This window comes from Pseudomonas sp. JUb42, assembly GCF_024807945.1.
GTDB lineage: Bacteria > Pseudomonadota > Gammaproteobacteria > Pseudomonadales > Pseudomonadaceae > Aquipseudomonas.
This window is the reverse complement of record NZ_JANUFD010000001.1, coordinates 344813-575498: the sequence shown is the minus strand read 5'-3', so window position 1 is coordinate 575498 and position 230686 is coordinate 344813. Positions and strand designations below refer to the sequence as shown.

At 60.1% G+C, this 230686-nt stretch carries 223 protein-coding genes, 2 pseudogenes and 1 riboswitch (1 of these 226 only partly in view); of the genes and pseudogenes, 119 read left to right on the top strand and 106 right to left on the bottom strand.

Annotated features, from left to right (window positions below; genetic code table 11):
- Positions 1–49: 49 nt before the first annotated feature.
- On the bottom strand, positions 50–1522 hold the full coding sequence (gene rmuC, locus M2401_RS02725; protein WP_409033864.1) for a DNA recombination protein RmuC: 1473 nt from the start codon (positions 1520–1522) through the stop codon (positions 50–52).
- A 539-nt stretch (positions 1523–2061) separates the two neighbouring features.
- On the opposite strand from rmuC, the gene M2401_RS02720 reads away from it, so the two are divergent.
- From M2401_RS02720 to M2401_RS02705, 4 genes are all read left to right on the top strand, one after another.
- The gene (locus tag M2401_RS02720) at positions 2062–2361 is read left to right on the top strand and encodes a hypothetical protein (RefSeq protein WP_259099320.1); all 300 of its coding nucleotides are present in this window, start codon (positions 2062–2064) and stop codon (positions 2359–2361) included.
- Positions 2362–2832: 471 nt separating this feature from the next.
- Positions 2833–3057 (top strand): hypothetical protein, encoded by a 225-nt coding sequence (locus M2401_RS02715; protein WP_259099319.1) that lies wholly within the window; start codon positions 2833–2835, stop codon positions 3055–3057.
- Positions 3058–3336: 279 nt separating this feature from the next.
- Positions 3337–3816 carry a hypothetical protein gene (locus M2401_RS02710; protein ID WP_259099317.1) on the top strand — a complete coding sequence of 160 codons (480 nt, stop codon included), beginning with the start codon at positions 3337–3339 and terminating at the stop codon, positions 3814–3816.
- A gap of 149 nt (positions 3817–3965) precedes the next feature.
- Positions 3966–5240, top strand: a complete 1275-nt coding sequence (locus M2401_RS02705) for an OmpP1/FadL family transporter (protein WP_259099315.1) — start codon at positions 3966–3968, stop codon at positions 5238–5240.
- Positions 5241–5329: 89 nt separating this feature from the next.
- Here M2401_RS02705 and M2401_RS02700 read toward each other — a convergent pair whose 3' ends face one another.
- Genes M2401_RS02700 through cobO form a run of 11 tightly spaced genes read right to left on the bottom strand, consistent with a single transcriptional unit; the run spans position 5330 to position 14723 of the window.
- The gene (locus tag M2401_RS02700; RefSeq protein ID WP_259099313.1) at positions 5330–5881 is read right to left on the bottom strand and encodes a glutathione peroxidase; all 552 of its coding nucleotides are present in this window, start codon (positions 5879–5881) and stop codon (positions 5330–5332) included.
- A gap of 45 nt (positions 5882–5926) precedes the next feature.
- Positions 5927–6658: an adenosylcobinamide-GDP ribazoletransferase gene (locus M2401_RS02695; RefSeq protein WP_259099888.1), complete on the bottom strand. Its 732-nt coding sequence runs from the start codon at positions 6656–6658 to the stop codon at positions 5927–5929.
- A gap of 2 nt (positions 6659–6660) precedes the next feature.
- A complete protein-coding gene (gene cobC, locus M2401_RS02690; protein WP_259099312.1) occupies positions 6661–7233 on the bottom strand; it encodes an alpha-ribazole phosphatase family protein in 573 nt (190 codons plus the stop codon).
- The gene (gene cobT, locus M2401_RS02685; protein WP_259099308.1) at positions 7230–8285 is read right to left on the bottom strand and encodes a nicotinate-nucleotide--dimethylbenzimidazole phosphoribosyltransferase; all 1056 of its coding nucleotides are present in this window, start codon (positions 8283–8285) and stop codon (positions 7230–7232) included. Before cobT ends, cobC begins: the two co-directional genes overlap by 4 nt.
- Entirely contained in the window at positions 8282–8806 is a 525-nt protein-coding gene (cobU, locus tag M2401_RS02680; protein WP_259099305.1) for a bifunctional adenosylcobinamide kinase/adenosylcobinamide-phosphate guanylyltransferase, read from the bottom strand. Before cobU ends, cobT begins: the two co-directional genes overlap by 4 nt.
- Positions 8806–10266, bottom strand: coding sequence for a cobyric acid synthase (locus M2401_RS02675; protein ID WP_259099303.1), 1461 nt, complete (start codon positions 10264–10266; stop codon positions 8806–8808). Before M2401_RS02675 ends, cobU begins: the two co-directional genes overlap by 1 nt.
- Positions 10263–11267 carry a threonine-phosphate decarboxylase CobD gene (cobD, locus tag M2401_RS02670; protein ID WP_259099300.1) on the bottom strand — a complete coding sequence of 335 codons (1005 nt, stop codon included), beginning with the start codon at positions 11265–11267 and terminating at the stop codon, positions 10263–10265. Before cobD ends, M2401_RS02675 begins: the two co-directional genes overlap by 4 nt.
- Positions 11260–12168, bottom strand: a complete 909-nt coding sequence (gene cbiB, locus M2401_RS02665) for an adenosylcobinamide-phosphate synthase CbiB (protein ID WP_259099298.1) — start codon at positions 12166–12168, stop codon at positions 11260–11262. The genes cobD and cbiB overlap by 8 nt, the downstream gene beginning before the upstream one ends.
- On the bottom strand, positions 12165–12815 hold the full coding sequence (bluB, locus tag M2401_RS02660; RefSeq protein WP_259099297.1) for a 5,6-dimethylbenzimidazole synthase: 651 nt from the start codon (positions 12813–12815) through the stop codon (positions 12165–12167). The genes cbiB and bluB overlap by 4 nt, the downstream gene beginning before the upstream one ends.
- On the bottom strand, positions 12812–14101 hold the full coding sequence (locus tag M2401_RS02655; RefSeq protein WP_259099295.1) for a cobyrinate a,c-diamide synthase: 1290 nt from the start codon (positions 14099–14101) through the stop codon (positions 12812–12814). The genes bluB and M2401_RS02655 overlap by 4 nt, the downstream gene beginning before the upstream one ends.
- A 10-nt stretch (positions 14102–14111) precedes the next feature.
- Positions 14112–14723 carry a cob(I)yrinic acid a,c-diamide adenosyltransferase gene (gene cobO / locus M2401_RS02650; protein ID WP_259099294.1) on the bottom strand — a complete coding sequence of 204 codons (612 nt, stop codon included), beginning with the start codon at positions 14721–14723 and terminating at the stop codon, positions 14112–14114.
- Between the two features lie 88 nt (positions 14724–14811).
- A riboswitch (cobalamin riboswitch) is annotated at positions 14812–15154 on the bottom strand.
- A gap of 105 nt (positions 15155–15259) precedes the next feature.
- On the opposite strand from cobO, the gene M2401_RS02645 reads away from it, so the two are divergent.
- Positions 15260–16579: a sorbosone dehydrogenase family protein gene (locus M2401_RS02645; protein WP_259099293.1), complete on the top strand. Its 1320-nt coding sequence runs from the start codon at positions 15260–15262 to the stop codon at positions 16577–16579.
- Positions 16580–16642: 63 nt separating this feature from the next.
- On the opposite strand, the gene M2401_RS02640 is transcribed toward M2401_RS02645, so the two are convergent.
- From M2401_RS02640 to M2401_RS02615, 6 genes are all read right to left on the bottom strand, one after another.
- The gene (locus M2401_RS02640; RefSeq protein WP_259099291.1) at positions 16643–17179 is read right to left on the bottom strand and encodes a C40 family peptidase; all 537 of its coding nucleotides are present in this window, start codon (positions 17177–17179) and stop codon (positions 16643–16645) included.
- Between the two features lie 73 nt (positions 17180–17252).
- Positions 17253–17930, bottom strand: a complete 678-nt coding sequence (locus tag M2401_RS02635) for a C40 family peptidase (protein ID WP_259099290.1) — start codon at positions 17928–17930, stop codon at positions 17253–17255.
- A 75-nt stretch (positions 17931–18005) separates the two neighbouring features.
- A complete protein-coding gene (locus tag M2401_RS02630) occupies positions 18006–18770 on the bottom strand; it encodes an NAD-dependent deacylase (RefSeq protein ID WP_259099288.1) in 765 nt (254 codons plus the stop codon).
- The gene (hda, locus tag M2401_RS02625; RefSeq protein WP_259099285.1) at positions 18764–19468 is read right to left on the bottom strand and encodes a DnaA regulatory inactivator Hda; all 705 of its coding nucleotides are present in this window, start codon (positions 19466–19468) and stop codon (positions 18764–18766) included. The genes M2401_RS02630 and hda overlap by 7 nt, the downstream gene beginning before the upstream one ends.
- A 162-nt stretch (positions 19469–19630) precedes the next feature.
- Positions 19631–20704: an AI-2E family transporter gene (locus M2401_RS02620; RefSeq protein ID WP_259099282.1), complete on the bottom strand. Its 1074-nt coding sequence runs from the start codon at positions 20702–20704 to the stop codon at positions 19631–19633.
- A 166-nt stretch (positions 20705–20870) separates the two neighbouring features.
- A complete protein-coding gene (locus M2401_RS02615; protein ID WP_259099279.1) occupies positions 20871–21938 on the bottom strand; it encodes a DUF2066 domain-containing protein in 1068 nt (355 codons plus the stop codon).
- 330 nt (positions 21939–22268) lie between these two features.
- On the opposite strand from M2401_RS02615, the gene purM reads away from it, so the two are divergent.
- The 4 genes from purM (at position 22269) to M2401_RS02595 (ending at position 25196) form a co-directional block, all read left to right on the top strand.
- Positions 22269–23327 carry a phosphoribosylformylglycinamidine cyclo-ligase gene (purM, locus tag M2401_RS02610; RefSeq protein WP_259099276.1) on the top strand — a complete coding sequence of 353 codons (1059 nt, stop codon included), beginning with the start codon at positions 22269–22271 and terminating at the stop codon, positions 23325–23327.
- 11 nt (positions 23328–23338) lie between these two features.
- Positions 23339–23989 (top strand): phosphoribosylglycinamide formyltransferase, encoded by a 651-nt coding sequence (gene purN / locus M2401_RS02605; protein WP_259099884.1) that lies wholly within the window; start codon positions 23339–23341, stop codon positions 23987–23989.
- Between the two features lie 8 nt (positions 23990–23997).
- Positions 23998–24714: a DUF3108 domain-containing protein gene (locus M2401_RS02600; protein WP_259099274.1), complete on the top strand. Its 717-nt coding sequence runs from the start codon at positions 23998–24000 to the stop codon at positions 24712–24714.
- Between the two features lie 302 nt (positions 24715–25016).
- Positions 25017–25196, top strand: a complete 180-nt coding sequence (locus tag M2401_RS02595; RefSeq protein WP_259099271.1) for a hypothetical protein — start codon at positions 25017–25019, stop codon at positions 25194–25196.
- A gap of 64 nt (positions 25197–25260) precedes the next feature.
- Here M2401_RS02595 and M2401_RS02590 read toward each other — a convergent pair whose 3' ends face one another.
- The 7 genes from M2401_RS02590 to M2401_RS02560 form a co-directional block, all read right to left on the bottom strand.
- Complete coding sequence (locus M2401_RS02590; protein WP_259099268.1) at positions 25261–25803, bottom strand: DUF2058 domain-containing protein; 543 nt, start codon at positions 25801–25803, stop codon at positions 25261–25263.
- A 30-nt stretch (positions 25804–25833) separates the two neighbouring features.
- Positions 25834–26667, bottom strand: a complete 834-nt coding sequence (gene mazG, locus M2401_RS02585) for a nucleoside triphosphate pyrophosphohydrolase (RefSeq protein ID WP_259099265.1) — start codon at positions 26665–26667, stop codon at positions 25834–25836.
- Between the two features lie 97 nt (positions 26668–26764).
- A complete protein-coding gene (gene relA, locus M2401_RS02580) occupies positions 26765–29008 on the bottom strand; it encodes a GTP diphosphokinase (protein WP_259099262.1) in 2244 nt (747 codons plus the stop codon).
- Positions 29009–29164: 156 nt separating this feature from the next.
- The gene (gene rlmD, locus M2401_RS02575; protein ID WP_259099259.1) at positions 29165–30520 is read right to left on the bottom strand and encodes a 23S rRNA (uracil(1939)-C(5))-methyltransferase RlmD; all 1356 of its coding nucleotides are present in this window, start codon (positions 30518–30520) and stop codon (positions 29165–29167) included.
- Complete coding sequence (gene cysM / locus M2401_RS02570; RefSeq protein WP_259099881.1) at positions 30520–31422, bottom strand: cysteine synthase CysM; 903 nt, start codon at positions 31420–31422, stop codon at positions 30520–30522. Before cysM ends, rlmD begins: the two co-directional genes overlap by 1 nt.
- 240 nt (positions 31423–31662) lie before the next feature.
- Positions 31663–33030, bottom strand: coding sequence for a sensor histidine kinase (locus tag M2401_RS02565; protein WP_259099256.1), 1368 nt, complete (start codon positions 33028–33030; stop codon positions 31663–31665).
- Positions 33023–33763, bottom strand: coding sequence for a response regulator transcription factor (locus tag M2401_RS02560; RefSeq protein WP_259099879.1), 741 nt, complete (start codon positions 33761–33763; stop codon positions 33023–33025). The genes M2401_RS02565 and M2401_RS02560 overlap by 8 nt, the downstream gene beginning before the upstream one ends.
- 183 nt (positions 33764–33946) lie before the next feature.
- Between M2401_RS02560 and M2401_RS02555 the strand changes: the two genes are divergently transcribed.
- From M2401_RS02555 to M2401_RS02540, 4 genes are all read left to right on the top strand, one after another.
- A complete protein-coding gene (locus M2401_RS02555; protein WP_259099253.1) occupies positions 33947–36700 on the top strand; it encodes a response regulator in 2754 nt (917 codons plus the stop codon).
- Positions 36701–36951: 251 nt separating this feature from the next.
- The gene (locus tag M2401_RS02550) at positions 36952–37941 is read left to right on the top strand and encodes a 2-hydroxyacid dehydrogenase (RefSeq protein ID WP_259099250.1); all 990 of its coding nucleotides are present in this window, start codon (positions 36952–36954) and stop codon (positions 37939–37941) included.
- Between the two features lie 71 nt (positions 37942–38012).
- The gene (locus M2401_RS02545) at positions 38013–38450 is read left to right on the top strand and encodes a hypothetical protein (protein WP_259099247.1); all 438 of its coding nucleotides are present in this window, start codon (positions 38013–38015) and stop codon (positions 38448–38450) included.
- The gene (locus M2401_RS02540; RefSeq protein ID WP_259099245.1) at positions 38447–38851 is read left to right on the top strand and encodes an META domain-containing protein; all 405 of its coding nucleotides are present in this window, start codon (positions 38447–38449) and stop codon (positions 38849–38851) included. The genes M2401_RS02545 and M2401_RS02540 overlap by 4 nt, the downstream gene beginning before the upstream one ends.
- Here M2401_RS02540 and M2401_RS02535 read toward each other — a convergent pair whose 3' ends face one another.
- Complete coding sequence (locus tag M2401_RS02535; protein ID WP_259099241.1) at positions 38852–39319, bottom strand: TlpA disulfide reductase family protein; 468 nt, start codon at positions 39317–39319, stop codon at positions 38852–38854.
- A 206-nt stretch (positions 39320–39525) separates the two neighbouring features.
- Here M2401_RS02535 and arsC point away from each other — a divergent pair, with 206 nt between their 5' ends.
- The 17 genes from arsC to M2401_RS02450 all read left to right on the top strand — a co-directional run bounded on the left by arsC (position 39526) and on the right by M2401_RS02450 (position 54576).
- Positions 39526–39879, top strand: a complete 354-nt coding sequence (gene arsC, locus M2401_RS02530) for an arsenate reductase (glutaredoxin) (RefSeq protein WP_259099238.1) — start codon at positions 39526–39528, stop codon at positions 39877–39879.
- Positions 39876–40481: an NAD(P)H:quinone oxidoreductase gene (gene wrbA / locus M2401_RS02525; RefSeq protein ID WP_259099236.1), complete on the top strand. Its 606-nt coding sequence runs from the start codon at positions 39876–39878 to the stop codon at positions 40479–40481. The genes arsC and wrbA overlap by 4 nt, the downstream gene beginning before the upstream one ends.
- Complete coding sequence (locus M2401_RS02520) at positions 40474–40905, top strand: DUF2069 domain-containing protein (RefSeq protein ID WP_259099234.1); 432 nt, start codon at positions 40474–40476, stop codon at positions 40903–40905. Before wrbA ends, M2401_RS02520 begins: the two co-directional genes overlap by 8 nt.
- The gene (locus M2401_RS02515; protein ID WP_259099233.1) at positions 40905–41576 is read left to right on the top strand and encodes a DNA-3-methyladenine glycosylase I; all 672 of its coding nucleotides are present in this window, start codon (positions 40905–40907) and stop codon (positions 41574–41576) included. Before M2401_RS02520 ends, M2401_RS02515 begins: the two co-directional genes overlap by 1 nt.
- A gap of 98 nt (positions 41577–41674) precedes the next feature.
- On the top strand, positions 41675–42346 hold the full coding sequence (locus tag M2401_RS02510; protein ID WP_259099876.1) for a GntR family transcriptional regulator: 672 nt from the start codon (positions 41675–41677) through the stop codon (positions 42344–42346).
- Positions 42347–42455: 109 nt separating this feature from the next.
- Positions 42456–43388: a 4-hydroxyproline epimerase gene (locus tag M2401_RS02505; RefSeq protein WP_259099231.1), complete on the top strand. Its 933-nt coding sequence runs from the start codon at positions 42456–42458 to the stop codon at positions 43386–43388.
- On the top strand, positions 43385–44503 hold the full coding sequence (locus tag M2401_RS02500; protein ID WP_259099229.1) for an FAD-binding oxidoreductase: 1119 nt from the start codon (positions 43385–43387) through the stop codon (positions 44501–44503). The genes M2401_RS02505 and M2401_RS02500 overlap by 4 nt, the downstream gene beginning before the upstream one ends.
- Before the next feature lie 169 nt (positions 44504–44672).
- The gene (locus M2401_RS02495; protein ID WP_259099227.1) at positions 44673–44909 is read left to right on the top strand and encodes a (2Fe-2S)-binding protein; all 237 of its coding nucleotides are present in this window, start codon (positions 44673–44675) and stop codon (positions 44907–44909) included.
- On the top strand, positions 44906–46156 hold the full coding sequence (locus M2401_RS02490) for an FAD/NAD(P)-binding oxidoreductase (RefSeq protein ID WP_259099225.1): 1251 nt from the start codon (positions 44906–44908) through the stop codon (positions 46154–46156). Before M2401_RS02495 ends, M2401_RS02490 begins: the two co-directional genes overlap by 4 nt.
- Before the next feature lie 223 nt (positions 46157–46379).
- Positions 46380–47126, top strand: a complete 747-nt coding sequence (locus M2401_RS02485) for an AraC family transcriptional regulator (protein WP_259099224.1) — start codon at positions 46380–46382, stop codon at positions 47124–47126.
- A 246-nt stretch (positions 47127–47372) separates the two neighbouring features.
- On the top strand, positions 47373–48188 hold the full coding sequence (locus M2401_RS02480; RefSeq protein WP_259099222.1) for a transporter substrate-binding domain-containing protein: 816 nt from the start codon (positions 47373–47375) through the stop codon (positions 48186–48188).
- A gap of 174 nt (positions 48189–48362) precedes the next feature.
- A complete protein-coding gene (locus M2401_RS02475) occupies positions 48363–50120 on the top strand; it encodes an aconitase X (protein ID WP_259099220.1) in 1758 nt (585 codons plus the stop codon).
- Positions 50113–50778, top strand: a complete 666-nt coding sequence (locus M2401_RS02470; protein ID WP_259099218.1) for an amino acid ABC transporter permease — start codon at positions 50113–50115, stop codon at positions 50776–50778. The genes M2401_RS02475 and M2401_RS02470 overlap by 8 nt, the downstream gene beginning before the upstream one ends.
- Positions 50779–50789: 11 nt before the next feature.
- On the top strand, positions 50790–51440 hold the full coding sequence (locus M2401_RS02465; protein ID WP_259099215.1) for an amino acid ABC transporter permease: 651 nt from the start codon (positions 50790–50792) through the stop codon (positions 51438–51440).
- Positions 51433–52155 carry an amino acid ABC transporter ATP-binding protein gene (locus M2401_RS02460; RefSeq protein WP_259099213.1) on the top strand — a complete coding sequence of 241 codons (723 nt, stop codon included), beginning with the start codon at positions 51433–51435 and terminating at the stop codon, positions 52153–52155. Before M2401_RS02465 ends, M2401_RS02460 begins: the two co-directional genes overlap by 8 nt.
- Before the next feature lie 219 nt (positions 52156–52374).
- A complete protein-coding gene (locus tag M2401_RS02455; protein ID WP_259099211.1) occupies positions 52375–53418 on the top strand; it encodes a trans-3-hydroxy-L-proline dehydratase in 1044 nt (347 codons plus the stop codon).
- A gap of 240 nt (positions 53419–53658) precedes the next feature.
- Positions 53659–54576: a dihydrodipicolinate synthase family protein gene (locus M2401_RS02450; RefSeq protein ID WP_259099210.1), complete on the top strand. Its 918-nt coding sequence runs from the start codon at positions 53659–53661 to the stop codon at positions 54574–54576.
- Between the two features lie 116 nt (positions 54577–54692).
- On the opposite strand, the gene M2401_RS02445 is transcribed toward M2401_RS02450, so the two are convergent.
- Together M2401_RS02445 and ttcA are read right to left on the bottom strand one after the other, a co-directional pair.
- Positions 54693–55697, bottom strand: a complete 1005-nt coding sequence (locus M2401_RS02445) for an Ldh family oxidoreductase (RefSeq protein WP_259099209.1) — start codon at positions 55695–55697, stop codon at positions 54693–54695.
- A 241-nt stretch (positions 55698–55938) separates the two neighbouring features.
- Entirely contained in the window at positions 55939–56763 is an 825-nt protein-coding gene (gene ttcA, locus M2401_RS02440; protein WP_259099207.1) for a tRNA 2-thiocytidine(32) synthetase TtcA, read from the bottom strand.
- A 301-nt stretch (positions 56764–57064) separates the two neighbouring features.
- On the opposite strand from ttcA, the gene M2401_RS02435 reads away from it, so the two are divergent.
- Both M2401_RS02435 and M2401_RS02430 read left to right on the top strand, forming a co-directional pair.
- Complete coding sequence (locus M2401_RS02435) at positions 57065–57667, top strand: Yip1 family protein (protein WP_259099206.1); 603 nt, start codon at positions 57065–57067, stop codon at positions 57665–57667.
- 113 nt (positions 57668–57780) lie between these two features.
- Positions 57781–58275, top strand: a complete 495-nt coding sequence (locus M2401_RS02430) for a SprT family zinc-dependent metalloprotease (protein ID WP_259099205.1) — start codon at positions 57781–57783, stop codon at positions 58273–58275.
- Positions 58276–58467: 192 nt separating this feature from the next.
- Here M2401_RS02430 and M2401_RS02425 read toward each other — a convergent pair whose 3' ends face one another.
- Complete coding sequence (locus M2401_RS02425) at positions 58468–59784, bottom strand: dicarboxylate/amino acid:cation symporter (RefSeq protein WP_259099204.1); 1317 nt, start codon at positions 59782–59784, stop codon at positions 58468–58470.
- Here M2401_RS02425 and M2401_RS02420 point away from each other — a divergent pair.
- Positions 59783–60085, top strand: coding sequence for a hypothetical protein (locus M2401_RS02420; protein ID WP_259099202.1), 303 nt, complete (start codon positions 59783–59785; stop codon positions 60083–60085). The two genes, M2401_RS02425 and M2401_RS02420, sit on opposite strands and share 2 nt — an antisense overlap.
- 37 nt (positions 60086–60122) lie before the next feature.
- On the opposite strand, the gene M2401_RS02415 is transcribed toward M2401_RS02420, so the two are convergent.
- The 3 genes from M2401_RS02415 to M2401_RS02405 all read right to left on the bottom strand — a co-directional run bounded on the left by M2401_RS02415 (position 60123) and on the right by M2401_RS02405 (position 62852).
- Positions 60123–61469 (bottom strand): ATP-binding protein, encoded by a 1347-nt coding sequence (locus M2401_RS02415; RefSeq protein ID WP_259099201.1) that lies wholly within the window; start codon positions 61467–61469, stop codon positions 60123–60125.
- Positions 61466–62143, bottom strand: a complete 678-nt coding sequence (locus M2401_RS02410; protein WP_259099199.1) for a response regulator — start codon at positions 62141–62143, stop codon at positions 61466–61468. Before M2401_RS02410 ends, M2401_RS02415 begins: the two co-directional genes overlap by 4 nt.
- Before the next feature lie 94 nt (positions 62144–62237).
- A complete protein-coding gene (locus tag M2401_RS02405; RefSeq protein WP_259099197.1) occupies positions 62238–62852 on the bottom strand; it encodes a hypothetical protein in 615 nt (204 codons plus the stop codon).
- A gap of 194 nt (positions 62853–63046) precedes the next feature.
- On the opposite strand from M2401_RS02405, the gene M2401_RS02400 reads away from it, so the two are divergent.
- Positions 63047–63844 (top strand): dienelactone hydrolase family protein, encoded by a 798-nt coding sequence (locus M2401_RS02400; protein ID WP_259099195.1) that lies wholly within the window; start codon positions 63047–63049, stop codon positions 63842–63844.
- 213 nt (positions 63845–64057) lie between these two features.
- A complete protein-coding gene (locus tag M2401_RS02395) occupies positions 64058–64783 on the top strand; it encodes a 4'-phosphopantetheinyl transferase (RefSeq protein WP_259099193.1) in 726 nt (241 codons plus the stop codon).
- 168 nt (positions 64784–64951) lie between these two features.
- Here M2401_RS02395 and M2401_RS02390 read toward each other — a convergent pair whose 3' ends face one another.
- The gene (locus tag M2401_RS02390) at positions 64952–66556 is read right to left on the bottom strand and encodes an ATP-binding protein (protein ID WP_259099191.1); all 1605 of its coding nucleotides are present in this window, start codon (positions 66554–66556) and stop codon (positions 64952–64954) included.
- A gap of 3 nt (positions 66557–66559) precedes the next feature.
- The gene (locus tag M2401_RS02385; RefSeq protein ID WP_259099189.1) at positions 66560–67297 is read right to left on the bottom strand and encodes a response regulator transcription factor; all 738 of its coding nucleotides are present in this window, start codon (positions 67295–67297) and stop codon (positions 66560–66562) included.
- Positions 67298–68042: 745 nt separating this feature from the next.
- On the opposite strand from M2401_RS02385, the gene M2401_RS02380 reads away from it, so the two are divergent.
- From M2401_RS02380 to M2401_RS02370, 3 genes are all read left to right on the top strand, one after another.
- Entirely contained in the window at positions 68043–70955 is a 2913-nt protein-coding gene (locus tag M2401_RS02380; RefSeq protein WP_259099188.1) for a ribonucleoside-diphosphate reductase subunit alpha, read from the top strand.
- An 862-nt stretch (positions 70956–71817) separates the two neighbouring features.
- Positions 71818–73065, top strand: a complete 1248-nt coding sequence (locus tag M2401_RS02375) for a ribonucleotide-diphosphate reductase subunit beta (RefSeq protein WP_259099185.1) — start codon at positions 71818–71820, stop codon at positions 73063–73065.
- Between the two features lie 165 nt (positions 73066–73230).
- Positions 73231–74349 carry an HNH endonuclease signature motif containing protein gene (locus M2401_RS02370; protein ID WP_259099182.1) on the top strand — a complete coding sequence of 373 codons (1119 nt, stop codon included), beginning with the start codon at positions 73231–73233 and terminating at the stop codon, positions 74347–74349.
- 31 nt (positions 74350–74380) lie between these two features.
- Here the strand turns inward: M2401_RS02370 and M2401_RS02365 are convergent, their stop codons facing one another.
- Together M2401_RS02365 and M2401_RS02360 are read right to left on the bottom strand one after the other, a co-directional pair.
- Entirely contained in the window at positions 74381–74776 is a 396-nt protein-coding gene (locus tag M2401_RS02365) for a hypothetical protein (protein WP_259099180.1), read from the bottom strand.
- Positions 74777–75042: 266 nt separating this feature from the next.
- Positions 75043–75927, bottom strand: coding sequence for a hypothetical protein (locus M2401_RS02360; protein ID WP_259099176.1), 885 nt, complete (start codon positions 75925–75927; stop codon positions 75043–75045).
- A 619-nt stretch (positions 75928–76546) separates the two neighbouring features.
- On the opposite strand from M2401_RS02360, the gene M2401_RS02355 reads away from it, so the two are divergent.
- The 6 genes from M2401_RS02355 (at position 76547) to M2401_RS34420 (ending at position 81047) form a co-directional block, all read left to right on the top strand.
- Positions 76547–77110 (top strand): Bro-N domain-containing protein, encoded by a 564-nt coding sequence (locus M2401_RS02355; protein ID WP_259099173.1) that lies wholly within the window; start codon positions 76547–76549, stop codon positions 77108–77110.
- 139 nt (positions 77111–77249) lie between these two features.
- Positions 77250–78485: a type II toxin-antitoxin system HipA family toxin gene (locus M2401_RS02350; RefSeq protein WP_259099171.1), complete on the top strand. Its 1236-nt coding sequence runs from the start codon at positions 77250–77252 to the stop codon at positions 78483–78485.
- A 207-nt stretch (positions 78486–78692) separates the two neighbouring features.
- Positions 78693–79232 (top strand): PAAR domain-containing protein, encoded by a 540-nt coding sequence (locus M2401_RS02345; RefSeq protein WP_259099168.1) that lies wholly within the window; start codon positions 78693–78695, stop codon positions 79230–79232.
- Positions 79233–79237: 5 nt separating this feature from the next.
- Entirely contained in the window at positions 79238–80164 is a 927-nt protein-coding gene (locus M2401_RS02340) for a DUF6402 family protein (RefSeq protein WP_259099165.1), read from the top strand.
- Positions 80161–80604, top strand: a complete 444-nt coding sequence (locus M2401_RS02335; protein WP_259099164.1) for a hypothetical protein — start codon at positions 80161–80163, stop codon at positions 80602–80604. The genes M2401_RS02340 and M2401_RS02335 overlap by 4 nt, the downstream gene beginning before the upstream one ends.
- Entirely contained in the window at positions 80601–81047 is a 447-nt protein-coding gene (locus M2401_RS34420; protein ID WP_259099162.1) for a hypothetical protein, read from the top strand. Before M2401_RS02335 ends, M2401_RS34420 begins: the two co-directional genes overlap by 4 nt.
- Before the next feature lie 88 nt (positions 81048–81135).
- On the opposite strand, the gene M2401_RS02325 is transcribed toward M2401_RS34420, so the two are convergent.
- From M2401_RS02325 to M2401_RS02270, 12 genes are all read right to left on the bottom strand, one after another.
- Positions 81136–81426 carry a hypothetical protein gene (locus M2401_RS02325; protein ID WP_259099160.1) on the bottom strand — a complete coding sequence of 97 codons (291 nt, stop codon included), beginning with the start codon at positions 81424–81426 and terminating at the stop codon, positions 81136–81138.
- Between the two features lie 220 nt (positions 81427–81646).
- Positions 81647–82414, bottom strand: coding sequence for an ABC transporter ATP-binding protein (locus tag M2401_RS02320; protein ID WP_259099158.1), 768 nt, complete (start codon positions 82412–82414; stop codon positions 81647–81649).
- Positions 82411–83196, bottom strand: a complete 786-nt coding sequence (locus tag M2401_RS02315; protein WP_259099157.1) for an ABC transporter ATP-binding protein — start codon at positions 83194–83196, stop codon at positions 82411–82413. The genes M2401_RS02320 and M2401_RS02315 overlap by 4 nt, the downstream gene beginning before the upstream one ends.
- Positions 83193–85139, bottom strand: a complete 1947-nt coding sequence (locus M2401_RS02310) for an ABC transporter permease (protein WP_259099155.1) — start codon at positions 85137–85139, stop codon at positions 83193–83195. Before M2401_RS02310 ends, M2401_RS02315 begins: the two co-directional genes overlap by 4 nt.
- A 151-nt stretch (positions 85140–85290) precedes the next feature.
- The gene (locus M2401_RS02305; RefSeq protein ID WP_259099153.1) at positions 85291–86511 is read right to left on the bottom strand and encodes an ABC transporter substrate-binding protein; all 1221 of its coding nucleotides are present in this window, start codon (positions 86509–86511) and stop codon (positions 85291–85293) included.
- 125 nt (positions 86512–86636) lie between these two features.
- Positions 86637–87275 (bottom strand): isochorismatase family protein, encoded by a 639-nt coding sequence (locus M2401_RS02300; RefSeq protein WP_259099152.1) that lies wholly within the window; start codon positions 87273–87275, stop codon positions 86637–86639.
- Positions 87275–88318: a 2,5-dihydroxypyridine 5,6-dioxygenase gene (locus M2401_RS02295; RefSeq protein WP_259099150.1), complete on the bottom strand. Its 1044-nt coding sequence runs from the start codon at positions 88316–88318 to the stop codon at positions 87275–87277. The genes M2401_RS02300 and M2401_RS02295 overlap by 1 nt, the downstream gene beginning before the upstream one ends.
- A gap of 2 nt (positions 88319–88320) precedes the next feature.
- Complete coding sequence (locus M2401_RS02290) at positions 88321–89160, bottom strand: alpha/beta fold hydrolase (protein WP_259099149.1); 840 nt, start codon at positions 89158–89160, stop codon at positions 88321–88323.
- 193 nt (positions 89161–89353) lie between these two features.
- Positions 89354–90589, bottom strand: coding sequence for an FAD-dependent monooxygenase (locus M2401_RS02285; protein WP_259099148.1), 1236 nt, complete (start codon positions 90587–90589; stop codon positions 89354–89356).
- Between the two features lie 107 nt (positions 90590–90696).
- Positions 90697–91656 carry a PDR/VanB family oxidoreductase gene (locus tag M2401_RS02280; RefSeq protein WP_259099144.1) on the bottom strand — a complete coding sequence of 320 codons (960 nt, stop codon included), beginning with the start codon at positions 91654–91656 and terminating at the stop codon, positions 90697–90699.
- Complete coding sequence (locus tag M2401_RS02275; protein ID WP_259099142.1) at positions 91643–92701, bottom strand: aromatic ring-hydroxylating dioxygenase subunit alpha; 1059 nt, start codon at positions 92699–92701, stop codon at positions 91643–91645. The genes M2401_RS02280 and M2401_RS02275 overlap by 14 nt, the downstream gene beginning before the upstream one ends.
- A 223-nt stretch (positions 92702–92924) precedes the next feature.
- On the bottom strand, positions 92925–93626 hold the full coding sequence (locus M2401_RS02270; RefSeq protein ID WP_259099141.1) for a TetR/AcrR family transcriptional regulator: 702 nt from the start codon (positions 93624–93626) through the stop codon (positions 92925–92927).
- Between the two features lie 621 nt (positions 93627–94247).
- Here M2401_RS02270 and M2401_RS02265 point away from each other — a divergent pair.
- Together M2401_RS02265 and M2401_RS02260 are read left to right on the top strand one after the other, a co-directional pair.
- A pseudogene (locus M2401_RS02265) lies at positions 94248–94388 on the top strand (restriction endonuclease); the annotation flags it as partial.
- Positions 94389–94494: 106 nt separating this feature from the next.
- A complete protein-coding gene (locus M2401_RS02260; protein WP_259099139.1) occupies positions 94495–95082 on the top strand; it encodes a polyribonucleotide nucleotidyltransferase in 588 nt (195 codons plus the stop codon).
- Between the two features lie 198 nt (positions 95083–95280).
- Here the strand turns inward: M2401_RS02260 and M2401_RS02255 are convergent, their stop codons facing one another.
- Positions 95281–95922 (bottom strand): LysE family translocator, encoded by a 642-nt coding sequence (locus M2401_RS02255; protein WP_259099137.1) that lies wholly within the window; start codon positions 95920–95922, stop codon positions 95281–95283.
- 264 nt (positions 95923–96186) lie between these two features.
- On the opposite strand from M2401_RS02255, the gene M2401_RS02250 reads away from it, so the two are divergent.
- Complete coding sequence (locus M2401_RS02250; RefSeq protein WP_259099136.1) at positions 96187–97266, top strand: diguanylate cyclase; 1080 nt, start codon at positions 96187–96189, stop codon at positions 97264–97266.
- On the opposite strand, the gene M2401_RS02245 is transcribed toward M2401_RS02250, so the two are convergent.
- From M2401_RS02245 to M2401_RS02225, 5 genes are all read right to left on the bottom strand, one after another.
- A complete protein-coding gene (locus M2401_RS02245; protein ID WP_259099134.1) occupies positions 97267–97962 on the bottom strand; it encodes a hypothetical protein in 696 nt (231 codons plus the stop codon).
- A gap of 82 nt (positions 97963–98044) precedes the next feature.
- Entirely contained in the window at positions 98045–98983 is a 939-nt protein-coding gene (locus M2401_RS02240; RefSeq protein WP_259099132.1) for a hypothetical protein, read from the bottom strand.
- 126 nt (positions 98984–99109) lie between these two features.
- Positions 99110–99829 carry a hypothetical protein gene (locus M2401_RS02235; protein WP_259099130.1) on the bottom strand — a complete coding sequence of 240 codons (720 nt, stop codon included), beginning with the start codon at positions 99827–99829 and terminating at the stop codon, positions 99110–99112.
- A 222-nt stretch (positions 99830–100051) separates the two neighbouring features.
- Entirely contained in the window at positions 100052–100300 is a 249-nt protein-coding gene (locus M2401_RS02230; protein WP_259099874.1) for a response regulator transcription factor, read from the bottom strand.
- Positions 100301–100865: 565 nt separating this feature from the next.
- The gene (locus M2401_RS02225) at positions 100866–102185 is read right to left on the bottom strand and encodes an MFS transporter (RefSeq protein ID WP_259099127.1); all 1320 of its coding nucleotides are present in this window, start codon (positions 102183–102185) and stop codon (positions 100866–100868) included.
- 164 nt (positions 102186–102349) lie between these two features.
- Between M2401_RS02225 and M2401_RS02220 the strand changes: the two genes are divergently transcribed.
- The gene (locus M2401_RS02220) at positions 102350–102655 is read left to right on the top strand and encodes a DUF6482 family protein (RefSeq protein ID WP_259099125.1); all 306 of its coding nucleotides are present in this window, start codon (positions 102350–102352) and stop codon (positions 102653–102655) included.
- A gap of 97 nt (positions 102656–102752) precedes the next feature.
- Positions 102753–104000, top strand: coding sequence for an MFS transporter (locus M2401_RS02215; RefSeq protein WP_259099871.1), 1248 nt, complete (start codon positions 102753–102755; stop codon positions 103998–104000).
- On the opposite strand, the gene M2401_RS02210 is transcribed toward M2401_RS02215, so the two are convergent.
- Positions 103973–106003: a TonB-dependent receptor gene (locus tag M2401_RS02210; protein WP_259099123.1), complete on the bottom strand. Its 2031-nt coding sequence runs from the start codon at positions 106001–106003 to the stop codon at positions 103973–103975. The two genes, M2401_RS02215 and M2401_RS02210, sit on opposite strands and share 28 nt — an antisense overlap.
- Positions 106004–106328: 325 nt before the next feature.
- Between M2401_RS02210 and M2401_RS02205 the strand changes: the two genes are divergently transcribed.
- Positions 106329–107594 carry a chloride channel protein gene (locus M2401_RS02205; protein ID WP_259099122.1) on the top strand — a complete coding sequence of 422 codons (1266 nt, stop codon included), beginning with the start codon at positions 106329–106331 and terminating at the stop codon, positions 107592–107594.
- 35 nt (positions 107595–107629) lie between these two features.
- Positions 107630–108268: a LysE family translocator gene (locus tag M2401_RS02200; RefSeq protein ID WP_259099120.1), complete on the top strand. Its 639-nt coding sequence runs from the start codon at positions 107630–107632 to the stop codon at positions 108266–108268.
- On the opposite strand, the gene M2401_RS02195 is transcribed toward M2401_RS02200, so the two are convergent.
- Positions 108269–109159: a LysR substrate-binding domain-containing protein gene (locus tag M2401_RS02195; protein ID WP_259099119.1), complete on the bottom strand. Its 891-nt coding sequence runs from the start codon at positions 109157–109159 to the stop codon at positions 108269–108271.
- 107 nt (positions 109160–109266) lie between these two features.
- Here M2401_RS02195 and M2401_RS02190 point away from each other — a divergent pair, with 107 nt between their 5' ends.
- Complete coding sequence (locus M2401_RS02190; RefSeq protein ID WP_259099117.1) at positions 109267–109701, top strand: PACE efflux transporter; 435 nt, start codon at positions 109267–109269, stop codon at positions 109699–109701.
- Between the two features lie 216 nt (positions 109702–109917).
- Here the strand turns inward: M2401_RS02190 and M2401_RS02185 are convergent, their stop codons facing one another.
- A complete protein-coding gene (locus M2401_RS02185; RefSeq protein WP_259099115.1) occupies positions 109918–111066 on the bottom strand; it encodes a PQQ-dependent sugar dehydrogenase in 1149 nt (382 codons plus the stop codon).
- Positions 111067–111083: 17 nt separating this feature from the next.
- On the bottom strand, positions 111084–111407 hold the full coding sequence (locus M2401_RS02180; protein WP_259099114.1) for a hypothetical protein: 324 nt from the start codon (positions 111405–111407) through the stop codon (positions 111084–111086).
- A 192-nt stretch (positions 111408–111599) separates the two neighbouring features.
- On the opposite strand from M2401_RS02180, the gene M2401_RS02175 reads away from it, so the two are divergent.
- Together M2401_RS02175 and M2401_RS02170 are read left to right on the top strand one after the other, a co-directional pair.
- Positions 111600–112436: an AraC family transcriptional regulator gene (locus M2401_RS02175; RefSeq protein ID WP_259099111.1), complete on the top strand. Its 837-nt coding sequence runs from the start codon at positions 111600–111602 to the stop codon at positions 112434–112436.
- Positions 112437–112489: 53 nt separating this feature from the next.
- On the top strand, positions 112490–113095 hold the full coding sequence (locus M2401_RS02170; protein WP_259099109.1) for a LysE family translocator: 606 nt from the start codon (positions 112490–112492) through the stop codon (positions 113093–113095).
- 91 nt (positions 113096–113186) lie between these two features.
- Here the strand turns inward: M2401_RS02170 and M2401_RS02165 are convergent, their stop codons facing one another.
- Entirely contained in the window at positions 113187–114398 is a 1212-nt protein-coding gene (locus M2401_RS02165; protein WP_259099106.1) for a transposase, read from the bottom strand.
- A 23-nt stretch (positions 114399–114421) separates the two neighbouring features.
- Here M2401_RS02165 and tnpA point away from each other — a divergent pair, with 23 nt between their 5' ends.
- On the top strand, positions 114422–114838 hold the full coding sequence (gene tnpA, locus M2401_RS02160; protein WP_259099102.1) for an IS200/IS605 family transposase: 417 nt from the start codon (positions 114422–114424) through the stop codon (positions 114836–114838).
- Between the two features lie 125 nt (positions 114839–114963).
- Here the strand turns inward: tnpA and M2401_RS02155 are convergent, their stop codons facing one another.
- A complete protein-coding gene (locus tag M2401_RS02155) occupies positions 114964–116124 on the bottom strand; it encodes a PAS domain-containing sensor histidine kinase (RefSeq protein ID WP_259099099.1) in 1161 nt (386 codons plus the stop codon).
- A complete protein-coding gene (locus M2401_RS02150) occupies positions 116117–116938 on the bottom strand; it encodes an alpha/beta fold hydrolase (RefSeq protein WP_259099097.1) in 822 nt (273 codons plus the stop codon). The genes M2401_RS02155 and M2401_RS02150 overlap by 8 nt, the downstream gene beginning before the upstream one ends.
- A 177-nt stretch (positions 116939–117115) precedes the next feature.
- Here M2401_RS02150 and M2401_RS02145 point away from each other — a divergent pair, with 177 nt between their 5' ends.
- The 3 genes and pseudogenes from M2401_RS02145 (at position 117116) to M2401_RS34410 (ending at position 119580) form a co-directional block, all read left to right on the top strand.
- Entirely contained in the window at positions 117116–118111 is a 996-nt protein-coding gene (locus tag M2401_RS02145; protein WP_259099096.1) for a diaminopimelate epimerase, read from the top strand.
- 149 nt (positions 118112–118260) lie between these two features.
- A pseudogene (locus M2401_RS34415) lies at positions 118261–119043 on the top strand (PAS domain-containing protein); the annotation flags it as partial.
- A complete protein-coding gene (locus M2401_RS34410) occupies positions 119041–119580 on the top strand; it encodes a methyl-accepting chemotaxis protein (protein WP_409033874.1) in 540 nt (179 codons plus the stop codon). The pseudogene M2401_RS34415 and the gene M2401_RS34410, both read left to right, overlap by 3 nt.
- 172 nt (positions 119581–119752) lie before the next feature.
- Here the strand turns inward: M2401_RS34410 and M2401_RS02135 are convergent, their stop codons facing one another.
- From M2401_RS02135 to M2401_RS02120, 4 genes are all read right to left on the bottom strand, one after another.
- Positions 119753–120190, bottom strand: a complete 438-nt coding sequence (locus M2401_RS02135; RefSeq protein ID WP_259099091.1) for a nucleoside deaminase — start codon at positions 120188–120190, stop codon at positions 119753–119755.
- A 152-nt stretch (positions 120191–120342) separates the two neighbouring features.
- Positions 120343–121356 (bottom strand): ABC transporter substrate-binding protein, encoded by a 1014-nt coding sequence (locus M2401_RS02130; RefSeq protein WP_259099089.1) that lies wholly within the window; start codon positions 121354–121356, stop codon positions 120343–120345.
- Between the two features lie 18 nt (positions 121357–121374).
- Positions 121375–122160, bottom strand: a complete 786-nt coding sequence (locus tag M2401_RS02125) for a phosphate/phosphite/phosphonate ABC transporter substrate-binding protein (RefSeq protein WP_259099088.1) — start codon at positions 122158–122160, stop codon at positions 121375–121377.
- 27 nt (positions 122161–122187) lie between these two features.
- Positions 122188–123129, bottom strand: coding sequence for a fatty acid desaturase (locus tag M2401_RS02120; protein ID WP_259099086.1), 942 nt, complete (start codon positions 123127–123129; stop codon positions 122188–122190).
- Between the two features lie 160 nt (positions 123130–123289).
- Here M2401_RS02120 and M2401_RS02115 point away from each other — a divergent pair, with 160 nt between their 5' ends.
- Entirely contained in the window at positions 123290–124480 is a 1191-nt protein-coding gene (locus M2401_RS02115) for an MFS transporter (protein ID WP_259099084.1), read from the top strand.
- Positions 124477–124887, top strand: a complete 411-nt coding sequence (locus M2401_RS02110) for a GNAT family N-acetyltransferase (RefSeq protein ID WP_259099083.1) — start codon at positions 124477–124479, stop codon at positions 124885–124887. Before M2401_RS02115 ends, M2401_RS02110 begins: the two co-directional genes overlap by 4 nt.
- Before the next feature lie 62 nt (positions 124888–124949).
- Here M2401_RS02110 and def read toward each other — a convergent pair whose 3' ends face one another.
- The 3 genes from def to M2401_RS02095 form a co-directional block, all read right to left on the bottom strand.
- Complete coding sequence (gene def, locus M2401_RS02105) at positions 124950–125489, bottom strand: peptide deformylase (RefSeq protein ID WP_259099081.1); 540 nt, start codon at positions 125487–125489, stop codon at positions 124950–124952.
- A 50-nt stretch (positions 125490–125539) separates the two neighbouring features.
- Positions 125540–126481, bottom strand: coding sequence for a YihY/virulence factor BrkB family protein (locus tag M2401_RS02100; protein WP_259099079.1), 942 nt, complete (start codon positions 126479–126481; stop codon positions 125540–125542).
- Positions 126482–126661: 180 nt separating this feature from the next.
- The gene (locus tag M2401_RS02095) at positions 126662–126853 is read right to left on the bottom strand and encodes a CsbD family protein (RefSeq protein ID WP_259099077.1); all 192 of its coding nucleotides are present in this window, start codon (positions 126851–126853) and stop codon (positions 126662–126664) included.
- Positions 126854–127101: 248 nt separating this feature from the next.
- Between M2401_RS02095 and M2401_RS02090 the strand changes: the two genes are divergently transcribed.
- A complete protein-coding gene (locus M2401_RS02090; protein WP_259099074.1) occupies positions 127102–127482 on the top strand; it encodes a hypothetical protein in 381 nt (126 codons plus the stop codon).
- A gap of 14 nt (positions 127483–127496) precedes the next feature.
- Here M2401_RS02090 and M2401_RS02085 read toward each other — a convergent pair whose 3' ends face one another.
- On the bottom strand, positions 127497–127898 hold the full coding sequence (locus M2401_RS02085; RefSeq protein WP_259099071.1) for a DUF2177 family protein: 402 nt from the start codon (positions 127896–127898) through the stop codon (positions 127497–127499).
- A gap of 234 nt (positions 127899–128132) precedes the next feature.
- Complete coding sequence (locus M2401_RS02080) at positions 128133–128969, bottom strand: S1 RNA-binding domain-containing protein (protein ID WP_259099068.1); 837 nt, start codon at positions 128967–128969, stop codon at positions 128133–128135.
- Between the two features lie 176 nt (positions 128970–129145).
- Here M2401_RS02080 and M2401_RS02075 point away from each other — a divergent pair, with 176 nt between their 5' ends.
- From M2401_RS02075 to M2401_RS02055, 5 genes are all read left to right on the top strand, one after another.
- A complete protein-coding gene (locus tag M2401_RS02075) occupies positions 129146–129334 on the top strand; it encodes a hypothetical protein (RefSeq protein WP_259099868.1) in 189 nt (62 codons plus the stop codon).
- Positions 129335–129519: 185 nt separating this feature from the next.
- Positions 129520–130014: a hypothetical protein gene (locus tag M2401_RS02070; protein ID WP_259099066.1), complete on the top strand. Its 495-nt coding sequence runs from the start codon at positions 129520–129522 to the stop codon at positions 130012–130014.
- A gap of 167 nt (positions 130015–130181) precedes the next feature.
- On the top strand, positions 130182–130898 hold the full coding sequence (locus tag M2401_RS02065) for a TorF family putative porin (protein ID WP_259099064.1): 717 nt from the start codon (positions 130182–130184) through the stop codon (positions 130896–130898).
- 176 nt (positions 130899–131074) lie between these two features.
- On the top strand, positions 131075–131944 hold the full coding sequence (locus tag M2401_RS02060) for a DUF6279 family lipoprotein (RefSeq protein WP_259099062.1): 870 nt from the start codon (positions 131075–131077) through the stop codon (positions 131942–131944).
- A gap of 61 nt (positions 131945–132005) precedes the next feature.
- Entirely contained in the window at positions 132006–132284 is a 279-nt protein-coding gene (locus M2401_RS02055; RefSeq protein WP_259099060.1) for a hypothetical protein, read from the top strand.
- Between the two features lie 289 nt (positions 132285–132573).
- Here M2401_RS02055 and M2401_RS02050 read toward each other — a convergent pair whose 3' ends face one another.
- The 3 genes from M2401_RS02050 to M2401_RS02040 form a co-directional block, all read right to left on the bottom strand.
- Positions 132574–133914 (bottom strand): DEAD/DEAH box helicase, encoded by a 1341-nt coding sequence (locus M2401_RS02050; protein WP_259099058.1) that lies wholly within the window; start codon positions 133912–133914, stop codon positions 132574–132576.
- Positions 133915–134104: 190 nt separating this feature from the next.
- Complete coding sequence (locus M2401_RS02045) at positions 134105–134704, bottom strand: FMN-dependent NADH-azoreductase (protein ID WP_259099056.1); 600 nt, start codon at positions 134702–134704, stop codon at positions 134105–134107.
- Between the two features lie 266 nt (positions 134705–134970).
- The gene (locus M2401_RS02040; RefSeq protein ID WP_259099055.1) at positions 134971–135285 is read right to left on the bottom strand and encodes a 3-phosphoglycerate kinase; all 315 of its coding nucleotides are present in this window, start codon (positions 135283–135285) and stop codon (positions 134971–134973) included.
- A 64-nt stretch (positions 135286–135349) separates the two neighbouring features.
- Here M2401_RS02040 and M2401_RS02035 point away from each other — a divergent pair, with 64 nt between their 5' ends.
- The 4 genes from M2401_RS02035 to M2401_RS02020 all read left to right on the top strand — a co-directional run bounded on the left by M2401_RS02035 (position 135350) and on the right by M2401_RS02020 (position 139981).
- A complete protein-coding gene (locus M2401_RS02035) occupies positions 135350–136273 on the top strand; it encodes a LysR family transcriptional regulator (RefSeq protein WP_259099052.1) in 924 nt (307 codons plus the stop codon).
- A 183-nt stretch (positions 136274–136456) separates the two neighbouring features.
- Positions 136457–137239, top strand: a complete 783-nt coding sequence (locus M2401_RS02030) for an alpha/beta fold hydrolase (RefSeq protein WP_259099050.1) — start codon at positions 136457–136459, stop codon at positions 137237–137239.
- A 224-nt stretch (positions 137240–137463) separates the two neighbouring features.
- Positions 137464–138027, top strand: a complete 564-nt coding sequence (locus M2401_RS02025) for a peptidylprolyl isomerase (protein WP_259099047.1) — start codon at positions 137464–137466, stop codon at positions 138025–138027.
- 109 nt (positions 138028–138136) lie between these two features.
- Positions 138137–139981, top strand: coding sequence for an ABC transporter ATP-binding protein (locus tag M2401_RS02020; protein WP_259099045.1), 1845 nt, complete (start codon positions 138137–138139; stop codon positions 139979–139981).
- A 165-nt stretch (positions 139982–140146) separates the two neighbouring features.
- Here the strand turns inward: M2401_RS02020 and M2401_RS02015 are convergent, their stop codons facing one another.
- The 6 genes from M2401_RS02015 to fadD2 form a co-directional block, all read right to left on the bottom strand.
- Positions 140147–141271 carry a GNAT family N-acetyltransferase gene (locus M2401_RS02015; RefSeq protein WP_259099043.1) on the bottom strand — a complete coding sequence of 375 codons (1125 nt, stop codon included), beginning with the start codon at positions 141269–141271 and terminating at the stop codon, positions 140147–140149.
- Complete coding sequence (locus M2401_RS02010) at positions 141201–142148, bottom strand: dermonecrotic toxin domain-containing protein (RefSeq protein ID WP_259099042.1); 948 nt, start codon at positions 142146–142148, stop codon at positions 141201–141203. The genes M2401_RS02015 and M2401_RS02010 overlap by 71 nt, the downstream gene beginning before the upstream one ends.
- A 121-nt stretch (positions 142149–142269) precedes the next feature.
- Positions 142270–143391 (bottom strand): beta-ketoacyl-ACP synthase III, encoded by a 1122-nt coding sequence (locus tag M2401_RS02005; protein WP_259099040.1) that lies wholly within the window; start codon positions 143389–143391, stop codon positions 142270–142272.
- A 332-nt stretch (positions 143392–143723) separates the two neighbouring features.
- Entirely contained in the window at positions 143724–147635 is a 3912-nt protein-coding gene (gene hrpA / locus M2401_RS02000; RefSeq protein ID WP_259099038.1) for an ATP-dependent RNA helicase HrpA, read from the bottom strand.
- Positions 147636–147856: 221 nt separating this feature from the next.
- Entirely contained in the window at positions 147857–149548 is a 1692-nt protein-coding gene (gene fadD1 / locus M2401_RS01995; protein ID WP_259099036.1) for a long-chain-fatty-acid--CoA ligase FadD1, read from the bottom strand.
- Positions 149549–149893: 345 nt separating this feature from the next.
- On the bottom strand, positions 149894–151582 hold the full coding sequence (fadD2, locus tag M2401_RS01990) for a long-chain-fatty-acid--CoA ligase FadD2 (RefSeq protein WP_259099034.1): 1689 nt from the start codon (positions 151580–151582) through the stop codon (positions 149894–149896).
- A 205-nt stretch (positions 151583–151787) separates the two neighbouring features.
- Here fadD2 and M2401_RS01985 point away from each other — a divergent pair, with 205 nt between their 5' ends.
- Positions 151788–152732 carry an alpha/beta hydrolase gene (locus M2401_RS01985; protein ID WP_259099032.1) on the top strand — a complete coding sequence of 315 codons (945 nt, stop codon included), beginning with the start codon at positions 151788–151790 and terminating at the stop codon, positions 152730–152732.
- A 39-nt stretch (positions 152733–152771) separates the two neighbouring features.
- Entirely contained in the window at positions 152772–153242 is a 471-nt protein-coding gene (locus tag M2401_RS01980) for a MaoC family dehydratase (RefSeq protein ID WP_259099031.1), read from the top strand.
- Positions 153243–153425: 183 nt separating this feature from the next.
- Here M2401_RS01980 and ccoM read toward each other — a convergent pair whose 3' ends face one another.
- Complete coding sequence (ccoM, locus tag M2401_RS34320; RefSeq protein WP_310504105.1) at positions 153426–153542, bottom strand: cytochrome c oxidase subunit CcoM; 117 nt, start codon at positions 153540–153542, stop codon at positions 153426–153428.
- Positions 153543–153698: 156 nt separating this feature from the next.
- Entirely contained in the window at positions 153699–153857 is a 159-nt protein-coding gene (locus tag M2401_RS01975) for a hypothetical protein (RefSeq protein WP_259099029.1), read from the bottom strand.
- A gap of 125 nt (positions 153858–153982) precedes the next feature.
- Between M2401_RS01975 and M2401_RS01970 the strand changes: the two genes are divergently transcribed.
- From M2401_RS01970 to M2401_RS01960, 3 genes are all read left to right on the top strand, one after another.
- Positions 153983–154909, top strand: coding sequence for a LysR substrate-binding domain-containing protein (locus M2401_RS01970; RefSeq protein WP_259099026.1), 927 nt, complete (start codon positions 153983–153985; stop codon positions 154907–154909).
- Between the two features lie 91 nt (positions 154910–155000).
- Positions 155001–155468: a RidA family protein gene (locus M2401_RS01965; protein ID WP_259099023.1), complete on the top strand. Its 468-nt coding sequence runs from the start codon at positions 155001–155003 to the stop codon at positions 155466–155468.
- A complete protein-coding gene (locus tag M2401_RS01960) occupies positions 155465–156649 on the top strand; it encodes an aminotransferase class V-fold PLP-dependent enzyme (RefSeq protein ID WP_259099020.1) in 1185 nt (394 codons plus the stop codon). The genes M2401_RS01965 and M2401_RS01960 overlap by 4 nt, the downstream gene beginning before the upstream one ends.
- Positions 156650–156799: 150 nt before the next feature.
- On the opposite strand, the gene M2401_RS01955 is transcribed toward M2401_RS01960, so the two are convergent.
- Positions 156800–157138, bottom strand: a complete 339-nt coding sequence (locus M2401_RS01955) for an aspartate-semialdehyde dehydrogenase (protein ID WP_259099017.1) — start codon at positions 157136–157138, stop codon at positions 156800–156802.
- A 226-nt stretch (positions 157139–157364) separates the two neighbouring features.
- Here M2401_RS01955 and rapA point away from each other — a divergent pair, with 226 nt between their 5' ends.
- A complete protein-coding gene (gene rapA / locus M2401_RS01950; protein ID WP_259099014.1) occupies positions 157365–160211 on the top strand; it encodes an RNA polymerase-associated protein RapA in 2847 nt (948 codons plus the stop codon).
- A gap of 115 nt (positions 160212–160326) precedes the next feature.
- Here the strand turns inward: rapA and M2401_RS01945 are convergent, their stop codons facing one another.
- Entirely contained in the window at positions 160327–161700 is a 1374-nt protein-coding gene (locus tag M2401_RS01945) for an MFS transporter (protein WP_259099011.1), read from the bottom strand.
- A 277-nt stretch (positions 161701–161977) separates the two neighbouring features.
- On the opposite strand from M2401_RS01945, the gene M2401_RS01940 reads away from it, so the two are divergent.
- Together M2401_RS01940 and M2401_RS01935 are read left to right on the top strand one after the other, a co-directional pair.
- Positions 161978–164251, top strand: a complete 2274-nt coding sequence (locus M2401_RS01940; protein ID WP_259099009.1) for a bifunctional diguanylate cyclase/phosphodiesterase — start codon at positions 161978–161980, stop codon at positions 164249–164251.
- A gap of 313 nt (positions 164252–164564) precedes the next feature.
- The gene (locus M2401_RS01935; RefSeq protein WP_409033873.1) at positions 164565–166628 is read left to right on the top strand and encodes a hypothetical protein; all 2064 of its coding nucleotides are present in this window, start codon (positions 164565–164567) and stop codon (positions 166626–166628) included.
- A gap of 218 nt (positions 166629–166846) precedes the next feature.
- Here the strand turns inward: M2401_RS01935 and M2401_RS01930 are convergent, their stop codons facing one another.
- A complete protein-coding gene (locus M2401_RS01930; RefSeq protein ID WP_259099005.1) occupies positions 166847–167152 on the bottom strand; it encodes a DUF2288 domain-containing protein in 306 nt (101 codons plus the stop codon).
- A gap of 331 nt (positions 167153–167483) precedes the next feature.
- On the opposite strand from M2401_RS01930, the gene M2401_RS01925 reads away from it, so the two are divergent.
- The 5 genes from M2401_RS01925 to M2401_RS01905 all read left to right on the top strand — a co-directional run bounded on the left by M2401_RS01925 (position 167484) and on the right by M2401_RS01905 (position 172476).
- Entirely contained in the window at positions 167484–168611 is a 1128-nt protein-coding gene (locus tag M2401_RS01925; RefSeq protein ID WP_259099004.1) for a branched-chain amino acid ABC transporter substrate-binding protein, read from the top strand.
- Positions 168612–168827: 216 nt separating this feature from the next.
- Positions 168828–169757 (top strand): high-affinity branched-chain amino acid ABC transporter permease LivH, encoded by a 930-nt coding sequence (gene livH / locus M2401_RS01920; RefSeq protein ID WP_259099002.1) that lies wholly within the window; start codon positions 168828–168830, stop codon positions 169755–169757.
- Positions 169754–171010 carry a high-affinity branched-chain amino acid ABC transporter permease LivM gene (locus M2401_RS01915; RefSeq protein ID WP_259099001.1) on the top strand — a complete coding sequence of 419 codons (1257 nt, stop codon included), beginning with the start codon at positions 169754–169756 and terminating at the stop codon, positions 171008–171010. The genes livH and M2401_RS01915 overlap by 4 nt, the downstream gene beginning before the upstream one ends.
- Positions 171007–171774 (top strand): high-affinity branched-chain amino acid ABC transporter ATP-binding protein LivG, encoded by a 768-nt coding sequence (gene livG, locus M2401_RS01910; RefSeq protein WP_259098999.1) that lies wholly within the window; start codon positions 171007–171009, stop codon positions 171772–171774. Before M2401_RS01915 ends, livG begins: the two co-directional genes overlap by 4 nt.
- Positions 171775–172476, top strand: coding sequence for an ABC transporter ATP-binding protein (locus M2401_RS01905; protein WP_259098998.1), 702 nt, complete (start codon positions 171775–171777; stop codon positions 172474–172476).
- Positions 172477–172522: 46 nt separating this feature from the next.
- Here the strand turns inward: M2401_RS01905 and M2401_RS01900 are convergent, their stop codons facing one another.
- On the bottom strand, positions 172523–173455 hold the full coding sequence (locus M2401_RS01900; RefSeq protein WP_259098996.1) for a LysR family transcriptional regulator: 933 nt from the start codon (positions 173453–173455) through the stop codon (positions 172523–172525).
- Positions 173456–173561: 106 nt separating this feature from the next.
- On the opposite strand from M2401_RS01900, the gene M2401_RS01895 reads away from it, so the two are divergent.
- The 4 genes from M2401_RS01895 to nhaA all read left to right on the top strand — a co-directional run bounded on the left by M2401_RS01895 (position 173562) and on the right by nhaA (position 178221).
- Positions 173562–174161 (top strand): short chain dehydrogenase, encoded by a 600-nt coding sequence (locus M2401_RS01895; RefSeq protein WP_259098994.1) that lies wholly within the window; start codon positions 173562–173564, stop codon positions 174159–174161.
- 180 nt (positions 174162–174341) lie between these two features.
- Complete coding sequence (locus tag M2401_RS01890) at positions 174342–175031, top strand: COG3650 family protein (protein ID WP_259098991.1); 690 nt, start codon at positions 174342–174344, stop codon at positions 175029–175031.
- Between the two features lie 153 nt (positions 175032–175184).
- Positions 175185–176795: an NAD(P)/FAD-dependent oxidoreductase gene (locus M2401_RS01885; RefSeq protein ID WP_259098989.1), complete on the top strand. Its 1611-nt coding sequence runs from the start codon at positions 175185–175187 to the stop codon at positions 176793–176795.
- A gap of 250 nt (positions 176796–177045) precedes the next feature.
- Complete coding sequence (nhaA, locus tag M2401_RS01880; protein ID WP_259098987.1) at positions 177046–178221, top strand: Na+/H+ antiporter NhaA; 1176 nt, start codon at positions 177046–177048, stop codon at positions 178219–178221.
- Positions 178222–178292: 71 nt separating this feature from the next.
- Here nhaA and M2401_RS01875 read toward each other — a convergent pair whose 3' ends face one another.
- The 5 genes from M2401_RS01875 to dinG all read right to left on the bottom strand — a co-directional run bounded on the left by M2401_RS01875 (position 178293) and on the right by dinG (position 184177).
- A complete protein-coding gene (locus M2401_RS01875) occupies positions 178293–178757 on the bottom strand; it encodes a hypothetical protein (RefSeq protein ID WP_259098986.1) in 465 nt (154 codons plus the stop codon).
- Positions 178758–178860: 103 nt separating this feature from the next.
- Positions 178861–179508, bottom strand: coding sequence for a pyridoxamine 5'-phosphate oxidase (pdxH, locus tag M2401_RS01870; RefSeq protein WP_259098984.1), 648 nt, complete (start codon positions 179506–179508; stop codon positions 178861–178863).
- Positions 179509–179540: 32 nt separating this feature from the next.
- Complete coding sequence (locus M2401_RS01865; protein ID WP_259098982.1) at positions 179541–180647, bottom strand: OmpA family protein; 1107 nt, start codon at positions 180645–180647, stop codon at positions 179541–179543.
- 155 nt (positions 180648–180802) lie between these two features.
- A complete protein-coding gene (locus tag M2401_RS01860) occupies positions 180803–181951 on the bottom strand; it encodes a serine hydrolase domain-containing protein (protein WP_259098981.1) in 1149 nt (382 codons plus the stop codon).
- 81 nt (positions 181952–182032) lie between these two features.
- Positions 182033–184177 carry an ATP-dependent DNA helicase DinG gene (gene dinG, locus M2401_RS01855; protein ID WP_259098979.1) on the bottom strand — a complete coding sequence of 715 codons (2145 nt, stop codon included), beginning with the start codon at positions 184175–184177 and terminating at the stop codon, positions 182033–182035.
- A 99-nt stretch (positions 184178–184276) separates the two neighbouring features.
- Here dinG and M2401_RS01850 point away from each other — a divergent pair, with 99 nt between their 5' ends.
- A complete protein-coding gene (locus M2401_RS01850) occupies positions 184277–184741 on the top strand; it encodes a CopD family protein (RefSeq protein ID WP_259098977.1) in 465 nt (154 codons plus the stop codon).
- A gap of 110 nt (positions 184742–184851) precedes the next feature.
- Here M2401_RS01850 and M2401_RS01845 read toward each other — a convergent pair whose 3' ends face one another.
- The 5 genes from M2401_RS01845 to M2401_RS01825 all read right to left on the bottom strand — a co-directional run bounded on the left by M2401_RS01845 (position 184852) and on the right by M2401_RS01825 (position 188628).
- Entirely contained in the window at positions 184852–185226 is a 375-nt protein-coding gene (locus M2401_RS01845; RefSeq protein WP_259098974.1) for a hypothetical protein, read from the bottom strand.
- Between the two features lie 367 nt (positions 185227–185593).
- Positions 185594–186187, bottom strand: coding sequence for a hypothetical protein (locus M2401_RS01840; RefSeq protein WP_259098973.1), 594 nt, complete (start codon positions 186185–186187; stop codon positions 185594–185596).
- 523 nt (positions 186188–186710) lie between these two features.
- Positions 186711–187469: a collagen-like protein gene (locus tag M2401_RS01835; RefSeq protein ID WP_259098970.1), complete on the bottom strand. Its 759-nt coding sequence runs from the start codon at positions 187467–187469 to the stop codon at positions 186711–186713.
- Complete coding sequence (locus tag M2401_RS01830) at positions 187462–187737, bottom strand: DUF1145 domain-containing protein (RefSeq protein ID WP_259098968.1); 276 nt, start codon at positions 187735–187737, stop codon at positions 187462–187464. Before M2401_RS01830 ends, M2401_RS01835 begins: the two co-directional genes overlap by 8 nt.
- Before the next feature lie 183 nt (positions 187738–187920).
- The gene (locus M2401_RS01825) at positions 187921–188628 is read right to left on the bottom strand and encodes an OmpA family protein (RefSeq protein WP_259098965.1); all 708 of its coding nucleotides are present in this window, start codon (positions 188626–188628) and stop codon (positions 187921–187923) included.
- A 261-nt stretch (positions 188629–188889) separates the two neighbouring features.
- Between M2401_RS01825 and M2401_RS01820 the strand changes: the two genes are divergently transcribed.
- Both M2401_RS01820 and M2401_RS01815 read left to right on the top strand, forming a co-directional pair.
- Complete coding sequence (locus M2401_RS01820; RefSeq protein ID WP_259098962.1) at positions 188890–189387, top strand: DUF6231 family protein; 498 nt, start codon at positions 188890–188892, stop codon at positions 189385–189387.
- 3 nt (positions 189388–189390) lie between these two features.
- Positions 189391–189861 carry a YchJ family protein gene (locus M2401_RS01815; RefSeq protein ID WP_259098960.1) on the top strand — a complete coding sequence of 157 codons (471 nt, stop codon included), beginning with the start codon at positions 189391–189393 and terminating at the stop codon, positions 189859–189861.
- Between the two features lie 8 nt (positions 189862–189869).
- Here M2401_RS01815 and M2401_RS01810 read toward each other — a convergent pair whose 3' ends face one another.
- Positions 189870–190418, bottom strand: coding sequence for a hypothetical protein (locus M2401_RS01810; RefSeq protein WP_259099865.1), 549 nt, complete (start codon positions 190416–190418; stop codon positions 189870–189872).
- A 97-nt stretch (positions 190419–190515) separates the two neighbouring features.
- Between M2401_RS01810 and M2401_RS01805 the strand changes: the two genes are divergently transcribed.
- From M2401_RS01805 to pdeM, 10 genes are all read left to right on the top strand, one after another.
- The gene (locus M2401_RS01805) at positions 190516–191010 is read left to right on the top strand and encodes an LEA type 2 family protein (RefSeq protein WP_259098958.1); all 495 of its coding nucleotides are present in this window, start codon (positions 190516–190518) and stop codon (positions 191008–191010) included.
- Complete coding sequence (locus tag M2401_RS01800) at positions 191007–191213, top strand: SEC-C metal-binding domain-containing protein (RefSeq protein ID WP_259098957.1); 207 nt, start codon at positions 191007–191009, stop codon at positions 191211–191213. Before M2401_RS01805 ends, M2401_RS01800 begins: the two co-directional genes overlap by 4 nt.
- A gap of 181 nt (positions 191214–191394) precedes the next feature.
- On the top strand, positions 191395–193905 hold the full coding sequence (locus M2401_RS01795; protein ID WP_259098955.1) for a penicillin acylase family protein: 2511 nt from the start codon (positions 191395–191397) through the stop codon (positions 193903–193905).
- Between the two features lie 479 nt (positions 193906–194384).
- Positions 194385–195164, top strand: coding sequence for a transporter substrate-binding domain-containing protein (locus M2401_RS01790; RefSeq protein WP_259098953.1), 780 nt, complete (start codon positions 194385–194387; stop codon positions 195162–195164).
- A gap of 83 nt (positions 195165–195247) precedes the next feature.
- Complete coding sequence (locus M2401_RS01785) at positions 195248–195976, top strand: ABC transporter permease (RefSeq protein WP_259098951.1); 729 nt, start codon at positions 195248–195250, stop codon at positions 195974–195976.
- On the top strand, positions 195973–196683 hold the full coding sequence (locus tag M2401_RS01780) for an ABC transporter permease (RefSeq protein WP_259098950.1): 711 nt from the start codon (positions 195973–195975) through the stop codon (positions 196681–196683). Before M2401_RS01785 ends, M2401_RS01780 begins: the two co-directional genes overlap by 4 nt.
- A gap of 11 nt (positions 196684–196694) precedes the next feature.
- Positions 196695–197813: a succinylglutamate desuccinylase/aspartoacylase family protein gene (locus M2401_RS01775; protein WP_259098949.1), complete on the top strand. Its 1119-nt coding sequence runs from the start codon at positions 196695–196697 to the stop codon at positions 197811–197813.
- Positions 197814–197825: 12 nt separating this feature from the next.
- Positions 197826–198590, top strand: a complete 765-nt coding sequence (locus M2401_RS01770) for an ABC transporter ATP-binding protein (RefSeq protein WP_259098945.1) — start codon at positions 197826–197828, stop codon at positions 198588–198590.
- Positions 198591–198785: 195 nt separating this feature from the next.
- Positions 198786–201278, top strand: coding sequence for a ligase-associated DNA damage response DEXH box helicase (locus tag M2401_RS01765; RefSeq protein ID WP_259098944.1), 2493 nt, complete (start codon positions 198786–198788; stop codon positions 201276–201278).
- Positions 201275–201934 (top strand): ligase-associated DNA damage response endonuclease PdeM, encoded by a 660-nt coding sequence (pdeM, locus tag M2401_RS01760; protein WP_259098941.1) that lies wholly within the window; start codon positions 201275–201277, stop codon positions 201932–201934. Before M2401_RS01765 ends, pdeM begins: the two co-directional genes overlap by 4 nt.
- Before the next feature lie 73 nt (positions 201935–202007).
- Here pdeM and M2401_RS01755 read toward each other — a convergent pair whose 3' ends face one another.
- On the bottom strand, positions 202008–202217 hold the full coding sequence (locus M2401_RS01755; protein WP_259098940.1) for a hypothetical protein: 210 nt from the start codon (positions 202215–202217) through the stop codon (positions 202008–202010).
- 105 nt (positions 202218–202322) lie between these two features.
- On the bottom strand, positions 202323–202889 hold the full coding sequence (dcd, locus tag M2401_RS01750) for a dCTP deaminase (protein ID WP_002554836.1): 567 nt from the start codon (positions 202887–202889) through the stop codon (positions 202323–202325).
- A gap of 309 nt (positions 202890–203198) precedes the next feature.
- Between dcd and M2401_RS01745 the strand changes: the two genes are divergently transcribed.
- Complete coding sequence (locus tag M2401_RS01745) at positions 203199–203408, top strand: cold-shock protein (RefSeq protein ID WP_002554837.1); 210 nt, start codon at positions 203199–203201, stop codon at positions 203406–203408.
- 137 nt (positions 203409–203545) lie between these two features.
- Here M2401_RS01745 and apbC read toward each other — a convergent pair whose 3' ends face one another.
- The gene (gene apbC, locus M2401_RS01740; protein WP_259098732.1) at positions 203546–204640 is read right to left on the bottom strand and encodes an iron-sulfur cluster carrier protein ApbC; all 1095 of its coding nucleotides are present in this window, start codon (positions 204638–204640) and stop codon (positions 203546–203548) included.
- Between the two features lie 176 nt (positions 204641–204816).
- On the opposite strand from apbC, the gene metG reads away from it, so the two are divergent.
- The 4 genes from metG (at position 204817) to M2401_RS01720 (ending at position 209009) form a co-directional block, all read left to right on the top strand.
- Complete coding sequence (metG, locus tag M2401_RS01735) at positions 204817–206859, top strand: methionine--tRNA ligase (protein WP_259098730.1); 2043 nt, start codon at positions 204817–204819, stop codon at positions 206857–206859.
- A 210-nt stretch (positions 206860–207069) separates the two neighbouring features.
- The gene (rsxB, locus tag M2401_RS01730) at positions 207070–208086 is read left to right on the top strand and encodes an electron transport complex subunit RsxB (protein ID WP_259099862.1); all 1017 of its coding nucleotides are present in this window, start codon (positions 207070–207072) and stop codon (positions 208084–208086) included.
- On the top strand, positions 208083–208721 hold the full coding sequence (nth, locus tag M2401_RS01725; protein ID WP_259098728.1) for an endonuclease III: 639 nt from the start codon (positions 208083–208085) through the stop codon (positions 208719–208721). Before rsxB ends, nth begins: the two co-directional genes overlap by 4 nt.
- Before the next feature lie 105 nt (positions 208722–208826).
- Positions 208827–209009 (top strand): PA3496 family putative envelope integrity protein, encoded by a 183-nt coding sequence (locus tag M2401_RS01720; RefSeq protein ID WP_259098727.1) that lies wholly within the window; start codon positions 208827–208829, stop codon positions 209007–209009.
- A gap of 132 nt (positions 209010–209141) precedes the next feature.
- Here M2401_RS01720 and M2401_RS01715 read toward each other — a convergent pair whose 3' ends face one another.
- Positions 209142–209768, bottom strand: a complete 627-nt coding sequence (locus M2401_RS01715; protein ID WP_259098725.1) for a response regulator transcription factor — start codon at positions 209766–209768, stop codon at positions 209142–209144.
- A gap of 1185 nt (positions 209769–210953) precedes the next feature.
- Here M2401_RS01715 and M2401_RS01710 point away from each other — a divergent pair.
- The 3 genes from M2401_RS01710 to M2401_RS01700 all read left to right on the top strand — a co-directional run bounded on the left by M2401_RS01710 (position 210954) and on the right by M2401_RS01700 (position 212649).
- Positions 210954–211517 (top strand): hypothetical protein, encoded by a 564-nt coding sequence (locus M2401_RS01710; RefSeq protein WP_409033863.1) that lies wholly within the window; start codon positions 210954–210956, stop codon positions 211515–211517.
- A 181-nt stretch (positions 211518–211698) separates the two neighbouring features.
- Positions 211699–211974: a hypothetical protein gene (locus M2401_RS01705; RefSeq protein ID WP_259098722.1), complete on the top strand. Its 276-nt coding sequence runs from the start codon at positions 211699–211701 to the stop codon at positions 211972–211974.
- 396 nt (positions 211975–212370) lie between these two features.
- Positions 212371–212649: a hypothetical protein gene (locus M2401_RS01700; protein ID WP_259098720.1), complete on the top strand. Its 279-nt coding sequence runs from the start codon at positions 212371–212373 to the stop codon at positions 212647–212649.
- 93 nt (positions 212650–212742) lie between these two features.
- Here the strand turns inward: M2401_RS01700 and M2401_RS01695 are convergent, their stop codons facing one another.
- Complete coding sequence (locus tag M2401_RS01695) at positions 212743–213960, bottom strand: argininosuccinate synthase (protein ID WP_259098719.1); 1218 nt, start codon at positions 213958–213960, stop codon at positions 212743–212745.
- A gap of 120 nt (positions 213961–214080) precedes the next feature.
- Positions 214081–214995, bottom strand: a complete 915-nt coding sequence (locus M2401_RS01690; RefSeq protein WP_259098718.1) for an OmpA family protein — start codon at positions 214993–214995, stop codon at positions 214081–214083.
- 148 nt (positions 214996–215143) lie between these two features.
- On the opposite strand from M2401_RS01690, the gene pyrC reads away from it, so the two are divergent.
- From pyrC to bfr, 4 genes are all read left to right on the top strand, one after another.
- The gene (pyrC, locus tag M2401_RS01685) at positions 215144–216190 is read left to right on the top strand and encodes a dihydroorotase (protein WP_259098717.1); all 1047 of its coding nucleotides are present in this window, start codon (positions 215144–215146) and stop codon (positions 216188–216190) included.
- Positions 216187–216867, top strand: a complete 681-nt coding sequence (gene rnt / locus M2401_RS01680; RefSeq protein WP_259098715.1) for a ribonuclease T — start codon at positions 216187–216189, stop codon at positions 216865–216867. Before pyrC ends, rnt begins: the two co-directional genes overlap by 4 nt.
- A 316-nt stretch (positions 216868–217183) precedes the next feature.
- Complete coding sequence (locus M2401_RS01675) at positions 217184–217402, top strand: bacterioferritin-associated ferredoxin (RefSeq protein ID WP_259098714.1); 219 nt, start codon at positions 217184–217186, stop codon at positions 217400–217402.
- Positions 217403–217601: 199 nt separating this feature from the next.
- Positions 217602–218075: a bacterioferritin gene (gene bfr / locus M2401_RS01670; protein WP_259098712.1), complete on the top strand. Its 474-nt coding sequence runs from the start codon at positions 217602–217604 to the stop codon at positions 218073–218075.
- A 178-nt stretch (positions 218076–218253) separates the two neighbouring features.
- Here bfr and grxD read toward each other — a convergent pair whose 3' ends face one another.
- The 3 genes from grxD to M2401_RS01655 all read right to left on the bottom strand — a co-directional run bounded on the left by grxD (position 218254) and on the right by M2401_RS01655 (position 221235).
- Positions 218254–218595 (bottom strand): Grx4 family monothiol glutaredoxin, encoded by a 342-nt coding sequence (gene grxD / locus M2401_RS01665; protein ID WP_259098711.1) that lies wholly within the window; start codon positions 218593–218595, stop codon positions 218254–218256.
- Positions 218596–218699: 104 nt separating this feature from the next.
- Complete coding sequence (locus M2401_RS01660) at positions 218700–220808, bottom strand: molybdopterin oxidoreductase family protein (protein WP_259098709.1); 2109 nt, start codon at positions 220806–220808, stop codon at positions 218700–218702.
- A gap of 133 nt (positions 220809–220941) precedes the next feature.
- Positions 220942–221235 (bottom strand): hypothetical protein, encoded by a 294-nt coding sequence (locus tag M2401_RS01655; RefSeq protein WP_259098708.1) that lies wholly within the window; start codon positions 221233–221235, stop codon positions 220942–220944.
- 437 nt (positions 221236–221672) lie between these two features.
- On the opposite strand from M2401_RS01655, the gene argF reads away from it, so the two are divergent.
- A complete protein-coding gene (argF, locus tag M2401_RS01650) occupies positions 221673–222593 on the top strand; it encodes an ornithine carbamoyltransferase (RefSeq protein ID WP_259098707.1) in 921 nt (306 codons plus the stop codon).
- Positions 222590–223636 carry an ABC transporter ATP-binding protein gene (locus M2401_RS01645; protein ID WP_259098706.1) on the top strand — a complete coding sequence of 349 codons (1047 nt, stop codon included), beginning with the start codon at positions 222590–222592 and terminating at the stop codon, positions 223634–223636. The genes argF and M2401_RS01645 overlap by 4 nt, the downstream gene beginning before the upstream one ends.
- Positions 223637–223639: 3 nt before the next feature.
- On the opposite strand, the gene ybaK is transcribed toward M2401_RS01645, so the two are convergent.
- A complete protein-coding gene (gene ybaK, locus M2401_RS01640) occupies positions 223640–224110 on the bottom strand; it encodes a Cys-tRNA(Pro) deacylase (protein ID WP_259098704.1) in 471 nt (156 codons plus the stop codon).
- A gap of 224 nt (positions 224111–224334) precedes the next feature.
- Here ybaK and glpK point away from each other — a divergent pair, with 224 nt between their 5' ends.
- From glpK to M2401_RS01615, 5 genes are all read left to right on the top strand, one after another.
- The gene (glpK, locus tag M2401_RS01635; RefSeq protein WP_259098701.1) at positions 224335–225840 is read left to right on the top strand and encodes a glycerol kinase GlpK; all 1506 of its coding nucleotides are present in this window, start codon (positions 224335–224337) and stop codon (positions 225838–225840) included.
- 74 nt (positions 225841–225914) lie between these two features.
- Positions 225915–226670: a DeoR/GlpR family transcriptional regulator gene (locus tag M2401_RS01630; RefSeq protein ID WP_259098699.1), complete on the top strand. Its 756-nt coding sequence runs from the start codon at positions 225915–225917 to the stop codon at positions 226668–226670.
- Between the two features lie 292 nt (positions 226671–226962).
- On the top strand, positions 226963–228501 hold the full coding sequence (gene glpD / locus M2401_RS01625; protein WP_259098697.1) for a glycerol-3-phosphate dehydrogenase: 1539 nt from the start codon (positions 226963–226965) through the stop codon (positions 228499–228501).
- 459 nt (positions 228502–228960) lie between these two features.
- The gene (locus M2401_RS01620; RefSeq protein ID WP_259098696.1) at positions 228961–229875 is read left to right on the top strand and encodes a glutamate/aspartate ABC transporter substrate-binding protein; all 915 of its coding nucleotides are present in this window, start codon (positions 228961–228963) and stop codon (positions 229873–229875) included.
- 188 nt (positions 229876–230063) lie between these two features.
- Positions 230064–230686 carry the 5' portion of an amino acid ABC transporter permease gene (locus M2401_RS01615; RefSeq protein ID WP_259098693.1) on the top strand. The gene runs 124 nt beyond the window's last position, so the window shows 623 of its 747 coding nt (coding positions 1–623); the start codon lies at positions 230064–230066; its stop codon lies beyond the right edge, outside the window.

Here is a 230686-nt window from a genome sequence, read left to right as displayed (position 1 = left end):
CTGACTAAAAACTGTATACAAAAACTCATTAAGAAACGTCCAGAATCCATCACAACGGTTGATTACCATCGTCATCAGTCATAGCTCGCTCAAGCAACTCGGTAGGCAGGCTTTTACTGGCACGGGCACCCAGTAGCTTGAGCTGCTCACTGCGGCTGACCAGATTTCCGCGCCCGTCCGTCAGCTTGTTGCGTGCTGCCGCGTAGGCCTTATCCAGTTGCTGGAGGCGGTTACCCACTTCATCGAGGTCCTGAATGAACAACACGAACTTGTCGTAGAGCCAGCCGGCACGCTCGGCGATTTCCCTGGCGTTCTGGCTCTGGCGCTCCTGTTTCCACAGGCTGTCGATCACTCGCAGAGTCGCGAGCAATGTGGTCGGGCTGACAATCACGATGCTACGGTCGAAAGCCTCTTGAAACAGTGTCGGCTCAGCTTGCAGGGCCGCCGAGAACGCTGCTTCGATCGGCACGAAGAGCAAGACGAAATCCAGACTGTGCAGGCCTTCCAGGCGTTTGTAATCCTTGCCGGACAGACCTTTGACATGATTGCGCAACGACAATACGTGCTGCTTCAAAGCGGCCTGTGCCAGCACTGTATCGTCGGTCGAAACGTATTGTTGATACGCCGTCAGACTGACCTTAGCGTCGATCACCACCTGCTTGTCCCCCGGCAGCATGATCAGCACGTCGGGCTGAAAGCGCTCGCCATCGGGCCCTTGCAGGCTGACCTGGGTCTGGTACTCACGGCCCTTTTCGAGCCCGGCGTGCTCCAGCACCCGCTCGAGAATCAACTCTCCCCAGTTACCCTGGGTTTTCTGGCCTTTAAGGGCACGGGTCAGGTTGGTGGCCTCGTCGCTGAGGCGCTGGTTCAGCTGTTGCAGGCGCTCCAGCTCCTTGCCCAGTGAGAAGCGCTCACGGGCTTCCTGCTGATAACTCTCCTCGACACGCTTTTCGAACGACTGGATCCGTTCCTTGAGCGGGTTGAGCAATTGCCCCAGTTGTTGCTGGCTGGTTTCAGCAAACCGCTGCTCACGCTCGTCGAATATCTTGCCCGCCAGCTCGGCGAACTGGGCGCGCAGTTCGTCGCGCGAGCCCTGCAGGTCGGTCAGACGCTGCTGATGGCTTTCCTGCTGCTCACGCAGCTCGGCAGCCAGGGACGCGCAGCGGGCGTCCAGACGCCTCAGCTCGGCGTCCTTATCGATCCGCTCGGCATTCAGGCTGTCCAGGGCATCCCGGGAATCATCGTGGGCCTGACGCTGCAACTCCACTTCTCGGCGCAACGCGGCCAGCTCCGCGAGCCTGGCACTGTTGGCCTGACTCAAGTCGCTGATTTCATCGCGACTGGCATCGAGTTGGGCGTTGAGACCGTCCTGAGCCATGCGCGCCGTGCTCAAGCGCTCGTCAAGCAGCGCCGATTCGGCCTGGCGCTGAGCCAGACGACGCTGCAGTTGCCAGGCAAGGAACAATAAAGGCAGGGCTGCGGCGGCCAGCCCCAACAAGAGACTGGTCAGATCCAGTGCCATAGAAACTCCAGATGATCGAATTCATGCTCGCGGCATTATGCGGCGCAAAATAACCAGAAGACGGGATAAGTAACAGACTGACAGGCGCGGGCTAGAGCAAGCGCGCGGGACAATCCACAGAAGCTGTGGATAACTCAGTGGACAACCCCCCTTTAACCCGCGCAAACACGCGTAGAATGGGGCCTGCGTTCAAACTGACGATTTTTTCACCAACAAAAAAAAGCGATGTTTTTCATTGACTTAATAATTCACCACCATAAATCAAGCTCTTAGGGCTGTATATGACAGTGACATGGCAGCTTGTCCGGCTAATGTGCACAAGTCAATTCCCAGTGGCTATAAGAGCCGCAAATGCCCCGACAAAAACTGCCCTTGACGCGACTCAATCGCAATCAGACTGCGGCATTCGGGCTCGTAGTGAAATAAATCGATCGCCCTCGATCCTGAACCGCGGCGATTGAACCTTGCATGAACATCTGGTCAAGCAGCCCCCAGGCAGCCAAACTGCCCGACCAGTCCATTGGCGGATCACCGCGTCCATGAGAGACATCCTGGCCTTTGCCCTGCTGTTAGTAGTTGTCTGTATCGTCGCGATGGCCATCAGCCTGAAACTGCCCAGCCCCGACGGCGCGATTTTCGCCGCAACCATCCTTCTGTCGGCGACGATCATGGCGCTCATGATCAGCGTCGATCTCGGCGAAGGCCGAATCAACCGCGTGGGCGACGTCATGCGCCTGATCGAGCAACGACGTTCCTGGCGCATGACCGTACCCGCCTACCTGCTGGGGTGGTCGCTGGCGGCAGCAATGACCGTATTGATTTATCGGAGCCTCTCTTGACTTCTTTTGAAATACCCCTTCCCTTTCACCGCAGGATCCATTAACATCGCCGCCGTTAGTACCAAGCTGAAAGTCAATTCTGGTCGAAAAGTCCCATCCACAGCACGATAGCCGTGGGCAAAAAGGGATCGACCACCTCGATGGTTTCCAGACATGCACACTGCCCAGTGGCTTCCTCACTAACCGGAAGACTGCGGCAAACCAAGCATGGCCTGATAGAACCAGCCTGCAATTGATCAGGAACTTCACCCCGAGCGTCGAACCTTCGCTCCCGCAGTGATGCCTGCCCTCCTAAGTACCTACCAGTCAGACCAGGCGCCATACGATAACGCGCGCTTCAACTGGCTGCTTTTGTTCCAGTCAGGTTCTTCGCCCCGCCATGCCTCGGTTATCCAGGCACAGGCCCGCGTTTACTGGGACGTTTATTGTTGCACGGTATTGTTCCGTGTCGTTTTAGGAAACACCTTGACCATGACTACTCATATCCACACCGAGGCCGCCATTCGCACCCTCACCCACGCCTTCGCCCCGATGAACTGCCTGATCATGGCCGCTCGCAAAGGCTGCTTCAGCTTTACCCTCGTTAATGAGCACGGCATTGCCCGTCATAGCGAGCGCCTGTACCCCGATCAATACTCCAGCGCCGAGCCGCTGCAGGCCGTGATCGAGCGTACGCGCCAGGCCCTGACCGCCTGACATACGCGGATTCAGGCCAGGCCCGAGCCCTGCTGACAAAATCAGCGGGGCTTTTTATTGCTCGCATTTTTCCTACAGAAAAATCAGACCTAATCACTGGTCGCTATATGCCACGTCCTACATCTCGAGAAATATTTTAAAAACAGCCCTTTACACTCGAAATATGACACTACACTTCAACTCAAGCAGCCCAGGCTGCTTCCGACGGACTCTGTCCGATCCATCCGCTGCCAATGCGTTGGGGTCCGTCGACCATTACCTTTTCGAGCAGGCTGTATTATGGGAATTGCTGCCAGCGAACTGTGCCGTTACGTGATCCGCCCTACGCTTGAGTATCTGGGCCATCACACACCTTCTGCCGAGTCTTTCCTGCTGGGTGTTGCCGCCAGCCAGTCCGCCCTTGGTGCGGCACTGGACAGCCGTCGAGGCCACGGTCTGTACAGCATCCCTGAGCGCCGCCATCAGCAACTCTGGGATAACTACCTGGCGTTGGATCCTGACCTGGCCAGCCGGGTCCGCGGTCTGGCCAGCCAGCACGCCTTCCTCGACGGCCCCCACCTGGAACTGACCGTCAACCTGCGCTACTCCACCGCTATCGCCTGGATGATGATCGAAGCCCAGGGTGCCATCTTGCCGTGCGAAGACGATCTGCTTGGCATGGCTCGCCTGTGGCGCCAGGTTTTTCAACCCCAGGGACGCCTGCGCGACTTCACTGCGGCCTGGCAAATTTGTGTTGCTCCATTACTCCTTGCGGCCTGACTGTTCAGTCAATTTGCACGTTTGCTGGAGTTGGCGACGTTTTGGGCAAATTGTCCTACAAAACCGCTCTAACTCGGGCTATTCATGCTCTGGCGCAACCGGAAAAATGTTGGTAATTTCCGCGCGGTGATCAACAAGGAGTTCTAATAATGAAAAAAGCAATACTCAAGACCACACTCAGCATCGCCGTGTCCGTAGCCTGCTCCCAAGCCTTCTCCGCCGGTTTTGCCATCAACGAACAGAGCATCAGCGGCATGGGCACCGGTTTCGCGGGCCGCTCCTCCAGCGCTGACGATGCCACCACTGTCTACGGCAACCCTGCCGGCATGTCCCGTTTGAAACGTCAGGAAGTCAGCGTTGGCGCTGCCGTCATCGACGCCAAGACCGATATCCATAACGGTCGCGGCACTTTCGGTGGCAGCAACGATGGCGATATGGTTCCGCTCGTCGCCGTTCCCATGGGTTACTACGTCAAGCCTGTCGATGAGCACTGGGCATTCGGCGTCGGTTTCTATGCCCCGTTCGGCCTGGTGACCAACTACGAAAACGGCTTTGCCGGTCGTTACTTTGCCGACAAGAGCCACGTTGAGGTCATGACCTTCCAGCCGACTGTCAGCTACGCCTTCAACGACAAGGTTTCCATCGGTTTCGGCCCGACCTTCAACCGTATTGAAGGCACTCTGACTTCGGAAACGCTGACTGCGGCAACGCCGGGTCGCAACGATGGCAAGGTCAAGATCACCGGTGACGACACCGCTGTAGGCTTCAACGCCGGTATCCTGGTTCAGGCCACCGACACCACTCGCCTGGGTCTGACCTACCACTCCAAGATCGACTTCAAACTCGACGGCAAGACCAAGATCGAAGGCGTAGGCTTCGGCCCGTTCAACGGCCAGAAGTACGATGCCAACCTGGATCTGGATACGCCTGAGTCGGTGGACATGTCCGTCACCCAGAAGATCGATGACAAGTGGACCGTCTACGCCGGTAGCACCTGGACTCGCTGGAGCCGCCTGAAAGACATCACCGTCAACAACAGCGGTGTTCCGGTACAACTCGGCGGCTCTGCCGGTCCGATCGGCACCATCAAAGAAGATCAGAACTGGCATGACACCTGGGCCCACGCCATCGGTGCGTCCTACCAGTTGAACAAGCAGTGGGTCCTGCGCACCGGCCTCTCGGTCGATCAGGCGCCGACCAACAACGTCAACCGTTCTCCACGCATCCCGACCGGTGACCGCAAGGCCATCAGTTTCGGCGCAGGCTGGAGCCCGACCGACGATCTGACCATCGACGTAGCGTATTCGTACCTGCGCGAAGACGAAGCCAAGATCCGCGATTCCAGCGCGACCAAAGGCTCGTACAGTGCTGACTTCAAAAACAGCGCTCACGGTTTCGGTACTTCGGTTACCTATCGCTTCTGATAGCCAGCCGTTTTCCGGACAAGAAAAAGCCCCGTTCTTCGGGGCTTTTTCATGTCCGGATGCGCGCTTGCAGCGAACTCACTCCGAGCCTAAGGCTTCGAAGCAATCGCCTTGTCCAACGCCTCAAGCAGCTCCGGATCATCCGGCTTGGTCACGCTGGAGAAACTGGCAATCACCTTGCCCTGGCGATCGACCACGTACTTGTAGAAATTCCATTTCGGCGCGCTGCTCTGCTCGGCCAGCACCTTGAATAGATGGGTAGCATCTGCGCCCCGCACCGGCTGCGGCTCGGTCATGGTGAAGGTCACGCCGTAGTTCACATAGCAGACCTTGGCGGTCTCTTCGCCGTCCTTGGACTCCTGCTTGAAGTCATCGGAAGGCACACCCAGCACCTCCAGACCACGTCCCTTGTATTGCTTGTTCAAGGCTTCCAGACCTTTGAACTGCGGGGCGAAGCCGCAGAAGCTGGCGGTATTGACGATGAGCATGGGCTTGCCGGCGAAACGCTTGCACAGGTCGATATTTTCTTTCGCGCGCAATTTGGGCAATTCGCCCTGGAGCAAGTCCGGGCAATCAGCGGCCAGGGCGGTGCCACTCAGGGCAAGCAAAAGAACAGGCAGGGAAATCCAGCGAATCATCATGACGGCCTCCAAGGCTCACTTATGACCGACACGCTACGCTGGCCCTCAGAGCAACGCCAGTCCTGACAGGATCAATACTTCCAGCAGCTCCAGCAAGGCACCTGCGGTATCGCCGGTGGTACCGCCCAGACGCCGCAGCATCAGCTGACGCAGCCAGAAGAAACCTGCCGTGGCGAGCAACAGGGCGAACAGCCCGGTCAGGCCCGCGATCAGCACACAGCCGATCGCGCCCACGAGCAGCACCTGTCGGCCCGGAGAGCGCGGCAGGTGATCGGCCAGGGCCTGCCCCAGCCCGCCCTTGCGCACGTAAGGGGTGCCCAGGAACAACCCAAGCATGGCGCCGCGAGCGATAACCGGGGCAAGCAACAGAGCGATGCTGTGGCCGCCGTCGATCAGGGCAAGAATCGCAGCGAACTTGAGCAGCAGCACCAGAATCAGGGTGACCACGGCAATCGGCCCGCTGCGTGGGTCCTTCATGATGCTCAGGGTACGCTCACGGTCGCCGAAGCCCCCGAGCCAGGCATCGGCGCTGTCGGCCAGGCCATCCAGATGCAGGCCACCACTGAGCAACACCCACGCGCTCAGCAGCAAAGCAGCATGCAGAAACGCCGGGGTGTGGCTCAGCACGCCGTTCAACACCAGCAACAGGACGCCAAACAGCAGGCCCACAGCCGGGTAGAACAACAACGAACGACCCAGTGCCTGCGGCGACGGCATGCCCGGCAGGCGAATCGGCAGGCTGCTGAGAAACTGCAAGGCAATCCAGAACGGCAACATCATCAGCCCTCGGTCAGGACGCAGCCGCTGTCGACCCGCAGCGGCAACAATGCGCCATGGCCGACGCTGACCTGCAACAGCTGCTCACGAGGCAGGCCACGGGCCTGGGCCAGCAACAGGCGCATCACGCCGCCATGGCAGACCAGCAGCACGCGCTCGCCCTCACAGGCTTGATGCAGGCGCTCGACAGCACCCAGCACCCGCGCAGCGAAGCCTGTCACCGGCTCACCATTGGGCGGCGTGAACCCATAGGGATCGGCCCAGAACAGCCCCAGCCCCTCGGCATCGGTTTCCATCAGTTGTGCGGCGCTCTGCCCCTCCCAGGCGCCGAAATGCAACTCCTGCACGTCAGCCTCCAGTTGTAGCGGCAGACCCAGCTGTGCAGCCAGTTGCTCGGCAAAACGCGCGCAGCGTTGCAACGGCGAGCTGACGATGCGGTCCCACGGCCCGGCTCCTGCCACCGCCGCCTGCATCTGCGCCCAACCGGTGGCAGTAAGGGCGTCGTCGAGGCTGCCGCGCATGCCGCCGCCCAGCTCGGTCTCGCCATGACGCAACAGGTCCAGGCGCAAGGTCATGCCGGTCGATCCGCCACTGCGGCTTCAGCGAAAGTGGCCATATTGTTGTGCAGGGCGCAGGCCATCTGCACCAGTGGGACCGCCAACGCCGCACCGCTGCCCTCGCCCAGACGCAGACCCAGATCGATCAGCGGCTCGGCCTGCAGGGTTTCCAGCAGATGACGATGGCCCGGCTCGGCACCGCGATGGCCGAACAACAGCCACTCGCGACAGGACGGATTCAGACGCACCGCCAACAATGCCGCGACGCTGCAGATAAAGCCGTCCACCAGGGCTGCAATGCCTTCCTGGGCACAGGCCAGATAGGCGCCGACCAGCGCGGCGATTTCGAAACCGCCCATGCACAGCAGGCTTTGCAGCGGATCGCCCGCAGCCTGTTCGGCATGCAGCGCCAGAGCACGTTCGATGACCGCCGTCTTGTGGCGAATCCCTTCGGCGTTCAGCCCGGTGCCCGGCCCGACCAGCAAAGGCGCTGCGCATTCCAGCAAGGAACAGGCGACAGCACTGGCCGACGCAGTATTGCCGATACCCATCTCACCGCCGATAAACAGCTCGCTGCCAGCGGCCTTGGCCCGCAGCACGCTGTCACGCCCCCCCGCCAGGGCCAGCAGCCCTTGCTCGACAGTCATCGCCGGACCCTGGGCAAAGTTGGCCGTACCGGCGCCAATGTTCAGGTGGCGAACACCCGGCAGATTCAGCGGCGAGACCGTGCCGAGATCGACCACGTCCAACTGCGCCGACAACTGTTTGGCCAATACGCTGATGGCCGCGCCGCCCATGATGAAGTTGTGCAGCATCTGCCCGGTCACTTCCTGGGGATAGGCCGACACGCCTTCAGCGACGACACCGTGGTCACCGGCGAAAATCGCGATCCAGCACTTATCCACAGCAGGCTTTTCCCGACCTTGCAGACCAGCCAATTGCACCGCCACTCGCTCGAGCTGGCCGAGGGAGCCGGTTGGTTTGGTCAATTGCTGCTGACGGGCCAATGCGGCTTCGCGCATCGGTACATTCAGCGCCTGAGCAGGTTTGAGCCACCAGGAGTCATTCATAGCGCGGTTCCTTTCAAAGTCAGAGGCAGGCCGGCAACGCTTAGAACGACACGCTCGCAACGCTCGGCCAGGACCTGGTGCAACCAGCCAGCCTCGTCGACGTAACGGCGGGTCAATTCGCCGAGGGGCACGATGCCCATCCCGGTCTCGTTGCTGACAAAAATGATTTCACCCGGCAGGTCGGCCAGGCAGGCAAGCAGGGCATCACGCTCAAGAGCCAGACGCTGGGGCTCGTCCTCAAGCATCAGCAGATTGGTCAGCCACAGGGTCAGGCAGTCCACCAACAGGCACCGCCCGCCCCTGGCGTTGTCGCGAAGAATTCGGGCCAGTTGCAGCGGCTCTTCGATCAGACCCCAGTGTTCGGGGCGGCGCTGACGATGCAAGGCCACCCGTTCGTTCAGCTCGCCATCGATGGGCTGACTGGTGGCGATATAGGTCACCTCCAGACCCGATTCAGTGGCCAGTCGTTCGGCCAGACGACTCTTGCCCGAGCGCGCACCGCCAAGGATCAGTTGCAGCATCAGTCTTGCTCCAGGCCGCACAGCTGGCGCAGCAGCGGACCATCGAGATGGTTTTCCACCAAATCCGCCAGACGCTCGATATCACGCTCGCGCAGGGCGTGATAATCCACCGCCTGTACATTCTGCAGACCGGCCCAGCGCAGCAATGCCGTGCAGGACGCAGGACTCTCGAACAGGCCATGCAGATAGGTGCCGAGAATTTGCCCGTCGACGCTCTGGGCTCCATCGCAACGGCCATCGTCGAGATAGACCGCCGGACGCTCCAGGGCACTGCCGCTGGTCACGCCAGCATGGATCTCGTAGCCGCTGACCTGTGCATTTTCCAGCTGCAGATGCCCGCTCACATTACGCAGTTGCTTCTCCTGTTCCAGCAGCGTGCTCAAATCAAGCAGGCCCAGCCCGGCGCTCGAACCCGCCGCGCCTTCAAGGCCCAGCGGATCATGGACTTGCTCGCCGAGCATTTGCAGGCCGCCGCAAATCCCCAGGACCTTGCCGCCGTAGCGCAGGTGCCGGGTAATCGCCGCGTCCCAGCCATTGGCGCGCAGGTAAGCCAGGTCGCTGCGCACGCTCTTGGAGCCGGGCAGGATGATCAGGTCGGCCGGCGGAATCGTCTGGCCGGGGCCGACGAATTGCAGATTGACCTGTGGGTGCAGGCGCAGGGGATCAAAGTCGGTGTGATTGCTGATGCGCGGCAGGACCGGCACCAGCACATTGAGCACCTGCTCGACCTTGTCGGTCTGGCGCTGATCGAGACCATCTTCGGCCTCCAGATGCAGGTCCATGACATAAGGCAGCACGCCGAGCACCGGTTTGCCGGTGCGCGCTTCGAGCCAGTCCAGCCCCGATTGCAGCAGGGCGATATCGCCGCGGAAACGGTTGATCACAAAGCCTTTGACCCGGGCCTGCTCGTTGGGCTCAAGCAGCTCCAGGGTGCCGACCAGATGAGCAAAGACGCCGCCACGATTGATATCGGCGACCAAAATCACCGGGCAATCCACCGCTTCGGCGAAGCCCATATTGGCGATATCGTTGGCGCGCAGATTGATCTCGGCAGGCGACCCCGCGCCTTCAACCATGATCACTGGATAGTGCGCACTGAGGCGGGCATGGGATTGCAGCACCGCTTCCATGGCGATGGTTTTATAGCCGTGATAGGCCACCGCATTCATGGTGGTTACCGCCCGGCCATGGATGATCACTTGGGCGCCGGTATCGCTGTTGGGCTTGAGCAGCACCGGATTCATATCGGTATGAGGCTGCAAGCCACAGGCCTGGGCCTGTACCGCCTGGGCCCGGCCGATCTCGCCACCGTCTGCCGTCACCGCGCTGTTCAACGCCATGTTCTGCGGTTTGAACGGCACCACGGCAACGCCCTGGCGAGTCAGCCAGCGGCACAGGGCAGTCACCAGCGTGCTTTTGCCAGCGTCGGAAGTGGTGCCTTGCACCATCAGAGTGGTCATGAAGAGTGTCCGTTGAATTCAGTCAGGGCGCTGGCGATACGCTGCCAGTCGCGCTCATCGGCGGGCAGGCCAAAACGCAGGCTGTCGGTATGGCTGTCCCCCGTGGAAAACAGTCGCAGCAGAATCCCGCGACGGGCGCAAAACTCATGTAGAGCCTTGGCCCGGGGCGTGCGCACCCATTGAAACAAGGCGCAGCCACCCTGGGGCGGCAGGCCATGCTGGCTCAGCAGCTCGAACAGCCGGGTACCCGCCTGTTCGCAACGCTGACGTTGATGCAACTGGGCGGCGCGGTCTTGCAGGCAGACCCGCCCAAGCTCCCGGGTCGGGCCGCTGACCGCCCAAGGCCCGATCTGGACTTCCAGTTGTTTAAGTAACGACGCTTGAGCCATGACAAATCCCAGCCGTACGCCGGCCAGACCGAAGAACTTGCCGAAGGAGCGCAGCACGATCAAACCGCTGCGATCAGCCTCGGCCACCAGGCTCGATTCGGGGGTCACGTCCATAAAGGCCTCGTCCACCACCAGCCAGCCGCCGCGCTCGGCCAGGCGCGAGTGCCATTCGAGCAACAGCTGCGGGGCCAGTTTCAGGCCAGTAGGGTTGTTCGGGTTGACCACCACCAACACATCCAGATGCTCGATGAAGTAATCGACCTCTTCCTCCATCAGCTCACGCACCAGGAAGCCGCCATTGCGCCACGCCTCGGCGTGCTCGGCATAACAAGGCGACAACACACCGACCCTGCCCGCCCGACGCAGACGCGGCAGGGCCTGGATCGCCGCCTGGGTGCCCGGCACCGGCAGTAAATGCGAAGTGCCGTAATAGTCGGCAGCGGCGGCTTCCAGCCCGTCATCATTCTCCGGCAGGCGCGCCCAGGCTCGCAGCGCAATCGGCGGGACTTCGAACGGCCAGGGCGCCAGGCCCGTGGACAAATCCAGCCACTCGGCCTCAGCGATACCGTAGTGTTGCGCCGCAGCCCTCAGACGCCCGCCGTGCTCAAGCATAGAATTCCGTTCCCAGGCATAAGATCAACAACCACAGCCAGACACCGCGCTGCACCAACTGCCAGCCTCGCTCGATGGAGTCAGGGCTGGCCGCCAGGCCTCGGCCCAGTTGCGGTCGCTGATGCAGTTCGCCGTGATAAATCGCCGCACCGCCCAATTCGACGCCAAGCGCGCCCGCGCCCGCCGCCATCACCGGCCCGGCATTGGGGCTGTCCCACAGCGGTGCCTGGGTCTTCCAGCAGTGCATTGCCAGGCGAGTCTTGCCCAGCAGCGCGTAGGTCAAAGCCACCAGACGCGCCGGAATATAGTTGAGGACGTCGTCGATTTTTGCCGCAGCCCAACCAAAACGTTCGAACCGCGCATTGCGATAACCCCACATGGCATCCAGGGTATTGCTCAGGCGATACAGCACGACGCCCGGCGCACCGGCCACGACAAACCAGAATATCGCAGCAAATACCGCATCGCTGCCGTTTTCCAGTACCGACTCAGTGGCCGCCCGGGCCACTTCGGTGGCGTCCAGTTCGTCGGTCTGGCGGCTGACCAGATATCCGACCCGCTGGCGCGCCTTATCCAGTTCATTGGCGCGCAGAGCCTGAGCCACCGGCTCGACGTGCTCGCCAAGGCTGCGCAGGCCGAGGGCGCAGTACAGTGCCAGCACCTCGACCAGCCAGCCGATATAGGGCAGCCAGCTCAGGGCCGTGGCCACCAGGGTGATCGGCACCACAGCGATAAACCAGGCGGTCACACCATGGCTGCGCCAGCCGCGCCCGGCAGCATTGAAGCGCTTTTCAATACGCTCGGCGAAACGGCCGAACGCCACCAGCGGGTGCGACCGTTTCGGCTCGCCGAGCAGCGCATCCAGCGCCACCCCGGCGATGCTCAGCAGCGCCACACTCATTGACTCACTCCCCATTGATTCTCAAATAACAGCTCGCTCAGCGGACGCTCCTGCGCCCAGCCTTCGAGCACCAGCATCGGCGCCGGGTAAAACTCGGTCACTGGCCCCAGGCACAGAATCGCCAACGGTTTGGCCCCGGCGGGCATATTCAGCAACGTCGCCAGCGCCTCGGGATCGAACAGCGATACCCAACCCATGCCCAGACCTTCGGCACGGGCGGCGAGCCAGAGATTCTGGATCGCGCAGGACAATGACGCCATGTCCATCTCCGGCAGGGTCCGCCGACCGAAGATATAGCGCTCGCGGCCGTCCATCAGCGCGGCGACCAGAACCTCGGCGCAATCGTTGATGCCCTCGACCTTGAGCTTCATGAAGTCATCAGCCCGTTCGCCCAGAGCCTCGGCGGTGCGAATTCGCTCCTCCTCGACCTGAACCTGCATCTGCCGACGCAGTTCGGGATCACTGATACGGATAAAGCGCCAAGGCTGCATCAGGCCGACACTGGGGGCCTGATGCGCCGCCTGCAGTAAACGACCAAGCAACTCAGGTGCCACAGTGCCACCACTGAAGTGACGCATATCCCGCCGCTCGGCAATGGCGCGGTACACCGCTGCTCGTTCTTCGGTGCTGAACGCCTGATCACTCATGGTCGGAAAAGCGCCGCAACCGCCTGAGGATGTGAGGGAAAGTAAAAGTGCACGTAGGACGCGGTAAGGCGCCCCAGACGATAGACAGCCTCGGCACCGCGTCCGCCGTTGGGGCTGACGCCACGGGCAATCGGCTGTAACTCGGTACTGGTCAGGGAGTGGTGATAGGTGTGCCCACGCAGCAAGCCTTCCGGCAGCTCCACCGCCTGCAAGGCCAGGGCGGCCAGACGCCTCTGCATCACAGCCTCTCCGCTCAGCAATCCGACCAGTTCAACGCGCTGGCCCTCGACATCGGTCAGGGCATTGAGCAGATAAAGCATCCCGCCGCACTCAGCGAGCATCGGCTTGCCCGCAGCATGATGGGCGCGAATCGCCTCCAGCATCGGCGCGTTAGCCCCCAGGGTCAGATGATGCAGTTCCGGATAACCGCCAGGCAGATACAGGCTGTCGGCCTCGGGCAATTGTTGATCACGAATCGGCGAGAAGAACAGCAACTCGGCGCCCATGGCCCGCAGCAGGTCCAGATTGGCGCCATAGAGGAAGGCAAAGGCTTCGTCATGGGCCACGGCAATCCGTACGCCCATCAGCCACGACTCCACTGCGCTGCGTTGCGGCGCAGCAAAGGTCACGGCAGGCGGCAATGCCACTTCGCAGGTACTGGCCAGCGCTTCGGCGGCGGCATCGAGGCGCGCATCCAGATCATTCAATTCGCTGGCCTGCACCAGCCCAAGGTGGCGACTGGGCAGCTCGATACCGGTTTCCCGGGACAAGGCGCCATACCAGCGCAGGCCTTCGGTCAGGCTGCCTTCGAGCAATTGCGCGTGGCGCACCGTGCCCACGCGGTTGGCCAGGACGCCGGCAAATGGCAGGTCCGGCTGATAACGCGCCAACCCCAGGGCCAGGGCGCCAAAGGTCTGGGCCATGGCGGTGCCGTCGATTACCCCCAGCACCGGAACACCGAAGTGCCGGGCCAGGTCGGCGCTGGACGGCGTGCCATCGAACAGGCCCATCACCCCTTCGATCAAAATCAGGTCGGCTTCGCCCGCCGCTTCCCAGAGCAGGCGGCGGCTTTCCTCGGCGCCGACCATCCACAGATCGAGCTGATAGACCGGCGCACCGCTGGCGCGCTCGAGAATCATCGGGTCGAGAAAGTCCGGACCGCACTTGAATACACGGACCTTACGCCCCTGATTGCGATGCAGTCGTGCCAACGCTGCGGTCACTGTGGTCTTGCCCTGGCCGGAGGCCGGTGCGGCAATCAGCACGGCCGGGCATTGCCGGTTCATAACGCTGCACTCACAGTTCGATGCCTTTTTGCGCACGGATGCCTGCCTGGAAGGCGTGCTTGACCACGGCAATCTCGGACACGGTATCGGACAGGTCGATCAATTCCTGTTTGGCGCCGCGGCCGGTCACGATAACGTGCTGCATCGGCGGACGGGCCTGCAAGTCGCTGAGCACTTGCTCCAGGTCCAGATAGCCGTGCTTGAGGGCGATATTCAGTTCATCCAGCACGACCAGGCCAATGGCCGGGTCACTGAGCATTTCCCGGGACACGGCCCAGGCGGCTTCGGCGGCGGCGATGTCGCGCTGGCGATCCTGGGTTTCCCAGGTGAAGCCCTCGCCCATGACGTGGAAACGCACCTGCTCGGGGAAGCGTCGGTAGAACAGCTCCTCGCCTGTGCTGTTGCGGCCCTTGATGAACTGCACCACGCCGCACTGCATATCGTGGCCCATGGCCCGGGCGAGCATGCCGAAAGCCGAGCTGCTCTTGCCCTTGCCATTGCCGGTCAGCACCAACAACAGCCCGCATTCATTGGGTGAGCTGGCAATACGCTCGTCCATCACCGCCTTTTTGCGCTGCATGCGCGCCAGGTGGCGTTCGTCACGTTCAGGGGATTCGTTCATCTCGGCTCTCCGCTCGAGGACACGTGAAAGCACACGGCAGGCGCAGCGATCGGCGGCACGGCACCGATGCAGGACATCGCCCGCCGCGATGCCATTGATTGAATCAGGCCGGTCTCCGGGCTCATGAGCGGGATATCAGTGGAACATCCCGACGCTACGCCTTCCCATGCCAGGCTCTGCACGTAAAGTGGCTGCGCTCGGTCATGCTGCGTTAAAAACAGGCTCGGAATGCTCATTTAGCGGACTAAACTCCGCTTCCTCGCCTGTTTTTGCCTTGCCTGACCTTCGCTCGCCGACTTTTCGTACAGACCCTATCGCACAGTGGCACTCCATAGCGTCTTGACTCATTTACCGTTGCGGGGGCAGCGCCGGGATCTGACCGGCTTCCCTGTTTCACTCAATTGCTGAGCACCTGAAACAAGTCGCGAAGGGTAGAGGGTTGGGGTAACAGCGTCAATGAATGCAAGACGGGTTGAACCCTCACGGAACCAGTCCCTCTACTCTTCATTGGATACTGCCCGTCACGGAGATCGATCATGTTCAAAATCAGACCCCGGTATGCCGCCCTGCTCCTGCTGGCGGGCGGTCTTGCGGCCTGCGGCGAGTCGTCGACCTTGCAGGTCAGCGATGGTACCGGCGCCTCGCCGAAACTGCCGGAACCGAACAAGACCCTGATCCCCACCGTAAACATCGCCCCCGCCGTGGGCTGGCCGAATGGCAGCAAGCCTGCTGCAGCCCCAGGCACCCAGGTAGCGGCCTTCGCCCAGGGCCTGGACCATCCGCGCTGGCTGTATGTGCTACCCAATGGCGATGTACTGGTGGCCGAAACCAACGCACCGCCCAAGCCTGACGACAGCAAGGGCATTCGCGGCTGGGTGATGAAGAAGGTCATGGGCAAGGCCGGAGCTGGCGTGCCCAGTGCCAACCGCATCACCCTGCTGCGCGACGCCGATCACGATGGCGTGGCGGAAACCCGCAAGGTGTTTCTCGACCACCTCAATTCACCCTTTGGCATGACGCTGATCGGCAATGACCTGTACGTCGCCGATACTGATCGTCTGATCCGCTTCCCCTACCAGGAAGGCCAGACATCAATCAGCGCCGCCCCGGTCAAAGTGGTCGACCTGCCCGCCGGGACCATCAATCATCACTGGACAAAAAACGTCATTGCCAGCAAGGACGGCAGCAGGCTGTACGTCACCGTGGGCTCCAACAGTAATGTCGGCGAGAACGGCCTGGCCGCCGAAGAAGGCCGCGCAGCTATCTGGGAAGTGGATGCCGCCACCGGCGCCCACCGCATCTTCGCTTCCGGTCTGCGCAACCCTAACGGCATGGACTGGGAACCGACTACCGGCAAGCTGTGGACCTCGGTCAACGAGCGGGACGAGATCGGCAGCGACCTGGTGCCGGACTACGTGACCTCAGTGCAGGACGGTGCTTTCTATGGCTGGCCCTTCAGCTACTACGGCCAGCATGTGGACGCGCGAGTCGATCCACAGAATCCCGCCCTGGTCGCCAAGGCCATCGCCCCGGATTACGCCGTCGGCCCCCACACGGCGTCGTTGGGCATGGTCTTCACCGACGGAAAATCCCTGCCCGCGCCCTTCACTCAGGGTCTGCTGGTCAGCCAGCACGGCTCATGGAACCGCAAGCCCCACAGTGGCTATAAGGTGATCTTCGTGCCCTTTACCGACGGCAAGCCCAGTGGTGCGCCGGTTGACCTGCTGACGGGCTTCCTCAATCAGGACGAGAAAGCACAAGGCCGCCCGGTGGGCATAGTCAACGACAATAAGGGCGGGGTGTTGGTGGCGGATGATGTGGGGAATGTGATCTGGCGGGTTACTGCCAGTAAGTGAGCGTCAAGCTGCAAGCTACAAGCAGCCTACACACAATCCGCTTGTAGCTTGCCGCTTGAAGCTTCAGTTTTGCATCTGCGCCAAATGCTCAGGCTGAATAACCCGCTTGGCATTCAGATAAGCCTTCTGCCAGTAAGGCTTGTCCAGGCTGTCGAGCTTGACCGTGCCGCCGGTCTGCGGGGCATGCACGAAGCGGCCTTCGCCGACGTAGATCCCGGCATGGCTGACCTGGCTGCCGCCGCCCGTGGCGAAAAACACCAGGTCGCCGGATTGCAGTTGGGCGCGATCGACATCCGGCGCGCGCATCACCACTAGGTCACGGGTCGAGCGTGGCAGGGCAATACCGGCGGCATCACGATAGACGTAACCGATCAGGCCGCTGCAATCGAATCCGGAATCGGGCGTGTTGCCACCCCAGCGATAAGGCGTACCGACCAAGCCAAGGGCACGGAACAGGACATCTTCGGCAGCGGGAGGAGTTTGCGAGGGTGCAACGAGAACCGGACGCTGAACGATCCGGGGCTGCGGCGGTGGCGCGCTTGCGCAGGCACCGAGCAAGGCTGCGAGGGAGATGATCGCCAGGCGTACCGTTATCGACATAAACAACAACCTGCTGGATGCGGCTTATCTTGCCGAGCTGATCATAAGGCGCGCTATAGCGCGCCCAGGCATTTCAAGGGTGACGGCGTTGAATTGTAGTCGAACTCATGGCAGTCGTCTGCTCTGGTGCAGAAGGCGGAGCCATGGCCAAGGCACGCTTGGCTTCGATAAAGGTCTTGCTCCAGTACACATCGTCGAGGCTGTCGACACGCACACCACCGCTGCGGCGGCTGCTGGAGTGGATGAACTGATCATCACCCAGGTAGATCCCGGCGTGGCTGACGCGACCGCGGCCGGCAGTGCTGAAGAACAGCAGGTCACCTGGCTTGAGGTCATTGCGCTTAACCAGCGGAGCATCAATGTTGATCATTTCGCGCGAGGAGCGTGGCAGGCTCATGCCGGCCTGTTCGCGGAACAGGTAGCCAATGAAACCGCTGCAATCGAAACCCGAACTGGTCGAAGTACCGCCAAAACGGTAGCGAGTACCGATCAACGACTTGCCGCGTTCAAGAATGCTGTCAGCCAAGGCTGGCAACTGATAAGGTTTTTGTTCGGCAAACTGAGCCAGTTCGGCTTCAGTGGCCAGCTCGTCCTGAAGAACCGAGCCGTCAGCGCGATCTGCGCGATGGCCGGAGGACTGAGCGGTAACCGGGGTTTGGTACTGCTGTTGCGACGTCGGCATGTTGGCCGAGCAGCCGAAGAGCAGTGAGACGAGTGCGAGAGGCACGAGGGGTGCAAAGCGATTTAGCATGGGCACGACCGTGGCTGTGAATTTAAGAAGCCGCGACTATGCCCTCTATCGCTGTGATTTGCAAATTCAATCGACTTATATGTGACTTATCAATTGATCCATGACATGTACCGCGCGGCACTTCAAAAACGCATCCATTTGCGCACTGTGATCGGTGCTTACCGGATTGATTTCCGCCGTAAAACCACCGGATACCCGCGTGCGCAGCATGGGTTCATGGATATACGGGAAGCTCGCCGTGGTGCCGATGCTCAGCACCATATCAAAGCCCAGGGTCATCTGCTCCTGCAACATCGCCAGCGCCTCCTGGGGCAACATTTCCTCAAACAATACGACCGGTGGTCGCAAAACGCCATGACAGCGTTTGCACAGCGGCGGCAGCGGTTGTTGCAGATGCTCGCTCAACTGCGGGTCATGGGCACCGCAGGATTGGCAGAACAATGGCGCCATCTGGCCATGAATCTCGATCAGGCGCTCCGGCGGGCTGCCCGCCGCCCGATGATAGCCATCGACGTTCTGGGTCAGCACCCAGCAATCGGGTTTCATGCGCTGTAACTGAGCGATGGCGTAGTGGGCTGCGTTGGCCTCACCTCCGAGACAGGCTCGGCCCAATTCGGCGATGTACTTCCAACACAAGGCCGGATCGCGGCGCAACATAGGACCGGACAGCGCCATCTCGATCGGCAGGCCATCGGTGGTTTCGCCGTTATACAGGCCGCCTACGCCACGATAGGTCGGCAGACCGGAATCAGCGGACAGTCCCGCACCGGTAATGATCAGGATGCGGCGGGCATGACGCAAGGCAGCAGCGACCTGCAACACCAGCGCCGGATCTACCACCCGAGGGTTTCTTTAAGGAAGGGAATGGTCAGCTTGCGCTTTTCCTGCAACGAGGCCTGATCCAGGCGTTCGAGCAAATCGAACAATGCGCTCATGCTGCGGGTGCCGCGAGTCAGGATGAAATGCCCGACTTCGTCAGTCAGGTGCAGACCGCGGCGCGAGGCACGCAGCTGCAGGGCACGCAATTTGTCTTCATCGGACAGGGCGCGCATCTGGAACACCAGGGCCATGGTCAGGCGCGACTTGAGATCCGCCAGCTTGACCGGCAATTCCCTGGGCGACTGGGATGCCGCAATCAGCAAACGACGACCGCTGTCACGCAGGCGATTGAACAGGTGGAACAGCGCCTCTTCCCACTCCGGCTTGCCGACCACCACTTGCAGGTCGTCGATGCACACCAGCTCGTACTGCTCGAGATGATCGAACAACTCGACACCCTGCTCGATAACCTGCGCCATGGGCAGATACACCGCCGGCTCACCCAACTGCTCGAAACGCAGGCAGGCCGCCTGCAACAGATGCGTACGCCCTACCCCGTCCTTACCCCAGAGGTAAATCAGGCTTTCGGTCCATCCGGCATCGGCTTCACACAGCCGCTCGACGTAGCCGAGGGCCGCAGCATTGGCGCCAGGATAGTAATTGATGAAGGTGGCGTCATCACGCAGACGCACACCCAGGGGCAGCTGAATCGGTTTCATGCTGGCTGAACGGCTCGGGGAGCCATAGGGGCCTCTGTGTAAAGTCTGCAAAGTCTATACCCGTGACGTCGGGCGCACAATGCGAGAGACCACAAGCAAAATCAAAGGTTTATGCGCGTGGCTGGCAAATCGCCCGCCACGCTTTGTGAAAACCGGAAACACTTACAAATCAGGATCTTCCGCGCCACCGTAGATATCCGACTCTTTATAAAGGTCGTGCATGTGCCGCACCAGCACCATGATCACTGCGGCAACCGGCAGAGCCAGAAGGATACCGGTAAAGCCGAACAGCTCGCCGCCGGCCAGAATCGCGAAGATCACCGCCACCGGATGCAGACCGATACGATCCCCCACCAGCAACGGCGTCAGGACCATGCCTTCCAGCGCCTGGCCGACCATGAACACCGCGACAATCCCCAGCATCGGGTACAGATCGCCGCCGAACTGGAACAGCCCGGCAGTAATCGCCGCGCCGATGCCGATAACAAAGCCCATATACGGCACGATGGCTGCCAGACCGGCGATCAGGCCGATCAACAGGCCCAGTTCCAGGCCTACCAGCATCAGGCCGGCGGCGTAGATAACACCCAGAGCCAGCATCACCAGCAGTTGCCCACGGATGAACGCGCCGAGCACTTCATGACACTCACCGGCCAGCTTGACGATACGCTCCTCGCGATGACGCGGCAGCAGGCTCTGGATCTTCGCCATCATCACGTCCCAGTCCCGCAGCAGGTAGAAGCACACTACCGGGATCAGCACCAGATTGGTCAGCCAGCCGATCAGCGCCAGGCTCGAGGCCGTGGCCTGGGACAGGATCACACTGACGATATCGCCGGTCTGGCCCATGTGTTCGGAGATGGCGGCCTTGATCTTGTCGAATTTCCAGAAACCGTCCGCCAGACCCAGCTTGGCCTGGGTCCAGGGCAATGCCGTGTGTTGCAGCCAGTCGAGGATCTGCGGCGCCAGTTCATAGAGGCGATACAACTGTTTGGCCAGCATCGGCACCAGTACCAGCAGCAGGGCCATTAGGATCAGGGTAAACAGCGCGAAGACCGCGACCACGCTCAGGGTTCGTGACAGCCCCAGTTTCTCCAAGCGATCAGCCAGCGGATCGCCCATATAGGCGAGCAACAGCGCGACCAGAAACGGCGAGAGGATCGGATGCAATATATAGATGAACAGACATAGCAGCAGCATACCGCCAATCCAGAACCAACGCCGTGTATCAGTCATCAACACCTCTATCTCAAACAAAACATACCATTTGGGCTGGAATACAACTGTGTGGGAGCCGGCTTGCTGGCGATGGCGTCAGCTCAGGCACTGATGCAATTGCGAGCGCTGCGCACTCGATCGCCACCAAGGCGGCTCCCACATGTTTTGCACCACTACCTCTCGCTTACCAACGGAAATGCAATTGCGTCGCCGCTGCCGCAACAGGCGCCGATGCCGGAGCAGGAACACCCGCCCCCGCATCCACCGGAGCCCCGGGCGCAGCCGCCGCAGCAATCTCACCCGCCGGCACTTCCTGCAACTTGGCCAGGCTCAGTTGCGAACGCAACTGATCGACGCTGCCGGTCACTTCATAGCCGACACGGCTGCCGTCCACCGTCTGCAAACGTCCGCCGAACGGTTCAAGCAAGCGATTCAACTGCGCATAACGCTCGAACGTCATGCCCTGTACATCCAGGGTCAGGGCGGTAGACGCTCCGGGTTTGGCCACATAACGCGGCGCCAGACGCTGACTGACCGCCAGCATCACCGCATCGGCCAGGGCTTCCTGACTGGCACCGGTAGCCGTGCCCTGCTCGCGTTGATCGCCCAGCCACAGGCGCCATTGCGCCTGCCACTGACCATTTTCTTCATGACCGTGCACCGCCAGCAGCGCATCGGCACCGTAGCGCTCGGACGCTTCTTTCAATGGCGCAGGGTCAGTACTTTCGAGGTTTTTCGCGGTACCGACGCCCTGCTCACTCAGGTCCGCCAGGGGCAGGCGCAATGGCAGGCCCCGGTGCTGCGCAGCCCGGCGCAACGGTTCGGCGGCCGATTGACCGTCACCGATCAGGTTCGAGCCATCGGTGGCGTCCATCAGCCACCAACCAAGAATGCTCGGCCGATTGCTGCCCCACAGCGACAGCCCGGCCTGACGCAGGGCGCGATCGGTACTGACTGGATCGAAATCCACCAGCAGCATCTGCGTTGCGCCCGCTTCATAGCCGGTCTGGTTGATGATCTGCTGCGGATTCTTGCGCAACTCGGCCAGGGCCGGGCCTTGCGGTGCCTTGGCATCGCCGGTCAGACGCAAGACCAGAGTTTCCAGCGCCGCCTGGGTGGCACGGGTACGCTCATCCGGCGACTGCGCCGTCACAGGCTCACGCACCTGGTACAAATTGTTCACGGTTTCGGCCAGGCTCGGCAGGCTGATCAGGGACAGGCAGCCAACGAATAGAATTTTAGAAAGACGCATGGAAGGTTCCCAAACGGAAAATGCGGAGTGAAAAGACCGCGTAACGAAGCCTAGGACCTCTAATGAGGGCCAATCATTCAACTATCAAAGAAAGGTACACCTTAATTGACCCGCGACGAACGGTGCAGACCGTTGATTCGGCGGTTTATTTTGCAACACATCACCTGCCCGTCGGCCCAAGGATGGCCCGTAGCCCCCAAGCCTGATAAAATCGCGCGCCTTCGCAGACTGGCGATGGTGGTGGCTTACAGACAAGGTCTTGTTCAGACCCGTCCTGCTGGCCCCGCCGCAGCGGTCGATACCCCCGAATCCCCCCTAAAGGCCTGGATTATGAGCAAGCAACCCTCCCTGAGCTACAAAGACGCCGGTGTAGACATCGACGCCGGTGAAGCATTGGTCGAACGCATCAAGAGCGTCGCCAAGCGCACCAAGCGTCCGGAAGTCATGGGCGGCCTGGGTGGCTTCGGCGCCCTTTGCGAAATCCCGGCCGGTTACAAACAGCCCGTTCTGGTCTCCGGCACTGACGGCGTCGGCACTAAGCTGCGCCTGGCCCTGAACCTGAACAAGCACGACAGCATCGGCATCGACCTGGTCGCCATGTGCGTCAACGACCTAGTGGTCTGTGGCGCCGAGCCGCTGTTCTTCCTCGACTACTACGCCACCGGCAAGCTCAACGTCGATACGGCGGCCCAGGTCGTCACCGGCATCGGCGCCGGCTGCGAACTGGCTGGCTGCTCTCTGGTGGGCGGTGAAACCGCAGAAATGCCGGGCATGTACGAAGGCGAAGACTACGACCTGGCCGGTTTCTGCGTCGGCGTCGTCGAGAAAGCCGAAATCATCGACGGCTCGAAAGTCGCCACCGGTGATGCCCTGCTGGCCCTGCCATCTTCCGGCCCGCACTCCAACGGCTACTCGCTGATCCGCAAGATCATCGAAGTGTCCGGTGCCGATATCGAAACCATCCAGCTCGACGGCAAGCCATTGACCGACCTGCTGATGGCGCCGACCCGCATCTACGTCAAGCAACTGCTCAAGCTGATCAAGGAAACTGGCGCGGTCAAGGCCATGGCCCATATCACGGGTGGCGGCCTGCTGGACAACATCCCGCGCGTACTGCCAGCCGGTGCCCAGGCGGTTGTCGACGTCGCCAGCTGGCAGCGTCCGGCGGTGTTCGACTGGTTGCAGGAAAAAGGCAACGTCGACGAGCACGAGATGCACCGCGTCCTCAACTGCGGCGTCGGCATGGTCATCTGTGTCGCTCAGGAACACGTTGAAAGCGCCCTGAAAGTGCTGCGTGACGCCGGCGAGCAGCCTTGGGTCATCGGCCAGATCGGCGTTGCTGCCGAAGGCGCTGCGCAAGTCGAGCTGAAAAACCTCAAGGCGCACTGATGCCTCAATCGATGTCGACCACCTGCGATGTGGTTGTGCTGCTGTCCGGCAGTGGTGGCAACCTGCAAGCCATGATCGACAGCTTCAAAGGCGATGAGCAGCCTGTTCGTATCCGCGCGGTGATCTCCAACCGCGCCGATGCCTTCGGTCTGCAACGCGCCAGGGACGCCGGGATCCCCACCCACGTCCTGGATCACAAGCAATTCGAGGGCCGCGAGGCCTTCGATGCGGCCCTGATCGAACTGATCGACGGCTTTGCACCGCAGCTGGTGGTGCTGGCCGGCTTCATGCGCATCCTCAGCGGCGACTTCGTGCGCCACTATCAGGGTCGCCTGCTCAATATCCATCCCTCCCTGCTGCCGCGTTACAAAGGCTTGCACACTCACCAGCGCGCGCTGGAGGCCGGTGACAGCGAGCACGGCTGCAGCGTGCACTTCGTCACCGAGGAACTCGATGGCGGACCACTGGTCGTACAGGCTGTTATAACGGTAGAGTTGCAAGATACGCCCGATACCCTGGCGCAGCGGGTGCATGTTCAGGAACACCGGATTTACCCGCTGGCAATGCGCTGGTTCGCCGAAGGCCGTTTGAGCCTCGGTGCAGACGGCGCATTATTGGACGGTCAGTTACTCGCGGCCAGTGGCCACTTGATTCGAACCTAGGAGATATTATGCGTCGCGCTTTGCTCTTCGCTTTCGCTCTGTTTGCCTTGCCCGTAGTCAATGCAGCAGACCTTCAGCCCTTCTCCGCCAGCTACACCGCCGACTGGAAACAGCTGCCCATGAGCGGCGGCACTGCCGAGCGCAGCCTGCAAGCCGGCGCCAACGGCACCTGGACCCTGAGCTTCAAGGCGTCGATGATGATCGCCAGCCTGACCGAAGTCAGCACCCTCAAGGACAACAACGGCACGCTGCTGCCGCAGACCTACAACTTCGAACGCGGCGGCCTGGGCAAGACCAAGAAGGTCGACCTGGTATTCGACTGGAGCACCAAGTTCATCACCGGCACCGACCGCAACGATGCGATCAAGGTGCCGCTCAATACCGGCATCCTCGATAAATCCACCTATCAACTGGCCTTGCAGCACGACGTAGCGGCCGGCAAGAAAAGCATGAGCTACCAGGTGATCGACGGCGACGAGATCGACACCTACGACTTCCGCGTCCTTGGCGCCGAGAAAGTCGCGACCAAGGTCGGCTCGGTGGATGCCATCAAGGTTGAGCGCGTGCGCGACCCGACGCAAAACAAACGCATCACGGTGATGTGGTTCGCCAAGGACTGGGACTACCTGCTGGTGCGTCTGCAGCAGGTCGAGACCGATGGCAAGGAATACAACATCATGCTTCAGGACGGCACCGTGAACGGCAAGACTGTCAAAGGCAGCTGATTCACCCTGGCGTCAGCGAAACCCGTCCTTGTGACGGGTTTTTTTATTGGGTTCGCGCTTTCGCGCTGCGAATACGATCCTGTCGGAAATCGCTCTCCAACTCAGATCATCGCAACATGAAAAAACCTTCATCTGCCCTCGCCCCGACGCTCTAGCCCAAGAAAAACAAGCCCTCCAGCCCTGTTACTCGCCTAGCTGACAGAAACATGAAAAAAACAGCTATTTACGTAGGAGCCTAACTAATTCTATAAAAGAGACCTGCGACGTCTTGCCGCACCTTCAAAAGCTCTGGAGTTTTCAAGATGACCGTAAAAGTGACTGAACGCGACACTGCACACCTTTCCCACGAAGCCATCGCCAATGGCATTCAGATCTGGGATGTGCATCAGCAGGACATGCTGGTAGGAATGTTCCACGACGAGTCGGAAGCTCAACGCTACAAGATGGAACTCGAAGCGCTGGAAAGCCAACGCAATCAGTAAGACGCAATTTCAGAATTGCATAAAGACAAAACCCGCACTTGGCGGGTTTTGTTTTATCTGCGGTTTACCACATCAGATCGTCAGGGATCTTGTAGGCCGCGTACGGATCGTCGCCTTCGACTTTCTCTTCCGTCGCCTCGCTGAGCAGCACGATACGCCGTGGGTCACGCTCCTGGATCTTCAGGGCGGCTTCACGGGGGATGACTTCGTAGCCGCCGCCGTGATGAACGATCGCCAGCGAGCCATTACTCAATTTGCTGCGCATCAGGCTATTGACCGAAAGGCGCTTGACCTTCTTGTCGTCGACGAAGTTGTAGTAGTCCTCGGTCGTCAGCTTGGGCAGGCGCGACACTTCGATCAATTGCTTGATCTGCGCAGCACGGGCCTTCTCTTCGGCCTTTTCCTGCTGCTGGCGATTGAGCTCCTGGTCGCGCTTGGCCTTTTCGGCCATGGCTTGCTGGGCGGCACGCTTTTGCGAGTCGTCGATCTCGATCTGGCCCTTGTGCGCCAGACGCTGTTCTTTCTGCTTGTCTTTGCCGACCTGTTTGGCCTGCTTCTGATTGACCAGACCTGCCTTGAGCAACTGGTCGCGAAGGGAAATGCTCATTGTCATACTCACTTATGCAGGGGCAGCGTCTCAGCCACAGCTGGGCGCATCAAGTTCCTGACGTTTGGCTTCGCCCCACAGGGCATCCATTTCTTCGAGGGTGCAATCTTCAATGGGACGACCGGTGTCGCGCAATGCCTGTTCGATAAATCGAAAGCGCCGCTCGAACTTGCGACTGGCCGCGCGCAAGGCATTTTCCGGGTCGACCTTCAGGTGCCGGGCCAGATTGACCGCCGAAAACAGCAGATCGCCGACTTCCTCGGCAATGGCCTGGGCGTCGTTACTGGCCATGGCTTCCAATACTTCATCCAGCTCTTCACGCACGTTATCCACCACCGGCAATGCCGAGGGCCAGTCAAAACCGACCTGTGCCGCACGCTTTTGCAACTTGGCCGCCCGGGACAGGGCTGGCAATACCGCCGGGACATCATCAAGCAACGACAACTGCTGCGGCACAGTGGCCTTGGCCGCACGCTCCTCGGCCTTGATCTGCTCCCAGCGCTGCTTGACCTGCTCTTCACTCAGGCGCGGCGTCTCAAGGGGCGCATACAGATCGCCCGTGGGGAACACATGGGGATGGCGACGGATCAGCTTGCGGGTAATGCCATCAACCACGCCATCGAACTCGAAGCGCCCTTCTTCCCGGGCCAGCTGGCTGTAATACACCACCTGGAACAACAGATCGCCCAACTCGCCCTTCAGATCATCGAAATCACCGCGTTCGATGGCATCGGCGACTTCGTAGGCTTCTTCCAGGGTGTGGGGCACGATGGTCGCGTAATTCTGCTGCACGTCCCACGGGCAACCGTACTGCGGGTCGCGCAGCCGGGCCATGAGGTGCAGGAGGTCGTCAAGTTTATACATGGGGTTCCCGTTGGTCACAGCTGTCAGCGGCAAGCCACAAGCTTCAAGTTGTCCGCGTACAGCTTGCGGCTTGTCGCTTGAAGCTCGCAGCTACGCCTCAAGGCGTTCTATTACGCCGCGTCTCAATGATATTCGGCAACTGCGATATCCGCCCCAGTAAGCGCCCCAGAGCGTCCAGCCCCGGAATCTCGATGGTCAGGGACATCAGCGCGGTGTTGTCCTCCTTGTTCGAGCGGGTGTTCACCGCCAGCACGTTGATCCGCTCGTTGAGCAGGACCTGGGAGACGTCACGCAGCAGGCCGGAACGGTCGTAGGCGCGGATGATGATGTCCACCGGATAAGTGAGCACCGGCACCGGGCCCCAACTGACCTGGATGATCCGTTCCGGTTCGCGACCGCCCAGCTGCAGCACCGAGGCGCAGTCCTGGCGGTGAATGCTGACGCCGCGGCCCTGGGTGATATAGCCGACGATGGCATCCCCCGGCAGCGGCTGGCAGCAACCGGCCATCTGGGTCATCAGGTTGCCCACGCCCTGGATCTGGATGTCGCCACGCTTGCCGGGCTTGTAGCCGGTGGCTTTGCGCGGGATCAGTTCCAGCTGTTCGTTGCCGCGCTCCGGCTCGACCAGTTGCTGGGCCAGGTTGACCAGTTGCGCCAGACGCAGGTCGCCGGCACCGAGGGCCGCGAACATGTCCTCGGCGGTCTTCATATTGGCTTTTTCGGCCAGGCGTTCGAAGTCCACCTGCGGCAAAGCCAGGCGCGCCAGTTCGCGTTCTAGCAGGGTACGACCGGCCGCAACGTTCTGATCGCGGGCCTGCAGCTTGAACCAGTGGACGATCTTGGCTCGGGCCCGGGACGTGGTGATATAGCCCAGGTTCGAGTTCAGCCAGTCACGGCTCGGTGTGCCTTGCTTGCTGGTGATGATCTCGACCTGCTCACCGGTCTGCAGGCTGTAGTTGAGCGGCACGATGCGCCCGTTGATCTTGGCGCCACGGCAGTTGTGGCCGATCTCGGTGTGCACGCGATAAGCAAAATCCAGAGGCGTCGCGCCCTTGGGCAGGTCGATGGCGTGACCGTCCGGGGTGAAGACATAGACCCGGTCCGGCTCGATATCGACCCGCAGCTGTTCGGCCAGGCCGCCGATATCGCCCAGTTCTTCGTGCCATTCCAGCACCTGGCGCAACCAGGAGATTTTCTCCTCGTAGTGATTGGAGCTAGGTTTGACGTCAGTGCCTTTATAACGCCAGTGGGCGCAGACGCCCAACTCGGCCTCTTCGTGCATGGCGTGGGTGCGAATCTGCACTTCCAGCACCTTGCCCTCAGGACCAATCACCGCAGTGTGCAGCGAGCGGTAGCCGTTTTCCTTGGGGTTGGCGATGTAGTCGTCGAACTCCTTGGGAATGTGCCGCCACAGGGTATGCACGATGCCCAGCGCGGTGTAGCAGTCGCGCATTTCCGGGACCAGCACACGCACCGCACGCACGTCGTAGATCTGGCTGAATTCCAGACCCTTGCGCTGCATCTTGCGCCAGATCGAATAGATATGTTTCGCCCGGCCGCTGATATCGGCCTTGACGCCGGTGGCCAGCAGTTCGTTTTCCAGCTGGCCCATGACCTCGCTGATAAACCGCTCACGGTCCAGGCGCCGCTCATGCAGCAACTTGGCGATCTGCTTGTATTGCTCGGGTTCCAGGTAGCGGAAGGACAGGTCTTCCAGCTCCCACTTGATATGGCCGATGCCCAGGCGGTGGGCCAACGGTGCGTAAATATCGAAGACTTCCCGGGCAACGCGGTTGCGCTTTTCGTCGGCAAGGTTTTTCACCGCACGGATCGCGCAGGTGCGCTCGGCCAGCTTGATCAGCGCCACGCGCACATCGTCGACCATGGCCACCAGCATCTTGCGCAGGTTTTCCACCTGGGCCTGACTGCCCAGTACCAGGGACTGTCGCGGGCTGAGACTGGCACTGATCGCGGCCATGCGCAGCACGCCGTCGATCAGTTTAGTCACGGTCGGACCGAAACGCTGGGCGACATCGGGCAGCAGAATCTTGCCCTCACGCACGCCGCGGTAGATGACAGCGGCCACCAGGGAATCCTGATCCAGCTTGAGATCAGCGAGGATTTCGGCAATTTCCAGACCGGTCTGGAAACTGGAGGTACCTTCGGCCCAGAGATTGTTCGAGGCGTTGTCCTGCTGCTCGGCTTGCCGGGCAAACTCACAGGCTTCCTTCAAAGCCTCGCGGTCCAACGCGGTGTCGATGCTGACTATGTGATCGAGCCATGCATCGAGGTTGATACTGCCGTCTGTGTTTATCGGCTGGTGCGCTCTCACCTGTACCATGTCACTTACCTTCCCTACGGCGTGATGAATTACGCCATCAGTCGCTGGTCTTTAAGCGCGAATACCTCTTGCCGGCCCAGCAAGTTCTGGTATTCGCGACCAGTCGGATTAAACGAGACTCCCTGTGCTGGCCAGCTCGACTCCTGGAGCTGGCGATCACTGACTCGCTTCAAATAAAGCCATCGCCTCGACATGGGCCGTCTGAGGAAACATATCGAGTATTCCGGCACGTTTTAATCGGTAGCCCTGGTGGATCAATTCGACCGTATCGCGAGCCAAAGTTGCAGGGTTGCATGACACATACAGCAACCGCTGCGCTCCCAACGCCTTGAGCTTGCGAACCACTTCAAAAGCGCCGTCCCGCGGCGGGTCCAAGAGTACCGCAGAAAAGCCCTGCGCGGCCCAGCTCGCATCACTCAACGGTTGGGACAGATCGGCCTGGTAAAACGCGACATTGCCCAGACCGTTGTCGGACGCATTGCTCGCCGCCCGTTCCACCATGGTTGCCACACCTTCCACCGCCACCACTTCCCGGGCGGTTTTCGCCAGGGGCAAGGCAAAGTTGCCCAGCCCGCAGAATAAATCCAGTACCCGCTCGTCCGCCTTTGGCGCCAGCCATTGCAGGGCCTGTTCGATCATCGCGCTGTTGACCGCCGCGTTGACCTGAATGAAATCGCCGGGGCGATAAGCCAGCTGCAAATCCCAGGGCTCCAGGCGGTAACCCAGAGTCTGATCCGGCTCTACCGGTTGCGGCCCGTCTTCTCCGTGCAACCACAGTTGCGCGTCATGCTTCTGACAGAAGGTCTTGAGAGTCGTCAGATCGCCGTCGTTCAGAGGGGCCGTGTGGCGGACCAATACCGCAATGGCCGAACCACTGAACAGCTCGACATGCCCTAGAACCTGGGGTTTGGCGAAACTCCTGAGCATTTCCGGCAATTGCGTCATCAAGGGTTGCAAGGCCTGTACCAGCACCGGGCATTGTTCGATGGCAACGATGTCTTGACTGGATGCGGCACGAAAGCCCACGTCCAGGCGCTTGGCCTTGGCATCCCAGCGCACCGCAATGCGTGCACGGCGACGATAGGCCAGTTCCGGGCCACTCAGGGGCTCGGCCCACTCTTCGGGCTCGACGCTGGCCACGCGCTGTAATTGCTCGGCGAGCATGCGCTGTTTCAGGGCGAGCTGCTCGGCGTGGGGCACATGCTGCACGCTGCAGCCGCCGCAGCGACCGAAGTGCGCGCACGCCGCCGGGCGACGCATGGTACTGGGTTGCAGGACGCGCTCGGTGCGCGCTTCTACAACTTTGCCATGGGCGCCCAGCACCCGCGCTTCAACTTCCTCACCGGCCAGACTGCCAGCGACAAACCAGGTCTTGCCTTCATGGAAGGCGATACCACGGCCGTCGTTGGCCAGTCGCTCGATGGTCAGCTTCTGCTTTTTACCGGTCGGTACCTGGGGGGCACGGGTGCCGCCAGCAGGTTGGAAGCGCAGGCCTCGCTCATGCTTGGCCATCAGTTGGGCGCATCGTAGACGCCGGTCGACAGATAACGGTCGCCCCGGTCACAAATGATGGCGACCATGACCGCGTTCTCGACTTCCTGGGACAGGCGCAACATGCCCGCCACCGAACCGCCGGAGGACACACCACAGAAAATGCCTTCCTCACGGGCCAGACGACGCATGACGTCCTCGGCCTCGGCCTGAGCCATGTCGAGGATGCGGTCGACGCGGTCGGCCTGATAGATCTTCGGCAGGTATTCATGGGGCCAGCGGCGGATGCCGGGGATGGCCGAGCCTTCCATCGGTTGCAGACCGACGATCTCGATGGCCGGGTTCTGCTCCTTGAGGTAGCGCGAGGTGCCCATGATGGTCCCCGTGGTGCCCATGGAGCTGATGAAATGGGTGATGGTCCCGTCGGTCTGGCGCCAGATTTCCGGGCCGGTGCCGGTGTAGTGGGCCTCGGGATTGTCGCCATTGGCGAACTGGTCGAGGACCTTGCCACGACCTTCGATCTGCATGCGCTCGGCCAGGTCGCGGGCACCTTCCATGCCCTCTTCCTTGGACACCAGGATCAGCTCGGCGCCATAGGCGGTCATGGCCGCCTTGCGCTCGGCGCTGGAGTTATCCGGCATGATCAGGATCATGCGGTAGCCCTTGATCGCCGCCGCCATGGCCAGGGCGATGCCGGTGTTGCCGGACGTGGCTTCGATCAGGATGTCACCAGGATGAATCTGCCCGCGCAACTCGGCACGGGTGATCATCGACAGCGCCGGGCGATCCTTGACCGAACCGGCAGGGTTGTTGCCCTCGAGCTTTACTAGCAAGGTATTGCTGGTATTACCGCCAAGGCGTTGCAGACGCACCAGCGGAGTGTTGCCGATGCAATCGGCTATGGTTGGATACTGCAAAGTCATGGCGTATTCGCGATTCAGACTGCGGGGATTGCCTATCATACCGGCAAACCTCAGCGGCCCATATCACGCAAAGTGCGGGTCTTATCGCGAAAAGCTATAAGCACGCCTGACGAGAGACCGTTGGAGCGAAGCTTGCCGGACCGCCGCACCGCCGCGAAGGGGCCGGTACATCCGACTCAATTGCTTGATCCGAAAACTGTCTTCGCGGGCAAGCCTCGCTCCAACGCAAGGGGTTTCGGATCAACCCTGCCGCGCACTCAGGCGCATATTGACCCGCAACCCTTGGCCATTATTCTCGGCCCACATATCCCCGCCCTGGGCCAGCAACGAATGCCGGGCAATGCTCAGGCCCAGACCGAAGCCGCCGTCACCGGGGCGAGAACCATCGAGACGGGTGAAAGGAGCAAAGATTCGCTGCAGATCCTGCTCAGCAACACCACCGCCCTGATCGTCGAGCCAGAAAAACCATTGGTCACCCTCTTGCCGTCCGCCCAGATGCACACCCCCATCAACCGGGGAATGACGGATGGCGTTGCGCAGCAGGTTTTCCAGGGCCTGAGCCAGGGTGTTGAGGTGGCCGCGAACCCAGCAGTCGGCATCCAGATCACTGCTCAACCGTGATGGCAACCACCCGCTTTCGAAGCAGGCGTTCTCGGCGAGGATTTCCCACAGGGCGACAACCTGAATGTCTTCCAGCGGCAAGCGCTCGCGTTCGGTGTCCAGCCACGCCAGTTGCAGGGTGTCGTCCACCAGTCGTTGCATGCCATCCACCTCCCGACTCAGGCGCTGACGCAACTGGGCCAGTTCCTGCTCGGTCTCGCAGGCCACCCGCAGGCGGCTCAAGGGTGTGCGCAGCTCGTGGGACAGGTCACGCAGCAACTGCTGCTGCACCGCCACGGTACTTTGCAGGCGCCGGGTCATATGGTCGAAGGCCCGGCCCAGCTCGCCCAGCTCATCCTGACGGCGGGTGAGGTGCAGTGGCAGGTGATTGCTCAACTCATCGGCACGCAGGGCGTTGGCCTGTTCGCGCAGCTGATTGAGCGGCACGATCAGCAGACGATACAGCCCGACGCAGAACAACAGGGTCAGCAGGGCCGGGATCAAACCATTGGTCAGCAGTTGCCAGAGCCAGAGATATTCTCCCGGGGTGAACCGCTCGGGCAGCTCGATCACCAGGCTGCCCTGGCTGGCATCCTTGGGAAACGGTACTTTCAGCCACGGCACCAGCACCGAGCGCTGACTGGTCGGCCAGTCCAGGCCGCGCAGGAAAGTCAGTCGGTGATTCTGTTCGTCCGTCAGAGGCAGCGTGGCCAGTGACTGCAAATCCGCGCCGATCACCCCGACCCAGCCCGCCTCCCGCTGACGCATTGTCTCAAGCCAGGCATCGACGCCCGCGCTATGCCCGCTTTCCCAGGCCTGTTCCGCCTCGGCGGCATAGCCCGTGATCACCTCCCGCGCATCCTGAGACAGATAGGCATTCTGCAATTGCACATAACGCCCCCATGACCAGCTCAGCCAGATCATCAGCAGGCAAAAGCCCACCAGCAGAAAGGCCAGTTTCCAGAACAACGAGGATTTGCCCGGCAGGCGCAGGCGCGACTCAGACATCGCTATCGGCAGCCGTCAGTACATAGCCCTTGCCCCAGACCGTGCGCAGCTCGCGCTCGACATAGCCAATGGCTTTGAGCTTGCGGCGAATCTGGCTGACGTGCATGTCCAGGCTGCGGTCGTGCTGGGAATAACCGCGCTGCAGCACCTGTTGATAAAGGAAGGGCTTGCTCAGGACTTCCTCGGGATTGCGCCAGAGAATCTCCAGCAGGCGATATTCGCTGCGGGTCAGCTCGGCAGGTCGCCCGGCGAACATCGCATCACAGGCCCGCTCGTCGAACGCCAGCTCACCCGAGACAACCTCGGCAGGCGGTTCGACCGGAAAATGACGACGCTCCAGTGCCACCCGGCGCAACACCGCCTCGATACGCACCTGCAACTCGGCGACACTGAACGGCTTGGGCAGGTAATCATCGGCGCCGTTGCGAAAACCACTGATGCGGTCAGCCTCGGCCCCCAGCGCCGACATCATGATCACCGGGATGCTTTGGTCCCGGCGCAATTGCAGCAGCACATCCAGCCCGTTCATGCCGGGCAGCAAGATATCCATCAGCACCAGATCGAACGCCTGCTGCCGGGCCAGTGCCAGGCCATCAAGGCCGTTCTGGCACCAGGTCACCTGGAAGCCGCAGCGGTCAAGTTGCTCATGCACATAGGCACCGAGGACGGGATCGTCTTCGATGGCGAGGATATTGGGCTGAATGCGGCGCTGCGCGATGACTTCGGGATTCATTAGCTTTGGCAACTGATTCTCAGTCCGTGATTATCAGAGAATGCACTTACCCGAGCAAGCAGCGTGACCGCACATCCCCGATAACGGCTGCCGGGCATAATCGGCCGCCATCCCCGCCGCGCAAATGGCTACACTGCGCAGACGCGAAAATCAGCGAACATCCCCGGCCGTTGGAGAAAAAGCGTGCTGAACAAGCTTGGAATCAAAGGTCGTGTCCTGCTGCTGACCATACTGCCTGCCAGCCTCATGGCGGCCGTGCTCGGCGGTTACTTCACCTGGATGCAGCTGTCGGACCTCCAGGCGCAGTTGCTGCAACGCGGCGAAATGATTGCCGAAGACCTCGGCCCGCTCTCGGCATCGGCGCTGGACCGCGCCGACAAGCCTCTGCTCGCGCGTATCGCCGGGCAGGCTCTGGAGCAAGCCGATGTGCGCTCCGTCTCCTTCCTCGATGCCGACCGCACCATGCTCGCCCATGCCGGGCCGAGCATGATCAACCAGGCTCCCATCGGCAACAGCACCCACCTGCTGCAACGCACCGGCAACGACGCGACCCGCTACCTGTTGCCGGTGTTCGGCCGTCAGCGCCATCTGACCGGCGATGTAGTGCCGCAAGAGGCCGACCGCCTGCTCGGCTGGGTCGAGCTGGAGCTGTCCCATAACGGTACCCTGCTGCGCGGATATCGCAGTCTGTTCGCCAGCCTGCTGCTGATCGCCACCGGCCTGGGCCTGACCGCGATCCTTGCCCTGCGCATGAGCCGCACCATCAATACACCGCTGATGCGCATCAAGCAGGCCGTGGCCCAGCTCAAGGACGGCAACCTGGAAACCCGCCTGCCGCCCCTTGGCAGTATCGAGCTGGACGAGCTGGCGTCAGGCATCAACCGCATGGCCGCGTCCCTGCAGAATGCTCAGGAAGAACTGCAACACAGCATCGATCAGGCCACCGAAGACGTGCGGCAGAATCTGGAAACCATCGAGATCCAGAACATCGAGCTGGACCTGGCCCGTAAAGAGGCCCTGGAAGCCAGCCGGATCAAGTCCGAATTCCTCGCCAACATGAGCCACGAAATCCGCACACCGCTCAACGGCATCCTCGGCTTCACCCATTTACTGCAAAAAAGCGACCTGACCCCGCGCCAGCTCGACTATCTGGGCACCATCGAAAAATCCGCCGACAGCCTGCTGAGTATCATCAACGAGATCCTCGATTTTTCGAAGATCGAAGCCGGCAAACTGGTATTGGACAGCGTGCCGTTCAACCTGCGCGACCTGCTCCAGGACACCCTGACCATCCTCGCCCCGGCGGCCCACGCCAAGCAGCTGGAACTGGTCAGCCTGGTTTATCGCGACACGCCCCTGGCCCTGCTCGGCGATCCGCTGCGACTCAAGCAGATCCTCACCAACCTGGTCAGCAACGCCATCAAGTTCACCCGCGAAGGCACCATCGTCGCCCGGGCCATGCTCGAAGACGAAACGGAAGAAAACGTACAACTGCGCATCAGCGTGCAGGACACCGGTATCGGCCTGTCCAGCCAGGACGTCCGCGCGCTGTTCCAGGCCTTCAGCCAGGCCGATAACTCGCTGTCGCGGCAACCGGGCGGTACCGGTCTGGGGCTGGTGATTTCCAAGCGGCTGATCGAACAGATGGGCGGCGAAATCGGCGTCGACAGCACCCCCGGCGAAGGCTCGGAGTTCTGGATCAGCCTGAATCTGCCCAAGGCCCGGGAAGATGTCGAAGACCTGCCGGCCATCGCCCTGGTCGGTCGCCGGGTCGCCCTGCTGGAAAGCCACCCCCTGACCCGCCAGGCCCTGGAGCATCAACTGGAAGACTGCGGCCTCGACGTGCTGCAGTTCAACAATATGGAAAACCTGCTCAACGGCGTCACCGCTGCCCACCAGACGCCCCAGGTCATCGATCTGGCGGTACTGGGCATCACCGTCCACGAACTGCCTCCCGAGCGTTTGCGCCAGCATGTCTGGGACCTGGAAAACCTCGGCTGCAAGGTCTTGGTGCTGTGCCCGACCACCGAGCAGTCGCTGTTCCAGCTGTCGGTGCCGAACATGTACAGCCAGTTGCAGGCCAAGCCCGCCTGCACCCGCAAGATGCGCAGCAGCCTGAGCGACCTGATCAGCCCGCGACCCTTGCGCACCGACGTAGTCGAGCCCCTGTCCAGCCGCGCGCCACGTCTGCTGTGCGTGGACGACAACCCGGCCAACCTGCTGCTGGTGCAGACCCTGCTGGAGGACATGGGCGCCGAAGTGGTCGCCGTCGACAGCGGTTACGCCGCGCTGCAAGCAGTACAGAGCGAAACCTTCGATCTGGTCCTGATGGACGTGCAGATGCCCGGCATGGACGGGCGCCAGGCCACCGAGGCGATTCGCGCCTGGGAGCAGGAACGGCAGAGTACGCCCCTGCCCATCGTTGCCCTCACCGCCCACGCCATGGCCAACGAAAAGCGCGCTCTGCTGCAAAGCGGCATGGACGACTATCTGACCAAGCCCATCAGCGAGCGGCAACTGGCCCAGGTGGTGCTGAAATGGACCGGCCTAGCCCTGCGCACCGTTTCCGTCGAACGCCATGTGGAAAACACCAGCCACAGAGCCAACCTGCATGTACTCGACCATGAAGAAGGCCTGCGCCTGGCTGCAGGCAAGAGCGATCTGGCGGCCGACATGCTGGCCATGCTCCTGGCTTCCCTGGACAGCGACCGCGACGCCATCCGCCATGCGCGGGAAGCCGGCGACATCGCCGCGCTGATCGAGCGTGTCCACCGCCTGCACGGCGCCACCCGCTACTGCGGCGTCCCGCAACTGCGCGCCGCCTGCCAGCGCAGCGAAACCCTGCTCAAACAAAACGCCCCGGAAACCCAGGCGGCGCTGGATGAGCTGGACAAGGCCATCACCCGACTGGAACAGGAAGCCAGGGTCAGCGCTTGATGGGGGTCACGATATAGACCATCAAAGAAGGTTAGGCTCGGGCTATGTGGGAGCGAATTCATTCGCGAAAGCGGTGTTCCAGGCGATAAAGATGCGTCGAATGCGCCGGCCTCTTCGCGAATGAATTCGCTCCCACAAGATTTGCCCCCCGCCCCGGTTAGCGTTAGCTGCGTGAGAGCGCGCCGTCGTAGACGGGGCGGGATCTCCCACAAGGCCAGCCGCTACAGCATTCGTTCCCAAAGGACCCATTCATGCGCACCCTCCTCTTCAGCAGCCAGCACTACGACCGTGACAGCTTCCTCGCCGCTCAGGTCTCCGGCGAGCTGGACCTGCATTTCCAGCCGGCGCGCCTGACCCTGGACACCGTAGCCCTGGCCGATGGCTGCCCGGTGGTCTGTGCCTTTATCAACGACGACCTCAGCACCCCGGTCCTGGAAAAACTCGCTGCCGGTGGCACGCAATTGATTGCCCTGCGCTCGGCCGGTTTCAACCATGTCGACCTGCCTGCCGCTAAACGTCTGGGCCTGAGCGTGGTTCGCGTTCCGGCCTACTCGCCCAATGCCGTGGCCGAACACGCGGTGGCGCTGATCATGTCCCTCAACCGCCACCTGCACCGCGCCTACAACCGCACCCGCGACGGCGATTTCACCCTGCATGGCCTGACCGGCTTCGATCTGGTCGGCAAGACGGTCGGCGTAATCGGCACCGGGCAGATTGGCGCGGCCTTTGCGCGGATCATGGCCGGTTTCGGCTGTAAACTGCTGGCCTATGACCCCTACCCCAACCCGGCGGTCGAGGCCCTGGGCGCCCGCTACCTGAGCCTGGCGCAGGTGCTGGAACAGGCGCAAATCATCAGCCTGCACTGCCCGCTCACCGAACAGAGCAAACACCTGATCAATGCTGATTCCCTGGCGCGCATGCAGCGTGGCGCCATGCTGATCAATACCGGCCGCGGCGCCCTGGTCGACACCCCGGCGCTGATCGAGTCGTTGAAAAGCGGCCAACTCGGCTACCTGGGCCTGGACGTCTACGAGGAAGAAGCCCAACTGTTCTTCGAAGACCGCTCCGACCTGCCCCTGCAGGACGACGTACTGGCGCGGCTGCTGACGTTCCCCAACGTGATCATCACCGCGCACCAGGCCTTCCTCACTCAGGAGGCCCTGGCGGCGATCGCCCAGACCACGCTGGACAACATCCGCGCCTGGCGCCAGGGCACGCCGCAGAACCGGGTCGACGGCTGACAGGCGTCGGTTAATGGCGGGCATGCTAGGATGCGCGCCATTTTGCAGGCTCCTGTCTTTCTGGAAGAACCATGGTCGAACACGATTTCCGCTACAGCATGCTCAACCCCCAGCACACCCTGACGGAGTGCCGGACCCTTGGGCCCGGCCGCTATCAGGTCACCGGCAATGGCGGTTCGATCCATAACGACGACACCCTGCTGGTGACGATCAAAGGCGCCAAGACACTCTTCATGCGCTTGCAGGTCGAGAAAGTCCGTCACCTGATCAACCCGCCGGGGCAATGGGTCGCGGTGGCACGCGGGCCGGTGTTCGACGAACTGGCGATCCATCAATGGAAGGTCAACTGCGACAGCTGCGGCGCCGAACTGGACTTCGAGTTCATGGTCGAGAGCAAACTGGGTACCAAGGCGCAGAAACCTGCCGCCATCGCCCGCATAGCCGAGCTGGGCTGGAAAACCCTCGGCGACAAACACCAGTGCAAGAAATGCCAAGGGACTGCCGCATGAAACGCTTTGCCGCATTAGGGATGATGGGCGCTGCACTCTTGGGTGCAGGCTGCACGACCGAGCCGACGCCAAGCCGTGACCATGGCTACCTGCTGGAGTGGATCGGCGAACGACCGCTGATCGATAACAGCCACTTGACCATGACCCTCGGCGCCGATGGTCGCGCCTACGGCACCGCCGGTTGCAATCACTGGTTCGCGCCGTACACGCTCAAGGATCACAGCATTAGCCTGGGGCCTGTCGGCAGCACCCGCAAACTCTGCGGCCCGGCGCTGATGGAGCAGGAGCAGCGTTACCTGCAAGCCCTGGGCAAGGTGCAACGCTGGGATATCTCGCCGATCAACCAGCTGCGCCTGTGGCCTGCCGAAGGCAAGCCGTTGCGGTTCTGGCTGGAAGAATGACTAACCTTCGCCGCGCAGGGCCTTGAGCTTCTGCGTAACCCCGGCGGCGGTCTGCTCGCCCAGTAACTGCTCACGCACCTTGCCCTTGTCGTCGATGATGTAGGTCACCGGCAAGGCCTCGGACGTGGGCAGGTTGTAGCGCTCGGCCGGGTCCTGGGCGAGCACGGTGAACGTGATGCCCAAAGTCTTGCTGGCGTTCTTCAGGTCATCGCCCTGAACGTTATCGAAATTTACGCCCAAGACCGTGACCTGCTGATCCTTGAGCTGCTCGGAGAGCTTGTTCAACTCAGGGATTTCCGTACGGCACGGACCGCACCATTCCGCCCAGTAATTGACCACCAGCCAGTGCTTGTCGATACGCTCGCTGGCGACCTTCTGGCCGTTCTGATCGGTGCCTAGATCTGCTCCGCAGCCGCTTAGCAGCGCACTGCACAGTAGCGCAAAGGTCGCTGCCCATCGCATTGCCATGTTACTCATCGAACAACCCATAACCCATTTGATTTAGACGACCCGCCGTAGGAGCGGCTTCAGCCGCGAGATCGCCCTCCCGGCTAAAGCCGGTCCTACGGTCCCACATTAATCCTGCTGCATCTGCGACCGATCACCGCGACGGGTTCTGGCGCAGACTTGCGGCAGGTAGAATACCCGCCACCTCACGCAAGATGCGACCGCAAATGACCGATCTGACGCTTTATCACAACCCGCGCTGCTCCAAATCACGTGGCGCGCTGGAACTGCTGGAAGCTCGTGGCCTGACCCCGACCATCGTCCGTTATCTGGAAACCCCGCTCGACGCCGCGCAATTGCGTGAGCTGCTCGGCAAGCTGGGCATCAGCGCCCGACAACTGTTGCGCACCGGCGAAGATGAATACAAGACCCTGAACCTGGCCGACGCCAGCACAAGTGACGAGCAACTGATCGCCGCCATGGCCGCTCATCCGAAGCTGATCGAACGGCCGATTCTGGTAGCGGGCGACAGGGCCGTGATCGGCCGCCCGCCGGAAAATATCCTGGAGTTGTTGCCGTGAGCACACCCTACATTCTGGTCCTGTTCTACAGCCGCAATGGTTCCACCAGCGAAATGGCCCGGCAGATTGCCCGGGGCATAGAGCTGGGCGGTATGGAAGCGCGTCTGCGTACAGTCCCGGCGATTTCCAGCGAATGCGAAGCAGTGGCGCCGAGCATCCCGGAAAGCGGCGCGCTGTATGCCACCCTCGACGACCTGAAGAACTGCTCGGGCCTGGCCCTGGGCAGCCCGACGCGCTTCGGCAACATGGCCGCGCCGCTCAAGTATTTCCTCGATGGCACCAGCAACCTGTGGCTGACCGGCGCTCTGGTCGGCAAACCCGCCAGCGTGTTCACCTCTACCGCCAGCCTGCACGGAGGCCAGGAAACCACCCTGATGTCCATGCTCCTGCCGTTGCTGCACCACGGCATGCTGGTCACTGGCCTGCCCTACAGCGAATCGGCGCTGATCGAGACCGCTGGCGGCGGCACGCCGTATGGCGCCAGTCACCATGCCGGTGCCGACGGCAAGCGCCCGCTGGATCGCCACGAAGCGGAGCTGTGCCGCGCCCTCGGCCAGCGTCTGGCCAAGACTGCGCTGCTGCTGGAGACGCCTCGTGGCTAAAAAGCCCAAGGTCCTGCCGCCCCTGGAATGGCTGGAGCCGAGGGTGCGCATCAGCCGCGTGCTCGCCCTGGCCTGCTTCATCGGCCTGATCGCCCTGCTGTCGGTCTATTACCTGCTGATCGCCGATCTGCACGGCGCACGGCCCTGGGTCATCCTGCTGATCGAGCTGGTACCGCTGCTGGTCCTGGCGCCGGGCATGTTCAGCGGCAGCCCGCGCGGGCACTCCTGGACCTGTTTCGTGGTCAATCTGTACTTCATCAAGGGCGCATTGGCCGCCTATGATCCGGGCCGTTCGCTGTTCGGCATCCTGGAAATGCTCGCCAGCCTTGCCGTATTCATCAGCGCATTGCTGTATGTTCGCTGGCGTTTCCAATACAGCCGCAAACAGGCCGGCGAAGGCCAGCAACCGATTCTGGAGCAGTAATGCACGACTACAAATGGCTGAACGAGTATTGCCTGAACCGTTTCGGTTCGGCCAAAGCCCTTGAAGCCCACTTGCCGGACGCCCGCACCCCGCAGCAACTGCGCGCTATCAGCGACGACCGCTACCTGTCGACCATGGCCCTGCGGGTATTCCGCGCCGGCCTCAAGCACAGCCTGGTGGATGCCAAATGGCCGGCGTTCGAACAGGTTTTCTTTGGTTTCGATCCGGAAAAAGTCGTGCTCATGGGCGCAGACCATCTGGAGCGGCTGATGCAGGATGCGCGGATCATCCGCCACCTGGGCAAGCTCAAGAGCGTGCCGCGCAATGCCCAGTTCATCCTCGATGTCGCCCACGAACACGGCAGCTTCGGTGCGTTTATCGCCGACTGGCCGATCAGTGACATCACCGGCCTGTGGCAGTATCTGGCCAAGCACGGCAGCCAGATGGGTGGCATGTCGGCGCCGCGCTTCCTGCGCATGGTCGGCAAAGACACCTTTATTGCCAGCAATGACATGGTCGCCGCCCTCAACGCCCAGAACATCATCGACAAGGTGCCCACCAGCAAGCGCGACCAGGCCATCGTCCAGGACGTGTTCAACCAGTGGCAGGCCGAGAGCGGACGCCCGCTGTGCCAGCTGTCGGCGATGCTGGCCTACACCGTCAACCACTGATTTTTGCAGTGGTTGACACAGATTGACATAAATTCCGACGCACTTCGTATACCATATTCCCCAGTTCCCCTTGCTGAGTCATCCGCGTGCCTTTTCGACTGCCTGACGCCCCCAACCTCGGTGTCGCCCCTTCGGCCTCCGAGGTCATCGCCAAACACCTGCGCGAAGCCATTATTTCCGGGCATTTCGCCGAGGATGAGCCGATTCGCCAGGACGATATCGCCAAAGTCTTCAACGTCAGCAAGATCCCCGTGCGCGAAGCCCTCAAGCGCCTGGAGGCCGAGGGCCTGGTGCAATTCCTGCGCAACAAGGGCGCAGTCGTCACCCGCCTGTCGGAACCGGAACTGGCGCAGATCTTCGAAGTACGCGTGCTGCTTGAGGTCCAGGCGATCCGCCAGGCCGTGCCGAAAATGACGACCGAGCACATCGCCCGGGCCCGGGCCATCTGTGACGAATTCGTTGGCGACGATAACGTCGGGCGTTGGTCGGAACTGAACTGGGCCTTTCACACCTGCCTCTATGAGGCGGCGCAACGGCCGTTTCAGCTCAACCTGATCCGCTCGATTCACGACAAGGTCGAGCGTTACCTGCGCCTGCAAATGAGCTTCGCCGAAGGCAAGCTGCGCGCCGATCAGGAACACCGCGAAATTCTTCAGGCCTGTGCCGATCGCGACGTCGACAAAGCCGCCGAACTGATCGAGCACCACATCATCGGTGTTTGTCGGGAGCTTTACGCACACCTGCCCAACGAGTCCATCAGCGAAGCCTGAGGCGCCAACCGACTGTGCCGATTTCGTCATCGCCCCGAACGAAATCGGTCAAGCCCTGCCCGCACGGCAGCGTCATTCTGTGAGGGTCTTCAAGCCACGGAGTGACCCCATGCAACGCATCAGCATTCTCGACTCCCATACCGGCGGCGAACCGACCCGCCTGGTCCTCGACGGCTTTCCCGACCTGGGCAAGGGCAGCATGGCCGAGCGCAAGCAGATTCTCGCCGAGCAGTTCGACGACTGGCGCGCCGCTACCGTGCTGGAACCCCGTGGCAGCGATGTGCTGGTCGGCGCCCTGCTCTGCGAACCGGTGGACCCTACCGCCAGCGCCGGGGTGATCTTCTTCAATAACAGCGGCTACCTGGGCATGTGCGGCCACGGCACCATCGGCCTGGTGGTGTCCCTGGCCTATCTGGGCCGCATCGAGACCGGCGTGCATCGCATCGAAACCCCGGTGGGTACGGTGGAGGCAACCCTGCACGAAGACCGCTCGGTGAGCGTGCAGAACGTGCCATCCTATCGCTATCGCCAGGCCGTGACGCTGAAAGTCCCCGGTATCGGCAGTGTTACCGGCGATATCGCCTGGGGCGGCAACTGGTTCTTCCTGATTGCCGACCATGGCTTGGCGGTGGACAGCGGCAACCTCGACGCCCTCACCGACTACACCTGGGCCGTGCGCCTGGCGCTGGAAGAGCAAGGCATCTTCGGCGAAGACGGCGGTGTGATCGACCATATCGAGTTGTTCGCCGATGACGCCGTGGCTGACAGTCGCAACTTTGTCATGTGCCCCGGCAAGGCCTACGACCGCTCGCCGTGCGGCACCGGCACCAGTGCCAAACTGGCCTGCCTGGCGGCTGACGGCAAACTCGAAGCCGGCGAGATCTGGCGTCAGGCCAGCGTGATCGGCAGCCAGTTCGAGGGCAGCTACGAATGGCAGGGCGAGCAGGTGATCCCGACCATTCGCGGCCGTGCCCATGTCAGTGCTGAAGCCACCCTGTTGCTCGACGCCGACGATCCGTTCGCTTGGGGCATCCGCCCGTGACTGCGCAGCGGGTCGCCGAGGTCATCGTCATCGGCGGCGGCATCATCGGTGCGGCCTGTGCTGATGAACTGGCTCGTCAGGGCCTCGACGTGCTGGTTCTCGATTGCCAGCGCCCGGCTGCCACGGCGGCGGGCATGGGCCACTTGGTGGTGCTGGACGACAACCGTGACGAACTGGCCCTGAGCGAATACTCGGTGCGCACCTGGCGCGAATGGGCGCCCGAGCTGCCGGACGACTGCGCCATGCGCAATAACGGCACCCTGTGGCTGGCCTGCAATGCCGAAGAAATGGCCGCCGCCGAAGCAAAACACGCCACCCTGCGCAACTACGGCATGGCCTGCGAACTGATCGATGCCCAGGCCCTGGCCGAGGCCGAACCGGCTTTGCGTGCGGGGCTGTATGGCGCCCTCAAGGTCAGCGGCGACGGCATCCTCTACGCGCCCAATGCCGCCCGCTGGCTGCTGCAACGCACCGGCAAAGTCCGCCAGCAGCCTGGCCGTGTCGTTGAAGTACAGGGCAATCGCCTGCGTCTGGACGACGGCCAGTGGCTGCAAGGCGACGCCGTGGTCCTGGCCAATGGCATCTACGCCGCCGAACTGTGCCCGGAACTGCCCTTGCAGGCGAAGAAGGGCCATCTATTGATCACCGACCGCTACCCCGTGCAGATCAGCCACACCCTCGTCGAACTGGGCTACGTCACCAGCGCCCATAACGCCAAGGGGCCATCGGTGGCGTTCAACGTGCAACAGCGCCCAACCGGCCAGTTATTCGTTGGTTCGTCGCGGCAATTCGACAATCACGACCCCGAAGTCGAAGGCTGGATGCTCGGACGCATGCTGCGCCGCGCCAGCGAATTCCTCCCGGAGCTGGGGCAGATGAATGCCATTCGCAGCTGGACCGGTTTCCGCGCTGCCAGCCCTGACGGCCTGCCATTGATCGGTGAGCATCCGCAGCAGCCCGGCCTGTGGCTGGCGCTAGGGCATGAAGGGCTCGGGGTGACGACTGCGCCGGGTACCGCCCGATTACTTGCTGCGCAAATGTTGCGCACATCTGCGCCGCTGCCCCTTGAACCCTATGCGCCGCAGCGGTTTATCGGAGCAGGCAGTCCATGCTGATAGTTTCCTGTCATCCAACCCGCATGACTCTTGTGGGAGCGAGGCTTGCCCGCGAATCAGTCGTCGCGGTGGCTCAGGTATACCGCGTTATCGTTTTTCGCGGGCAAGCCTCGCTCCCACAGAAAATCCGGTTAATTCAAATCGCTCTGTTTGAGCACAGGTCCCTCTCATGCCTGAACTAAGCATCGACGGCCACGCCCTGCGTGTCGCCCAAGGCACTACCCTGGCCGCGGCCCTGTCTCTGGGCGGCACTGGTTGCAGCCGCACTTCGGTCAGCGGCCAGCGTCGTGCGCCGTTGTGTGGCATGGGCATCTGTCAGGAGTGCCGGGTGACGGTAGACGGCCAGCGCCGCCTCGCCTGCCAGACCCTGTGCCGCGACGGCATGCGCGTGGAGACCCAGCCATGAATGCCCATGTCGACCTGCTGATCATCGGCGCCGGGCCCGCCGGCATGGCCGCCGCCCTCGCCGCCGCCAATGCCGACGTGAAGATCGCCATCCTCGACGACAACCCGCTGCCCGGCGGACAGATCTGGCGCGACGGCCCCCAGGCCAGCATCCCCGCCAAGGCCCGTGACCTGCGCCAGCAGATCCAGGACACGCCGAATATCCAGCTGTACAGCGGCACCAAAGTCATCGCCCGCGCCAAGGCTAAACAGTTATTGGTCGAGGACGCGGAACGCGGCTGGCTGATCAGCTACAGCACATTGATCCTTTGCACCGGCGCCCGCGAACTGCTGCTGCCCTTCCCCGGTTGGACCCTGCCCGGCGTCACTGGCGCGGGCGGCTTGCAGGCGCTGATCAAGGGCGGCCTGCCGGTGCAGGATGAGCGGATTGTCATCTCCGGCAGTGGTCCGCTACTGCTGGCCAGTGCCGCCACGGCCAAAGCCAACGGCGCGCAGATACCACGCATTGCCGAGCAGGCGTCTTGGGCTCAGGTGATGGACTTCGCTGCGCGTCTGGGCCAATGGCCGAACAAGGCGCTGCAAGCCTTCGGGCTGTTCGACACGCATTACCGGGCAGGCAGCCATGTTATCGCTGCCCTGGGTCAAGACCGCGTCGAAGGCGTGCGCCTGCAAACGGCAAAAGGCATCGAGGAAGTTGCCTGCGACCGACTGGCCTGTGGCTTCGGTCTGGTGCCGAACGTAGAGCTGGGACGCGCGCTGGGCTACGACGTCCATCAGGGCGCATTGAGCGTGGATCAGTGGCAGGCCAGCCCTATGGCCGATCACTATGCCGCAGGCGAATGCACCGGTTTCGGCGGCAGCGAGCTGGCGTTGGTCGAAGGTCGTGTCGCTGGCTTTGCTGCCGTCGGCCTGCAATCCCAGGCCCAGGCCTTGTGGCCCGAGCGCCAACGCTGGCAGCGCTTTGCCGATCAGTTACACAAGACCTTCGCCCTTGACCCGGCCATCCGCCAACTGGCCAGCCCCGACACCCTGGTCTGCCGTTGCGAGGACGTCTCCTTCGCCGCCTTGGCCATGCAGCCAGACTGGAAACAGGCCAAGCTCGCCACCCGCTGCGGCATGGGCGCCTGTCAGGGGAAGATCTGCTCCACGGCCACGCAAACATTGTTCGGCTGGGAACCGCCGATGCCGCGCCCGCCGTTCAGCCCGACGCGGGTGTCGACCCTGATTCATCTGGAAGAAAGCCAATGAACAGTCCGGAGCAAAATCCCTTGCTGATCAAATATGGTGGAAGACTTCTTGTAGGAACGAATTCTGTGGGAGCGAATTCATTCGCGAAAGCGATGGTACAGGCGACATATATGTGGCGAATGTACTGGCCTCTTCGCGAATGAATTCGCTCCCACAAAATTAACCCCCACGATCGCCCCATAAGCCCCATCATCCATCACGACCTCTAGCCTGTCCTGTGCCCATGATCGAACTCCTGAACGCCCCCGCCCCCGACACCCTCGACCAACTGCTCGCGACCCTGACTCAGGTCGCGCCGTTGTTCGATGCCATTCCGGGGCTGGTGTTTTTCATCAAGGACACCCAGGCCCGCTACGCACTGGTCAACCAGGCGCTGGCCCAGCGCTGCGGCTTCAAGCACAAGGCGGATATCGTCGGGCATACCGCTGAAGAGGTGTTTCCTGCGCGCTTCGGCCCGCTGTACACCGAGCAGGATCGCCGAGTCCTGGCCGACGGCCGCCAGCTGTCCGATCAGCTGGAGTTGCACCTTTATTACGGTAACCAACCGGTGTGGTGCCTGACCAACAAACTGGCTCTGCGCAATCAGCAGGGCGCAATCATAGGCCTCGCCGGGATTTCCCGGGATCTGCAAAGCCCGCAATCCACCCACCCGGCCTATCAAAAGCTCGGTGCAGTGGATGCCTATATTCGCGAACACTTTGCCCGCCCCATCAGCCTGGCCGAACTGACCGCTATCGCCGGGCTGTCCATCGCCCAACTGGAGCGGCACTGCAAGCGCATCTTTCAGCTAACGCCCCGGCAGATGATTCACAAGGCCCGCCTCGGCGAAGCCTCGCGCCTGTTGCTGCATGACCTGTCGATCACCGAGATCGCCCTGCGCTGCGGCTACACTGATCACAGCGCCTTCAGCCGCCAATTTCGTGCCCTGACCGGGTTCTCGCCAAGCCAGTACCGAGAGTCTCATCGCTGAAACAGCTACCCACCATGGAGCAGCCGCCACAACTTTGCTCCCTTTTGTAACATGTCGGTGACGGCCACCCAGGTGTCGCAGCCAAGCATCAAACCGCTGCAAGTACTGCCCCAGCAGCCTCTGCGACCAATTAACCCACTGATCAAAAAACAGGCACGCGGGTTGCATAATTAATATCGTATACGAAATTACATATCCGACTTTTTCGCTCAGCCCGTTTCATCACTTGCATATCACGAGGCTTCTATGAAAAACCCAGCTGTTGCCGTAGCCCTCTTTGCCGCCATGAGTGTTTCCCTGATCAACACCGCCCAAGCCGACAAGCTCGATGACATCATCGACTCCGGCAAACTGCGCTGCGCGGTTACCCTGGATTTCCCGCCAATGGGTATGCGTGATGAGAAGAATGTCCCGGTCGGGTTCGACGTGGACTATTGCAACGACCTGGCGAAGGTGCTGGGAGTAACAGCCGAGGTGGTGGAAACGCCTTTCCCTGATCGTATCCCGGCACTGGTATCAGGCCGTGCCGACGTGATCGTCGCCTCGACCTCCGACACCCTCGAGCGGGCCAAGACCGTGGGCATGACCGTGCCTTACTTCGCTTTCAACATGGTCGTGCTGACCCGCGACGACACCAAGATCAACAGCTACGACGACCTCAAGGGCAAGCCGGTCGGTAACACCAGCGGCACCTTCGAAGCCATCGCCCTGGAAAAAGACGTGAAGAAATGGGGCAACGGCAGCTTCCGCGCCTACCAGACCCAGAACGACACTATCCTCGCCGTCGCCCAGGGCCACATCGACGCCTCGGTCGTGACCAACACCGTCGCCGCCGCTTCGATCAAGTCCGGCAAATACAAGGGCCTGCGCATCGCCGGTAACGCACCTTACGTCATCGACTACGTAGCCCTGGCCGCCAAGCGCAACGAATACGGCCTGATCAACTACCTCAACCTGTTCATCAACCAGCAAGTACGCTCCGGCCGCTACGCTGAGCTGTATGAAAAATGGGTGGGCGCCGGTAAGCCTGTGGACCTGACTGTGCCGAACGTTTATCGCTGATCCACAACTCCCTCTGAATCGGGGAGATTGTGGGAGCGAGGCTTGCCCGCGAAGATGCCGGAACATCCGATAAATTTTCTGAGCCTCATACATAGCCTTCGCGGGCAAGCCACGCTCCCACAAAATCGCATTCCCATGTTGTAGCGATTTGTGTACCCAGACAGGAACCCAAACATGTCAGATGTTTCGTTAACAGGCCGCTGCCTGGTGGCAGGGTCGGCCCAGGGCGAACTGCTCCATGCCGACGTCGGTCTGAGTTTCTGGGGCGGTGTCGATCCCTTTACCGGGGAAGTCATCGACCGGCATCACCCTCTTAGCGGTTCGATTATCAGCGGGCGGGTGCTGGCCATTCCCAGTGGCCGCGGCTCGTGCACCGGCAGCAGCGTCATGCTCGAGCTGATCCTCAATGGTCACGCCCCGGCGGCGCTGGTCCTGGAGCAGATCGACGATATCCTCACCCTCGGCGTATTGATTGCCGAGCAGATGTTCGAACACTCGATTCCGGTCATCAGCGTCGGTGTCGAAGGCTTTGCCGCTCTGCGCGGATTGAGCCATGTGCAAGTAGTCGGTGATCAACTGCAGGGTTTCAGCGAACAACCGGTGGCCCTGCCAAGCCGTGCCGAAAAGCGCCTGCCATGGACACCCGACCTGATCCTCAGTAACAACGACCGCGACATGCTCGAAGGTCGCCAGGGCAAGGCCGCGCAAGTGGCCATGGGCATCATCCTGCGCATGGCCGAACTGCAAGGTGCCAAAGAACTGCTGGACATCACTCAGGCGCATATCGACGGCTGCATCTATACCGGCCCGGCCAGCCTGCGTTTCGCCCAGCAACTGGTGGCCTGGGGTGCCCATGTACGAGTGCCCACCACGCTCAATTCGATTTCCGTGGACAAGCGCCGCTGGCGCGAACTGGGTGTCGCCGCCAGCCTCGGCGAGCCCGCCAGCCAACTCGGCGATGCTTATCTGAACATGGGCGCCCAGGTCAGCTTTACCTGCGCGCCGTATCTGCTGGACAGCGCGCCAACGGTGGGCGAACAGATCGTCTGGGCTGAATCCAATGCGGTGGTCTACGCCAATAGCGTGATCGGCGCCCGCACCCTGAAATACCCGGACTATCTGGACATCTGCATCGCCCTCACCGGCCGCGCCCCCCTGATCGGCTGCCATATCGAGCAGCAGCGCCGGGCCTGCCTGCGTATCGAGGTGCCCGCGCTGCAAGACCTTGACGACAGTTTTTACCCGCTGCTCGGCTACCACGTCGGCCTGCTGTGCGGCAGCCAGATCCCGGTGATCTGCGGGCTGGAGCAGGCGGCGCCGACCCTGGACGATCTCAAGGCGTTCGGGGCCGCCTTCGCCACCACCTCGGCGGCGCCTATGTTTCATATCGCCGGCGTCACCCCGGAAGCGGCCAGCGCCGAGCAGGCATTGGGCGACAAGGCACCTGAACGCACTTTCCGTATCACCGCCAGCGAGCTGCTGCACAGCTGGCGCGAACTCGACAGCGCGCCAGACCCGCAGGTGGATCTGGTGTCGCTGGGCAATCCGCATTTCTCCCTGAGCGAATGCGCAAGCCTCGCCGCGCTGTGCCAGGGCCAGCGCAAACACCCTGAAGTCGCCGTCGCCGTGACCCTCGGCCGCGCCGTGCTGGAGCAGGCCCGGGCCGCCGGATACGTTGCGACTCTGGAAGACTTCGGCGTGCAGTTCGTCAGCGATACCTGCTGGTGCATGCTCGGCGAGCCGGTGGTGCCGGTCAGCGCGCGCACCCTGATGACCAACTCCGGCAAATACGCCCACTACGCGCCGGGGCTGGTCGGGCGTCAGGTGCATTTCGCCAGCCTTGCCGAATGCGTCGCCACCGCGTGCAGCGGCCAGGCCAGCGGGCGTCTGCCAGCCTGGCTGAACGCCGAAAGGGAGCCTGCCCATGTTTGATTACAACTTCCACTGGCGTGCCGCGTTCAAGGCTCTGCCGGACATGCTTGACGGCGCCCTGGTCACCTTCGAGACCGCCGCGCTGTCGATGATCCTCGGCGTGCTGATCGCCCTGTGCCTGACCTTCATGCGCATGGGCAAGCAACCGATATTGCGCGGTTTTGCCGCCGCGTGGATTTCCATCGCGCGCAACACGCCGTCGCTGTTTCAGGTTTACATCCTCTACTTCGGCCTTGGCTCGTTCGGGCTACATATCAGTTCATGGGCGGCATTGCTGGCAGGGATCACCATCAATAACGCCGGTTACCTGGCCGAGAACTTCCGCGGCGGCCTCAAGGCGGTGCCGGACACCCAGCTGCGCGCCGCCCGTTCCCTGGGCATGAGTGCACCCAAGGCTTACCGGCTGATCGTCATCCCGCAACTGTTGCGGATCGTTTTCTACCCCCTGACCAACCAGATGGTCTGGGCGGTACTGATGACCTCCATGGGCGTGGTGGTCGGTCTGAACAACGACCTCACCGGCGTGACCCAGGACTGGAACGTCAAGACCTTCCGCACCTTTGAATTCTTCGCCATCGCCGCCGTGCTGTATTACCTGATCGCCAAGGCGATCGTGGGACTGGCCCGCCTGCTGTCCTGGCGCCTGTTCCGGTATTGAGGGAGATGACCATGTTCAATACCAGCTTTACCTGGAACGACATGCTGTTCCTGCTCGACGGCACCAAGGTGACGATCCTGCTGACCCTCGTGTCGATGCTGATCGGCACCGTGATCGGTGTTGCCTGCGGCTTGTTCCGCGCCCTGTTGCCGCGCGCCTCGATCCCCCTGGCGTGGCTGCTGGATGTGTTTCGCAGCGTGCCGTTGCTGATCCAGTTCGTGCTGTTCAATGCCCTGAAAAGCATTGCCGGGCTGAACTGGAGCGCCTTCAGCGTGGCCTGTGTGGTGCTCGGGCTGTACGTCACCGCCTACTGCACAGAGATCGTGCGCAGTGGCGTGTTGTCGGTGCCGATGAGCCTGCGCCGGGCCAGCCGCTCCCTGGGCCTGACCTACTGGCAGGACATTCGCCGCATCGTCATGCCCATGGCCGCCCGCGTCGCCTTCCCTGGCTGGGTCAACCTGCTGTTGTCGGTGATGAAAGACACCGCGCTGGTCATGTGGATCGGCATCGTCGAGCTGCTACGGGCCTCCCAGACCATCGTTACGCGCATTCAAGAACCGTTGCTGGTGTTGTGCATCGCCGGCGCCATTTACTACGTCATGAGCCTGGTGGTTGCCCGTTTCGGCGCCCGGCTGGAAGCAAGGTGGCAGGAAAATGATTGAGATCGACAACGTACACAAATCATTCGGCGAACTGGAAGTGATCAAGGGCGTCAGCCTGTCGGTGAACAAGGGCGAAGTGGTGTCGATCATCGGCGGCTCCGGCTCGGGTAAATCGACCCTGCTGATGTGCATCAACGGCCTGGAATCGATCAAGAGCGGCAGCATCCGCGTCGACGGCACCGAGGTCCATGCGCCGGGCACCGATATCAACAAGCTGCGACAAAAGATCGGCATCGTATTCCAGCAGTGGAACGCCTTTCCGCACCTGACCGTGCTGGAAAACGTGATGCTGGCGCCGCGCACCGTCCTGGGTAAAAGCAAAGCCGAGGCCGAGGCGCTGGCGGTCAAGCAACTGACCCACGTCGGCCTGGGCGACAAGCTAAAGGTATTCCCCGGCAAGCTCTCCGGCGGCCAGCAACAGCGCATGGCCATTGCCCGCGCACTGGCCATGTCGCCGGATTACATGCTGTTCGACGAAGCCACCTCGGCCCTCGACCCACAGCTTGTGGGGGAGGTATTGGACACCATGCGCATGCTCGCCGAAGACGGCATGACCATGGTCCTGGTGACCCACGAGATCCGCTTTGCGCGGGATGTATCCGATCGCGTGGCGTTTTTCCGCAACGGCCTGATTCACGAAATCGGCACGCCGGATCAGGTGATTGGCAATCCGCAGCGGGCGGAGACGGCTGACTTCCTAAAGTCCATCAATTAGAGCTCATGGCAACTATCGTGCGGGCGAATTGTGAGAGCGAATACTGTGGGAGGCTAACTGTGGGAGCGAATTCATTCGCGAAAGCGGTTTATCCAACGATGAAAAGGCGTGAAATGTACCGGCCTCTTCGCGAATGAATTCGCTCCCACAGAATTCGTTCCCACAATATTGGCTCCCAAAGAAGACGCTATTCAATATTCGACAAGAGGACCATCACTCATGCGTTCATCGAAAGTGATTCACGTGGTCAGCTGCCACGCCGAGGGCGAGGTCGGTGACGTTATCGTCGGCGGCGTCGCGCCACCACCGGGCGAGACGATCTGGGAGCAATCGCGCTGGATCGAGAAGGACAACGTGTTGCGCAACTTCATGCTCAATGAACCTCGCGGCGGGGTGTTCCGTCACGTCAATCTGTTGGTGCCGCCGAAGAACCCCAAGGCGCAGATGGGCTGGATCATCATGGAGCCGGCGGACGTGCCGCCCATGTCCGGCTCCAACTCCCTGTGCGTGGCCACGGTGCTGCTCGACAGCGGCATTCTGCCCATGACCGAACCCGAGACACGCCTGATACTGGAAGCCCCCGGCGGCCTGATCGAAGCCGTGGCCCAGTGTCGCGACGGCAAGGTGCAGAGCGTCGAAGTGCGCAACCATCCGTCCTTTGCCGACAAGCTCAATGCCTGGATCGAAGTACCGGGCATCGGCTCGATCCAGGTCGACACCGCCTATGGCGGCGACAGCTTCGCCATTGTCGACTCGACCAAACTGGGCTTTGCCCTGACCGCCGACGAAGCGAAGGATCTGGTCGAGACCGGCCTGAAAATCACCCTGGCGGCCAATGAACAACTGGGCTTCAGCCATCCGCTGAACGAAGACTGGAAGCACATTTCCTTCTGCCAGATCGCCGCCCCGCTGCACTACGAAAATGAAATCGCCACGGCGGCCAATGCCGTGGTCATCCGCCCCGGCAAGATCGACCGCTCGCCCTGTGGCACCGGCTGCTCGGCGCGCATGGCGGTGCTGCATGCCAAAGGGCAACTGGCGGTGGGCGAACGCTTTATCGGCCGCTCGATCATCGGCTCGCAGTTCAACTGCCGGATCGACAGCCTCACCGAAATCGCCGGGCGCCCGGCCATTATCCCGGCACTGTCCGGCCGTGCCTGGATCACCGGTACGCACCAACACATGCTCGACCCGAGCGATCCGTGGCCGCAGGGGTATCAGTTGTCCGATACCTGGCCGGTTGGCTTGAAACTGGATAAATGAAGGCCGACGGACGATTGTCGGAGCAAGTTAAGGGAGCGAATTGTGGGAGCGAATTCATTCGCGAAGAGGCCGGGATATCCGACGCATCTTCATGTTCTGAAATACCGCTTTCGCGAATGAATTCGCTCCCACAGTGAAATATCGAACGACCCGAATGACACGAAATAGAACCCGAAACCGGGCATTAATTTGCCCAAACACAAACGTATACGAAATCCCTTATTCGAACTGGAGTAACTCATGAGCAAACACGTTAACTGGAGCGGCGTCTTCCCGGCCGTCACCACCCAATTCAACGCTGACTTCTCCCTCAACCTGGAAGCCACTCACAAGGTCATTTCCAACCTGGTGCGTGATGGCGTGTCGGGCCTGGTGATCTGCGGCACAGTCGGCGAAAACACCTCCCTGAGCGTGGCCGAAAAAATCAGCCTGGTGGAAGTCGCCAAAGACGCCAGCGCCGGTCGCGTGCCCGTGATCTCCGGCATCGCCGAGTTCACCAGCGCCAACGCCAGCGATGTCGCCCGTCAGGTAGCCAAGGCCGGCGCGGATGGCATCATGCTCATGCCTGCCCTGGTCTACTCGGCCAAGCCGTTCGAGACCGCCGCGCACTTCCGCACCGTGGCCGCTGCCACCGACCTGCCGCTGATGGTCTATAACAACCCGCCGATCTACAAAAACGACGTGACCCCGGACATCCTGATTTCCCTGGCCGACTGCGAAAACATCGTCTGCTTTAAGGATTCCTCGGGCAACACCAACCGTTTTGTCGACGTGCGCAATGAAGTCGGCGACCGCTTCGTACTGTTCGCCGGCCTCGATGACGTTGTCGTCGAAAGCATCGCCGTTGGCGCGGTGGGCTGGGTGTCGGGCATGTCCAACGCCTTCCCGAAAGAAGGCGAGACCCTGTTCCGCCTGGCCAAGGCCGGTCGCTTCGCTGAAGCCATGGCGATCTACGAATGGTTCATGCCGCTGCTGCACCTGGACGCGCGTCCAGACCTGGTGCAATGCATCAAGCTGTGCGAAGCCATCATGGAACGCGGCAGCGCCCTGACCCGCCCACCCCGCCTGGCCCTGCCGGATGCGGATCGTGAGTATGTCGAAGGGCTGATGAAAAAGGCGCTGGCCAATATGCCGGTGTTGCCGGAGGTTGGGTTGTAAGCGATGTAAGACTTACTCAAACCTGTGGGAGCGGATTTATCCGCGAATAGGCTGGTACATTCGATACTGATCTATCGTCTGGAATGCCGTCTTCGCGGATGAATCCGCTCCCACATTCAGACCAGCAGCGCCTGCAAATCCTCATACAGCTTCTCGGTGATCTTCACCCCATCCCTGAGGCTCCTTTCCCGCGCGTCGTAGCGCCGTTGCGACGGCAGCCGTGCGCCCTGGCCCTGAATCCCCTCGAACAGACTTTCCGCCCGCGCCAGGTGGTGATCCACGGCATCGCCAAGAAAACGCTTGGGATCAAGCGCAATGATCAGCTCACCGTGATACGGCGACGATTTGCTGCCGGCATCGTATTGCTGGGATTCGACACTGGTCAGGTCGCCAATCAATGGCCCGGCAATCAACTCGACCATGGCCGACAACGCGGAGCCCTTGTGCCCGCCAAAGGTCAGCATGGCGCCATTGAGTACGGCGCTGGGGTCGGTGCTCGGCTGGCCGTCGGCGTCGATCCCCCAACCCAGCGGGATTGCCTTGCCCGCGCGTTCATGCAGCTGGATTTCGCCTCGAGCCACGGCACTGGTGGCGAAGTCGAAGATAAACGGCGGCTTGCCCACACGGGGCCAGCCGAAGGCGATGGGGTTGGTGCCGAACAGCGGCTTGCTGCCGCCTGCCGGAGCGACCCAGGAATGACTCGGCGTAAAAGCCATCGCGACCAACCCGGCTTCGGTGAGCACCTCGATCTCACTCCACAGCGCCGAAAAGTGCACGCAATGGTTGATCGCCATGGCGGCAATCCCACTGTTTCGAGCTTTTTCCACCAATACCGGCGTGCCCATCTGGAAAGCACGCTGGGAGAAACCACCCTTGGCGTCCACCCGGACAATAGCCGGAGCCTGATCAATCAGCTCGGGCTCGGCATCCGCCACCACTTTACCGTTGCGCAAGGTCGCGATGCAGCCGAGCAGACGCCACAGGCCATGGGACGCACATTCATCGCGCTCCCCCGCCCAGACCACCTCGGCCACCGCCTTTACATGGGGTTCGCTGAAGCCGTTGTGGCGCAGAATCGACTCGGCCAGCGTTCTTGTTTCATCCAGTGTCAGAGCAATCACGGCGCAACCCCTTGGCTTATGGCAAAAGCCAAGGGTGGCCTGTTATGGCGGGGGGTTCTTGTCGGCAATCGTCTTTTAGGATGACGAATTCGGCATAGCCATGTAGCGCATAGCGAATTGTGGGACCGGCTTTAGCCGGGAAGGGGCCGGTGCAGTCGATAGACCTCTATCGCCGGTCATATCGCCTTCCCGGCTAAAGCCGGTCCCACATGTTTGGTCATTCCAACCAGCCGGGAAGACGTTAGATATTCACCACATTGACGAACCGCGACGCCGCAGTCTCGTCGATGCGCAGATTGGTGAAGTCGAACAGGTTACGGTCGGCCAGTTGCGACGGTTGCACGTTCTGCAGGGCGCGGAAGATGCTTTCGGTACGGCCCGGGGTCTTGCGCTCCCAGTCCTGAAGCATGTCCTTGACCACCTGACGTTGCAGGTTTTCCTGGGAGCCGCAGAGGTTGCACGGGATGATCGGGAAACCCTTCATGTCCGAATAGGCCTGGATGTCCTTCTCATGACAGTAAGCCAGGGGGCGGATTACCACGTTACGGCCGTCATCAGCGCGCAGCTTGGGAGGCATGGCCTTGAGCGAGCCGTTGAAGAACATATTGAGAAAGAAGGTCTCGACGATATCGTCGCGGTGATGCCCCAGGGCCATCTTGGTCGCGCCGATTTCATCGGCGAAGGTGTAGAGCGTGCCGCGACGCAGGCGCGAGCACAGCGAGCAGGTGGTCTTGCCTTCCGGGATCAGCTCCTTGACCACCGAGTAAGTGTCCTTCTCGACGATGTGGTACTCGATGCCAAGGGTTTCCAGATAGGCCGGCAGCACATGCTCGGGGAAGCCGGGCTGCTTCTGGTCCATATTCACGGCAACGATGTCGAACTTGACCGGCGCGACCTTCTGCAGGTGCATCAGCACGTCGAGCATGGTGTAGCTGTCCTTGCCGCCGGACAGGCAGACCATGACCTTGTCGCCCTCTTCAATCATGTTGAAATCGCTGACGGCCTCGCCGGCCAGCCGACGCAGGCGTTTTTGCAGTTTGTTCTGATTGACTGAGAGGGTGCCCATGGCGCTGATATCCGCTAGCGGTGACTCGGGAAAAGGCCGGTATTTTACGCATAAACCTGCAGCGAGGATAACCGCGCGTCCAAGGGTCTGAACGGTCATTTTATGATCCAGAGGCTATGAGCGCGCCGTCTTACATCGCCAAACACTCTAAGCATGCCGGTTTTACGACGGTCTGACTTCCTATACTCGATAAGGTCGCAACCTTGTCATAGAGAGCGCAATCGAGGCTGTGGCTGTGCCGCGCAAGGCCAATGGCTACGCGAGGGCATAGCGCCTAACCGAGATAAAAGGAGTCAACGCCATGATCAATCACGTCTGGGGTCTGTTCACTCACCCCGATCAAGAGTGGCATCAGATCCGCGAAGAGAAGGAAGAAAGCATCGGCCACATGTATCTGACCCACACCCTGATCCTGGCAGCGATTCCGGCGGTTGCCGCCTATATCGGCACCACCCAGGTCGGCTGGGTGATCGGTGATCGCGCCCCGGTGATGCTGACCCACGGCAGCGCCATCTGGATGGCGGTCATGTCCTATGTCTCCATGCTGATCGGCGTAGGCGTCATGGGCGGTTTTATCCACTGGATGGCCCGCACTTACGACGCCACCCCCAGCATGGCCCGCTGCATTGCCTTCGCTACCTACACCGCCACCCCGCTGTTCATCGGCGGGCTCGCGGCGTTGTATCCGCATATGTGGCTGGGCCTGGTGGTGGGCACGGCGGCCATTTGCTACACGGTCTACCTGCTGTATGTCGGGCTGCCGACCTTCATGAATATCCATGCGGACGAAGGGTTCATGTTTTCCAGCTCCGTACTGGCAGTCGGCCTGGTGGTACTGGTAGCGATCATGGCCTTTACCGTCGTGCTCTGGGGCATCGGTGTCGGCCCCGAGTACACCAACTAAATACCAGCGGTCGGGCCGCCGCTATCGACAGCGGCCCCTTCCGTGTATCGGCTTGAGTTTTCGGAATACGCCCTCACTACGGCATACTTGGCGCCTCTGGAGAGCCAGCAAGCATGCCCGAGCACATCAACGCCCGCGTCGAAAGCTGTTATCAGCAAGCCGAAGCCTTTTTCAAACGCCCCTTCAAACGCCCCGTCGTCAGCCTCAAGCTGCGCGGGCAGAAGGCGGGCGTCGCACACCTGCACGAAAACCTGCTGCGCTTCAATCCGCAGCTGTACCGGGAAAACAGCGAAGACTTCCTGCGCCAGACCGTGGCCCACGAAGTCGCGCACCTCGTCGCCCATCAACTGTTCGGCGGCAGCATTCAGCCCCATGGCGAGGAATGGCAACTGATCATGCGCGGCGTCTACGAGCTGCCGCCCAACCGCTGCCATACCTATGAAGTGAAGCGTCGCAGCGTGACCCGCTACATCTACCGCTGCCCCTGCGCCAACAGCGATTTCCCCTTCTCCGCCCAACGTCACCAACTGGTGCGCAAGGGGCGGCGGTATCTGTGCCGACGCTGTCGCGAGACGCTGGTATTCAGCGGGGAAGTTCGGGTGGAATGATCGACTCTCTGTAGCGTGGGAGCGAGGCTTGCCCGCGAAGAGGCCGGTACATTCGATATAGCTTCTGTGTCTGACATTTCGCCTTCGCGGGCAAGCCTCGCTCCCACAAGTTTTGGTCATTCTTCGCGCAAAACAAAACACCCCGCCAGAGCAGCGCTCTGGCGGGGTGTCGGGTGACGCTTGGGCTAAGGCTTAGGCCTTCTCGGCAACACCCAGGTCGTCTTGAGGACCCAGAGTGGTGATGGGAGTGCCACCAGAGGCCAGCTCGGCAGTCATCTTGTCGCTGTCCAGCTCGCCAACCCACTTGGCCACAACCAGAGTTGCAACGGCGTTACCGACCAGGTTGGTCAGGGCGCGGGCTTCGGACATGAAGCGGTCGATACCCAGGATCAGCGCCAGACCGGCAACCGGCAGGTGGCCGACAGCGGACAGGGTCGCAGCCAGGACGATGAAGCCGCTACCGGTCACGCCTGCAGCGCCTTTGGAGGACAGCAGCAGCACCAGCAACAGGGTGATCTGGTGAGTGATGTCCATGTGGGTGTCAGTTGCCTGGGCAATGAACACGGCCGCCATGGTCAGGTAGATCGAAGTACCGTCGAGGTTGAACGAGTAGCCGGTAGGAATGACCAGACCGACAACCGACTTCTTCGCACCCAGACGCTCCATTTTCACCAGCATGCGTGGCAGGGCCGATTCCGACGAGGAAGTACCCAGTACGATCAGCAGTTCTTCACGGATGTAGCGAACCAGACGCAGGACGCTGAAGCCGTGAGCGCGGGCGATGGCACCCAGTACGACCAGCACGAACAGTACGCAGGTGATGTAGAAGCACAGCATCAACTGGCCCAGTTGCACCAGCGAACCGACGCCGTAGGCGCCGATGGTGAACGCCATGGCGCCCAGTGCACCCAGTGGCGCGAGCTTCATGATCATGTTGATGATGTTGAACATCACATGGGCGAAGCGATCGATGAAGTCCAGGATCGGCTTGCCGTAGGCACCCAGGCGATGCAGGGCGAAACCGAAGATCACCGAGAACATCAGCACTTGCAGGATATCGCCGTTGGCGAAGGCGCCGACGATGGTGTTCGGAATGACGTTCAGGATGAAGCCGATAACGCTTTGATCTTTACCTGCGGTGACGTAGGCAGCGACTTTCGAAGCGTCCAGGGTCGCCACGTCGATGTGCATGCCGTTACCCGGTTGCACGACGTTGACCACAACCAGACCGATCAGCAGGGCCAGGGTGGAAACGATTTCGAAGTAGAGCAGCGCGTAACCGCCGGTCTTGCCCACCGACTTCATGCTCTGCATGCCGGCAATGCCGCTGACGACCGTACAGAAGATGATCGGCGCGATGACCATTTTGATCAGTTTGATGAAGCCGTCACCCAGTGGCTTGAGAGCAACACCGGTCTGCGGATAGAAGTGACCCAGCAGAATGCCGATCACAATGGCAACGATGACCTGGAAATACAGGGATTTGTACAAGGGCTGACGAGTCGTCATGGCAATGATCCTCAAGGGCAGCGTCGTGCATCATCATCTGACGCTCGCGATACCTGTGGCGCTAACCCTCCTGCACTGGAGGGATTTGTTTTGTCGAGCTGCGCTGGGCAGTCCTGGCTCTGTTATCGCAAGGCGCGTGCCAGTTCTCGAAAAAACCCTGTACACCCCTGAATCCGGAGCTGTGCGGCGAAAAAGCCTGAATAAGCCGCTTGAGCATGTGGCGGTTTTCCGCCTGATCCCGAAAAAAAAGCCCGGACGTTGGCGGGTATCCGCCGCCGCCCGGACCAATGGGGATCATTAAGTGATAGCACAATGAGGGAAAAATGATGGCCCGCAGATCAGGCCGCGAGGAAATGAATGCGAAACGCCGCGCCCCCCAGTTCCGAGTCACCCAGGGTCAGGCGCGCGCCATAGCTTTCGATGATGTCCTTGACCACCGCCAGGCCGATGCCTTGGCCGGGATGCTGGCGATCCAGTCGCTCGCCACGTTCGAGAATGCGTGCCCGCTGGCTCTGGGGTACGCCGGGGCCGTCGTCCTCGATGCAGAGCTCGTCACCCAGGCGCGAAGAACGCTGGGTGACGCGGACTTCGCTGAGGCACAGGCGATAGGCGTTTTCCAGCAAATTGCCGAGCATTTCCAGTAAGGCGCCCTCTTCCATGGCCACCATGCTTTGCTCGGGCAGGTCCAGGCTGACCTTGACCTGCTTGTCGCGGTAGACCTTGTCGAGGGTGTTGCACAGGCTTTCCACCACCGGGCGCAGGGCTACGTGATGACGGACCAGGCCACTCTTGCGCAGGCTGGCACGCTGCAACTGATAACCGATCTGCTGGCTCATGCGCTCGATCTGCGTCTGCAGGACCCGCGCCTGCTCCATATCTTCGGGGCGTTTGGCGATGGTCTCGCTGACACCTTGCAATACCGCCAGGGGCGTCTTCAGGCTGTGGGCCAGGTCGCCCAAAGAGTCGCGATAGCGGATACGTTGCTCACGCTCGCTGGACAGCAAGCGGTTCAGCGAACCGGTCAGGCGCAGCAATTCGCTGGGGTGCTGCTCGCTGAGGCCGTCACGATTGCCCGCCTCCACCTCGTCCAGTTCCTGGCTCAAGCCACGCAGGGCACGCAGGCCCCAGGTCATGCCGAGCCAAAGCAGCGCCATCAGCGCCAATAGCGCGCCGCCGAAGCCCAGATAGAGCTTGCGGCGTAGATCGGAAATGGTTTCTTGATACTCGCGCACCGGCAGCAGCGAGACGATGCTGAACGCCGCATTGCGTCCACCGAGCAACTGGATCTCGACATCGTTGACGAAAAACTCCTCGCCATTGATATCGCGCAGCTTGCTGAACTCATCGCCCTTGCCGTCATAGCGCGGCACGTAGTTGATATCTTCGGCCTCCGCAGCTCGGGAACGCCAGACCAGGTGCCCCTGGCGATCATAGATGTAGCCAATCAAACGGCTGCCCGGCAGATTGAACTGCTCGCCGGGCAACACCGTCGGCATCAACAGGTGATCATCTTCGATGCGCGCCGCCGAAATCAACGTAGTCACATCCGAGGCCAGGCGTTGTTCAATGGAGCTGCGTAGCGCCAGGCTGAAGGTTCCCTGCAAGGCCGGGAGCAGCATCAGCATGAAGATCACTGCCAGGATCGCGGCAGCCAGCATCAGGCGCAGGCGCAGCGAACGAATCATGTACAGCGCTCGGTAAACAGATAGCCCAGGCCGCGCACCGTATCGATGGGTTTGAAGCCCGACTGGCCTTCGAGCTTGCGTCGCAGCCGCCCGACCAGTACTTCGATCACGTTCGGATCACGCTCGTCATCGTCGGGGTAGAGCTGCTCCATCAGGCGTTCCTTGGGCACCACCTGCTGGTGATGGCGCATGAGGTATTCGAGAATCCGATATTCATAGGCCGTCAGCGCCAGAGGCTGTTCATCGAGTGCGGCCTGCTTGCGGTTCAGGTCCAGCAGCAAGGGACCGGCAACGATCGTCGACTGGGTAAACCCACTGGAACGGCGCAATAGCGCATTGAGCCGCGCTTCCAGTTCTTCAAACTGGAATGGCTTGACCACATAGTCGTCAGCGCCGGCAGCCAGGCCTTCGACCTTGTCCTGCCAATTGCCCCGCGCGGTGAGAATCAGGATGGGGAAGGTTTTGCCATCCGCACGCAGGCGACGAATCAGATCCAGTCCGCCCATGCCCGGCAGCCCCAGATCGATGACTGCCAGATCGTGATTGAATTGCCCGACCTGATACAAGGCTTCATCGGCATTGCCAACGGCCTCGACCACATGGCCGCTTTCCCGCAGTCGGGTTTGTAAGTGATGACGCAATAGCGCCTCATCTTCAACCACCAACAATTTCATGTCGCTCTCCCAGGCAAACAGCGCCCCGCTGCAACAGATTAACAACAAAGCCAGACCTGAGGTTCAGGCCCGGCCACAAGTACTGCAAAAATGGTCAGAACAGGAAGTTGGCCGCCAGGTAGGTCTGGGCGCTGCTGTTCAAGCTCAACGAACCCTGCTTCGGGCCGCCATGGCTGGAAACCTCATGGCCGGCATTGCCCCGCAGATAACGGTAGCCAAGTTCCATCGAGGTGCTTTGTGAAAGGTTATGCATGACACCCGCCTGTGCACCGTAGGCATAACCCCAGTCAGTGCCACGGCTCATGCCGGAGGATTCATGACTCAACTTGGTCATGCCCAAGGTGCCGCCGCCAAACAACTGAGTGTTACCGCTCCAGCCCACCGGCACGAACATGTCGTAGCTACCCAGCAGGTTTTCGTGGCGCAGCTTGAGGCCGTTGTGGGAGCCGGACACATTGTCGTAAGTGGCGTAGTAACGGTTGGCGTTGGTCTGCTGACCCAGGCGCACGCCCCAGGTGGTGTCCTTGCCGATGATGCCATCGGTGTTGGGGCGATTGAGGTTGTCGTTGAGCGCACGAGAGTGCTGGATCTTGTCGCTGGTATTGCCCAGGGTGACGCTGGCGAAATTGCGAACACTGTCGTTGGCTTGCAACGCGGTGCTGCTACCCAGGAAAGCCAGTGCCAGAAGAGTCTTGTTGAGTGCGTGCATGGTGATGTCCTTATGCGCCAAGCGCGTTGTGAGTACGCAGCAAAGACTATTCGCGCAGCCCTGAACCCACCCTGAACACCCTCTGAACCTGCACTGAACGAATAACCCGGCAAAGCAGTCACATTGACACCATCGCTGAACTACTCTTCGTCATCTACCCCCGATGCAGCATTCGATTTAAGAAGGAGCTGACCATGCGTTTCTGGATCGCAGTAATGATGATGGGCCTGGCAAGTCTGGCCCAGGCCGAAATCAAGACTCAGGTGTTCAACTATCAAAGCGCCGACGGCACGCCACTGGTGGGGTACTACGCCTATGACGACGCCATTATCGGCATCCGCCCTGGCGTCATCGTGGTACACGAATGGTGGGGGCTGAACGACTACGCCAAGAAGCGCGCCCGTGACCTCGCTGCTCTGGGCTACAGCGCTCTGGCCATCGATATGTATGGCGAAGGCAAAAATACCGAGCACCCGGCCGACGCCCTGTCCTTCATGAAAGCCGCCACCGCCAACAGCGCGGCCTCGGCCCAGCGCTTCGAAGCGGGCGTGACCCTGCTCAAGCGCCAGCCGCAAACCAACCCCTATAAAATCGCCGCCATCGGCTACTGCTTCGGCGGCGGCGTGGTCCTGGATGCCGCGCGCCGTGGCGATCCCCTCGCTGGCGTGGTGAGTTTCCATGGCGCGCTCAATCCACGGCCAACCACGATGCCGAACAGCATCAAGGCGCCGATCCTAGTCGAGCACGGCAGCAAGGACAGCATGGTCACCCCCGCCGTAGTGCAGGCGTTCCGCAGTGAAATGGACAACGCCCAGGCCAGCTACACCATCGACACCTTCGACGGTGCCAAGCACGGTTTCACCAATCCCGACGCCGACCGCCTGAGCCACGGCGAGCATGGCGGCCCGGATATTGGCTATAGCAAGCAGGCTGACGAGATGTCCTGGGCGAATATGAAAACCTTTCTTGCCCAGGTATTTGCCGACCAATAACTGGAGCTCCAGTTATTGGCGAACTCTGTGGGAGCTGATGGGGTGACCACCGTGTGGGAGCGAATTCATTCGCGAAAGCGTAGAGACAGGCGATGAAAATGTATCGGCTGTCCCGGCTCTTTCGCGAATGAATTCGCTCCCACCTTGATTCGTGCTTGCCTGCTATACCTGCCAGGCTTCCCTCCGCCCCCATCCCCCGGCAAAATGCCGTCCATGAACCCATCGACGCCCCTGCCCGCCTGCTGCCCGACCCTCAGCCGCCACTGGCCCCTGCCGCAACCCCTGGCGGATGTGGTGCTGGTCAGCAGCCCGTTCGACCCGCAGCAACTGCAGCCCGGCGACTTCCAGCACTGCGCCATTGCGCCCCCGGCGAGCATTCAGCGCTCGGTGGCCAAGCGCCAGACCGAGTTCCTCGCCGGACGGCTCTGTGCCCGGGAAGCCATGCGTCAGCTGGATGGCCGCCTGTGCGTGCCGGAACTGGGCGAAGACCGCGCGCCGGTATGGCCAAACGACTTGTGCGGTTCGATCACCCACAGCCAAGGCTGGGCCGCCGCCATCGTCGCCTCGCGCCAGCACTGGCGTGGCCTGGGCCTGGATGCCGAACACCTGCTGAGCCATGAACGCGCCGCGCGTCTGGCCGGGGAGATCCTCACCGCCGATGAGCTAACGCAGATGGCCACTGAGCCTGCCGATCAGCACGCCCTGCGCGTGACCCTGACCTTCTCGATCAAGGAAGCGCTGTTCAAGGCGCTCTACCCGCTGGTGCACAAGCGCTTCTACTTTGAAGATGCACAACTGGTTGAATGGTCCGCCGACGGCCATGCGCGTTTACGCTTACTGATGGATTTGTCCGGTGAATGGCATCAAGGCAAGGAGCTGGAGGGGCAGTTCAGTGTGCGGGATGGGCAGTTGCTCAGCCTTGTCACTATCAGCGCCTGATCCGGGCTAATCATTTGCAATGCAGTCCTGTAGGACCGGCTTTAGCCGGAAGGACGCCTTTGAAGCCGATGACGCTCTCCCGGCTAAAGCCGGTCCTACGGAAATCGTATTTCAATTCAGCCTGTTGTATGTAGTTTGATAGCAACCGTGCACGGCGCAAGCTCACCACTACCCCTGCCGACTCGGCCACGCCAAACTGAAACACGCCCCGCCCAGCACTTCGCTATCAGCAATCAATGCGCGGCCGCCATGCCAGTTGATAATCCGCCGCACAATCGATAGCCCCAATCCATGCCCGCCCGACGCCCGTGTGCGGCTGTCGTCCAGGCGCATGAACGGCGTGAAAAGCCGTTCCCAGGCGCTTTCGGGAATACCGGGGCCGTCATCTTCGATATCGATGCGACAACGCTGGGCGTCCACCTCGAAACTGACCAGCACCCGCGATTCAGCATGGCGCATGGCGTTGCTGATCAAGTTTTGTAACGCCCGATGCAGATAACGCGGCTCGGCCTCGACCCAGGCGCCGTCACAGTCTTCGGCGACCCGGCATATTCCCCGACTGACCTGAACCGCCGCCCGCAGCGGCGCCAGCTCGGCGATCACCTGATCGATCATCTGCTCCAGATTCACCCGCTGGAAATTCAGGGTCGGCGCGCCCTGCTCCAGGCGCGCGTAAATCAGCATCTCGTCGACCAGCTTGTCGAGGTCCTGAATATCGTGATCCATGCCCAACAGATATTTCTGACGCATCTCAGCGGTGGTTGCGTCGTTGACCATCTCCAGGCCAAAGCGCAGGCGCGCCACCGGCGTGCGCAACTCATGGGATACCGCCCGCACCAGTTCGCGCTGGATCATCAGCGAACGCTGCAAATGCTCAGCCATGCCATTGAACGCCGCCGCCAGCCGCCCCACTGAATCGGCACCGGTCTGCGGCACGCGGGTTTGCAGGCTGCCCTGGGCGATCTGGGTCGCGGCGGTTTCCAGTGTCTGCACCCGACGCTCGAGACGCCGCACCAGCAGATAAACCACCAGACCGATAAAACACAGGCCAACCAAGGCGATCAAAATCAGCAATTCCGGCGGATAAGGGTTGAGCGGATACAACGGGCCGATTTCCAGCATCCACGGCGTGTTGGCGATGCCGGCGAAAACCCGGATCGAATCGCCGCCCTTGGCCAGGGCCATCACCGTATCGCCCTCGGCAATGCGGCGGCGCTGATCGTCGTCGATATCAGCCTTTTTCAGCGCGACCAGACGTAGATCGAAGCCGAAACCTTTGCTGATGCGCAGCATTTCCAGACGTTGCGGCTGTTCCTGTACGGGGAAGCGCACCAATTCATCAATCAGCAGGTAAATAGTCGCCCGGGCCAGTTGCTCACTGATCTGGCGCACCTCACCGGTCAACAGCAACGGCTCCTGCTCGCTGAGCTGGCGATAGACCTTGGCCGCATGCGGGCCAAGCTGCTCAACCACCACCTGGCCGCGATTAAGGCGGCTGCGGGTGCCGCTGCTTAGCTGCGCCTGATCGGGGGTTTGCAGGTCCAGGGGAATGCCCAGCAGGCGCTCCCAGACGGCCATGGAGCGACGTCGCTCGATGGCATCCATAGGCTGCAGATTGTCCGCCATCAGGGTGAAGGTGCCGTGGGCCAGTTGCTCACGGTACTGGTCGCTGCGCACCTGATTGAGCAGGTGCAGGGTCAGCACGCCGAGCAGCGCCACCAGCACCAGAACGCCGAGCATGCCGCCATAGATGCGCAGGAAAATCGAATTCATGGCTCAGAGGCTCCGGTTCAGACCGGGCATGTCCTGGGCTGCTTCCGGGACAAACAGATAGCCCTTGCTGCGCACCGTCTTGATCAGGCGTGGATGTTCGGGATCGTCGCCGATCCGGGGGCGAATACGCGAGATTCTGACATCAATGGAGCGATCCTGACCGTCATAGCCGATGCCGCGCAAGGCAGTGAAGATCTCCTCGCGAGAGAGAATCCGCCCGGCATTGCTGACCAATAGCCAGAGCAAATCGAATTCAGCACTGGTCAGCTCGATGCTCTGCTCGCTGAGCCAGGCTTCGCGCAGGGCGTTGTCCACCACCAGTGGCCCGAACACCAGACGACGTGCCTCGGCAGTCGGCGGTTGCGGGGTTTCGCTACGGCGCAGCAACGCGTGGATGCGTGCGAGCAAGACTCGCGGATGCACCGGCTTACAGACAAAATCGTCGGCGCCAATGTCCAGCCCCTGAATCTGGTCGCTATCGTCGGTGCGCGCGGTGAGCATGAGGATCTGCCCGTCATAGCGCGAGCGCACCGAACGACAGATGCTCAGGCCGTCTTCGCCGGGCAGCATCAGGTCGAGGATCACCAGATCCGGCTGCTCATCGATAATACGCTTGGCCGCCAGAGCGCCATTGCCCTCAATGGCCACCTTGAGACCGTTGTTCTCCAGGTAATCGCGGGTCAGCTCGGCCAGACGCTGGTCATCCTCGACAATCAGCACCTGCCAGGTTTCGTTTGCCACTAGAGCCATCCTTTAGTTGTTCTTATATGAATGCAGCACACTACAAGCATCGACCCCGTGGGAGCGAGGCTTGCCCGCGAAGAGGCCGTTACATCCGTGACACAATCAAAATTGAGAATCGTATTCGCGGGCAAGCCTCGCTCCAACAGATCTACTTTCCCCTATCCCGATCCATTTTTTTGTGATCCGCATCCCGCCCCAAAAAGTCCGCCCCGGCCCGACACAAGACTGTAAAAATCCATGACCAACGGTCCACGCCAGTAGTTACGCGGCCTACACGCGAGCGGGACGTTTCACACACAAATTACACACAGTTTTATCCACAGGTCATGCGTTGCAATTGGTGTCCAAAACGCATTATCTTGTAGCCCGCCGCAGAAAAAACCCTACATGTAGGGTTTTGATCAAAAAGCCAAACACATTTCAAATGGAAAACTCAAGGGTTTTTCTTGCGTCTTTGGGGTTGAACCAAACCCCTGTTTTGTGGCCCAACCGCTCGCGCGAACGGTCGACGTTGCTACCCCAGACCATCGGGTGGAACGGTACATGTGTTGCAACATAAATATCGCATTCTGTAACAGATTTCCGAGCACCGGGCGCTGACCCGGACTCCTTCGACTTCAAAGCCTTCCTCGAGTCCGTTTTGAAGTCCTTATTGGCCGACGTTTGTCGGCCAAATGCCTCAAGACGGAACGGTGGGCACCCTCACAGTGCCCAAATAAACATAGAGAACGTGGAGACACCCATGCAAACAGACACAACTCGCGAGAATCCGCAGGCCATCGCGCCGCAGACAGGCGACTCCCAGCAGGACCTGTCCGCAACCGCTCCTGGCCAGCTGCGCGTGATCAAGCGTAATGGCACTGTTGTTTCCTACACCGATGACAAGATCACCGTCGCCATTACCAAAGCGTTTCTTGCAGTTGAAGGCGGCACCGCTGCCGCCTCGTCGCGCATCCACGATACCGTTGCCCGCCTGACCGAACAGGTCACCGCGACCTTCAAGCGTCGCATGCCATCGGGCGGCACCATCCATATCGAAGAAATCCAGGATCAGGTAGAACTGGCGCTGATGCGCGCCGGCGAGCAAAAAGTGGCTCGCGACTACGTGATCTACCGCAACGAGCGCTCCAAGGAGCGTGCCGTGCGTGGTTCCGATGCACCGGTCCAGGCACACCCGTCGATCCGCATCACCCGCGCCGACGGCAGCACCGCTCCACTGGACATGGGTCGTCTGAACACCATCGTCACCGAAGCCTGCGAAGGCCTGGCCGAAGTCGATGCCAACCTGATCCAGAATGAAACCCTGAAGAACCTGTACGACGGCGTGGCGATGAAAGACGTCAACACCGCGCTGGTGATGACCGCCCGTACCCTGGTCGAGCGCGAGCCGAACTACTCGTTCGTCACCGCCCGCCTGCTGATGGACACCCTGCGCGCCGAAGGCCTGGGTTTCCTCGGTGTCGCCGAAAGCGCCACCCACCACGAAATGGCCGACCTGTACGCCAAGGCCCTGCCTGCCTACATCGCCAAGGGTATCGAGTTCGAACTGCTGAACCCTGTGCTGGCCTCCTTTGACCTGGAAAAACTGGGCAAGGCGATCAACCACGAGCGCGACCAGCAATTCACCTATCTGGGCCTGCAGACCCTGTACGACCGCTACTTCATCCACAAGGATGGTATCCGTTTCGAACTGCCGCAGATCTTCTTCATGCGCGTGGCCATGGGCCTGGCGATCGAAGAGAAACAGCGCGAAGACCGCGCCATCGAGTTCTACAACCTGCTGTCGTCCTTCGACTACATGTCGTCGACGCCGACGCTGTTCAATGCCGGTACCCTGCGTCCACAGCTGTCCAGCTGCTATCTGACCACAGTGCCCGATGACCTGTCGGGCATCTACCACGCGATCCACGACAACGCCATGCTGTCCAAATTCGCAGGCGGCCTGGGCAACGACTGGACTCCGGTCCGTGCGCTGGGTTCCTACATCAAGGGCACCAACGGCAAGTCCCAGGGCGTCGTACCTTTCCTGAAAGTGGTCAACGACACCGCCGTAGCCGTCAACCAGGGTGGCAAGCGCAAGGGCGCTGTCTGTGCCTACCTGGAAACCTGGCACATGGACATCGAAGAGTTCATCGAGCTGCGCAAGAACACCGGTGATGACCGTCGTCGTACCCACGACATGAACACCGCCAACTGGATCCCTGACCTGTTCATGAAGCGCGTCTTCGATGACGGCAAGTGGACCCTGTTCTCGCCATCGGAAGTCCCGGACCTGCACGACCTGACCGGCAAGGCCTTCGAAGAGCGCTACGAGTACTACGAAGCGCTGACCGAATACCCAGGCAAGGTCAAACTGTTCAAGACCATCCAGGCCAAAGACCTGTGGCGCAAAATGCTCTCCATGCTCTTTGAAACCGGCCACCCATGGCTGACCTTCAAAGACCCGTGCAACCTGCGCAGCCCGCAGCAGCACGTAGGCGTGGTCCACAGCTCGAACCTGTGCACCGAGATCACCCTGAACACCAACAAGGACGAGATCGCGGTCTGCAACCTGGGCTCGATCAACCTGCCGAACCACATTGTCGACGGCAAGCTGGACACCGCCAAGCTCAAGCGCACCGTGGACGTAGCCGTACGCATGCTCGATAACGTTATCGACATCAACTACTACTCCGTGCCGCAGGCGAAGAACTCCAACTTCCGTCACCGTCCGGTCGGCCTGGGCATCATGGGCTTCCAGGATGCGCTGTACCTGCAACACATCCCGTACGGTTCCGACGCAGCCGTCGAGTTCGCCGACAAGTCCATGGAAGCGGTCAGCTACTACGCGATCCAGGCTTCCTGCGACCTGGCCGACGAGCGCGGCGCCTACGAGACGTTCCAGGGTTCGCTGTGGTCCAAAGGCATCCTGCCACTGGATTCGCAACAGATCCTGATCGAACAGCGCGGCCAGAAGTACATCGACGTTGACCTCAACGAATCCCTGGACTGGGCGCCGGTTCGTGCCCGCGTACAGAAAGGCATTCGTAACTCCAACATCATGGCCATCGCACCGACCGCGACCATCGCCAACATCACCGGCGTATCCCAGTCGATCGAACCGACCTACCAGAACCTGTACGTGAAATCGAACCTCTCGGGCGAATTCACCGTGATCAACCCGTACCTGGTCCGCGACCTCAAGGCCCGCGGCCTGTGGGACTCGGTCATGATCAACGATCTCAAGTACTACGACGGTTCGGTACAACAGATCGAGCGCATCCCGCAGGAACTCAAAGAGCTCTACGCGACTGCCTTCGAAGTGGACACCAAGTGGATCGTCGACGCCGCCAGCCGCCGTCAGAAGTGGATCGACCAGGCTCAGTCGCTGAACCTGTACATCGCCGGCGCCTCGGGCAAGAAACTGGACGTGACCTACCGCATGGCCTGGTACCGTGGTCTGAAAACCACTTACTACCTCCGTGCCCTGGCCGCGACCAGCACCGAGAAATCGACCATCAACACCGGCAAGCTCAACGCCGTTTCCAGCGGTGGCCACGGCCCGGACGACTCGGCAATCGCCGCCCCTCGCCCAACCGAAGCCGCCCCGGCCGGTCCAGCGCCAGTGCCTAAAGCCTGCGCCATCGACGAGCCGGATTGCGAAGCCTGCCAATAAGCAACACCCCGGCCACCTCGCTCCCACCGGAGCGAGGCCAGCCCGCGAAAAGGCCCGCAAGGGCCTTCAACCGCAACCTCCCTTCCCCGAGCTGACACTCATCCCTTCGTGGGAGCCGGCTTGCGGCGATCGAGTGCACAGCACTCGCAAAATCACACACCCAAACACACCGCAGCCACCCAATTGAAACCCGATCCTGCAGGAGCTGCCGAAGGCTGCGAAAGCGGTGTATCAGGCACAACCGTTCGCAGCCTTCGGCAGCGTCTGCACCCTCACACCGCCCACGACCATTCGTCGCCTGCCAAAACCAATCCCCCTACATACCCGGTCCAAATAAAACACCCAAAACCCCACAACCCCCAACAACCGCTGCCCCGAGAAAAATTGACCCGAATCAAGCCAAGAATCCTTATCCAAAAACCCTTTCAACAACGATTGCCGCAAACCGCCACACACTATATCCTGCGTTTCGAAATGTAAAAAAACACCAGATAAGGGATTTTCGCTCCGTTTTGGCCCATTCACCACGCACCATGAATGACCACCCGAAACACCCGAGAAAAAAGCGAAAATCACACCTCAAACGTCGTCACGGATGAACAAGTGCCGGGCAAAATCTGTATAATCCCGCGCTCGCTCCAGGGTATTCAAATGACCATTTGCACACGCAATGCTGTCTTACCTGAAAGCAACCTCTACTACCCGTTTTGTTCGCCTGTGTGGCCCCGCGCCGCGGCGGCAAATCCGTTGATCGAACTGCAGCCCCACAAGCCAGTCGATCCCGAGTAAATCTCGAAATCCGTTGCCAACGTTAGCGATACGACGCGGGCACTACATCCTTTGAAATTCAGGAGCTTCCACCATGCTGAGCTGGGACGAATTCGATAAAGAAGACGGCGAAGTAGTCGCCAAGGCAACCAACGCCGGTCACGCCAACGAAGCCAACATGGACCGCCTCGACAGCGCCGGTGGCGCCGCGGCCCTGGAAGCTCGCAACATCACCGCCAACGACTCCGCCGCCCTGATCCGCGCGAAAAAAGCGCTGGACGCCCTGGACGTCGCCGAAGGCCTGGCCGAACTCGAAGGCGCCAGCGCCCGTGTCGCGGTCGATGAAAAGCGCATGATCAACTGCCGCGCCGACCTCAACCAGCTCGTACCTTTCAAGTACGACTGGGCCTGGCAGAAATACCTCGACGGCTGCGCCAACCACTGGATGCCGCAAGAGGTCAACATGACCGCCGACATCGCCCTGTGGAAAGACCCCGAAGGCCTGACCGACGACGAGCGCCGCATCGTCATGCGCAACCTGGGCTTCTTCTCCACCGCCGACTCCCTGGTTGCCAACAACCTGGTCCTGGCCGTGTACCGCCTGATCACCAACCCGGAGTGCCGCCAGTACATCCTGCGCCAGGCCTTCGAAGAAGCGATCCACACCCACGCCTACCAGTACTGCATCGAATCCCTGGCCATGGATGAAGGCGAAATCTTCAACATGTACCACGAGATCCCATCGGTCGCGAAAAAGGCAGCCTGGGGCCTGAAATACACCCGTTCGATCTCCGATCCGAAGTTCGAAACCGGCACCGTCGAAACCGACAAAGAACTGCTGCGCAACCTGATCGCCTACTACTGCGTACTGGAAGGCATCTTCTTCTACTGCGGCTTCACCCAGATCCTCTCCATGGGCCGCCGCAACAAAATGACCGGCGTCGCCGAGCAGTTCCAATACATCCTGCGCGACGAATCCATGCACCTGAACTTCGGCATCGACGTGATCAACCAGATCAAAATCGAAAACCCACACCTGTGGGACGCCGAAATGAAGGAAGAAGCCAGCCAGATGATTCTGCAAGGCACCCAACTCGAGATCGAATACGCCCGCGACACCATGCCACGCGGCGTACTGGGCATGAACGCCGCGATGATGGAGGACTACCTCAAATTCATCGCCAACCGTCGCCTGTCGCAGATTGGGTTGAAGGAAGAGTACCCAGGTACGACTAACCCGTTCCCATGGATGAGCGAGATCATGGACTTGAAGAAAGAGAAGAATTTCTTTGAGACGCGGGTTATTGAGTATCAGACTGGGGGGGCGTTGAGCTGGGATTGATCAACAATCATCCAGTTTTTGCTGCAAATGAGGTCGCCGATAGGCGGCCTTTTTTATTGCCAAAAATACTGCTCAAGAGATTTTCATCAAAACACACGTCAGTACTAGCCATTTACCTCGTCGATTCGTACAGTTGCAGGAGACTTTTCCTACAAGGACGATCGCGTGGCAATCCCCGCAGGTGAGAAAAAAGCGCTAGGTCAAGCACTGAGCATGTTCGATGGAGAGCTTAGGGAGAACCCTGAATGGGCCAACTGGGAGTCCAATGGAGTACATTCATTCGCAATTCGTGTTGGCAATAAGCTATATCCTGCAAAGAAAATTGTATCCCTAGCTATCGATATTGCGGGGCGAGACTTTACTCGCGGCAAGCCTACTAATGGATACCTCACCGCGCGTGCATTTAAGCTGGTTGATCTTCGAAAAGCGCCAAAGCTTGTGTTTATAAAAGGTGAGATCTATGACCGTAAGACCGAAATTAATGGTCCATTTGGCGGAAGCACCCAAAGCGGTATAGCTCCATCCAAACAAGCTCTTGCGATTTTCTTGTTTGCTGGAGCCTCCGGAGAGCAATACGGGTACATAGATGAAGAAGGAGCCCATGGAGTTTACTCATACACTGGCGAAGGGCGAATTGGCCACATGAGACTTACCAAAGGGAATCTAGCAATTCAAAGACACGCTGAGTCAGGCCGCGCACTGCATCTTTTCAAAATATTGGGAAAAAGCAAAGGCCAGCAGTATATGGGAGAGTATGCGTGTGCTGATCTCTCCTGGAAAGACGGGACCGATGCAAAAGGAAACATTAGAAAAATCGTACTATTTCATCTAGTACCCGTAGCGGATCTTATTTTGCACGAAACAAGCCCAACTGATGACTTATCATTAGATACCGTAGAGAAAAATATTCAAACACTCAGAAGTCGTGCATACGAAGCAACGATCGCCTCTGCCAGCAAAGGAGCCTCAACAGCAACCCGCACTGTTTATGCTCGAAGCCAAGCAGTCAAAGATTACGTTTTTATGAGGGCGGGAGGCATTTGCGAAAGTTGCAACCAGCCGGCACCATTCACTACCAACATAGGCCGCCCCTACTTAGAACCTCACCATATTAACAGGCTATCCGATGGTGGACTTGATCATCCGAAGTATATAGGAGCTATCTGCCCTACATGCCACAAGGAGATTCATTACGGTGAAAACGGGGATGTAAAAAATGAATCTTTACGTGAAGCCATTTATAAAAAAGAGATTGATCACAGAAAAATCACAGTCTTTAACTAATTAAAAATTGACTTACAAATAGATTATAAAGCTAATCCTGCGACTCAACATTATTCGAATTCATACTAGACTTATAAGCATTATTTTCCTCGTATTCAATTCGAATTTTTTGTTGTTGTGACATAAAATCAGAAAGCTGAATTCGGGTTTTGGCCTTAAACTCTTCAGGTGCATCTTCATCTTTGAGATGTTTTCTACAAATTTTTATTGCCGATATTAGTGCTGCTTCCTTTCGCACCAATGTCGCTGGATGATCTATCATTGTATAAATCTTCATCAACAACAAGGCTAAAAAAGGCGATAGAACTTGTGCGATATTGGTCCCTATCTGCAAAATTTCCGGGCTCGCCGAAACCAGCTTGCAAAGGTTCAAAATCACGGTATTAACCACTGCAACAACAGATGCAAAAGTCACACTATCTTTCATCTTGCATGGTGCTCCTCGGAAGAGGCTATCTCTATATCAAGTTTGTAATACTCAGGCTGCCTAAACAACCCACGCTTGACATAGTAAGAACTAACAACCTTCCCATTCTCTAAACAATCAATTACAGCATCACGAGGAATAAATCTATTAAAAAGATAGACAATCAACTTCCTTGTAAATTTGTATATTAATGGAGAACTTAATATTAAAGCCCCCATCAATATCACTTCAGAAATATCCTGTTCCGTCCACATAACCTATCCCTCTCAGGGAGCAAGCTCTTCGACAACCCTTTTTATCGTATACGCATTCCTTGTCTTACCAGGACTTCTTGTTTGCTCATGCTGAAGATTCACGACATACAGCTTATCTTTCTGAAAAGCCTCTTCATTGGCGGCAACTTTTTGCATAAAGTCATGATCTTCAATACTCACGCCACACTCAAACCCTTCTCGAGTCTGGATACGCCAACCAGAAGTACCTTTGAAATTTAGCGTAATAAACTTTACTATTACCTGACTAATTTGAATCTCAACTTCTTCGAGAGACCCAACCTTTATTGGCTCGAACAGTTTTATCTTTTCAGATGGAATCTCTACTTCGACCTTATTATTTTCGCCCAAAAACTTCACCCTTGCACCGTCAAGATTCTCAACCGGTGCTTTGATCACTTTGTGAAGCGCCGTACGGACGGTTTTATCTGTGACCAATTGAGCTATCCTCTCAGGGACCTCAATCTTTTCACCCTCGACATCCAAAGTGGCAATTTTAGTCGTAACATCTACTGTAATTTTATCGATTTTCCGATCTTTAAGCTTTTCGATCACTTCGATCGCAGTAGCCGAACCTACAGCAACCCCAGTGGTGACGAACCCCACACCCGTTAGGATAGCTTTTGTAGTCAATGGGTCAGCAAAAATCGCAAAAACCACCTCCAAGGAGCCTTCCTGGGCGGGGGCCAGCACCTTCAGATTGGCTTCTGAAGAACCGTTGCTGACAATTTTTGCCGCTGCTTTGATGAGCTCATCCATCCCAAGAATCGCGTTGCCAAGCGATCTAGCATCGATAGTGTGATTTGCTAAATCACCCTCTGCATCGTAGGAGATCGCAAAAATCGTCTCAATCTTTTCGTCCTTGGGGTGCTTACTCATCTGCTGACTCTAGGTTTTGAATGAATTCGGACTTCAAACACCTGCCGGTGTCCTTGTGAAGGGAAAAAGCCCAGACGGCGCTATGGTGATTCCATTGCTCCATGTTGGGCGGCCAATCCTAACCCTGAAATTTCAGAATTTGGAACTTTTTCGTTAAGTGCGCGCGATTTAAAGACGTTTCCTACCTGCTGGTCCACGAAAGCCTGCACAGCTTTTGGTCTGGCATACGACCTACTCGGTACACGTAGCTCCTAGGTTCGTCACGTAGCCCCACCATGCACTAATACAACGAAACTCTTGCATCACAACCGCACATACGTGATCTGCCGACATTTTCAGAAATGCCCTACAAGATTGAGCCTTGCCTGCTCAGCCAACGCTCCCTACCCTTGCACCGCGCCTAAGAAACGCACAAAACAGAACAGCAGCGGCCTGACCGCTCCCGATAGAATGCGGCTTTTTTGTACCTGCGGCCCCCGGCTGCGCGTCCTAAAATTTCTGCTATGTCGGGAGTGGACCAATACAAGACCCGCAAGGGGAATACGTCCGGCCTTACTGCTGTGGGTTTCTTAACTCCCGACGCCTTACCTCAAAGAAGTGAACAGCAGAGATAACAAAAATGTTTGATACACGTACCGCACGCCAGCCAATGGCAGAACCCCACACCCCCACCCTCTTCCTCCACTACAACCGTCCCCTGCGCACTCTCCTCCTGGAATCGCAAATCTGGTTCTGCGCCCGCGACCTTGGCCGTCTGATGAGTCGCCCCTTGAGCGACCGCACCACGCGTAAGCTGGACGAGGATCAGCGGCGGACGGTGTTGCTGGCCGATCACGGTGGTGATGCGGTGGCGGAGTTGATGGTGACGGAGTCGGCGGTGTATGCCTTGCTGGCTCAGCACTATCACATTGATAACCGTGGCCTGCGGCGGTGGATCAGTAATGAGGTGGTGGCGTCGATTCGGGATGAGGCGTTGCCGGTGGATTGTGTGCAGCCGAGTTTGAGTTTTCTGCAATGGCCAGGGTTGTCGGTGAGTCTGTTGCATTGGCAGAGCGAGCCGTGGATTCGGCTGCGGGATATGCCGCGGATGTTGCCTCATGACCAGATGCCGGCGGTGTCGGGTTTGCGCAAGGGGCGGCTGTCTTGGTGGCGGGCGGCGTGGCAGGTGTTTCGGTTGGTTTGATTGGGCATAGGACGGCATCTGTTGGCGAAGCGATCGGTCGGTGGTGATCTGGCGATTGCTTAGCGAATGAATTCGCTTCCACAGGGTTGTGCTGTGTTCCCTGATTGGCGAAGAAATAAATAGAAGGCAGGAAGCATCCATGAGCAGGCGAAGTGACCGGCTATCTGTCGAGATCAGCGTTGTAGCTGTGGGGACGCTTGAGCACAGCGACGAGAAGCAGCGCGATTCGGTCTTTTCGTATGGCGCGGTGGTAGCGGCAGAGAACGCCGTTTCCCTGACCATGCCGGTGCGCCCGGAGAGTTACCACTGGGCGTATGGAGTCCATCCGCTGTTCGAGATGCATATCCCCGAGGGCTATCTCAAAGATCATCTGGTGCGGCGGTTCAGCAAGGCGGTGGGTGGCTTTGATCGCTTGGCGTTACTGAGCATTGTCGGTCCGCATCAGCTCGGCCGTGTCGGCGTTGCCCGTTCAGTCGATAGTGAGTCGCCGCCAAGGATCAAGGTCTCGGAATTGCTGGCCCATAACGGCGCGCGGGATCTGTTTGCTGACCTGATACAGACTTGCGCGCCCTACTCCGGGGTGTCAGGCGTGCAGCCAAAGGTGTTGGTTCGTGACATTGGCAGCACGGGCCTTGATCTGGAGAGCGCCATCCACCGGGGCGCCACCCATCTGGTGAAAGCCTTTAGCGAGTCAGACTTTCCCCAACTGGCCGCCAATGAGTTTTTCTGCATGCGGGCAGCCTTGCACTGCGGTCTTGAGGTGCCGGAGTTTCAGCTTGGCCAGCAGGGCAAGTTATTGGTGGTGAAGCGTTTCGATATCGGTGATCGCGCCTACCTCGGGTTTGAGGATATGTGCGTGCTATCCGGCTGGGGCACGGCGAAGAAGTACGACGGCAGTTATCAGGGCTGTGCGCGGCTGATCAAGTCTTATGTCACGCCCCACCGTGTCACCCAGGCGCTGGAAGATTTCTTCGTCATGGTGGCGCTCTGTGCCGGTATCCAGAATGGCGACGCTCACCTGAAAAACTTCGGCCTGCTCTATGAGAGCTGTGCCGATGACGCCGACATTTGGCTCGCCCCCGCTTACGACCTGGTGACGACCACGGTGTACAAGGGCAACGACATTATGGGGCTGTTGCTGGGTGGTTCGAAGGCCTGGCCCAAGCGACGGATGCTGGTCCAGTTCGGGCGCAGCTCATGCAACCTGAGTGAGGCTCGCTGCAATGAATTGCTTGGCAGGGTTCATGACGGGATGCGTCGTGGGATGGCTGAGCTTGCGGACTATCGGAGCAGTCATCCGGGGTTTGAGGTGGTGGGGGACAAGATGACTGCGGCTTGGGAAGCGGGGTTGTCGCGCAGTATTGCTGCGGAGTGAGTTGCCTTGGCGGTTGTAGCCCCAAACCTACAGACTTTCGGCCTGAATCCTAATCACTTCGGGACTTTTCCTACTTACTTTCGAAACGGTTTTATCCAATCTCTGACTGGTTAGGTTGCTCGATTCCTACTCGTTGATCGGTGCAGTCGTTCGTAATCAAAGGGGCGCCTCTTCGCATGGGCGCCTCGTCAGCAGAGAGGGCATTCAATGGCTATTGGATATTTCATTGGCTTGGGTGACAAAACCAGTTGTGGAGGAAAGGTTCTCGATGGGCATGACGGCGTTATATGGAATGACCTGCTGCATGCACGTGAAGGGGACCGAGTTAGCTGTGGCGTGGACGGTAAAACTTATGAGATTCGCGGCGGTGTTTCGTACTACATCAGCCACGGACGGGCCGTGGCCGGTACGCTGGATAGTGTCAGCACTTGCCCCTGTCAGGCCACGCTGATCCCTTCCACGTTTGACTCCAGCTACGTCGGTGAAGAACGCCCCGTGCAATCAACCCGCTGGGCGTCGGCCACATCACCGCTCTGCGCCTCAATCACCACCCACTGCGATGAGCGATTTCAGTTGCTTGATCATCGGCGCGTGCCGCTTGGCAAGCTGGATTACGTATTGCTGCAAGACGATCAGTGCGTCGCCTTTGGCAAGCTGGATGAGCGAGGCCGCAGCGATGCACATGGCAGCGCAATCCCCGCCAGCTTGAGTATTGCAATCAGCGCACCGTCGCCCCTGATGGAGTAACCACGATGTCCTTGAACGATTTCCAGCGTACCAATGCCGTCGGCCCGGATACTTTGTTCTCCATGCCGCAGGGCAGTTCACAGACTTATGCGCCTGCTGATACACCACCCAAGCAGGTCATCGTTGAGCCTCTGGCGCTAACGCGCTTGCCTGTGGCAATGCGCACTATGGGGTGGGATACGGCGGCGGCCCTGATGCAGAGATGGTTTGAGAGCCCGGCGTGGCAGATGCCGGATGAATGGAAGCAGCCTAAAACTCAACCAGACTCCATGAGTTTGTCGAAAGCACAGTGCGATGAAAGTATCGTAAAAATGGCCTGGGCTATGAAATATGAGCGTTGTCGCAAAGCCGTAGAAGTTGCGGAATCAAGGTTGACTACACCGAATGCAGCGATGCGTTTGAAAAGCCTTTTAAAAAAATCCGGATGGCAAGGACAAAACGCGTTTGAACTAGGATTTTATAACATGTCCGCCCTTCACATGGATGCGTTCTCCCAAGTAAATTTCTCTCAATTCGGGGAGACATGGGATGTGTTGGACGATATGTACGGAGCCCTGGGTAACGCAACATTAAAGATCGGTGTAGCAGGAAAAGCGTACACCGAAGAAAGCTATACAACCAACCCGACCCGCCATTACTTTTATGTTGAACATGTGGGCTTTTACATCCGTGATTATTATGACTTTAATGGACTTCAATATCTGGGCACATGGGCGCAAGACCGCGTACTGACCAAGACCGAAACAGCCGCTGCCTTCAGTCCGGCAGGGCAATTAATTTTACACATGAAGAATGGGCCTTTCGCGGCCGTCACCAACAGCGACTTTCGTGAATATCGTGATAAAACCTCCAAAGGTGGCGACTATATTATTTACTCCGATATTTTATGGAAAAAGGCCGATCACGTTATTGATTTAGGAACATGGGCTTGAAAATCGCCAGTCGAAGAATTTGCTTTGTTGTGGCCTACATCGGTATAGCCGGTAGCCTATGGGCCGCTTCGCAATGGTGGGAGAAGGGTTTGGCTGCAAGGCTGGGGGAAGCTGATATCAGCCCCGGCGGTTGCTATCGGGTCGAAATATTTAAGCCATTTTGGGTATTGCCCAACATCTTTCACCCAAGGGTCCATCCTGATGAATTGGATAAACCAGAATGGTTCCCCTGGTGGGGCTATCCCGGTTTTTTTCGCCTCTATGATCATCGTACAGGCAAGTTAATTTCAGAAACCAGGATCTACGATTTGGAAACAGGTGGTGGAGGTATGACTTGGGGAGCGGGTTCGGGAGAAATATTTGCCGGTATGATCCCCGTCGGCCCTAACGTGGCTGACTGCATAGGTGACAGGCCCTCAAACCGAACGCCAAAGGTATGACATATTTGTCACGTCAAATCGCCTTTGCGGCGACCTACGTTACTATTGCAGGCGGCCTGTGGGTCGCCTCGCAATGGTGGGAAAAATCCTTGGCAACGAACTTAAGCGCTCCAGTTATAAGCCCCGGCGGCTGTTATCGAGTCGAGACGCTAAAACCGTTTTGGGCGTTACCGAGCCTGCTACAACCAGTGCAGGATCCGAACGAAGAGGGATCAACCAAATGGTTTCAGCTGTGGGGTTATCCTGGCTTTTATAAATTATATGATCACCGCAGTGGAAAGTTGATAGGAATGAGCAGCGTTTACGATTTGCAATATACTAGCGGGCCTCTGTATTGGGGTAGCAAAAGTTTCCCAGAGGTATCAGCAGGCGCTATATATATTGGTCCTAATGTACCTGACTGCATAGGTGACAGACCTATGCCTCGCAACTCAGCAAACTAAACATCGAAGCTATCGAAATCGCTTTTGTTGCCTCCTAAACCCAGATACTTCGCGAGCAAACCTCGCTCCACCGAGTTCAAGTTGCAGGCTAACCCTTCATCCGCGCCCGATACTCTTGCACCATGGCTTTGGTCACATCTTCCTTAAAGCACAATGGCGCGGCGCCGCCGGGGCGGTTGTAGGCGCTGCGTTTGCCGCACCGGTTGCCGTTGCGGGCGGCGTTGTAGGGGCATGGGCAGTTGCCGGAGTAGGCGGCGATGGAGTCGTCGATCAGGCGCTGGGCGATGGCGGCGTCGGTGAGGCTGGCTTCCTTGGCGGTGGCCTGGAAGGTGCAGAGCAGTGCCCACAGGGCGATAAAGACGATTCCTGTCTTTTTCATGGCCATTCCTTAGCTTGAGGGATGAAGTATCCGACAAGCTTTTTACCATGACATCAATGGGCCAGTACACTCAAGACAGTGCAGCAGCCCGGTATTTCAATTCGCGCGAGGGGTAAATCGTAGGAGCTGCCGAAGGCTGCGAATGGCTGCCTGATGCACCGCTATCACAGCCTTCGGCAGCTCCTACGGGGTCCCATTCCGGGTCATGGAACGCTGCGCATTACATCGTCAGATACGCCTTGCGCACCTCTTCATTGGCCGCCAGCTCGGCCATGCTGCCTTCGTAGCGGATCAGGCCCTTTTCCAGGACGTAGGCGCGGTCGGAGACGAGGGCGGCGAAGTGCAGGTTCTGTTCGGAGAGCAGGATGCTTGCGCCTTTGGCTTTGAGGGCGAGGATCATCTGGGCCATTTGCTCGACGATGATGGGCGCGACGCCTTCTGATGGCTCGTCGAGGAGGATCAGGAAGGGGTTGCCCATCAGCGTGCGGGCGACGGTGAGCATCTGTTGTTCACCGCCGCTCATCTGGCCGCCCGGGCGTTCTTGCATGGCGCCGAGGTTGGGGAAGAACTCGAACAGTTGTTGCGGCGTCCAGTTCAGCGCGGGGGTGCCGTCGGGCCAGCTGCGGTCCGCCTGGCGGCCGACTTCGAGGTTTTCGGTGACGGTGAGGTGGGTGAACACGCGGCGGTCTTCCGGGACGAACCCCAGGCCCATGCGCGCCAGTTGGTAAGGCTCCAGCCCGGCGACGTCGCGGCCCATGAACTGGATATTGCCCTGGCGCCGGGGGAGCATGCCCATCAGGGATTTGAAGGTGGTGGATTTACCCGCGCCATTGCGGCCCATCAGCGCCACCACTTCGCCGCGCCGTACGTTGAGGCTGACGTTGTAGAGCACCTGGGCCGCGCCATACCAGGCGTTGAGGCCGGACACTTGCAGCAGCGACTCGGCGTCGGCGGTCATTGGGGTCTTGTTGGCAAGCACTGCACTCATACCGTCACCTGCGATTGCGCCTGTTCATTTTCAAAGGTCTTGCCGCTGCCGAAATACACTTCCTGCACCTTGGGGTGATTGCGGATGTACTGGGCGTCTCCCTCGGCGATGAGGCGGCCACGGGCCAGGACGATCATGCGGTCGGCATAGGCAAAGACCACGTCCATGCTGTGTTCGGTAAACAGCACCGCCATCTTGCGTTCCACCACCAGGCGCTTGGTCAGGGCCATAAGATCGTTGCGTTCCTCGGGGCCCATGCCAGCGGTGGGTTCATCCATCAGCAGCAGTTTGGGATCGTTGGCCAGGGCCATGGCCAGTTCGACGCGCTTGACGTCGCCATAGGCCAGTTCGCTGCACGGGCGCTCGGCATGGTTGTGCATGCCGACCTGGGCGAGCAGGTCCATCGCCTGTTGGCGGTATTGGCTGCGGGCCGGGCGGAACAGCGCGAAACCCTGGCCATGGTGCGACAGCAGGGCCATCTGCACGTTTTCCAGCACGCTGAGGGAGGCGAAGGTCTCGGCGATCTGGAAGGTGCGGCCGACCTGCATGCGGCAGATGTCTCGCGGGCGCCTGCCCACCAGTTCCTTGCCCAGTAATTGGATCGAACCGCCCGAGGCCTTGAGCTGACCGCCAACCATGTTGAAGGTGGTCGATTTGCCGGCGCCGTTGGGGCCGATCAGGGCGAGCAGTTCGCCTTCGTGCAGATCGAAGTTGATGCCATCGACCGCGCGCACGCCGCCGAAGGACTTGTTCAGGTCACGTACTTGCAGAAGAACAGTCATGCCCGCTTCTCCACTACCGCTGCGACCGGCACGGCCTTGGCCGCAGACGTCGTCCGCCATTTTTTCCACCACTGCCCCGCTTCCTGGAAGAACCCGGCGATGCCTTGGGGGAAGACCAGTACCAGCACCAGAATCACTCCGCCAAACACCGCCCGCCAGTAATCGGTGGCACGCATGATGTAGTCCTGCAGCACGCTGAATACGCTTGCGCCGACTACCGGGCCGAGCAGGTTCTGGATGCCGCCGAGCAGGACCATGACCAGCCCGTCCACCGACTTGCCGACTGCCATGGCGTCCGGGGAAATGCTGCCCTTGGAGAAGATGTACAGGGTCCCGGCGAGACCGGCGAAAACGCCAGCGATGACAAACGCCATCCACTGCACGCGCTTGACGTCGATGCCGATGGCGTCGGCGCGCAGGGCCGAATCCCGAGCCGCGCGCAGGCTGTAGCCAAAGGGCGCGAAGAGGATGCGTCGCACCAGAAACACGCTGGCCGCCACCAGAACCAGGGTCAGGTAGTAGTAACTTGTGCCATCGAGCCAGGAGGACGGCCAGATGCCAGTGATGCCGTTGGAGCCGCCGGTGACGTCCTCCCACTGGAACACCACGGACCAGACGATCTGCGAGAACGCCAGGGTCAGCATGGCCAGGTAAACGCCCGAAAGCCGTACACAGAACCAGCCAAACACCAGCGCACCCAACCCTGCTACAAGGGGCGCGAAGGCGAATGCCAGGGGCATGGGCATGGTCAGCACCTTGAACAGGATCGCCGCGCCATAGGCACCGAGGCCGAAGTAAGCGGCATGGCCAAAGGAGTGCATGCCCCCCGGGCCCATGATGAAGTGCAGGCTGACGGCAAACAGCACGGTCACCAGCACGTCCTGGGTCAATACGCTGGCATAGGGCAGCCAGGTCGATAACAACGGCAGCACGGCCAGCACCAGCAACAGCGCGCCGATCAGCAGCTTGAAGTTTTTCGAACCGGGCCGCAGCGGTGCTTCAATCGGGGCCGAGTTGCGGCTGGTGGCCTGGGGTTTGCCCATCAGCCCCCACGGCCGGATGACCAGCACTACGGCCATGACCAGGAACTCGATGACCAGGGTCAGTTTGGAAAAGGAAATGCTGACGCCGAACAATGTGGTCGAGCCCAGGCCGATGCACATGGCCTTGATTTCGGCGATCAACAGCGCCGCGACGTAGGCGCCCGGCAGCGAACCCATGCCACCAACCACGACGATGACAAAGGCTTCGCCGATGGTGCGCAGGTCCAGGGCCAGGCTGGCCGGTTCACGGGGCAACTGCACCGCCCCGCCCAAGCCGGCGAGCATGGCGCCGAGGGCGAAAACACTGGTAAACAGCCACGCCTGATTGATGCCCAGGGCACCGAGCATTTCCCGGTCCTGGGTGGCGGCGCGCACCAGCACGCCCCAGCGGGTCTTGACCAACAGCAGCCAGACCAGGCCCAGAACCACGGGACCAATGGCGATCAAGAAGAAGTTATAGGACGGAAACTGCCGACCGAGAATGTCGATCGATCCGGACAGGCCGGGGGCGCGGCGGCCGAGCAATTCTTCGGCGCCCCAATAGCCCAGCACGGCGTCATTGATGACCAGTACCAGGGCGAAAGTGGCCAGTAATTGAAACAGCTCTGGTGCCTTGTAGATGCGTCGCAGCAAGACGATTTCCACAGCTGCGCCGAGCACGCCAACGGTGATCGCCGCCAGCGCCAGGCCGAGCCAGAATCCAGCGGCGCCGAGCGTGCCCATCAGGTGCTCGACCAACGAATAAGCGATGTACAGACCGACCATGTAGAACGAGCCATGGGCGAAGTTGACGATACGGGTCACGCCGAAAATCAGCGACAACCCCGCCGCCACCAGAAACAGCGACGACGCTTCGGCCAGGCCATTGAGTAACTGTGCAAGTAAAGCTGAAAAGTCCATGACGGCCTCGATTCAGGGTGATGAGGTGTTGCATCCCGCCCTGTTGGAGCGAGGCTTGCCCGCGAATTAAGCGACGCGGTATGCCAGGCACACCGCGTCATTTGTTCGCGGGCAAGCCTCGCTCCAACAGGACAGTGTTCACCGCGCGGTCTTACTGCTCCGGCCGCAGCTTGCGAACTTCGTCATCCGACGGCAGCAGCGTTGCACCCGGCTTGAAGTGGTAATCCACCATCACGCCGGAACCATCCTTGACCGCCAGCTTGCCGACATACAGGCCCCAGGTGGCCTGGTGGTCGATCTTGCGATATTCCAGCGGGCCGTCCGGAGTGTCGACTTTGAGGCCGCTGAAGGCATCGACCATGGATTCGGAATCGGTCTTGCCACCGGAGGCCTTGATGCCTGCTGCGATGGACTGAATCGCCGAGTAGCCGATGATCGAGCCGAAGCGCATGTTCTCGCTGCCGTATTTGGCATGGTAAGCGTCGACGAAGGCTTTATGCGCCGGGGTGTCGATGCTGTACCAGGGGTAGCCAGTGACGGTCCAGTTCGGCGGCACTTCGTCCTTGAGCGGCTCCAGGTATTCAGGCTGGCCGGTGATGATGCTGAGCACCGGCAGTTGCTCGCCGAAGAAGCTGCGCGTGGTGCCTTCACGAATGAACTTGGCCAGGTCAGCGCCGAACAGGGCGTTGAAAAGGGCGTCCGGCTTGGAATCGACCAACGCCTGAACCACGCTGCCCGCATCGACCTTGCCGAACGGCGGCGCCTGCTCGCTGACGAACTCGACATCCGGCTGGCGGGCCTTGAGCATGGTTTTGAAAGCACTGGCGGCGGCGGTGCCGAACTCATAGTTGGGGTAGACCAGCGCCCAGCGTTTCTTGTGCAGCTTCACCGCTTCGTCCACCAGTGCGGCGGTGAGCATGTAGGTCGAAGCATCGAGGCGGTAGGTGTAGCGGTTGCCGGCACTCCAGACGATGTTGTCGCTGAGGGCTTCGGTGATCAGCACAAAGCGTTTTTTCTGCTTGGCGTAGTCGGACAGCGCGGTACCGATATGGGCGTAAAACGCACCGGCGAGCACATCCACATGTTCGCGGTTGATCAGGTCCTCGGCCTGGCGAATGGCATCACCGGGGTTGGCGTTGTCGTCGCGGGTGATGAGTTCGAGTTTCTTGCCATTGACGCCACCTGCGGCGTTGATTTGCTCGACCGCCAGCTCCATGCCCTTCTTGTAGCCGTCGGTGAAGACCGGCTGGGACTTATAGCTGTTGATGTCGCCGATCTTGATGGTGTCCGCCGACCAGGCGACACCGCTGATAACCAAAGCAACCGCGCCTGCCAGCAGGCTCGACTTCTTGAAACGTGCACGCAATTCCATGGTGTTCTCCAAGCTGATCAATTCAAAGGCTTGCACAGCATTAGGGCGTTCCAGGATCGGACGACCGTTATTAAACGGGCAGTTAATTAATTTGCAACGCGTATGCCAATCAGGCTTTTTTATAGTCAGGCGTTGTGCAGCAGGCCCGGTACATGGGCCAGAGGCCTTACCACGGCGTACTTCTGGGCCATATCGAACAGGTTGGCGTCATGGGGGCCGATGGCCCGGTCACCCACGCAGTCGCTGACCACCAGCGGGCGAAAGCCATGATTCAGTGCGTCCAGCACACTGGCACGCACGCAGCCACTGGTGACGGCACCGGCAATCAGCACGGTGCGCACGCCATGGAAAGTCAGCCAGGCGGCCAGATCGGTGCCGAAGAAGGCCGACGGCAAGGTCTTGCGCACCACCAACTCGCCCGGCAAGGGTTTGAGTTGCGGCACGATGGCACTGCGCGGGGCGTGTTCGGTCAAGGTCAGCATGGACGGGACCTTGAGGGAAAACACATTGGCATCGGCGCCATCGTCGGCAAAAACGATCCGCGAATGGGCCACCGGCCAGCCTTGCTGACGGGCATGGGCCAGCAGGTGTTCGGTCTGGGCGATGGCCTGGGGAATATTGCCGCCACCAAAGATCGCGGGATCGGCAAAGCCCTCCACCAGATCGACGATCAACAGGGCATAGGGCGCGGGCAGCTCCATGTCGGCGCCGAAGCCCTGGCGCTGATAGCTTTCAATATCGGTATTGGCGGATTGATCGTTCATTACATCAGCTCCTCGTTGACGACTTTGCCGCCGTCGACCACTACCAGGTCGTCCAGCAACACCGTGCACCCGCGCAGCGGGATATCGATATGGCAAGCAGTGGTGCGCGACCCGCCCGCTTCGTTGTTGGGGCCCAGGGAGAACAGGAAGTTGCCCTCGTAGGCCCGCGCATCCATGCCGATATGCGCCTCGCGATCCAGCAGGCCCAGGGTCGACCAGCGCGCTCTTGGCTGCAGGCCCCAGCCGATATGAGAGATGGCATAGGCTTCGGGGTCGTCGAAGCTCTCCATGTAGTCACGCAGCAGCGCCGCCTCGACGCCGCCGTCGATGCGCGTGGCATAGCCGCCTTCGACCGTGAGCTGGATCGGGTCCTGCACGTAGCTCTTGTGTGGCAGCAGGATGTCGCCGCGGTCGATGACGATGGTGCCGCTGGCCTGCAACTCGTTGGGCCAGGTCAGCACAAAGCCGCTCGGCCAGTGGTCCCAGCGCCCCGGCGCGTCGACGAAGCCGTACTCGCTGATGGCCGGAAACTCGCCCAATGGGCAGGACAACGAGGTTCCCGCAGGCGAGGTGACCGTCATGCGCGCGGCCTTTTCGATCCGTGCCGCCGCGCGCATGACCCGCAGGCGATCAGCCTCGGTCGGGACCATGCGTACAAGGATTTCCGGCGGCTCCACAGCCAGTAGGATCTTGGTGCCGCCTTCAAGAATCCGGTGTTGCTCCGGGGAGAACAGCAGGGTCATCAGGTCCAGCACCAGGTCACTGGCTTGCAGGGCGGCCATGGCCGGCTTGTTGCCGGTCAAGGGCGTGGTGCCCAGGTACGCCAAGGGGTCGCGGCTCAGGGAGCGCTCGCCATTGACCGGCGCCAGGTCCAGCCGACTGATCACCGCGCCCAGTGCCTGGCAGGCAATCTGCGCGGTGCGCAGGGTCTGGGGATGGGTGTCGGCACCGGTGAGAATGGTCACCGCCTGCCCCGCTTCGAGTCTGGAAAGGCGCAGGACCTGAGTCCAGGCTTCGATCATGCTGTAGTCACTGACGGCCATGGCTAGCGTTCTCCGGTATCGGTCAGGGGCGCACCGAGGAAGTCGCCCAGCGCGGCGTAGAAGCCTTCTTCGTTGTCCCAGGGAATCATGTGGCCGGCATTCGCCACACGCACATGGGCGAGGCCGGGCAAGCGGGCTTGCAGTTCGGCAACGTCTTCGTCCTTGACCACATCGCCCCTGGCGGCGGTCATTAACAGGGCCGGGCAGCGGATGGCGGCGATGTTTTCCACGACGGGATCGTCATGAAAGCCGTTGAAGCTGGCCAGGATTGCCCGTTCATCGCAGGTGTGCAGCCACTGCGCGCGCAGGGTCAGTTGGGCCTCGGTCCAGCTCGGGCAGAAGGCGCGCATGTCCGCGCCGCTCATGCCCGTTTTGGCTTGGCGAATGGAGTCGATATACCAGGACAACTGCGCCGGATAAGGGCGACGGCCAGGCCCGGATACCGGAGGGTCGACCAACACCGCCCGCGCCATGCCCGGCGCCCCGATCAGCGCCGAGCGAATGGCAATCCTCGCGCCCATGGAATGCCCGACCACGCTGTAACGCTCAAGACCCAGCGCTGCGGCAAAGGCGATCAGGTCACGGGCCTGAGCGTCCAGGCTGTAGTCCAGTTGCTCGCCGGTCGCAGACAGCCCGCGGCCGCGAACATCCAGCACATAGGTGTCAAAGCGGCTGGCCAAGCGTTCGGCGACAAAGCCCCAGGTCACCGCCGGGCTGGTAATGCCCGGCACGATGATCAGCGGATCAAGCCCCGCCTCACTGCCGTCGGCCGGGCCGTAACGCAGGTAATGCTGACGGATGCCATTGGCGTGCACGTGGGCGCCGTAGCGAAGATGACTCATTGGATGACCTCCCAGGGATGGTGGTGCGTCGGGTCCATCGAAACCCTGTGATTGATTGAAATCTTCGCCTTTGGCGGGCGCCCATTCATTCGCCAGAGCGGTATTAGCGACACTGACCAGGCGTCGGCTGTACCGCCCTCTTCGCGAATGAATTCGCTCCCACAGTCAGTTGGCGACCTCATCTGCATGCGCATCACGCCGGAATCTTCGCCGCCAGCGGAAAACGCTTTTCACAATCACGCGCGTCGTACTCGTAGACCCAGTTCGCCTGAATTCCCACGGCATTCGGGTTGAGTAACTGGCGCCAGCGGTAAGCCATATCGCGCTTGAGCTGCGACCACGCCGAAGGCAGGTGGTAAGTGCGGCCACGTTCACGGGCTTCCAGTTGAACCCGGCTGGTGCGGGGCAGGCGTTCCAGTTCGTAGGCGCGCAAGGCCGACTGCAACTGATGCGAGCCGTGAAACGCCAGAGATTGGGCCAATACATAGCCGTCTTCGATGGCCATGGCGGCGCCTTGGGACAGGAAAGGCAGCATCGGGTGCGCGGCGTCACCGAGCAGGGTGGCGTTGCCTTTGGACCAGGTCTTCATCGGATCGCGGTCAAACAGCCCCCACTTGAAGATCGCCTCGGGATCGGTGCGTTTGAACAGCTCGACCAGGTTCGGGTGCCAGCCCTCAAAGCCGCCAAGCAGCTCCTGTTGCGTGCTCTTGGCATTCCAGGATTCCTCGACCCACGCCGGGCTTTCGTTGACGGCGACGATATTGACCATCGAGCCACCCTTGACGTAGTAGGTCACCACGTGGCCTTTAGGGCCCATCCAAAAACTCGAATCCGGGCTGACGAAGGGCAGCGGATGCTTGTCGACATTGACCAGGGCGCGCCAGCACATGTGCCCGGTGTAGTTGGCCGCTTCCTCGCCCCACAGCTGCTCGCGGATCACCGAGCGCACACCGTCGGCGCCGACGATCAGGTCGGCCTCAAACTCCGAGCCATCGGCAAACTTCGCCACGGCGGTGCTGCCGTGTTGGACCAGGCCGACGCAATGCGCGCCGAAAGTGGCCTGATCCGGCTTGATATCGCGGGCCAGGGCGGCATGCAAATCGGCACGATGGACATGATAGAACCGCGCGCCATACAGATCCGGGCAGGACGCTTTCAGTGGCGTTCTGAACAACTCCCGCGCGGTTTTCCAGTTGCGCCCCACCATCGCCTCGGGCAGAAAACCGATCTTTTTCAGTTGCTCATCCAGGCCCAGCTCGCTGAGCACCTTCACCGCGTTGGGGGTCATCTGTACCCCTGCGCCGACCTCACCGAACATCGGTGCACGTTCGAAAATCCGCGCCTCGATGCCACGCTGACTGAGTGCCCGGGCCAGGGTGACGCCGCCGATTCCCGCACCGATGATGCCAACTCGCAATGCTCTGTCCATGGGTGTTCCTCCTGCCGGGGCGATCGTTGATCGCGTCGGCGCTTTGTAATAATTGATCAACCAATTAATTAATCGGTCAAAAAAATAAGTCGAGACGGCCCCGGCCCCTAAAGGTCCAAGACCAGGCTGTCGCCCAAGCCGCGTGAGCAGCAGATCATCATGGTTTCGCTACGCTGGCGTTGTGCCGGGCTGAGCACCGTGTCGCGGTGTTCCACCTGACCGGCCAGTACCTTCACTTCGCAGGCGCCGCACACGCCCTCCTCGCATGAATACGCCACCTCGACACCGGCTGCTTCGCAGACCTGCAACAGGCTTTGCTCGGCCGCGACGGTCAGGGTCAGCCCCGATCGCTGCAGGCGCACACGAAAGGAATCACCCGGCTGCAAGGCATCGGTGGTGGCGCTGAAGCGCTCGCGATGGTTATTGGCTTGCGGGCGGTGCAGGGTCAGGCGGTCAAACTCGTCGACCATTCCCTGGGGCCCGCAGCAGTACAACTGGGCGCTATGGGGCAAGGTGGCGAGGATATCCTTCAAGCGCGGCGGTACCCCGCCACCCGAGCGGGTATGGAACAACCGGACACCGTCCTGCTCCCGGCACAGTTGCTCATGAAACAGCATGTGTTGCGCGCTGCTTGCCCAGTAATACAAAGAGGCTTTGCGGCCCTCGGCCTTGAGCTTGCGGTACATCGAGACGATGGGCGTAATGCCGATGCCCCCTGCGAACAGGTGAAACTCTTCATCGCTCGGCAGCAGCGGGAAGTGGTTGCGCGGCTGCGACATTTCATAAGTCGCCCCCACCACCGACTCGAAGTGCAACTTGCGCGAGCCGCCCTTGCCGACTTCCGCCAGTTGCACGGCAATCTGGTAACGCGCCGGGTGGGTCGCAGGCCAGAGCAACGAATACTGGCGCAGCAGGTCCGGCGCCATCACCACGTCGACATGAGCGCCAGGCTCGTAAGTCGCCAGCGGCTGGCCATCCAGTGCTTCAAAGGTGTAGATATTGATGCCCGGGGCGCCATATTCGATGGCGTGCAGGCGCACCTTGAACACGCCGTCAGATAACGCCATAGCTGATGCCCTTGTTACGCAGCCAGGTACGGTAGCGTTGGCCCATGAGGTCGGTGCGGTGATGCAGCTCATAACGCAGTTCGGTGGGGATACGCTCGGGACGCTGGCTTTCGACAATGTCGCGATCCTGGCCGAAGACCACGTCTGCGCGGGCCCTTACCGCATCCGGATCGGGTCGTGGGCTGACATCCATCGCCGCACAGACGCGCACGATGCAATTAACCGTGTCCAGAGGCTGAACGGTGAACAGGGTGGCGAAGGTATCCGACTTGTCGCTGATGATATTGCCTTCGGCGTCGGAGTCCTGGGTACGCTTGGAGAAGTAACCCACCAGCGGGCGGAAGGCGTGGTAAGTATAGAAGGCCACCAGTGGTTTGCCCCGGGCATCGCCCCACGGCTGGAACACCCGGACTTCGGAGGAACGCAGACCGCCGTCCACTTCTTCGACGCTGTAGGGTTCCAGACGATCTGGCTTGTCCATCACGCCATTGAGGCCGGCGTGCACAAACGGGAAGTGCGAGGCATCGATGAAGTTTTCCACCGCGCGGAAACCGTTGGCGGCGTAGTTGTAAGGGCCGCTGTGCACCTTCATGAAACCGGCATCCTCCCACTCCGGGAATACCGGGATGTCAGACTCCGGCTCACCCAGGCAGGTCCAGACAAAACCGTAGCGCTCCACTGCCGAGTAAGGAAAGGCTTTGGCCTTCTTCATCGGCTTCTCATCGGGTGCGGCAGGCATCAGGGTGCAGGCGCCGCTGCCGTTGTATTCCCAGCCATGGTACGGGCAGACCACCGAGTCATTCTTGATCCAGCCCTTGGATAACCGCGCACCACGATGGATGCACAGGTCTTCCCATACGTGGATTTGATCATCGTCGCTACGCCAGACGATCAGTTCGCGTTCCAGCAAACGGACGGGGTAAATCGTACCGGCGACAAAATCGCTGCTGTAGCCAACGACATGCCAGTCGTTGAGCAGGACCGGGTCCTGGCACCCGTCGGCGGCGGTCACGGGTTGGTGAGATGAAACGGCTATCAGGTTCATCACGACTCCTTTGCTCTCTCAGGTTTGCTCACGCTGAGCGGTAATTAATTAATCAACCTTTTAATTAATGGATAGCAGAAGCCGTGCCAAATGCAAAAATATTCTTTATCTATCTGATTTTTATGAGTTTTATTAAAAAACCTGTTTTCTACCCGATTCCCCGTTCGCACCATCCTGGTGAAGCTTCCTCCCAAAATGGTGCTTTTCTACCCATCTCAGGCCGTCACGCCGACATGCCTCCGACGACGAAACTGGTGACCTGCTGGATCAGCGACTGCCAGTCATCCGGGTTGTACTGCCCGTCCGGCAGGCGCTCTTCCATGCGATGGCTATCAGAAAATGCGTAGAGGTAAGTGCCGACCATCAGCGTGATCCGCCAGTTGGCATCCAGGTCACTCAGGCCTGGCAGGGCTTCCTTCAAGGCATCGACGTAACGCTGGGTCGAGGTGCCGTAGGCTTTATCCCGCAGAGCATAGGAAATGTTTGGCGGCTCAGTATGCAAACGCGCTTGCAGACGCAGGAAATGTCGCCCTTGAACGGACGTACGCAACACCACGGTCGGCAGCAGAAACGCCTCGACTATGGCCCGCACGACGGGCTTCTCGCCCTGGGCTTGCAGGGTCTCGAGATTCTTCAGGCGCTCATCGGAAATGGCACTGCCGCGGCGCAGAAACACCTCTTCGAACAAGCCGTATTTGGAACCGAAGTAGTAGCTGATCAGTGCCTGGGTGACTTTGGCGTGCTGTGACACTTCGCGCATGGTGGTGCCGGCATACCCAAGGTTGGCGAACAATTCTTCCGCCGCATCCAGAATCTCGTCCCGCAGGTTACTGGCGCCTTCCGGTCGGCCGGGGCCCTTCCTGCCGGGTTTGCTCTTCTCTGCCGGAGAAGCCGCATTGCCACGTCGGCCCGTAATTGTCTGCATCGATACACGCTACCTTAGGAGTTGAATCATCCGATCCTGATGGACAAACCAGGCTGCCAGGCCTGGCCGAGTTCTCGCGAAATTAAATTAATTGATTAGCTCTTTAATTCATAGCAGTGATCGTGCCAGATGAACCTGGATCAAAGTTCGCGCCTGCGCGGACGTGGCGGTATGCTTTCGCGCAGTTCATTCAAGGCACTGTTTATGTCGCGCAAAAAGTCGTTACTGCCCTCTTCTCCTGGCACCGCGCCGGTGCATTTTCTCGGCAGCCAACCTTGGTGGCTCAGTGTGCTGCTGGCCATTGCTACGGGCTGGTATCTGCATTCGGTGGCCGTGGAGCCGTTGCCCGAGTTTGCCGGAGGGCATTCGGGTGGGCTGGCGGTGAGTGCGATGTTTCAGAAGATGGCGGTGATTGGCCAATACGTGCTGCCGCTGATTTTTCTGGCGGGGGCTGCGGCGTCGGTGTTGCGACGGCGTAAGGCGGTCGTGCTGCCGGAGCCTGAGGTTGCGCCGGAGCCTGAGCCGGTTATTGAAGAGGTAGCGGCGCCTGAGGTGGTTGAAGTGCCTGGGGTCGAACCGGTTGTTGTACCGCCGGAGCCGGAACCCGAGGTAGAGGTCAAGGCGCCGAATTGCCCGCACTGCAAGAAGCCGATGGTGTTGAAGGTTGCCGGTTCCGGGGCCAATGCCGGGGGGAATTTCTGGGGGTGTGTGGATTATCCGAAGTGTCGGGGGATACGGCCGATTTTTGCGCCGATGAAGTAAAGCGAGCGCTTCGCACTCGATCGCCAGCAAGCCGGCTCCCACAGGATGAGCCACAGAGGCATAATGCCATCTCGTTTTTCCGGGCGTCATTAGAAGAGGAAGTCGGATGCGCAGGTTCAGTCTCAAAACCGCCGTGGTATGCCTGGCGCTGATCGGTGGTCTGTTTGCCGAGGATGCGCTGGCGGCGAGCAAGGCCAAGCATCCGCCGGCCAAGGTCGCGACGCAGCGGGTGTCGATGCTCGGCGGCAAGCTGGTGTTTGCCCTGCCCAAGGATTACGTGAAAAGTCCGATGCCGGAGATCGACGACAAGGCCAGGGCGGCCGGGGTCACGGGGTCGCTGTACCTGAACAAGCCCGCTCACCGTGTGGTGATCGTCACCGAGACGCCACTGCCGTCCGGCGCCAAGGTCTCGGCCAACGACAAAAAGACCCTGGACACCATCATCGCCGATGCCTTGGCGCAGCAGAAAAGCAGCTACCAGAACTTCAAGAAACACGGCGAGAAAAAGCTCGTGCGCAAAGGCCTGGGCCTGCGACAGCTGGATGTATCCGGGGATGTGGACGGCGGTCGGGTGATCAGCACGACGATTACCGCAGCCTCGGGCACGCGCACGGCGATGGTCAATGTAATTTCCCTCGAGAAGGATGCCAAAGATCATGGCGTGTTGGTGAAGGCGGTTACCGGGGCGAAGTGAGGGGTTGAAATGAACCCTGTTGCCTGAACTTACGCCATCTCGCGCAACATCCACAGTACTCGAGGGAGCGCGGCTTGTCGGATCGCCGCACCGCCGCGAAGGGGCCGATGCATCTACCCCATCATCTGGGCCCGAAGCACAGCATTCGCGGGCAAGCCTCGCTCCAACGGTATTCGTACACGTTGGACAGCCCAACGATCAAACCGACTTGCGCCCCTCCACCACCATCCGCACCGCAAACCCGCATAACACCGTGCCCATCAGCCAGCGCTGGAAGGTGGCCCAGTTCGGCCGTTGGGTGAGGAAGCCGGCGATGGAGCCGGCGGCCATGGCAATCATTGCGTTGACGGTCAGGCTGACGGCGATCTGGCAACTGCCCAGAACCAGGGACTGGCTGAGCACTCCGGCACCGTGGTCGAGGCTGATGAATTGCGGCAGCAGTGACAGGTAGAGCACCGCGACCTTGGGGTTGAACAGGTTGGTCATCAGGCCCATGAGGAACAGGGTCCGGTTGCTGTCCTGGGGCAGGTCCTTGACCTGGAAGGGTGAGCGGCCGCCGGGTTTGACCGCTTGCCAGGCCAGGTAAAACAGGTACAGGCCACCGGCCAGGCGAAGGGCGTCGTAGGCGTAGGGCACGGCCATGACCAGGCCGGTAATACCGAACGCCGCGCAGAGCATATAAAAGATAAAGCCCACGCCAACGCCGCCCAGGGAGATCAGCCCGGCCTTGCGCCCCTGGCTGATGGAGCGGGAGATCACGTAGATCATGTTCGGTCCGGGCGTCAGAACCATACCCAGGGAAATAAGGGAAAAAGCAATCAGGTTGGCGAGATCCGGCATGACACGTCCTGCTATCGGCGTTTTTTGGAGAAGGCGAATCGATGACGCATTGCAGCGGATGGCAAGGTGTCGGTCAATCACTAAACGGCGGCGCCCTACAAAAAAGCACCAACGTGATAGCACTGTGATACTTAAGTTTACATATCCCTCCTATGTTGTTGCCCAATATATATTTTCCTCGTAATGGCAAAATGCTTTGCCTGTATGCGAAACTTCGAAATATCAAGCGGCCCACTTATCTCGGGCTCAACGGCGGGTAACGGGATGAACAAACACGACGGCAAGGGATTGTCATTTGCCAAGCGCATCTATTTACCGCGCAGTATCGGGTTGGGCATCGGTTTTTTCAGTGTCCTGGCGACGCTGTACCCCACACACCCATCCGGCTGGGTCTGGGCGCTGTTGGTCTTCAATGGCTTTATCTGGCCCCATGTCGCCTATCAATTGGCGCGGCTGTCGCGTCAGCCGTACCAGGCCGAGCGCCGCAACCTGATCTACGACTCTCTGGGCGGAGGCTTCTGGGCCGGGGCCATGGGCCTGAGCCCGCTGCCGACAGTGACCGTGTTGTCGATGATGGCGATGAATAACATCGCCGCAGGCGGTCAACGGTTGTTTATCTACGGCAGCCTCGCGCAAGCCTTCGGTGCGTTGGTGGCCATCCTGATCTTTTCGCCGGCCTTTAATCCCGGCAGTACGCCGCTGCAGATCTATGCCTGTTTGCCGATGCTGGTGATTTATCCGATAGCGGTGGGCCTGGTGTCTTATCAAGTGGCGGTGAAGTTATCGGCGCACAAACATATCCTCAGCAAACTCAGCCGCACCGACAGCCTCACCGGTTTGCTCAATCACGGTTCATGGAAAGATCTGCTGCATATCGAGTTCGGCAATTGCCAGACGCTGGAACGCAATACCACAATCGCTTTGATCGATATCGATCACTTCAAGAACATTAATGACAGTTACGGTCATATTGTCGGCGACACCGTACTCAAATTGATGAGTGATGCGTTGGTGCGCAAGTTACGCGACAGCGATCTGGTTGGCCGTTACGGCGGCGATGAGTTTTGCGTGATTCTGCCCAATACCTCGCGCCAACAGGCCTTTGAGATCCTCGAACGCCTGCGCCTGGCAATGAATGCCCACCATGACGTGCTGCTACCGCAATTGCAGATTGGCCTTAGTGTCGGCATCGCCAGCTACGGCCCGCACCTGACGGACGCGGCGATGTGGCTGCACGAGGCGGACAAGGCGCTGTACAGCGCAAAAAGCAGCGGCCGGAACCGGGTGGTCGTGGCCACTACCGAACCGCCGCAGTTTGCCTGGTCCAATCCGCAGCTGGAGTAATCAGCTCAACGCCTTGGCCAGCATGCCGAACAGGCCCGGCATTTCTGTAGGCTTGTTTTGCTCGGGTTTGTCCGAAATCGGCAAGCTGGGGTACTCCGCGAACTTGCTGCTCAAGGCCGATGCGTCCTCGCCCTTGTCGGAAAACCTCTGCATCACCTGCTCCATGAACTCCAGGTTGCTGTGGGCACGGGGCTTGTCCGGGTCAGTCATGTAGCGCACAAACCCCTGATCCAGCCGCGTACTGCTTAGCGCCTCGCTGTCACGAATACGCTTGAGGGTAATGCGCTCGGCGCCGGAGAAATAACCCCGCGGCTCTTTGCCCGCCTTGTCGGGGTCGCTCTGCTGCTCGCGATAACGGGCCAGGTTCCTGGCCAGGTCATCGACGTACTTGAGGTCGGCGCCCTGCTCCCGCGCGTGGAAGTAAATATCGCTGATCAACGCCCGATCCTGCTTACTCAACTGTTCGATAGCCGGTTTCGCCTCGATCCTGGCTTTGCTGTCGAGAGCATTGACCGCGCTGTTTTTACTCTTGTCGCCCAGCCGCTGTTTCAGCAACCCTTCGCCGCTGATGGACACATCCGCGGGCGGCTTTTGATTCTTCACCGCAGCACGGGTTACCGCGCGCATGCGCTCACTCACTGTGTTCAGATCGATACGCCTGGACACCACCGGCGCGATGATTCTGGATTCGACCATGGCCATGATTCATCCCCATCTGTGAAAGAAATACGGTACGCGGATGACTCGAACGAGCACCCGCGCGTATCGCGGCGGCGGTTCAGTCGCGCTTGAAGCGGTCGGCAAGAAAGTCGAACAACCCCAACTGAGTGTTGCGGCCCAAGACTTTGCTGAGGGTGCGCAAAATCTGCTCCATGGTCGGCGTCGAGAAGCTGGCCTTGGCGCCCCACTTACGGGTCGGGTCGCCAGAGAGGTCCGGATCGACCTTGGGTTTGGTTGGCGGCTGGGCTGCCAGGACCGGTGCCGATCCGTGGTAGTCCTTGAAGCCGGTAAAGCGCGAGAAACGATTACCCAGCGGCGCGGTTTTTTCTCCGTCGGCGGAGAATTTGTTGACCACTGCTTCGAGGAAGTTGAAGTCGGTATGGCGGATATGCGCGTACTTGCTGTCGACAGCGTGGCGGATAAAGTCCGGGTCCAGATGCGAGCTCTTGAACGCCTCGCTGTCCATGATCCGCTTGATGATTGCCTTGTCGGCGTCGGTGTAGTCGTACTTCTTGGTCCGCCCCGGTATCACGGCAATATCGACCATGGACATCTGCTCGCCATTCTTGCTCTTGCGAAACTGACCCAGGACACCGGCCAGTTGGTCGACATAGCCCAGGTCGATATTTTGCTGCTGGGCATACTCATAGACATTGCCCAGCAAATTGCGATCGGTTGTCGTCAGAAACTGCGCGTCCGGGGACTTGCGCGTGGTGTCGTTGAACTCATTGATGACCGTCGGTTCGATCTTGGGATCGAGGCAACGAAATACCCGGCTCAACAACAGGGTCTTGCCGCTGATGGACGAAGCCTCCCCCAGATAAACAGCGGGTTTGGCCGGGGTATAAGCGCAGGCTGAGGTGGCGTTTTTTGTGGCCTGCGCCGGTGCAGTTTCTGTCGGTTTTTTTGTCTCTGCCTTTCTGGCGGTGTGCTCCTCGGCGAGCTTGAGGGCATTGAACTGGGCCATGGTGTTGATTTGTGATTGTGGGACTCTCATGGTGCCTCCTTGTTTTACCTGAAGCCCCTGGGCCGTCCATGGCGGGGCGCTTTGTTGCAACTATGTTGGACGTCTCTCTGTCAGTTGCGGCGCGTTCGCCGCCCCATCGCGGCGGATCGTGGTTGTTCAACCCGCCGCACGGTTGAGGCGCGGCAGATTGGCCAACAGCCATTCGGGCGTGCGCTCCTGCAACAGCAGGCTGATGGGCGCGTCCAGTTGCAGGCGGCCATAGAGCGCCTCTTCACGCTGCAGGTGCTCCTGCTGAACCTGGCGATAGTTGTAGGGGTAGATGCTGCGTTCGATGGGCAGCAGGGCATCGAAATGTTGCAGCAGGCCGTGGAAGACAATGCGCCGCTCCACCGTTTCACGGGTAGTGGCGATCAGTTTGATGAAGTACTCACCGTCGAGCTGGCGTAAGGCCTGGCTGGCGGCATAGCGCTCGGCGAGAGTAAAAGGTGCCAGTTCGTCATACACCACCACGCCGAGAAAGGCCCGGCAGCGCTGCTCGAAAGGGTTTTCGGCATAGGACCGACGATGATGGAAACCCAGCACGAAATCTACGGCACGCTCGGCGTGCTCCCTGCGCTCGGGACGCTGCAGTTCCAGCAAATCATTGAGCTGGGGCGCTTGCCGACCCAGCTCAATGATTTGCCGGGCGAACTGTGCAAAAAGGCCCTTGGGGCCCATCAGCCTGGCCTGCTGCTCGCACAAGACCGAGTGCGACAGCGGCGCCTGCCTGGCCGCCAACTTGCGGAAGTTGCGCACTGCCACGGGATCGACCGCAATGCAGGCCAACGAGGTCGAAGGTTGCGGCAATTGATCCTGTTGAAGTGAAACTGCATTCATCTTGTGACTCCTTTTGGTGAAATACCCAGACACTCCGCATCTGGTAATGAATACGCGGCGGCGCTCAACAGCCAATTGAAAGAGTCGAATATAGCGCCAGCCCGCAATACAGCGTGCTATCGAGAATATTAGTCTTGCTGCAGTAACATTAAACGGACTACAGCGAGAACACTGCCACACCCTCCACGATGAACAAACCGCCCTTATCTGGAGCGTCGAATATTAGGTGCCATTTATAGTCGAGCGCAATCCGACAGATGTCGGGGATTGTTCAACTTTTCGCAATCGGGCATGACTCACATGCAGCGCCATGAGTTCGGCACGCCTTTTAACTCCGTACTTTTTGAGCAACGCGGAAACATGGTCCCGGGCCGTGTAAATACTCATGTTCAGCTGTTCGGCAATGTCCTTGTTAGGGTAGCCGCGCAGCACCAGGGCCAATACCTGCGCCTGTCGCAAGGGTGCACGCATCTGTTCTCCTCCTGTTCGCGTTGCTCGTTCCTGAGCATGCTGGATGTCTTCCACAGCATTCATCCTGACCACGAAAAGTGCATCGGCCTGAACTTTGTTTTTTTTAGGAAGTTTTGTTCACCGTTACAAATTAAATAACCCTGTGCATATCCAGGCTCTACAGCAATGCTAAGCACCGTACAGAAACCTCCTACACACCAAAGAAAAATCCTACACACCAAAGTAATCCTTCCTACTCAATTTTACTTGCACACAGTTAATTTTCCGGCAACTCCAGACGCAAACCATAAGCTCACGCAAACAGCATTACAATCCGCAGTTACAATTAATTACGGCAAGGAATTACTCATGAGTTCAACAGAGAAAAGGACTTCAAGCTTGTAGGAAATAAACTACATAGAGAACGAGCAATAACTCACATGACAGGAGAGAACGGCCAGATGAATGAATGCTGTTTTTCTGTAGGAGCGGCTTCAGCCGCGAGAGCGTCCTCCCGGCTAAAGCCGGTCCTACAGATGCGGTGCCAGGATGTCACAGCGACGGTTTCTACCGAAAAAACACACGCTCAACGCGGTGTATGAGCCGCCTCGGCACCCTCAAGTTGCATCCCCCGGCGCAGGCCAAAGAATGCTGCCGTCCCCAGTCCGACCGTGCCCATCACCGCGCAATAGCCAACGCACACCCACGGGCTCCAGGGCATCAGCATGATCAGCAGTAAAGGCGTCGTACTGGCCCACAGCGCATAGGCAATGTTGTAGGTGAAGGAGATCCCGGAGACGCGAATTTTCGCAGGGAACAGGCCGACCATAACCGACGGCACGACGCCCACAATCCCACAGCCGAGACCTGCGATGGCGTAGGCAAGGGTCAGGGGCAGCCATTGGCCGATCAGACTTGCATAGAGCAGGCCGACGCCCAGGGGCAGCAGCAGGCTGTAGAGAATTACCCCGCGCCAGGCGCCTATGCGGTCGACCAAATGGCCGGCCAGTACGCAGCCGATATTCAGGAAGACAATGCCCACGCTGCTCAGAGCAAAAGTGTTCATCGGGGTCATGCCAAAGCGTTGCTGCATGACGGTCGGCGTGATGACGACCAATACCACAACCGCAGAGGTCAGCACGCAGGTCAGCAGGGCCGCCGGCAGCAGTGACTGGCGATGCTCACGCAGTACAGCGCGCAGGGGCAGTTCGGCCATGTCCTGACGCTGGGCGTGCAGGGCCATGAATACCGGTGTTTCACTCAGCCAGCGGCGCAGCCAGACACCAATGACGCCGAACACGCCGCCCAACAGGAACGGCAGGCGCCAGGCGTAATCGAGGATCTCCGCCGGGGTGAATACCTTGGCCAGCCAGGTCGCGGTCAATGCGCCGAGCAGATAACCGAAGGTCAGCCCGGCCTGCAGCACGCCCAGGGCGTAGCCGCGATGGCCATCAGGGGCGTGCTCGGCAACGAACACCCAGGCACTGGGCACTTCGCCGCCCACCGCTGCACCTTGCAGGATGCGCAGGCCCAGCAGAATCAAGGGCGCCCAATAGCCGATCTGCGCATAGGTCGGCATCAGGCCGATCAGCAAGCATGGCAGGGCCATCATCAGGATGCTCAGGCTGAACACCCGTTTGCGCCCCAGGCGGTCAGCAAAGTGCGCCATCAGGATGCCGCCCAGCGGACGCGCCAGGTAGCCGGTGACGAAGATGCCAAAGCTCTGCAGCAGGCGCAGCCACTCGGGCATTTCCGGCGGGAAAAATAGTTGGCTGAGGGTCAGCGCGAAAAACACGAAGATGATGAAATCGTAGATTTCCAGCGCACCACCCAGGGCAGCAAGGCCCAGGGTCTTGTAGTCGCCCCCGGAAAACCGCGGGGGACGTGGGCGAATATCAGCCGTCATGACAGCTCCCATACACAATTCAGTTGACGGTAGGGGCCGTGGCCCGGTTACCGGGCGCGAAGAATAGCAAAGCGTGGGAGGATGGTGCGGCCGGGGTTACGAATGAACGTTTTTAGCCGGACAAACACCAATCTGTGGGACTGCATAAACCCTTGGAGCGCAGCATGAACAAACTCGAACTGTTCCATCTGGCAGAGCAAGGCACCGTCGACGAACTCAACCTGCTCTCCCTGGAGTCAGGTATCTATCTGCTGGAAATACGCACAGCCAGCCATACTTCGATGCTGCGCAGTGATCAGGACAAGGTGTTGCACCTGCGCTCCGTGGAGCATGCACGGACGTTTCTGGAGGGTTTGCCCCGGACACCGTTTTTCCTGGTCCATGCTTCGCCCTACAACGAAATGTGCGGCCTGGACGATGCGCCGCAGCAACCTCTGCGAATCCCGGTTTCCCTGGAAGCCTGGCGCTGAGGCATACGGCGCGGAGAATATCCGGTGGCCACGGAACTTAACCTGTCAAAACCCGCACTGAGTCTCAATGCCTGCCTCAGCATCGAGACTGACCGTGATGACTCCTTCGCGCCGCAACAGTATTGCCCTTGATGCCCTGAATTTTTTCCTGGCGGACGTACGTGACGGCCTGGGGCCTTATCTGGCCATCTATCTGCTGGCCGTTCAACATTGGGACCCAGCCAGCATCGGTGGCGTGATGACCGTTGCCGGACTGGTCGCACTGCTGACCCAGACGCCAGCCGGTGCCCTGATCGACCGGACCCGGGCCAAGCGCGCCGTCGTGATCATTGGCGCATTACTGGTGACAGGCAGCTGTGTCATCCTGCCATTTATTCAGGGTTTTACCTGGGTAGCCCTGACCCAGGCGCTCGGCGCGGCGGCAGCGTCAGTATTTGCCCCGGCCATCGCCGCGATCTCCCTGGGCATGACCGGCGCCAAGGCCTTCACCCGCCGCACCGGACGCAACGAAACCTTCAACCATGCAGGGAATGCCTGCGCCGCCCTGCTGGCCGGCGGGTTCGCGTATCTGTTCGGGCCGATTGCAGTGTTCTACCTGATGGCCGCCATGGCCCTGGCCAGTATCCTTGCGGTCTCGAGCCTGTCGGCCGATGCCATCGACCATGAAGTCGCGCGCGGGCTTGACAAGCATGCCCAGGGCGAAGCCGTACACGTTTCCGGCTGGAAAGCCTTGCTGCATCATCGTGCGTTGCTGATCTTCGGCGCGTGCTGTGCGCTTTTTCACCTGGCCAATGCGGCGATGCTGCCTCTGGTCAGTCAGAAACTGTCGCAGATAGACCTGAGCCTGGCGACGCCCCTGACTTCCGCCTGCATCGTCGCCGCCCAAGTGGTGATGATCCCCGCAGCCCTGCTGGTCGGCGCCCGTGCCGATCTGTGGGGACGCAAACCGCTGCTGCTGGCAGGCTTCGCCATTTTGCCGGTGCGCGGCGTGCTCTATACCTTGTCGAGCGATCCTTACTGGCTGGTCGCCGTGCAGATGCTCGATGGCGTCGGCGCCGGGCTGTTTGGCGCGCTGTTCCCCCTGGTGGTCAAGGATCTGACCCAGGGCACCGGGCGCTTCAACGTCAGCCTCGGCGCCCTGACCACCATGTTCGGCGTGGGCGCCGCGCTAAGCAGTAGCCTGGCGGGAGTCGTGGTTCAGCAGGCCGGGTACAACGCGGCCTTCCTCACCCTGGCCGCTGTTGCCGCCCTTGCCCTGCTCCTGCTGATGCTGGCCATGCCGGAAACCCTGCGCTCGCCTGCACCAGAGCGCGCTTCTCAGAATGTAGTCCGCAACCCCACCTGAATACTGCGCCCCTCGGCCGGGGCGATATCGCGCAGGATAGAACTGGCGTAGCGCACGGTCTGGTTGGTCAGGTTCTCGGCGTTGACGAAGGCCAGCCATTTGCTCTGGCCGACATCGAAGTGATAACCAACGTTGGCGCCCAGGGTGGTGTAGCCGTCCGTGCTGCTTTCATTGGCCGGGACGTGGTGCTGGGCGCTGGCGTGTTCAACGTCGATACGCGCCTGCCAGCGGTCCAGTTCCCAGAGTAGGCCGGTGTTCAGACGCAGCGGCGCGATGCGCGGCAGGTCTTCGCCGGTGTCGAGGTTCTTCGCTCGGGTAACGTCACCTGACAGCTCCAGGGCGAACTTGCCGTAGGCGCTTTCGCCCAGCTTCCAGTGATCCTGGGCTTCGACACCGGCGAAACGGGCACGCACACCGGAGTAGGTGTACTCGGGAATGCCATTGGCGTCTTCCTCACCTTCGTCATTGAGCGTACGTCCCGTCCCCAACAGGCCGATGTAATTGGAGAAGTGGCTGTAGAACACGCCGACGCTGCCCTTGTGTGTACCGTTGTCGAAACGCAGAGCCAGGTCGCTGGATACAGCCTTTTCCTTGGACAGCCCGGCATCGCCCAGCTCATAGGTGCCGGTGGCGACGTGGGCACCATTGGCGTACAGCTCGTAGAAGGTCGGCGCGCGCTCGGTATAGGCCAGGGTCGCGGCCACCGACCAGACCGGGGTCAGGGTATAGACCGCGCCGGACGACAGGCTGCCCGCGGTAAAGCTGCTGGAACGGTCGGCGGCGGCGAAGCGTTCGTTGCCTTTGGCGTCGGGGTCGACCGTGGTATGTTCCAGGCGCCCGCCCAGGGTGAACAGCAGGCGGTCGGTGGCTTGCAGTTCTTCGAGGATGAACAGCGCGCCGACATCGGTATCGGTCTGCGGTACGAAGGCTTCTTCGCCCAGGGCGGAAAATTCATTGCGGTTGATCTGTGCGCCAATCACCCCGTTGAACGGCCCCAACGGCTGATGGCGGGCCTCGATGCGCGCCTCGTAGCCCTTGTTTTTGAAGGTGGTGCCGGTCTCTCCGCCTTCGATTTCGCTGTGCTTATAGTCGGTGTAACCCGCATCGAACTTCACCGAGCTGAACGGCCCGGACAGGTTGCGGACCTCTGAGGCGAAGGCGTAGTGCTCCTGCTGCATGCGGATGCGTACGTCTTGCTCGGCGGGCGAGCCGTAGTTGGAGTCGTAGTTGCTGTAGGACAGGCCGGCGTAACCGTCGTCCCAAGTGTAGGAACCACCCACCGCGCCGCCGTCCTGACGGCCGTCGCTGTTGGCCAGGCGATGTTTGCGCGAATCGTCGTCACCGGCGGCACGCTCGGCGCCGGTCTTGGCGTAGCCGGGGATCTTCAGGTCGTTGAACTCCCGGGCGTTGGCATCGATATGCAAGGCGAAGGTGCCGTTACCGGCCTCCAGCTTGCCCGCGCTGCTGCGGGTGGTGTCGGCGCCGCCGTAGCGCAGTTCACCGGCACCGTGAATGCCTTCGATGGCTTCGGTAGGAATGCGGTTGTCGAAGGTGTTGACCACTCCGCCAATGGCGCTGCCGCCATACAACAGTGCCGCCGGACCACGAACGATTTCGATCTTCTCGACATTGACCGGGTCCAGCGGCACAGCGTGATCGTAGGACAGCGACGAGGCGTCCAGGGCGCCGACGCCATTGCGCAGGATGCGGATGCGATCGCCGTCCTGGCCGCGAATGATCGGGCGGCTGGCACCGGGGCCGAAGTAGGACGACGACACGCCTGGCTGCTTGTTCAGCGTCTCGCCGAGGCTGCCCTTTTGTTGCAGGGTCAAGTCATCGCCACTCAGGACTGTGGTCGGCGCGGCGAGCGCCTGGCTGCCCAGTGGGTTGGCGGTAATGACCTGGGGTTGCAGTTCGATGGGCTCGGCGGCGAAGACGGGGGAAGCCATGAACAGTGCGGCGGCGAGGGGCGTGAGGTGGCGTGGGAACGTTGGGGCAGGCATTGCGCAATTCCATGTCGGTCGAAGGGGCAGTAGATCAAATGAAACAATATAACAATGTTATACAGTAACATTTTAATGCGCCAGTCTGATTTGGTTACGTCTGTTCTAGCCTCTTCGCGGGCAAGCCTCGCTCCAACGGATCGCACCTCTTGCGTAGGAGGGGCTTTAGCCGTAAGCGCGTCCTCCTGGCTAAAGCCAGCCCTACGGGATAAGGCGATTTTCGTGGGAAATACATCCATGGCGATTCCCCGGATAAACCTATGGATGATGGCGTGCACTTCGCTCAGGCCCCACGCTGCCGCCATTCATCCCTCGGATTGTTCATATGCGCGCTCAACTCAAACTGGCCCTCGTAGTCATCCTTACCGGCATCGGCGCCGGTCTGGGCGGGATGTTGCTGGCCTTGCTGCTGCATATGATTCAGCACCTGGCCTACGGCTACGGGCAGGATGCGCTGAGCAGTCATGAGAGTTTCCTGCTGGGGGTCAGCAGTGCCTCGGTGCAGCGGCGGGTTGCGGTCATGGCCTTGTGCGGGGTGATCGGCGGGCTCGGTTGGTGGGCGGTTTACCGTTGGGGTCGGCCGCTGGTCAGCATCAAGCAGGCGGTCGGGGACAAGGCGCCGCTGATGCCGGTCAAGACCACCCTCGCCCACGCCTTACTGCAAATCATCACCGTGGCCCTGGGCTCACCTCTGGGTCGCGAGGTTGCGCCGCGCGAAGTCGGCGCACTGGTGGCCAGTACCTTGTCGCAATGGGCACGTCTGCCCGTTGCGACTCATCGCCTTCTTGTCGCGTGCGGGGCCGGGGCCGGGTTGGCAGCGGTATACAACGTGCCGCTGGGTGGCGCGGTGTTCGTGCTGGAAGTGCTGGTCGGCAGTTTCACCTGGCCCGCCGCCTTGATGGCTTTGGCGACGTCCGCCATTGGTGCCTCGATTGGCTGGCTGGGCCTTGGGGCCGAGGCGCAATACGTATTGCCGAAGCTGCCACTGAGCGCCAGCCTGATCGCCTTCGCGCTGATCTGCGGGCCGCTGTTCGGCATCGCCGCCCACGGCTTTGTGCGCCTGACCGGCCACGCCCGTCAGCATGCTGCCCGTGGCTGGCAATTGCCGGTGCTGGCGCTGCTCAACTTCACGCTGATCGGCTGCGTGGCCATTTACCTGCCGCAGATCCTCAGCAACGGCAAAGGCCCAGCGCAGCTGGGTTTCGACAGCGAACTGGGGATCGGCCTGGCCGCGCTGTTGCTGGTGGTCAAACTGCTGATCACTTCCAGCACCTTGCGCGCCGGGGCCGAGGGCGGCTTGCTGACGCCGGGCCTGGCGATTGGCGCACTGCTGGCGATTCTCTTGGGCGGTTTGTGGAGCCTGGCCTGGCCGGGTATTCCACTGGGCGCTTTTGCGTTGATCGGCGCGGCGGCGTTTCTCGCATCGTCCATGAGCATGCCCATCACGGCCATCGTGCTGATCGCCGAATTCACCCGCATCGATCATGACTTCCTCGTACCGATCATCCTCGCCGTGGTGGGCTCGGTGTGTGCCAGTCGCCTGTGCGGGAAATTTAAATCGCCGCCACCTCGAATTCCGCTGACACCCTGACATAGACTGCCTGAACCATCACAAGGATCAGGCTCATGACATTCTCGTTGCTGTTGGCTGTACTGATGTCGGGATTTATCTATGGCATCTCGCCAGGGCCTGGCGTCCTCGCGGTGCTGGGCATTGGCGCGGCCAACGGGCGCAAGGCCGGGGCGGCGTTTCTCAGCGGCCATTTACTCGGTGATGTGATCTGGTGCAGCACGGCCCTGGCGGCGATCATCGGCGCCAAGGTGATCGGCAGCACGGCCTTCGATGTGCTGGGCGTATTGAGCGGCCTGTTTCTGTTCTGGCTCGGCTTCAAGGCGATCACCGCCAAGCGCAACAGCGACGGCCAGCCCCAGGCCACGGCACGCCAGCCGTTCTGGCACGGCATCATGTTCGGCCTGACCAATCCCAAGGCTTACCCGGTGGCCGTGGCGACCTTTACCGCGCTGATCTCCAGCCGCGCCGAGCTGCTGAACTGGTCGATGCTGCCGTTGCTGATTCTGCTCAGCACCCTGGGCGGGATCATCGCCTATTCGATCATCATCACCCTGGTCGGCACCCGCCACGTACGCACTCTGTATCAGCGTCATGAGCTGACCATCACCCGCATCTGCGGCCTGATGTTCATTGGCTTCGCAATCAATGCCCTGATGCATGCGGTGCCGAGCCTGATCCCGCGCAAGCCCTGATCAGTCTGCTGACGTGGCCTGCTGCTCAAGCCACGTCAGAAACTCTCTGACCGGCGATTGCCGTTCGCGCCCCGGCACGCAGACCGCAAAGTAACGCGGCCCCGGCAAGCGCACGTCAGGGCGATAGGGTACGAGCACGCCCTTGGCCAGACTGTCGGCCACCAGCACGCTGCTCGCCAGCACCAGGCCCTGCCCGGCAATCGCCGCGTTCAAGGCGAAATGCTCATCCTCGTAATGGCGCAATACCGCCCGCGACAGCCAGTCGCCGTGCCCCGCCGCCGCGCACCAGGTCAGCCAGTCCAGAGCAAAGCCGCCGGGAATCTCCCAACGCAGGTCGATCAGTTCAAGGCGCTCGACAGCCGCCGGATCGGCCTGGCCGGGTGCGGCATAGGCGGCGAAATCCTCGCTCATCAGCGGTCTGTGCAGCAGCGCCGGGTCTTCCCGGGAAACAGTGCGGATGGCCAGGTCGATGCTGGAATCACGCAGCAATTCCACCACCTCATTGGCGGTTTCGACCCGCACGTTGAATGACGGCCACTGCCGGTAGAAATCTCCCAGCCGGGGAATCAGCCAGGACGCCGCCAGGGCCGGCGTGGTGGTAAGAATCAGGGTGTGTGAATCCGCGCGCGGGCGCAGGGCTTCGAGGCTGCGGCTGATATCGAGCAGGGCCGCGTGGGCGTCGTGGTACAGGCGCTCGCCCTCGGCAGTGAGCTGCACGCCCTTGCCGCTGCGGGTGAACAACAGAGTGCCGAGCCAGGCTTCCAGGGCCTTGATCTGATGGGAGACCGCCGCCGGCGTAACCGCCAGCTCGTCGGCGGCGCTCTTGAAGCTGGCCGAACGCGCCGCCGCTTCGAAGGTGCGCAGGGCGGTCAAAGGAAGTTTGCTGAACACGGGCAGCCTCGCCACAAGTGAATTGAATTGAGCGAGGCTGAATTTATCTCATTTTGCGCCTGCAGGATTTGCCATTAACGTGCAAGCCCAAACCAAGGAGACCCGCCATGCAAGGCCCCGCCCGTAAAGTGCTGCAAGCTGTGCTCTATGAGGGCGTCGCGGTAGCGTTCATTACCCCGATTCTCGACCTGCTGTACGACCAGGGCATGGTCTATTCAGGGCTGCTGTCAATTTTGATGTCGGCCAGCGCCCTGGCCTGGAACATGATCTTCAACGCCCTGTTCGAACGCTGGGAAGCCCGCCAGCCGCAACGCCAGCGCACCCTGAGCCGACGCCTGCTGCACTCTCTTGGCTTCGAGGGCGGCCTGACCCTGATGCTATTGCCGCTGATTGCCTGGTGGCTGAGCATTTCCTGGTGGGCGGCCCTGGCCACCAACCTAGGGTTGTTCGGGTTTTTCTTTGTGTATTCCCTGGTGTTTCAGTGGGTGTTTGACCGGGTGTTCGATGTGCCGGAATCGGCGATGGAGCAGGCTTCACACTGACTCATTCTGGAATGGGGGCTGTACGAGATCCCGCCCTCCTCTTCAACCTCACACCATCAGGCTGCAAACACTTAATAGGAAGTACGGGTAAATCTTGTGGGAGCGAATTCATTCGCGAACACGGTATTACAAACGAAGAAAAATGCGGCGGATACACCGGCCTCTTCGCGAATGAATTCGCTCCCACATAGTCCGGTGACTCTCCAGCAGGCGAGGTTACAACCCCACCTTCAACAACTCGCCATTGTCATCATCAGTCAGCACATAGAGAAACCCGTCCGGCCCCTGGCGTACATCGCGGATGCGTTGTTTCAGCTCGCCGAGCAAACGTTCTTCGTGAACGATCCGGTCACCATCGAATTGCAGGCGGATCAGGGTTTCTGCCGCCAGGGCACCGATAAACAGGTTGTGGTCCCAGGCCGGAAAGCGCTGGCTGTCGTAAAACGTCATGCCGCTGATTGCCGGGGATTTTTCCCACACATGAAACGGCTTGATCGTCCCTTCAACAAACTTGCCCTTGGCCTCTTTGATCGGCTCGCCGGAATAGTCGATGCCGTGGGTCGCCAATGGCCAGCCGTAGTTGCCGCCACGTTCGATGATATTGACCTCGTCACCACCCTTGGGCCCGTGTTCGTGGGTCCACAGGGTGCCGGTCCAGGGGTTGAGCACCGCGCCCTGCTGGTTGCGATGGCCGAAGCTCCAGATTTCCGGGCGTACGTTCTTCTGATTCACAAAGGGGTTGTCCGGCGGCACCTGGCCGTCCGGGTAGATGCGCACGATCTTGCCCTGCAACTTGTCCAGGTCCTGGGCGGTGGCCTTGTCGTTGTTCTCGCCCAGGGCGATGAACAGGTAGCCGTCGCGGTCGAAGACCATGCGCGAGCCAAAGTGATTACCCACCGACAACTTGGGCTGCTGGCGGAAGATCACGGTGAAGTTTTCCAGATGAGTCATGTCCGCCGACAAGCGTCCGCGCCCGGCTGCGGTGCCGGCGTGGTTGCCGCTTTCGTCACCTTCGGCGTAGGTCAGGTAAACCAGACGGTCCTTTGAGAAATCCGGCGACAGCACCACATCGAGCAAGCCGCCCTGCCCCTTGGCCCAGACCTGCGGCACGCCGGAAATCGGCTTGGAAACCTTGCCGTCCTCGCTGATCACCCGTAAATCGCCGGGGCGTTCGGTGACCAGCATCCCCTGCTTGTTGGGCAGGAACGCCAGCGCCCACGGATGCTTCAGGCCAGTCGCGATAGGTTCGACGCTGATGCTGCCCAACTCGCTCGGATAGTGCTGTACCTCGGCAGCCGCAGCGCTCAATGGCAGGGACAGACAGGCAACCGCACACAGGGTTGCGGACAGGGTTCGATAGAACATGGACAGTTCCTTATGTCTCAATTGGTGGGCTTGCGTTCGCCGCTATTGCCCGAATTGCCCGCGGGGGCAGTGTTCTGACGGGCAGGACGCGACGGCACTGAATAGCCATTGCCGACGCCACCGTTTTGCAGGGTCGGCGGACGCGGGCTGGGCGCCGTGCTCGGGCCGCGCACCGGTGGCGTGCTGGATTCGCTGCCCTGGCGGCTGTTGGGGTTCGGGTTATTGCTGGGGTTGTCGTAGGTACTGTTAGGCAGGTTCTGGGCACCAACGCCGCAGCTCAGGCCCAGGGCGAGCACAGAGCCGAGGCCGCACGCACGCAGTATTCGGGTAAGACGATTCATCACGGTCTCTCCGCAAATAGAAAGGTAGACCTAGCTTGGAGGGCCATTGTGTGACGAGGTTCGCTTTTAACTGACGGTTGTTTTTGTAACAAGAATAATCAGCCTTCCGACGAGTTGCACAAATCTTCCAGACAAATCCTGCGTTCATAGGTAACGTCGTCCGACGAACGTCTTTGTTATCGGAGCGGCGGCATGGCCACGCAGAACTGGATCACTCTCAAGCAGGACGCCGAATCCGGCATCGAGACGATCCGTGCGCACTTCGAGGGCCATGCCTATGATCCGCACTGGCATGACAGCTATCTGGTGGGCCTGACCGAACAGGGAGTGCAGCAGTTTCACTGCCGCCACGTCCGCCATCAAAGTACGTCCGGTGGCGTGTTCCTGCTTGAGCCGGGGGAAATCCATGATGGCGACGCGCCCATGTCCGAAGGTTTCACTTACCGCACCCTGTACCTGGAGCCGCATTGGCTGGAACGGGAACTGCGCGCCCTGTTCGAACAAGCCCCCGAGCATTGCGAGCTGAGTTTTGCCGCGACCCTGGCCCGCGACCCGCGCCTGGCCGAGTGTACCGCCCAGGCCTTCAGTGCCCTGCACAGCGAAGACCTGCGCATCGTGCGCCAGACCACCCTGGACAACCTGCTCGGCAGCCTGACCCAGCACCTGCGCTGGCGTAAGCGCATCAACCCGGACCCGCGCCTGCCCCTGGTGGCACAACGGGCGCGGGATTACCTGCACAGCCATCTGCACCAGGACATCGGCCTGGATGACCTGGCCCAGGCCACGGGCGTCGACCGTTTTCGCCTGACCCGCGCCTTCAAGGCCGCCTTTGGCCTCGCACCCCATGCCTATCTGATCCAGCTGCGTCTGGCTCGGGCACGACGCCTGCTCGCCCTCGGCCAGACCCCGGGCGACGTCGCCGCCTCCCTCGGTTTTTCCGATCAGAGCCACCTGGGACGCTGGTTTCAGCGCGCCTATCGGATGAGCCCGGCCGACTACCGCAAGCGCTGCTCAAATCTTCCAGACTGAAACGCCCGGCAAGGCGATGATCAATCCACGATCCATTGCTGCCGAGCCGTACCATGTCTTCGATCCTGCCGTTCCTGTTGTTCGCCTTTGTCGCCTCCATTACCCCCGGCCCGACCAATATCCTGGTCCTGACCAATAGCTCGCGCCACGGTCTGTGGGCCACCACCCCTATCGTGCTCGGCGCCTGTGCCGGTGCCGCTGCGCTGGTACTGGTGGTGGGCATGGGCCTGGGCGATGTGTTGATTCGGCATCAGACGTTGCAGACGGTGATGTCCTGGGTAGGGATCGCCTGGCTGAGCTGGATGGCCTGGCAGATTTTCCGCAGCCCGGCCGAAGCCATCGATCCCAACCAGACGACCAGGAAAGGCCCTGATCTTGGCCTGTTCGGCGCGGCCAGCCTGCAACTGATCAACCCCAAGACCTGGATGATGGCCCTGGCCGTGACCAGCGTGTTCGCCGGGCACGATGCCGACCGCACCTTGCGCGTGCTGTATTTGTCCCTGGCGTTCTTTGCGGTGGCGATTCCGTGCATGACCGCCTGGGCCTTTGCCGGGGTTGGCGCAGCGACGTTCATTCGCTCGGCCAAGAGCATGCAGCGGTTCAACCGGGTGATGGCCCTGCTGTTGCTGGCCTCGACCTGGATGACGTTGTTGGTTTGATCTTTTACAGATTGACATCCTCCCCTCCCTCTCAGCCTGCTACGCAGGGCCTCGCCAGACAAGCTGGAAAGGAAGGGGATTCCTACCGTGTTTAGCCCGTTAGGGCTAACTCACCTCGGTGGGTTCCTGCTGCTGACGGCCTTACAGCACCATTCACTTCACAGGCGAACCGGGCATGTCCTGCCCTTAAAACATTGATCGCACCAACAACGTCGGCGTTATCCTCGAAACCACATTCGACACACCGGAACTGGGCCTGAGTCTGCCGGTTATCCTTGCAGACATGCCCACAGCATGGGCAGGTCTGGCTCGTATAGTGCGGTGCAACTGCAACGAGGTATCCACCCTTCCACGCCAATTTGTAGTCCAGTTGCCGACGAAACTCGGACCAACCTTGGTCGAGAATCGCTTTATTCAGACCTGACTTGGCCCGAACATTCCTGCCTGGTTGCTCACTGCCCCCTGCCGAGGACTTGGACATATTGCGAACCTGCAAGTCCTCGACACAGACCATCGCGTGGTTTTTGCTGATGCTGGACGTGGTTTTGTGCAGGTAGTCGCGGCGAGCGTTACCGATATGGCTGTGAATGCGCTGAACACGGGCTTTTGCTCGTTTCCAATTACTGCTGAATTTGGTTTTTCGGCTCATCGCCTGCTGGGCTTTACGCAAAGCGTTTTCATGGCGCTTGAAGCTGTTGAGCGGCGCAAAGAACGTACCGTCCGAAAGCGTGGCAAAGCGCGAAATACCCATGTCTATGCCGACCGCATTGCCGTGCGGTGTTGGTTGTTCGACTTCACGGCGAGTTTGAATGCTTACGAACCACTTGCCGCCTGACTGACTAACGGTAGCGTTGCGCAGCTCACCAAGCACTTGGCGGCTGTTGCGGTAACGCACCCAACCAAGCTTTGGTAGGAAAATGCGTGAGTTGTCCTGATCCAGTTTGATTTGCTTGGAGTCTGGATAACGGAAGCTACCTCCTGAGCCTTTTTTCTTGAAACGTGGGAAGTCGGCACGTTTTTCGAAGAAATTTTTATAGGCCAGCTCCATATCTTTGAGCGCATGTTGCAGCGGGTGTACAGGGGCCTCTTTCAACCAGGGTGTTTCTGAGCCGTTGCGCCAAGCGGTGAGTCTTTTTGCCATCGCTACATAGCCGATGAATGTGTTCCCCGCTTCATGATTTTCCTTCTGCAATGCCAAGGCCTTATTGAACACAAAGCGGCATGCCCCGCAGAAGCGGCGCATATCACGCTGCTGGTCGCCGGTTGGCATGAGTTTGAATTTAAAGGCTTGGAGTCGTTGCATAACCTCCATGATACTCTTGGTCTATGACGAAAAAAAATGATATTCGGCACGGCAGGCACTGCGTATTCCTAATGCATGTGCATTTGGTCTTCGTAACCAAATACAGGCGCGAGGTATTCACCAAGGTGATACTGGATGACCTGCGACACATCTTCACGGGTGTCTGCATAGACTTTGGGGCTGAACTGGTGGAGTTCGATGGAGAGGACGACCACGTTCACCTGTTGGTTAACTACCCACCAAAGGTTGCGGTATCGACACTGGTTAACAGCTTGAAAGGCGTTTCCAGCAGAATGATCCGTAAGGAGCATTACCCAAGCATCCGTCAGAAGCTATGGGGCGGCGCACTCTGGTCGCCCAGCTATTTTGCGGGTAGCTGCGGTGGAGCCCCCATCGAAATTATTCGCCAGTACATTGAGCAGCAGAAGACACCGCATTAACCAACCAAGGCAAGGGACTGCTATGCCGTGCGCGCTATCCTTCCCCGCCCTGAAGGGCGAGGTTTGCCGCGCACTGGATCAAGCCGGCTCCCACATCCCATTCCAATTCTCGGTCCAGATACCACTCAGGGCCAACTGACGATAAAGCTCGTACCCTTTTCGGCAGTCGACACCACCTGCACATCACCCCGATGCGCCTTGGCGATTTCCCGCACGATGAATAGCCCAAGGCCCACGCTGCGCGCCTCGTCGTTGTCACCGACGCCGCGCACCATTGGCTCGAACAGGCGGCCTTGCAGCGGCTCGGGAATAGCCTCGCCGGTGTTGTGTACCGACAACGTGAAGCCGTTGTCATCGATGGTCGACGTCACCCGCACTACGCCGTCCTTCGCGCCATAGGCCATGGCGTTGCCGATCAGATTGCCCAGCAACTGGAACAGCCGGTCACTGTCGGCAATGCACGGCCCCAGGCCGCTGGCGGCGTGGACGATCTGCCGATCGGCGAAGGTCATGCGCAGTTCATCCAGGCATTGACCGACCATGGCATGCAGATCGATGGGCGCCAGGTTCACCGAAATACCGCTGCCGACCCGGGCCTGGGTGAAATCCAGCAGGTCGGTGATCATCCGGTGGGCGCGTTCCGCCGACTTGGTGATATGGCCCAGCAGCTTTGTTTGCTGCGGCCCCAAACGGTCTTCGCCGAGCAGGCCGCTGGCCATGCGGATCGCGGTCAGCGGGTTGCGCAGGTCGTGACTGACGATACCGACCATCTGTTCCGCGAACGATGCCCGCACCTGCGCTTCGGCGTGGGCCACGCGCAAGCGGGTCTGGGCCATGGCCAGTTCTTTCTGCACCGCCAGTTGCTCGGCCAGGGCGTCTTCGGCCTGCTTGCGCGCCACCATCAGCTCGCGCTCGTACTTGTCGCGGTCTTCGGCGACGAACAGTGACAACTCATGGAACACACCGCTGGCATGTTCGCGGCGCAGCACGTTGAGGATCATCGCAATGCTGTGCCCGTCGCGGTGGCGCAGGTCCAGCTTGACCTCGGCCACCGAGCCCTGGATCAACAGCAGCGGCGCCCAGTGGGTCTGGTGGAAAATCTTGCCGCCCATGGTCAGCAGATCCTGAATACGCCGCCCGAGCAGCGCCTGGCGCTCCATGCCCAGCCAGGTGCAGAAGGTCTGGTTGACGCGCTTGATCTCGCCGCTCGGCAGGGTCAGCAGCAGGCCGCAGGGCGCATGTTCGAACAGGCTTTCGCTGTCCGGCAGATCCGCAGTATCAGACATAACGCAGCTCTGCCTCGATAGCGTCGAGAAACACGCTCATCGCTGCAATGCAGGGCTGCGGCGCACTCATGTGCGGGCAATGGCCGACGTTGTCGATCAGGCGCAGCGTGCTGCCCGCCAGGGTCTGGTGCAGGTAGTCGCCGACCTGCACGGGGGCGATCAGGTCGTCGCTGCTTTGCAGGATCAGCGCCTTGCTGTGGAAATGCGCCAGATCGCCACGGTTGTCGGAGAGGAAGGTAACCCGGGCGAATTGCTTGGCGATCTGCGGATCGGTGCGGCAAAAACTGTTGGTCAGTTCCTCCCCCAGTTCCGGCTGACCGGGCGCGCCCATGATCATCGGTGCCATGGTGCTGGACCAGCCCAGATAATTGTTCGACAGGGTGTCGAGCAGGGAGTCGATATCGGCGCGGCTGAAACCGCCCTGATAGTCGCCATCGTCGAGGTAACACGGCGACGGGCCGACCATCACATGGCCGGCAAAGCGCCCCGGCATCCGTCGCTCGGCCAGCACGCCGATCATGCTGCTCACCGAATGACCGACATAGACTACCGGGCCTGCGCCTGCGAACTGGTCGACGATCTCCAGCAGGTCAGTGGCGTAGCCATCCAGTGACTCGTACTTTTGCGGGGTATAGGCCGACAAATCAGACAGGCCATTACCAACCAGATCGAACAGCACCAGCTTGCAGCGCTCGGCAAAATACGGCGCGATGAACCGCCACATATGCTGGTCACAACCAAAACCGTGGGCAAATACCAGGGTCAGCGGGCCGTTGCCGGAAACCTGAACGTTGTTACGCAGTTGAACCGACATCCGTGCTCCCACACAGGTATCCCGTCCGGCAGCGTGGCGCAGGCGAGAATCAAGACAGACAGCGAGATTAGCATCGTTCAGGCGGCAAAGCCCTCCCAGGTGATCGAGGGGCTTGCACGTTAACCGCCATTGCCCCTCAAAATACGCATCGCCCTTGGACAGTCCGGGACCCCTGGCATGACTCAGATTTACGACGCACGCGGCAACCTCTACGCAGTCATCACCCCTTCAGCCCTGCGCGAGCTGGGCATCGCTCTGCCTGAAGACCCTGCCCAGGCCGCCGCCAGCCGCAAACAGTGGGCGCAAGCGGCCATCGACGCACTGTGCCTGTGGCCGGATAACCGCCCGCCTGCCGGGGCCAAGGCCCATCGCTCGGACGGTTTGTTGATCGGACCGTTTCAGACTCAGGCGCCGTATGACGTGTTGATCGTCAACACCGACGGCACCCTGGCCGAGCGCAGCGGCAATGGTCTGACGATCTTTTCGCAGTTCCTCAAGGACAGCGGCGTGTTGCAGGAAAAGGCCTTCGCCCTGCGCGTGCATCACAGCAATGCCGAGCTGCCGAACCCGCTGCAGACTCTGGCCGAAAGCGCCCGGGTCGAGGGCATTAACGGTTTCTGGCTGGACCTGGGCACACCGTCATTCGGCCCGCAAGCGGTAGGCGCTCAGGGCGTCGGCAGCGCCCTCCTCAATGATCGCCCGGTCAGTCGGGTGACGCCGCTGGTGCAGCTCGACCAGGCTTGGAACCACAGCCTGTTCGTGCGTATCGGCAATCCGCACTGCGTCACCCTGGTAGGCAACGCCGGGGCTCTGCCGTCGTTCGCCGCGCTGCATGACGAACCGCTGCACACTGAACTGACGCGCATCGCCTTTGCCGCCGGAGAGCTGGGTGCAGGTGATCCCTGCCCGGCCGGAGTCAATCTGCAATGGGCCTGCGCCGTGGCTTCGGATCAGATTCTGGCCCGGGTTTTCGAGCGCGGCGAAGGCCCCACGGCGTCCTCGGGCACCAGTGCCAGTGCGGTAGCCAGTGCCTGCTGGCGCGCCGGTTGGGTTCAGGGTGGACGAATCAAGGTGACCATGCCCGGCGGCACGGCGCCGATACGCTTGATTGAGCAGGATGGCGAGTTGCAGCAGGTGCTGCTGTTTGGCGTGGCAGGCCTGCAGACTTCCTGACCATGGCATTACACCTTTCGGACAGGGGTGCCTTGCAGAGAACTGGCCCTTGGCTATGCTCAGAAAATCCGGCTTCCGGGCGCTGATCATGGCCTCGTGCATCGGTGTTCGTTGTCCTGAATGGATGCCATTTGCAGAGGAACCTGCCCATGTTCAACGCCTATCGCAAATCCGTCGAAGCCAAGCTGCAAGCCTCCTCCAGGACCCTTGAGCAGTCCCAGGCCAAACTTGCCGCGATCAGCCGTTCCATGGCCATGATCGAATTCAGCCCGGACGGTTTTATCCTCGATGCCAATCCCAACTTCTGCCGGACCATGGGCTACGAACAGGACGAACTGCTCGGCAAACACCATCGCATTTTCTGCGAGCCCGCCTTTGCCAACAGTCCCGAATACCGCCAGCTGTGGCAGGACCTGGCCCAGGGCAAGGCCATCAGCATGCGCTTTTTGCGTCTGCATAAAAGCGGTCGGGAAATCTGGTTGCAGGCCAGCTACATGCCGGTGTTCGGCGCTGATCAGCAGGTCACCAGCGTGATCAAGGTCGCCACGGATGTCACCGAGCAAGTCACCCGTGAATACGAAAACCAGAGCCTGATGAATGCGATCAACCGCTCCATGGCGGTGATCGAATTCACCCCCGATGGCCAGATCATTAACGCCAACGAAAACTTCCTGAAGACCATGCACTATCAGTTGGCGGAAGTGGTGGGCAAACACCACCGGATATTTTGCACCCCTCAGGAAGCCGGTTCGCCGGAATACGGCGCGTTCTGGGCCTCGCTCAAGCAGGGCGAGTTTCATTCTCACCGCTTCGAGCGGGTCGACAAACACGGCAGGACCGTGTTCCTGGAAGCCTCGTACAATCCTTTGTTCGACTGCCAGGGCCGTCTGTACAAAGTGGTCAAGTTTGCCGCCGACATCACCGAGGCCATGAACATCCAGCAAGGCGCAGCGAAGACCGCCCACGACACCTCGATCAGGACCGATGCCTGTGCGCAGAAGGGTTCCGATGTGGTGCAACAGACGGTGCAGGTCATCGAGGACATTTCCCGCGACCTGACGGCGGCGGCCCACAGTCTCGATGCGGTCAATCAACAGTCCGAAGCCATCGGCACCATCGTCCAGACCATTCGCAGCATTGCTGAGCAAACCAACCTGCTGGCCCTCAACGCCTCCATCGAAGCCGCCCGGGCTGGCGAGCATGGGCGTGGTTTTGCCGTGGTCGCCGATGAAGTGCGCAACCTTGCGGCGCGAACCAGCAAGGCCACGATAGAGATCGTCGATGTGGTCCGGCAGAACAACGAACTGGCCCGCAGTGCCGTGGCCAGCATGCAGTCGAGTTTGAGCCGGACGGGGACAGGTGTGGACCTGGCGACTGAAGCGGGGGAAGTGATCCTGGAAATCCAGCAAGGCTCACGGCATGTTGTGGATGCCATCAGCCAGTTCAATTCGACGTTGCAGTTGAATTAACAACAGCGCACATCTGACCATCATTGAAACCGCGCGGTCGCCCGGCAGACGTTGGAGCGTTGCAGCAGGACTTGGCCGCGAATCAGGCGACGCGATATGCCTAACATTTCGCGTCGCCTGATTCGCGGGCAAGCCTCGCTCCCACAGGGTTCAATGCGATCAGATAAATCGGCTACTCACCAATATCCTCATTCCACAACTCAGGCTTGGCGGCGATAAAGCCGCGCATGAGGTCGATGCAGGTCTGGTTGTGCACCACATCAACCTGTACACCACGCCCACGCAGCAGTTCTTCCTCGCCCATGAACGTCTCGTTCTCGCCGACGATCACTTTGCGAATGCCGTAGAGCAAGATCGCGCCGCTGCACATCGCGCAGGGCGACAGGGTGGTGTAGAGGGTGGCTTCGCGGTAGATGCGGGCTGGCTGGCGGCCGGCGTTTTCCAGGGCGTCCATTTCCCCGTGCTTGATGGCGCTGCCTTCCTGCACCCGGCGGTTGTGGCCGCGGCCGATGATTTTGCCGTCGTGGACGATCACCGAGCCAATGGGAATGCCGCCTTCGTCCAGCCCCTTCTGAGCTTCGTCAATCGCTGCCTGCATGAATGGGTCCATGGTGCTGCCTCCTGTCAATCAACGCGTAGCTACCTGAAAGTGTGGGACCGGCTTTAGCCGGGAAAGCAATCTGACAGGCGATAGAGATGTATCGATCCTGTCGACGGCTTCCCGGCTAAAGCCGGTCCCACCCGAGGCGAATATAACCGCGTTTACAGCGCCTTGCTCACCTTGTCAGCGACATCGCCGGGCAGCCATTGCTTCCAGATTTCCGGGTGATTCTTGAGGAAGGCCTGGGCCACGGCCTTGGGTTCCTCACGTTTTTCGCTCATGTCCGCCAGGGTGGTGTTGAGCAGGTCGATGGGGAAATCGACTTTCTGGAAGAAGGTCACCAGTTCCGGATACTGCTTGTGGAACGGCTCCGACACGCCAATGGCCAGCTTCGGCGTCAGGGAGCGGGTACCGCGCGGGTTGGGGTTACTGGCATCGGCCAGGGTTTTCCAGGCTTCAGCGTCGAACGGCGGCTCTTCCAGCTTGATCAGCTTGAAACGCCCCAGCAGCGGGGTCGGTGCCCAGTAGTAGAACAGCACCGGCTTGCCACGACGGATCGACGAGCTGATCTCGGCATCCAGCGCCGCACCGGAGCCGGTGCGGAAATTGACGTAGCTGTCGTTCAGGCCATAGGCCTTGAGTTTCTGTGTGTTGACGATTTCCGAGGTCCAGCCGGACGGGCTGTTGAGGAAGCGGCCCTTGTCCGGGGATTCGGCATCCTTGAACACGTCTTTGTACTTGGGCAGGTCCGCCACCGACTTGAGGTCCGGCGCCAAGGGTTTGATGCCTTTGGCCGGGTCGCCCTTGATCACGAATTCCGGCACCCACCAGCCTTCGCTGGCGCCCTTGACGATATCACCCAGGCCGAACACCTTGCCCTCGGCCTCGGCCTTGACCCAGGCAGGACTGCGCCCGGCCCATTCTTCACCGATCACCTGAATGTCGTTCTTGGCCAGGGCCGCTTCCAGGCTGACAGTGCTGCCCGGCAGCGTATCGGTGGGGTAGCCGTAGCCTTTCTCGACGATAGTGCGCAGCACTTCGGTGATCAGGCTGCCGCTCTCCCAAGTGATGTCACCGAAGTGGATCGGTGCCGGTTTGTCCGCCGCGTGGGCCGACTGGGCAAGCATGCCCAGGGCCAGCAGCGAGCCACCCACTAGTTGTTTGATCTTGTTCATGGTCACCTCGGGGTCATCTCAGGGGTTAATCGACGCCAGCCCCAAGGCTTGCGCTTCGCGTTCATAGTCCAGTAACACTTCGTAGTCGGCCTCGCTGGCAGGCAGAACCTGCTCGATGGCCAGTATTGCTGCGACTTCCGGCAACGCCAGAAGTGCCGAATTCATGGCCAGACGAATCGGTTCAGGGTCGCGATCCAATGCGGCGATATAGGGCAGGCAGGGGCTCAGGGCGCTCTGGGTCAAAATGCGCAGGCCCGCGACCTCTTCGCTGTGATCACGGGCCAGGTAGTCGTAGGTCACGCTGTCGATGGCCGCCAGATCGCCCTGCCGCGCCTTGAGCAGCCTCATGCTGTCGCGATGACCGCCACTGAAAGACACCTTGCCAAAGAAGCGCCCGCCCTGCTGCAACGGCGCCAGACGCTGGCGCAGCAGGTTCATGCCGGAATTGGAGTCAGCGCTGTTGAGCAGGCCATTGCTGCCGAAGAACTCGGCCAGAGTCGAGCGTGGGTCGTCCTGACGAACCAGCAGCAGGCTGCAATGGTTGCCCTCGCCGCTATGGGGCAGGCGATAAACCGGACGACCGACGACCTGCACCTTGCCTTGCAGGCGGGTTTTCAGCGGGTAGCCGCAGGTTTGGGCCAGCAGCAGCTCCGGGGACAGCCAGAGTTGAGGCAGATCCAGGCCTGCGGCGCTCAAGCGCTCTGCGTCCAGTCGCTTGAGTATCTCCTGCAACCATGCCTCCTGGGCCTCGCGCACTCGGGAGGGTGCGACGTACATCAGTAGCTCGGCAAGGCCATGGGTCATGGGTGTTCTCTATGCAAGGCTGGCGAATCAGGCATGGGGATGCTGTGGGCTGTCGATGGGTGTGAGGCTGTGGCGCCGAAAGAGTTCACCATAGCCGCGCACCAGAAAACCACCACTGCGCGCCAGCCATTGCTCACGCCGCGCCCGATAGACCCGAGGCAGGAAGTACCAACCCAGCCCCGGCAGGTCGTGATGCACCAGATGCAAGTTGAGATTGAGGAACAGCCAGCTCCACGGCCACGCCGCTTCGTTGAGCACAGAGCGCTGTTCCGGGTGCTCGCTGGGACGGTGTTCGTAATAGGAGCGGACCATGGACACCGCAAGCGCCGGCAAGGTAATCAGCACCACGTAGTGCCAGATCGGCAGGATGCTGTAACGGGTGATAAAGGCGAACATCAGCAGGGTGAAAAAGCCATGGGTCAGCCACATCAGCCAGGCCTGGCGCTGGCCGGCGCGCAGGCGCAGGAGTTCGTCACGGGCCAGGGCGATCAGGGCCAGGGGCGCGCCAAGCAGAAGACGACCCGGCAGGGTCTTGTCCAGCCAGCGCACGACCCGCGTCCATGGCGTTACACGCTGCCAGTGCTGCTGGCTGAGATAGCGGCTTTCCGGGTCAATGCCCGGTAGGGTCAGGTCTTCGTCGCGATGGTGCAGCAGGTGGCTGTCGCGATAGAGGGTGTAGGGATACCAGAGGGCAAATGGCGCGTAGCCGAGGATCTTGTTCAGCCAGTTCAGCCGCGTCGGATGGCCATGCAGCAGCTCGTGCTGCACCGACAGCCACAGCACCACCAGGGGGATCATCAATAGCGTTGTCGGCCACAGGCCCAGTTTCGGGCTCAACAGCATCACAGCGAACCAGCCGCCAAACACGCTCAACCACAGCAGCCAGGTCGGCCATTCGGTAGTGCCGGTAAAGCTATGACGCAGACTCAGTAATTCTTCACGGTGGGCTTCGTCGAGATAGTTTGGCATCGCATCTTCCATTTCATGGCGAATACCTGGATGTGCAACTTGACCCGAATTTCTTGCAGATCATTTGGCTATATCCTTGGGCGCTATTGTTCTATGCAAGAACGCAGCCCATTTCCCGGCCCTGTATGATGCGGTCCTGCTCCCCTGACATGAGGTCGATGTGCGCAAGGACTATCTGGCGTTTTTCCTCTCTTTGTTTCTCTCCCGGCTGGCTGATCAGATCCTGCTGTTCATCGTGCCGCTGATCGTGTTCCAGACCACCCAGAGCGCCTCGTGGGCCGGATTGGCGTTCTTTGCCGAATCCCTGCCCCGTTTTCTCGCATTTCCGTTCTGCGGCGCCCTGTGCGACCGCTTCTCGCCGACACGCATCCTGCATATCAGCCAGCTGTGCCGGGCCCTGGCCTGCGCATTGGCGTTGGGTTTGGTGCTGCTGTTTGGCGGGATTGTCTGGATCGTGCTGCTATCGGCAATCTGCGGGGTACTGACCACCCAAGGGATCATGGCCCGGGAAGTCCTGCTGCCGCATATCTTCAAGCAGTACAGCTACACCAAGACCCTGTCCTACTCGCAGATCGCTGATCAGACCGGCCTGGTATTGGGGCCGCTGCTGGCGGCGCTGTTGCTGCATGTCATGGCCTGGCAGTGGGTGCTGCTGGCGATTGCCGTGCTGTTTCTGCTCGCGGACCTGGCCATGGGCGTCTGGCAGCGCCATAGCGCCATTGTTCTGCAGAGCTTCGAGCAGCATGGCGATATCTGGCTGCAACCGCTGCGCATTGCCTTCGGCCATATCCGTGCGCTGAGTGAGCTGCGCAAGATCATCAGCCTGGCCGTGGGCGTGAATCTGCTGGTGGGTGTCACCCTTGCCACGTCGGCGGCCATGCTGATCGGCCAGTACGCTCGGCCCGAGGGTGACTACGCGGCACTGCAAGCCGCCGGGGCCGTCACCACTATTGTCATCCTGCTGGTGTTGGCGCGAGTGACCCTGCCCGGGCGTTTGCTCGGTGGCCTGGCATACGTCGTCATCTGCCTCGGCGCGCTGATGACCGCGCTGAGCCCGACTGCAGGCGGCTATGTAGCGGGTTTCCTGCTGATCGTCGGCTTCGACAAGATGTTCAATATCTACATTCGCAGCACGCGCCAACGGGTCATTCCGGTGCAGGATTTCGGCAAGACCGTGGGCGTCATCACCTTGTTGAATAACCTGTCGCAACCCTTGGCGGGGTTGTTGGTGGCGCTTCTGGCCGCCCCCTTGGGCACCCAAAGCGTAATCCTGTTGCTGGCCGGGGCCAGTGTGCTCATCGGTGCGCTGACCCTTTGGGTGTTCCGCACAGTAGAGATGAAACCGGCATGAGCGAGGCCATCACCTTCGCCATCCTGCCCGACACCCTGCTGCCCCTGGCTGACAAGTTCTACCGCAGCCATCGCTCACCCATGCGCGCGACCAAGGGCGCGACCCTGTGGGTGGCGAAACAGCAGGAGATCATCGCCGCCCTGAATCTGACTGCGGTGGCCGAGGGGCACTGGCTGACCGGCCTGTTCGTTGCACCGCAATGGCGTGGGCAGGCGGTGGCCGGGCGTTTGCTGGCGCAGGTTTTACAGGCCCGAACAGGGCCGGTGTGGCTGTTCTGCCACCCGGAACTGGCGGAGTTTTATCAGCGGGCGGGGTTTGTTGCGTGCGAAGAGCTGCCTAGGGAGTTGGCGGAGCGGCTGCGGCGGTATGGGCGGACGAAGCCTTTGATTGCCATGCGCACAACCTGAGCATATCGCTTTCCCGGCTAAAGCCGATCCCACAAAAAATGTGCAGATCGCAACAGCGATCTTTAGTCGTCCGCATTCGGATCAAGATCCGGAAACATCACTTCAGTGAAGCCGAACTTGCTGTAGTCGGTGATTCGCGACGGGTACAGCCGACCAATCAAATGATCGCATTCGTGCTGCACGACACGGGCATGAAAACCATGGGCGCCACGCACGATGGGCTGGCCGTCCGGGTCGAGGCCTTCGTAACGAATACTCTGATAACGATCCACCGCGCCGCGCAGGCCCGGCACCGACAGGCAACCTTCCCAGCCCTCTTCCATCAGCGGGCTCAGGGGGGTGATCAGCGGGTTGAGCAGAATGGTGCGCGGCACAGCTTCGGCGTCAGGATAGCGTTCGCTGTGGGCGAAACCGAAGATCACCAGTTGCAGGTCGATACCGATCTGCGGCGCCGCCAGACCGACTCCGCCAACGCTTTCCATGGTTTCAAACATGTCGGCAATCAATTGCTGCAACTGCGGTGACCCGATCATCTCCGTCGGGACCGGCGGGGCAATACGCAGCAGCCGCGGATCACCCATTTTCAGAATTTCGTAAATCATGGCGAGGCCTTGTGAGTTCGACGCGATGCCCTATCGTGCCACAGCATTCGTCAATGTGGCTGCACCGGAGCGGTCTGATGACCGAGGCCGGATACATGCTGCTTTTCGTGGGAGTCGTTCTCGCCCGCGACTTTCTCTCCGGGATCCTTGCCTTCGCTGGACATGTGCTCGATCACCGCATTCATCTCCGCTCCCAGCAGCAGCACCGCCGCCGAGATGTAGAAATACAGCAGCAGCACGATGATCGCGCCGATGCTGCCGTACATCGCGTTGTAGTCGGCGAACGTCTTGACGTAATAACCAAAGCCCAGTGACGCAATGATCCACACCACCACGGCCAGTACCGACCCTGGCGTGATGAAGCGAAATTCCTGCTTCACATCAGGCATGACGTAATAGATCAACGCCACCGCCACCATCATCAGGATAATAATCAGCGGCCAGCGCAGGATCGTCCACAAGGTGACGATGAATTCTTCCATGCCGATCTGCGAGGCCAGCCAGCTCATAACCTGCGGCCCGGTGACCATCAGCCCCGCAGCGGCCAGCAGCATAATGGCGATGCCCACGGTATAGATTACCGACAGCGGAATACGCTTCCATACCGGGCGCCCTTCGACCACGTCATAGGCCGCGTTCATCGCGCTCATCATCAAGCGAACGCCCGCCGACGCAGTCCACAGGGCAATGACGATACCCACGGAAAGCAGGCCGCCCTTGGACTGTTGCAACTGGTCGATGACCGGGTTGACCTGATCCAGCGCCTGAGGCGGCAGCACCAGAGAAGACTGCATGCGCAGCCAGGAAAAGAAGTCCGGCAGGTGCAGGAAACCAATCAGGGCAATCAGGAACAGCAGGAAGGGAAACAACGAAAACAGCATCTGATAGGCCAGGGCCGACGCATAGGTAGACATTTCGTCGTCGAGAAACTCTTTCACGGTACGGACCAGGACCTTGCTCATGGGCAAGCGCTTCATCTGCGGGAAAATCATGGTCTCTCCTTACACGACATCACTCAAACATCCGGTTAACCAGGGGCATGGCGTTCTACAGTAGCTCAGTGGACTTGACGACCGATAAAAGGTTTCAGTCTTTATCCCCATAGAAACAAAAACGGCCATCACTTGATGGCCGCTTTGTCTACACGTCAGACGTTACATCGAGCCGTGTGATCAAGCCCGATCGACGGTTTTTTTCACCGCGTCTTTGGCTTTGCCCACCGCTTGCTGGGCTTCGCCTTTGCGTTCCTGGACTTTGCCTTTGGTTTGCAGTTGTGCGTTATCGGTAGCCTTGCCGACGCCTTGCTTCACTTTGCCGACTGCTTCGTTGGCCATACCTTTTGCTTTATCGCTTGTGCTGCTCATGTGATGTCTCCTGGGTCTAAGGACCGCAATGAAAATCAAATGTCATAACCTCGACATATAGGTTGACCGGGCCTTTTTGCCGAGAGTTTCAATTATTTCGCCGGTGGTGACTGCCGCTCGTCGGGACACGCCCATGAGATGGGTACTAACATTTCGTCATTCCCTGCAACTTTGGCTTTGCGTTTACGCAGCCAGCCTTGAGAATGCGCAACGCTGTCGCGCTGAATGAACTGATCCACAGGACTTATATGAAACTCGATAAAAAGCAGGCCATCGCCCGTCGTAACCAGCAACTGGGCGGTGCCGTGCTCGGGGTTAACAACACCCACTTCGCCGTGCTCAACAAAAACCGCAATATCTGGTGGTTCGACCTGCCCATCACCCGCCTGCAAGTGGGTCAGTACGAGTGGATGCACCTGCTGCTGCACACGCCGGAAAGCGACGAACTGCTGCACCTGAAGATCACCACGGTGTTCATGCGTGATCATCTGGAAGGCGTGGTGGTACGCAATGCCGGCAAGCGCAAGTCTACGGTCAGCCTGGAGCTGAGCGCGGACAAGGACTCGTTCCTCAAGGACATGCGCCCCAATGGCGCCAACCTGAGTTTTGCGACCTTCCTGCAGAAATAAGCGCGGGCGCGCCGCTACAACACCCTGCGCGCCACCCAATAGCCGACACTGGCCGCCACCGCCGAGGCAAAGCTGCCCCAGAGCATGTCGACAATCGCCATCTGCGCCGGCCAGCCTTGCAGGGTGGCCCAGTTGCTCAGGTCATAGGTGCCATAGGCCACCAGCCCCAGCAACACGCCACGACTGGCCGCATGCCCCAGGCGATGACGGCGCAGCGCAGGCAGCACGACAAACGCCACCAGCCCCCAGGCATACAACAGATAGAAGACCAGCGCCGGACCCCACACGGGTTTGTCGAGCATCAACGGCCCGAGCCAGGCCTTGTAGGTAGGCGCCATCAGCACACCGAGCCAGACAGCATCCAGGACCAGGAACGCCAGCAGCGTGCTGATATAAGCGGTGAGGGTTTGTTTCATGGGGAGAGCCCTGTGGATGCCAAGTCTCTATGACCTGCAACAGGGGCGAAAGGGTTCAGCCTTTCATCCGGTTGCTGCAGCGAAACCTATGTGAAGACCCTGTAGGAGCGGATTCATCCGCGAAGGGGCCGTTACAGGCCATGCATTTGCATCGCCTGGAAAAATGCATTCGCGAATAAATTCGCTCCCACAGAATTCGCTTTCACAAAGCTCGCCCTGTACAGATCTACCTCATCAGACCAACTCAATCCGATCGGCATGAATGACGATCAAACCCTGCTTGTACAGGCCGCCAATGGCTTTCTTGAAGTTGCCCTTGCTGACGCCGAAGAGGTTGCTGATCACCTGCGGATCGCTCTTGTCGCTGACCGGCAGTGAGCCGTTGTTGTCGCGCAGCTTGCCGAGGATCTTGTCGTTGAGGCTGTCGGCCGCCTGGGCGCCGACAGGTTGCAGGCTCAGGCTGATATTGCCGTCGGCGCGGATTTCCTTGATGAAACCCTTTTCCTGCTTGCCCGCACGCAAGAACTTGAACACTTCGTTCTTGTGAATCAGCCCCCAGTGCTTGTTGTTGATGATCGCCTTGAAGCCCATATCGGTGGCTTCAGCGACCAGCAGGTCGACTTCTTCACCCACCTTGTAGTTGGCCGGGGTCTTGTCCAGGTAGCGATCAAGCCGCGCCGTGGCGGTGATGCGCCGGGTGTGTTTGTCCAGATAGACATGCACCACGCAGTAGTCGCCGGCCTGCAGGGTGCGCTTCTCTTCGGAATACGGCAGCAGCAGGTCCTTGGGCAGGCCCCAGTCGAGGAACACGCCAATACTGTTGACCTCAACCACTTTGAGGCTGGCGAACTCACCGACCTGGACCTTGGGTTTTTCCGTGGTGGCAATCAGTTTGTCGTCGCTGTCCAGATAGATGAAGACGTTGAGCCAGTCTTCGTCCTCGCTGGGAATATCCTTTGGGATATAGCGATTGGGCAGCAGGATTTCGCCGTCCTGGGCGCCGTCCAGATACAACCCGAAGTTAGTGTGCTTGACCACTTGCAAGCTGTTGTAGCGCCCGACTAAAGCCATTTCCAAATACCCTCATAACGAGGGCGGCATTCTACCCGAGTTTGCCGGTGACGGTGGCCGGGCATGCCCAACGAATGACACCATTCGTCAATCGCCCAGGGTTTGCAGGGATATTTACCAAGCAATTATGGGGTCAATCCTATACACTGGCAGGCCGTATCAATTTTTATAGGTCTATGACTGCCATGCGTATCAAAGCATCCCACTCCAAGCCGAAACCTGCTCCAGCCGTTGAGACGAGCGATTCGATCAACGCCCAGATCGCAGCTTTCCTGAAGTCCGGCGGTGAGATCCAGCAGATCGAGAAAGGCGTCAGCGGCCAGACCTTCGCACCATCGCGCCAGATCACTCTGGGCAAAAAGTAAGCATCGCCCCCGCAACATCGGTCGATCATCCAGCGCTTTGACCTTCAAAGCGCTCGACCTCTCCTGAACCACCCGCCTCCTCCCTTGTCCTACCCCCGTTAGCGCCACACCTGCTAGGCTCGTTGAAGAGCGACATGACCTTGGGCATGATGTGCCCGAAAGCCAGCCCTATCGCGGAATCCACAATGAAGAACTGGATGCTTCTCGGCGCAATGATCTATCTGGGTGGCTGTGCCTCCCACAGTTGCAACGACTCTTTCAATGAAAGCCACCTGAGCGACGGCAAATGCCGGGCAGACCATCTGCTTTATCAGAACGACATGCTCCAGGCCAAGCTGCTGCTCAGCGAGAACGATCGCAAGCATGACGAGCTGACCATGGCCCTGCTGCAACGGGCGGCAAAACAGGATGCGTCCGGTGAAGCCGAATTCTACGAAGCGGTGCTGTTGATTCGTCAGCACGGCGACCAACAGAAGATTGTTGACCTGCTGCAGGACGCCGCTGATCGCAAACACCCCTTGGCCATCGCCCTGCTCACTCAACAATTGAGCCTGACCGATCAGAAAAAATCGGCCCGCTATCGCGCCGAATATGACCAGTTGGACGTGGCCAAGAGCGGTTATCCGTCCTTCGAACAGGCGGTGGAAGTACTCAACGAGTTGATCGCGCCCGCCTCGTAAAATCCCTCTAAGTTCAATCAATGTGCTGCGGATCGACCAACGGTCCGCCATGCAGCGCTATCGCCGGTATGCTTGCGAGGCTCTGATTCGCGGTTTTCAGCCGCAACCCCCGATATTTTTACGTGATGTCTGCCGATCACACTCCTTTGCTATCCCAGGAGTGAGCCATGCTCAAGACCCTCTTGCCCTTCGGCCTGTTATTGGCCGGCCAGTGCGCCTCTGCTCAGACCCTTGAACGGGAACTGGGCGCGTTCGATCTGAAACTCGCCACCACCCCCACCCGCAGCATGGCCCAAGGGCTGATCAGCCCCAGCGGTAGCGGGTCGTTCCACGGCGGCCTGGACCTGACTCACGAAAGCGGTTTCTACTTCGGCCAATACGCGCCAAGCATGGGTGCCACCTCCAGCACGGCCCTCGAAGTGGATTCCTATATGGGCTTCAAGAAACCCTTCGACAAGACCCTGGGCTATGAAGTCGGCATGATCCGCTACAGCTACCCCGACACCAGTCAGCTCGATACCCACGAGCTGTACGCCGGTCTGCGCCTGAGCCAGAGCCGCATTGGCGCAGCCTTCAGCAACGATGTCGGCCGCCGCGACAGCACCCTGTTCGTCGACTTCGGCGCCATCGAAGAACTCGGGCTCGGGGTGCGTGTGCAATACGCCAACCACCAGTTCGACCGCCCCCAGGAAGTCACTGACGGCGGCATGATCAGCGCGTTCAACGACTGGTCACTGAAGCTGTCCAGGCCCTGGCTGGGCATCGACATGAACCTGATCTACAGCGGCTCGAGCCTGACCGGCAGCGATTGCAGCGTCTACAGCGGGCATAACCCGCAGTGTGAAGGGATGGTCACGCTCAAGGCGGTACGCTCGTTTTTCTAGACCTGCCGACTCAATCATCGGTGGGAGCGAATTTATTCGCGAATCGGTGGGTCAGACGATGGTGAGCTTAATGTGCCGACGCCTTCGCGGATAAATCCGCTCCTACGAATGTGGTGAGGTCCTTAAAGGGACGCTGCTATCCTCCAAGGCCGACGCAAGCCATTCGAGGAGTAGACATGCGTGCCCTGCTAAAAGCCTTCATGGTGTCGTTGCTGGCTTTGTCGTTGCTGTCCTGCACGCGCATGGATCTGGCGTATCGCAATCTGGACCTGATCATCCCCTGGTCGCTCAATGACTATCTGGGCCTCAACTCGGCGCAGAAAGACTGGCTCAACACCCGCCTCAAACAGCACCTGAGTTGGCATTGCAGTACCCAGTTGCCGGGCTACCTCGGTTGGCTCGATCGTCTGCAGCAAATGGTCGAAACCCGTCAGGTGACTCAGGCCGAGCTGCAGGCGCGCACCAACGAAGCCAAGGACGCCATCAGCCAGATATCCCGGCAGATAACGCCGTCCGCAGTGGAGCTGCTCGCGCAACTGGATGACAAGCAGGTCCAGGAGATGCAGGACGCCTTCGCCAAGGACATGCGCAAGCATCAGAAGGAATTCCTCGAAGAACCCCTGACCACCCAGATCGACGAACGCGCCGAGCGCATGGAAAAGCGCATCACGCCCTGGGTCGGCAAGCTCAGCCCGGTACAGCTGGCCAGGGTGAAAAGCTGGTCGCAGTCACTGGGCGAGCAGAATCGTGACTGGCTGGATAACCGCGCTCACTGGCAGGCGCTGTTCGTCAAGACCGTGCAAGAGCGCCGCTCGCCGGACTTCGCCGAACGCATCGGTAAGTTGCTGCAGGACCGCCATACCTTCTGGACCCCGCAATACCGCGTCGCCTACGAGCGCACCGAACAGGCGACCATTGCCCTGCTGGTCGACATCGTCGCCGCCAATACCCCGGAACAGCAGCAACGCCTGCTGCAGAAGATCGCCGATATGCGCGAAGACTTCACCAACCTGCACTGCCTGAAAACTGCCCTGGGCGGCAGCTGAACTGAACTTTTCCCAGCGCCAATAGCTCCACCTTTATATCCACTAGGAAGGTGAGGTTATTATGAAAACGCTACTGGGATTGACCGCTGCCCTGACACTGTTATGCAGCGTACCGGCCTGGGCCGAATGCAGCGCCGAAGACGCCGTGCAGAAACGCGGCGAGCTGGCTCAGGAGGTGAAAAAAGACACGCAGCAGGACCCGGCCAAGGCCAGGGAGATCAACAAGGAGATGAAAGGCATGGACCTGAAGACCGACGCGAAGGACACGGCACCCGATCCTTGCGAACGGGTTGATCAGCGGATCAAGGAAGTGGATAAGGCCACAGAGAAGACTCGGTAGCTAACGCGGCAAACACCGGTACTGTGGGAGATCCCGCCCCGTCGACGACGCCGCGCTGTCACGCAGCAAACACTAACCGAGGCAGGGAGCAAATCTTGTGGGAGCGAATTCATTCGCGAAGAGGCCGGTACATTCGACGCATCTTCATCGCCTGGAACACCGCCTTCACGAATGAATTCGCTCCCACAGAGTCTCTGTGATTCAATAAGTTGCGCGCCGCCTGATTGGCGGGCAAGCCTCGCTCCAACAAGGCGGCTTCCGTTAACTAGATAATTAAACGGACATTGGCTTACTCAGCCGCCGGCGCCGGGGTCTTGCGCTTCTTCAGCGGTGCCAGACCATCCTGGCTTACCAGGGCGTCGGGCTTGGGCCGGTTGGCGCTCTTGCGGCGAGTCGGGGCCTTGGCCACGGCTTTTTTCTTGTCGCTCTTGGCATCGGTTTTCTTTTTCTTCACGCCAACAGCCTTGCCGGACGCCTTGACCTTCTTCGGTCCGCCGTAGGTGCCTTTGACTTCCTTGATCACCCGACGCTCGAACTTCTGCTTGAGATAGCGCTCGATGCTCGACATCAGGTTCCAGTCGCCGTGGCAGATCAACGAAATCGCCAGACCTTCGGCCCCGGCACGACCGGTACGGCCGACGCGGTGCACGTAGTCATCGCCACTGCGCGGCATGTCGAAGTTGATGACCATGTCCAGGCCATCGACGTCCAGACCCCGGGCCGCCACATCGGTTGCCACCAGGATCTTCACGCCGCCCTGCTTGAGACGGTCAATCGCGGCCTTGCGATCCTTCTGGTCCTTGTCGCCGTGCAGCACGAACGCCTTGTATTCCTGGGCAACCAGACGGCCGTACAGGCGGTCGGCCATGGCCTTGGTATTGGTGAAGATAATGGCTTTCTGATAGGTCTCGTTGGCCAGCAGCCAGTTGAGCACCTGTTCCTTGTGCACGTTATGGTCGGCAGTGATGATCTGCTGACGCGTGCCCGAGGCCAGTTCGCTGACGCTGTTGAGTTGCAGGTGCTGTGGATCCTTGAGCACCTTGGCGATCATGTCGCGCAGGCCGGCGCCGCCGGTGGTGGCGGAGAACAGCATGGTCTGCTCACGGTTCGGGCACTCGCCGACCAGACGCTCGACGTCCTCGGAGAAACCCATGTCAAGCATGCGGTCGGCTTCGTCCAGTACCAGCACTTCGACCTTTTTCAGATCCAGGTTGCCCGCATTGAGCTGCTCCAGCAGGCGACCCGGCGTGCCGATCAGCACATCCGGCACCTTGCGCAGCATGGCGGCCTGGACCTTGAAGTCTTCGCCGCCAGTAATCAGCCCGGACTTGATGAAGGTGAACTGGGAGAAACGCTCGAATTCCTTGAGGGTCTGCTGCGCCAGCTCGCGAGTCGGCAGCAGGATCACCGCGCGAATGTCGACGCGCACCTGGGCCGGGCCCATCAGTCGGTTGAGGATCGGCAGGACGAATGCAGCGGTCTTGCCGCTACCGGTTTGCGCCGTCACCCGCAGGTCACGCCCTTGCAGGGCCAATGGAATGGCCGCCGCCTGCACAGGCGTAGGCTCGACAAATTTCAGCTCGGCCACAGCTTTAAGCAGGCGTTCATGCAGGGCGAATTGGGAAAACACGGGTGCTACCTCGATGAAATACAAAAATACAGTCGTATAGCGTAACGGTTTCCGGCGCCGGGGCCGAATTTCTTTACGTCAACGGGCGAATTTTGCTCAGAAACGAGTCTGATTGTGGGACCGGCTTTAGCCGGAAAGGCGCATTCCCGGCTAAAGCCGGTCCCACAAATGTCATCCAGGGACCAGCAGATCAGGCCACCTTAGCCAGCTTGGCGATGGCCTGGTTGATGCCTTTTTCCACGAAGTCGCCACCCATGTTCAGACCTTCGGCATGGATAAAGCTGACATCGTGAATCCCGATAAAACCCAGTACCTGACGCAGGTAGGGTTCCTGATGATCAAGGCTGCTGCCGGCATAGATTCCGCCACGGGCGGTCAGGACAAAGGCGCGCTTGCCGACCAGCAGGCCCTGGGGACCGGTTTCGCCATACTTGAAGGTCACGCCGGCACGCAGCACATGGTCGAACCAGGCTTTGAGGGTGCTGGGGATGGCGAAGTTGTACATGGGCGCGGCCAGGACCACGACATCGGCGGCGACCAGTTCTTCGGTCAGCACATTGGAGCGCTCAAGGGCAGCCTGTTCAGCCGGCGTGCGTTGTTCGTCGGGCTTCATCCAGCCACCGAGCAGGGTCGAATCCAGATGAGGCACCGGCTCGCTGGCCAGGTCGCGCACCGTGATCTGATCGGCAGGATGCGCCGCTTGCCATTGGCTGATGAACTGGCGGGTCAGTTGACGGGAAACCGAATCTTGCTGACGGGCGCTGCTTTCAATGATCAGTACGCGGGACATGGATGTTGCCTCCATCGAAGGGTGTCTTGAGTCGATGGAGTGAAGCTTAGACAGGGATATATCGATTAAAAAGCTGAAAAATCTGCTTCTATCAATCGAATAATTTGTTTTATTCGTGAGCTCGCTCTACTCTTTCGACTATGACTAATGGTTTGTGGGAGCGGATTCATCCGCGAATAGGCCGGTATACCCGATACATCTTTTGAATCGGCAATGCCGTCCTCGCGGATGAATCCGCTCCCACAACGCAATCCGAGAGCCAGCAGCTATTTCGGCTCGCAACTCACATCAATGCGCAGCTTGATGATGCTGCGATTGAACTTGGCCGAGACGTCGGTGCTGCTCTTGGCGGCAACTGTGACGTGGCGGTTGCGCGGCGATTCCGGGCCGTTGCGGAACACCAGGCTGCATTGCGCGTCGACGCTGCCATAGTTGTTCAGGGTAATGGAACCGGTGTCGTAGAACGTGTCATGGCTGGTGTAGTCGACCTCGACGCCCTTGACCTGTTTTGTCACATCGATGGGATAGGCCCAGGCACTCAGGGGCAGGAGCGCCAGCAGCACACAACAGATTCTTTTCATTGGGCAGTCTCTTTGTTTTTTTAAGGCTGCCAGAGTAGTCCAAACAGCCACTATGGAGCCATAGATGAAAGCCCCCCGCGTGACCCTCGATCAATGGCGCACCCTGCAGGCCGTGGTCGATCATGGCGGCTTCGCCCAGGCCGCCGAAATCCTCCATCGCTCGCAGTCCTCGGTGAGCTACACCGTGGCGCGCATGCAGGATCAGTTGGGCGTGCCGTTGCTGCGCATCGACGGGCGCAAGGCCGTGCTCACCGAAGCCGGTGAAGTGCTGCTGCGCCGTTCGCGGCAACTGGTCAAGTCGGCCAGCCAGTTGGAAGACCTGGCTCATCACATGGAGCAAGGCTGGGAGGCTGAAGTGCGCCTGGTGGTGGACGCCGCCTACCCCAACGCCCGTCTGGTCCGCGCCCTGACCGCCTTCATGCCGCAAAGCCGCGGCTGCCGGGTGCGTCTGCGCGAAGAAGTGTTGTCCGGGGTCGAGGAAGTGCTGCTCGAAGGCGTTGCGGACCTGGCCATCAGCGGCTTCAGCATTCCTGGCTACCTGGGCACGGAAATGAGTTCGGTGGAATTCGTCGCCGTAGCTCACCCGGAACACCCGCTGCATCAATTGCACCGCGAGCTGAATTTCCAGGATCTGGAAAGCCAGCTGCAAGTGGTGATCCGCGACTCCGGCCGCCAGCAGCCGCGAGACGTCGGCTGGCTCGGCGCCGAGCAGCGCTGGACCGTTGGCAGCCTGGCCACCGCCGCGACCTTTATCAGCAGCGGCCTGGGCTTTGGCTGGCTGCCTCGGCACATGATCGAGCGGGAAATCTGCGAAGGCGTGCTCAAGCCCCTGCCGATGGACAAGGGCGGCAGCCGTAATCCGCAGTTCTACCTCTATTCAAGCAAGGACAAACCCCTGGGCCCGGCGACGCAGATCCTTATCGAGCTGATCCGCAATTTCGACACGGCACCCTTGAGTGCGCCGTTTGCCGCGCCGCAGCAGGCCTGATTAACAACCGCCGCTACAGCGAAAATAACGGACTGAATTTCGAGGTAATGCATTGTAGGAGCGAATTCATTCGCGAAGAGGCCGGTACATTCGACGCATCTTCATCGCCCGGAGCACCGCCTTCGCGAATGAATTCGCTCCCACAATCAGTTCTCACAACTCCCGCCAGACAAGGACGCTGCCATGGCTTTTTTCGAACATGAAGACTGTTCACTGCACTACGAGGAATATGGCCAGGGCGACCCGCTGCTGCTGGTCCACGGCCTGGGCTCCAGCAGCCGGGACTGGGAGCACCAGGTCCCGGCGTTCGCCGTTCACTATCGGGTGATCGTGGTCGATGTGCGCGGCCATGGCCGTTCCGACAAGCCGCAAGAGCGCTACAGCATGGCCGGGTTCGCCAGGGATGTCGAAGCCCTGATCGAGCATCTGGGCCTGGGGCCGGTGCATCTGCTGGGGCTGTCCATGGGTGGCATGATCGGCTTCCAGCTGGCGGTGGATAAGCCGCAATTGCTGCGCAGCCTGTGCATCGTCAACAGCGCACCCGAGGTCAAGGTGCGCTCGCTCAATGATGTCTGGCAATACGGTAAGCGCTGGGTTTTATCCCGGGTGCTGAGCATGGGCACTTTGGGCAAGGCCATCGGCCAGAACCTGTTCCCCCGCCCCGAACAGGTCGACCTGCGCCGCAAGGCCGCCGAACGCTGGGCGCAGAACGACAAGCGCGCCTACCTGGCCAGTTTCGACGCCATTATCGGCTGGGGCGTGCAAGAGCGTCTTGGGCGAATCAGTTGCCCGACCCTGATCATCAGCGCCGACCGCGACTACACCCCGGTCGCGCTGAAACAGGCCTATGTGAAACTCATCCCCGATGCACGCCTGGTGGTCATCGAAAACTCCCGCCATGCCACGCCACTGGATCAGCCTGAGGTGTTTAATCGCACGGTGCTGGAGTTTCTCTCTCAAACATAACGCAATACCAGGATTTGGAACGCGACGCTGTAGGAGCTGCCGAAGGCTGCGATAAGGGCTACCTGGTATACCGCTTTCGCAGCCGTCGGCAGCTCCTACAGGCCAGGCATCGCCGCTTGAGCACTGGGCAAAAAATCCCAAACGTGGTTACCTTGCCCGCGCAAGCGCAACCCGCGCTCCGTGAATGGGTTGCAGTCGAATACATCACTCAGGATCAACCGAACATGTTGAAGAAAATCGCCCTTGCTGCCTGCTCCATGCTGTTCGCCGCCCAGCTGTTGGCGGCCGATGTGAAGCCGACCCACGTCGTGCTGACTACCAGTTTCGGCGAAGTCGAACTGGAGCTGGCCGATGCCAAGGCGCCGATCAGCACCAAGAACTTCCTCGGCTACGTCGACAGCGGCTTCTACAACAACACCATCTTCCACCGTGTCATCCCCGGCTTCATGGCCCAGGGTGGCGGTTTCACGGCGCAGATGACGCAGAAGCCGACCAAGGATCCGATCAAGAACGAAGCCGACAACGGCCTGCATAACGTGCGTGGCACCGTTGCCATGGCCCGCACGTCCGTTGTGGACTCGGCTACCAGCCAGTTCTTCATCAACGTCGCCGACAATGCCATGCTCGACCACGGTACTCGTGACTATGGCTATGCAGTGTTCGGCAAGGTCGTGCGCGGCATGGATGTCGTCGACCAGATCGTCAACGTTCAGGCCGGCAACAAAGGCGGCATGCAGAACGTGCCGCTGGACCCTATTCTGATCAAATCGGCCAAGCGCCTGCCTTAACCGGCCAGGGGCCCCGTGAAATCGGCTTGAACACAAAGCGCTTTCATGGGGTCACACCCGGTGAGTTTTAATCGTCAGGAGAGCCCCCTCGTCGTGGGCGTCATTACCCATGTTCTATCGCCGTTTTGAAAAGCTGATCGACATCTTCCGTGACGCGCCCACCGCCGCGCCCCCCAAGCAAGTCCTGTCTTTCTACATTTATTATCTGCGTCAGGTCTGGCCCAGTTTCGTCGCGCTATTGATCGTCGGCCTGATCGGCGCGTTGATCGAAGTGGCACTGTTCAGCTACCTGAGCCGCATCATCGACCTGACCCAGAACACCCCGGCCAAGGATTTTTTCAGCCTGCACGGCAGCGAGCTGATCTGGATGACTGTGGTCGCCCTGCTGCTGCGGCCAATCTTCGTCGGCCTGCACGACCTGCTGGTGCACCAGACCATCAGCCCCGGCATGACCAGCATGATCCGCTGGCAGAACCACAACTACGTGCTCAAGCAGAGCCTGAATTTCTTCCAGAACGACTTCGCCGGACGCATCGCCCAGCGCATCATGCAGACCGGCAACTCGCTGCGTGACTCCGCCGTACAGGCAGTGGACGCCCTCTGGCATGTGCTGATCTACGCCATCAGCTCCCTGGTGCTGTTCGCCGAAGCGGACTGGCGCCTGATGATCCCGCTGCTGTGCTGGATCGCCGCCTATATCCTGGCGTTGTGCTACTTCGTTCCGCGGGTCAAGGAACGCTCGGTGGTATCGTCGGACGCCCGCTCCAAGCTCATGGGCCGCATCGTCGACGGCTACACCAATATCACCACCCTCAAGCTGTTCGCCCACACCAACTACGAGCAGCAGTACGCCCGTGAGGCTATCAGCGAGTCCAACGAAAAAACCCAGCTGGCCGGGCGTGTGGTCACGGCTATGGATACCGTGATCACCAGCATGAACGGCCTGCTGATCGTCAGCAGCACGGGCCTGGCCCTGTGGCTGTGGTCGCAGTCGCTGATTTCCGTCGGCGCCATTGCCCTGGCGACGGGCCTGGCGATTCGTATCGTCAACATGTCCGGCTGGATCATGTGGGTAGTCAACGGCATCTTCGAGAATATCGGCATGGTCCAGGACGGCCTGGAAACCATCTCCCAGCCGGTCAGCGTCACCGATCGCCAGACCGCGCCGCGCCTGTTGGTGGACAAGGGCGGGGTGAAATTCGATAACGTCGAGTTCCATTACCCGAACAAGTCCGGCAAGGGCAGCAGCGTGATCCAGAAGCTCAATCTGGATATCAAGCCGGGTGAGAAGATTGGCCTGATCGGGCCTTCCGGTGCGGGTAAATCCACCCTGGTCAACCTGCTCTTGCGTATGTACGACGTGCAGGGCGGTAACATTCTGATCGACAACCAGGACATTTCCCACGTCACTCAGGAAAGCCTGCGCGAACGCATCGGCATGATCACTCAGGACACCTCGTTGTTGCACCGCTCGATCCGCGACAACTTGCTGTATGGTCGCCCCGAAGCCACTGACGCGCAGCTCTGGGACGCCGTGCATAAGGCCCGGGCCGACGAGTTCATCCCGCTGCTGTCAGACGCCGAAGGCCGTACCGGCTTCGACGCCCAGGTCGGCGAGCGCGGTGTCAAGCTGTCCGGCGGCCAACGCCAGCGCATCGCCATTGCCCGGGTGCTGCTCAAGGACGCGCCGATCCTGATCATGGACGAAGCCACGTCAGCGCTGGACTCGGAAGTCGAAGCAGCGATTCAGGAAAGCCTGGAAACCCTGATGCAAGGCAAGACCGTCATCGCCATCGCCCACCGCCTGTCGACCATTGCGCGCATGGATCGCCTGGTGGTGCTGGAGAACGGCCAGATTGCCGAGATGGGTACACATGCCGAGCTATTGGCCCAGGGCGGGCTCTATGCGCGGTTATGGCAGCACCAGACGGGTGGGTTTGTCGGGATTGATTGAACAAAACACTGTTAGCCCCGCTGTGGGAGCGAATTCACTCGCGAAGGCGATATTTCTGACGATGAATATGTAGCGTTTGAATCAGCCCTTTCGCGAATGAATTCGCTCCCACAGACTTGGTTCCACCAAGTCCTCCCTCCCCCAGATCTGTACCTGCGGTAATGGTCACTCCTGCCGATACGGCAACGCCGTGCGCGCATCCTCGGCATAGGCCAACACCCCGACCCGTTCCTGCTCAAGAAACTCGCTCACTGCATTTTTCAGCCCCGGATGGGACAGGTAATGCCAGGAGTGGGTAATCACCGGCTCGAAGCCGCGGATCAGCTTGTGCTCGCCCTGGGCACCGGCGTCGAAGCGCTTGAGGCCGTGGGCAATGGCGAAATCCATGCCCTGGTAGAAACAGGTCTCGAAGTGCAGGCGGTCGAACTCCGCCAGGCAGCCCCAATAGCGCCCGTAAAAACTGTCGCCACCGATCAGGCTGAAGGCCATGGCCACCGGGCGTGAACCCTGGCGGGCGAGGACCACGCGAATGGCTTCGGGCATGCGTTCGGCCACAAGGCTAAAGAATTCCCGGGTCAGGTAAGGCGATTGCCCACGAACCTCGTAGGTATTGGAATAGCAGGCGTAGACAAAATCCCACAACGCCTCGCTGAGTTGGTGACCTTCCAACCACTCGAACTCGATACCCTGTCCCGCCACCTGTTCGCGTTCCTTGCGCATCTGTTTGCGCTTGCGCGAGCTGAGGGCGTCGAGGAAGTCCTGGAAATCCCGATAGTCGCGGTTGCGCCAGTGAAACTGGCAGCCGTAGCGCTGCATCCAGGCAGGTTCTGCGGCCAACAGGCTGTCGGCAAACGCATCGGTGAAATTGACGTGCACGCTCGACAGCTGCTCGCTCTCGGCATACTCCGGCACTATCGCCAACAGCTCCCGCCCGGCCTGGGGCGTCGCCGCGAGAATCCGCGCCCCGCCCACCGGGCTGAACGGCACCGCAGACAGCAGTTTCGGGTAATAAGCAATCCCGGCGCGGCGACAGGCGTCGGCCCAGGCGTGGTCGAACACATACTCGCCGTAGGAATGCCATTTGCGATAGGCCGGCATGGCCGCGATCAGGCGCTCATCCTCCACCAGCAGCAGATGTTCGGCACGCCAGCCGGAACGCGGGCCGAGGCTGCCGCTGTCTTCCAGGGCACTGAGAAAGGCATGGCGCAGGAAGGGCTGGTCATCCGGCAGGAGGGCATCCCATTGCGAGGGCGCGATCCTGCTCAGGCTGTCGGTGGTCTGTACGGGCATGCGGGGCTCCCCAGAAGCTGCGGACGTGCCCGCGAGTATCCCTTATTGCCGGTGATTGTTCACGGTCAGCCAGCGCATCTTCATGGAGTTTGTCTCGGCGATGCTCGTATAGCCCCTCGAACGGCGGTGCCGAAGTGGCCTGTACCTGAATCAGCGACTCGGCATCTGACGAGCCCGTGCCAGCCAGTCGCTGGTTGAGCCGCAGGAAAAATTCCGGGCTTTTGTCGTAGCGGATAAAGCGCCGGAAATAGTCCTGATAACACCGATCGAGCAGCTTGGCTGTCAGCCGTTCGACAAACCGGCCAAGGCACGGATATTCCCTGAGCGGATGCTCGGGCTCGGCAGGCATATAGACCAGACAGGGATGATTATCGGCGTGCGCGCGGTCTTGCTGCACCAATAGAACGCCGTGCAACAGGCTGCCGGAAAAGGCGTAGGTGTCGAGCATATGCAACTGCCGATAGCGCACGCCAAAGTCACCCCAACGCGGCGCTCGCTCAGGTTTGAGCATATCCATCAGCATGGCATGGGCCGCTTCGCCGATATGGCCTTTCATCAGGGCGATATGCGCCAGGGTATCGACGATATCGCGTTCACAGTTCATCCAGACCCTGGCGATCGGTTGCCCGGACACGGGCGGTATCGAAGGGTTGAACGCCTCTGCCGCCAGCATGCGCAGAGAGAACAGGCTGCACCGGTGGCTGTCACGCAGGCGTTTGCGCAAGGGCTCGGGGGCGGCCAGATACCAGCGCGGCAGCGGGTGTTCCAGCCATTGCGCATCAGGCCCGGCCATGCCGAAGAACTCGGCAGCGGGATTGGCTGACGCGCAGAGGGACGGCAAGACGGTCGCGACCATCTGCGTGGATGTCTCTGACATAGGGGACCTCGAATACTTGATGAGAAGCATTCAAGGTACTGCCCCGACAACACACAGGTGATATAGCCGGTTATGGAGCCTTGAGGATTGGATCCATTCAGTCCGTAGGAAGCGCCTTCACTCAGCGCTTGCGCAGGATCACGCTGCCAATGGAATAACCGGCGCCGAAGGAGCTGAGCACACCCAGCGAGCCTTTTGGCAGGTCATCCTGATAGGTATGGAAGGCAATCACGGAACCTGCCGAACTGGTGTTGGCATAGGTATCGAGGATCACCGGCGCCTCTTCCACGCTGGCTTCACGGCCCAGCAGCTTCTTGACGATCAGGTGGTTCATGCTCAGGTTGGCCTGGTGCAGCCAGAAGCGCTGTACGTCGCTGACATTGAGGCCGGTTTCCTCGAGGTGCTTGCCCACCAGTTCGGCAACCATCGGGCAGACTTCACGGAATACCTTGCGGCCTTCCTGCACGAACAGCTTGTCCGGCGCGCCGACGCCTTCTTCCGCCGCGCGGTTGAGGAAGCCGAAGTTATTGCGAATGCTATTGGAGAACTGGGTCAGCAGCTTGGTGCCGAGGATGTCGAACTGGTAAGGCGAGGTCGCCAGGTCAGCACGCTCGACGACCACGGCAGTGGCCGCGTCGCCGAAGATGAAGTGGCTGTCGCGGTCGCGGAAATTCAGGTGGCCGGTGCAGATTTCCGGGCTGATCACCAACACCGCACGGGCCTGGCCCAACTGTACGCTGTTGCTGGCGGCCTGGATGCCGAAGGTCGCCGAGGAACAGGCCACGTTCATGTCGAAACCGAAACCCTGCACGCCAAGCGCAGCCTGGATTTCGATGGAAATGGCCGGGTAAGCCCGTTGCAGGTTGGAGCAGGCGACGATCACGCCGTCGATATCGGCAGCGGTCTTGCCTGCGCGTTGCAGCGCCTGTTCGGCAGCGGCAGCGCCCATCTGGCAGAGGATCGACCATTCATCGTTGGCGCGCTCCGGCAGACGCGGCTTCATGCGCTGCGGATCGAGGATGCCGTCCTTGTCCATGACGAAACGGCTCTTGATGCCCGAGGCCTTTTCGATGAACGCGGCGCTGGACTCAGTCAGGGCCTGAACTTCGCCGCTTTCGATGGCGGCGGCGTTGTCACTGTTGAACTGGGCAACGTAAGTGTTGAAAGACTGCACCAGCTCTTCGTTGGAAATGCTGTTGGCCGGGGTATACAGCCCGGTGCCGCTGATGACGACGTTGTGCACGGTCGTTCCTCTCTTGTTTGATCAATGCAGGTAACGACCTGCCCAGGTACGGCACGCAAAATGGAACATACGTACCAACACAAAATTCAAGAACCGCGAATGCGCGGTATTTAAGCGGCGAAGTGTGCCATAACGGCGGGGGTTTGGCGCTATCCGGGCGGCTGGAAATGTGCTGAACGACGAGGCCGAGAGGTGGGTGCAAATCTGTGGGAGCGAATTCATTCGCGAAGAGGCCGTTACATCCAATAGATATTCGTCGCTTGGAATGCCGCCTTCGCGAATGAATTCGCTCCCACAAATTCGCTCCTGCCTGGCCCCCAGGGCTGCCCTTCCTACCCCTCGACGACGCTCCACTGCTTGCTCAGACGCTTGTCGGACACTGGCATTTTCGTCCCCAGCTGCTGGGCGAACAACGACACGCGGTATTCCTCCAGCCACCAGCGATAGGTGATCAGTTCCGGGTCGCGCTTACCTTCCTGGGCATGTTTGCTGGCGCGAGCCTGGTATTGCGCCCACAAGCCGCTCAGCTCGATGCTCCAGACGCGGTCCTTCTGCACCTGGCCCGGCAGTTTTTCCAGGCGCAGCTCAACGGCCTTGAGGTAGCGCGGCAGTTCCTTGAACCACTGCGCCGGGGTCTCGCGCACGAAGCCCGGATAGACCAGATTGCCCAGTTGCGCCTTGATATCGTTGAGGGCCACGGCCTGTTGCAGATCGATCTTGCCCTTGAAGCGCTTCTGCAGGCCGTGCCAGAGCTTGAGGGTTTCCAGGGTCAGACGGGCCAGGCGCTCGGCGTGCTCGGTCCAGTGGCTGCGCTTGCGTTCGGCCAGGGACAGCAGCCCGGCACCGTCGCGCGGCAGGTTGTCTTCACCTTCGAGAATGCAACTGTCGAGGCTGGCCAGGAGAATGTCCTCGATCAGCCCGTCGACCCGGCCCAGCTCGCGATGCAGCAGGGCCAGTTCGGTCTGGCCGGGCAGCTTGCTGCGCAGGAACTTGGCAGGCTCGGCCAGCTGCTGCAGTAACAGTCGCTGCAAGGCCCGACGGTGCTGGTATTCGGCCTCGGCCTGGGTCGAGAAACGCCCTTCCTTGACCGCACCGCCCTCTTCCACCAGCGCCGGGTATACCGTCATCGACAACCCGGCGATGTTCTGCTGAGTCTTCTCGGCCACGGCGGCGAAGACCTTGGCCTCCACCGGTTGCTGGCTTTTTGCTGTTTGCGGTACGGCCAGAGCCGCCTGACTGGCCTCGGCGAAGCGCGCAGTCAGCTCATCAAGATCACGCCCTTCGCCGAGGAACTTACCCTCGCCGTCGACGATTTCCAGGTTCATCTTCAGGTGGCTTTCCACCTGCTGCGCCGCTTCGGCCCAGGCTTCGTCGCTGACCCGCGCACCGGTCATGCGCAGCAGTTCCCGGCCCAGCGCCTGGGGCAGCGAGCCTTCGCCGAAGGTGATGCGTTGCAGCGCCGCCTTGATGAAGTCCGGCACCGGCACGAAGTTCTTGCGGATCGCCTTGGGCAGGTTGCGTACCAGGGCAATGCACTTGGTTTCCAGCAAGCCCGGCACCAGCCATTCCAGGCGCTCGGCAGGCAACGACAGCAACAGAGGCGCCGGCACCCGCAGGGTTACGCCATCGCGAGGATGGTTCGGCTCGAAATGGTAAGTCAGGGCCAGGGCCAACTCGCCCAGGCGCAGGGTGTCCGGGTAATGGGCGGCGGTGACTTCGTTGGCCTCCCGGGCCAGCACGTCTTCCTCGCGCATGATCAGCAGCTGCGGGTCTTTCTGGCTGCCCATCTTGTACCAACTGTCGAAGGTCGCGGTCTGATGGATCTCGGCGGGAATCCGCGCCTCGTAGAACGCGTACAGGGTGTCTTCGTCGGCGAGAATATCGCGGCGGCGGGCCTTGGCTTCCAGTTCGTCGAGCTGTTCGAGCAGGCGGGTATTGGCCGCCAGGCACTTGGCCCGGGACTGGATCTCGCCGCGCACCAGGGCCTCGCGGATAAACAGCTCGCGGGACACCACCGGATCGATCGGGCCGAAATGCACCGGACGCCGCCCGACCACAATCAGGCCGAACAGCGTGATCTGCTCATAGGCCACGACCTGGCCGCGCTTCTTCTCCCAGTGCGGCTCGAAGTGGTTCTTCTTGATCAGGTGCCCGGCCAGCGGCTCGATCCAGTCGGAGTCGATCTTGGCCACCATGCGCGCGTAGAGCTTGGTGGTCTCGACCAGTTCGGCCGCCATCAGCCATTGCGGACGCTTCTTGCCCAGGCCCGAAGACGGGTGAATCCAGAAACGTCGCTGGCGGGCACCGAGGTAGTCGCCCTCTTCGGTCTTCTGGCCAATCTGGCTGAGCAGCCCGGACAACACCGCCTTGTGGAACTTGCCGTAGTCGGCCGGTTCCTTGTTCAGGGTCAGTTGCAGGTCGCGGCAGATCAGGCTCAGTTGGCGATGGGAATCCCGCCATTCGCGCAGGCGCAGATAGTTGAGGAAGTTCTTGCGGCACCAGTTGCGCAACGGGCTGGCCGTGAGGTTCTGCCGTTGCTCCTCGAAGCCGCGCCACAGATTGACCAGCCCGGCGAAGTCGGAATCGGCGTCCTTCCACTGAGCATGGGCCTGATCAGCGGCCTGCTGGCGCTCCGGCGGACGCTCGCGCACGTCCTGCACAGACATGGCACTGGCCACGATCAGCACTTCCTGGAGGCTGCCCTGCTTGGCCGCTTCCAACAGCATGCGGCCCATGCGCGGGTCCACCGGCAGGCGCGCCAACTGGCGGCCCAGGGGCGTCAGCTGGTTCTCGCGGTTGACCGCCGACAGCTCCTGCAACAGGTTGAAACCGTCGCTGATGGCCTTGCCATCCGGCGGCTCGATAAACGGGAACGCGGTGATCTCGCCCAGGCGCAGGTGCAGCATCTGCAGGATCACCGCCGCCAGGTTGGTCCGCAGGATTTCCGGATCGGTAAAGGCCGGGCGACTGTTGAAGTCTTCTTCGCTGTACAGGCGCACGCACAGCCCCGGCTCGACCCGTCCGCAACGGCCCTTGCGCTGGTTGGCGCTGGCCTGGGACACGGCTTCGATGGGCAGGCGCTGGACCTTGGCCCGGTAGCTGTAGCGGCTGATACGCGCGGTGCCGGTGTCGATCACATAACGAATGCCCGGTACGGTCAGGGAGGTTTCCGCGACGTTGGTCGCCAGCACCACTCGACGCCCCGGATGGGACTGGAAAATCCGCTGCTGCTCGGCCGGCGACAGGCGCGCGTAGAGCGGCAGGATCTCGGTGTGCTTGAGCTGGGCCTTGCGCAGCAGCTCCGCCGCGTCACGGATTTCCCGCTCGCCGGGGAGGAACACCAGCACGTCGCCGGGGCTCTTGCGCTCGCTGCGCTCAAAGGCGGCCAGTTCGTCGAGGGTGGCAAGAATCGCCTGATCGACGGTCAGATCGTCCTCGACGCTGTTGCCCTCTTCGTCCTGCTCGCTGGTCAGGGGCCGATACCAGGTGTCTACGGGGAAGGTGCGTCCGGACACTTCGATGATCGGCGCCTTGTCGAAATGCTCGGAGAAACGCTCCAGGTCGATGGTCGCCGAAGTGATGATCACTTTCAGGTCCGGACGCCGCGGCAGCAGGGTTTTCAGGTAGCCGAGCAGGAAGTCGATGTTCAGGCTGCGTTCGTGGGCTTCGTCGACGATGATGGTGTCGTAGCGCTCGAGAAAACGATCGTGCTGGGTTTCCGCCAGCAGGATGCCGTCGGTCATCAGCTTGATCAGGGTATTACTGTCGCTCTGGTCCTCGAAGCGCACCTGATAACCGACCAACGCGCCCAAGGGCGTGCCCAGCTCCTCGGCGACCCGGCTGGCAACGCTGCGCGCGGCGATCCGGCGTGGCTGGGTGTGACCGATCAGGCCGTGCTGGCCGCGACCGATTTCCAGGCAGATCTTCGGCAACTGGGTGGTCTTGCCCGAGCCCGTCTCGCCGGCAATGATCAGCACCTGATGCTTGAGCAGCGCGTCCTTGATCTCATCGCGCTTGGCGGCAATCGGCAGATTGTCGTCATAACGAATCACCGGCAGGCTAGCCCGCCGCGCCGCAACCTGGGCACACGACGCCTCCACCCGCTGCGCCCACTGAGCAAGGCGAGCCTCGTCGGGTTTCTTGCGCAGATCATGCAACTGGCGGCGCAGACGATGCCGCTCGCTGATCATCGCGTGGTCGAGGTTCTTCAGGAGTTGGTCGATAGAGGGCGATTCGTCGGTCATCTGGCGCGCAGGGTCTTCTTGGAATGCAAAGGCGGGGATTGTCGCAGATTGGGGCGGGTCGTGGCATCGCGAAATAGATTTCGTGGGAGCGAGGCTTGCCCGCGAAGACGGTATTTCTGGCTGTGGAGATGCGTGGGAAGTACCGGCCTCTTCGCGGGCAAGCCTCGCTCCCACAGTTCTGCGCGCGACAAAAAAGCCCCGCACAAGGCGGGGCTCTGGGCTTACTTCTTCAAACCCAGTTTCTTCAGTTCTTCATCGCGCAACTCGCGTCGCAGGATCTTGCCGACGTTGGTGGTCGGCAGCGAATCGCGGAACTCGATGCTGCGCGGCACTTTGTAGGCAGTGAGGTTGGCGCGCATATGGTCCTTGACCTGATCCTTGGTCAGGGTCAGGCCCGGCTTGACCACAACGAACACCTTGATCGCTTCGCCCGACTTCTCGTCCGGTACGCCGATGGCCGCGCATTGCAGCACGCCCGGCAAGGTGGCGAGGACGTCTTCCAGTTCGTTGGGGTACACGTTAAAGCCGGAGATCAGGATCATGTCCTTCTTGCGGTCAACGATGCGCATGAAGCCATCGGGCTGGATCAGGGCGATGTCACCAGTCTTGAGCCAGCCGTCGGAATCGAGGATTTCGTCCGTGGCTTCCGGGCGCTGCCAGTAGCCTTTCATGACTTGCGGGCCCTTGATACACAACTCGCCGATTTCGCCCAGGGCCAGTTCGTTGCCGGCGTCATCGATCACTTTGCACAGGGTCGACGGCACCGGAATACCGATGGTGCCCATCTGGTTGGTTTCCATCGGGTTGACCGTGGCGACCGGGCTGGTTTCGGTCATGCCGTAGCCTTCGCAAATACCGCAACCGGTTACCTGCTTCCAACGCTCGGCCGCCGCCTGTTGCAGGGCCATGCCGCCCGACAGGGTGACCTTGAGTGCAGAAAAGTCGAGGTTGCGGAAGTTGGCGTCATTGCACAGCGCGACGAACAAAGTGTTGAGGCCGACGAAGCCGCTGAACTTCCACTTCGACAGCTCCTTGACCATGGACGGCAGGTCACGGGGGTTGCTGATAAGGATGTTGTGGTTGCCCATCAGCATCATCGACATGCAGTGAAAGGTGAAGGCATAGATGTGGTACAGCGGCAGCGGCGTGATGAGGATTTCGCAGCCTTCGTGCAGGTTGGAGCCCATCAGCGCCTTGCTTTGCAGCATGTTGGCGAGCAGGTTGCGATGGGTCAGCATCGCACCCTTGGCCACGCCCGTGGTGCCGCCGGTGTATTGCAGGACAGCGACGTCGCCGCTGCCCGGATTGGCTTCCTTGACGGCCTTGCCACGGCCCTTGGCCAAAACGTCATTGAACTTGACGGCCTGGGGCAGGTGATAGGCCGGGACCATCTTCTTCACGTACTTGATGACGCTGTTGATCAGCAGGCGCTTGAGCGGCGGCAGCAGGTCGGCCACTTCGGTGACGATGACGTGTTTGACCTGGGTCTTGGGCACCACCTTCTCGGCCAGGTGCGCCATGTTCGCCAGGCAGACCAGGGCCTTGGCCCCGGAATCGTTGAACTGGTGTTCCATTTCCCGCGCGGTGTACAACGGGTTGGTGTTGACTACAATCAGCCCGGCACGGATAGCACCGAAGACCGCGACCGGATATTGCAGGACGTTGGGCAACTGCACGGCAATGCGGTCGCCGGGTTGCAGGTCGGTGTGCTGCTGGAGCCAGGCGGCGAAGGCGCCGGACAGCTCGTACATTTCACCGTAGGTGAGGGTCTTGCCCAGGTTGCTGAAGGCAGGCTTGCTGGCGAAACGCTCGCAAGACAATTTCAACACCGACTGAATGTTTGGGTACTCGTCAGGGTTGATCTCGGCAGCGATACCGGACGGGTACTTGTCCTTCCAGAAATTTCCGATCATGGAAGCCGACTCCTCAGCGACAGCGAATTCTTCACACTGCTGGATGCAGTGATTTTTTTTGTGTTTTTGGAATTGCTTTTTGCAGAGAGACCGGTCAAAAAGCGGGCCGAGAGTAGCAGCTTTGCCAAGGGTCGCATAGAGCCAAAATCGGCCCATGTAGTTACAAAGTGACTATAAATATTATTTAGTCATTTTTAGAGTAAAGATTCTATTCTGAAATTTATGACGTCTGTGGGAGCGAGGCTTGCCCGCGAAGACGGTGTTTCTGGCTGTGAAGATGTATTGGAAGTACCGGCCTCTTCGCGGGCAAGCCTCGCTCCCACAGAACGAGGCTCCCTTTACTATTTACGCAATATCGCGCAACTCCCGCCGTAGGATCTTGCCCACCGGCGTCATCGGCAACGACTCGCGCAACACGATGTGCTTGGGCACTTTATAAGCGGTGAAGTTCTCCTTGCAGTAGGCCTTGAGCTCATCGACGCTGACGCCCTGCGCCCGCGGCACCACGAACAGTTTGACCGCCTCCCCGGAGCGCTCGTCAGGTACGCCGATGGCGGCGCAACTGGCCACGCAGGGGTGGGCCATGACCACGTCCTCGATCTCGTTGGGATAGACATTGAAGCCGGAGACGATGATCAGGTCCTTCTTGCGGTCAACGATACGCACAAAACCGTCGGCATCGATCACGGCGATATCCCCGGTCTTCAGCCAGCCATCCGCATCCAGCGCTTCAGCCGAAGCCTCCGGGCGCTGCCAGTAGCCCATCATTACCTGCGGGCCCTTGATGCACAGTTCGCCGCGCTCGCCCAGGGGCTGCTCGACACCGTCGTCATCGACCACTTTCATTGCCGTGCCAGGCACCGGAATGCCCACCGTACCCAGGCGCGCCTTGTCGCCATAGGGGTTGGTACTGGCCACCGGCGAAGTTTCGGTCAGGCCGTAGCCTTCGACCACCCGACAGCCGGTGATTTCTTCCCAACGCTCGGCCGTGGCCTTGACCAGGGCGGTGCCGCCGGAGTTGGTCAGCTTGAGGCTGGAGAAATCCAGGGTCTTGAAGTCCGGGTGATTCATCAGCGCGACGAACAGGGTGTTGAGCCCGATCATGGCCGAGAAGCGCCACTTCTTCAGTTCCTTGATAAAGCCGCCGATGTCCCGCGGATTGGTGATCAGGATGTTGTGATTGCCACTGACCATCATGCACATGCAGTTCGCGGTGAAGGCATAGATATGGTAGAGCGGCAGCGGCGCCACCATGATCTCCTTGCCCTCCTGAAACATCGCCGCGCCGTCAGGACCGTGCTGCAGCATGCAGGCATAGACCTGCTGCATATTGGCCACCAGGTTGCCATGGCTGAGCATGGCGCCCTTGGCCAGGCCGGTGGTGCCGCCGGTGTATTGCAGCACGGCGATATCACCGAGGCTGGCCGGAACCGGCTTGTGCTGCTGTTGGCTGCCCAGGTGCAGGGCGCGCTTGAAGCCTATGGCCTGGGGCAGGTCATAGTCCGGCACCATCTTCTTGACCTTGTCGACCACGGTATTGATCAGCCAGCCCTTGGCGGCAGACTGCATGTCGCCCATTTTCACTTCGATCAGATACTGGATCTCGGTATCGGGTAGCACTTCCTGGACCAGCTTGCCGAACAGGTTGAGGTAGACCAGGGCGCGAGCCCCGGAATCCTTGAACTGATGGCGCATCTCGCGGGCGGTATACAGCGGATTGGTGTTAACCACGATCAACCCGGCGCGCAACGCGCCGAACACGGCAATCGGGTATTGCAGCAGGTTGGGCATCTGCACAGCGATGCGATCGCCCGGCTTGAGCTCAGTGTGTTGCTGCAAGTAACTGGCGAAGGCAGCGGACAGCCGTTCCAGCTCGGCGTAGGTCAGGGTCACGCCCATATTGCTGAAGGCGGGCCGGTCAGCGAACTTCTTGCAGGAACGCTCGAACACTTCGATAACGGACTTATAAGCTTGTAGATCCACCTCAGGGAGTACACCAGCGGGGCGTTTGTCATTCCAGAAATCAGGTTGCATTGTTTTTGTCCTCTTACCTGAGAGTATCTGGCCCGCCAGAGTCTGAACGCTAAGCGGGTCTTGCCCGACGTTAGCAGGGAACACAGGTAAGGCAAATAGCAGGCATAGTGTCATCAGCGGCGTGAATCTAAGAGCTGATCAGGATGCAATTAGCCATCAGCTCTACACTTGTCATACACGCCACCTCCGGCACTGGGACGTCTACATGAAACACGAAGTTTTCTGGCTCGATGCAAGTGATCACAGCCGCCTGTTCGTCAATGCCTGGCTGCCCGATCTGACGCCACGGGCGGTGGTCATGCTGTCCCACGGCATGGCGGAACACAGCGGCCGTTATGCCCGGCTCGGCGCGGCGCTCTGTGCTGCCGGAATAGCCCTGTATGCCCACGATCAGCGCGGCCACGGCAAGACCGCCGCCCAGGGCGTGCTCGGGCATTTCGCCCATGAGGACGGCTGGAGCAAGGTGGTGGACGACCTGGCCAGCCTGAGCCAGTCGATCAGCCAGCGCCACCCGGACCTGCCGGTGTTTCTGCTCGGTCACAGCATGGGCAGCTATGTCGCTCAGGCCTATGTGATGTACCACGGCGCCAGTTTGCAGGGGGCGATTCTCAGCGGCTCGAACTATCAGCCGGTCTCGCTGTACCGCAGCGCCCGGCAGATTGCCCGCCTGGAGCGCTGGCGCCAGGGGCCGACCGGGCGCAGTGCGCTGATCGACTGGCTGTCGTTCGGCAACTTCAACAAGGCTTTCAAGCCCAACCGCACCCGCTTCGACTGGCTCAGCCGCGATGCGCAGCAGGTCGATCTGTATGTCAGCGACCCGTTGTGCGGCTTTCGTTGCACCAATCAATTCTGGGTCGATCTGCTCGGCGGCCTGCAACAGATCAGCAAGCCCTCCAACCTTAAACAGATAGATGGCAGCCTGCCTTTACTGATCATTGGCGGCGAATGTGATCCGGTGAGCCAGGGCAAGCGTCTCAAAGATCTTGCCGCTGCACTGGGCGAGGCAGGTCATCAGTCCGTACAGTTGAAGATCTATCCACAGGCGCGGCATGAACTGTTCAATGAGAGCAATCGCGACGAGGTCACCCGTGATGTCATCGACTGGCTCGATCACACGCTGGAACAACCACGGCCACGTCGGTCAGAATAGTCATATGTAGTTACACATTTCCCTTATTCAGGATCACCCATGACCGAAGTCACCAACACGCCGTACGAAGCCCTGGAAGTCGGCCAGACCGCCAGCTTCAGCAAAACCGTCGAAGAGCGCGATATCCAGTTGTTTGCCGCCATGTCCGGCGACCACAACCCGGTTCACCTGGACGCCGAATATGCGTCCAAGACCATGTTCAAGGAGCGCATTGCCCACGGCATGTTCAGCGGCGCCCTGATCAGCGCGGCGGTGGCGTGTGAATTGCCTGGGCCGGGCACTATCTATATTGGCCAGCAGATGAGCTTCCAGAAACCGGTGAAGTTGGGCGACACCCTGACCGTGCGCCTGGAAATCCTGGAAAAACTGCCGAAATTCCGCGTACGCATCGCCACCCGTGTGTTCAACCAGAACGACGAGTTGGTAGTCGATGGCGAAGCCGAGATCCTTGCGCCACGCAAGCAGCAGACCGTGACCCTGACGACTTTGCCTGAGATCAGCATTGGCTGAATCTGCCCAAACCTGTGGGAGCGTGGCTTGCCCGCGAAAAACGATAACGCGGTGCACCAGGATAATTGAGGTGATGCTTTCGCGGGCAAGCCTCGATCCCACAGCAAGCACCTGAATTTCAGGCAAAAAAAAGGGCGACCGAAGTCGCCCAAAATGCCTTGCGTGCTCTTGTTATAGAAAGACTCAATCCGGCTTGCGCTTGTGCGAGTCCTTCCAGATAAAAATGCCCAGGCCTGCGAAAAACACCACCATCAGGCCGACGGTAACCACTCCGGCGACAACCACATTGTCGAGAAACATAACTGCGCCTCCTTCCCTGTCCGTGCGTTCGATGGAGCAAGATTACCCAGCGATGGGCGCAAGGAAATTGACCCACGTCAATGCCGCCACGGGCTCGGGCTACGAGCGCATGGCGAACTGACGTGGGTCAACGGAAATGGGGTGCAGGCAGAGATTTCAGCGCTTTTTAGGCTTGTTTTTCGGCTTTTTCTTGCCTTTCATCGGCATGGCCTGCTCGAAGGCGTTGCGCACTTCGTTCAAGCGCTTGTCGTTCAGATCGTGTACCCGCTTGGCGCGCTCGGCGCTCAGGTCGATCAGTTTCTCGTCTTCGCTCATGGTTTACAGTTCTCGAACAGCGGGACCAGAGGCAATAATGCGCAATCGCATCGGCCATGACCAGTGGCCCGGCTTTCTTTAATTAGAGCCTCTTTCATCAGGACGCTTTCAACAGGACGACGCTCTTGGACCCACTGCACGCCGATCTCCCGCCCCTGCTTAGTCTGCGCGCCTTCGAGGCGGTGGCCCGGCACCTGAGTTTCATCAAGGCCGGGCAGGAACTGTCGGTGACCCAGAGCGCCCTGAGCCACCAGGTGCAGAAGCTCGAACAGCATCTGGACTGCCGCCTGTTCATTCGCCGTACCCGCGCCATCGCTCTGACCGAGGCGGGCGAGTCGTATTACCCACAGGTGCGCCAGGCCCTGGAAACCATCGCCACCGCCACTCGCGCATTGCGCAGCCACAACGCCCAGCCGCGCACCCTGCGCATCGGCCTGCTCGCCTCCTTCGCGACCCTGTGGCTGGCGCCGCGCCTGTCCGGCTTTCTGCTGGCCCATCCGGATATCCAGGTGGAACTGCTGCCCTCCTGGCAACTGGCGGATGTCGCCGGGGACGAAGTGGAACTAGCGATTCGCTATGGCAAAGGCGGCTGGGCCAACGTCAACGCCGAGCTATTGATGAGCGAGCGCCTGGCCCCGGTGTGCAGCCCGGCCTTCAAGGCGCAGTGGCTGGCGGGTCAAAAAAGCCGCAAACACCCGGACCTGAACCCCGGCCCCCTGCTCACCTCGCAATCGGCCATTGCCGCCCACAGCCAATTCGAATGGCTGGACTGGGCCAAGAAGTACCGCCTGGATATCAGCACCGTGCCAAGCCTGATGCTGCATGACTACAACATCGTGGTCGAAGCCGCCGTCTCCGGCCAGGGCATTGCCATGGGGCGCCAGCGCCTGATCAGCCGGCGCTTGCAGGACGGCTCCCTGGTCGAACTGCTCGACGATATGCCCTACGAAAGCAACATTGGTTACTGGCTGGTCAGCCAGAGCGCGCCCATGAACGACGCGGCCCGGCGCTTCGCGGATTGGCTGATTCGGGAGTGCTTTGAACATGGATGAGAAATTTAGATACGTCGGCTGAAATCTATCCGTTTGTCGTCCCGACAGCGGCCTTCCATTGTGGGCCTACCCCTCATTGGAGCGCCCTGTCATGACCCGTCTGTCCGCACGCCTGCAACACCTCGACCTGCAACTGCCCGCGCCAAGCAGTCCGGTCGCCAATTACGTCAGCACCGTGCGCAGCCAGAACATGCTGTATATCTCCGGGCAGATTCCCATGCTCGACGGCGCGCCAGCCTATCAGGGCCGCCTGGGCGAATCGGTCAGCGAAGAAGATGGCATTGCCGCTGCAGAACTGGCGGTACTGGGCCTGCTCGCGCATCTGGCCGACGCTATCGATGATGACTTGTCGAAACTGCTGCGCATCGTCCGCCTGGGCGTATTCGTCGCCTGCACGCCTGACTTCCAGCGTCAGGGCGTAGTCGCCAACGGAGCCTCTAACCTGTTGGTCAATGCCCTCGGCGAAGCGGGTCGCCATGTGCGCACCGCAGTCGGTGTCGCCGCCCTGCCCCAGGGTGTGGCCGTGGAAGTGGATGCGGTCTTTGAGTTGCGGCCATGAGCAGCATCAGCGAGGAGCAAGTCCGCAGCCTGCGCACCGCCACGCCCGGTTGCGCGCGGGTCATTCACTTCAACCACTCCGGCGGGTCCTTGCCCAGCCAGACCACTCTTGATGCAATCATCGGCCAATTGCAGCGCGAAGCCCTGAGCGGGCCGATGGAGGCCGCAGCTCAGGGCGAAGCGCTACAGGAAAGCGCCCGGCATCGCGCGGCGCAACTGATCAATGCAGCCACGGCCTCAGTGGCATTCATTAGCAGCGGCTCGGCGGCATGGGGCATGGCCTTTGCCGGTTTAGCGCCGTGGTGCGCGGGTGATCGCATTCTGGTCGGACGGCAGGAATGGGGCGGCAACCTGGCCTGCATGGCCCAAGCGGTGGCGGCGGGCGCGAGTGTCGAGGTGATTCCGTGCGATGCATCAGGCGCGGTCTCGATGGATGCTCTGGAAGCGATGATCGACGAGCGGGTGCGGCTGATCTCCCTGACCTGGCTGCCCGCCAACGGTGGCCTGATCAACCCGGCGGCGGCGATCGGTGCGGTTGCGCGGCGTCACGGCATTGCCTATTTCATCGATGCAGGGCAAGCGCTGGGGCAGATCGAGGTTGATGTCCAGGCACTGAGCTGCGATGTGCTCAAGGGTGCCTGCCGCAAGTATCTGCGCGGGCCACGGGGCACCGCACTGCTGTATATCCGCGAGGGTTTTATCGAGCGCCTGCAGCCGCCGTTTCTCGATGTACTGTCGGCACCGCAGAACGGCGAGCACTTCCACCCGCGCGCAGATGCCCGGCGCTTCGAGACCAGCGAGGTATCCCTGGCGCTGATGGCCGGGCTTGATAATGCTTTGGGTGAGGCTCTGCACCTGGGTATCCCGCGCATCCGCCAGCGCATCGCGCACCTGGCTGCCGTCGCCCGCGAGCAACTGGCGCAGATTGACGGCCTGACCCTGCACGATCTCGGCGAGCCCGGCCAGCAATCAGGCTTGATCGCCCTGAACCTGCAAGGCTGGGACGCCAACGCCCTCAAGGAGCACCTGGCCGGGCACGGCATCAATATCGGCGCCAATGGCGTGGCTTATACGCCGCTGGACATGCAGGCGCGGGGGCTGGCGTCTATTGCCAGGGTGTCAGTGAGTTATCTGAATACGGAAGAGGAGATTGCTGAGTTGGTGCGGGTACTTCGCAGCTGAAAACGCAATATTTGCGGGAATGAACTATGTGGGAGCGAATTCATTCGCGAAGAGGCCAGTATATTCAAGCAATCTCTATCGCCTGGCCCGCCCCTTCGCGGATGAATCCGCTCCCACAATTCCCGCATCGTTCAATAATCGAGGGAAGGATCAAACCTCGACATCCACCCACATCCCCTGGCGCGGCTCGTTATCGATCAGCGGCACCACGGGCACGGTGTTATCGGCGTTCAGCGAGTGCCCCGGCAATGCCAGGTGCTCAACCACAGGCTCGCCGTTTTCTTCCTGCTGTTTCTGTCTCTGCTGGCGTTGCTGTTCCTCATAGAGATACAGCGCCTCGCGCTCGGCTTCATCCTTGCGCAAGTCGATGGTCACCTCGGCCGAACTGGGCTGCACCGGGGCGACCGGAGGGATCTCGGGTACTTGCCGGGCGGGGTCCAGTTGCGAGGTAATGGGCACCGCACTCAATGGAAGCGTCGGTTGCAACATGATTTCGATCTCCTATTGAGTAGCTGTCGGCCAATAATTTGCCGACTTGAGGCCGTTAGTTAGAAAGATACTTAGAAAGGTCCGACTCTGTTTTGGCCAACAAGTGCCCGCAAGCGGCCCAATTGTCGGTCCGGGCCGACGAATGCACGGTTTTTCTCAATGCTTCTTTGGCCTGGAGGGCTGCATCCGTTAACATAGTCGGCTTTTTAAGGCGGAGACAGGCAGCATGGCGCAGCAGTATCAACCGGGGCAACGCTGGATTAGTGACAGCGAAGCCGAGCTGGGTTTAGGCACCGTTCTGGCACAGGACGGCCGCTTGTTGACCGTGCTCTATCCGGCCACTGGCGACACGCGCCAGTACGCGCTGCGCAACGCGCCGCTGACGCGGGTGCGTTTCTCGCCGGGCGATGTGATCACGCACTTCGAGAACTGGAAGATGACCGTGCGCGAGGTCGACGATGTCGACGGCCTGCTGGTCTACCACGGCCTCAACGCGCAAAACCAGCCGGTGACCCTGCCGGAGACGCAACTGTCGAACTTCATCCAGTTCCGTCTGGCCACTGATCGCCTGTTCGCCGGGCAGATCGACCCCCTGGCCTGGTTCTCGCTGCGCTACAACACCCTGGAACACACCAGCCGCCAGCTGCAATCGTCGCTGTGGGGCCTGGGTGGCGTGCGCGCCCAACCCATCGCCCACCAGTTGCACATTGCCCGTGAAGTCGCTGACCGCATCGCGCCACGGGTCCTGCTGGCCGACGAAGTGGGTCTGGGCAAGACCATCGAAGCCGGTCTGGTGATCCATCGCCAACTGCTGTCGGGCCGCGCCAACCGCGTACTGATCCTGGTTCCGGAGAACCTGCAGCACCAGTGGCTGGTGGAAATGCGTCGGCGCTTCAACCTGCAGGTGGCGTTGTTCGACGCCGAACGCTTTATCGAGAGCGATGCCAGCAACCCGTTCGAAGACACCCAGCTTGCCCTGGTTGCCCTGGAATGGCTGGTCGACGACGAGAAGGCCCAGGACGCGCTGTTTGCCGCCGGCTGGGACCTGTTGGTCGTGGACGAGGCTCATCACCTGGTCTGGCATGAAGATCAGGTCAGCCCGCAATACGCCCTGGTCGAACAGCTTGCCGAAGTCATCCCCGGCGTGCTGCTGCTGACCGCGACCCCGGAGCAACTGGGTCAGGACAGCCACTTTGCTCGTCTGCGCCTGCTTGACCCCAACCGTTTCCACGACCTGAAGGCTTTCCGCGCCGAAAGCGAGAACTATCGCCCGGTGGCTGAAGCCGTGCAGGAACTGCTGGATCAGGGTCGCCTGTCGCCCAAGGCACACAAGACCATTCAGAGCTTCCTCGGCAGCGAGGGCGAAGCCCTGCTCACCGCGATCAACGATGGCGACAAGGAGGCCGGCCCGCGGCTGATTCGCGAGCTGCTCGACCGCCACGGCACCGGCCGCGTACTGTTCCGTAACACCCGCGCCGCCGTGCAGGGTTTCCCGGAGCGCAAGCTGCATCCGTACCCGCTGCCCTGCCCTGCCGAATACCTCGAGTTACCGGTGGGCGAACATGCCGACCTGTATCCGGAAGTCAGCTTCCAGGCTCAGCCCGATGTCGAGGAAGACCAGCGCTGGTGGCGCTTCGACCCACGCGTCGACTGGCTGATCGACACCCTGAAGATGCTCAAGCGGGTCAAGGTCCTGGTGATCTGTGCCCACGCCGAAACCGCCATGGACCTGGAAGACGCCCTGCGCGTGCGCTCCGGCATCCCGGCCACGGTGTTCCATGAAGGCATGAACATCCTCGAGCGTGACCGCGCCGCCGCCTACTTCGCCGACGAAGAGTTCGGCGCCCAGGTGCTGATCTGCTCGGAAATCGGCAGTGAAGGCCGCAACTTCCAGTTCTCGCACCATCTGGTGCTGTTCGACCTGCCTGCGCACCCGGACCTGCTCGAGCAGCGCATCGGCCGTCTGGACCGGATCGGTCAGAAGCACATCATCGAACTGCATGTGCCGTACCTGGAAACCAGCCCGCAAGAGCGTCTGTTCCAGTGGTACCACCAGGCGCTGAACGCCTTCCTTAATACCTGCCCGACCGGCAACGCCCTGCAGTATCAGTTCGGCCCGCGCCTGCTGCCGCTGCTTGAAGGTGGCGATGACGATGACTGGCAAGCCCTGGTCGAAGAAGCCCGCAGCGAGCGCGAGCGTCTGGAAAGCGAACTGCACACCGGCCGCGACCGCCTGCTGGAACTCAACTCCGGCGGTGCCGGTGAAGGTGAGGCGTTGGTCGAGGCGATTTTCGAGCAGGATGACCAGTTCACCCTGCCGATCTACATGGAAACCCTGTTCGACGCGTTCGGCATCGACAGCGAAGACCATTCGGAAAACGCCCTGATCCTCAAGCCGAGCGAGAAGATGCTCGACGCCAGTTTCCCGCTGGGTGACGACGAAGGCGTGACCATCACCTACGACCGCAACCAGGCGCTGACCCGCGAAGACATGCAGTTCATCACCTGGGAGCACCCGATGGTCCAGGGCGGCATGGACCTGGTGCTGTCCGGCTCCATGGGCAACACCGCCGTGGCGCTGATCAAGAACAAGGCGCTCAAGCCAGGCACCGTGCTACTGGAACTGCTCTACGTCAGCGAAGTGGTTGCCCCGCGCGCCCTGCAACTGGGCCGCTACCTGCCACCGGCGGCCCTGCGCTGCCTGCTCGACGCCAATGGTAACGACCTGTCGTCCCGGGTCTCGTTCGCGACCTTGAACGATCAGCTGGAAAGCGTGCCACGGGCCAGCGCCAACAAGTTCATCCAGGCCCAGCGCGATGTGCTGACGCCGAAGATCAACGCCGGTGAAGCCAAAATCGCGCCCAAGCACGCCGAGCGCGTGGCCGAAGCGCAGCGGCGCCTGGCGGCCGATACCGAAGAAGAGCTGGCGCGCCTGACCGCCTTGCAAGCAGTCAACCCGACTGTGCGTGACAGCGAGCTGAGCGCCCTGCGCAGCCAACGCGAGCAAGGCCTGGCCATGCTGGAAAAAGCCGCGTTGCGCCTGGAAGCGATTCGGGTGTTGGTCGCGGGCTGAGGTCGCCGCACAATTGTGGGAGCCGCCTTGGTGGCGATCGAGTGCGAAGCACTCGTAATAGGGTCAGTACCTGACCCAACGCCAGCAAGCCGACTCCGACAAGGTGTAGGTCGGCCTACACAGCTGTCACACCTTCCGGCTGCTGCTCTTTCGGCGCATCCGCCACCATCCCCGCCTTCATCCGCTGGGCATCCCGACTGAAACACCGCGAAGCCTGCAGCAGAAACAGCAGACACAGAAATATCGCCACCGGGATCAGGTACATGGCGTCGTGCAGGCCCACCGCCTTGAACGCCTCGGTCATCTGCTCGGCACCGGCAGCCGCCATCGCCGCATGGGCGAAGTGATCCGACAGTAAGCCGACCACCACTGGCCCCAATCCACCCCCCAACAGATACAGCCCGGCAAAGAACAGCGCCATGGCCGTGGCCCGCAGGCGCGGCTGTACCACGTCCTGAATGGCGGTATAGACGCAGGTGTAGAAGTTGTAGGAGAACAGCCAGCCAATGCTGAACACGCCGACGAATATGCCGATTTCGATACGCCCGGCATGCAAGGCATAGCCGGTGGTCAGAGTAGCGATGAGCATGCTGAACGCCGCCAGCAACAGACGGCCGTTGGCCCAGCGCTGATGCACCTTGTCCGCGACCCAGCCGCCCACGGTCAGGCCGACGAGCCCGGTCACCCCGACAATCAGCCCCGTAGCCATGGCCGCGTTCTGCAACGACAGCTGAAAGTAGCGTTGCAACATCGGCACCATGAACGAGTTGGTTGCATAGGTGGCGAAGTTGAAAGCCAGGCCGGCCAGCACCAGCCAGCCAAAAGTCGGCACCGACAGCACTTTGCGGATGGGCCGGTCGATCTTCTCCACCGACATCTGCACGCTCTCCGCCGCACCACGCTTGGGCTCGCGAATGAAGAACATGAACACCGCCAGCACCAGGCCCGGCACCGCCGCAATAAAGAACGGTGCACGCCAGCTGTCGAACGCCTTGACCATGGCACCAATGGTGAAATAGGCCAGTAGCAGGCCCAACGGCAGGCCGAGCATAAAGATGCCCATGGCCCGGGAACGCTTGTGCGCCGGGAACAGATCGCCGATCAGCGAGTTGGCTGCGGGTGCATAGCTGGCTTCACCGACACCAACGCCCATACGCACGATGAGGAAGCTCCAAAAGCTGGTCATCAAGCCGTTGATCGCCGTCAGCCCGCTCCATATCGCCAGGCCCCAGCCCATCAGGGCACGGCGGGAACCGTTGTCGGCGATGCGCCCGAGCGGCAATCCGGCGATGGCATACACCAGGGTAAAGGCCGTGCCAATGATGCCGAGCTGAAAGTCGCTCAGGTGCCACTCCATGCGAATCGGCTCGATGATGATGGCCGGGATGGTGCGGTCGAAGAAGTTGAACAGGTTGGCGAGAAACAACAGAAACAGCACGCGCCAGGCGTTGTCTGCCTGAGTTGCTTGACCCGCGATAGGACTGGGCATGGCAAGGCTCTCTTTTTTATTGTTGTTGCGCAGCCTAGGAGCCTCTGGCCGGATTGTCTGTAAACATTCGTAAAGCCATGGAGCAGGTATCAGGTCGAGCAATAAATAGTGCGCAGCGGCATAGGCGGCAGGGGAATAAACAGTTTGTCTGACATTCCAAAATCGTTGAATGCAACGGGCCATAAGGCCTGGCGTGGCCTGTTCTGCTCCTATACTCCAGCACATCGCCATCAGTCAGGAGACTGAGGCACCCTGGTATTGAACAAGTGGGGGCGCTATGGAGTGGCTCGGTTTCCATTTTTTTGCCGGGCTCGCGGCAGACAGAGCACTGCTACCTGCTCAACACGACCCACTGCTGGTCATCCTGGCCTTTCTGGTCGCCTGCGCCACGAGCTACGCAACGCTGGATATCGCTGAACGCCTGAAACATATCGAAAAACCCCGCTCGCGGGATCGTTGGGGCGGTTTCGGTGCCTTGTGCCTGGCCGGTGGTGTGTGGACCGTGCACGTCATCAGCATGCGCGCGTTGCATGTGCCGCTGAAAATGGGCTTTGATATTCCCAGCACCCTGGTGTCCATGCTGCTGGCGTTATTCGCTGGCTTGCTGAGCATGCAGGCCTTGGGCAGGGAGATCCTCAGGCCCTGGCAATACCTGATTTACGCGGCCGCCATCGGCCTGAGCCTCAGCGCCATGCACTACGCCGGACTGCTGGGTCAGCAATCCGTGGCCGTGGCTTATTTCGAGCCGCATCTGTTCGGCCTGTCGGTAGCCATTGCCGTTGGCACCGGGCTGTTGATCGTTCTGCTGGCGCGCTATCTCAGCGACGGCAGCAATCTGATCCACCAACTGCTCAAGTTCGCCGCCAGTCTGCTGCTCAGCGCGGAAATCCTTGGCGCCAACCTGCTGGGTAACTGGTCGCGCAATCTCACCGTGCCAATCGATGCAGTCCTGCTGCCCGACAACCCCGAGCGCAACCTGCAGATCAGCGTGACCCTGGCCCTGATCGCTCTGCTGCTGATCGCCGCGACCATCAGCGCTGCCATCGCCGACAAGAAGCTACAAGGCAAGGAGCACGATCTGCGGCGGGTCAACGCCCTGCTCAGCCAGCTCGATCAGGCACGCATGTCCTTGCAGCAGGTCGCCCATTTCGACCCGTTGACCAATCTGATCAACCGCCGCGGCTTCAACCAGTTGTTCGCCGAACGACTGATGGAACATGCCCATGATGGCGGCATGCTGGCGGTAATGTTCCTCGACATCGACCACTTCAAGCGCATCAACGACAGCCTCGGCCACGATGCCGGTGACGAACTGCTCAAGGTGGTGGCCGAGCGCATTCGCAGCGCCACGCGCATTCAGGACGTAGTCTCGCGTTTTGGCGGCGACGAATTCTGCATCCTGATCAGCCTGCCCGATCACCATGAGGAAGCCCGACACCTGGCCGAGCGCATTCTGCAAAAAACCAAGGAGCCCATTGAGCTGGCCGGACGGCGCATGGTCATGACCACCAGCATCGGCATCAGCGTGTTCCCCCGTGATGGCAAAACCTGCGACGAACTGCTGAAAAACGCCGACCTTGCGCTTTATCAGTCCAAGGGCCACGGGCGCAATCGGTTCAACTTCTTCAGCCCCAACCTGCGGACCAAGGCCAGCCTGGAACTGTTGCTGGAGGAGGAATTGCGCAGCGCCTTGCGTGAAGAAAGCGAGCTGCAAGTGTATTACCAGCCCATCGTTGACCTGCGCACCGGCCAGGTGGCCAAGCTTGAAGCGCTGGTGCGCTGGCAACATCCGCAACACGGCCTGCTGACGCCCGAGCGCTTCATCGGTATCGCCGAAGCCAACGGCCTGATCGCCGACCTGGACAGTTGGGTACTGCAACGCGCCTGCAGGGATCTGAGCGAGTTGCGCAGCCCCGGCTTCGACCACCTGATCATCGCCGTCAACTGCTCGGCCCTGAACCTGGCCCGGGAAGAGCTGCATGACGAGATCGAGGACGCTTTGCGCCGCAATGGCGTGCTGCCACGACGCTTGGAACTGGAGGTGACCGAAAACGCCCTGATGGGCAATATCAGCAACACCATCCAGCTGTTGAAACGGATTCGTGCTCTGGGCGTCTCGCTGTCCATTGACGACTTCGGCACCGGCTACTCATCCCTGGCCTATCTCAAGCGCCTACCCCTGGACACGGTGAAGATCGACCGCTCGTTCATCATCGACATTCCGCAATCGCCCCAGGACATGGAGATCGTCCAGGCGATCATCGTCATGGCCCATACCCTGCACCTCAAAGTCGTTACCGAAGGGGTGGAAAGCCCGGCGCAACTGGACTTCCTCAGCCGCTACGGCTGCGATTACGTGCAAGGCTATCTGTTCAGCAAGCCCATGCCGCTGGAGCAGTTGCGCCCACTGGTGCAGGAGCTCAACCAACGCAAACCGGTCATCGTCGAAACGCTGCCGCAAGAGACGTCAGCCGATGAAAATGGTGACGCCGATCATGTTTCTTCCCCTTGGTCAAATCGTAAGCAAACCATTCATCGGGTAAAAGATTAAAGATTGTCGGCACCGGGCCGATCCTTCAACCGACAAAGGGGAAAAGCCTTAGTCACGACTAGGGCAAAGCCCTATCGCCCAAGCAAAAAGCGCACTGTAAAGTCGTAATTTCTTTTTCTGTGATGGCGCGGTGACATGCACTGGAGCCGCCATCCTTCCAGGTATATGGCGCACGATGACCAATAAAAACACAGCAGCTGATTCGGCTTCCGAAATCCAGGTCGGCGTCACGACAGAAAAGGCCGTGGCCCCGCAAGCCTACTATCGTGCGCAACCGCTTCCCGTGCAGCAGTACATCCCGGCCCAGCCGTACATGTACTTCACCGAGACCGATACCGATCGCATCCTCGACAATCTCGATGGCCTGCGCGATATCGTGTTTCCGCCGTCGCCGGCGCACGTCGAAGACGACGAGATGCGCCGTGACCAGCAGTTTCCTTCGGTGTGCCTGATCGGCCTCGGCCGGTGCGGTTCGAACATTGCGCTGGACGTCGCCGAACTGGTGTACAACGCGCGCAAGTTCTACCTGAATCAGTTCAACAACGAAGACCGCCTGGCTGCCGACAAGAGCTACAGCCCGGCCAACTGGATTCGCAACAACCTGCGCCTGGTACAGAGCAAGGCCGCCAAGCCGGTTTTCCTGGTTGAGCCCCTGGTGATGCTGGGCGACCTGGACAAGGATATTGCCGGGCGCATCCGCTTCTCGCGCAAAGGCGAGAAAAGCGGGTTCATCAACGACTACAGCAAAATGAAAATCATGGACCTGTCCGAGGTGCATGCCGGGGGTGCGGGTAACGCGCCGATTCTGGGTCAGTACCTGGCCAAGATCATCCTCAACAAGGACACCCAGAACTTCTCCAGCGCCGACTGGAAGCTGATCCACTCGTACCTTATCGACTCCTGCGGCATCAAGGCCAACCAGTCGCGCCTGTACTTCTACATTTTCAGCGCCGGTGGTGGTACCGGTTCGGGCATGGCCTCGGAGTTCGGCCTGGCCCAGCAATACTCATACATGAATAAAACCTTCGACACCAAGCCGGCCAGCGAGAACGACAGCAAGCGCGGTCGCTCCTTTGTTTTCGAACCGATCTTCACCAGCGGCATTTGCGTGCTGCCGAATATCTCCGACCATCGCAGCGAAATGTCGGAAGCCCTGCACATCAACGCCGGTCGCTTGCTCTGCAAGTATCTGGCTGAAGAATGGGACTTCTCCTACAACTTCGAAAACGAAGACAGCAGCGAAGCCAGTGTCATGGGCCGTATCCGCCCATGGAACGCCATGATGCTGATCTCCAACGACATCATGCGTTACGCCGAACAGAGCGATGACAGCGGCATCGAGAATATCGACGTCAACGCCATGGAGCGTCACGCCAACCAGTACATCTCGCAGCAAATCTTCAACATTCTGACCGCCCAGGCAGTCACCACTGACTACGACCAGAACTACTTCCGGCGTGCCGGCATCGACATTGGCGAAACCATCCGCCTGGATGCCAACGACCTGTTCATGAGCCTGGCCGGGCCGGTGGCCTGCGCCTACGCCGAATCCGTGGTACCGGAGCAACCAGTGCCGGGTTCGGACAAGTTCAAGGTGTTCGAGAAAGAGCCGCCGCGCCTGAATATCGACGATCTGTTCTTCCGCTCCATCGACCTGCCGCACTTCAACAAGGTCACCCAGGCCATTGAAGGCATCAGCCTGCTGCCGATCGAGTCCAAGCGCTACCGCGCCGCTCTGGATCAGTACAAGACCTCCGGCTACGACGCGGCGGCCCTGCACGACCTGCACTTCTTCAAGAACTGCTCGTCGGTGGTGTCCATCGTCTCGCTGCCCAAGGACTACAAGCTGTCCTACATGGACCTGAACCGGCTCAAGACCCATCTCAACAGCCTGTTCCCCAACACCACGCTCAAGCGTTACGCACTGGTAATCGGCGCTTCGGCCAACCTGTCGCTGACCACCCTGATCGCCAAGAGCCCGTGCCTGTCGGACGATTTCCTGACGTTGATCGTGGCCTTTATCAAGCGCTGCTTTGCCCGCAATGAGTTCCGCTTCGACGACACCCTGGACAATGCCATCCTCGACTTCATCGTCAGCGACGAGTTCGACGAAGGTCGCGTTGATGAGCTGCTTAACGAATACGAGAACCCGGCCAAGATCCTCGATACCAACTGGTATGCGATCAAACCGATGTATGAGAAGAAGTATCGCGAGCTGATCGAAGACAAATCCAAGTTCGTCTCGATCAACGATATCCGCATTTCCCGCGACAGCGTGAAGAAGGCGGTGAAGTACCTGCGCGAGATCTATCGCCACCGCATCGGCAAGACCCGGGTCATTTCGCTGAATAACCATACGGGCAAGACGGCGTATTGAGTGCAGGGATCTGCCCAGGAGTAGGTGGGTGTGGGAGCCGCCTTGGTGGCGATCGAGTGCGCAGCGCTCGTAATAGCGTCGGTGAATTATCCACCGCTATCGCCAGCAAGCCGGCTCCCACAGGTGATCTACCTGTGGGGCTTTTCTCTACGGCAGAAAACCGACAGTTACCAGCCTACTCACTTAGCCGCCGGAGCGCACCAAAAAAGCCCACAAAATCAATCCATCGCCCTATCCTGGACCAACACCCAAGGTGCCACTACGACTGCCCAGAGCGGCGGATTGCGCTCCAGCAGGTCCACAGCCCTCGACTCAGCCACCTTGCCGACTTCACCACTGGCCATCCACGCGGCGACCTTATCCGCCTCGTTTTGCGCGATGGCGTGCGCTACGGCGACCAGATCCAGGGAGGCGTCGACCCACAACAGGGCACCCTTGGCAAAGAATGGTTGCAATTCTGTCCAGGTGATGGAGGCGGTCTCACCGAGCAGTTTGGCATAGAGGGTGCTAGGTTCTTCAGTCATGGGTTTCACCAAAAAGAAAATCGGCGCAATGATAGCGCCGCGTTTTCTTCAGACAAACCCAGATTCACCTGAATGATTGCAGGGAAGTTCAGACAGGCAGGGAGATTTGAGGACTGAGTTCACCGATCGATCGACTTGATTCTGTAACTTTCTTTCAATTAAGCGACATCGATAGGTTCGTCCCCCCGCAGCCAGCTTTCCAAGCGCAGGATCGGCACTCTAAACTGTGCCGGTACAGTTGCAGGTGGGGACAAACCTGGATTACTCAATCCGGTCCTGCAGCTTTTTGGCCGTCAGGATTATAAAAACTACAACGCAAGAGTGGAGCATCATGACTAAGGGTTCTAAGCAGATTTCCAAGTTGTTTGCCGCACTGGTTCTGGCGGGGGTTGCCAGCCATTCGTTTGCAGCAGACACCATCAAGATCGGCATCGCCGGCCCTAAGACCGGCGCAGTTGCCCAGTACGGCGACATGCAGTTCAGCGGCGCGAAAATGGCCATCGAGCAAATCAACGCCAAAGGCGGCGTGGATGGCAAGAAACTCGAAGCCGTTGAATACGACGATGCCTGCGATCCTAAACAGGCAGTCGCCATCGCCAACAAAGTCGTCAACGACGGCGTCAAGTTCGTGATCGGCCACCTGTGCTCCAGCTCCACCCAGCCAGCGTCCGACATCTACGAAGACGAAGGCATCCTGATGATGACCCCGGCTGCAACCAGCCCGGAAATCACCGCGCGTGGCTACAAGCTGGTGTTCCGCACCATCGGTCTGGACAGCGCTCAGGGCCCGGCTGCCGGCAACTACATTGCCAAACAGGTCAAGCCTAAAGTCGTCGCGGTTATCCACGACAAACAGCAGTACGGTGAAGGTATCGCCACTGCCGTTAAACAGACTCTGGAAAAAGACGGCGTGAAAGTCGCCCTGTTCGAAGGCATCAACGCCGGCGACAAGGACTTCTCCTCGCTGATCGCGAAAATGAAGCAAGCCAACGTTGACTTCGTTTACTACGGCGGCTACCACCCGGAGCTGGGCCTGATCCTGCGTCAAGCTCAGGAAAAAGGCCTGAAAGCTGGCTTCATGGGTCCGGAAGGCGTGGGTAACGCTTCCATCTCGCAGATCGCCCAGGACGCTTCCGAAGGCCTGCTGGTAACCCTGCCTGCCTCGTTCGACCAGGATCCGGCCAACAAGGCCCTGGTAGAAGCTTTCAAAGCGAAGAAAGAAGATCCGAGCGGTCCGTTCGTGTTCCCTTCCTACGCTGCGGTTGAAGTGATTGCCGACTCCATCAAGGGCAGCAAAAGCGAAGATCCGAAGAAAGTCGCTGAATACCTGCGCGCCAACACCTTCAAGACGCCAACCGGCGACTTGTCCTTTGATGAAAAGGGTGACCTGAAGAACTTCAAGTTCGTGGTCTACACCTGGCACAAAGATGGCACCAAGACTGAAGCGCCTGTGAAGTAATCACACGCCTCGCGTTGAACCCAGAGCCCACTGCAACCGCAGTGGGCTTTGTTTTACGAGGCTGGCGGGTTTCACAAGAATCCATGAGCCTTTGAACATCTTGAAACCGTTACCAGTGATTCACTGGGCTCGTGTCAAACGTGGACACAGATCACGGCACGCGAGCAGAAACGACTTCACCAGTGAAACACCGAGCAGGTTTTTAGGAGCGCTGTAATGCCCGAGATAGACATCTATCACTTTTTCCAACAACTGGTTAACGGATTGACCATCGGCAGTACCTATGCCCTGATCGCCATTGGCTACACCATGGTCTACGGCATCATCGGCATGATCAACTTCGCCCACGGCGAGGTGTACATGATCGGTTCCTACGTGGCGTTCATCGCCCTGGCGGGGCTGAGCATGATGGGCCTCGACAATCTGCCGCTACTGATTACCGCTGCTTTTGTCGCCAGTATCGTGGTGACCAGCGCCTACGGTTATGCCATCGAACGTGTGGCCTACCGTCCGTTGCGGGGCAGCAACCGTCTGATCCCCCTGATTTCTGCCATCGGCATGTCGATATTCCTGCAGAACAGCGTCTTGCTGGCGCAGGACTCCAAGGACAAGTCGATTCCCAACCTGATTCCCGGCAACTTCGTGTTCGGCCCAGGCAGTACCCATGAAGTCGTGATCTCCTACATGCAGATCCTGATCTTCATCGTTACCCTGGTCGCCATGCTCGGCCTGACCTGGTTCATCTCCCGCTCCCGCTTGGGCCGCGCCTGCCGCGCCTGTGCCGAAGACATCAAGATGGCCAACCTGCTGGGTATCAACACCAACAACATCATTGCCCTGACCTTCGTCATCGGCGCCGCCCTGGCTGCCGTGGCGGCCGTATTGCTGAGCATGCAATACGGAGTCATCAACCCCAACGCCGGCTTCCTCGTCGGCATCAAAGCCTTCACCGCCGCAGTATTGGGCGGTATCGGCAGTATTCCGGGGGCGATGCTTGGCGGTCTGGTACTGGGTGTAGCCGAAGCTTTCGGCGCCGACGTGTTCGGCGACCAGTACAAGGACGTGGTCTCGTTTGGCCTGCTCGTATTAGTGTTGTTGTTCCGGCCGACCGGCCTGCTTGGCCGCCCGGAGGTTGAAAAAGTATGACCAAGAAACTCAAATCGGCGTTTTTCAGCGCCCTGCTGGTGCTGGCCGTGGCGTACCCGATCTTCGGCCTGAAGCTTGAGATCGTCGGCGTCAAACTGGCTGTTCTCGGTGCCAGCCAAACGACCATGAGCATCATCTTCGCCTGTGCGGCCGCGATGTTCATTCGCGTGCTGTTCCACGATGAAATCAGCGGCCTGTGGCGCAACAAAAGCAGCGGCCCGCTGATTCCGGCCAAGGCCAGCAACTTCCTGACCCTGCCGAGCACCCAGCGCTGGATCATCCTGGCATTGGTCATGGTCGCCCTGGTCTGGCCGTTCTTCGGCTCCCGTGGCGCGGTCGACATCGCTACCCTGGTGCTGATCTATGTGATGCTCGGCCTGGGCCTGAACATCGTGGTCGGCCTGGCGGGCCTGCTGGACTTGGGTTATGTCGGTTTCTATGCCGTCGGCGCTTACAGCTACGCTCTGCTCTCGCACTACTACGGCCTGGGTTTCTGGATCTGCCTGCCCATCGCCGGCCTGATGGCGGCGTTGTTCGGCTTCCTGCTGGGCTTCCCGGTACTGCGTCTGCGCGGCGACTACCTGGCCATCGTGACCCTGGGTTTCGGTGAAATCATCCGCCTGCTGCTGCGTAACATGACCGACCTCACCGGTGGCCCCAACGGCATCAGCAACATCGAGAAACCGACCCTGTTCGGCCTGTCGTTCGAACGCAAGGCCGCCGAAGGGATGCGCACCTTCCACGAGTTCTTCGGCCTCGAATACAACTCGATCAACAAGGTGATCTTCCTTTACCTGGTCGCCCTGCTGCTGGCCCTGGCCGCACTGTTCGTGATCAACCGCCTGCTGCGCATGCCGATCGGCCGTGCCTGGGAAGCGCTGCGCGAAGACGAAATCGCCTGCCGTGCCCTGGGCCTGAATCCGACCGTGATCAAGCTGTCGGCCTTCACCCTGGGTGCTGCCTTCGCCGGTTTCGCCGGTAGCTTCTTCGCCGCCCGTCAGGGGCTGGTGACACCGGAATCCTTCACCTTCATCGAGTCGGCGATCATCCTCGCCATCGTCGTGCTGGGTGGCATGGGCTCGCAACTGGGCGTCATCCTGGCTGCCGTGGTGATGATCCTGCTGCCTGAATTGATGCGTGATTTCAGTGAATACCGCATGTTGATGTTCGGCGCCCTGATGGTGCTGATGATGATCTGGCGTCCTCAAGGTCTGCTGCCTATGCAACGCCCCCACATGGAGCTGCGCAAATGAGCCGCCCACTTCTGCAAGCCTCGGGCTTGAGCATGCGCTTCGGCGGCCTGCTGGCCGTCAACGGTGTCGGTCTGACCGTCAACGAGAAACAGGTTGTGTCGATGATCGGCCCCAACGGCGCCGGCAAGACCACCGTATTCAACTGCCTCACCGGTTTCTACAAGCCGACGGCGGGCACTATCCTGCTCGACGGCGAACCGATCCAGGGCCTGGCCGGGCACGAAATCGCCCGTAAAGGCGTGGTCCGGACATTCCAGAACGTGCGTCTGTTCAAGGAAATGACCGCGGTGGAAAACCTGCTGGTCGCCCAGCACCGGCACCTGAACACCAACTTCCTGGCGGGCCTGTTCAAGACTCCGGCGTTCCGTCGCAGCGAGCGCGAGGCCATGGACTACGCCGAGCACTGGCTCGAAGCGGTCAACCTCAAGGAGTTCGCCAACCGTCCGGCCGGCACCCTGGCCTACGGTCAGCAACGCCGCCTGGAAATCGCCCGCTGCATGATGACGCGCCCACGCATCCTCATGCTCGACGAACCGGCAGCCGGCTTGAACCCACGGGAAACCGATGACCTAAAGGCTCTGATCGGCGTGTTGCGCAACGAGCACAACGCGACCGTTCTGCTGATCGAGCACGACATGAAACTGGTCATGAGCATTTCCGACCATATCGTCGTGATCAACCAGGGCACCCCCCTGGCCGACGGCACGCCAGAACAGATCCGCGACAATCCTGAAGTGATCAAAGCCTACCTGGGGGAAGCGTAAATGCTGCAGTTCGAAAACGTTTCCACCTTCTATGGCAAGATCCAGGCGCTGCACAGCGTCAACGTTGATGTCCGCCAGGGAGAGATCGTCACCCTGATCGGCGCCAACGGTGCTGGCAAGTCGACCCTGCTGATGACCCTCTGTGGTTCGCCAAGGGCGCACAGCGGCAGCATTCGCTACATGGGCGAAGAGCTGGTGGGGCAGGAATCGTCAGTGATCATGCGCAAGAGCATCGCGGTTGTGCCGGAAGGCCGCCGGGTGTTCGCTCGCCTGACCGTGGAAGAAAACCTGGCAATGGGTGGCTTTTTCACGGAAAAGGGTGATTATCAGGAGCAAATGGACAAAGTCCTGCAACTGTTCCCTCGCCTCAAGGAACGCTTCACGCAACGCGGCGGCACTATGTCCGGCGGCGAACAGCAGATGCTTGCCATTGGCAGGGCGCTGATGAGCAAGCCCAAGCTGTTGCTGCTGGACGAGCCCTCGCTGGGCTTGGCGCCGATCATCATTCAGCAGATCTTCGAGATCGTCGAACAGCTGCGTCGTGATGGGGTGACGGTGTTCCTTGTAGAGCAAAACGCCAATCAGGCCCTGAAAATCGCCGATCGCGCCTACGTCCTGGAAAACGGTCGCGTGGTCATGCAAGGCACCGGGGAAGAACTGTTGGTGGACCCGAAAGTACGCGACGCCTATCTGGGCGGTTGAAGCGTAGGGGGGAATGGCGCCTTGATGGCGCCAGTGGAAAAACGGCCTACGGGCCGTTTTTTTTATCGCCGCTTAAACGTTCGAGAGCCGCACCGCTGCGCTCAAACCATCGGCACAGATAGTCGATCAATACCTGCATACGCTTGGGCAGTTCGTTTTCGTATGGGTGTACCAGCAACAGCGGCGTGACACTGGTGTGATAGTCGCGCAGCAACCAATGCAGACGCCCATCGTTGATTTCGCGGTGGACCATATAGGACGGCAGACGCGCAATGCCGGCGCCAACCAGTGCCGCCTTTTTTAGCAAACCATAGTGATTACTGGCAAACGTGCCACTGACCTGCACCCGGGTCAGCTCGTGTTGCTGATGGTAAAGCCATTGATGACGACCGCTGTAATGGCTGTTGAGCAGGCAACGATGGCCGACCAGGTCCTGTGGCGTCTGCGGCCAGCCATGGGCATCCAGATAGGCCGTGCTGGCACAGGTCAGTTCCTGCATCGCCAGCAATGGCCGCGATACCAGGCGCTCATCACTGGCCACATGAGAGCGGATGGCCATGTCGAAGCCGTCACGGCGCAGATCGTGGAAATTGTTGCTCAACTCCAGTTCGATACTGACTTGCGGATATTCCTCAGCGAACTCACTCAACAGACCATCGAAGAAGGTTTCCCCCAACGAGACTGGCACCGTCAGACGCACCTGCCCGACCATCTCATCACGCATCAGGGCAACGATATCCCGCGCTCGCTCAAGGTTGGCCAGCAATGACTGCGCTTGCGGCAGCAACGCCGCGCCCGCTGCAGTCAGGTTCAGGCTGCGGGTACTGCGGTGCAGCAGCAACACCGAATAAATCTGCTCCAGATGGCTGATGCGCTTGGACAGGCTGCCCTTGCTGCACCCCAGCTGGGCCGAAGCAGCGGTGAAGCTGCCGGACTCGATCAGCACTGCAAAGGCAGCCAGGTCCTCGATCTCGCTCATGGATTGTTTCCTATGGAGAACCAAAGGTTATCTATTAGCACCTTTATCGACGATAAAAAAGCCGCTTAAACTTCTCCCACGTTCTTTCTTTGCACAGGAGCACAGCATGAAGATTCTATTGATCGGCGCCAGCGGCACCATCGGCTCGGCAGTGGCCGAAGAACTGGCCAAACGTCATGAAGTGGTACGCATCGGCCGTACCAGCGGCGATCTGCACGTCGATATCAGCAAACCTGAGTCGATCCGCCAACTGTTCGAGCAGACCGGCAAATTCGACGCCCTGGTCTGCGCGGCTGGCAGCGTGACCTTCAAGGCTCTGGGCGAAATGGACAGCGCGGACTTCGACCTCGGTTTGCAGGACAAACTGATGGGCCAGGTCAATCTGCTGCTGATCGGTCGCGAGTTTGCCAACGACGGCGCCTCGTTCACCTTCACCACCGGTGTACTGGCCCACGACCCGATCCGCACCGGGACCTCGGCCAGCCTGGTCAACGGCGCCATTGACGCTTTTGTTCGCGCGGCGGCGATCGAACTCCCACGGGGCCTGCGCATCAATTCCATCAGCCCGACCGTACTGGTCGAAGCCATGGACAGTTACGCGCCGTATTTCCGTGGATTCAAGCCTGTGCCTGCGGCAGAAGTCGCTCTGGCCTACGCCAAGAGTGTCGAAGGGCTACAGACCGGCCAGACCTATCGCGTTGGCTAACATGCCTCTGTGGGACCGGCTTTAGCCGGGAAGAGGCCGGTACATCCAACACATATGTATCGTGTGCAACGCTGCCTTCCCGGCTAAAGCCGGTCCCACACAGCCGTACAATCCCGGTTTACCCCTTGTGATGCCACGACAGCCTGAGTAACGTGGCGGCACTTGTCTGGAGACCGCCACATGTTTGCTGCCCGTTCCGTCCTGTTGTTCGCCCTGCTGCCGCTGTTCGCCGGCTGCCAGATGCTGGCCAGCTCATCCTCTTCCGATACCCAAACCGTTTCCAAGGCCGGCATGATCCGCATGCAGGGCGCGTTGAGCGGTGAAGGTGGCAAACTGATCTTCCAGCCTTGCGGTGAGCAGCGCCGCTATGTGGTGGAAGACAGCGGCAATACGGGTGTACTGCAGGAAGGCGCAAGCCTGGCCAACAGCCAGAACACACTGTTCGCCGACCTGCGCGGCAACTTTGTCGCCAGCAAGGCCGCTGGCAGTGATGGCCAGTTGAGTCTCTATCAGCTGTATCGCGTGGAACGTGCCGACCCTGCCGCCTGCGCCGACCCGAATTTCAAATTCCTGACCCTGCACGTCAATGGCAATTCGCCGAAATGGACCATCAGCGTGAGTAACAAAGGCATGGTCCTGGAGCGTCCGGGCAAAGCACCACTGGCCCTGCCTTACGTAGAAGAGCAACTGCCTGAAGGCCGCTTCAGTGTCAGCAGCGAAGCCAACGATCAGCGCATCGAGCTGTGGGTCGCGCCGCAGCGTTGCGTGGACAGTGCGGACGGATCGGTACAGCACCTGAGCGCCGAGCTGCGCATCAACAGCCAGGTCATGCGTGGTTGCGGCTATTACGGCGGCATGCGCAACGATTGAGCGCAGTGTCATTCGAGCGGTCCGGCCAATGGCAGGGCCGCTTGCAGCACGCGGCAATCCTGATCATGGCTTGCCCGGCCCAAGCCCCTTATAATCGCCGGTTCTCGTAGTGCTGTCGGGCTTCACCTGCGGCCTGAAACCTGGACACCCTTCATGTTACGAATCACCGAACTCAAGCTGCCGATCGATCACCCGGACGAAGACCTGCGCCCTGCCCTCGTGCAACGCCTGGAGATCGACAGCGCCGACCTGCTGGACTTCACCCTGTTCAAGCGCAGCTACGACGCGCGCAAGAAGTCCTCCGAGCTGTGCTTCATCTACACCATCGATTTCACGGTGCGCGACGAAGCCGCGGTACTGAAGCGCCTGGGCAACGACCGTAATGTCGGGCCGGCACCAGACACCTCCTACAAAGTCGTCGGCCATGCACCTGCAGACCTCAGCGAACGCCCGCTGGTCGTGGGCTTCGGTCCCTGCGGCATTTTCGCCGGCCTATTGCTGGCCCAGATGGGCTTCAAGCCGATCATCCTCGAGCGCGGCAAGGAAGTTCGCCAGCGCACCAAGGACACCTGGGGCCTGTGGCGCAAAAACGTGCTCAACCCCGAGTCCAACGTGCAGTTCGGCGAAGGCGGTGCCGGGACCTTCTCCGACGGCAAGCTCTACAGCCAGATCAAGGACCCACAATTCCACGGCCGCAAGGTCCTGCACGAGTTCGTCAAGGCCGGTGCGCCGCAAGAGATCCTCTACGTCAGCAAACCGCATATCGGCACCTTCCGCCTGACCGGCGTGGTAGCCGACATGCGCGAGCAAATCATCGCCCTGGGCGGTGAAGTGCGTTTCGAGCAACGGGTTACCGACGTGCTGATCGAAGACGGCCAGATGCTTGGCGTGGTGCTGGACAGCGGTGAACGCATCGAGTCCCGCCACGTAATCATGGCTCTGGGCCATAGCGCCCGTGACACCTTCCGCATGCTGCACAGCCATGGCGTGTACATGGAGGCCAAGCCGTTCTCGGTGGGTTTCCGTATCGAACACCCGCAATCGCTGATCGACCAGGCGCGTCTGGGCAAATACGCCGGGCACCCGAAGCTTGGCGCAGCCGACTACAAACTGGTCCATCACGCCAAAAACGGTCGCTCGGTCTACAGCTTCTGCATGTGTCCCGGCGGCACGGTGGTCGCGGCGACTTCCGAGGTCAACCGCGTCGTCACCAATGGCATGAGCCAGTATTCGCGTAACGAGCGTAATGCCAACTCCGGCATCGTCGTCGGCATTACCCCGGAGGACTATCCGGGCGGCCCCCTGGCCGGGATCGAGTTGCAGGAGCGTCTGGAGTCCCATGCCTACCTGCTCGGCGGCAGCACCTACGAAGCGCCGGCACAGCTCGTTGGCGACTTCATTGCGGGCAAGGTATCGCCTGCCTTGGGCAGCGTCGAACCGTCCTACAAGCCCGGTGTGAAACTGGTGGACCTGGCCGACGCCCTGCCTGCCTACGCCATCGAAGCCCTGCGTGAAGCCCTGCCGGCGTTCGGCAAGCAGATCAAAGGCTTCGACCTCCACGACGCTGTGCTGACCGGCATCGAAACTCGCACCTCCTCGCCGCTGCGTATCACCCGTGGCGCCGATATGCAGAGCCTTAACGTCAAAGGCCTGTTCCCGGCCGGCGAAGGCGCCGGTTATGCAGGCGGGATTCTGTCCGCCGGGGTCGACGGCATTCGCATTGCTGAAGCACTGGCACGCAGCATGTTGGGCATAGAAGGCTAAAACCGAAGCGTCGAAGGCGGGTGAATCGCAATGATCCCCCGCCCTTAGCCCTTTATTTTCCGAGAAAAAAAGAAACGTCCTACAATAAAAAAGGACGATTCTTGCAACACCAAGTTACATAGCTGACAGACACGCCTCCCGGACAAGTCCGCCCGCCCGCTTAGAACAAAAACGAATATAACTTTTGTTTTATAAACCTGATTCACAGGTTAGGGTGTCAGACCTTTTGCATGAATATGGAGCGCACACCTTGCCTCTGCGTAGCACGTTCACCCGTTTTTTTCAGCTTGAGGCCGCCAGTGGCCTGCTGCTGATCGCCGCCGCCATCCTGGCCCTGATCATCAATAACTCACCCCTGTCCGGCTGGTACAACGCCTTTCTGGAAATCCCCGTAGTGGCCCAGTTCGGCGCGGTGAAAATCGCCAAACCCCTGCTGTTGTGGATCAATGATGGCCTGATGGCCCTGTTCTTCCTGATCATCGGTCTTGAAGTCAAACGCGAAGTCCTGGAAGGCCACCTGTCGAAGATTTCGCAGATTGTCCTGCCGGGCGCGGCGGCCGTTGGCGGTATGGTGATTCCAGCGCTGGTCTTTACCGCACTGAACCACGACAGCCCATCGGCCATGACTGGCTGGGCAATTCCCATGGCCACCGACATCGCCTTCGCCCTGGGCGTGCTGGCCCTGCTCGGCAAGCGCGTGCCGGTATCGCTGAAGCTGTTCCTGATGACTCTGGCGATCATCGACGACCTGGGGGCGATCATCGTTATTGCGGTGTTCTACTCAAGCGAGTTGTCGGGCCTGGCCCTGGCACTGGCTGGCGCTTCGATCATCGCCCTGATAGCTATGAATCGATTGGGCGTGGTCAAGCTGGCGCCGTACCTGCTGATTGGCCTGGTGTTGTGGGTCTGCGTGCTCAAGAGCGGCGTGCATGCGACCTTGGCCGGCGTCATCCTGGCGTTCTGCATTCCCCTGCGCACCCGTAACGAGGAAGCCTCACCGGCACACACCCTGGAGCATTCCCTGCATCCCTGGGTGGCCTACGGCATCCTGCCGCTATTTGCCTTTGCCAATGCCGGGGTGTCACTCAAGGGCGTGACTCTGGATAGCTTTATCCACCCGGTACCCTTCGGGATCGCCTTGGGCCTGTTGCTCGGCAAGACCGTCGGGGTCTTTGGCCTGACCTGGCTGGCCGTCAAGACCCGCATGGCCACGCTGCCGACCGGTGCGGGCTGGGGTCAGGTGTTTGGCGTCGCCATACTGTGCGGTATCGGCTTCACCATGAGCCTGTTCGTCGGCTCCCTGGCCTATGTGCCGGGCGTCAGCGAGTTTGCCGGGGAAGACCGCATGGGGATCCTGACGGGGTCGATCCTGTCGGCGTTTATCGGTTATGCCGTGATGGCGTTTTTTAGCCGCAAGAGTGGCTGATCAGTTCCTACAGAAAACGCGCAAAAAAATCCCGGCCTCACGACCGGGATTTTTTATTGGCTGACCAACACTCAATGAGTGACGCGACTGGTGCCGTTGAGGCTCATGATGCGTACGCGCTCACCGACCCGGAAAATCTCGTTTTCCTGAACCTGCTGCACGTAGGCACGCATGCTGCCGTCGTCTTCACGCACAGTGATCTCGACGCCTTGGGTGCGGGTCAAACCTTCTTCGGTCGCCGAACCCAAAAGGCCGCCGGCCACTGCGCCGACTACCGCCATGACGATACTGCCGCGACCACCGCCAATAGCGCTGCCGCCGACACCGCCGACAATCGCACCGGCACCGGCGCCGATCGGCGTCTTGGTGCCTTCGATCTTCACTGGGCGCAACGACTCAATAGTGCCCAGGCGAACGGTTTGTACAGCTCGCGCTTCATCGCGGGAATACGAATCGCCGGTCAGACTCGAAGTACAGCCGCTGAGTGTCATCACCATCGCTGTGAATGAAGCCGCCAGCAAAGCAGACTTGCGCATATAGATACCTCCAGGGTGAACAGGCCTCCATTAGACTCCGCGTCCCGGACCCTGTCACGCCCCTCTATCTTTAAATAATGTTTATTCAGCCGCCATACAGCGGTTACGGGGCAAGGCGCTCACGCAGCCAACTGTCGCCCTGTAAGCGATAGTTCAAACGGTCATGCAGGCGGCTCGGGCGGCCTTGCCAGAACTCGATCCGCTCCGGCAGCAGGCGGTAGCCACCCCAGTGTTCCGGGCAGTGTGGCTGGCTGTCGCTGAAGCGGGCCTGGGTGTCCTTGAGCAGGTTTTCCAGCTCCTCGCGATCGGCGATCACCTGGCTCTGGGGCGAGGCCCAGGCGCCGAGGCGGCTGCCCAGCGGACGGACCTGATAGTAGGCATCCGACTCTTCAGGCGACACCTTGGCCACCCGCCCTTCGATACGCACCTGACGTTCCAGCGTCGGCCAGAAGAACGTCATGGCGGCGAAAGGATTGGCAATCAGTTGTTCACCCTTGGCGCTGTCGTAGTTGGTGAAAAACGTAAAGCCCTGCGCATCCAGCCCCTTGAGCAGCAGCACCCGGCAGTGCGGACGCCCGTCCTGATCGACCGTGGCCAGTGTCATGGCGTTGGCTTCCACCGGCTTCTGCTCGGTTTGCACCGCTTCGTCGAACCAGCGATGAAACAGCGCGAAAGGCTCATCGGGAGCCTGGGCTTCGGCCAGACCATCGCGAGCATAATCACGGCGCATATCGGCCAGGGGTTGGGTCATGACGTCCTATCCTTCGTTAAAAGTATCCGTGGTCAGTTGCTGCTGGCCTGATCGCCGGTCGCCTTCTTTGCCGTCTTGGCAGGGACGGCCTTGGCGGGAGCGGCTTTCTTGGCCGGAGCAGCCTTCTTGGTTGCAGGCGCCTTGGCGGTGGACGGTGCGGCTTTCTTGTCGGTCGCAGCCTTGGCCGGTGCTTTTACCGCAGGCTTGGCTGCCGCCGGAGCAACTGCGGCAGGCGCGGCCTGGGTGCTTTGTACTGCAGCCAGGGTTGGAGCCTGGGGAATCTCATACTTGGCCATCAGCACCGACATAGTGTTCTGCGGCGTCATGAATATCTCAATGCGACGGTTCAGCGCACGGCCCTGGACACTGTCGTTGGCCGCACGAGGCATTGCCGAGCCCATGCCGCGCAGGCTCAAGCGATTACGCTCCAGTCCGCTGAGGCGGAAGATCGCCGCCACGGACTGGGCACGCTGCTGGCTGATCTGCTGATTGAGGTCGGCGCCGCCGACGGCATCGCCGTGGCCCAGAACCAATACTGCAGTTTTCGGATCGCCTTCGACCAGCTTGGCCAGACGAGTAATCGGGCCCAGAGTTACCGGTAGCAACAAGGCCGGACGGTTCGGGTTGAAGGAGCTGTCGATGGGCGCGGTGATTACCAGCAGGTCTTCACGGCGTTCGAGTTCGAACGGGCTGTCCTTGATCGCCACGCGCAGGCGCGGCTCGTAGTCATCGAGCCAGGCCTTGGTCACCTTGGGGTCGATCACTGCTGCGACGGCCTTGGGCTGATCAGCCGACTTGGCGGCATCGCCAGCAAATGGCCACCACCATTTGCTATCGCTGTCGGCCTTGGCCACCGCGGGGGTCGCAGGCTTGGCGGCAACAGTCGGCTGAGCCGGAGTTTCGGCCTTGGCAGCGGCGCCGTCCGAACCAAACGGCCAGTACCAGTGCTTCACGTCCGCCGCATCAGCCTTGTCTGCCGACGTGGCGACTTGCTGGGCCGTGGCAGGCTTGGTGTCGGAGCTGCCAAACGACCACCAGCTGTGGCTGCTGTCGTCGGCGACGTCCTTCTGAGGAGTTTGCGCACACCCCGCAGCAGTGGCGAGGCAAAGGGCGATGGCAAGGCTTTTATTGAGTGACATGGGGTGACCCGTAAAAAATGGTAAGCAAACAGGGAAACGGCAGTGAGTCCGTATAACACGCATAAACAGACTCTTGGAAAGGGAAACCGTCACACGGTTCCTGTAACAGGGCATTAACTGACAATCGGTATGAAACAAGTACTTATGATGAATACTTATTGCAAACACTCACCCAGAATCCGCGCCAGCTTTTGCGCCCGTGGATCCATCAAGACGTAAGGGCCGAGGGTGTTGGTGACGAAGCCAAAAGCAACCTCACGCTCAGGGTCGGCAAAGCCGATGGAGCCACCTGCACCAGGGTGACCGAAAGCTTTAGGGCCCAGGCCATAGGTGGCATTGGCGACGTCCGGCTGATCGAGCATGCAACCCAGGCCGAAGCGGGTCTGGGTCAGCAGCGTTTGGTCCTGCCCTTGGGCGTGGGTGCGGGTCAGTTCGTTGAGCAAATCCGCCTCAAGCAAGCTGCCTTCAAGCAGGCCGGTATAGAAACCAGCAAGGCTTCGGGCGTTGCCATGGCCATTGGCAGCCGGTTGCTGCATGCGCCGCCATTCAGGCTTGTTGGTGCTGGTCATGATCGACGGCGGATTGGTAAAGGCCCGGGCAGTCATGGAGTTCGGTTCGCGCATGGTGGTCTGCAACAGGCGCTGAGCGGCCTCGTCACCGACATTGCCCTTGCCGCGAGCGATATGAGCGACCCGATAAAACTCTTCATCGGCCAGCCCGACATGGAAATCCAGGCCCAGCGGCCGGGCAATCCGCGCGGCAATGGACTCACCCGGCCCACGGCCATCGGCGCGGCGTATCATTTCCCCGACCAGCCAGCCGTAAGTAATCGCGGCATAGCCATGGCCCTGACCCGGCGTCCACCACGGCGTCTCGGCAGCAAGGGCGGCGGTCATGGCGTTCCAGTCATACAGGGCTTCGGCAGGCAGCGTCTCGTGCAGAGCTGGCAGACCGGCCTGATGGCACAGCAGATGACGCAGGGTGATGCCTTGCTTGCCCGCCGTCGCGAACTCCGGCCAGAGCTTCGCGACAGGTTCGTCGAGGTGCAGCTTGCCCTCGCCGACCAGCTGCAGGGCAGCCACGGCGGTAAAGGTCTTGGTGCAGGAGAACAGGTTGGCGATGGTATCGCTGTGCCAGACCTCGGCGCCGTCCTTGTCGGCAGTGCCCGCCCACAGGTCGACGACAGTTTGCCCGCCAATCTGAATGCACAACGCCAGCCCGCGCTCTTGAGGGTCATCAAAAAGCGCGGCGAACGCTTCGCGAACGGCTTCGAATTGCAGCTCGAAATGACCTTGGATCTGCATTCGTGGGATCTCCTGATGGCGGGTGCACAAAAAGTGGCGAGCATTGTTCCAGTGATAGCGCGCTTTGGGAACACACCAGACTCAGGAGATCTCGCGGCGGAACGGCGGCAGCGCGTTGAGAATCGCCTTGCCGTAGCGCTGGGTGACCAAACGCCGATCCAGCAGCGTGATGGTGCCGCGATCCTCTTCGGTGCGCAGCAACCGGCCGCAGGCCTGGACCAGACGCAGCGAGGCGTCGGGCACGGCGATTTCCATGAACGGATTGCCGCCACGGGCTTCGATCCACTCAGCCAGAGCCGCTTCCACAGGATCGTCCGGTACGGCAAAAGGAATCTTGGCGATCACTACATGCTCGCAGTAGGCACCGGGCAAATCCACGCCTTCGGCGAAACTGGCCAGGCCGAACAGCACGCTGGAATCACCGCCATCGACCCGGGCCTTGTGCTTGTTGAGGGTTTCCTGCTTGGACAGGTTGCCCTGAATGAACACTTGCTTGCGCCAGTCCCGCTCCAGGCCGTCAAACACGTCCTGCATCTGTTTGCGCGAAGAGAACAGCACCAGAGTGCCCCGAGAGCCTTCGACCAGAGTCGGCAGTTCACGAATGATCGCGGCGGTATGAGCAGCGGCGTCGCGAGGATCGGCCTTAAGGTCCGGCACCCGCAGCACACCGGCATCGGCGTGATGGAACGGGCTCGGCACCACTGCTGTCACCGCGCCCTTGGGCAGCCCGGCACGCATTCGATAGCGGTCGAACTTGCCCAAGGCGGTCAAGGTTGCCGAGGTCACCAAGGCGCCGTAGGCGACGTTCCAGAGGTTACGCCGCAGCATTTCGGCAGCGAGGATGGGGCTTGCATTGACCTCGATATCGAACAGCGAACCGCTGTCGGCCAGGGTCAGCCAACGCGCCATGGGCGGGCTGTCCTCCGGGTCCTCGGCGGTAAAGGCCGTCCACAACTCCCAGTTACCGTGGGCCCGCGCCAACAGGCTGCCGAACAACGGATACCACTCTTCGGCCTGATGGCTGGCGATGCCGATATTGACCTCGCCATCCATGCCTTCCTTGAGCAGGTCGGCCAGACGGGTGAACAGGTCGTCGAGGCGGGCAAAGCCCTTTTTCAACTCGATGCCCATCTCGCGGATATGTTCGGGCACCACGCCGCCGATAAAGCGATGGCGCGGCCGCTCGCGACCTTCCATGTCTTCACCGGCGCGGAAATCCGCCAATTGCTCGCAGGCACTGAACATGAACTGTTGCTGGCCCTTGATTTCCCGGGCCAGCTCCGGCACTTGTTCGATCAACTTGCCCAGGTCGCCCGGCAGCGGGTGCTGGGCCAGCAGTTTGGTCAGGTTCTTGGCGGTCTGCTCCAGCCAGTCGGCGGTAGAGCGCAGACGGGTGTAGTGGGCGAAGTGGCCGATGGCCTTGTCCGGCAGGTGATGGCCTTCGTCGAAGACGTACAGGGTGTCCCGGGGATCAGGCAGCACCGCGCCGCCGCCCAGCGCCAGATCGGCCAAGACCATGTCATGGTTAGTGACGATCACATCGACTTTGCCCATGCCTTCGCGGGCCTTATAGAAGGCGCACTGCTGAAAATTCGGACAGTGCCGATTGGTGCACTGGCTGTGGTCGGTGGTCAGGCGCGCCCAGTCCTGATCTTCCAGGGCCTGGGGCCAGCTGTCGCGGTCGCCGTCCCATTTGTTGCCGGCGAGCTTTTCGATCATGCTGGTAAACAGTTTCTGGCTGGCTTCATCGACCTCGATCTTGAAGCCTTCTTCCTCGAACAGCTGCGCCGTGGCGTTGGCCGAGTCGCCTTCCTGCAGGAGCATGTCGAGCTTTGACAGGCACATGTAGCGCCCCCGCCCCTTGGCCAGGGCGAAGGTGAAGTTCATGCCGCTGTTGCGCATCAGCTCGGGCAGATCCTTGTAGACGATCTGCTCCTGCAGGGCGACAGTGGCGGTGGCGATGACCAGGCGCTTGCCCGCCGCCTTGGCCGTAGGAATGGTGGCAATGGCATAGGCCACGGTCTTGCCGGTACCGGTGCCCGCTTCCACCGCGACCACGGCCGGGTCACCCGAGCGCCGCCCTTCTTCATCGGTCTCGATATCGCCCAGCACCTTGGCGACCTCAGCGATCATCAAACGCTGGCCATAACGGGGCTTGAGGCTCTTGGCTTCGAGGAAACGCGAATAGGCGCCCTGAATCTGGGACTTGAGTTCGGTACTGATCATGGGCTTGAGGCGCTACAAATATGCTGGATAAATTCTCAGTAGTTCTGAGAGGCCGCTATCATACCTCGCTAAATCCTTCCGCGCAGAACGGAGTACCTGATGACACCCTTTTCCCTCGTCTACACCCTGCATGTTCTGGCCGCCCTGACCTGGGTCGGCGGCATGTTTTTCGCCTGGATGGTCCTGCGCCCCGCGGCCGTCGCTGCTCTGGACGGCCCGCCACGGCTTAAATTATGGCTGAATGTGTTCCCGCGCTTTTTCGTCTGGGTCTGGGCGGCTGTGGTGATTTTGCCGATCAGCGGTATCGGCATGATCCAGCTGCAATTCACCGGCTTCGAAACCGCACCACGCTATGTGCAGGTGATGATCGGCCTGTACGTGGTCATGGTCGCCCTGTTCATCCGCATCCAGGGCCTGCAACTGCCGGAACTGCGTCGTGCAGTGGAGGCAGAGCAATGGGCCGACGGCGCGGCGGCGCTGGGGCGGATTCGGCGACTGGTGGGCAGTAACCTGATTATCGGGTTGCTGGTGGTGGCGATTGCGGCGGCGCGGCCGATGTTTTAAGTCAGATCATCTGCATCGGAATGAGATTGTGTAGGAGCTGCCGAAGGCTGCGAAAGCGGTTTACCTGGTGAACCCGGTTCGCAGCCTTGGGCGGCTCCTACAGGATTGGGTTAGCTGACGGATCGATCGGGGCCAAAAAAATATAGCGCAACCATCGCCAGCCCCGTGACCGCCACATAGGCAGCCGCAGCCTTCATCTGTCGGCGAAGCCGCACAGGTATGCGCTTGTCCGCGTCCTTGGGAATTTCGCCGCGCTTGAAGTGAAGTGTTGGCATAAGCACAATTGTTATTATATTGGAGAACCTTATTTGACGACCTAGAAGCCCGTCACCACATACAGTTCGGTTCCATTCGACTGAATGAATTCCTTCCAAACACCCTTCCAACTGCGTCAGCTTGCGATAATAAAAAAATAATATAATCCCGGAGCTGACTAGCATATTCAGCGAAATCAATACAATACATAGCCCCCAATAAAAACTCATCAACTCTCACTCCAGTTATATAAAAGCTCCCCGACATCGCCTCCGAAAGACTCACCTAATGCCCCGCCAATATACCCCCCCGCCACACCGACAATGATCCCACAGGCCAATCCACCCCATCCACCTGTAGGAACCGCAACGGCAAGGCATAACGATTTTGTAGCGCCCCCTGGCAAAGCGCCGCCAGCTAGCCCGCCCATAACGGCGCCGCCCAACTTCCCTCCCGCCACATAATGCGTCTTGATACACTTATCCTCCCGCCCAATCGAACAAGCCTCGCTTATCTCCAATGCACTGGCCGTCGCATTCATTACAATACCCACATGAGTCCCGTATTTAAGCAACTTTGCCGTCCTGGCAATGTTACTCATACGTCGGGTGTAATCGCGCAGTTCACCGGTATGCAGATAACTTTGGTGGAAATCCCCAGCATCTTCTTGATCGAGCCATGGTTGTGCATGCCCGTACCCCAGCGGGCTATGCCCTTGAGCTGACCATCGAGTTTGCCGAACAGCACCTGGCGTTGATTGATAAATTCCTGTCGAGCGATGGGCGTGCCCCGTTGCAGCGACAGTTTGTGCAGTTTTTCGATATCGGCCAGGGTCTGTTCTACGCCCTTGAGATAACTGCTCCAACTCCCGGAGACGGCGCCAAGGCCCAGCGAGCCGTAGCCGAGCATAGGCTGCAACACATCGTAATGTTTGAGCATCAGGCCGTCAGAGCCTAGAGAGTTGTGGTGGACCTGATGGCTGACGTTTTGCGCCATGCGCATCAGTTCGGCCTCCTCGATGGTGCAGGATTTAGTGGTGCTGTCGGGCACTATGACCATCTGCCCCGGAATCACCACCTGATTGCGAATATGCACATTCAGCGTATTGAATTTATCGCCAGCGCCCAAACGGGACTTGATAGCGCTATCGCCCTGCATTTGGTCATTGATAAATGCGTAAGCCTTGCTCATCTCTTGAACTCCCTGTAACTGGAAGTGCGAGAATATTGAAACTGAATAGAGATGAGCTACAACGCAATCGATATTTACGAATTTCCAGAAGCAACCTACAAGCCCTGGTTAACTTTCCCTACAGCGACAATTGAAAATTTACTTAAGCTAACAAAAACACGGTTCAACGGCAGACCTTTTCTGTATCTTTCGCATTAACTTTCCTAGAAGATCTCCAGCTCTTGCATGAGGTAACTTTGCTCTTTAGGCTGCTTCGGTCGCTGAATAATCAGTAATCGGGTTTAGCAGCCTCTTTTTCCGTTACTTACGTGCAAGGTCAAATCCATGGCAACTTTGCGTGGGGCACTTTCAAGTGCGCCGGGTAATGGTAAGGGCAACCGGTCTGCTAACCCACGTCGAGACCTGCTGAATAAGTTGAATCTGTGGGACAGGCTTGTAGGACCAGCTGTAGGAGCGGCTTAAGCCGCGAGAGCGCTCTCCCGGCTAAAGCCGGTCCTACGGCCTTTGTTTCCGGCGTGACGGCTTACAAATGCTGCACCGTCACCGAACCCGCCGAACCTTTACCGCCCGGTTGCCCGGCGTCGCCTGTGCGACCAGACTTGCCGCCGTCGGCGCGGTAGACCAGACAGCCTTTCGAGGCGCCGCCCTGGCCGCCCTTACCGCCAACGCCTGGCGCGCCACCGGCACCGCCGTCGACCTGCACCTTGATGTGCTCAGCGGTAAACTCCAGCGGCACTTCCAGTCTTACCTGACCACCCGCAGCACCTTCACGGCCGTCGCCCCCCTTGTCACCATCGGAGCCCTTGCCCGCCTGGCCCCAGGTGCAGCCCGGCGCCTTGCCGTTGCCACCGTCCAGGCCACTGTAGCCAGGCGCACCGGTGCCGCCACGGGCGTCCACTGCGAGAATATCGGCCTTGAGGCGCTCCAGTCGCAGCGTCAGGTTGCGCCCTGGCAACGCCGGTTTCTCGAAGCTGCCCGCTGCGCCCCGGGCACTGATCTGGCTGCCACTGCCCAACTCACCTTGCTTGACCGCCAGCTTGAACGGCGTCGGGCCGGGCACGATGGTGATGCGTGCCTCACGGCCCAGCTTCAATTCGCCGACGTTCATTTCGGTGACGGCGGCCGGAACCCATAAGGTTGCACCATCGGCGACTTCCAGACGATCCAGTTGCAGGACGCTGTTATTGCCGGGCAGGCGCATGAAGGAATTAGGCTGGACATTGATGGACTGGGCCATCGCCAAGGGGCTGCACAGCGCAGCGAGCAGACAGAGACTACGCATGGCTGACCTCACGGGACGAACGGGAAAAGGATTGCAGATGGAACATGCCGAAGCAGAGGATTTGTAGCCGATCCCGCCAGGGATGCGCTCGTCCACGCAGGTCGCCGTTGAAAAACAGCACCTCAAGCACATGCATCAGCAGCATCAGGCCGCCGGCGAGCTTGAGCAGTATCTCGAAAGGGCTTGGCAGTTGCACCGCCAGGCTCACCAACACCACCAGCCAGAAGGCCAGCGTCAACACTTTCCCCATGCCCCAAAACAGCTTCATTACATGCCCCTGGTTATAGTTTTTCTGCGAACGCTTCCTATTGGGAACGCACAGTAACGGCTAGGGGGAAGAATATGCCAGCGCGGGGGTGAAATTTCATGTAGCCGGGAAGTGAACCGCCAGGCGGTTTCAGAAAAGAACGGGCCCGGCAATAAGCCGGGCCCGTCTGTTTACAGCGAGGGATCAACGGTTGATCTTGATTTCCACACGACGGTTCTGCGCACGGCCATCAGCGGTTTTGTTGTCCGCTACCGGGCGGCTTTCGCCGAAGCCTTCAACGGAAACGAACTCGCTGCGCGGAATGCCGGAGCTGACCAGGTAATCAGTCACCGAGGCAGCGCGTTTCTGCGACAGTTTTTTGTTGTAGGCATCGCTGCCGACGCTGTCGGTATGGCCGCTGACATGCAGTTGGGCAGTCGACGCTTCGCGTTTCAGGCGAGTGGCGATGACGTCGAGTTTTTTCTTGTCAGCTGCGGTCAGCTTGGCCGAGTCGAACTCGAACAGCACGTCACGGATGACAATCACTTCCTCGCGGGACGAGGTGACCGGCTCGACCGGCACTGGCGCCGCTACAGGCGGTGGTGGGGGCGGGCAGCCATCGGCATCAACGACTACACCTTTAGGCGTGTTCGGGCACTTGTCGCGGCTGTTCGGTACGCCGTCGCCATCATCATCGCCATCACCATGCACCCAGCAATAGGCACCGGCCATGACACCCACCGCACCACCCAGGCTCGCTGCAACCGCAGCAGTCTGGAAGGCACCGACGGCAGCACCACCCAATGCGCCGCCAGCAGCGCAAATGGGCCAATCAGTCTTTTGCAAGCCAGCGCAACCCGTGAGGACGCTGGTAACGAGAAGCAGAGGTAACGCCGTGCGCAACATTCTCATATGTTTTTCTCCTAATAGTCGGCCCACCGCCGCTAAAGGATTAAAGACGGCACTTGGCCATAACGCCAGCTTTATCCCGTGTTTCCGGGAGATTGCACTCATTTTTATACTTTTCGTCACCCAGCTCCGGAAAACGCTGAACGATTCAATTCGCCAGCAGTCAACGGCGCCGTAAAAAGCGCTTTCCAGAAATCAGGTGCAGTGAGACTAGGCCACGATCCCGGAGCGAGCTAGTCTTGCCATTCCAGATGAGGATTTTTGATGACCGAAGGTTTTTCCACCCGCACTCCCCAACAGGCCATGGCGGCCCTGCTTGACCGCTATGCTCCCGAACGCCTGCTGCTGGTGGGCAGCCAGGCGTTCCCGGCGCTGCAGGCGTTTCGCGAGGCACATCCCAACAGCCATGTGTTCCAGGCCATGCCCGGACCGCTATCGGCGGAGCTCGCCGGGCAACGCTTCGACTTGGCCCTGGTGGTGGACTGCCTGGAGCACATCCCCAAGCGCATCGGCCTGGAACTGCTCGGCGGCATCCGCAACCTCAACGCCAGCCGCATCGCCGTACTGGCCGACCTGCACGCCTGCGGCTGGCAAGACACCGACTTCTACTCCCTGGCCCTGCAAGTCAGCGAACGCTTCGCCCGGGACGAACAGGTCCTGTCCCTGTACACCTACGACTTGCGCGAATACAAACAAGTCCCCGACTGGCTGAACGCGAAGTTCTGGGCCAACCCGGAGAATTTTGGCAAGTATTGGTGGTAAATCATGAGTAGCACTATTTGCCCCTGCGGCAGCGGGGATCTGTTGCTGGCCTGTTGCGGCCATTTCCATGCCGGTCAGCCCGCACCCTGCGCCGAGAAGCTGATGCGTTCGCGTTACAGCGCCTATGTGCTGGGCCTGATCGATTATCTGGTGGCAACAACCCTGCCCGTGCAGCAGGCCGGGCTGAACCGCGAGTCCATCAGCCAGTGGAGTGCCCAGAGCACCTGGCTGGGCCTGGAGGTAGAAAGCGCCGAGGTGTTCGGCGGCAAGCCCGAGCACGGCTTCGTCACCTTTACCGCGCGCTGGCACGACAACGAAGGCGAGCACAGCCATCGCGAGCGTTCGTCGTTCGTGCAGAATCAGGGGCGTTGGTACTTTATCGACCCGACCGTGCCGCTCAAGGCCGGGCGCAATGACGCCTGCCCATGCGGCAGTGAGCAGAAATTCAAGAAGTGCTGCGCCGGCTTCGTCTGACCAGACGTTCAGCGCAGCTGCAGATGGGAGGTGTCCGGCGCCGGCGCCCCCGCTGCTTTCTTTGCCTGGCCCATGTCGCTGCCGGTCGGGGCCAGACTCAGTTGTGACAAGTCCAGCTTCAGCGGCGCTGCGGGCGGTTTGGGGTCTTGCATAGTGGCGCCGACCTCAGCAATGGCCAGGTCAGGCGCATCGACGTCGACAAAGGCGGCCATGTAGACGTCACGCGGCTTGACCTGCAAGCGCCCCGGCTTGACCACAGGCCCCGGCCTGACCGGCAGGTAACCGCGCTCGTCCGGCGGCGGTGCCAGTTCGACCTCCTCCATCGGCAGTTCCATGTCCACCACCTCGACCAAAGCCCCGGCGCGCTCCAGGGTCGAGCGGTATTTCTCGGCGGCGGCCTTGTCGAGGTTGTTCTTGAGCACCAGGCGCCGCCCGGAGAACAACAGCGCCAGGCGCTGGGCATCGGCCTGGAACAATTTGCCCAGGTTGGCCTGCACCCGTTCCAACTGGGCACCGGCAACGATCTGGCCACTGAAGACGATTTCGTAGAGAGTCATGGGGGCACACTCGAGTTGCACATAGGCACGAGTATGGCGCAGGCTCGATTCCTGCAACAACCGCCAGCAACCAATTGCCGGTTCCCGGAGCCAGTTCATGTTTTCTCAGGTGCATCTGTTCAAATCCATCGGCCTCGCGCTGTTGCTTGCCAATCTGACCGGCTGCGCCAGTTGGTTCAGCCAGTACGAAGAGCCGCAAGTGCATCTGCTCAAGGTTCAGGTGGTCAAGGCACACCTGCTGGAACAAAGCTTCAAGCTGCACTTTCGCATCGACAACCCCAACGACCGGGGCATGTGGGTGCGCGGGTTGAGCTACAAGATCCTGCTCAATAACGTGCAACTGGCCGAGGGCGATTACTCGGACCGCTTCCGCGTCGCGCCTCACACCAGCAAGTATTTCGTCATTCCGATCAAGACCAACCTGTGGCAGCACCTCAAATACCTGGCCAAATTGCTGGAAAAACCGCGCAACCCGATCCACTACCGCCTCGAAGGCAAGCTCAAGACCGGATTATTCTTCGGCCGCAGCGTGCGTATTGAGCGTGATGGCGAGATAATCCCCGGAGATTTGATTCCGGAGATTCCCAAATGAACCAACAACCCCATGTACATGGCCCCGATTGCAACCATGATCACGACCATCACGACCACGATCACGATCACGGCCATGTGCACGGTCCAAACTGCGGCCATGCCCATCAGGAGCCGGTGCGCAACGCGCTGAAAGACGTTGGCCGCAATGATCCCTGCCCATGTGGCAGCGACAAGAAATTCAAGAAGTGCCACGGCGCGTAACGCCTGGGGCATACGCAACGGCCTCCGTCACAGGAGGCCGTTTTCATTTGTGCCGCCGGCTCCCGGTGGTCGCAGAAAAATCCTGAAATAAACTCCGCTTCCCCGCTTGCGTGGCGCCTGCCCGCTCACTAACGTAGCGCCTTTGCCCTTTATCCGCCGCTACCCCCTCAGGAGCTTCGTCATGGCCTCGCCATCCCTATCCCATTTTCTCCCCCGGTTCGGCTATGCCGCTGCCGTGGCAGGCTTGCTGAGTGTGTCGGGCTGTCAACTCGACGGCCATGGCAGCGACAGCGTGCCGCCCACTACCGGGGTCGTGGCGATCAAGGGCCTGGCGCAGAACGTGTCGGTGCGGCGCAATAACCTGGGCATGCCGCTGATCGAGAGCAGTACCTTCCACGACGCGCTGTTCACCCTCGGTTATCTGCATGCCAGTGACCGCATCAGCCAGATGGTCGCCATGCGTCTGCTGGCCCAGGGCCGTCTGGCCGAACTGGAAGGCCCGGCGGCACTGGATGTCGACCGTCTGATGCGCTCGGTGAACCTGCGTAAAAGCGCGGGCGACCTGTATAACGGCTCCTCCCCCCGCCTCAAGCGCTTCTTCGAGGTCTATGCACGGGGCGTCAACGCCTACCTGTTCCGCTATCGCGACAAGCTGCCAGCCGACCTGGCCGATGCCGGTTACATCCCGGAATACTGGAAGCCCGAAGACTCGGCGCTGATCTTCAGCCTGCTGGATTTCAGCACCTCGGCCAACCTTCAACAGGAGCTGGCCTCGCTGCAACTGGCGCAAAAGGTCGGCCTGGACAAGCTGGCCTGGCTGATGCCGACCTATCCCGACGAAGAAGTGCCTCAGGCCGAAGCCGACAAGCTCAAGGGCGTGAACCTTAGCCAGGTGCAGGGCCTGGGCGACCTGAACAAGGCCGTCCTGCAACTCTCCGACCTGAATATGCTCAGCGTCGCCGCGTCGAATAACTGGGCGATCAGCCCGCAACGCAGCCGCACCGGCAAAAGCCTGCTGGCCAGCGACATGAACCTGCCCGCCGGACTGCCTTCGGCGTGGAACTTCGTCGAGATCCGCGCACCGAAATACCAGGCCGCAGGTGCCACCATCGCCGGTCTGCCACTGCTGCTGAGTGGCTTCAACGGCAAGCTGGCCTGGGGCATGACGGCGGTCAAGGGTGACAATCAGGACCTGTTCCTGGAGCAGATCAAGCGCGACAACAATCGCCTGATGTACCTGGCCAATGGCAAATGGCAACCCGCCGTGGCCCATGAGGAAACCTTCTTCGTCAAAGGCGGCCGCCCGGTTCGCGAAGCGTTCTACGAAACCCGCCATGGTGCGCTGCTCAACAGTGCCATTGGCGAGCGCAGCAGTCCGACCCAGGCCGTCGCCCTGAACAACGGCCTGGGCCTGGCCCTGCAAGTGCCGGACTTGAAAGACGACAAGAGCCTGGATGCCTATTTCGACCTGTCCCGGGCACCGACCGTCGAGCGCGCGTTCGACAAGAGCCGCGAGATCCGCTCCATCGCCTTGAATATGGTGTTTGCCGACGTCTCCAACACCGGTTGGCAAGTCACCGGGCGCTACCCGAACCGCCGCGACGGCCTCGGCCTGCTGCCGTCGCCGGGCTGGGACAGCCGCTACGACTGGGACGGTTTTGCCGACCCGATGCTGCACCCCTACGACCAGGATCCGCAGCAAGGCTGGATCGCCACCGCCAACCAGCGCACCGTACCCAAGGGCTACGGCATGCAGTTGTCCAACTCGTGGTTCGCCCCGGAGCGCGCCGAGCGCATCGCCGAACTGGCGGGCAGCGGCAAGCAGGACAGCCGCAGCCTGATCGCCATGCAGTACGACCAGACGACGACCTTCGCCGCCAAGCTGAAGAAGATGTTCGAAGCCCCCGGCATGGCCAAGCCTCTGCAACAGGCCATCGATGCCCTGCCGGAAGCCGAACGCGGCAAGGCGCGGGAAGCCTACTCGAGGTTGATGGCCTTCGACGGCAAGCTCAGTGCGACCTCGGCTGATGCGGCGCTGTACGAGCTGTTCCTGCAGGAAAGCAGCAAGCAGATTTTCCTCGACGAGCTGGGCCCGGAAACCAGCCCGGCCTGGAAAGCCCTAGTGGCAGGCGCCAACCTCGCCTACTCGGCTCAGGCCGATCACCTGCTCGGGCGTGAGGACAGCCCGTTCTGGGACGACCTGAAAACCCCGCAGAAAGAAGACAAACCGGCAATCCTGGCACGCAGCCTGGCCGCCGCCATCACTGCCGGGGACAGCCAGCTCGGCAGCGATCACAAGGCCTGGCAATGGGGCAAACTGCACCGCTATAACTGGACGGCGCAAGGCAATCAGTTGGCCAAGGCCCTGGGTGAAAGCAGCAACAGCAGCCTGAATCGCGGGCCGTTCCCGGCGGGCGGCGACCAAAGCACCCTGAACACCTCGGCCTATAGCTGGGGCCAGGACTTCGATGCCCGTTCGGTGCCTGCGTTGCGCATCATCGTCGACTTCGGCCTGAACGAGCCGCTGATGGGCCAAAGCGGTGCAGGCCAGTCCGGCAACCCGGCCAGCCCTAACTATGCCAACGGCATCGAGCCCTGGCTCAAGGCCCAGTACATGTCGATTCCGCTGCAACCGCAGAACCTGGAGCAGGCGTTTGGCAAACAGCGGTTGACCCTGACACCGGGGAAATAGCTGAATTCATGGCTTTTTATGTGGGACCGGCTTTAGCCGGGAAGGCGCAGGTGTGACCGATGGATGTCTGTCGCCTATCACCTTGTCTTCCCGGCTAAAGCCGGTCCCACATTCGCTCCAGCGCACCGTCCCAACGTTACCCGACGGCCCAAAGCGGCCTGTACTGGTAACGCGCCGGTAACCTAAAGCCGCACTTCGCCAGCCCCACCTGGGCGATCCAACTCAAACGTTCTTTGCCCGCTATTGGTGCACCATGTATTCTGCGCCCCTTTTTGGCCCTTCTGCGTCTTGCGTCGATAGTGGCTTTCTGCCGTTTGGTGCGGCGAAATTCCGCCTAAGTCAGCATTGCGACAACTGCTTATATTTAAAACGCACGTTCGCCTGTTTGGTTCGGAACTTGCTATCGTCTCTCGGTCTGGCCCTGCCGGTAGCAGGCCTCGCGTGATCCTAACGCTCAATTTGGTTTTAAGGACTGAACGATGAAAAAAGCATGGCTGACTCTCTCTGCATTGGCTATCTGCCTCGCCGCTGGCAATGCAATGGCCAAGGAATACAAGGAGCTGCGCTTCGGTGTTGACCCGTCTTACGCACCTTTCGAGTCGAAAGCTGCTGACGGTAGCCTGGTTGGCTTCGACATCGACCTGGGCAATGCCATCTGTGCCGAGCTGAAGGTCAAGTGCAAATGGGTCGAAAGCGATTTCGACGGCATGATCCCTGGCCTGAAGGCCAACAAGTTTGACGGCGTCATCTCGTCGATGACCGTGACCGAAGCCCGCCAGAAAGTCATCGACTTCTCCAGCGAACTGTTCTCCGGCCCGACCTCCCTGGTGTTCAAAAAAGGTGCAGGTTTCAGCACTCCGGAAAGCCTGAAAGGCAAAACCGTTGGCTATGAGCAAGGCACTATCCAGGAAGCCTACGCCAAGGCCGTACTGGACAAGGCTGGCGTCACCACCAAAGCCTACGCCAACCAGGACCAGGTTTATGCTGACCTGACCTCCGGTCGTCTGGACGCTTCGGTACAAGACATGCTGCAAGCTGAACTGGGCTTCCTGAAATCGCCAGCTGGCGCCGGCTACGAAGTCAGCAAGCCAATCGACGATCCACTGCTGCCAGCCAAGACTGCGGTCGGCATCTCCAAAGGCAACAAGGACCTCAAAGCCCTGTTGGACAAAGGCATCAAAGCTCTGCATGACGACGGCAAATACGCCGAAATCCAGAAGAAGCACTTTGGCGACCTGAATCTGTATAGCGGTAAGTAACACCCGGACGCCCATCGATACGGCGATGCTCCACTGCCGTCCTCGATGGGCGTTTTGTTTTATTGACCGCAAAGGCGAGATCCATGCTCGAAGCGCTTATGCAAAACCTGGGACTGTCGGCATTCAGCTTGAAAGGCTTCGGCCCGCTGCTGCTCGCAGGCACCTGGATGACCATCAAATTATCGGTACTGTCGCTGATCGTGAGCATCGTGCTCGGCCTGATCGGCGCCAGTGCCAAGCTGTCCGGCTCGGTATTGCTGCGCGCACCGGCCCAGCTCTACACCACCCTGATCCGCGGTGTGCCGGATCTGGTACTGATGCTGCTGATTTTCTATAGCCTGCAAACCTGGCTCAGCGGCATCACCGACGCCCTGGAATGGGACTACATCGAGATCGACCCGTTTGCGGCCGGGGTCATTACCCTGGGCTTCATCTACGGCGCCTATTTCACCGAGACCTTCCGTGGCGCGATCCTCGCGGTGCCGCGTGGTCAGGTCGAAGCCGCCACTGCGTATGGCCTCAAGCGCGGCCAGCGCTTTCGCTACGTTGTCTTCCCGCAGATGATGCGTTTCGCTCTGCCGGGTATCGGCAATAACTGGCAAGTGCTGCTCAAGGCCACCGCCCTGGTATCCATCATCGGCCTGGCCGACCTGGTCAAGGCGTCCCAGGACGCCGGCAAGAGCACCTACCAGCTGTTTTACTTCCTGGTCCTGGCAGCCCTGATTTACCTGCTGATCACCAGTGCCTCGAACTTTGCCCTGCGCTGGGCAGAACGGCGCTACTCCGCAGGCAGCCGGGAGGCGCAACGATGATTGAACTACTCCAGGAATACTGGCGGCCCTTCCTTTATAGCGACGGCCAGCACATCACCGGCCTGGCCATGACCCTGTGGCTGCTCAGTGCGTCCATCGCCATCGGCTTCCTCGTGTCCATTCCGTTGTCGATTGCCCGCGTGTCCAGCAACCGCCTGGTACGCTGGCCGGTGCAGTTCTACACCTACCTGTTCCGTGGCACGCCGCTGTATATCCAGTTGCTGATCTGCTACACCGGCATCTACAGCATCGCCGCCGTGCGCGCCCAGCCGTTGCTCGACATGTTCTTCCGCGATGCCATGAACTGCACCATCCTGGCCTTCGCCCTGAACACCTGCGCCTACACCACCGAGATCTTCGCCGGGGCCATCCGCAACATGTCCCACGGCGAAGTCGAAGCGGCCAAGGCCTATGGCCTGACCGGCTGGAGGCTCTACACCTACGTGATCATGCCGTCAGCCCTGCGTCGTTCGCTGCCTTATTACAGCAACGAAGTGATCCTGATGCTGCACTCGACCACCGTGGCCTTCACCGCCACCGTGCCGGACATCCTCAAGGTGGCTCGTGACGCCAACTCGGCGACCTTCATGACCTTCCAGTCGTTCGGCATCGCCGCGCTGATCTACCTGACGGTCACGTTCATTCTGGTCGGCCTGTTCCGCCTCGCCGAACGCCGCTGGCTGGCCTTCCTCGGCCCGTCTCACTAGGACCTGCCTGAATGCGTCATCTGACACATGATCTGCTCGCCCCCGTGCCCGGCACCGCGCGGCAGATCCACAGCTTTCACTACGGCCCGCAAGACGGCGCCTGCAAGATCTACATCCAGGCCTCGCTGCATGCCGACGAACTGCCCGGCATGCTGGTGGCCTGGTATCTGAAACAGCGCCTGGCCGAACTGGAAAACGCCGGGCGCCTGCTCGGCGAGATCGTGGTCGTGCCCGTGGCCAACCCCATCGGCCTGGAACAGGTGCTGATGGACATCCCCCTGGGCCGCTATGAGATGGAAAGCGGACAGAACTTCAACCGCCTGTTCGTGGACCTGAGCCTGCAGGTTGGCGATGACATAGCAGACCGCCTCAACGACGACCCGGCGCACAACATCGCCCTGGTCCGCCAGAGTTTGCGCGCCGCTCTTGAAGCCCAGGTGGCCGGCACTCAGTTGCAATCCCAGCGCCTGACCCTGCAACGCCTGGCCTGCGACGCCGACATGGTGCTGGACCTGCACTGCGACTTCGAATCCGTCGAACACCTGTACACCACGCCCGAAGCCTGGAAAAAGGTCGAGCCGCTGTCGCGCTATCTCGGTGCCCAGGCCAGCCTGTTGGCGACCGACTCCGGCGGCCAGTCCTTCGACGAGTGCTTCACGCTGGTCTGGTGGCAATTGCAGGAACGCTTCGGTCACCGCTTCAATCTGCCCATGGGCAGTTTTTCGGTGACTCTGGAGCTGCGCGGCCAGGGTGACGTCAATCACGCTCTGGCCAGCCGCGACTGTCAGGCGCTGATCAACTACCTGATTCACTTTGGCGCCATCAGCGGCGATATCAGCATCCCGCCGCAACTGCTCTACCCGGCCACGCCACTGGCCGCCGTCGAACCGGTCGCAACTCCGGTCGGTGGCCTGCTGGTGTTCTGCACCCAGCCCGGCGAGTACGTCGAGGCCGGACAACTGATCGCGGAAGTCATCGACCCCATCGGCGATGGCGTTACCCCCATCCATACGCTCAACGCAGGCCTGCTCTACGCCCGCTCGCTGCGACGCATGGCGACGGCCGGAATGGTCATCGCCCACGTTGCAGGCACCGAGGCCTACCGCAGCGGCTACCTGCTTTCTCCTTAAGGACTGCCTGTCATGTACAAACTGACCATCGATGGCCTGCATAAAAGCTATGGCGATCACCAAGTACTCAAAGGCGTCTCGCTCAAGGCCAGCAGCGGCGACGTCATCTGCCTGATCGGCGCCAGCGGCTCGGGCAAGAGCACCTTCCTGCGCTGCATCAACTTCCTGGAACAGCCCAACGACGGCGCCATGAGCCTGGATGGCGAGCAGATCCGCATGGTCAGTGACAAGGGCGGCATGCGCGTCGCCGACCCGGACGAACTGCAACGCATCCGCACACGCCTGGCCATGGTGTTCCAACACTTCAACCTGTGGGCGCACATGACCGTGCTGGAAAACATCACCATGGCGCCACGCCGGGTGCTGGGTGTGTCCAAACAGGAAGCCGAAGCGCGCGCGCACAAATACCTGGAAAAGGTCGGCCTGCCCGCCCGGGTCGCCGAGCAATACCCGGCATTCCTCTCCGGCGGCCAGCAACAGCGCGTGGCGATTGCCCGGGCACTGGCGATGGAACCGGAAATCATGCTGTTCGACGAACCGACCTCGGCGCTGGATCCGGAACTGGTCGGCGAGGTGCTCAAGGTGATCCAGGGCCTGGCCGAAGAAGGCCGCACCATGATCCTGGTGACCCACGAAATGGGCTTTGCCCGCAAGGTCGCTAATCAGGTGATCTTCCTGCACCAGGGCCAGATCGAAGAGTCCGGGCATCCGGATCAGGTGCTCAATACGCCGAAGAGCGAGCGGTTGCAGCAATTCTTGAGCGGCAACCTCAAATAAGCCTGTTTCTGCAGCCTGTGTGGGAGCGAATTCATTCGCGAAAGCGGTAGGACCGATGATACATAGGCGTCGGATGTACCGGCCTCTTCGCGAATGAATTCGCTCCCACAATTCGGCCGCGCTGAATCACCAACAAAACTATTCCCGCCACCGCGCTGTCTCTGACTTATCCCCTTTCAGAGCACAGCGCCGGGCATGGGCAAACCTGACGACTTCGCGCAGCAATGGTTTTCAGCCGCGGGCTGGAAGCCTTTCCCGTTCCAGAAAGAGGTATGGACCGCCGTCAGGCACGGCCAGTCCGGTTTGCTCCATGCCAGCACCGGCGCAGGGAAAACCTACGCCGTGTGGTTCGCCGCACTCAATCGCTTCGCCCAGCCCGCGCCTCTTCCAGCTGACGACAAGCCGCGTAAGCGTAAATCCGTCGCCGCCCCTTTGCAGGTACTGTGGATCACGCCCATGCGCGCTCTGGCTGCCGATACCGCAAGGGCTCTGGAAGCGCCACTGCTCGATCTGCAGATTCCCTGGAGTGTCGGCCTGCGTACCGGCGACACCAGCAGCAGCGAGCGCGCCAGGCAAGGCCGACGCCTGCCCTCGGCACTGATAACCACCCCGGAAAGCCTGACCTTGCTGCTGACCCGCGCCGATGCAGCAAGCCTGTTTTCGACGCTGAAAATGGTCGTAGTCGATGAATGGCATGAGCTGATCGGCAACAAGCGTGGCGTGCAATTGCAACTGGCCCTGGCCCGCTTGCGCCGCTTCACCCCCAATCTGATTGTCTGGGGCGTATCAGCAACCTTGGGTAACCAGCGTCACGCCCAACAGGTACTAGTCGGTGACAGCGGCATCAGCGTGCAAGGCAAGCTGAACAAACAGTTGATCGTCGATACCCTGCTGCCGTCCACCATCGACCGCTTCCCCTGGGCCGGGCATATGGGCCTGCGCATGCTGCCCCAGGTGCTGGCCGAAGTGGACAGCAGTACCAGCTGCCTGCTGTTCACCAATACCCGCGCGCAATCGGAAATCTGGTATCAAGCCCTGCTCCAGGCCCGCCCCGACTGGGCCGGGCTGATTGCCCTGCATCACGGCTCGCTATCTCGCGAGGTACGTGACTGGGTCGAGCGGGCGCTTAAACAGGGCCACCTGAAAGCCGTGGTCTGCACCTCGAGCCTCGACCTGGGGGTGGATTTCCTGCCCGTCGAACGCGTGCTGCAAATAGGCTCGCCCAAGGGCATTGCCCGGTTGATGCAGCGCGCGGGTCGCTCTGGTCATGCGCCCGGTCGGCCGTCGCGCGTGACCCTGGTGCCGACCCACAGCCTGGAACTGGTGGAAGCTGCCGCCGCCCACGACGCCGTGGCTGCGCGCATGATCGAAGGCCGGGAATCGCCGCACAAACCATTGGATGTACTGGTCCAGCATGTCGTGAGCATGGCCCTGGGCGGCGGCTTCCGCCCCGACGAGCTGCGCGAAGAAGTGCGCAGCGCCTGGGCCTATCACGACCTGACGGACGAAGAATGGCAATGGGCCCTGGCCTTTGTCCGCCACGGCGGCCACTCCCTGACCGCCTATCCCGACTATCGCCGCGTAGAACCCGACGAAGACGGCATCTGGCGGGTGCCGGACGCTCATCTGGCGCGGCGCCATCGCATGAGCATCGGCACCATCGTCAGCGATGCCAGCATCACCGTGAAGTATTGGAAAAAAGGCGGCGGGGGCGGCTCTCTGGGCACCGTCGAAGAAGGTTTCATTGCCCGGCTCAAGCCCGGCGACGGATTTCTGTTCAGCGGGCGCCTGCTGGAGCTGGTGCGGGTCGAAAACATGACCGCCTACGTGCAGCGCGCGACGCGCAAAAAGGCCGCCGTACCGCGCTGGAATGGCGGGCGCATGCCACTGTCGAGTGAGCTTGCCGAGGCCGTGGTGGAAAAATTCGACGCCGCCGCACAGGGCGAGTTTCGCAGCCCGGAAATGCAAGCGGTCAAACCGCTGCTGCAAGTGCAGCAGCAATGGTCGGCACTGCCGCAGCGAGACACCCTGCTGGCCGAAACACTTAAGTCACGGGAAGGCTGGCACCTGTTCCTCTACCCCTTCGCCGGGCGCCATGTGCACCTGGGTCTGGCCAGCCTGCTCGCCTGGCGCTTGAGCAAGCAACGACCGCTGACGTTCTCCATTGCCGTCAACGATTACGGCTTCGAGCTACTGAGCGCCAGCGCAGTGGACTGGGCCGATCAGTTGAACGCCGGGCTGTTCAGCCCGGAGCATTTGCTGGAAGACATTCTCGCCAGCCTCAATGCCGGTGAATTGGCATTACGCCGCTTCCGCGAAATCGCCCGTATCGCTGGCCTGGTATTTTCCGGCTATCCCGGCGCGCCGAAGAGCAACCGGCAGTTGCAGGCCTCCAGTGGGCTGTTTTTCGAGGTATTCCGCCAGTACGACCCGAGTAATCTGCTGCTGTCCCAGGCCGAACAAGAGGTGTTGCGCCAGGAACTGGATCTGAAGCGCCTGGAGCACTCGCTGCAACACATCAACCAGTGTCGCCTGGACCTGCATGCCATCAAGCGCCCCACGCCCATGGCCTTCCCGCTCCTGGTCGAGCGCATGCGTGAAAGCCTGACCACCGAGAAACTGGCCGACCGCATCGCGCGCATGGTCGGTGACCTGGAAAAAGCCGCAGGACCGGAGGCCACGCAATGAAACCTTACCTGCCGGTGACCCTGGCCGGGGCAGAGCTGTGGCTGCTGGCGGACAAGGCGATCTACTACCCCGAACACCGCGCCCTGCTGATTGCCGACATACATCTGGGCAAGGCGGCCGTCTACCGCAAACTGGGGCAACCCGCGCCCCATGGCACCACCCAGGGCAATCTGCAGCGCCTGGACCGGCTGTTGACGGCCTATCCCTGTGACCGGCTGATCTTTCTCGGCGATTTCCTCCATGCACCGGAATCCCATGCGGCAGCGACTCTCGCGGCCATTGAGCAGTGGCGTGAACAGCATCCTGCCTTGCCCATGACCCTGATTCGCGGTAACCATGACGAACGTGCCGGCGACCCTCCTGCCTCGCTGAATATCGAAGTCATCAGCGGACCACTGCTGCTCGGCCCCTTCGCCCTGCAACATGAACCCGATCCACACCCGACCCGGCACGTACTGGCCGGGCACGTCCATCCTGTTTTCCGTCTACATGGCCTGGGTCGCCAGAGTCTGCGCCTGCCGTGTTTTTATCTGAATGAGCGGGTCAGCCTGTTGCCGGCGTTCGGTGAGTTCACTGGGGGATTTCAGGTAAAACGAAAGGGCGCAGGCAAAATTTACCTGACGGGTGATGGCGGGGTGTGGGCGGTGAGTTCCTGAATCAGTTCGGGATCATAAGGCTGCGGACCATGTGGGACCGGCTTTAGCCGGTCCCACAGAAAATCAATCGCCGTCAGGCCACAGGCACCGGAGGCAGCTCGTCAGGCCCGGTTGGCTCGCCCGGTTCTTCAGGCTGCGGATAGTCATTGGGGGTATCGGGGTTGGGCTGGCCGGGAATACCGCCACCCACCATGTTGAACTGCGGATGCGCCAACAGCGACCAAGCCAGAAGTCCGATCTCATTGGCTTGAGGGGTGGCGACAGGTTTGATGTTTGTCTTCATGGGCACTCCAGGGCTGAGCCCCACCTGCTCCTGCAAGTGGAAGCGATTCAACCTGTAGAGTGCCGTTTTCAAGACTAATTCACTTTCGAGATGACCAACGGCAGATCAGGTGCGTGGCAGGGTGACGCCGCGCTGGCCCTGGTACTTGCCGCCACGGTCCTTGTAGGACACTTCGCATTCTTCGTCGGACTCAAGGAAGAGCATCTGCGCCACGCCTTCGTTGGCATAGATCTTCGCCGGCAGCGTGGTGGTGTTGGAGAATTCCAGGGTCACATGACCTTCCCACTCCGGTTCCAGCGGCGTGACGTTGACGATGATGCCGCAGCGAGCGTAGGTGCTCTTGCCCAGGCAGATGGTCAGCACATTGCGCGGAATGCGGAAATATTCGACGGTGCGGGCCAGGGCAAAGGAGTTCGGCGGGATGATGCAGACGTCGCTCTTGATGTCGACGAAGCTCTTTTCATCGAAATTCTTCGGATCGACGGTCGCTGAATTGATGTTGGTGAACACCTTGAATTCATCGGCGCAACGCACGTCGTAGCCGTAACTGGACACACCGAAGGAGATCACCCGATCGGCGCCTTCGCCGCGCACCTGGCGCTCCACGAAGGGTTCGATCATGCCGTGTTCCTGCGCCATGCGGCGAATCCACTTGTCCGATTTGATGCTCATGGCGGTGTCCTGAATAGCGAGGTGAAAAAAGATGTCCGGCATCTTACCGGGCCTGCGCGTCGGGTTCAAAGACTGTGGAGCGGCGGCGCACGGCCCGTTCACCGGGATTGGAAATAATCGCTCACAGACCATTGGCACGTCCCGGAAAAAGGGTTAAGGTGGCGCCACTGTGTTGCTTGTGTCACTGAGAATCTCTACACGATGTTGAATTTCGATCCAACCATCTCCATGAATTTTCCAGCTCTTTGCACTCAGTCTCGGCCAGGGCTCTTCCTGAGTCGCAGTTAACTTTGTCCAAGGAGATATACTATGTCCAATCGCCAAACTGGTACCGTTAAGTGGTTCAACGATGAAAAAGGCTTCGGCTTCATCACTCCACAATCCGGTGACGACCTGTTCGTGCACTTCAAAGCTATCCAATCCGACGGCTTCAAAAGCCTGAAAGAAGGCCAACAGGTTTCTTTCATCGCTACCCGCGGTCAGAAAGGCATGCAAGCTGAAGAAGTTCAAGTTATCTAACTTGTCCTTATTCGCTTAAAGAAAACCCCGCCAAAAGCGGGGTTTTTTTATGCCTGCGCAAAACCGATTGCCCCCTAGGACCGGCTTTAGCCGGGAGGCGCCCTCCCGGCTAAAGCCGGTCCTACGGGCGTCTCGGGTCAGTCGTCACTAACCGAAATACTCGGCATCGCCTGGCTATTCGCCTCCTGCAACACCAACCGCGCGCCCACCTGACGAGCCAGTTCCTGATAGACCATGGCAATCTGGCTTTCCGGCTCGGCAATCACCGTCGGCTTGCCACCATCGGCCTGCTCGCGGATCAGCATCGACAGCGGCAGCGAAGCCAGCAGGTCGACGCCATACTGCGACGCCAGCTTCTCACCGCCGCCCTCGCCAAACAGATGCTCGGCATGGCCGCAGTTCGAGCAGATATGCACCGCCATGTTCTCGACCACGCCCAGAACAGGGATATTGACCTTGCGAAACATCTCCACGCCCTTCTTGGCATCCAGCAGCGCCAGATCCTGCGGAGTGGTGACGATGACCGAACCGGCCACTGGCACTTTCTGCGCCAGGGTCAACTGGATATCACCGGTGCCCGGCGGCATGTCGATGACCAGATAGTCCAGGTCATTCCAGGCGGTCTGAGTGACCAGCTGCAGCAGCGCTCCCGACACCATCGGCCCGCGCCAGACCATCGGCGTGTTGTCGTCGGTGAGGAAGGCCATGGACATTACTTCAATACCATGGGCTTCGATCGGCACGAACCACTTCTGATCCTTGATCTTCGGTCGCGTACCTTCGGCAATACCGAACATCACGCCCTGGCTCGGACCATAGATATCAGCATCGAGAATACCGACCCGCGCGCCCTCGCGAGACAGGGCCAGCGCCAGATTGGCCGCCGTGGTCGACTTGCCCACACCGCCCTTGCCGGACGCCACGGCGATGATGTTCTTGACGTTGCTCAGGCTCGGCACCTGGCCCTGGGCCTTGTGCGCGGCGATCACGCTGTTGATCTCGACCTTGGCCGAGGACACACCGTCCAGGCCCTCGATGGCGATCTGCAGCATCTGCGCCCAGCCATTCTTGAACAACGCGGCGGCATAACCCAGTTCCAGGCGCACCTGGACCTGCCCGCCATTGATCTCTATGGCCCGTACGCAACCGGCGCTGACCGGGTCCTGGTTCAAATAAGGGTCGGTGTATTGACGAAGGACGGCTTCCACCGCGGCGCGACTGACTGCGCTCATGGGTAACTCCCGAAGAAATGGCTGAGTAAAACAGGCGGCTATCCTACCCCTTCTCTCGAACCGCGGCATGATTTCGCCGCACATCAAGGCACATTCCCACGTCAGCGCGGGGTGAAAAAAAATGCTCAGACCTTTATAGTGGCCGACCTCCGTTTCACTTCAAGTAGCCGAGCCCCATGTCCGAGCCACGCAAGATTCTCGTCACCAGCGCCCTGCCCTATGCCAATGGTTCCATTCACCTTGGCCACATGCTCGAGTACATCCAGACCGACATGTGGGTGCGCTTCCAGAAGCATCGCGGCAACCAGTGCGTGTATGTCTGCGCAGACGACGCCCATGGCTCGGCAATCATGCTGCGCGCGGAAAAAGAAGGCATTACCCCGGAACAGCTGATCGACAACGTCAAGGCCGAACACAGCGCCGACTTTGCCGACTTTCTGGTGGACTTCGACAATTTCCATTCGACCCACTCGGATGAAAACCGCGAGCTGTCGAGCCTGATCTACACGCGCCTGCGCGATGCCGGGCATATTGCCACCCGTTCGGTGACCCAGTACTTCGACCCGGAAAAGAAAATGTTCCTGGCCGACCGCTTCATCAAGGGCACTTGCCCGAAGTGCGGCACCGAGGACCAATACGGCGACAACTGCGAGAAGTGCGGCGCCACCTATGCGCCGACCGATCTGAAGGATCCGAAGTCGGCCATCTCCGGCGCCACGCCGGTGCTCAAGGACTCCAAGCACTTCTTCTTCGACCTGCCCGCCTTCGACGCCATGCTCAAGAGCTGGACCCGCAGCGGCACCCTGCAGGACGCCGTGGCCAACAAGCTCTCCGAGTGGCTGGACACCGGCCTGCAACAGTGGGACATCTCCCGCGACGCGCCGTATTTCGGCTTCGAGATCCCGGATGAGCCGGGCAAGTATTTCTATGTCTGGCTGGACGCACCGATCGGTTACATGGCCAGCTTCAAGAACCTCTGTGCGCGCCGTCCGGAACTGGACTTCGACGCCTTCTGGGCGCCGGACTCCACCGGCGAGCTGTACCACTTCATCGGCAAGGACATCGTCAACTTCCACGCCCTGTTCTGGCCCGCCATGCTCGAAGGCGCCGGTTTCCGCAAGCCGACCGGTATCAACGTGCACGGCTACCTGACCGTCAACGGCCAGAAGATGTCCAAGTCCCGCGGTACGTTCATCAAGGCCCGCACCTACCTGGAACACCTGTCGCCGGAATACCTGCGTTACTACTACGCGGCCAAGCTGGGCCGTGGCGTCGACGACCTGGACCTGAACCTCGAAGACTTCGTGCAGAAGGTCAATTCGGACCTGATCGGCAAGGTGGTCAACATTGCCAGCCGTTGCGCCGGCTTTATCCACAAGGGCAATGCAGGCGTGCTGGTGGCCGGCAATGCCGCGCCGGAACTGACCGAGGCCTTCCTCGCTGCCGCGCCCGGCATCGCCGAAGCCTACGAAGGCCGTGACTTTGCCCGCGCCATGCGCGAGATCATGGGCCTGGCCGACCGCGCCAACGCCTATATCGCCGAAAAAGCGCCGTGGGCCCTGGCCAAGCAGGAAGGCAAACAGGACGAGGTACAGGCCATCTGTGCCTTGGGCGTCAACCTGTTCCGCCAGTTGGTGATTTTCCTCAAGCCTGTACTGCCGCAACTGGCCGCCGATGCCGAGCAGTTCCTCAACGTCGCGCCACTGACCTGGGACGACCACCTGACCCTGCTGAGCAATCATCAGCTCAACCCGTTCCAGGCCCTGATGACCCGTATCGATCCAGTCAAGGTCGAGGCCATGACTGCCGCTTCGAAAGAAGACCTGACCGCCCAGGCCACCGACACCGCGCCCAAAGGCAACGGTGAACTGGCCAAGGATCCGCTGTCGGCAGAAATCGACTTCGACGCCTTCGCCGCCATCGACCTGCGCGTAGCCCTGATCGTCAAGGCCGAGCACGTGGACGGTGCCGACAAGCTACTGCGTCTGACCCTGGACATCGGCGACGAGCAACGCAACGTGTTCTCCGGAATCAAGAGCGCCTACCCGAACCCGGCGGAACTGGAAGGTCGCCTGACCATGATGATCGCCAACCTCAAGCCACGGAAAATGCGCTTCGGCATCTCCGAAGGCATGGTGATGGCGGCTGGTCCTGGCGGTGAAGAAATCTATCTGCTCAGCCCGGACAGCGGCGCCAAGCCGGGTCAACGGATCAAGTAAGACCAATCAGGCGCGATATGGGAGCCGGCTTGCCGGCTCTTATCAACGGCTGCGCAACTATCCTGATTGGAATACGATTTTTGTAGGAGCTGTCGAAGGCTGCGAAAGCGGTGCATCCGACAGACCCAATCGCAGCCTTCGGCAGCTCCTACAGGCCCGTGTTTGCTGCCCGACAGCCCCAAGGCCTGAAAGATCATGACGGGTGAACCCATGAGCCTGATCCAGCGTATCGATGCGCTGCTGCCGCAAACCCAGTGCGGCAAATGCGGCCATCCCGGCTGCAAGCCTTACGCACAAGGAATTGCCCAAGGCGAAGCGATCAACAAATGCCCGCCCGGCGGCGACGAGACCATCGCCGCCCTGGCAGAGCTGTTGCGTGTTCCTTTGCTGTCACTGGATAGCGAACGCGGCTCGGCGCCTGCCCAGGTGGCATTTATTCGCGAGGCCGAGTGCATTGGCTGCACCAAATGCATCCAGGCCTGCCCGGTAGACGCCATCGTCGGCGCCGCCAAACTGATGCATACGGTGATCAGCGATGAATGTACGGGCTGCGACCTGTGTGTAGCCCCCTGCCCGGTCGATTGCATCGATATGCTGCCACTGGTCCCCAGCGGCATTACGCCGATTGTCGGCGGTCTGGCCTTCGACAGCGAACAACGCCAGACCCGGGCGGTTAAACGCGATCGCGCCCGCAAACGCTTTGAATTCCGTAACGCTCGTCTGCATCGGGAAGAGCAGCTGCGCCTTGCCGAACGAAAGGCCCGCACGGCCCAAGCCACGATGGCCATCCCGAGCGCAGCGGCATCAGGCGCGCTCCCTGCCGCCGTCCAGGACGAAGCCCTGAAAAAGGCACGCATTGCCGTGGCGATGAGTCGCGCCCAGCTGCACAAGGCACTGAAAGCCTTCAGACACCCCCCCATTGCCGAGCAGGCCGTCCAACTGCGAACAATGGGGCAAGCATTCGAACAGGCCGAACAGGAACTGGAGCGCCTGCTTATTCAGAACAGCGCTGTAGCCATGCCAACGGTCACGGCGCCGACAGTGGATGATGGCAACCTCAAGCGCGCCAAGATCCAGCTGGCCATGGCCCGGGCCGCCCTGAACAAGGCTCGCACCAACCAGGCCCCGCAAGAACAGTTGCAGACGCTGGGCGCAGAAGTTGAACGGGCCGAACAGGCGTTACAGGACGCCGGTCAGCCCCCTATCAAGGAAATGTCGTCGTCATGAATGCAGTGAAACGCCTTGAGATTTTTCGTCGGCTGCACGAAGACAATCCGGATCCCAAGACCGAACTGGCCTACACCACGCCGTTCGAGCTGTTGATATCGGTCATCCTTTCAGCCCAGGCCACCGATGTCAGCGTTAACAAAGCCATGGCAAAGCTGTATCCGGTTGCTAACACGCCCGAAGCGATTTTTGCGTTGGGTGTGGACGGCCTGTCCGAGTACATCAAGACCATCGGCCTGTATAACAGCAAGGCCAAGAACGTGATTGAGACCTGCCGACTGCTGATAGAGCACCACAACAGCCAGGTCCCGGAAACCCGGGAGGCGCTCGAGGCATTGCCCGGCGTAGGTCGCAAGACCGCCAACGTCGTGCTCAACACCGCATTCCGTCAGATAGCCATGGCCGTCGACACGCATATTTTCAGGGTCAGCAACCGAACCGGCATCGCGCCGGGCAAGAATGTCGTTGAAGTTGAAAAGCAGCTGATGAAGTTCGTGCCCAAACCGTATCTGCTCGACGCACACCATTGGCTGATCCTGCACGGCCGTTATGTCTGTCAGGCACGCAAGCCACGCTGCGGTAGTTGCAGGATCGAAGACCTGTGCGAATACAAGCTCAAGACCTCGGACGATTGACTGATAGAGAGTTCTAGTGTCAATCGATTGAAAAAATCTTTTTTACCCGTCTCGGGATTCTCGCTATAAGGTGCGCCAATGACAGCCTAAGCCTGGAGTCAAGTGATGAGTACTGACAAAGAGCAGTTAGACGTAGACGACGATTTCATTGCTGTTGAAGCGGACGATAGTGAACAACCTCCCGTCGAGCAGGCCAAGACCAATCTGAGCAAGCGCCGCACTATCGACAACCTGCTTGAAGAACGCCGCCTGCAAAAGCAATTGGCCGATTACGATTTCGATCTCTGACCTCCTGTCCTGCCCCGAACCCCAACGGTTAAGCCCCTCCTCAGCAAGGGGCTTTGACGCATTTGCAAATAGACGAGTCAAATCAGGCAATACCTCGTTTATTACCCTCCCAATAGTTGGACCCGGCGCGAGTCAGACCAAGCCATTGCGCTGCGCAAGTTCAATGAGATCAACCAGCGAATGAGCATTGAGCTTGAGTAGCAGGCGAGTCTTGTAAGTGCTGACGGTTTTATTGCTCAAGAACATGCTGTCAGCAATTTCCTTGTTGGTCCTGCCCCTGGCGAGTTGCTGCAGCACCATCATTTCCCGCCCGGACAGACGATCGACCATATCCGCCTCGCTGGCGTTACCCATGCTGGAACGCACGGTGTGCAGGGCCTGATTGGGGAAATAGCTGTAGCCCGACAGCACCGCCTTGATGGCGCTGAGCAATTCGGTCAGGTCCTGCTGCTTGCACACATAGCCTGCCGCTCCGGCCTGCATGCAGCGCATGGAGAAATGCCCCGGCGATTGGGACGTCAGGATCAGAACCTTGAATGACAGGGTCATGGCGGACAAACGGGAAATGACTTCCAGACCATCGAGTTTGGGGATGCCGATGTCCAGAATTACGATATCCGGCAAGTGCTCACGCGCCAGTTGCAGTGCGTCCACTCCATTGTCTGTCTCCGCGATGACCTCATAACCATGACGCTCCATCAGCATGCGTACGGCAAGGCGAATGACGGGATGATCGTCCACGATCAGCACTTTATTCATGGGCAGTCCAAATTTTGCTATTAGAATTTTCAGAGTCAGCACAATAGCCTAGTCGTTTACTGCTTTGCATGGCACACCCCCCTACGGACTAACACCCAAAGACCATTCCCACTTCCGGAACAGATTTTTCCTACAAAATTAAGCAAAACAGATAGCGCCTCCATAGCCTTCACGAAAGATTCTCCCTGAAACGACATAAAGCATTACGAAGTCGATAGCGCATGATGGCAAACCACAACCTGATGAAAAGAATTATTACAATAAGCACTCGCACCTATCAAATACCCCTTTGGACTAATCAATACACCTATACCGGGCCAATGAATATGAGCCTTTGTGGACACCATTGATCACCCCAACCGCTACAACATAGCTCATAGCCACTACTTTTGATCGCCCTCGAGATCTTTCGTACCGATTGACTTTCCTGAGCCGGGTTAGCGGGCATTTACGCAGCAGCAGACAACTCATCCGCCCAGAATAACCTCGATAACAGGAAAGCATTCGAACGAAGGTTCAGAATTTATTGCGAACACTGATCGTTTGCCCTTTCGAGACCAAAAAATTACACACCCTGCTACGCTTTTTTATATACACATATATATTTTGGGAAAAAAGCTACAGAGTTTTCAGACAATTCCTTCCGTAAAGTCACTCTATAAGACTTTCGATACCGCTCTCCTTATAGAGCCTTTCACCACAACACCCCAACAACCGTCTTATTAGTTTTTAACCGACAAACACTTCGCAATGCGTTAACCTTTCATGCCTATATAGCTCATTCGACAAACAGCTAATACTATATTGCTGCTGATTTCCATCCCCCTCCCAACAAAGAGGAAAGGGACTACACAACTAACAGACGTCAAAAACAAACATGTAAGACAGCCACCCCCTCGACAATAAAATTCATGTAAAGTGATTTTTTTCACTTGCAAATGCCATTACCTGTCGTTACTTTTTCAAAAAACAAGCCACTTTTTACTCCCGCAAAAGCCAAGGAAATCAAATAGCGCGCCTTCAAATAATGGGCACGTGATATGTGGTCCCCTCAACTATGTTGCACTAGATGGAATCTGCGTATCGAGCGAACGGAAAGGATTCGAGCGACAGGAACATGACCATTCAAAGATATTGACTCTTCGACTACTTGAGGAGCGCGCACTCACTCCTTTTGGATTGGTCATGTGTATAACCATGCTCAAAAAGGGATATGCCATGAACAATAAATTTTCTCATTCGACGTCCTATGATCCAAACACTCTGGATCTGACTGCTGCGGTAGAGCAGTTCGTTGCCAAGGGAGGTGTCATCGATGTAATACCCGACGCAGAGTCTGTCGATTCATCATCTGAGCCAGGTATCGCCTGCGCAGCACTTTGCCCTGTCGAGCCGGACAGGCAAGCCAAGGCCGAGCAGTTAAAGGGACTCGTAGCCAAGGGAGCGGGCGTGTGTGCATTGCAATATTCATTGAAAATGAACAAGAAAGAAATTCGACAACTTGCCATTGAGCACGGGGTGAAGATCGCCTTCAGCCGTCCCATACTGGAGATCAAACGAGAGGCACGGCAAGATCCGTCGGAAATAGATGATGTCGTCGCGGGGCATGCCATGCACTTTTCCAGCCTCGGTTATACAGCTCAGGAGATTGCTCAAATGCTCGGACTCAACCTGCGACAAGTGTGGAACATCGGCAAGGCTTACCGAATAGAGTTCAAACACTCAAACGAGGACCCCGATCTCACCTAAATAAACATCCACGTTTGTTGGCTACAGGTGCCGGTAGAAGTCCGACCACTCTGCCATCCAGGCTATCGACTTGCTACCGGACCTCGTCGCACTGAACGTAATGAATAACCCTTTTGTCTATTGCAAAAATCTCACACTCTGATTAAACGAGCTCTCTCCTGACAACTGAAAGGACGCTCAAATGAAATACCCGACCCGTCTTATTAACCCAATCACGATCATTGCCATTTTTGCCGCACTTTCCGAAGCCTCGGCAACCAGCGTACTGCCTTACTTGGGTGAACAGGATCGAAAGATATACAGCTGGTTTTTAATCGCTTTTCCATCTGCCCTGGTGGTGATGTTTTTCCTGACACTTAATTTCAACCCCAAGGTTTTTCATGCACCGACCGAGCACAAGGAGGATGGTTACAAACGAGGGAAAAACCAAGAGAGTGCTGTGAAGTCTGCAAAATGAAACACATGCCCTGCGCTTTACCCTGCCCCGATACCCCCGTATTTTTTCGATACAGGTTAATGTGTAGGAAAAACACTGAAATCTTTTACGAGGCATAACTATGAGTCAAAGAAAAGCCATCAAAAACTGTAGGAAAACGAGTAAAAACATCGAGATATACAGCTGTGTACTCGTGGGCCATTTTATTCGAAGCGCAGAACCAGGCATTTGCCCATCCAACCTTCAGACGGCTGCAGTTCACCGCGAAAACAGGCTTGAAGCGTCTCCATACAAAAGCGACTAATGTTCAGACGATCGCTACCGAAATGCGATCAAGGATACGAACTGTAACGGCCCAGTTAGCGAAAATGCTTTCGGCACCTATCAACTTGAAATGTTTTGTCACCCGGAGTTTCTATGTCATTACTCAAAGAGTTTCGCGATACTGAAAACGCGCTAAACCAACAATTGAAAAGAATGGAGAAACTGAAAAAAAATACAGCATTGATAAAAGACCTCGAGTTTGAACAGAAACTTGAGGCACTCATGAAACGCTACAGCAAGAAAATGGAGGACTTGTTGGCTTTTCTGCAACCGACATCACCCCTTGCGGGCAATCAGGCACAGGAACAGCGGGCACCGTATGGGGCAACGTCGAAAAAGACCAACAGCACTATCAAGAAAGCACAACGTTGAATGCAACAGGCAACACAGCCAGGCGTATGAGCCCGGTACACACCTATTCCAGGGGCAGCCCCATGTGGGGCTGCCTCTTGCGCAAAAACGCTCTTAGAACAGCTTGCGGCCTTTGTTGGCCGCGATACGCATACGCAGGGCGTTGAGCTTGATGAAGCCCGCCGCGTCGGCCTGGTTGTACGCACCGCCGTCTTCTTCGAAGGTCGCGATGTTAGCGTCGAACAACGACTCGTCGGACTTGCGGCCGGTGACGATCACATTGCCCTTGTACAGCTTCAGGCGCACAACGCCGTTCACATGGGCCTGGGACGCATCGATCATCTGTTGCAGCATCAGACGCTCAGGGCTCCACCAGTAGCCGGTATAGATCAGGCTGGCGTACTTGGGCATCAACTCATCCTTGAGGTGAGCGACTTCACGGTCCAGGGTGATCGATTCGATCGCACGGTGGGCGCGCAGCATGATGGTGCCGCCGGGCGTCTCGTAGCAGCCGCGCGACTTCATGCCGACGTAACGGTTCTCGACGATGTCCAGACGGCCAATGCCGTGCTCGCCGCCGATACGGTTAAGGGTCGCCAGCACGGTCGCTGGAGTCATCTCAACGCCGTCCAGGGCCACGATGTCGCCGTTGCGGTAGGTCAACTCCAGGTACTGCGGTGCGTCAGGCGCGTTTTCCGGGGAAACGGTCCAACGCCACATGTCTTCTTCGTGCTCGGTCCAGGTGTCTTCCAGCACGCCGCCTTCGTAGGAGATGTGCAGCAGGTTGGCGTCCATCGAGTACGGGGATTTTTTCTTGCCGTGACGCTCGATCGGAATCGCGTGCTTCTCGGCGTAGTCCATCAGCTTCTCGCGCGACAGCAGGTCCCACTCGCGCCAAGGGGCGATCACTTTCACGCCTGGCTTGAGGGCGTAGGCGCCCAGTTCGAAACGAACCTGATCGTTACCTTTGCCGGTAGCGCCGTGGGAAATGGCGTCAGCGCCGGTTTCGTTGGCGATTTCGATCAGGCGCTTGGCGATCAACGGACGGGCGATGGAAGTACCCAGCAGGTACTCGCCTTCATAGACAGTGTTGGCGCGGAACATCGGAAACACGAAATCACGCACGAATTCTTCGCGCAGATCGTCGATGTAGATTTCTTTTACGCCCATGGCCTGAGCCTTGGCGCGTGCCGGCTCGACTTCTTCGCCCTGACCCAGGTCAGCGGTAAAGGTCACCACTTCGCAGTTATAGGTATCCTGCAGCCACTTGAGGATTACCGAAGTATCCAGGCCACCGGAATACGCCAGAACTACCTTGTTTACGTCCGCCATGCCATCACTCCACCGGGTTGTACGGAAAACCGGTGATTCTACCGTCGAAACGGTTGAAGTTATAGAGGCGCGACAGCTTGTGACGACCAAGCGACAGAATCTTTCGCCTGTGCGACTCCGTCAGGAGATCTTCGCTGCACTGGTCGAACTGGCCACGGGCACAGGCGCGGCCTTTTGGTCTGCAGGGGCGCGATCAAGGTGCACATTGACCCGACGGTTGCGCGCACGGTTGGCGTTGTTAGTGTTCGGCGCCAACGGATAGGCCTCGCCATGGAAGCGGACGTTGATCTGCTCCTCGGGAATGCCCTGAGCCTTGAGGTATTCCATCACTGCCAGCGCGCGCCGACGAGACAGGTCACGGTTGGTCAGACGATTACCACTGTTATCGGAGTGGCCATCGAGATCGACGTGATTGACCGTCGGATCGGCCTTCATAAAGGCCACTATGGTATCCAGCCGACGCTTGGCATTGGCATCCAGTTCGATACCGCCGCCGGGAAAGCCGACTTCCGTCTGCTTGACCTGTTCGAAGTTCATCGGCAACAGCTTGGCCACACACAACTGGTAATCGGTATAGGCCTGGCTGAACTTGACCGGCAGCAGGCGCACTTCCATCAGGCCGCTGCCCTGGCTGGAATAGTGGCGGATGACCGGGCTGCGCCCGTCCATCAAGCCGCTGATGAGTTGCCCGGCCTGGCCCTGGGAGCTGTTGAACGGCACATCACCGTTAACCACCCGCACGGAACCCAGGTTGATATCGCCACGACCCGGCTGCCAGGGCGAGGCCGCCGCGATCAGGGTCGCAGACCCCCGACCGAGCATGTTGCCCGGCGCATTCAGACGAAAGGTCGCCTGCTCTCCCGCACGGCGCACGAACTCGCCCGCACCGAAACCGGTGATGGGTTGGCTCAAGCGACACTCGAACTTGTCGCCTTCGACCTTCCACTCAATGCTTTCCAGACGCGTCTGGAAGGTAAGCGCCATGGCCGGAAGGCTGGCGAACATGCTGAGCAAGGCTAAATATCGCTGGCGCACGGGAGGCTCCATTTCAAAAAGTGTCGCGTAACAAAAATTTACTTCTATGTGCAGCTATCGGTACGTTCCTGCAAAACTTGATAGCGAGTGCCTGAGAGAGTCTTTTCCGGTAGCATTCCCAGCCAGTTTGACCCGCCTGGAATCCCCAATGTCCGACCTCCTGACCCTTTTGCGTCCCGACGACTGGCACATTCACCTCCGTGATGGAGCTGTATTGCCGCACACCGTTGCTGACGTTGCGCGCACTTTTGGCCGCGCAATCATCATGCCGAATCTGGTGCCCCCCGTACGTAACGCCCAGGAAGCCGACGCCTATCGCCAGCGCATCCTGGCCGCACGCCCGGCCGGCAGTCGCTTCGAGCCGCTGATGGTGCTTTACCTGACCGACCTGACCCAGCCCGAGGATATCCGCGCGGCCAAGGCCACCGGTTTCGTCCACGCCGCCAAGCTGTACCCGGCGGGCGCCACGACCAACTCCGATTCGGGCGTCACCAGCATCGACAAGATCTTTGCCGTGCTCGAGACCATGGCCGAAGTTGGCATGCCCCTGTTAGTACACGGTGAAGTGACCCGCAGCGACATCGACGTCTTTGACCGGGAAAAAATGTTCATCGATGAGCATATGCGCCGTGTCGTCGAGCGTTTCCCTACCCTGAAGGTCGTGTTCGAACACATCACCACCGGCGATGCCGTGCAGTTCGTCAACGAGGCTTCGGCCAACGTCGGCGCAACCATCACCGCGCATCACCTGCTGTATAACCGCAACCACATGCTGGTGGGCGGAATTCGGCCGCATTTCTATTGCTTGCCGATCCTGAAACGCAACACGCATCAAAGTGCGCTGCTCGATGCCGCGACCAGCGGCAGCAGCAAGTTCTTCCTCGGCACCGACTCGGCCCCCCATGCCCAGCACGCCAAGGAAGCCGCCTGTGGTTGCGCAGGCTGCTATACCGCCTATGCCGCCATCGAGATGTATGCCGAAGCGTTTGAACAGCGCAATGCGCTGGACAAACTGGAAGGTTTTGCCAGCCTTAACGGCCCGGCCTTCTATGGTGTAGCACCGAACACGGACAGCATCACGCTGATCCGCGAAGAATGGACAGCCCCTGCCAGCCTGCCGTTTGGCGAGCTGTCCGTCATCCCGCTGCGCGCCGGTGAAAAACTGCGCTGGCGCCTGCTGGAGAAACAACAGTGAGTGAAGACCATTACGACGATGAGCAAGACGGCCACGGTGGTGGCGGCGTGGGTTCGCGCCATCCCATGGCAGCGCGCTTTCGCGGCTACCTGCCGGTCGTCATCGACGTAGAGACCGGTGGCTTCAATTCGGCCACCGATGCCCTGCTGGAAATCGCCGCCGTGACCATCGGCATGGACGAGAAAGGCTTCGTGTTCCCCGAGCACACCTATTTCTTCCGCGTCGAGCCTTTCGAAGGCGCCAACATTGAAGCAGCGGCCCTGGAGTTCACCGGGATCAAGCTCGACCATCCACTGCGCATGGCCGTCAGCGAAGAAACCGCGCTGAATGACATCTTCCGAGGTGTACGCAAGGCGCTGAAGGCCAATGGCTGCAAACGCGCCGTGCTGGTCGGCCACAACGCCAGCTTCGACCTGGGCTTCCTCAACGCCGCCGTCGCGCGCCTGGACATGAAACGCAACCCGTTTCACCCGTTTTCCAGCTTCGACACCGCGACCCTGGCCGGGCTTGCCTACGGGCAGACGGTACTGGCCAAGGCCTGCCAGGCCGCCGGCATCGACTTCGACGGACGCGAGGCCCACTCGGCTCGTTATGACACCGAGAAGACCGCCGAGCTGTTCTGCGGCATCGTCAATCGCTGGAAGGAAATGGGCGGCTGGGAAGACTTCGACGACTGAAGCGGCCCTGGCTGACGCAACACAAGAACCGGCGCTTATCAGGCCGGTTTTTTTCTGCCTGAAATTCCAAGCCCATGATCTGAAACGCACTTTTTAAGGAGCTGCCGAAGGCAGCGAATGGATTTGTCTGGCACACCGCTTTTGCAGCCTTGGACAGCGCCTACGAGCCCGCGCTCGCGCCTTATAACCCTATATAAATAAGGGTTTACCATTCATCGCCAGTTACGGGATTGATTCCAAAGTAACTTTGACAAGCATTCTCATTAACATTAAGATCCAGTCCATATCGAGTCATAACCAACCACGGTTTCCTTATATGTACGTTTGCCTCTGCCAAGGTGTTACTGACGGACAAATCCGCGATGCAATCCTCGAAGGTTGCTGCAGCTACAAGGAAGTGCGCCAAACGCTGGGAGTCGCCAGCAAATGTGGGAAATGTGCCTGCCTTGCGAAGGAAGTGGTACGTGAAACCCTGACCCAGTTGCAAACCGCCCAGGTTTCACTGGCTTATCCGGCAGAATTTTCAGCTGCCTGAAATACGCATTTGTAAAGAACCGGACCCTGTGTCCGGTTTTTTTATGTCTGTAATTCAAGCGCTTAGGGACAAGATGCGGAACTCAAACATTCTTATTCCTATTTATTTTCACTTATTATTCAAACACTTAGGTTTGACAGACGTATAAGTGCGGCTCAAACTTGCGTCCTATATACCTCTCCACGGCAGGACCTCGAACATGAAAGGCGACATTACAGTCATCCAGCATCTCAACAAGATCCTCGGAAACGAGCTGGTCGCGATCAACCAATACTTCCTGCATGCACGCATGTACGAGGACTGGGGTCTGAAAAAGCTGGGTGCCCACGAGTACCACGAATCCATCGACGAGATGAAACACGCTGACAAGCTGATCAAGCGCATCCTGTTCCTGGAAGGCCTGCCTAACCTGCAAGACCTGGGCAAGATCCTGATCGGCGAGCACACCAAGGAAATGCTTGAATGCGACCTGAAGATCGAGCAGAAAGGCTTGGCTGATCTCAAAGCCGCCATTGCTCACTTCGAAGTGGTCGGTGACTTCGGCAGCCGCGAGCTGCTGGAAGACATCCTTGAATCCGAAGAAGAACACATCGACTGGCTGGAAACCCAACTGGGCCTGATCGACAAGGTCGGCATCGAGAACTATCTGCAATCGCAGATGGGTGATGACTAAGCGGTAAATCAGATCTCGTCGCAGGAGCGGCTTAAGCCGCGAGAGCCGCAACCAAGCCCTCCCGGCTAAAGCCGGTCCTACGTTGACAGCGCACACAAAAAAGCCCTGCACTTGCAGGGCTTTTTTGTGGCTGGCGATTCACAGCAAGTGCCCGTCGGGACGGGCACTCGCTTGAGAATCACGCCTCGGACTTGTTGTCGGCCGAAGCAGCAGCGGCGTTCTTGATCAGCGTCTGCAACTCACCGTTGGCTTGCATCTCGGTGATGATGTCGCTGCCGCCGACCAGCTCGCCTGCTACCCACAGCTGTGGGAAGGTTGGCCAGTTGGCGTATTTCGGCAGGTTGGCACGAATTTCAGGGTTTTGCAGGATATCGACATAAGCGAATTTCTCGCCGCATGCCATGACAGCCTGGGAAGCCTTGGCCGAAAAGCCGCATTGCGGGGCATTCGGCGCGCCTTTCATGTAAAGCAGAATGGTGTTGTTAGCAATCTGCTCTTTGATTGTTTCGATGATATCCATGGAGCACCTCGGCTTAACTGTCCGACTCAGTTGTCGACACGGTGACGCATTGTAACGGATTGCCTACGCTAACGCTCGGTCTTGGCGTTAAAGAATGACGGTCATCATGCCGCAGCCACCTGCACAGGCACGCCGTTGAGCACGGCATTGCCGGACAGAGCGTCCATAGACCGCTCGTCGGTCAGGTCGTTGGCACTGGCCCCAGGCTGGCTTTGCGCGATCCCCATGCGCACGCCAGCGCGCCCGTGGCCCCAGCCGTGAGGCAGGCTGACCACTCCGGGCATCATGTCCAGGCTCTCCACTACTTCCACCTCGATCACCCCGACCCGCGAGGTCACGCTGACCTGCTGCCCGTTGACCAGACCACGTCGGGCCAGGTCAGCGGGATGCATCAGCAACTGATGCCGGGGCTTGCCTTTGACCAGTCGATGGTAGTTATGCATCCACGAATTATTGCTGCGTACATGGCGACGACCTATCAGCAGCAACTCATCGGCATCCGGCAGCGCCACCGCCGCAAACCGCGCCAGATCAGCGAGGATCACCTCAGGCGCCGCCTGGACGCGTTTGTTGGCCGTCTTGAGGCGGGACGCCAGATTTGGCTGCAACGCTCCCAGATCGAGGCCATGGGGATGATTGGCGAGGGTCTCCAGGGAAAGCTTCCAGTCCGAAGCATCTCCATACAAGCCGCTGCGCAGGCCATAGTCGATCATCTGCGCCGGCGGCATGGTCGCTTTCAGCTCACGTCCGGTTTTGGCAGCGAATGCCTTGGCCAGGCCGACAAATATTTCCCAGTCGTGCAGCGCGCCCTCGGGCTTTTCCAGGATCGCCCGGTTGAAACGGGTGACATTGCGCACAGCAAAGGTGTTGAACGTGGTGTCGTAGTGATCGTTTTCCAGTGCCGAGGTGGACGGCAGGATCAGGTCCGCGTGCCGCGTGGTCTCGTTGATATACAGATCGATGCTGAGCATGAATTCAAGGCCATCCAGGGCCTGATCCAGGCGTCGGCCGTTGGGCGTCGACAACACCGGGTTGCCAGCTACCGTAATCAGCGCCCGCACCTGCCCTTCGCCTTCGACGAGCATTTCTTCGGCCAGCGCCGAAACCGGCAGCTCGCCGGCATATTCAGGCAAGCCAGACACCCGGCTCTGCCAGAGATTGAAGTGGCCGCCAGACGTCGATGCCACCAGATCCACCGCCGGCTGCGTGCACAAGGCACCGCCGACCCGGTCCAGATTGCCGGTGACCAAATTGATCAACTGCACCAGCCAATGACAAAGCGTGCCGAACGCCTGTGTGGAAATGCCCATGCGCCCGTAGCACACCGCCTTATCGGCGGCAGCGAAGTCCCTGGCCAATTGGCGAATCTGCTCGGCAGGCACACCGCAGCGCGGGCTCATGGCCTCGGCGTGCAGACCGGCGATGGCCTGGCGCACCTCGTCCAGGCCGTCCACCGGCAGATGGGTAACGCGGGTCAGTCCTTCTTCGAACAGGGTATTGAGCAGGCCCAGCAACAGCGCGGCATCGCCGCCAGGGCGGACGAACATATGCTGGTCGGCAATGGCCGCAGTCTCGCTGCGCCGCGGATCGACCACTACCACCTTGCCACCGCGCCCCTGAATCGCCTTGAGACGCTTCTCGACGTCCGGCACGGTCATGATGCTGCCGTTGGAGGCCAGAGGATTACCACCGAGGATCAGCATGAAATCGGTGTGGTCGATGTCGGCGATTGGCAGCAGCAGGCCGTGACCGTAAATCAGAAAGCTGCTCAGGTGATGGGGGAGTTGGTCCACCGAAGTCGCAGAAAAGCGATTGCGGGTCTTGAGCTGACCGAGAAAATAATTGCTGTGAGTCATCAGCCCGTAGTTGTGCACGCTGGGATTGCCCTGATACACCGCCACGGCGTTCTGCCCATGGCGCTGCTGGATATCGGCAAGGCGCTCAGCGACCAGCTCGAAGGCTTCCTGCCAGCCGATTGCCTGCCATTGCTCGCCGACTCGGCGCATGGGCTGGCGCAGGCGGTCAGGGTCGTTCTGGATATCTTGCAGGGCCACGGCCTTGGGGCAGATGTGCCCACGGCTGAAGCTGTCCAGCGAGTCGCCCTTGATCGAGGTGATCCGGGTGCCTTCATCCGGCAGCACAGTGGTTTCGATGGTGAGGCCGCAGATGGCTTCGCACAGGTGGCACGCACGGTGGTGCAGAGTCTTGGTCATCGCCAGCCTCATATTCTTGTCAGCGCGTTCGGAGTGAGCGCGTACAAAAACTATGAAGTCTGGGATGCGACTACGCCAGAGACGTTCGTCTTGTGAATCGACAAGCATCAGGCGGGCATATGAAGCCCGCTGATCAACCGCCGATAGGGGTGATGGTTTTTCGTTGCAGCTGGATTTCGTGAACGGTTTCGATCTGCTCCTGGGCGACGTGCACACCAGTAAGCTCGCCGATCAAACGCCAGTGTTCATCCAGACCGGAGCTGATTGTAGCCATACGATCGATCATGCGACGGCCAGCCGCACGGGTGACCTCATCTTCACTGCGCAGCAGTTCAAAGGACATGGAAGTCATGGACGCCGTTAAGTGTGTCAGCGTTCGAGCCGTGAGCCCGAGCAGCTCTGTAAGTTGACGTTCTTTTGAATCCATTCCTCAATCCCCCGAGGTTAGTCTTGCCTAGTTATAACCCAGCCTCGCTGCTAATGAAACGGGCGACTTTCAAGGCGCGTGAAGCACGTCGCATCTGTACCGCTGCAAAGCAGGTGAACTGTTACAGGATCGGCATCAATTGCCAAGCGACCAAGGGGCAGTGTACAAATGCTGCCTGCTGACGGGGCAATGATATCAATTTGCCTTTATCACAATAACTCCCCGCGAACCCCTTTTGCGAAATCGCTCAGGTGTCGTTCAGGATAGGCAAAAAGCCCTGAAGTAAGCAGGCTATTGGTAAGAGGCGACATTTTTTTATACCATCGCGCCTTCCCTATTTCGTCGCCATGTGCGGCTTTCGCCGCAGGTCCCGCCCGTTTTCCCGATAAAAAACTGGCTTTTTGGATCTGCGCTCTGTTGCAAAAAGGTAGTTAATGATGAACGCAAGGCACTTTCTCTCGATGATGGATTACACGCAGGAAGAGCTTGTGCGCGTGATTCGTCGCGGCATGGAGCTAAAGGACCTGCGCAATCGCAGCGTGCTTTTCGAGCCGCTGAAAAATCGGGTGCTGGGCATGATCTTCGAGAAATCTTCGACTCGTACCCGTGTTTCCTTCGAAGCCGGGATGATCCAACTGGGTGGTCAGGCCATCTTTTTGTCGCCCCGCGACACCCAATTGGGCCGCGGCGAGCCGATTGCCGACGCTGCCAAGGTCATGTCGCGCATGGTTGATGCGGTGATGATCCGCACATTCGAACACAGCACCCTGACCGAATTTGCGGCCAATTCCCGCGTACCGGTGATCAACGGTTTGTCCAACGACCTGCACCCGTGCCAGCTGCTGGCCGACATGCAAACCTTCCTTGAGCATCGCGGTTCGATTCAGGGCAAGACCGTGGCCTGGATCGGCGACGGCTACAACATGTGCAACAGCTATATAGAAGCGGCCATTCAGTTCGACTTCCAGTTGCGCATCGCCTGCCCCGAAGGCTACGAGCCAAGCGCGCAATTCCTCGCATTGGGCGGTGATCGCGTCACCGTCGTGCGCGACCCGCGTGAAGCGGTGGCCGGCGCACATCTGGTGACTACTGACGTCTGGACCTCCATGGGCCAGGAAGAAGAGTCGGCCAAGCGCATGGCCCTGTTCAAACCCTTCCAGGTCACCCGCGAACTGCTCGACCTGGCCGCTGCCGATGTGCTGTTCATGCATTGCCTGCCAGCCCATCGCGGCGAGGAAATCAGCGAAGACCTGCTCGACGACCCGCGCTCCGTGGCCTGGGATCAGGCGGAAAACCGCTTGCATGCACAAAAGGCCCTGCTGGAAATGCTCGTCGCGCCGTCCTATCAGCCCGCATGAGCGAGTCCCATCTGCTTGACCTGACTGAACTGGCCTGCGGCTATGAAGGTCAGGCCGTGGTGCAGGACCTCAACCTGCACCTCAAGGCCGGTGATATCGGTTGCCTGCTCGGTTCTTCCGGTTGCGGCAAGACCACCACGCTGCGGGCGATCGCCGGTTTCGAGCCGGTGCACAGCGGGCAGATCACCCTGGCCGGGGAAGTCATCTCGCGCCCTGGCTTTACTCTGGCTCCGGAGAAACGCCGGATCGGCATGGTCTTTCAGGACTACGCGCTGTTCCCGCACCTGAGCGTGGCCGAGAACGTCGCCTTCGGCATTCGCAAGCACCCGGAGCAGGCACGCATCACCGAAGAAATGCTCGAACTGGTCAACCTCGGCGCGCTCGGGCAGCGCATGCCTCATGAGCTGTCCGGCGGCCAGCAACAGCGCGTGGCCCTGGCTCGGGCTTTGGCGCCTGAGCCACAGTTGCTGCTGCTCGATGAACCCTTCTCCAACCTTGACGGTGAGCTGCGTCGGCGCCTGAGTCAGGAAGTGCGGGAGATTCTCAAGTCCCGTGGCACCAGCGCCATTCTGGTCACCCATGATCAGGACGAAGCCTTCGCGGTCAGTGATCAGGTCGGCGTATTCAGACAGGGACGACTGGAGCAATGGGATTCGCCCCACGACCTCTATCACTTTCCGCTGACGCCTTTCGTCGCCAGCTTTATCGGACAGGGTTATTTCATTCGCGGCCAGCAGATCGATGCAACCTCGGTGCAGACCGGGCTGGGCATCCTCGGCAGCCACAGCCCCCGCGCGGCTGCCCCTGGCTCAGCGGTGGACGTCCTGCTGCGTCCCGACGATATTGCCTACGCGCCGGACAGCCTGCTCAAGGCCAAAGTCACGCGTCGTACCTTCCAGGGCGCCACGACGCTCTATCGCCTGCAACTGCCCGACGGCGGGCAGCTCGAAGCGCTGTTTCCCAGCTATGCCGATCATCGTGAAGGCGAAGAGGTCGGCATCAGCGTCGCCAACCGGCACCTGCTGACATTCGCTGCGGCCTGAGCCTCAAGGCCGCCCGACCGGCGCGAACACACCTTGGGTATGTTCCGCCAGCACTGCAGCGGCCAGCTCCACTTCCAGCCCACGCCGTCCGGCACTGACATGAATGGTTGCAAACGACTGCGCGCTTGCGTCGATAAAGGTACGCAGACGTTTTTTTTGCCCCAGCGGGCTGATACCGCCCAACAGATAGCCGGTGGAACGCTGCGCGGCGACCGGATCGGCCATTTCGACTTTCTTCACCTTGGCCGCCTGAGCCAGCGCCTTGAGATCGAGGCTGCCCGCCACCGGCACCACGGCCACCAGTAACTCACCCTTCTCGGTACAGGCCAGCAGCGTCTTGAACACCTGGGCCGGTTCCAGGCCGAGTTTCTCCGCCGCTTCCAGGCCGTAAGAGGCGGCCTTGGGATCGTGTTCGTAACTGTGAATGCGGTGCTCGGCACGCACTTTTTTCAGCAAATCCAGGGCGGGGGTCATGCAACACTCCAAGACGGGACACTAACCCGTCATGTTAACTCTCGTGTTGTTGCGTCGGAAACGGCGTTTCCTATATTAAGAAGCCTCCAGAACAGCAAAGAACCGATGAACTGTTCACTTTCGACCTTTGACAGGGTTCTTTCTTGTCTATATTTTTTCGTTTACGAATATAGTGCTCGTTGCACAGTGCCAAATGCCTCACCTCATTTCCCAAGGCAATCGACATGAACGATAACCAGAACAAAAACTACATCATTGCCCTCGATCAAGGGACCACCAGCTCTCGCGCCATTATTTTCGACCGCGACGCCAATGTGGTGAGCACGGCCCAGAGCGAGTTCGTCCAACATTATCCGCAGCCGGGCTGGGTCGAGCATGACCCGATGGAGATCTTCGCCACCCAGACCGCCTGCATGACCAAGGCCCTGGCCCAGGCCGACCTGCATCACAATCAGATCGCCGCCATTGGTATCACCAACCAGCGCGAAACCACTGTGGTCTGGGAAAAGGACACCGGTCGCCCGCTGTACAACGCCATCGTCTGGCAATGCCGGCGCAGCACGGAAATCTGCGAGCAGCTCAAGCGCGATGGCATGGAGCCGTACATTCAGGAAACCACCGGTCTGGTCACCGACCCGTATTTCTCCGGCACCAAACTCAAGTGGATTCTCGACCATGTCGAAGGCAGCCGCGAACGCGCGCGCAACGGCGAATTGCTGTTCGGCACCGTGGATAGCTGGCTGATCTGGAAATTCACCGGCGGCAAGGTGCATGTCACCGACTACACCAACGCCTCGCGGACCATGTTGTTCAACATTCACACCCTGGAATGGGACCAGCGCATGCTCGATGCCCTGGATATCCCCCGGGAAATGCTGCCCGAAGTGAAGTCCTCCTCCGAGGTTTACGGCCACAGCAAGAGCGGCATTGCCATCGCCGGTATCGCTGGCGACCAACAGGCCGCGCTGTTCGGTCAGATGTGCGTCGAACCGGGCCAGGCGAAGAACACCTACGGCACCGGCTGCTTCCTGCTGATGAACACCGGTAAGAAAGCGGTCAAGTCCAAGCACGGCATGCTCACCACCATCGGCTGCGGCCCTCGTGGCGAAGTGGCCTACGCCCTGGAAGGCGCAGTATTCAACGGCGGCTCCACCGTGCAGTGGCTGCGTGACGAACTGAAGATCATCAATGACGCCCTGGACACCGAGTACTTCGCCAGCAAGGTCAAGAGCAGCAACGGCGTCTACCTGGTGCCCGCCTTCACCGGCCTCGGCGCACCCTACTGGGACCCGTATGCCCGCGGCGCGCTGTTCGGCCTGACCCGCGGGGTCAAGGTCGATCACATCATCCGTGCCGCCCTGGAATCCATCGCCTACCAGACCCGCGACGTCCTCGACGCCATGCAGCAGGACTCCGGCGAACGCCTGAAAGCCCTGCGCGTGGACGGCGGCGCGGTGGCCAACAACTTCCTCATGCAATTCCAGGCCGACATCCTCGGCACCCGCGTCGAACGTCCGCAGATGCGTGAAACCACAGCGCTGGGCGCCGCTTTCCTGGCCGGTCTGGCCATTGGCTTCTGGAGCAGCCTGGACGAACTGCGCGACAAGGCGGTCATCGAGCGTGAATTCACGCCGCAATGCGCAGATGAAGAGAAGGAAAAGCTCTACGCCGGCTGGAAGAAAGCCGTCGAACGTACCCGCGACTGGGCGCCTCACGAAAACGAGGAGTGATTGGCAAATGACAGGCGGCCCGTCACTGCGGCATCATGAGGCGATACGGCCGCCTGTAAGGAACTCCCAAAATAATGAATCTGCCTCCCCGCCAACAGCAGATCCTCGAACTGGTACGTGAACGCGGCTACGTGAGCATCGAAGAGATGGCCACGTTGTTCGTCGTGACCCCGCAGACCATTCGCCGCGACATCAACCAACTGGCGGAAATGAACCTGCTCAGGCGCTACCACGGTGGCGCCGCCTATGACTCCAGTATCGAAAACACCGCCTACGCCATGCGCGCGGACCAGATGCGCGACGAGAAGCAGCGCATTGCCGAAGCCATTGCCGCGCAGATTCCGGATCATGCCTCGCTGTTCATCAATATCGGCACCACCACCGAATCCATCGCCCGCGCCCTGCTCAACCACAACAACCTGAAAATCATCACCAACAACCTCCATGTGGCCTCGATCCTCAGCGCCAAGGACGATTTCGAAGTGCTGCTCGCCGGGGGCAACGTGCGCCGTGATGGCGGTGTGGTGGGTCAGGCCAGTGTCGACTTCATCAACCAGTTCAAGGTGGATTTCGCTCTGGTCGGCATCAGTGGCATTGACGAAGACGGCAGCCTGCTGGACTTCGACTACCAGGAAGTGCGCGTATCCCAGGCGATCATCGCCAACGCCCGTCAAGTCATCCTCGCCGCCGACTCCAGCAAGTTCGGGCGCAACGCCATGGTCCGCCTGGGCTCGATCAGCCTGATCGACTGCCTGGTGACCGATCAGGCGCCGGTGCCTGCGTTGGTGCAGTTGCTGACGCAAAACAAGATTCGCCTGGAAGTCGTTTAAGCCCAGGATCGCTGGTGAATCTTGTGGGAGCGGATTTATCCGCGAAGAGGCCGGTACGTTCGATGAATTCTGTCGACGGACGCGCAGCTTTCGCGAATGAATTCGCTCCCACATCCTCCCGGCCACCCAGCCAAATCCCGTCCTACAATGTTCGTAATTGTTCCTTTCCCATCTTTTTGATCAGTATTTTCAATCGATCCTGACTGGCTGTTACCCGACTATTGCGCTAATATTTTCGAAATTGAACATAAATGTTCGAATTCGTTATTCGCGAACACCGTCAGGAGGCCCCATGCCCCACACTCATTTGCCCACTCCGCCCTTGTCCGAGGTCTATGACATCGCCGTCATCGGTGGCGGCATCAATGGTGTCGGGATTGCCGCAGACGCCTCCGGGCGCGGTCTGTCGGTGTTCCTTTGCGAAAAGGACGACCTCGCCAGCCACACGTCCTCGGCCAGCAGCAAGCTGATCCACGGTGGCCTGCGCTACCTCGAACATTACGAATTCCGCCTGGTGCGCGAAGCCTTGGCCGAACGCGAAGTGCTGCTGGAAAAAGCCCCGCATATTGTCAAGCCGATGCGCTTTGTCCTGCCGCACCGCCCGCACCTGCGGCCAGCCTGGATGATCCGTGCCGGCCTGTTCCTTTATGACCACCTGGGCAAGCGGGAAAAGCTCCCGGCCTCGCGCAGCCTGCGTTTCGATGCCAGCAGTCCGCTGAAACCGCAGATCACCCGCGGTTTCGAATACTCCGACTGCTGGGTCGACGATGCCCGCCTGGTTGTGCTCAATGCCATGGCGGCTCGGGAAAACGGCGCCCACGTTCATACCCAGACCCGTTGCCTGAACGCCCGTCGCAGCAAGGGCCTGTGGCACCTGCACATGGAACGCGCCGACGGCAGCCTGTTCTCGATTCGCGCCAAGGCCCTGGTCAACGCGGCCGGGCCATGGGTCGCCAAATTCATTCGCGACGACCTCAAGCTGGACTCGCCTTACGGCATCCGCCTGATCCAGGGCAGCCACCTGATCGTCGACAAACTCTATGAAGGCGACAACGCCTTCATCCTGCAAAACGAAGATCAGCGCATCGTGTTCGCCATTCCGTACATGGAGCGCTTCACCATCGTCGGCACCACCGACCGTGAATATCAGGGCGACCCGAGCAAGGTGGAAATCACCGACGGCGAAATGGACTACATGCTCAAAGTAGCCAACGACCACTTCAAGAAGCAGCTAACCCGGGACGACGTGCTGCGCACTTACTCCGGCGTGCGTCCGCTGTGCAACGACGAATCGGACAACCCGTCGGCGATTACCCGCGACTACACCCTGTCGCTGTCCGGCAGCAGTGAAGAAGCACCGATCCTCTCGGTGTTCGGCGGCAAGCTGACCACTTATCGCAAGCTGGCAGAATCGGCAATGGCCCAACTGGCGCCGTTCTTCCCGCAGATGAAACCGAGCTGGACCGCCAAGGCCAGCCTGCCCGGCGGCGAGCAGATGACCACACCTGCCGCCCTGAGCGCCGAACTGAGCCAACGTTACAGCTGGCTGCCAGCCACAATCGCCAAACGCTGGGCCATTACCTACGGCAGTCGTAGCTGGCGTCTGCTCGAAGGCACCACTGGCCTGAGCGATCTGGGCGAACACCTCGGTGGCGGCCTGTACACCCGGGAAGTCGATTACCTGTGCGATGTGGAATGGGCCAGCAGCGCCCAGGACATCCTCTGGCGGCGGACCAAGCTGGGGCTGTTCACCACGCCTGAAGAACAGGCCAAAGTGCAGCAGTACCTGGATACCCACGTGCGTAATAAAGGCGATACAGCGGCAGCCTGAACCCTCGCAACAGGTAGGTAAACGCATCAAGAAGGTGGGAGCGATCCTGTGGGAGCGAATTCATTCGCGAAGAGGCCTGTACCTCAACTAGCTATTCATTGCCCGAAACGCAGTTTTCGCGAATGAATTCGCTCCCACAATGTTTCCCCGGATTTCACTGCGAAGCCGCTTTCTGCACCAGCATCTGATTGCAATCGGAATTCCGAACGCCCTTCTCCCGCTTCATTCGGCATCCCGGACGCCGCCCCCCTCCCCTTCCTCGTAATAAATAATTAATCCCTTATAAATCATATATATAGACCCTATCCACAGATCTGGCACGGCTCATGCTCTACAGTTACGTAGTCGACCGCTTCGACCGTAGCGTGTGCCCTATTGGGCTGCCGTTGAAGCCTTCGCTGAACAGGCGGACCACTCAATTACCGGTCCCATAAAAAAAACAAAGTCGAGGATTAACCGATGCGCATCGTTCCCCATATCCTGGGCGCAGCAATCGCTGCCGCTCTGATCAGCACCCCAGTATTCGCTGCCGAGCTCACCGGCACCCTGAAGAAAATCAAAGAGTCCGGCACCATCACTCTGGGCCACCGCGATTCCTCGATTCCGTTTTCCTACATCGCTGATGCCAGCGGCGTGCCTCAGGGCTACTCCCACGACATCCAATTGAAAATCGTTGAAGCGATCAAGAAAGACCTGGACCTGCCGGACCTTAAGGTCAAGTACAACCTGGTCACCTCCCAGACCCGTATCCCGCTGGTACAGAACGGCACCGTCGACGTTGAGTGTGGTTCCACTACCAACAATGCCGAACGCGCCCAGCAGGTGGATTTCTCCATCGGCATCTTCGAAATCGGCACCCGGCTGCTGACCAAGGCTGATTCGTCCTACAAGGACTTCGACGACCTGAAAGGCAAGAACGTCGTGACCACCGCCGGCACCACGTCCGAGCGCATCCTCAAGGCGATGAACGCTGACAAGCAGATGGGCATGAACGTCATCTCCGCCAAAGACCATGGCGAGTCCTTCCAGATGCTCGAATCGGGCCGTGCCGTTGCCTTCATGATGGACGACGCCCTGCTCGCCGGTGAAATGGCCAAGGCCAAGAAGCCGACCGACTGGCATGTGACCGGCACTGCCCAGTCCAACGAAATCTATGGCTGCATGGTGCGCAAGGACGATCCTGCGTTCAAGAAAGCCGTGGACGACGCCATCGTCACTACTTTCAAGTCGGGCGAGATCAACAAGATCTACGACAAGTGGTTCACCCAGCCAATCCCGCCAAAAGGCTTGAACCTGATGTTCCCGATGAGCGACGAGCTCAAGGCCCTGATCGCCAACCCGAACGACAAGCCAGCGCCGGACAAGAAACCCTGAGGCTTGCCACAACCGTGACGGCCTGACCGCCACCGGGGCACCACCTGCCCCGGCGGCGCTTACCACTCAAGTGACGCCAACGTTGTCATGCCCGGCCGGAAGCCTGGGCAGGTTTGGCGAACGCAACAGCCCGAAGGGATTCGTGCGAACGGGTGCATGCATTTCGATCGATCAGAGGGGAGACCCTGATGAATTACAACTGGGACTGGGGCGTGTTCTTCAAGTCCACTGGCGTTGGCAGCGAAACCTACCTTGACTGGTATGTGTCGGGCCTTGGCTGGACTATCGCCATTTCCATCGTCGCCTGGCTCGTCGCACTGTCGCTGGGTTCGGTACTCGGTGTCATGCGCACGGTGCCCAATCGCTGGGTGTCGGGCATTGCTACCGTCTATGTAGAAATCTTCCGCAATGTGCCGCTGCTGGTACAGCTGTTCATCTGGTACTTCCTGGTACCGGACCTGCTGCCCGAGCACATTCAGGAGTGGTACAAACAGGACCTCAACCCGACGACCTCAGCCTTCCTGAGCGTGGTCGTGTGCCTTGGCCTGTTCACCGCCGCTCGCGTCTGCGAGCAGGTGCGTACCGGTATCCAGGCGCTGCCACGCGGCCAGGAAGCCGCTGCCCGCGCCATGGGTTTCAAACTGCCGCAGATCTACTGGAACGTGCTGTTGCCGCAAGCGTACCGGATCATCATTCCGCCGCTTACCTCCGAATTCCTCAACGTGTTCAAGAACTCATCCGTGGCTTCGTTGATCGGCCTGATGGAGTTGCTGGCGCAGACCAAACAGACCGCCGAGTTTTCCGCGAACCT

Coding starts and splice junctions, on each gene's coding strand:
- M2401_RS01890 (WP_259098991.1), top strand. CDS start 174,342: ATGTTTGCTGCCCGTTCCGTCCTGTTGTTCGCCCTGCTGCCGCTGTTC.
- M2401_RS02180 (WP_259099114.1), bottom strand. CDS start 111,407: ATGAATCGTCTTACCCGAATACTGCGTGCGTGCGGCCTCGGCTCTGTG.
- M2401_RS02475 (WP_259099220.1), top strand. CDS start 48,363: ATGTCAGATGTTTCGTTAACAGGCCGCTGCCTGGTGGCAGGGTCGGCC.
- M2401_RS02045 (WP_259099056.1), bottom strand. CDS start 134,704: ATGTCCCGCGTACTGATCATTGAAAGCAGCGCCCGTCAGCAAGATTCG.
- M2401_RS02320 (WP_259099158.1), bottom strand. CDS start 82,414: ATGAGTGCAGTGCTTGCCAACAAGACCCCAATGACCGCCGACGCCGAG.
- M2401_RS02035 (WP_259099052.1), top strand. CDS start 135,350: ATGAAAGCCCCCCGCGTGACCCTCGATCAATGGCGCACCCTGCAGGCC.
- M2401_RS02090 (WP_259099074.1), top strand. CDS start 127,102: ATGAAACTCGATAAAAAGCAGGCCATCGCCCGTCGTAACCAGCAACTG.
- M2401_RS02260 (WP_259099139.1), top strand. CDS start 94,495: ATGCGCAGGTTCAGTCTCAAAACCGCCGTGGTATGCCTGGCGCTGATC.
- M2401_RS02175 (WP_259099111.1), top strand. CDS start 111,600: ATGGCCACGCAGAACTGGATCACTCTCAAGCAGGACGCCGAATCCGGC.
- M2401_RS01830 (WP_259098968.1), bottom strand. CDS start 187,737: ATGAAGCTGTTTTGGGGCATGGGGAAAGTGTTGACGCTGGCCTTCTGG.
- M2401_RS01915 (WP_259099001.1), top strand. CDS start 169,754: ATGACCAAGAAACTCAAATCGGCGTTTTTCAGCGCCCTGCTGGTGCTG.
- M2401_RS02640 (WP_259099291.1), bottom strand. CDS start 17,179: ATGTCGATAACGGTACGCCTGGCGATCATCTCCCTCGCAGCCTTGCTC.
- cobC (WP_259099312.1), bottom strand. CDS start 7,233: ATGACCTTGCGCCTGGACCTGTTGCGTCATGGCGAGACCGAGCTGGGC.
- M2401_RS02210 (WP_259099123.1), bottom strand. CDS start 106,003: ATGCCTGCCCCAACGTTCCCACGCCACCTCACGCCCCTCGCCGCCGCA.
- M2401_RS01770 (WP_259098945.1), top strand. CDS start 197,826: ATGTACAAACTGACCATCGATGGCCTGCATAAAAGCTATGGCGATCAC.
- nth (WP_259098728.1), top strand. CDS start 208,083: ATGAATGCAGTGAAACGCCTTGAGATTTTTCGTCGGCTGCACGAAGAC.
- M2401_RS01645 (WP_259098706.1), top strand. CDS start 222,590: ATGAGCGAGTCCCATCTGCTTGACCTGACTGAACTGGCCTGCGGCTAT.
- M2401_RS34410 (WP_409033874.1), top strand. CDS start 119,041: ATGAACATCCAGCAAGGCGCAGCGAAGACCGCCCACGACACCTCGATC.
- M2401_RS02435 (WP_259099206.1), top strand. CDS start 57,065: ATGATCAATCACGTCTGGGGTCTGTTCACTCACCCCGATCAAGAGTGG.
- M2401_RS02255 (WP_259099137.1), bottom strand. CDS start 95,922: ATGCCGGATCTCGCCAACCTGATTGCTTTTTCCCTTATTTCCCTGGGT.
- cobO (WP_259099294.1), bottom strand. CDS start 14,723: ATGAACGAATCCCCTGAACGTGACGAACGCCACCTGGCGCGCATGCAG.
- livG (WP_259098999.1), top strand. CDS start 171,007: ATGAGCCGCCCACTTCTGCAAGCCTCGGGCTTGAGCATGCGCTTCGGC.
- M2401_RS01850 (WP_259098977.1), top strand. CDS start 184,277: ATGACACCCTTTTCCCTCGTCTACACCCTGCATGTTCTGGCCGCCCTG.
- M2401_RS01630 (WP_259098699.1), top strand. CDS start 225,915: ATGAATCTGCCTCCCCGCCAACAGCAGATCCTCGAACTGGTACGTGAA.
- M2401_RS01875 (WP_259098986.1), bottom strand. CDS start 178,757: ATGCGCAAGTCTGCTTTGCTGGCGGCTTCATTCACAGCGATGGTGATG.
- rlmD (WP_259099259.1), bottom strand. CDS start 30,520: ATGGCCAAGCATGAGCGAGGCCTGCGCTTCCAACCTGCTGGCGGCACC.
- M2401_RS02480 (WP_259099222.1), top strand. CDS start 47,373: ATGAAAAACCCAGCTGTTGCCGTAGCCCTCTTTGCCGCCATGAGTGTT.
- M2401_RS02300 (WP_259099152.1), bottom strand. CDS start 87,275: ATGAACGATCAATCCGCCAATACCGATATTGAAAGCTATCAGCGCCAG.
- M2401_RS02715 (WP_259099319.1), top strand. CDS start 2,833: ATGACTACTCATATCCACACCGAGGCCGCCATTCGCACCCTCACCCAC.
- glpD (WP_259098697.1), top strand. CDS start 226,963: ATGCCCCACACTCATTTGCCCACTCCGCCCTTGTCCGAGGTCTATGAC.
- M2401_RS02410 (WP_259099199.1), bottom strand. CDS start 62,143: ATGAAATTGTTGGTGGTTGAAGATGAGGCGCTATTGCGTCATCACTTA.
- M2401_RS02655 (WP_259099295.1), bottom strand. CDS start 14,101: ATGAACCGGCAATGCCCGGCCGTGCTGATTGCCGCACCGGCCTCCGGC.
- M2401_RS02085 (WP_259099071.1), bottom strand. CDS start 127,898: ATGAAACAAACCCTCACCGCTTATATCAGCACGCTGCTGGCGTTCCTG.
- hda (WP_259099285.1), bottom strand. CDS start 19,468: ATGAAACCGATTCAGCTGCCCCTGGGTGTGCGTCTGCGTGATGACGCC.
- M2401_RS01860 (WP_259098981.1), bottom strand. CDS start 181,951: ATGCAGATCCAAGGTCATTTCGAGCTGCAATTCGAAGCCGTTCGCGAA.
- M2401_RS02635 (WP_259099290.1), bottom strand. CDS start 17,930: ATGCTAAATCGCTTTGCACCCCTCGTGCCTCTCGCACTCGTCTCACTG.
- M2401_RS02425 (WP_259099204.1), bottom strand. CDS start 59,784: ATGACGACTCGTCAGCCCTTGTACAAATCCCTGTATTTCCAGGTCATC.
- M2401_RS02060 (WP_259099062.1), top strand. CDS start 131,075: ATGCGTGCCCTGCTAAAAGCCTTCATGGTGTCGTTGCTGGCTTTGTCG.
- M2401_RS01765 (WP_259098944.1), top strand. CDS start 198,786: ATGGGCAAACCTGACGACTTCGCGCAGCAATGGTTTTCAGCCGCGGGC.
- M2401_RS02455 (WP_259099211.1), top strand. CDS start 52,375: ATGCGTTCATCGAAAGTGATTCACGTGGTCAGCTGCCACGCCGAGGGC.
- M2401_RS02710 (WP_259099317.1), top strand. CDS start 3,337: ATGGGAATTGCTGCCAGCGAACTGTGCCGTTACGTGATCCGCCCTACG.
- arsC (WP_259099238.1), top strand. CDS start 39,526: ATGACCGATCTGACGCTTTATCACAACCCGCGCTGCTCCAAATCACGT.
- M2401_RS02110 (WP_259099083.1), top strand. CDS start 124,477: ATGAGCGAGGCCATCACCTTCGCCATCCTGCCCGACACCCTGCTGCCC.
- M2401_RS01955 (WP_259099017.1), bottom strand. CDS start 157,138: ATGTTGCAACCGACGCTTCCATTGAGTGCGGTGCCCATTACCTCGCAA.
- M2401_RS02100 (WP_259099079.1), bottom strand. CDS start 126,481: ATGATTTTCCCGCAGATGAAGCGCTTGCCCATGAGCAAGGTCCTGGTC.
- M2401_RS02430 (WP_259099205.1), top strand. CDS start 57,781: ATGCCCGAGCACATCAACGCCCGCGTCGAAAGCTGTTATCAGCAAGCC.
- M2401_RS02600 (WP_259099274.1), top strand. CDS start 23,998: ATGCGTCGCGCTTTGCTCTTCGCTTTCGCTCTGTTTGCCTTGCCCGTA.
- M2401_RS02275 (WP_259099142.1), bottom strand. CDS start 92,701: ATGAACCTGATAGCCGTTTCATCTCACCAACCCGTGACCGCCGCCGAC.
- M2401_RS02075 (WP_259099868.1), top strand. CDS start 129,146: ATGACTGCCATGCGTATCAAAGCATCCCACTCCAAGCCGAAACCTGCT.
- M2401_RS02365 (WP_259099180.1), bottom strand. CDS start 74,776: ATGAAAGATAGTGTGACTTTTGCATCTGTTGTTGCAGTGGTTAATACC.
- M2401_RS02620 (WP_259099282.1), bottom strand. CDS start 20,704: ATGACTGATACACGGCGTTGGTTCTGGATTGGCGGTATGCTGCTGCTA.
- M2401_RS02545 (WP_259099247.1), top strand. CDS start 38,013: ATGGTCGAACACGATTTCCGCTACAGCATGCTCAACCCCCAGCACACC.
- M2401_RS02010 (WP_259099042.1), bottom strand. CDS start 142,148: ATGTCAGAGACATCCACGCAGATGGTCGCGACCGTCTTGCCGTCCCTC.
- M2401_RS02540 (WP_259099245.1), top strand. CDS start 38,447: ATGAAACGCTTTGCCGCATTAGGGATGATGGGCGCTGCACTCTTGGGT.
- hrpA (WP_259099038.1), bottom strand. CDS start 147,635: ATGACCGACGAATCGCCCTCTATCGACCAACTCCTGAAGAACCTCGAC.
- M2401_RS01900 (WP_259098996.1), bottom strand. CDS start 173,455: ATGAGCGAGATCGAGGACCTGGCTGCCTTTGCAGTGCTGATCGAGTCC.
- fadD1 (WP_259099036.1), bottom strand. CDS start 149,548: ATGATCGGAAATTTCTGGAAGGACAAGTACCCGTCCGGTATCGCTGCC.
- M2401_RS02200 (WP_259099120.1), top strand. CDS start 107,630: ATGACATTCTCGTTGCTGTTGGCTGTACTGATGTCGGGATTTATCTAT.
- M2401_RS02215 (WP_259099871.1), top strand. CDS start 102,753: ATGACTCCTTCGCGCCGCAACAGTATTGCCCTTGATGCCCTGAATTTT.
- M2401_RS02515 (WP_259099233.1), top strand. CDS start 40,905: ATGCACGACTACAAATGGCTGAACGAGTATTGCCTGAACCGTTTCGGT.
- M2401_RS01775 (WP_259098949.1), top strand. CDS start 196,695: ATGCGTCATCTGACACATGATCTGCTCGCCCCCGTGCCCGGCACCGCG.
- dinG (WP_259098979.1), bottom strand. CDS start 184,177: ATGATCAGTACCGAACTCAAGTCCCAGATTCAGGGCGCCTATTCGCGT.
- cbiB (WP_259099298.1), bottom strand. CDS start 12,168: ATGAGTGTGGCGCTGCTGAGCATCGCCGGGGTGGCGCTGGATGCGCTG.
- M2401_RS02415 (WP_259099201.1), bottom strand. CDS start 61,469: ATGATTCGTTCGCTGCGCCTGCGCCTGATGCTGGCTGCCGCGATCCTG.
- M2401_RS02305 (WP_259099153.1), bottom strand. CDS start 86,511: ATGGAATTGCGTGCACGTTTCAAGAAGTCGAGCCTGCTGGCAGGCGCG.
- M2401_RS01960 (WP_259099020.1), top strand. CDS start 155,465: ATGAGCAGCATCAGCGAGGAGCAAGTCCGCAGCCTGCGCACCGCCACG.
- rsxB (WP_259099862.1), top strand. CDS start 207,070: ATGAGCCTGATCCAGCGTATCGATGCGCTGCTGCCGCAAACCCAGTGC.
- M2401_RS02355 (WP_259099173.1), top strand. CDS start 76,547: ATGTTTGATACACGTACCGCACGCCAGCCAATGGCAGAACCCCACACC.
- M2401_RS02340 (WP_259099165.1), top strand. CDS start 79,238: ATGTCCTTGAACGATTTCCAGCGTACCAATGCCGTCGGCCCGGATACT.
- M2401_RS01865 (WP_259098982.1), bottom strand. CDS start 180,647: ATGTCACTCAATAAAAGCCTTGCCATCGCCCTTTGCCTCGCCACTGCT.
- M2401_RS02120 (WP_259099086.1), bottom strand. CDS start 123,129: ATGCCAAACTATCTCGACGAAGCCCACCGTGAAGAATTACTGAGTCTG.
- M2401_RS01675 (WP_259098714.1), top strand. CDS start 217,184: ATGTACGTTTGCCTCTGCCAAGGTGTTACTGACGGACAAATCCGCGAT.
- metG (WP_259098730.1), top strand. CDS start 204,817: ATGTCCGAGCCACGCAAGATTCTCGTCACCAGCGCCCTGCCCTATGCC.
- M2401_RS02130 (WP_259099089.1), bottom strand. CDS start 121,356: ATGAACAAGATCAAACAACTAGTGGGTGGCTCGCTGCTGGCCCTGGGC.
- dcd (WP_002554836.1), bottom strand. CDS start 202,889: ATGAGCATCAAATCGGACAAGTGGATTCGCCGCATGGCGCAGGAACAC.
- M2401_RS02405 (WP_259099197.1), bottom strand. CDS start 62,852: ATGCACGCACTCAACAAGACTCTTCTGGCACTGGCTTTCCTGGGTAGC.
- M2401_RS02290 (WP_259099149.1), bottom strand. CDS start 89,160: ATGAGTCATCTTCGCTACGGCGCCCACGTGCACGCCAATGGCATCCGT.
- bfr (WP_259098712.1), top strand. CDS start 217,602: ATGAAAGGCGACATTACAGTCATCCAGCATCTCAACAAGATCCTCGGA.
- cysM (WP_259099881.1), bottom strand. CDS start 31,422: ATGACTTTGCAGTATCCAACCATAGCCGATTGCATCGGCAACACTCCG.
- M2401_RS02155 (WP_259099099.1), bottom strand. CDS start 116,124: ATGTCTGATACTGCGGATCTGCCGGACAGCGAAAGCCTGTTCGAACAT.
- grxD (WP_259098711.1), bottom strand. CDS start 218,595: ATGGATATCATCGAAACAATCAAAGAGCAGATTGCTAACAACACCATT.
- M2401_RS02695 (WP_259099888.1), bottom strand. CDS start 6,658: ATGTTGCCGTTCTGGATTGCCTTGCAGTTTCTCAGCAGCCTGCCGATT.
- M2401_RS01800 (WP_259098957.1), top strand. CDS start 191,007: ATGAACCAACAACCCCATGTACATGGCCCCGATTGCAACCATGATCAC.
- M2401_RS02350 (WP_259099171.1), top strand. CDS start 77,250: ATGAGCAGGCGAAGTGACCGGCTATCTGTCGAGATCAGCGTTGTAGCT.
- pdxH (WP_259098984.1), bottom strand. CDS start 179,508: ATGACCCAACCCCTGGCCGATATGCGCCGTGATTATGCTCGCGATGGT.
- M2401_RS02285 (WP_259099148.1), bottom strand. CDS start 90,589: ATGGACAGAGCATTGCGAGTTGGCATCATCGGTGCGGGAATCGGCGGC.
- M2401_RS02020 (WP_259099045.1), top strand. CDS start 138,137: ATGTTCTATCGCCGTTTTGAAAAGCTGATCGACATCTTCCGTGACGCG.
- M2401_RS02590 (WP_259099268.1), bottom strand. CDS start 25,803: ATGAGCATTTCCCTTCGCGACCAGTTGCTCAAGGCAGGTCTGGTCAAT.
- M2401_RS01845 (WP_259098974.1), bottom strand. CDS start 185,226: ATGAGTTTTTATTGGGGGCTATGTATTGTATTGATTTCGCTGAATATG.
- M2401_RS02015 (WP_259099043.1), bottom strand. CDS start 141,271: ATGCCCGTACAGACCACCGACAGCCTGAGCAGGATCGCGCCCTCGCAA.
- M2401_RS01620 (WP_259098696.1), top strand. CDS start 228,961: ATGCGCATCGTTCCCCATATCCTGGGCGCAGCAATCGCTGCCGCTCTG.
- M2401_RS01985 (WP_259099032.1), top strand. CDS start 151,788: ATGAAACACGAAGTTTTCTGGCTCGATGCAAGTGATCACAGCCGCCTG.
- M2401_RS02225 (WP_259099127.1), bottom strand. CDS start 102,185: ATGACGGCTGATATTCGCCCACGTCCCCCGCGGTTTTCCGGGGGCGAC.
- M2401_RS02065 (WP_259099064.1), top strand. CDS start 130,182: ATGCTCAAGACCCTCTTGCCCTTCGGCCTGTTATTGGCCGGCCAGTGC.
- M2401_RS01935 (WP_409033873.1), top strand. CDS start 164,565: ATGTACTTCACCGAGACCGATACCGATCGCATCCTCGACAATCTCGAT.
- fadD2 (WP_259099034.1), bottom strand. CDS start 151,582: ATGCAACCTGATTTCTGGAATGACAAACGCCCCGCTGGTGTACTCCCT.
- M2401_RS01715 (WP_259098725.1), bottom strand. CDS start 209,768: ATGAATAAAGTGCTGATCGTGGACGATCATCCCGTCATTCGCCTTGCC.
- M2401_RS01820 (WP_259098962.1), top strand. CDS start 188,890: ATGACCGAAGGTTTTTCCACCCGCACTCCCCAACAGGCCATGGCGGCC.
- M2401_RS02235 (WP_259099130.1), bottom strand. CDS start 99,829: ATGAATGCAGTTTCACTTCAACAGGATCAATTGCCGCAACCTTCGACC.
- bluB (WP_259099297.1), bottom strand. CDS start 12,815: ATGAGTGATCAGGCGTTCAGCACCGAAGAACGAGCAGCGGTGTACCGC.
- M2401_RS02450 (WP_259099210.1), top strand. CDS start 53,659: ATGAGCAAACACGTTAACTGGAGCGGCGTCTTCCCGGCCGTCACCACC.
- M2401_RS02705 (WP_259099315.1), top strand. CDS start 3,966: ATGAAAAAAGCAATACTCAAGACCACACTCAGCATCGCCGTGTCCGTA.
- M2401_RS01780 (WP_259098950.1), top strand. CDS start 195,973: ATGATTGAACTACTCCAGGAATACTGGCGGCCCTTCCTTTATAGCGAC.
- M2401_RS02615 (WP_259099279.1), bottom strand. CDS start 21,938: ATGCGTCTTTCTAAAATTCTATTCGTTGGCTGCCTGTCCCTGATCAGC.
- M2401_RS02495 (WP_259099227.1), top strand. CDS start 44,673: ATGCCTGAACTAAGCATCGACGGCCACGCCCTGCGTGTCGCCCAAGGC.
- M2401_RS01895 (WP_259098994.1), top strand. CDS start 173,562: ATGAAGATTCTATTGATCGGCGCCAGCGGCACCATCGGCTCGGCAGTG.
- tnpA (WP_259099102.1), top strand. CDS start 114,422: ATGACGAAAAAAAATGATATTCGGCACGGCAGGCACTGCGTATTCCTA.
- M2401_RS02485 (WP_259099224.1), top strand. CDS start 46,380: ATGATCGAACTCCTGAACGCCCCCGCCCCCGACACCCTCGACCAACTG.
- M2401_RS01905 (WP_259098998.1), top strand. CDS start 171,775: ATGCTGCAGTTCGAAAACGTTTCCACCTTCTATGGCAAGATCCAGGCG.
- M2401_RS02230 (WP_259099874.1), bottom strand. CDS start 100,300: ATGCGTGCACCCTTGCGACAGGCGCAGGTATTGGCCCTGGTGCTGCGC.
- purN (WP_259099884.1), top strand. CDS start 23,339: ATGTCGACCACCTGCGATGTGGTTGTGCTGCTGTCCGGCAGTGGTGGC.
- M2401_RS02125 (WP_259099088.1), bottom strand. CDS start 122,160: ATGACCCATGGCCTTGCCGAGCTACTGATGTACGTCGCACCCTCCCGA.
- M2401_RS01840 (WP_259098973.1), bottom strand. CDS start 186,187: ATGAGCAAGGCTTACGCATTTATCAATGACCAAATGCAGGGCGATAGC.
- M2401_RS02395 (WP_259099193.1), top strand. CDS start 64,058: ATGAACCCATCGACGCCCCTGCCCGCCTGCTGCCCGACCCTCAGCCGC.
- M2401_RS02380 (WP_259099188.1), top strand. CDS start 68,043: ATGCAAACAGACACAACTCGCGAGAATCCGCAGGCCATCGCGCCGCAG.
- M2401_RS01720 (WP_259098727.1), top strand. CDS start 208,827: ATGAGTACTGACAAAGAGCAGTTAGACGTAGACGACGATTTCATTGCT.
- M2401_RS02185 (WP_259099115.1), bottom strand. CDS start 111,066: ATGTTCTATCGAACCCTGTCCGCAACCCTGTGTGCGGTTGCCTGTCTG.
- M2401_RS02295 (WP_259099150.1), bottom strand. CDS start 88,318: ATGGCCGTCAGTGACTACAGCATGATCGAAGCCTGGACTCAGGTCCTG.
- M2401_RS02315 (WP_259099157.1), bottom strand. CDS start 83,196: ATGACTGTTCTTCTGCAAGTACGTGACCTGAACAAGTCCTTCGGCGGC.
- cobT (WP_259099308.1), bottom strand. CDS start 8,285: ATGAATGACTCCTGGTGGCTCAAACCTGCTCAGGCGCTGAATGTACCG.
- M2401_RS02550 (WP_259099250.1), top strand. CDS start 36,952: ATGCGCACCCTCCTCTTCAGCAGCCAGCACTACGACCGTGACAGCTTC.
- M2401_RS01745 (WP_002554837.1), top strand. CDS start 203,199: ATGTCCAATCGCCAAACTGGTACCGTTAAGTGGTTCAACGATGAAAAA.
- M2401_RS01710 (WP_409033863.1), top strand. CDS start 210,954: ATGTGTATAACCATGCTCAAAAAGGGATATGCCATGAACAATAAATTT.
- ttcA (WP_259099207.1), bottom strand. CDS start 56,763: ATGGGCACCCTCTCAGTCAATCAGAACAAACTGCAAAAACGCCTGCGT.
- def (WP_259099081.1), bottom strand. CDS start 125,489: ATGATTTACGAAATTCTGAAAATGGGTGATCCGCGGCTGCTGCGTATT.
- M2401_RS02310 (WP_259099155.1), bottom strand. CDS start 85,139: ATGGACTTTTCAGCTTTACTTGCACAGTTACTCAATGGCCTGGCCGAA.
- M2401_RS02460 (WP_259099213.1), top strand. CDS start 51,433: ATGATTGAGATCGACAACGTACACAAATCATTCGGCGAACTGGAAGTG.
- M2401_RS02595 (WP_259099271.1), top strand. CDS start 25,017: ATGACCGTAAAAGTGACTGAACGCGACACTGCACACCTTTCCCACGAA.
- M2401_RS02325 (WP_259099160.1), bottom strand. CDS start 81,426: ATGAAAAAGACAGGAATCGTCTTTATCGCCCTGTGGGCACTGCTCTGC.
- M2401_RS02375 (WP_259099185.1), top strand. CDS start 71,818: ATGCTGAGCTGGGACGAATTCGATAAAGAAGACGGCGAAGTAGTCGCC.
- M2401_RS01785 (WP_259098951.1), top strand. CDS start 195,248: ATGCTCGAAGCGCTTATGCAAAACCTGGGACTGTCGGCATTCAGCTTG.
- M2401_RS02270 (WP_259099141.1), bottom strand. CDS start 93,626: ATGCAGACAATTACGGGCCGACGTGGCAATGCGGCTTCTCCGGCAGAG.
- M2401_RS02400 (WP_259099195.1), top strand. CDS start 63,047: ATGCGTTTCTGGATCGCAGTAATGATGATGGGCCTGGCAAGTCTGGCC.
- M2401_RS01975 (WP_259099029.1), bottom strand. CDS start 153,857: ATGAGCGAAGACGAGAAACTGATCGACCTGAGCGCCGAGCGCGCCAAG.
- M2401_RS34420 (WP_259099162.1), top strand. CDS start 80,601: ATGACATATTTGTCACGTCAAATCGCCTTTGCGGCGACCTACGTTACT.
- M2401_RS02390 (WP_259099191.1), bottom strand. CDS start 66,556: ATGAATTCGATTTTCCTGCGCATCTATGGCGGCATGCTCGGCGTTCTG.
- M2401_RS01660 (WP_259098709.1), bottom strand. CDS start 220,808: ATGACCAAGACTCTGCACCACCGTGCGTGCCACCTGTGCGAAGCCATC.
- M2401_RS01835 (WP_259098970.1), bottom strand. CDS start 187,469: ATGCGTAGTCTCTGTCTGCTCGCTGCGCTGTGCAGCCCCTTGGCGATG.
- M2401_RS02280 (WP_259099144.1), bottom strand. CDS start 91,656: ATGGCGTTATCTGACGGCGTGTTCAAGGTGCGCCTGCACGCCATCGAA.
- M2401_RS02145 (WP_259099096.1), top strand. CDS start 117,116: ATGACTCAGATTTACGACGCACGCGGCAACCTCTACGCAGTCATCACC.
- M2401_RS02055 (WP_259099060.1), top strand. CDS start 132,006: ATGAAAACGCTACTGGGATTGACCGCTGCCCTGACACTGTTATGCAGC.
- M2401_RS02190 (WP_259099117.1), top strand. CDS start 109,267: ATGCAAGGCCCCGCCCGTAAAGTGCTGCAAGCTGTGCTCTATGAGGGC.
- M2401_RS02675 (WP_259099303.1), bottom strand. CDS start 10,266: ATGACCACTCTGATGGTGCAAGGCACCACTTCCGACGCTGGCAAAAGC.
- M2401_RS02095 (WP_259099077.1), bottom strand. CDS start 126,853: ATGAGCAGCACAAGCGATAAAGCAAAAGGTATGGCCAACGAAGCAGTC.
- relA (WP_259099262.1), bottom strand. CDS start 29,008: ATGGTACAGGTGAGAGCGCACCAGCCGATAAACACAGACGGCAGTATC.
- M2401_RS02040 (WP_259099055.1), bottom strand. CDS start 135,285: ATGAAAAGAATCTGTTGTGTGCTGCTGGCGCTCCTGCCCCTGAGTGCC.
- M2401_RS02505 (WP_259099231.1), top strand. CDS start 42,456: ATGCAACGCATCAGCATTCTCGACTCCCATACCGGCGGCGAACCGACC.
- M2401_RS02465 (WP_259099215.1), top strand. CDS start 50,790: ATGTTCAATACCAGCTTTACCTGGAACGACATGCTGTTCCTGCTCGAC.
- M2401_RS01805 (WP_259098958.1), top strand. CDS start 190,516: ATGTTTTCTCAGGTGCATCTGTTCAAATCCATCGGCCTCGCGCTGTTG.
- M2401_RS02360 (WP_259099176.1), bottom strand. CDS start 75,927: ATGAGTAAGCACCCCAAGGACGAAAAGATTGAGACGATTTTTGCGATC.
- M2401_RS02645 (WP_259099293.1), top strand. CDS start 15,260: ATGTTCAAAATCAGACCCCGGTATGCCGCCCTGCTCCTGCTGGCGGGC.
- ccoM (WP_310504105.1), bottom strand. CDS start 153,542: ATGTTTCTCGACAATGTGGTTGTCGCCGGAGTGGTTACCGTCGGCCTG.
- M2401_RS02080 (WP_259099068.1), bottom strand. CDS start 128,969: ATGGCTTTAGTCGGGCGCTACAACAGCTTGCAAGTGGTCAAGCACACT.
- cobU (WP_259099305.1), bottom strand. CDS start 8,806: ATGCTGCAACTGATCCTTGGCGGTGCGCGCTCGGGCAAGAGTCGTCTG.
- glpK (WP_259098701.1), top strand. CDS start 224,335: ATGAACGATAACCAGAACAAAAACTACATCATTGCCCTCGATCAAGGG.
- M2401_RS02070 (WP_259099066.1), top strand. CDS start 129,520: ATGAAGAACTGGATGCTTCTCGGCGCAATGATCTATCTGGGTGGCTGT.
- purM (WP_259099276.1), top strand. CDS start 22,269: ATGAGCAAGCAACCCTCCCTGAGCTACAAAGACGCCGGTGTAGACATC.
- M2401_RS02030 (WP_259099050.1), top strand. CDS start 136,457: ATGGCTTTTTTCGAACATGAAGACTGTTCACTGCACTACGAGGAATAT.
- M2401_RS01930 (WP_259099005.1), bottom strand. CDS start 167,152: ATGACTGAAGAACCTAGCACCCTCTATGCCAAACTGCTCGGTGAGACC.
- M2401_RS01965 (WP_259099023.1), top strand. CDS start 155,001: ATGACCCGTCTGTCCGCACGCCTGCAACACCTCGACCTGCAACTGCCC.
- M2401_RS02490 (WP_259099225.1), top strand. CDS start 44,906: ATGAATGCCCATGTCGACCTGCTGATCATCGGCGCCGGGCCCGCCGGC.
- livH (WP_259099002.1), top strand. CDS start 168,828: ATGCCCGAGATAGACATCTATCACTTTTTCCAACAACTGGTTAACGGA.
- mazG (WP_259099265.1), bottom strand. CDS start 26,667: ATGTATAAACTTGACGACCTCCTGCACCTCATGGCCCGGCTGCGCGAC.
- M2401_RS02245 (WP_259099134.1), bottom strand. CDS start 97,962: ATGGTCGAATCCAGAATCATCGCGCCGGTGGTGTCCAGGCGTATCGAT.
- apbC (WP_259098732.1), bottom strand. CDS start 204,640: ATGAGCGCAGTCAGTCGCGCCGCGGTGGAAGCCGTCCTTCGTCAATAC.
- M2401_RS02535 (WP_259099241.1), bottom strand. CDS start 39,319: ATGGCAATGCGATGGGCAGCGACCTTTGCGCTACTGTGCAGTGCGCTG.
- M2401_RS02420 (WP_259099202.1), top strand. CDS start 59,783: ATGGCAATGATCCTCAAGGGCAGCGTCGTGCATCATCATCTGACGCTC.
- M2401_RS02345 (WP_259099168.1), top strand. CDS start 78,693: ATGGCTATTGGATATTTCATTGGCTTGGGTGACAAAACCAGTTGTGGA.
- M2401_RS01945 (WP_259099011.1), bottom strand. CDS start 161,700: ATGCCCAGTCCTATCGCGGGTCAAGCAACTCAGGCAGACAACGCCTGG.
- M2401_RS01795 (WP_259098955.1), top strand. CDS start 191,395: ATGGCCTCGCCATCCCTATCCCATTTTCTCCCCCGGTTCGGCTATGCC.
- M2401_RS01925 (WP_259099004.1), top strand. CDS start 167,484: ATGACTAAGGGTTCTAAGCAGATTTCCAAGTTGTTTGCCGCACTGGTT.
- M2401_RS01885 (WP_259098989.1), top strand. CDS start 175,185: ATGTTACGAATCACCGAACTCAAGCTGCCGATCGATCACCCGGACGAA.
- M2401_RS02165 (WP_259099106.1), bottom strand. CDS start 114,398: ATGCAACGACTCCAAGCCTTTAAATTCAAACTCATGCCAACCGGCGAC.
- M2401_RS02240 (WP_259099132.1), bottom strand. CDS start 98,983: ATGAGAGTCCCACAATCACAAATCAACACCATGGCCCAGTTCAATGCC.
- M2401_RS02025 (WP_259099047.1), top strand. CDS start 137,464: ATGTTGAAGAAAATCGCCCTTGCTGCCTGCTCCATGCTGTTCGCCGCC.
- M2401_RS02700 (WP_259099313.1), bottom strand. CDS start 5,881: ATGATGATTCGCTGGATTTCCCTGCCTGTTCTTTTGCTTGCCCTGAGT.
- cobD (WP_259099300.1), bottom strand. CDS start 11,267: ATGCTTGAGCACGGCGGGCGTCTGAGGGCTGCGGCGCAACACTACGGT.
- rapA (WP_259099014.1), top strand. CDS start 157,365: ATGGCGCAGCAGTATCAACCGGGGCAACGCTGGATTAGTGACAGCGAA.
- rmuC (WP_409033864.1), bottom strand. CDS start 1,522: ATGGCACTGGATCTGACCAGTCTCTTGTTGGGGCTGGCCGCCGCAGCC.
- M2401_RS02170 (WP_259099109.1), top strand. CDS start 112,490: ATGTCTTCGATCCTGCCGTTCCTGTTGTTCGCCTTTGTCGCCTCCATT.
- M2401_RS02205 (WP_259099122.1), top strand. CDS start 106,329: ATGCGCGCTCAACTCAAACTGGCCCTCGTAGTCATCCTTACCGGCATC.
- M2401_RS01755 (WP_259098940.1), bottom strand. CDS start 202,217: ATGAAGACAAACATCAAACCTGTCGCCACCCCTCAAGCCAATGAGATC.
- M2401_RS01810 (WP_259099865.1), bottom strand. CDS start 190,418: ATGACTCTCTACGAAATCGTCTTCAGTGGCCAGATCGTTGCCGGTGCC.
- ybaK (WP_259098704.1), bottom strand. CDS start 224,110: ATGACCCCCGCCCTGGATTTGCTGAAAAAAGTGCGTGCCGAGCACCGC.
- M2401_RS01815 (WP_259098960.1), top strand. CDS start 189,391: ATGAGTAGCACTATTTGCCCCTGCGGCAGCGGGGATCTGTTGCTGGCC.
- M2401_RS02560 (WP_259099879.1), bottom strand. CDS start 33,763: ATGAATCCCGAAGTCATCGCGCAGCGCCGCATTCAGCCCAATATCCTC.
- M2401_RS02565 (WP_259099256.1), bottom strand. CDS start 33,030: ATGTCTGAGTCGCGCCTGCGCCTGCCGGGCAAATCCTCGTTGTTCTGG.
- pyrC (WP_259098717.1), top strand. CDS start 215,144: ATGTCCGACCTCCTGACCCTTTTGCGTCCCGACGACTGGCACATTCAC.
- M2401_RS01700 (WP_259098720.1), top strand. CDS start 212,371: ATGTCATTACTCAAAGAGTTTCGCGATACTGAAAACGCGCTAAACCAA.
- M2401_RS01825 (WP_259098965.1), bottom strand. CDS start 188,628: ATGAGAATGTTGCGCACGGCGTTACCTCTGCTTCTCGTTACCAGCGTC.
- M2401_RS02470 (WP_259099218.1), top strand. CDS start 50,113: ATGTTTGATTACAACTTCCACTGGCGTGCCGCGTTCAAGGCTCTGCCG.
- M2401_RS02220 (WP_259099125.1), top strand. CDS start 102,350: ATGAACAAACTCGAACTGTTCCATCTGGCAGAGCAAGGCACCGTCGAC.
- M2401_RS01705 (WP_259098722.1), top strand. CDS start 211,699: ATGAAATACCCGACCCGTCTTATTAACCCAATCACGATCATTGCCATT.
- M2401_RS02250 (WP_259099136.1), top strand. CDS start 96,187: ATGAACAAACACGACGGCAAGGGATTGTCATTTGCCAAGCGCATCTAT.
- M2401_RS01980 (WP_259099031.1), top strand. CDS start 152,772: ATGACCGAAGTCACCAACACGCCGTACGAAGCCCTGGAAGTCGGCCAG.
- M2401_RS02150 (WP_259099097.1), bottom strand. CDS start 116,938: ATGTCGGTTCAACTGCGTAACAACGTTCAGGTTTCCGGCAACGGCCCG.
- argF (WP_259098707.1), top strand. CDS start 221,673: ATGAACGCAAGGCACTTTCTCTCGATGATGGATTACACGCAGGAAGAG.
- pdeM (WP_259098941.1), top strand. CDS start 201,275: ATGAAACCTTACCTGCCGGTGACCCTGGCCGGGGCAGAGCTGTGGCTG.
- M2401_RS01655 (WP_259098708.1), bottom strand. CDS start 221,235: ATGGATTCAAAAGAACGTCAACTTACAGAGCTGCTCGGGCTCACGGCT.
- M2401_RS02720 (WP_259099320.1), top strand. CDS start 2,062: ATGAGAGACATCCTGGCCTTTGCCCTGCTGTTAGTAGTTGTCTGTATC.
- M2401_RS01790 (WP_259098953.1), top strand. CDS start 194,385: ATGAAAAAAGCATGGCTGACTCTCTCTGCATTGGCTATCTGCCTCGCC.
- M2401_RS01695 (WP_259098719.1), bottom strand. CDS start 213,960: ATGGCGGACGTAAACAAGGTAGTTCTGGCGTATTCCGGTGGCCTGGAT.
- M2401_RS02135 (WP_259099091.1), bottom strand. CDS start 120,190: ATGGACCCATTCATGCAGGCAGCGATTGACGAAGCTCAGAAGGGGCTG.
- M2401_RS01940 (WP_259099009.1), top strand. CDS start 161,978: ATGGAGTGGCTCGGTTTCCATTTTTTTGCCGGGCTCGCGGCAGACAGA.